This is a genomic window from Nonomuraea sp. CX421, from assembly GCF_059358955.1.
On sequence record NZ_JCADBK010000005.1, the window covers coordinates 53,875 to 277,380 of the forward strand.

At 71.3% G+C, this 223,506-nt stretch carries 224 protein-coding genes, 2 tRNA genes and 2 pseudogenes (2 of these 228 cut by a window edge); 130 read left to right on the forward strand and 98 right to left on the reverse strand.

Features of this window, described 5'->3' with window-relative positions:
* From AC5L3X_RS11565 to rraA, 3 genes are all read left to right on the forward strand, one after another.
* A protein-coding gene (locus AC5L3X_RS11565; protein WP_494856896.1) for a DUF5994 family protein crosses the window boundary here: on the forward strand, positions 1–36 show its 3' portion. The gene continues 504 nt to the left of window position 1, outside the view; 36 of the gene's 540 nt are visible here — the last part of the coding sequence; its start codon lies beyond the left edge, outside the window; the stop codon is at positions 34–36.
* A gap of 158 nt (positions 37–194) precedes the next feature.
* Positions 195–518 carry an STAS domain-containing protein gene (locus tag AC5L3X_RS11570; protein WP_494856897.1) on the forward strand — a complete coding sequence of 108 codons (324 nt, stop codon included), beginning with the start codon at positions 195–197 and terminating at the stop codon, positions 516–518.
* 188 nt (positions 519–706) lie between these two features.
* Positions 707–1,177, forward strand: a complete 471-nt coding sequence (gene rraA, locus AC5L3X_RS11575; RefSeq protein WP_494856898.1) for a ribonuclease E activity regulator RraA — start codon at positions 707–709, stop codon at positions 1,175–1,177.
* A 29-nt stretch (positions 1,178–1,206) separates the two neighbouring features.
* Here rraA and AC5L3X_RS11580 read toward each other — a convergent pair whose 3' ends face one another.
* The 9 genes from AC5L3X_RS11580 to AC5L3X_RS11620 all read right to left on the reverse strand — a co-directional run bounded on the left by AC5L3X_RS11580 (position 1,207) and on the right by AC5L3X_RS11620 (position 5,241).
* Positions 1,207–1,677: a VOC family protein gene (locus AC5L3X_RS11580; protein ID WP_494856899.1), complete on the reverse strand. Its 471-nt coding sequence runs from the start codon at positions 1,675–1,677 to the stop codon at positions 1,207–1,209.
* Between the two features lie 112 nt (positions 1,678–1,789).
* A tRNA-Sec gene (locus AC5L3X_RS11585) sits at positions 1,790–1,883 on the reverse strand.
* 90 nt (positions 1,884–1,973) lie between these two features.
* Positions 1,974–2,306, reverse strand: a complete 333-nt coding sequence (locus tag AC5L3X_RS11590) for a hypothetical protein (protein ID WP_494856900.1) — start codon at positions 2,304–2,306, stop codon at positions 1,974–1,976.
* Complete coding sequence (locus tag AC5L3X_RS11595) at positions 2,303–2,830, reverse strand: hypothetical protein (RefSeq protein WP_494856901.1); 528 nt, start codon at positions 2,828–2,830, stop codon at positions 2,303–2,305. Before AC5L3X_RS11595 ends, AC5L3X_RS11590 begins: the two co-directional genes overlap by 4 nt.
* Entirely contained in the window at positions 2,830–3,345 is a 516-nt protein-coding gene (locus AC5L3X_RS11600) for a DUF5666 domain-containing protein (RefSeq protein WP_494856902.1), read from the reverse strand. The genes AC5L3X_RS11595 and AC5L3X_RS11600 overlap by 1 nt, the downstream gene beginning before the upstream one ends.
* A gap of 104 nt (positions 3,346–3,449) precedes the next feature.
* Positions 3,450–3,992 carry a hypothetical protein gene (locus tag AC5L3X_RS11605; protein ID WP_494856903.1) on the reverse strand — a complete coding sequence of 181 codons (543 nt, stop codon included), beginning with the start codon at positions 3,990–3,992 and terminating at the stop codon, positions 3,450–3,452.
* A gap of 18 nt (positions 3,993–4,010) precedes the next feature.
* On the reverse strand, positions 4,011–4,169 hold the full coding sequence (locus AC5L3X_RS11610; RefSeq protein ID WP_189123842.1) for a hypothetical protein: 159 nt from the start codon (positions 4,167–4,169) through the stop codon (positions 4,011–4,013).
* Positions 4,170–4,190: 21 nt separating this feature from the next.
* The gene (locus AC5L3X_RS11615) at positions 4,191–4,715 is read right to left on the reverse strand and encodes a hypothetical protein (protein WP_494856904.1); all 525 of its coding nucleotides are present in this window, start codon (positions 4,713–4,715) and stop codon (positions 4,191–4,193) included.
* Positions 4,716–4,719: 4 nt separating this feature from the next.
* Positions 4,720–5,241 (reverse strand): MauE/DoxX family redox-associated membrane protein, encoded by a 522-nt coding sequence (locus AC5L3X_RS11620; protein ID WP_494856905.1) that lies wholly within the window; start codon positions 5,239–5,241, stop codon positions 4,720–4,722.
* A gap of 164 nt (positions 5,242–5,405) precedes the next feature.
* On the opposite strand from AC5L3X_RS11620, the gene AC5L3X_RS11625 reads away from it, so the two are divergent.
* Positions 5,406–5,813 (forward strand): hypothetical protein, encoded by a 408-nt coding sequence (locus AC5L3X_RS11625; protein WP_494856906.1) that lies wholly within the window; start codon positions 5,406–5,408, stop codon positions 5,811–5,813.
* A gap of 110 nt (positions 5,814–5,923) precedes the next feature.
* On the opposite strand, the gene AC5L3X_RS11630 is transcribed toward AC5L3X_RS11625, so the two are convergent.
* Positions 5,924–6,607, reverse strand: a complete 684-nt coding sequence (locus tag AC5L3X_RS11630) for an enoyl-CoA hydratase-related protein (RefSeq protein ID WP_494856907.1) — start codon at positions 6,605–6,607, stop codon at positions 5,924–5,926.
* Positions 6,607–7,749 (reverse strand): acyl-CoA dehydrogenase family protein, encoded by a 1,143-nt coding sequence (locus AC5L3X_RS11635; RefSeq protein ID WP_494856908.1) that lies wholly within the window; start codon positions 7,747–7,749, stop codon positions 6,607–6,609. The genes AC5L3X_RS11630 and AC5L3X_RS11635 overlap by 1 nt, the downstream gene beginning before the upstream one ends.
* 501 nt (positions 7,750–8,250) lie before the next feature.
* Here AC5L3X_RS11635 and AC5L3X_RS11640 point away from each other — a divergent pair.
* The 7 genes from AC5L3X_RS11640 (at position 8,251) to AC5L3X_RS11670 (ending at position 15,688) form a co-directional block, all read left to right on the forward strand.
* Complete coding sequence (locus AC5L3X_RS11640) at positions 8,251–9,408, forward strand: ABC transporter substrate-binding protein (protein WP_494857228.1); 1,158 nt, start codon at positions 8,251–8,253, stop codon at positions 9,406–9,408.
* Positions 9,409–9,482: 74 nt separating this feature from the next.
* Entirely contained in the window at positions 9,483–10,352 is an 870-nt protein-coding gene (locus tag AC5L3X_RS11645) for a branched-chain amino acid ABC transporter permease (protein ID WP_494856909.1), read from the forward strand.
* Positions 10,345–11,349, forward strand: coding sequence for a branched-chain amino acid ABC transporter permease (locus AC5L3X_RS11650; RefSeq protein WP_189123835.1), 1,005 nt, complete (start codon positions 10,345–10,347; stop codon positions 11,347–11,349). The genes AC5L3X_RS11645 and AC5L3X_RS11650 overlap by 8 nt, the downstream gene beginning before the upstream one ends.
* Complete coding sequence (locus AC5L3X_RS11655; protein WP_494856910.1) at positions 11,346–12,131, forward strand: ABC transporter ATP-binding protein; 786 nt, start codon at positions 11,346–11,348, stop codon at positions 12,129–12,131. Before AC5L3X_RS11650 ends, AC5L3X_RS11655 begins: the two co-directional genes overlap by 4 nt.
* On the forward strand, positions 12,128–12,859 hold the full coding sequence (locus tag AC5L3X_RS11660) for an ABC transporter ATP-binding protein (RefSeq protein WP_494856911.1): 732 nt from the start codon (positions 12,128–12,130) through the stop codon (positions 12,857–12,859). The genes AC5L3X_RS11655 and AC5L3X_RS11660 overlap by 4 nt, the downstream gene beginning before the upstream one ends.
* Entirely contained in the window at positions 12,859–14,505 is a 1,647-nt protein-coding gene (locus AC5L3X_RS11665; protein ID WP_494856912.1) for an amidase, read from the forward strand. The genes AC5L3X_RS11660 and AC5L3X_RS11665 overlap by 1 nt, the downstream gene beginning before the upstream one ends.
* A complete protein-coding gene (locus tag AC5L3X_RS11670; RefSeq protein WP_494856913.1) occupies positions 14,495–15,688 on the forward strand; it encodes an acyl-CoA dehydrogenase family protein in 1,194 nt (397 codons plus the stop codon). Before AC5L3X_RS11665 ends, AC5L3X_RS11670 begins: the two co-directional genes overlap by 11 nt.
* 71 nt (positions 15,689–15,759) lie before the next feature.
* Here AC5L3X_RS11670 and AC5L3X_RS11675 read toward each other — a convergent pair whose 3' ends face one another.
* Positions 15,760–16,671 (reverse strand): hypothetical protein, encoded by a 912-nt coding sequence (locus tag AC5L3X_RS11675; RefSeq protein WP_494856914.1) that lies wholly within the window; start codon positions 16,669–16,671, stop codon positions 15,760–15,762.
* 628 nt (positions 16,672–17,299) lie between these two features.
* Here AC5L3X_RS11675 and AC5L3X_RS11680 point away from each other — a divergent pair.
* Together AC5L3X_RS11680 and AC5L3X_RS11685 are read left to right on the forward strand one after the other, a co-directional pair.
* Positions 17,300–18,097 (forward strand): FadR/GntR family transcriptional regulator, encoded by a 798-nt coding sequence (locus AC5L3X_RS11680; protein ID WP_189123829.1) that lies wholly within the window; start codon positions 17,300–17,302, stop codon positions 18,095–18,097.
* A 43-nt stretch (positions 18,098–18,140) separates the two neighbouring features.
* Positions 18,141–18,926, forward strand: coding sequence for a FadR/GntR family transcriptional regulator (locus AC5L3X_RS11685; protein WP_494856915.1), 786 nt, complete (start codon positions 18,141–18,143; stop codon positions 18,924–18,926).
* Here AC5L3X_RS11685 and AC5L3X_RS11690 read toward each other — a convergent pair.
* The gene (locus AC5L3X_RS11690) at positions 18,884–19,672 is read right to left on the reverse strand and encodes an enoyl-CoA hydratase/isomerase family protein (protein ID WP_494856916.1); all 789 of its coding nucleotides are present in this window, start codon (positions 19,670–19,672) and stop codon (positions 18,884–18,886) included. The two genes, AC5L3X_RS11685 and AC5L3X_RS11690, sit on opposite strands and share 43 nt — an antisense overlap.
* Before the next feature lie 186 nt (positions 19,673–19,858).
* Here AC5L3X_RS11690 and AC5L3X_RS11695 point away from each other — a divergent pair, with 186 nt between their 5' ends.
* From AC5L3X_RS11695 to AC5L3X_RS11770, 16 genes are all read left to right on the forward strand, one after another.
* The gene (locus tag AC5L3X_RS11695; protein WP_494856917.1) at positions 19,859–22,270 is read left to right on the forward strand and encodes a thiamine pyrophosphate-binding protein; all 2,412 of its coding nucleotides are present in this window, start codon (positions 19,859–19,861) and stop codon (positions 22,268–22,270) included.
* Positions 22,271–22,405: 135 nt separating this feature from the next.
* Positions 22,406–22,954 (forward strand): MaoC family dehydratase, encoded by a 549-nt coding sequence (locus AC5L3X_RS11700; protein WP_494856918.1) that lies wholly within the window; start codon positions 22,406–22,408, stop codon positions 22,952–22,954.
* Entirely contained in the window at positions 22,951–23,985 is a 1,035-nt protein-coding gene (locus tag AC5L3X_RS11705; protein ID WP_494856919.1) for an LLM class flavin-dependent oxidoreductase, read from the forward strand. Before AC5L3X_RS11700 ends, AC5L3X_RS11705 begins: the two co-directional genes overlap by 4 nt.
* Positions 23,982–25,223 (forward strand): CaiB/BaiF CoA transferase family protein, encoded by a 1,242-nt coding sequence (locus AC5L3X_RS11710; RefSeq protein WP_189123825.1) that lies wholly within the window; start codon positions 23,982–23,984, stop codon positions 25,221–25,223. Before AC5L3X_RS11705 ends, AC5L3X_RS11710 begins: the two co-directional genes overlap by 4 nt.
* Positions 25,220–26,602: an MmgE/PrpD family protein gene (locus AC5L3X_RS11715; RefSeq protein ID WP_494856920.1), complete on the forward strand. Its 1,383-nt coding sequence runs from the start codon at positions 25,220–25,222 to the stop codon at positions 26,600–26,602. The genes AC5L3X_RS11710 and AC5L3X_RS11715 overlap by 4 nt, the downstream gene beginning before the upstream one ends.
* Positions 26,599–27,813, forward strand: a complete 1,215-nt coding sequence (locus AC5L3X_RS11720; RefSeq protein WP_494856922.1) for a Rid family hydrolase — start codon at positions 26,599–26,601, stop codon at positions 27,811–27,813. The genes AC5L3X_RS11715 and AC5L3X_RS11720 overlap by 4 nt, the downstream gene beginning before the upstream one ends.
* The gene (locus AC5L3X_RS11725) at positions 27,810–28,325 is read left to right on the forward strand and encodes an FAS1-like dehydratase domain-containing protein (RefSeq protein ID WP_189123822.1); all 516 of its coding nucleotides are present in this window, start codon (positions 27,810–27,812) and stop codon (positions 28,323–28,325) included. The genes AC5L3X_RS11720 and AC5L3X_RS11725 overlap by 4 nt, the downstream gene beginning before the upstream one ends.
* Entirely contained in the window at positions 28,322–28,816 is a 495-nt protein-coding gene (locus AC5L3X_RS11730; protein WP_494856923.1) for a MaoC/PaaZ C-terminal domain-containing protein, read from the forward strand. The genes AC5L3X_RS11725 and AC5L3X_RS11730 overlap by 4 nt, the downstream gene beginning before the upstream one ends.
* Positions 28,813–29,961 carry an acetyl-CoA acetyltransferase gene (locus AC5L3X_RS11735; protein ID WP_494856924.1) on the forward strand — a complete coding sequence of 383 codons (1,149 nt, stop codon included), beginning with the start codon at positions 28,813–28,815 and terminating at the stop codon, positions 29,959–29,961. Before AC5L3X_RS11730 ends, AC5L3X_RS11735 begins: the two co-directional genes overlap by 4 nt.
* On the forward strand, positions 29,958–30,404 hold the full coding sequence (locus tag AC5L3X_RS11740; protein ID WP_225262574.1) for a Zn-ribbon domain-containing OB-fold protein: 447 nt from the start codon (positions 29,958–29,960) through the stop codon (positions 30,402–30,404). The genes AC5L3X_RS11735 and AC5L3X_RS11740 overlap by 4 nt, the downstream gene beginning before the upstream one ends.
* A complete protein-coding gene (locus AC5L3X_RS11745) occupies positions 30,405–31,565 on the forward strand; it encodes an acyl-CoA dehydrogenase family protein (protein ID WP_494856926.1) in 1,161 nt (386 codons plus the stop codon).
* Positions 31,562–32,437 (forward strand): HpcH/HpaI aldolase/citrate lyase family protein, encoded by an 876-nt coding sequence (locus AC5L3X_RS11750; protein ID WP_494856927.1) that lies wholly within the window; start codon positions 31,562–31,564, stop codon positions 32,435–32,437. Before AC5L3X_RS11745 ends, AC5L3X_RS11750 begins: the two co-directional genes overlap by 4 nt.
* Before the next feature lie 147 nt (positions 32,438–32,584).
* Positions 32,585–34,093, forward strand: a complete 1,509-nt coding sequence (locus tag AC5L3X_RS11755; RefSeq protein WP_494856929.1) for a class I adenylate-forming enzyme family protein — start codon at positions 32,585–32,587, stop codon at positions 34,091–34,093.
* 27 nt (positions 34,094–34,120) lie between these two features.
* On the forward strand, positions 34,121–34,651 hold the full coding sequence (locus AC5L3X_RS11760) for a MaoC/PaaZ C-terminal domain-containing protein (RefSeq protein ID WP_494856930.1): 531 nt from the start codon (positions 34,121–34,123) through the stop codon (positions 34,649–34,651).
* Positions 34,648–35,454, forward strand: a complete 807-nt coding sequence (locus AC5L3X_RS11765) for an enoyl-CoA hydratase/isomerase family protein (RefSeq protein ID WP_494856931.1) — start codon at positions 34,648–34,650, stop codon at positions 35,452–35,454. Before AC5L3X_RS11760 ends, AC5L3X_RS11765 begins: the two co-directional genes overlap by 4 nt.
* Before the next feature lie 12 nt (positions 35,455–35,466).
* Complete coding sequence (locus AC5L3X_RS11770; RefSeq protein ID WP_494856932.1) at positions 35,467–36,369, forward strand: TIGR03564 family F420-dependent LLM class oxidoreductase; 903 nt, start codon at positions 35,467–35,469, stop codon at positions 36,367–36,369.
* Positions 36,370–36,479: 110 nt separating this feature from the next.
* Here AC5L3X_RS11770 and AC5L3X_RS11775 read toward each other — a convergent pair whose 3' ends face one another.
* Both AC5L3X_RS11775 and AC5L3X_RS11780 read right to left on the reverse strand, forming a co-directional pair.
* Positions 36,480–37,103 (reverse strand): cysteine hydrolase family protein, encoded by a 624-nt coding sequence (locus tag AC5L3X_RS11775; protein WP_189123813.1) that lies wholly within the window; start codon positions 37,101–37,103, stop codon positions 36,480–36,482.
* A 17-nt stretch (positions 37,104–37,120) separates the two neighbouring features.
* Complete coding sequence (locus tag AC5L3X_RS11780; RefSeq protein WP_494856933.1) at positions 37,121–38,287, reverse strand: acyl-CoA dehydrogenase family protein; 1,167 nt, start codon at positions 38,285–38,287, stop codon at positions 37,121–37,123.
* A gap of 178 nt (positions 38,288–38,465) precedes the next feature.
* Between AC5L3X_RS11780 and AC5L3X_RS11785 the strand changes: the two genes are divergently transcribed.
* The 4 genes from AC5L3X_RS11785 to AC5L3X_RS11800 are packed head-to-tail and all read left to right on the forward strand — an operon-like array spanning position 38,466 to position 41,309.
* Positions 38,466–39,305: a cupin domain-containing protein gene (locus AC5L3X_RS11785; protein WP_494856935.1), complete on the forward strand. Its 840-nt coding sequence runs from the start codon at positions 38,466–38,468 to the stop codon at positions 39,303–39,305.
* Positions 39,302–40,123, forward strand: a complete 822-nt coding sequence (locus tag AC5L3X_RS11790) for an alpha/beta fold hydrolase (protein WP_494856936.1) — start codon at positions 39,302–39,304, stop codon at positions 40,121–40,123. Before AC5L3X_RS11785 ends, AC5L3X_RS11790 begins: the two co-directional genes overlap by 4 nt.
* Positions 40,120–40,905, forward strand: a complete 786-nt coding sequence (locus AC5L3X_RS11795) for an enoyl-CoA hydratase/isomerase family protein (RefSeq protein WP_494856937.1) — start codon at positions 40,120–40,122, stop codon at positions 40,903–40,905. Before AC5L3X_RS11790 ends, AC5L3X_RS11795 begins: the two co-directional genes overlap by 4 nt.
* Entirely contained in the window at positions 40,905–41,309 is a 405-nt protein-coding gene (locus tag AC5L3X_RS11800) for a hypothetical protein (RefSeq protein ID WP_494856938.1), read from the forward strand. Before AC5L3X_RS11795 ends, AC5L3X_RS11800 begins: the two co-directional genes overlap by 1 nt.
* Before the next feature lie 24 nt (positions 41,310–41,333).
* Here the strand turns inward: AC5L3X_RS11800 and AC5L3X_RS11805 are convergent, their stop codons facing one another.
* Positions 41,334–41,855, reverse strand: a complete 522-nt coding sequence (locus AC5L3X_RS11805; protein WP_494856940.1) for a MarR family winged helix-turn-helix transcriptional regulator — start codon at positions 41,853–41,855, stop codon at positions 41,334–41,336.
* A 71-nt stretch (positions 41,856–41,926) separates the two neighbouring features.
* On the opposite strand from AC5L3X_RS11805, the gene AC5L3X_RS11810 reads away from it, so the two are divergent.
* The 4 genes from AC5L3X_RS11810 to AC5L3X_RS11825 all read left to right on the forward strand — a co-directional run bounded on the left by AC5L3X_RS11810 (position 41,927) and on the right by AC5L3X_RS11825 (position 44,687).
* Positions 41,927–43,168 (forward strand): FAD-dependent oxidoreductase, encoded by a 1,242-nt coding sequence (locus AC5L3X_RS11810; RefSeq protein WP_494856942.1) that lies wholly within the window; start codon positions 41,927–41,929, stop codon positions 43,166–43,168.
* A complete protein-coding gene (locus AC5L3X_RS11815) occupies positions 43,165–43,767 on the forward strand; it encodes an NAD(P)-dependent oxidoreductase (protein WP_494856943.1) in 603 nt (200 codons plus the stop codon). The genes AC5L3X_RS11810 and AC5L3X_RS11815 overlap by 4 nt, the downstream gene beginning before the upstream one ends.
* A gap of 222 nt (positions 43,768–43,989) precedes the next feature.
* Positions 43,990–44,121 (forward strand): hypothetical protein, encoded by a 132-nt coding sequence (locus tag AC5L3X_RS11820; protein ID WP_494856945.1) that lies wholly within the window; start codon positions 43,990–43,992, stop codon positions 44,119–44,121.
* Between the two features lie 239 nt (positions 44,122–44,360).
* Complete coding sequence (locus AC5L3X_RS11825; RefSeq protein ID WP_494856947.1) at positions 44,361–44,687, forward strand: four-helix bundle copper-binding protein; 327 nt, start codon at positions 44,361–44,363, stop codon at positions 44,685–44,687.
* A 64-nt stretch (positions 44,688–44,751) separates the two neighbouring features.
* Here the strand turns inward: AC5L3X_RS11825 and AC5L3X_RS11830 are convergent, their stop codons facing one another.
* The 3 genes and pseudogenes from AC5L3X_RS11830 to tnpA (AC5L3X_RS11840) all read right to left on the reverse strand — a co-directional run bounded on the left by AC5L3X_RS11830 (position 44,752) and on the right by tnpA (AC5L3X_RS11840) (position 45,851).
* Positions 44,752–45,129 carry a hypothetical protein gene (locus tag AC5L3X_RS11830; RefSeq protein WP_494856948.1) on the reverse strand — a complete coding sequence of 126 codons (378 nt, stop codon included), beginning with the start codon at positions 45,127–45,129 and terminating at the stop codon, positions 44,752–44,754.
* Positions 45,072–45,254: a hypothetical protein gene (locus AC5L3X_RS11835; protein WP_494856950.1), complete on the reverse strand. Its 183-nt coding sequence runs from the start codon at positions 45,252–45,254 to the stop codon at positions 45,072–45,074. The genes AC5L3X_RS11830 and AC5L3X_RS11835 overlap by 58 nt, the downstream gene beginning before the upstream one ends.
* A gap of 166 nt (positions 45,255–45,420) precedes the next feature.
* Positions 45,421–45,851, reverse strand: a pseudogene (gene tnpA / locus AC5L3X_RS11840) (IS200/IS605 family transposase).
* A gap of 22 nt (positions 45,852–45,873) precedes the next feature.
* On the opposite strand from tnpA (AC5L3X_RS11840), the gene AC5L3X_RS11845 reads away from it, so the two are divergent.
* The gene (locus AC5L3X_RS11845; RefSeq protein ID WP_494856952.1) at positions 45,874–47,019 is read left to right on the forward strand and encodes an RNA-guided endonuclease InsQ/TnpB family protein; all 1,146 of its coding nucleotides are present in this window, start codon (positions 45,874–45,876) and stop codon (positions 47,017–47,019) included.
* Positions 47,020–47,072: 53 nt separating this feature from the next.
* Here AC5L3X_RS11845 and AC5L3X_RS11850 read toward each other — a convergent pair whose 3' ends face one another.
* Positions 47,073–49,583 (reverse strand): PEP/pyruvate-binding domain-containing protein, encoded by a 2,511-nt coding sequence (locus tag AC5L3X_RS11850; protein ID WP_494856954.1) that lies wholly within the window; start codon positions 49,581–49,583, stop codon positions 47,073–47,075.
* A gap of 12 nt (positions 49,584–49,595) precedes the next feature.
* Positions 49,596–50,309 (reverse strand): TetR/AcrR family transcriptional regulator, encoded by a 714-nt coding sequence (locus AC5L3X_RS11855; RefSeq protein WP_494856956.1) that lies wholly within the window; start codon positions 50,307–50,309, stop codon positions 49,596–49,598.
* 151 nt (positions 50,310–50,460) lie between these two features.
* Between AC5L3X_RS11855 and AC5L3X_RS11860 the strand changes: the two genes are divergently transcribed.
* Entirely contained in the window at positions 50,461–51,006 is a 546-nt protein-coding gene (locus AC5L3X_RS11860; protein ID WP_189123799.1) for a hypothetical protein, read from the forward strand.
* A gap of 31 nt (positions 51,007–51,037) precedes the next feature.
* Here the strand turns inward: AC5L3X_RS11860 and AC5L3X_RS11865 are convergent, their stop codons facing one another.
* A complete protein-coding gene (locus AC5L3X_RS11865; protein WP_494856959.1) occupies positions 51,038–51,778 on the reverse strand; it encodes an MBL fold metallo-hydrolase in 741 nt (246 codons plus the stop codon).
* 91 nt (positions 51,779–51,869) lie between these two features.
* On the opposite strand from AC5L3X_RS11865, the gene AC5L3X_RS11870 reads away from it, so the two are divergent.
* The gene (locus AC5L3X_RS11870; RefSeq protein WP_494856961.1) at positions 51,870–52,247 is read left to right on the forward strand and encodes a hypothetical protein; all 378 of its coding nucleotides are present in this window, start codon (positions 51,870–51,872) and stop codon (positions 52,245–52,247) included.
* 79 nt (positions 52,248–52,326) lie between these two features.
* Positions 52,327–52,998 (forward strand): DUF6766 family protein, encoded by a 672-nt coding sequence (locus tag AC5L3X_RS11875; RefSeq protein WP_494856963.1) that lies wholly within the window; start codon positions 52,327–52,329, stop codon positions 52,996–52,998.
* Here AC5L3X_RS11875 and AC5L3X_RS11880 read toward each other — a convergent pair.
* Positions 52,923–53,768, reverse strand: a complete 846-nt coding sequence (locus tag AC5L3X_RS11880) for a 1-aminocyclopropane-1-carboxylate deaminase/D-cysteine desulfhydrase (protein ID WP_494856964.1) — start codon at positions 53,766–53,768, stop codon at positions 52,923–52,925. The genes AC5L3X_RS11875 and AC5L3X_RS11880 overlap by 76 nt on opposite strands.
* A 111-nt stretch (positions 53,769–53,879) precedes the next feature.
* Between AC5L3X_RS11880 and galK the strand changes: the two genes are divergently transcribed.
* Entirely contained in the window at positions 53,880–54,866 is a 987-nt protein-coding gene (gene galK, locus AC5L3X_RS11885) for a galactokinase (protein WP_494856966.1), read from the forward strand.
* A gap of 55 nt (positions 54,867–54,921) precedes the next feature.
* On the opposite strand, the gene AC5L3X_RS11890 is transcribed toward galK, so the two are convergent.
* From AC5L3X_RS11890 to AC5L3X_RS11900, 3 genes are all read right to left on the reverse strand, one after another.
* Positions 54,922–55,695, reverse strand: coding sequence for an enoyl-CoA hydratase-related protein (locus AC5L3X_RS11890; protein ID WP_494856968.1), 774 nt, complete (start codon positions 55,693–55,695; stop codon positions 54,922–54,924).
* 46 nt (positions 55,696–55,741) lie between these two features.
* Positions 55,742–56,872 (reverse strand): nitric oxide synthase oxygenase, encoded by a 1,131-nt coding sequence (locus tag AC5L3X_RS11895; protein ID WP_225262567.1) that lies wholly within the window; start codon positions 56,870–56,872, stop codon positions 55,742–55,744.
* Positions 56,873–57,192: 320 nt separating this feature from the next.
* Complete coding sequence (locus AC5L3X_RS11900; protein WP_494856970.1) at positions 57,193–57,480, reverse strand: hypothetical protein; 288 nt, start codon at positions 57,478–57,480, stop codon at positions 57,193–57,195.
* On the opposite strand from AC5L3X_RS11900, the gene AC5L3X_RS11905 reads away from it, so the two are divergent.
* The 4 genes from AC5L3X_RS11905 to AC5L3X_RS11920 all read left to right on the forward strand — a co-directional run bounded on the left by AC5L3X_RS11905 (position 57,479) and on the right by AC5L3X_RS11920 (position 60,282).
* The gene (locus tag AC5L3X_RS11905) at positions 57,479–57,844 is read left to right on the forward strand and encodes a thioesterase family protein (protein WP_494856972.1); all 366 of its coding nucleotides are present in this window, start codon (positions 57,479–57,481) and stop codon (positions 57,842–57,844) included. The genes AC5L3X_RS11900 and AC5L3X_RS11905 overlap by 2 nt on opposite strands.
* 64 nt (positions 57,845–57,908) lie before the next feature.
* Complete coding sequence (locus AC5L3X_RS11910) at positions 57,909–59,069, forward strand: thiolase family protein (protein ID WP_494856974.1); 1,161 nt, start codon at positions 57,909–57,911, stop codon at positions 59,067–59,069.
* 47 nt (positions 59,070–59,116) lie between these two features.
* Positions 59,117–59,563 carry a winged helix-turn-helix transcriptional regulator gene (locus tag AC5L3X_RS11915; RefSeq protein WP_189123790.1) on the forward strand — a complete coding sequence of 149 codons (447 nt, stop codon included), beginning with the start codon at positions 59,117–59,119 and terminating at the stop codon, positions 59,561–59,563.
* Between the two features lie 185 nt (positions 59,564–59,748).
* Positions 59,749–60,282, forward strand: a complete 534-nt coding sequence (locus tag AC5L3X_RS11920; RefSeq protein ID WP_494856975.1) for a hypothetical protein — start codon at positions 59,749–59,751, stop codon at positions 60,280–60,282.
* A gap of 195 nt (positions 60,283–60,477) precedes the next feature.
* Here AC5L3X_RS11920 and AC5L3X_RS11925 read toward each other — a convergent pair.
* Positions 60,478–60,549, reverse strand: a tRNA-Asn gene (locus tag AC5L3X_RS11925).
* Positions 60,550–60,674: 125 nt separating this feature from the next.
* Between AC5L3X_RS11925 and AC5L3X_RS11930 the strand changes: the two genes are divergently transcribed.
* A complete protein-coding gene (locus tag AC5L3X_RS11930; protein WP_189123788.1) occupies positions 60,675–61,001 on the forward strand; it encodes a YtxH domain-containing protein in 327 nt (108 codons plus the stop codon).
* A 28-nt stretch (positions 61,002–61,029) separates the two neighbouring features.
* On the opposite strand, the gene AC5L3X_RS11935 is transcribed toward AC5L3X_RS11930, so the two are convergent.
* The 3 genes from AC5L3X_RS11935 to AC5L3X_RS11945 are packed head-to-tail and all read right to left on the reverse strand — an operon-like array spanning position 61,030 to position 62,962.
* The gene (locus AC5L3X_RS11935; RefSeq protein WP_494856976.1) at positions 61,030–61,500 is read right to left on the reverse strand and encodes a hypothetical protein; all 471 of its coding nucleotides are present in this window, start codon (positions 61,498–61,500) and stop codon (positions 61,030–61,032) included.
* Positions 61,497–62,771 (reverse strand): amylo-alpha-1,6-glucosidase, encoded by a 1,275-nt coding sequence (locus tag AC5L3X_RS11940; protein WP_189123786.1) that lies wholly within the window; start codon positions 62,769–62,771, stop codon positions 61,497–61,499. Before AC5L3X_RS11940 ends, AC5L3X_RS11935 begins: the two co-directional genes overlap by 4 nt.
* A gap of 32 nt (positions 62,772–62,803) precedes the next feature.
* Positions 62,804–62,962 (reverse strand): hypothetical protein, encoded by a 159-nt coding sequence (locus tag AC5L3X_RS11945; protein ID WP_494856977.1) that lies wholly within the window; start codon positions 62,960–62,962, stop codon positions 62,804–62,806.
* 177 nt (positions 62,963–63,139) lie between these two features.
* On the opposite strand from AC5L3X_RS11945, the gene AC5L3X_RS11950 reads away from it, so the two are divergent.
* The 7 genes from AC5L3X_RS11950 to AC5L3X_RS11980 are packed head-to-tail and all read left to right on the forward strand — an operon-like array spanning position 63,140 to position 71,424.
* Entirely contained in the window at positions 63,140–64,309 is a 1,170-nt protein-coding gene (locus AC5L3X_RS11950; protein ID WP_494856978.1) for a hypothetical protein, read from the forward strand.
* Positions 64,306–66,447 carry a tetratricopeptide repeat protein gene (locus tag AC5L3X_RS11955; RefSeq protein WP_494856979.1) on the forward strand — a complete coding sequence of 714 codons (2,142 nt, stop codon included), beginning with the start codon at positions 64,306–64,308 and terminating at the stop codon, positions 66,445–66,447. The genes AC5L3X_RS11950 and AC5L3X_RS11955 overlap by 4 nt, the downstream gene beginning before the upstream one ends.
* A complete protein-coding gene (locus AC5L3X_RS11960) occupies positions 66,438–67,334 on the forward strand; it encodes a PP2C family protein-serine/threonine phosphatase (RefSeq protein WP_494856981.1) in 897 nt (298 codons plus the stop codon). The genes AC5L3X_RS11955 and AC5L3X_RS11960 overlap by 10 nt, the downstream gene beginning before the upstream one ends.
* Positions 67,327–68,619, forward strand: a complete 1,293-nt coding sequence (locus AC5L3X_RS11965) for a vWA domain-containing protein (RefSeq protein WP_189123781.1) — start codon at positions 67,327–67,329, stop codon at positions 68,617–68,619. The genes AC5L3X_RS11960 and AC5L3X_RS11965 overlap by 8 nt, the downstream gene beginning before the upstream one ends.
* Entirely contained in the window at positions 68,619–69,260 is a 642-nt protein-coding gene (locus AC5L3X_RS11970) for an FHA domain-containing protein (protein ID WP_494856983.1), read from the forward strand. Before AC5L3X_RS11965 ends, AC5L3X_RS11970 begins: the two co-directional genes overlap by 1 nt.
* A complete protein-coding gene (locus tag AC5L3X_RS11975; RefSeq protein WP_494856985.1) occupies positions 69,257–70,618 on the forward strand; it encodes a GlnX family signal transduction membrane protein in 1,362 nt (453 codons plus the stop codon). The genes AC5L3X_RS11970 and AC5L3X_RS11975 overlap by 4 nt, the downstream gene beginning before the upstream one ends.
* A complete protein-coding gene (locus AC5L3X_RS11980; protein WP_494856986.1) occupies positions 70,615–71,424 on the forward strand; it encodes a glutamate ABC transporter substrate-binding protein in 810 nt (269 codons plus the stop codon). Before AC5L3X_RS11975 ends, AC5L3X_RS11980 begins: the two co-directional genes overlap by 4 nt.
* A gap of 81 nt (positions 71,425–71,505) precedes the next feature.
* On the opposite strand, the gene rpoD is transcribed toward AC5L3X_RS11980, so the two are convergent.
* Complete coding sequence (gene rpoD / locus AC5L3X_RS11985; protein WP_229697569.1) at positions 71,506–72,609, reverse strand: RNA polymerase sigma factor RpoD; 1,104 nt, start codon at positions 72,607–72,609, stop codon at positions 71,506–71,508.
* A 582-nt stretch (positions 72,610–73,191) separates the two neighbouring features.
* Positions 73,192–75,033 carry a DNA primase gene (dnaG, locus tag AC5L3X_RS11990; RefSeq protein WP_494856988.1) on the reverse strand — a complete coding sequence of 614 codons (1,842 nt, stop codon included), beginning with the start codon at positions 75,031–75,033 and terminating at the stop codon, positions 73,192–73,194.
* A 178-nt stretch (positions 75,034–75,211) separates the two neighbouring features.
* Here dnaG and AC5L3X_RS11995 point away from each other — a divergent pair, with 178 nt between their 5' ends.
* On the forward strand, positions 75,212–76,069 hold the full coding sequence (locus AC5L3X_RS11995; protein ID WP_494857229.1) for a M23 family metallopeptidase: 858 nt from the start codon (positions 75,212–75,214) through the stop codon (positions 76,067–76,069).
* Positions 76,070–76,093: 24 nt separating this feature from the next.
* Here the strand turns inward: AC5L3X_RS11995 and AC5L3X_RS12000 are convergent, their stop codons facing one another.
* Both AC5L3X_RS12000 and ppdK read right to left on the reverse strand, forming a co-directional pair.
* Positions 76,094–77,314 carry a deoxyguanosinetriphosphate triphosphohydrolase gene (locus tag AC5L3X_RS12000; RefSeq protein ID WP_494857230.1) on the reverse strand — a complete coding sequence of 407 codons (1,221 nt, stop codon included), beginning with the start codon at positions 77,312–77,314 and terminating at the stop codon, positions 76,094–76,096.
* Between the two features lie 170 nt (positions 77,315–77,484).
* On the reverse strand, positions 77,485–80,157 hold the full coding sequence (gene ppdK / locus AC5L3X_RS12005; RefSeq protein WP_494856990.1) for a pyruvate, phosphate dikinase: 2,673 nt from the start codon (positions 80,155–80,157) through the stop codon (positions 77,485–77,487).
* A 224-nt stretch (positions 80,158–80,381) separates the two neighbouring features.
* Here ppdK and AC5L3X_RS12010 point away from each other — a divergent pair, with 224 nt between their 5' ends.
* From AC5L3X_RS12010 to AC5L3X_RS12035, 6 genes are all read left to right on the forward strand, one after another.
* Positions 80,382–81,716 (forward strand): cytochrome b, encoded by a 1,335-nt coding sequence (locus tag AC5L3X_RS12010; RefSeq protein ID WP_494856991.1) that lies wholly within the window; start codon positions 80,382–80,384, stop codon positions 81,714–81,716.
* Positions 81,717–81,774: 58 nt separating this feature from the next.
* The gene (locus AC5L3X_RS12015; RefSeq protein WP_494856992.1) at positions 81,775–82,269 is read left to right on the forward strand and encodes a hypothetical protein; all 495 of its coding nucleotides are present in this window, start codon (positions 81,775–81,777) and stop codon (positions 82,267–82,269) included.
* Positions 82,270–82,429: 160 nt separating this feature from the next.
* Positions 82,430–84,733: a xanthine dehydrogenase family protein molybdopterin-binding subunit gene (locus tag AC5L3X_RS12020; RefSeq protein WP_494857231.1), complete on the forward strand. Its 2,304-nt coding sequence runs from the start codon at positions 82,430–82,432 to the stop codon at positions 84,731–84,733.
* On the forward strand, positions 84,723–85,190 hold the full coding sequence (locus tag AC5L3X_RS12025) for a (2Fe-2S)-binding protein (RefSeq protein ID WP_494856993.1): 468 nt from the start codon (positions 84,723–84,725) through the stop codon (positions 85,188–85,190). Before AC5L3X_RS12020 ends, AC5L3X_RS12025 begins: the two co-directional genes overlap by 11 nt.
* On the forward strand, positions 85,187–86,005 hold the full coding sequence (locus AC5L3X_RS12030; RefSeq protein WP_494856994.1) for an FAD binding domain-containing protein: 819 nt from the start codon (positions 85,187–85,189) through the stop codon (positions 86,003–86,005). Before AC5L3X_RS12025 ends, AC5L3X_RS12030 begins: the two co-directional genes overlap by 4 nt.
* A gap of 91 nt (positions 86,006–86,096) precedes the next feature.
* On the forward strand, positions 86,097–86,366 hold the full coding sequence (locus AC5L3X_RS12035) for a hypothetical protein (RefSeq protein ID WP_494856995.1): 270 nt from the start codon (positions 86,097–86,099) through the stop codon (positions 86,364–86,366).
* Positions 86,367–86,490: 124 nt separating this feature from the next.
* On the opposite strand, the gene AC5L3X_RS12040 is transcribed toward AC5L3X_RS12035, so the two are convergent.
* Positions 86,491–87,876 (reverse strand): glycine--tRNA ligase, encoded by a 1,386-nt coding sequence (locus AC5L3X_RS12040; RefSeq protein ID WP_494856996.1) that lies wholly within the window; start codon positions 87,874–87,876, stop codon positions 86,491–86,493.
* Between the two features lie 104 nt (positions 87,877–87,980).
* Positions 87,981–88,268, reverse strand: coding sequence for an antibiotic biosynthesis monooxygenase family protein (locus AC5L3X_RS12045; protein WP_189123767.1), 288 nt, complete (start codon positions 88,266–88,268; stop codon positions 87,981–87,983).
* A 63-nt stretch (positions 88,269–88,331) separates the two neighbouring features.
* On the opposite strand from AC5L3X_RS12045, the gene AC5L3X_RS12050 reads away from it, so the two are divergent.
* The 5 genes from AC5L3X_RS12050 to AC5L3X_RS12070 all read left to right on the forward strand — a co-directional run bounded on the left by AC5L3X_RS12050 (position 88,332) and on the right by AC5L3X_RS12070 (position 91,822).
* The gene (locus AC5L3X_RS12050) at positions 88,332–88,751 is read left to right on the forward strand and encodes a DUF6703 family protein (RefSeq protein WP_494856997.1); all 420 of its coding nucleotides are present in this window, start codon (positions 88,332–88,334) and stop codon (positions 88,749–88,751) included.
* Positions 88,752–88,811: 60 nt separating this feature from the next.
* Positions 88,812–89,711 carry a metal ABC transporter substrate-binding protein gene (locus AC5L3X_RS12055; protein WP_494856998.1) on the forward strand — a complete coding sequence of 300 codons (900 nt, stop codon included), beginning with the start codon at positions 88,812–88,814 and terminating at the stop codon, positions 89,709–89,711.
* Positions 89,711–90,502, forward strand: a complete 792-nt coding sequence (locus tag AC5L3X_RS12060; RefSeq protein ID WP_189123765.1) for a metal ABC transporter ATP-binding protein — start codon at positions 89,711–89,713, stop codon at positions 90,500–90,502. Before AC5L3X_RS12055 ends, AC5L3X_RS12060 begins: the two co-directional genes overlap by 1 nt.
* Positions 90,499–91,368: a metal ABC transporter permease gene (locus AC5L3X_RS12065; protein ID WP_189123764.1), complete on the forward strand. Its 870-nt coding sequence runs from the start codon at positions 90,499–90,501 to the stop codon at positions 91,366–91,368. The genes AC5L3X_RS12060 and AC5L3X_RS12065 overlap by 4 nt, the downstream gene beginning before the upstream one ends.
* Before the next feature lie 64 nt (positions 91,369–91,432).
* Positions 91,433–91,822 carry a Fur family transcriptional regulator gene (locus tag AC5L3X_RS12070; protein WP_189123763.1) on the forward strand — a complete coding sequence of 130 codons (390 nt, stop codon included), beginning with the start codon at positions 91,433–91,435 and terminating at the stop codon, positions 91,820–91,822.
* On the opposite strand, the gene AC5L3X_RS12075 is transcribed toward AC5L3X_RS12070, so the two are convergent.
* Positions 91,762–92,658 carry a DMT family transporter gene (locus AC5L3X_RS12075; RefSeq protein WP_494857000.1) on the reverse strand — a complete coding sequence of 299 codons (897 nt, stop codon included), beginning with the start codon at positions 92,656–92,658 and terminating at the stop codon, positions 91,762–91,764. The two genes, AC5L3X_RS12070 and AC5L3X_RS12075, sit on opposite strands and share 61 nt — an antisense overlap.
* A gap of 91 nt (positions 92,659–92,749) precedes the next feature.
* Between AC5L3X_RS12075 and AC5L3X_RS12080 the strand changes: the two genes are divergently transcribed.
* Positions 92,750–93,298: a CGNR zinc finger domain-containing protein gene (locus AC5L3X_RS12080; protein ID WP_189123761.1), complete on the forward strand. Its 549-nt coding sequence runs from the start codon at positions 92,750–92,752 to the stop codon at positions 93,296–93,298.
* A gap of 29 nt (positions 93,299–93,327) precedes the next feature.
* On the opposite strand, the gene AC5L3X_RS12085 is transcribed toward AC5L3X_RS12080, so the two are convergent.
* The 3 genes from AC5L3X_RS12085 to recO all read right to left on the reverse strand — a co-directional run bounded on the left by AC5L3X_RS12085 (position 93,328) and on the right by recO (position 95,479).
* On the reverse strand, positions 93,328–93,864 hold the full coding sequence (locus tag AC5L3X_RS12085; RefSeq protein ID WP_494857001.1) for a YceI family protein: 537 nt from the start codon (positions 93,862–93,864) through the stop codon (positions 93,328–93,330).
* 110 nt (positions 93,865–93,974) lie between these two features.
* On the reverse strand, positions 93,975–94,748 hold the full coding sequence (locus AC5L3X_RS12090) for an isoprenyl transferase (RefSeq protein WP_189123759.1): 774 nt from the start codon (positions 94,746–94,748) through the stop codon (positions 93,975–93,977).
* Positions 94,745–95,479, reverse strand: a complete 735-nt coding sequence (gene recO, locus AC5L3X_RS12095) for a DNA repair protein RecO (protein ID WP_189123758.1) — start codon at positions 95,477–95,479, stop codon at positions 94,745–94,747. Before recO ends, AC5L3X_RS12090 begins: the two co-directional genes overlap by 4 nt.
* Before the next feature lie 142 nt (positions 95,480–95,621).
* Here recO and AC5L3X_RS12100 point away from each other — a divergent pair, with 142 nt between their 5' ends.
* From AC5L3X_RS12100 to AC5L3X_RS12115, 4 genes are all read left to right on the forward strand, one after another.
* Positions 95,622–97,130 carry a CDP-alcohol phosphatidyltransferase family protein gene (locus tag AC5L3X_RS12100; protein ID WP_494857002.1) on the forward strand — a complete coding sequence of 503 codons (1,509 nt, stop codon included), beginning with the start codon at positions 95,622–95,624 and terminating at the stop codon, positions 97,128–97,130.
* Positions 97,127–97,843, forward strand: coding sequence for a DUF5941 domain-containing protein (locus tag AC5L3X_RS12105; RefSeq protein WP_189123756.1), 717 nt, complete (start codon positions 97,127–97,129; stop codon positions 97,841–97,843). The genes AC5L3X_RS12100 and AC5L3X_RS12105 overlap by 4 nt, the downstream gene beginning before the upstream one ends.
* A gap of 553 nt (positions 97,844–98,396) precedes the next feature.
* Positions 98,397–99,803 carry a glycoside hydrolase family 16 protein gene (locus tag AC5L3X_RS12110; RefSeq protein ID WP_494857004.1) on the forward strand — a complete coding sequence of 469 codons (1,407 nt, stop codon included), beginning with the start codon at positions 98,397–98,399 and terminating at the stop codon, positions 99,801–99,803.
* Between the two features lie 308 nt (positions 99,804–100,111).
* The gene (locus tag AC5L3X_RS12115; protein ID WP_494857006.1) at positions 100,112–101,059 is read left to right on the forward strand and encodes an isopenicillin N synthase family dioxygenase; all 948 of its coding nucleotides are present in this window, start codon (positions 100,112–100,114) and stop codon (positions 101,057–101,059) included.
* 260 nt (positions 101,060–101,319) lie between these two features.
* Here the strand turns inward: AC5L3X_RS12115 and tnpA (AC5L3X_RS12120) are convergent, their stop codons facing one another.
* Positions 101,320–101,736, reverse strand: a complete 417-nt coding sequence (gene tnpA, locus AC5L3X_RS12120; protein ID WP_494857007.1) for an IS200/IS605 family transposase — start codon at positions 101,734–101,736, stop codon at positions 101,320–101,322.
* Positions 101,737–101,758: 22 nt separating this feature from the next.
* On the opposite strand from tnpA (AC5L3X_RS12120), the gene AC5L3X_RS12125 reads away from it, so the two are divergent.
* Positions 101,759–102,910, forward strand: a complete 1,152-nt coding sequence (locus AC5L3X_RS12125) for an RNA-guided endonuclease InsQ/TnpB family protein (protein ID WP_494857008.1) — start codon at positions 101,759–101,761, stop codon at positions 102,908–102,910.
* A 46-nt stretch (positions 102,911–102,956) separates the two neighbouring features.
* Positions 102,957–103,343, forward strand: coding sequence for a hypothetical protein (locus AC5L3X_RS12130; RefSeq protein WP_494857010.1), 387 nt, complete (start codon positions 102,957–102,959; stop codon positions 103,341–103,343).
* A 16-nt stretch (positions 103,344–103,359) separates the two neighbouring features.
* Here the strand turns inward: AC5L3X_RS12130 and AC5L3X_RS12135 are convergent, their stop codons facing one another.
* Positions 103,360–105,714, reverse strand: a complete 2,355-nt coding sequence (locus AC5L3X_RS12135) for a GH1 family beta-glucosidase (protein ID WP_494857012.1) — start codon at positions 105,712–105,714, stop codon at positions 103,360–103,362.
* 98 nt (positions 105,715–105,812) lie between these two features.
* Here AC5L3X_RS12135 and AC5L3X_RS12140 point away from each other — a divergent pair, with 98 nt between their 5' ends.
* The 3 genes from AC5L3X_RS12140 (at position 105,813) to rocD (ending at position 108,421) form a co-directional block, all read left to right on the forward strand.
* A complete protein-coding gene (locus AC5L3X_RS12140) occupies positions 105,813–106,298 on the forward strand; it encodes an Lrp/AsnC family transcriptional regulator (RefSeq protein ID WP_494857013.1) in 486 nt (161 codons plus the stop codon).
* 112 nt (positions 106,299–106,410) lie between these two features.
* Complete coding sequence (gene ddaH / locus AC5L3X_RS12145) at positions 106,411–107,208, forward strand: dimethylargininase (protein ID WP_494857015.1); 798 nt, start codon at positions 106,411–106,413, stop codon at positions 107,206–107,208.
* 1 nt (position 107,209) lies between these two features.
* Positions 107,210–108,421 carry an ornithine--oxo-acid transaminase gene (rocD, locus tag AC5L3X_RS12150; protein ID WP_494857016.1) on the forward strand — a complete coding sequence of 404 codons (1,212 nt, stop codon included), beginning with the start codon at positions 107,210–107,212 and terminating at the stop codon, positions 108,419–108,421.
* 94 nt (positions 108,422–108,515) lie between these two features.
* Here rocD and AC5L3X_RS12155 read toward each other — a convergent pair whose 3' ends face one another.
* Positions 108,516–110,063 carry an alkaline phosphatase D family protein gene (locus AC5L3X_RS12155; RefSeq protein WP_189123747.1) on the reverse strand — a complete coding sequence of 516 codons (1,548 nt, stop codon included), beginning with the start codon at positions 110,061–110,063 and terminating at the stop codon, positions 108,516–108,518.
* A 242-nt stretch (positions 110,064–110,305) separates the two neighbouring features.
* Here AC5L3X_RS12155 and AC5L3X_RS12160 point away from each other — a divergent pair, with 242 nt between their 5' ends.
* Positions 110,306–111,583 (forward strand): Glu/Leu/Phe/Val family dehydrogenase, encoded by a 1,278-nt coding sequence (locus AC5L3X_RS12160; RefSeq protein WP_494857017.1) that lies wholly within the window; start codon positions 110,306–110,308, stop codon positions 111,581–111,583.
* A 210-nt stretch (positions 111,584–111,793) separates the two neighbouring features.
* On the opposite strand, the gene AC5L3X_RS12165 is transcribed toward AC5L3X_RS12160, so the two are convergent.
* Positions 111,794–112,492, reverse strand: coding sequence for a TetR/AcrR family transcriptional regulator (locus tag AC5L3X_RS12165; protein WP_494857019.1), 699 nt, complete (start codon positions 112,490–112,492; stop codon positions 111,794–111,796).
* 83 nt (positions 112,493–112,575) lie between these two features.
* On the opposite strand from AC5L3X_RS12165, the gene AC5L3X_RS12170 reads away from it, so the two are divergent.
* Together AC5L3X_RS12170 and AC5L3X_RS12175 are read left to right on the forward strand one after the other, a co-directional pair.
* The gene (locus AC5L3X_RS12170) at positions 112,576–113,001 is read left to right on the forward strand and encodes a hypothetical protein (protein ID WP_494857021.1); all 426 of its coding nucleotides are present in this window, start codon (positions 112,576–112,578) and stop codon (positions 112,999–113,001) included.
* Between the two features lie 259 nt (positions 113,002–113,260).
* On the forward strand, positions 113,261–114,085 hold the full coding sequence (locus AC5L3X_RS12175) for a trypsin-like serine peptidase (RefSeq protein ID WP_494857023.1): 825 nt from the start codon (positions 113,261–113,263) through the stop codon (positions 114,083–114,085).
* On the opposite strand, the gene AC5L3X_RS12180 is transcribed toward AC5L3X_RS12175, so the two are convergent.
* The 3 genes from AC5L3X_RS12180 to AC5L3X_RS12190 are packed head-to-tail and all read right to left on the reverse strand — an operon-like array spanning position 114,030 to position 116,220.
* Positions 114,030–114,956 (reverse strand): Gfo/Idh/MocA family protein, encoded by a 927-nt coding sequence (locus AC5L3X_RS12180; RefSeq protein WP_494857024.1) that lies wholly within the window; start codon positions 114,954–114,956, stop codon positions 114,030–114,032. The two genes, AC5L3X_RS12175 and AC5L3X_RS12180, sit on opposite strands and share 56 nt — an antisense overlap.
* Positions 114,953–115,864: an NAD-dependent epimerase/dehydratase family protein gene (locus AC5L3X_RS12185; RefSeq protein WP_494857026.1), complete on the reverse strand. Its 912-nt coding sequence runs from the start codon at positions 115,862–115,864 to the stop codon at positions 114,953–114,955. Before AC5L3X_RS12185 ends, AC5L3X_RS12180 begins: the two co-directional genes overlap by 4 nt.
* A 2-nt stretch (positions 115,865–115,866) precedes the next feature.
* Positions 115,867–116,220, reverse strand: coding sequence for a YrdB family protein (locus AC5L3X_RS12190; protein ID WP_189123742.1), 354 nt, complete (start codon positions 116,218–116,220; stop codon positions 115,867–115,869).
* A 114-nt stretch (positions 116,221–116,334) separates the two neighbouring features.
* On the opposite strand from AC5L3X_RS12190, the gene AC5L3X_RS12195 reads away from it, so the two are divergent.
* On the forward strand, positions 116,335–117,033 hold the full coding sequence (locus AC5L3X_RS12195) for a TetR/AcrR family transcriptional regulator (protein ID WP_494857028.1): 699 nt from the start codon (positions 116,335–116,337) through the stop codon (positions 117,031–117,033).
* A 112-nt stretch (positions 117,034–117,145) separates the two neighbouring features.
* Here the strand turns inward: AC5L3X_RS12195 and AC5L3X_RS12200 are convergent, their stop codons facing one another.
* From AC5L3X_RS12200 to AC5L3X_RS12215, 4 genes are all read right to left on the reverse strand, one after another.
* Positions 117,146–117,745 carry a TetR/AcrR family transcriptional regulator gene (locus tag AC5L3X_RS12200; protein WP_494857030.1) on the reverse strand — a complete coding sequence of 200 codons (600 nt, stop codon included), beginning with the start codon at positions 117,743–117,745 and terminating at the stop codon, positions 117,146–117,148.
* A 1-nt stretch (position 117,746) separates the two neighbouring features.
* Complete coding sequence (locus AC5L3X_RS12205) at positions 117,747–120,122, reverse strand: PEP/pyruvate-binding domain-containing protein (RefSeq protein ID WP_494857032.1); 2,376 nt, start codon at positions 120,120–120,122, stop codon at positions 117,747–117,749.
* Complete coding sequence (locus AC5L3X_RS12210; RefSeq protein ID WP_494857033.1) at positions 120,119–121,498, reverse strand: MFS transporter; 1,380 nt, start codon at positions 121,496–121,498, stop codon at positions 120,119–120,121. Before AC5L3X_RS12210 ends, AC5L3X_RS12205 begins: the two co-directional genes overlap by 4 nt.
* Positions 121,499–121,923: 425 nt before the next feature.
* Positions 121,924–122,307 (reverse strand): ATP-binding protein, encoded by a 384-nt coding sequence (locus AC5L3X_RS12215; RefSeq protein WP_494857232.1) that lies wholly within the window; start codon positions 122,305–122,307, stop codon positions 121,924–121,926.
* A 177-nt stretch (positions 122,308–122,484) separates the two neighbouring features.
* Here AC5L3X_RS12215 and AC5L3X_RS12220 point away from each other — a divergent pair, with 177 nt between their 5' ends.
* The 5 genes from AC5L3X_RS12220 (at position 122,485) to AC5L3X_RS12240 (ending at position 127,257) form a co-directional block, all read left to right on the forward strand.
* Positions 122,485–123,312, forward strand: a complete 828-nt coding sequence (locus AC5L3X_RS12220) for a helix-turn-helix domain-containing protein (protein WP_494857034.1) — start codon at positions 122,485–122,487, stop codon at positions 123,310–123,312.
* Positions 123,300–123,512 carry a DUF397 domain-containing protein gene (locus AC5L3X_RS12225; protein ID WP_494857036.1) on the forward strand — a complete coding sequence of 71 codons (213 nt, stop codon included), beginning with the start codon at positions 123,300–123,302 and terminating at the stop codon, positions 123,510–123,512. The genes AC5L3X_RS12220 and AC5L3X_RS12225 overlap by 13 nt, the downstream gene beginning before the upstream one ends.
* Positions 123,513–124,223: 711 nt before the next feature.
* Positions 124,224–124,466 (forward strand): hypothetical protein, encoded by a 243-nt coding sequence (locus AC5L3X_RS12230; protein ID WP_494857037.1) that lies wholly within the window; start codon positions 124,224–124,226, stop codon positions 124,464–124,466.
* Positions 124,463–126,670: a hypothetical protein gene (locus AC5L3X_RS12235; protein ID WP_494857038.1), complete on the forward strand. Its 2,208-nt coding sequence runs from the start codon at positions 124,463–124,465 to the stop codon at positions 126,668–126,670. The genes AC5L3X_RS12230 and AC5L3X_RS12235 overlap by 4 nt, the downstream gene beginning before the upstream one ends.
* A 284-nt stretch (positions 126,671–126,954) precedes the next feature.
* Positions 126,955–127,257, forward strand: a complete 303-nt coding sequence (locus AC5L3X_RS12240; RefSeq protein ID WP_494857040.1) for a hypothetical protein — start codon at positions 126,955–126,957, stop codon at positions 127,255–127,257.
* A gap of 143 nt (positions 127,258–127,400) precedes the next feature.
* On the opposite strand, the gene leuA is transcribed toward AC5L3X_RS12240, so the two are convergent.
* Both leuA and ddaH (AC5L3X_RS12250) read right to left on the reverse strand, forming a co-directional pair.
* A complete protein-coding gene (gene leuA, locus AC5L3X_RS12245; RefSeq protein ID WP_494857042.1) occupies positions 127,401–129,107 on the reverse strand; it encodes a 2-isopropylmalate synthase in 1,707 nt (568 codons plus the stop codon).
* A gap of 293 nt (positions 129,108–129,400) precedes the next feature.
* Positions 129,401–130,144 carry a dimethylargininase gene (gene ddaH / locus AC5L3X_RS12250; RefSeq protein WP_494857044.1) on the reverse strand — a complete coding sequence of 248 codons (744 nt, stop codon included), beginning with the start codon at positions 130,142–130,144 and terminating at the stop codon, positions 129,401–129,403.
* A gap of 38 nt (positions 130,145–130,182) precedes the next feature.
* Between ddaH (AC5L3X_RS12250) and AC5L3X_RS12255 the strand changes: the two genes are divergently transcribed.
* The 10 genes from AC5L3X_RS12255 to AC5L3X_RS12300 all read left to right on the forward strand — a co-directional run bounded on the left by AC5L3X_RS12255 (position 130,183) and on the right by AC5L3X_RS12300 (position 137,573).
* Positions 130,183–130,428, forward strand: a complete 246-nt coding sequence (locus tag AC5L3X_RS12255) for a DUF2630 family protein (RefSeq protein WP_494857045.1) — start codon at positions 130,183–130,185, stop codon at positions 130,426–130,428.
* 41 nt (positions 130,429–130,469) lie between these two features.
* Positions 130,470–131,426, forward strand: a complete 957-nt coding sequence (locus AC5L3X_RS12260) for a GNAT family N-acetyltransferase (protein WP_494857047.1) — start codon at positions 130,470–130,472, stop codon at positions 131,424–131,426.
* 25 nt (positions 131,427–131,451) lie between these two features.
* A complete protein-coding gene (locus AC5L3X_RS12265; RefSeq protein ID WP_494857048.1) occupies positions 131,452–132,180 on the forward strand; it encodes a Mut7-C RNAse domain-containing protein in 729 nt (242 codons plus the stop codon).
* Positions 132,181–132,251: 71 nt separating this feature from the next.
* Positions 132,252–132,554, forward strand: a complete 303-nt coding sequence (locus AC5L3X_RS12270; RefSeq protein ID WP_494857050.1) for an urease subunit gamma — start codon at positions 132,252–132,254, stop codon at positions 132,552–132,554.
* Positions 132,551–132,862 (forward strand): urease subunit beta, encoded by a 312-nt coding sequence (locus AC5L3X_RS12275; protein ID WP_358463059.1) that lies wholly within the window; start codon positions 132,551–132,553, stop codon positions 132,860–132,862. Before AC5L3X_RS12270 ends, AC5L3X_RS12275 begins: the two co-directional genes overlap by 4 nt.
* Complete coding sequence (locus AC5L3X_RS12280) at positions 132,855–134,564, forward strand: urease subunit alpha (RefSeq protein ID WP_494857051.1); 1,710 nt, start codon at positions 132,855–132,857, stop codon at positions 134,562–134,564. The genes AC5L3X_RS12275 and AC5L3X_RS12280 overlap by 8 nt, the downstream gene beginning before the upstream one ends.
* Positions 134,564–135,238: an urease accessory protein UreF gene (locus tag AC5L3X_RS12285; RefSeq protein ID WP_494857053.1), complete on the forward strand. Its 675-nt coding sequence runs from the start codon at positions 134,564–134,566 to the stop codon at positions 135,236–135,238. The genes AC5L3X_RS12280 and AC5L3X_RS12285 overlap by 1 nt, the downstream gene beginning before the upstream one ends.
* Positions 135,239–135,589: 351 nt before the next feature.
* A complete protein-coding gene (gene ureG, locus AC5L3X_RS12290; RefSeq protein WP_494857055.1) occupies positions 135,590–136,261 on the forward strand; it encodes an urease accessory protein UreG in 672 nt (223 codons plus the stop codon).
* A 2-nt stretch (positions 136,262–136,263) separates the two neighbouring features.
* Entirely contained in the window at positions 136,264–137,025 is a 762-nt protein-coding gene (locus AC5L3X_RS12295; RefSeq protein ID WP_494857056.1) for an urease accessory protein UreD, read from the forward strand.
* Between the two features lie 56 nt (positions 137,026–137,081).
* The gene (locus AC5L3X_RS12300; protein ID WP_189123722.1) at positions 137,082–137,573 is read left to right on the forward strand and encodes a hypothetical protein; all 492 of its coding nucleotides are present in this window, start codon (positions 137,082–137,084) and stop codon (positions 137,571–137,573) included.
* Here the strand turns inward: AC5L3X_RS12300 and era are convergent.
* The 8 genes from era to AC5L3X_RS12340 form a co-directional block, all read right to left on the reverse strand.
* Complete coding sequence (gene era, locus AC5L3X_RS12305; protein ID WP_494857058.1) at positions 137,564–138,472, reverse strand: GTPase Era; 909 nt, start codon at positions 138,470–138,472, stop codon at positions 137,564–137,566. The genes AC5L3X_RS12300 and era overlap by 10 nt on opposite strands.
* Positions 138,473–138,489: 17 nt before the next feature.
* Positions 138,490–138,966, reverse strand: a complete 477-nt coding sequence (locus AC5L3X_RS12310) for an NUDIX domain-containing protein (RefSeq protein ID WP_494857059.1) — start codon at positions 138,964–138,966, stop codon at positions 138,490–138,492.
* 1 nt (position 138,967) lies between these two features.
* The gene (locus AC5L3X_RS12315) at positions 138,968–139,288 is read right to left on the reverse strand and encodes a cytidine deaminase-like protein (protein ID WP_494857061.1); all 321 of its coding nucleotides are present in this window, start codon (positions 139,286–139,288) and stop codon (positions 138,968–138,970) included.
* 10 nt (positions 139,289–139,298) lie between these two features.
* Positions 139,299–139,955 carry a hypothetical protein gene (locus tag AC5L3X_RS12320; RefSeq protein ID WP_494857062.1) on the reverse strand — a complete coding sequence of 219 codons (657 nt, stop codon included), beginning with the start codon at positions 139,953–139,955 and terminating at the stop codon, positions 139,299–139,301.
* A gap of 363 nt (positions 139,956–140,318) precedes the next feature.
* Positions 140,319–141,614 (reverse strand): hemolysin family protein, encoded by a 1,296-nt coding sequence (locus AC5L3X_RS12325; protein WP_494857064.1) that lies wholly within the window; start codon positions 141,612–141,614, stop codon positions 140,319–140,321.
* Entirely contained in the window at positions 141,611–142,087 is a 477-nt protein-coding gene (gene ybeY / locus AC5L3X_RS12330) for an rRNA maturation RNase YbeY (protein ID WP_494857066.1), read from the reverse strand. The genes AC5L3X_RS12325 and ybeY overlap by 4 nt, the downstream gene beginning before the upstream one ends.
* Positions 142,084–143,121, reverse strand: a complete 1,038-nt coding sequence (locus AC5L3X_RS12335; RefSeq protein WP_494857068.1) for a PhoH family protein — start codon at positions 143,119–143,121, stop codon at positions 142,084–142,086. The genes ybeY and AC5L3X_RS12335 overlap by 4 nt, the downstream gene beginning before the upstream one ends.
* A gap of 91 nt (positions 143,122–143,212) precedes the next feature.
* Entirely contained in the window at positions 143,213–143,557 is a 345-nt protein-coding gene (locus tag AC5L3X_RS12340; protein ID WP_189123715.1) for a histidine triad nucleotide-binding protein, read from the reverse strand.
* 281 nt (positions 143,558–143,838) lie between these two features.
* Here AC5L3X_RS12340 and AC5L3X_RS12345 point away from each other — a divergent pair, with 281 nt between their 5' ends.
* A complete protein-coding gene (locus AC5L3X_RS12345) occupies positions 143,839–144,351 on the forward strand; it encodes a SigE family RNA polymerase sigma factor (protein WP_189123964.1) in 513 nt (170 codons plus the stop codon).
* Positions 144,348–144,986 carry a hypothetical protein gene (locus AC5L3X_RS12350; protein WP_494857070.1) on the forward strand — a complete coding sequence of 213 codons (639 nt, stop codon included), beginning with the start codon at positions 144,348–144,350 and terminating at the stop codon, positions 144,984–144,986. Before AC5L3X_RS12345 ends, AC5L3X_RS12350 begins: the two co-directional genes overlap by 4 nt.
* A 9-nt stretch (positions 144,987–144,995) precedes the next feature.
* Here AC5L3X_RS12350 and AC5L3X_RS12355 read toward each other — a convergent pair whose 3' ends face one another.
* From AC5L3X_RS12355 to hrcA, 3 genes are all read right to left on the reverse strand, one after another.
* Positions 144,996–145,730 carry a 16S rRNA (uracil(1498)-N(3))-methyltransferase gene (locus AC5L3X_RS12355; protein WP_494857072.1) on the reverse strand — a complete coding sequence of 245 codons (735 nt, stop codon included), beginning with the start codon at positions 145,728–145,730 and terminating at the stop codon, positions 144,996–144,998.
* 180 nt (positions 145,731–145,910) lie between these two features.
* On the reverse strand, positions 145,911–147,050 hold the full coding sequence (dnaJ, locus tag AC5L3X_RS12360; RefSeq protein ID WP_189123712.1) for a molecular chaperone DnaJ: 1,140 nt from the start codon (positions 147,048–147,050) through the stop codon (positions 145,911–145,913).
* An 11-nt stretch (positions 147,051–147,061) separates the two neighbouring features.
* Positions 147,062–148,075, reverse strand: coding sequence for a heat-inducible transcriptional repressor HrcA (gene hrcA / locus AC5L3X_RS12365; protein WP_189123711.1), 1,014 nt, complete (start codon positions 148,073–148,075; stop codon positions 147,062–147,064).
* A 154-nt stretch (positions 148,076–148,229) separates the two neighbouring features.
* On the opposite strand from hrcA, the gene AC5L3X_RS12370 reads away from it, so the two are divergent.
* From AC5L3X_RS12370 to AC5L3X_RS12380, 3 genes are read left to right on the forward strand one after another with little or no spacing between them, the layout of a single operon-like run.
* Positions 148,230–149,198 carry a YccF domain-containing protein gene (locus AC5L3X_RS12370; protein ID WP_494857074.1) on the forward strand — a complete coding sequence of 323 codons (969 nt, stop codon included), beginning with the start codon at positions 148,230–148,232 and terminating at the stop codon, positions 149,196–149,198.
* 17 nt (positions 149,199–149,215) lie between these two features.
* Complete coding sequence (locus AC5L3X_RS12375) at positions 149,216–150,028, forward strand: DUF3097 domain-containing protein (protein WP_494857076.1); 813 nt, start codon at positions 149,216–149,218, stop codon at positions 150,026–150,028.
* The gene (locus tag AC5L3X_RS12380; protein ID WP_494857078.1) at positions 150,025–150,768 is read left to right on the forward strand and encodes a DUF4870 domain-containing protein; all 744 of its coding nucleotides are present in this window, start codon (positions 150,025–150,027) and stop codon (positions 150,766–150,768) included. The genes AC5L3X_RS12375 and AC5L3X_RS12380 overlap by 4 nt, the downstream gene beginning before the upstream one ends.
* On the opposite strand, the gene hemW is transcribed toward AC5L3X_RS12380, so the two are convergent.
* On the reverse strand, positions 150,761–151,981 hold the full coding sequence (hemW, locus tag AC5L3X_RS12385; protein WP_494857080.1) for a radical SAM family heme chaperone HemW: 1,221 nt from the start codon (positions 151,979–151,981) through the stop codon (positions 150,761–150,763). The genes AC5L3X_RS12380 and hemW overlap by 8 nt on opposite strands.
* Before the next feature lie 103 nt (positions 151,982–152,084).
* Here hemW and AC5L3X_RS12390 point away from each other — a divergent pair, with 103 nt between their 5' ends.
* Positions 152,085–153,326, forward strand: a complete 1,242-nt coding sequence (locus AC5L3X_RS12390; protein ID WP_494857081.1) for a glycoside hydrolase family 18 protein — start codon at positions 152,085–152,087, stop codon at positions 153,324–153,326.
* Positions 153,327–153,406: 80 nt separating this feature from the next.
* Here AC5L3X_RS12390 and AC5L3X_RS12395 read toward each other — a convergent pair whose 3' ends face one another.
* The 3 genes from AC5L3X_RS12395 to lepA all read right to left on the reverse strand — a co-directional run bounded on the left by AC5L3X_RS12395 (position 153,407) and on the right by lepA (position 156,560).
* Complete coding sequence (locus AC5L3X_RS12395) at positions 153,407–154,042, reverse strand: MOSC domain-containing protein (protein WP_494857083.1); 636 nt, start codon at positions 154,040–154,042, stop codon at positions 153,407–153,409.
* A gap of 126 nt (positions 154,043–154,168) precedes the next feature.
* Positions 154,169–154,495 (reverse strand): hypothetical protein, encoded by a 327-nt coding sequence (locus AC5L3X_RS12400; protein ID WP_494857084.1) that lies wholly within the window; start codon positions 154,493–154,495, stop codon positions 154,169–154,171.
* A 235-nt stretch (positions 154,496–154,730) separates the two neighbouring features.
* Positions 154,731–156,560 carry a translation elongation factor 4 gene (gene lepA, locus AC5L3X_RS12405; RefSeq protein WP_225262541.1) on the reverse strand — a complete coding sequence of 610 codons (1,830 nt, stop codon included), beginning with the start codon at positions 156,558–156,560 and terminating at the stop codon, positions 154,731–154,733.
* Positions 156,561–156,615: 55 nt separating this feature from the next.
* On the opposite strand from lepA, the gene AC5L3X_RS12410 reads away from it, so the two are divergent.
* The 6 genes from AC5L3X_RS12410 to AC5L3X_RS12435 all read left to right on the forward strand — a co-directional run bounded on the left by AC5L3X_RS12410 (position 156,616) and on the right by AC5L3X_RS12435 (position 165,539).
* Positions 156,616–157,608, forward strand: coding sequence for a glycoside hydrolase family 18 protein (locus AC5L3X_RS12410; RefSeq protein ID WP_494857086.1), 993 nt, complete (start codon positions 156,616–156,618; stop codon positions 157,606–157,608).
* Between the two features lie 130 nt (positions 157,609–157,738).
* Positions 157,739–158,008, forward strand: coding sequence for a 30S ribosomal protein S20 (gene rpsT / locus AC5L3X_RS12415; protein WP_189123702.1), 270 nt, complete (start codon positions 157,739–157,741; stop codon positions 158,006–158,008).
* A 212-nt stretch (positions 158,009–158,220) separates the two neighbouring features.
* Positions 158,221–161,316: an ABC transporter permease gene (locus AC5L3X_RS12420; RefSeq protein WP_494857087.1), complete on the forward strand. Its 3,096-nt coding sequence runs from the start codon at positions 158,221–158,223 to the stop codon at positions 161,314–161,316.
* On the forward strand, positions 161,313–163,931 hold the full coding sequence (locus AC5L3X_RS12425) for an FtsX-like permease family protein (RefSeq protein WP_494857088.1): 2,619 nt from the start codon (positions 161,313–161,315) through the stop codon (positions 163,929–163,931). The genes AC5L3X_RS12420 and AC5L3X_RS12425 overlap by 4 nt, the downstream gene beginning before the upstream one ends.
* Entirely contained in the window at positions 163,928–164,851 is a 924-nt protein-coding gene (locus tag AC5L3X_RS12430; protein WP_189123699.1) for an ABC transporter ATP-binding protein, read from the forward strand. The genes AC5L3X_RS12425 and AC5L3X_RS12430 overlap by 4 nt, the downstream gene beginning before the upstream one ends.
* Positions 164,841–165,539, forward strand: coding sequence for an ABC transporter ATP-binding protein (locus AC5L3X_RS12435; protein WP_494857089.1), 699 nt, complete (start codon positions 164,841–164,843; stop codon positions 165,537–165,539). Before AC5L3X_RS12430 ends, AC5L3X_RS12435 begins: the two co-directional genes overlap by 11 nt.
* A gap of 105 nt (positions 165,540–165,644) precedes the next feature.
* Here AC5L3X_RS12435 and holA read toward each other — a convergent pair whose 3' ends face one another.
* From holA to AC5L3X_RS12470, 7 genes are all read right to left on the reverse strand, one after another.
* Positions 165,645–166,628, reverse strand: a complete 984-nt coding sequence (gene holA, locus AC5L3X_RS12440) for a DNA polymerase III subunit delta (protein ID WP_494857090.1) — start codon at positions 166,626–166,628, stop codon at positions 165,645–165,647.
* Positions 166,629–166,661: 33 nt separating this feature from the next.
* A complete protein-coding gene (locus AC5L3X_RS12445; RefSeq protein ID WP_494857091.1) occupies positions 166,662–169,298 on the reverse strand; it encodes a ComEC/Rec2 family competence protein in 2,637 nt (878 codons plus the stop codon).
* 613 nt (positions 169,299–169,911) lie between these two features.
* The gene (locus AC5L3X_RS12450) at positions 169,912–170,745 is read right to left on the reverse strand and encodes a ComEA family DNA-binding protein (RefSeq protein WP_494857092.1); all 834 of its coding nucleotides are present in this window, start codon (positions 170,743–170,745) and stop codon (positions 169,912–169,914) included.
* 266 nt (positions 170,746–171,011) lie between these two features.
* Positions 171,012–171,821, reverse strand: a complete 810-nt coding sequence (locus tag AC5L3X_RS12455; RefSeq protein WP_494857093.1) for a DegV family protein — start codon at positions 171,819–171,821, stop codon at positions 171,012–171,014.
* A 13-nt stretch (positions 171,822–171,834) separates the two neighbouring features.
* On the reverse strand, positions 171,835–173,043 hold the full coding sequence (hutI, locus tag AC5L3X_RS12460) for an imidazolonepropionase (RefSeq protein WP_189123695.1): 1,209 nt from the start codon (positions 173,041–173,043) through the stop codon (positions 171,835–171,837).
* Between the two features lie 425 nt (positions 173,044–173,468).
* Positions 173,469–174,881, reverse strand: a complete 1,413-nt coding sequence (gene hflX / locus AC5L3X_RS12465) for a GTPase HflX (RefSeq protein ID WP_494857233.1) — start codon at positions 174,879–174,881, stop codon at positions 173,469–173,471.
* A gap of 82 nt (positions 174,882–174,963) precedes the next feature.
* Complete coding sequence (locus AC5L3X_RS12470) at positions 174,964–175,659, reverse strand: DUF4097 family beta strand repeat-containing protein (RefSeq protein ID WP_494857095.1); 696 nt, start codon at positions 175,657–175,659, stop codon at positions 174,964–174,966.
* A gap of 157 nt (positions 175,660–175,816) precedes the next feature.
* On the opposite strand from AC5L3X_RS12470, the gene aceB reads away from it, so the two are divergent.
* The 8 genes from aceB (at position 175,817) to AC5L3X_RS12510 (ending at position 185,194) form a co-directional block, all read left to right on the forward strand.
* Entirely contained in the window at positions 175,817–177,394 is a 1,578-nt protein-coding gene (gene aceB / locus AC5L3X_RS12475; protein WP_494857097.1) for a malate synthase A, read from the forward strand.
* Positions 177,395–177,507: 113 nt separating this feature from the next.
* Positions 177,508–178,980, forward strand: a complete 1,473-nt coding sequence (locus tag AC5L3X_RS12480; RefSeq protein WP_494857098.1) for an FAD-linked oxidase C-terminal domain-containing protein — start codon at positions 177,508–177,510, stop codon at positions 178,978–178,980.
* Positions 178,980–180,284 carry an FAD-binding oxidoreductase gene (locus AC5L3X_RS12485; RefSeq protein ID WP_494857099.1) on the forward strand — a complete coding sequence of 435 codons (1,305 nt, stop codon included), beginning with the start codon at positions 178,980–178,982 and terminating at the stop codon, positions 180,282–180,284. The genes AC5L3X_RS12480 and AC5L3X_RS12485 overlap by 1 nt, the downstream gene beginning before the upstream one ends.
* 1 nt (position 180,285) lies before the next feature.
* Positions 180,286–181,488 (forward strand): (Fe-S)-binding protein, encoded by a 1,203-nt coding sequence (locus tag AC5L3X_RS12490; protein ID WP_494857101.1) that lies wholly within the window; start codon positions 180,286–180,288, stop codon positions 181,486–181,488.
* A gap of 13 nt (positions 181,489–181,501) precedes the next feature.
* Positions 181,502–182,254 carry an IclR family transcriptional regulator gene (locus tag AC5L3X_RS12495; protein ID WP_189123690.1) on the forward strand — a complete coding sequence of 251 codons (753 nt, stop codon included), beginning with the start codon at positions 181,502–181,504 and terminating at the stop codon, positions 182,252–182,254.
* 11 nt (positions 182,255–182,265) lie between these two features.
* Entirely contained in the window at positions 182,266–183,000 is a 735-nt protein-coding gene (locus AC5L3X_RS12500) for an IclR family transcriptional regulator (RefSeq protein WP_189123689.1), read from the forward strand.
* 4 nt (positions 183,001–183,004) lie between these two features.
* Entirely contained in the window at positions 183,005–183,217 is a 213-nt protein-coding gene (locus AC5L3X_RS12505; RefSeq protein ID WP_189123688.1) for a DUF2277 domain-containing protein, read from the forward strand.
* 63 nt (positions 183,218–183,280) lie between these two features.
* Positions 183,281–185,194 (forward strand): hypothetical protein, encoded by a 1,914-nt coding sequence (locus AC5L3X_RS12510; protein WP_494857103.1) that lies wholly within the window; start codon positions 183,281–183,283, stop codon positions 185,192–185,194.
* On the opposite strand, the gene AC5L3X_RS12515 is transcribed toward AC5L3X_RS12510, so the two are convergent.
* Positions 185,178–185,693, reverse strand: a complete 516-nt coding sequence (locus AC5L3X_RS12515; RefSeq protein ID WP_494857104.1) for a hypothetical protein — start codon at positions 185,691–185,693, stop codon at positions 185,178–185,180. The genes AC5L3X_RS12510 and AC5L3X_RS12515 overlap by 17 nt on opposite strands.
* 93 nt (positions 185,694–185,786) lie before the next feature.
* Between AC5L3X_RS12515 and AC5L3X_RS12520 the strand changes: the two genes are divergently transcribed.
* From AC5L3X_RS12520 to AC5L3X_RS12530, 3 genes are read left to right on the forward strand one after another with little or no spacing between them, the layout of a single operon-like run.
* A complete protein-coding gene (locus AC5L3X_RS12520) occupies positions 185,787–186,467 on the forward strand; it encodes a response regulator transcription factor (RefSeq protein WP_494857105.1) in 681 nt (226 codons plus the stop codon).
* Positions 186,464–187,702 (forward strand): sensor histidine kinase, encoded by a 1,239-nt coding sequence (locus AC5L3X_RS12525; protein ID WP_494857106.1) that lies wholly within the window; start codon positions 186,464–186,466, stop codon positions 187,700–187,702. The genes AC5L3X_RS12520 and AC5L3X_RS12525 overlap by 4 nt, the downstream gene beginning before the upstream one ends.
* A gap of 35 nt (positions 187,703–187,737) precedes the next feature.
* Positions 187,738–188,076 carry a PepSY domain-containing protein gene (locus AC5L3X_RS12530; RefSeq protein ID WP_494857107.1) on the forward strand — a complete coding sequence of 113 codons (339 nt, stop codon included), beginning with the start codon at positions 187,738–187,740 and terminating at the stop codon, positions 188,074–188,076.
* A gap of 126 nt (positions 188,077–188,202) precedes the next feature.
* Here AC5L3X_RS12530 and AC5L3X_RS12535 read toward each other — a convergent pair whose 3' ends face one another.
* The 6 genes from AC5L3X_RS12535 to AC5L3X_RS12560 form a co-directional block, all read right to left on the reverse strand.
* Positions 188,203–188,889, reverse strand: coding sequence for an HNH endonuclease family protein (locus AC5L3X_RS12535; RefSeq protein ID WP_494857108.1), 687 nt, complete (start codon positions 188,887–188,889; stop codon positions 188,203–188,205).
* 45 nt (positions 188,890–188,934) lie between these two features.
* On the reverse strand, positions 188,935–192,132 hold the full coding sequence (locus tag AC5L3X_RS12540) for a 2Fe-2S iron-sulfur cluster-binding protein (protein WP_494857109.1): 3,198 nt from the start codon (positions 192,130–192,132) through the stop codon (positions 188,935–188,937).
* Positions 192,129–192,377, reverse strand: coding sequence for a sarcosine oxidase subunit delta (locus tag AC5L3X_RS12545; RefSeq protein WP_189123682.1), 249 nt, complete (start codon positions 192,375–192,377; stop codon positions 192,129–192,131). The genes AC5L3X_RS12540 and AC5L3X_RS12545 overlap by 4 nt, the downstream gene beginning before the upstream one ends.
* Before the next feature lie 13 nt (positions 192,378–192,390).
* A complete protein-coding gene (locus AC5L3X_RS12550; RefSeq protein ID WP_494857110.1) occupies positions 192,391–193,593 on the reverse strand; it encodes a sarcosine oxidase subunit beta family protein in 1,203 nt (400 codons plus the stop codon).
* Positions 193,590–196,028: a GcvT family protein gene (locus AC5L3X_RS12555; RefSeq protein WP_494857111.1), complete on the reverse strand. Its 2,439-nt coding sequence runs from the start codon at positions 196,026–196,028 to the stop codon at positions 193,590–193,592. Before AC5L3X_RS12555 ends, AC5L3X_RS12550 begins: the two co-directional genes overlap by 4 nt.
* A 111-nt stretch (positions 196,029–196,139) precedes the next feature.
* The gene (locus tag AC5L3X_RS12560; protein WP_494857113.1) at positions 196,140–196,973 is read right to left on the reverse strand and encodes an SDR family oxidoreductase; all 834 of its coding nucleotides are present in this window, start codon (positions 196,971–196,973) and stop codon (positions 196,140–196,142) included.
* A gap of 111 nt (positions 196,974–197,084) precedes the next feature.
* Here AC5L3X_RS12560 and AC5L3X_RS12565 point away from each other — a divergent pair, with 111 nt between their 5' ends.
* Positions 197,085–197,690 carry a TetR/AcrR family transcriptional regulator gene (locus tag AC5L3X_RS12565; protein WP_494857115.1) on the forward strand — a complete coding sequence of 202 codons (606 nt, stop codon included), beginning with the start codon at positions 197,085–197,087 and terminating at the stop codon, positions 197,688–197,690.
* A gap of 42 nt (positions 197,691–197,732) precedes the next feature.
* On the opposite strand, the gene AC5L3X_RS12570 is transcribed toward AC5L3X_RS12565, so the two are convergent.
* Genes AC5L3X_RS12570 through miaA form a run of 6 tightly spaced genes read right to left on the reverse strand, consistent with a single transcriptional unit; the run spans position 197,733 to position 203,743 of the window.
* A complete protein-coding gene (locus tag AC5L3X_RS12570; RefSeq protein ID WP_189123675.1) occupies positions 197,733–198,095 on the reverse strand; it encodes a phosphomannose isomerase type II C-terminal cupin domain in 363 nt (120 codons plus the stop codon).
* A 59-nt stretch (positions 198,096–198,154) separates the two neighbouring features.
* A complete protein-coding gene (locus AC5L3X_RS12575) occupies positions 198,155–198,913 on the reverse strand; it encodes an SDR family NAD(P)-dependent oxidoreductase (protein WP_189123674.1) in 759 nt (252 codons plus the stop codon).
* Between the two features lies 1 nt (position 198,914).
* Complete coding sequence (locus tag AC5L3X_RS12580; protein ID WP_494857117.1) at positions 198,915–201,191, reverse strand: tetratricopeptide repeat protein; 2,277 nt, start codon at positions 201,189–201,191, stop codon at positions 198,915–198,917.
* Positions 201,192–201,210: 19 nt separating this feature from the next.
* A complete protein-coding gene (locus AC5L3X_RS12585) occupies positions 201,211–201,966 on the reverse strand; it encodes an SCO6745 family protein (RefSeq protein ID WP_494857118.1) in 756 nt (251 codons plus the stop codon).
* Positions 201,967–202,015: 49 nt separating this feature from the next.
* Positions 202,016–202,828 carry a diaminopimelate epimerase gene (gene dapF, locus AC5L3X_RS12590; RefSeq protein ID WP_494857119.1) on the reverse strand — a complete coding sequence of 271 codons (813 nt, stop codon included), beginning with the start codon at positions 202,826–202,828 and terminating at the stop codon, positions 202,016–202,018.
* 9 nt (positions 202,829–202,837) lie between these two features.
* Positions 202,838–203,743: a tRNA (adenosine(37)-N6)-dimethylallyltransferase MiaA gene (miaA, locus tag AC5L3X_RS12595; protein ID WP_494857121.1), complete on the reverse strand. Its 906-nt coding sequence runs from the start codon at positions 203,741–203,743 to the stop codon at positions 202,838–202,840.
* Between the two features lie 83 nt (positions 203,744–203,826).
* Between miaA and AC5L3X_RS12600 the strand changes: the two genes are divergently transcribed.
* Positions 203,827–204,018, forward strand: coding sequence for a hypothetical protein (locus AC5L3X_RS12600; RefSeq protein WP_494857122.1), 192 nt, complete (start codon positions 203,827–203,829; stop codon positions 204,016–204,018).
* Between the two features lie 4 nt (positions 204,019–204,022).
* Here AC5L3X_RS12600 and AC5L3X_RS12605 read toward each other — a convergent pair whose 3' ends face one another.
* Positions 204,023–204,535 carry a methylated-DNA--[protein]-cysteine S-methyltransferase gene (locus tag AC5L3X_RS12605; protein ID WP_494857123.1) on the reverse strand — a complete coding sequence of 171 codons (513 nt, stop codon included), beginning with the start codon at positions 204,533–204,535 and terminating at the stop codon, positions 204,023–204,025.
* A gap of 92 nt (positions 204,536–204,627) precedes the next feature.
* On the opposite strand from AC5L3X_RS12605, the gene AC5L3X_RS12610 reads away from it, so the two are divergent.
* Positions 204,628–205,542 (forward strand): ribonuclease Z, encoded by a 915-nt coding sequence (locus AC5L3X_RS12610; RefSeq protein ID WP_189123668.1) that lies wholly within the window; start codon positions 204,628–204,630, stop codon positions 205,540–205,542.
* 2 nt (positions 205,543–205,544) lie between these two features.
* On the opposite strand, the gene AC5L3X_RS12615 is transcribed toward AC5L3X_RS12610, so the two are convergent.
* From AC5L3X_RS12615 to AC5L3X_RS12630, 4 genes are all read right to left on the reverse strand, one after another.
* Positions 205,545–206,072: an NUDIX domain-containing protein gene (locus AC5L3X_RS12615; RefSeq protein ID WP_494857125.1), complete on the reverse strand. Its 528-nt coding sequence runs from the start codon at positions 206,070–206,072 to the stop codon at positions 205,545–205,547.
* Positions 206,073–206,151: 79 nt separating this feature from the next.
* Positions 206,152–206,823: a class III extradiol dioxygenase subunit B-like domain-containing protein gene (locus tag AC5L3X_RS12620; protein ID WP_494857127.1), complete on the reverse strand. Its 672-nt coding sequence runs from the start codon at positions 206,821–206,823 to the stop codon at positions 206,152–206,154.
* A gap of 15 nt (positions 206,824–206,838) precedes the next feature.
* Positions 206,839–207,582 carry an isocitrate lyase/PEP mutase family protein gene (locus AC5L3X_RS12625; RefSeq protein WP_494857128.1) on the reverse strand — a complete coding sequence of 248 codons (744 nt, stop codon included), beginning with the start codon at positions 207,580–207,582 and terminating at the stop codon, positions 206,839–206,841.
* Between the two features lie 167 nt (positions 207,583–207,749).
* A complete protein-coding gene (locus AC5L3X_RS12630) occupies positions 207,750–208,280 on the reverse strand; it encodes a hypothetical protein (protein WP_494857129.1) in 531 nt (176 codons plus the stop codon).
* 509 nt (positions 208,281–208,789) lie between these two features.
* On the opposite strand from AC5L3X_RS12630, the gene AC5L3X_RS12635 reads away from it, so the two are divergent.
* Positions 208,790–209,140: a hypothetical protein gene (locus AC5L3X_RS12635; RefSeq protein ID WP_494857131.1), complete on the forward strand. Its 351-nt coding sequence runs from the start codon at positions 208,790–208,792 to the stop codon at positions 209,138–209,140.
* Positions 209,141–209,287: 147 nt separating this feature from the next.
* Here the strand turns inward: AC5L3X_RS12635 and miaB are convergent, their stop codons facing one another.
* Complete coding sequence (miaB, locus tag AC5L3X_RS12640; RefSeq protein ID WP_494857133.1) at positions 209,288–210,778, reverse strand: tRNA (N6-isopentenyl adenosine(37)-C2)-methylthiotransferase MiaB; 1,491 nt, start codon at positions 210,776–210,778, stop codon at positions 209,288–209,290.
* 135 nt (positions 210,779–210,913) lie between these two features.
* Between miaB and AC5L3X_RS12645 the strand changes: the two genes are divergently transcribed.
* The 4 genes from AC5L3X_RS12645 to AC5L3X_RS12660 are packed head-to-tail and all read left to right on the forward strand — an operon-like array spanning position 210,914 to position 214,165.
* Positions 210,914–211,669: an amino acid ABC transporter ATP-binding protein gene (locus AC5L3X_RS12645; protein WP_308015947.1), complete on the forward strand. Its 756-nt coding sequence runs from the start codon at positions 210,914–210,916 to the stop codon at positions 211,667–211,669.
* Positions 211,670–211,687: 18 nt separating this feature from the next.
* Positions 211,688–212,548: a glutamate ABC transporter substrate-binding protein gene (locus tag AC5L3X_RS12650; protein ID WP_494857135.1), complete on the forward strand. Its 861-nt coding sequence runs from the start codon at positions 211,688–211,690 to the stop codon at positions 212,546–212,548.
* 58 nt (positions 212,549–212,606) lie between these two features.
* Positions 212,607–213,275: an amino acid ABC transporter permease gene (locus tag AC5L3X_RS12655; protein ID WP_494857136.1), complete on the forward strand. Its 669-nt coding sequence runs from the start codon at positions 212,607–212,609 to the stop codon at positions 213,273–213,275.
* Positions 213,272–214,165, forward strand: coding sequence for an amino acid ABC transporter permease (locus tag AC5L3X_RS12660; RefSeq protein WP_494857137.1), 894 nt, complete (start codon positions 213,272–213,274; stop codon positions 214,163–214,165). The genes AC5L3X_RS12655 and AC5L3X_RS12660 overlap by 4 nt, the downstream gene beginning before the upstream one ends.
* A 177-nt stretch (positions 214,166–214,342) precedes the next feature.
* Here the strand turns inward: AC5L3X_RS12660 and rny are convergent, their stop codons facing one another.
* Together rny and AC5L3X_RS12670 are read right to left on the reverse strand one after the other, a co-directional pair.
* Positions 214,343–215,971, reverse strand: a complete 1,629-nt coding sequence (gene rny / locus AC5L3X_RS12665; protein WP_494857138.1) for a ribonuclease Y — start codon at positions 215,969–215,971, stop codon at positions 214,343–214,345.
* Positions 215,972–216,425: 454 nt separating this feature from the next.
* On the reverse strand, positions 216,426–217,193 hold the full coding sequence (locus tag AC5L3X_RS12670; protein ID WP_494857234.1) for an Lhr family helicase: 768 nt from the start codon (positions 217,191–217,193) through the stop codon (positions 216,426–216,428).
* On the opposite strand from AC5L3X_RS12670, the gene AC5L3X_RS12675 reads away from it, so the two are divergent.
* Positions 217,117–217,572 (forward strand): hypothetical protein, encoded by a 456-nt coding sequence (locus AC5L3X_RS12675; RefSeq protein WP_494857235.1) that lies wholly within the window; start codon positions 217,117–217,119, stop codon positions 217,570–217,572. The genes AC5L3X_RS12670 and AC5L3X_RS12675 overlap by 77 nt on opposite strands.
* Here the strand turns inward: AC5L3X_RS12675 and AC5L3X_RS12680 are convergent.
* A pseudogene (locus AC5L3X_RS12680) lies at positions 217,530–221,147 on the reverse strand (DEAD/DEAH box helicase); the annotation flags it as partial. The gene AC5L3X_RS12675 and the pseudogene AC5L3X_RS12680 overlap by 43 nt on opposite strands.
* Positions 221,148–221,194: 47 nt before the next feature.
* Here AC5L3X_RS12680 and AC5L3X_RS12685 point away from each other — a divergent pair.
* Together AC5L3X_RS12685 and AC5L3X_RS12690 are read left to right on the forward strand one after the other, a co-directional pair.
* Positions 221,195–221,725, forward strand: coding sequence for a VOC family protein (locus AC5L3X_RS12685; protein WP_225262521.1), 531 nt, complete (start codon positions 221,195–221,197; stop codon positions 221,723–221,725).
* Between the two features lie 247 nt (positions 221,726–221,972).
* On the forward strand, positions 221,973–222,167 hold the full coding sequence (locus AC5L3X_RS12690; RefSeq protein ID WP_189123657.1) for a DUF3046 domain-containing protein: 195 nt from the start codon (positions 221,973–221,975) through the stop codon (positions 222,165–222,167).
* Here the strand turns inward: AC5L3X_RS12690 and AC5L3X_RS12695 are convergent.
* Positions 222,150–222,449 carry a hypothetical protein gene (locus AC5L3X_RS12695; RefSeq protein ID WP_225262519.1) on the reverse strand — a complete coding sequence of 100 codons (300 nt, stop codon included), beginning with the start codon at positions 222,447–222,449 and terminating at the stop codon, positions 222,150–222,152. The two genes, AC5L3X_RS12690 and AC5L3X_RS12695, sit on opposite strands and share 18 nt — an antisense overlap.
* Positions 222,450–222,709: 260 nt before the next feature.
* On the opposite strand from AC5L3X_RS12695, the gene recA reads away from it, so the two are divergent.
* On the forward strand, positions 222,710–223,506 hold the 5' portion of the coding sequence (recA, locus tag AC5L3X_RS12700) for a recombinase RecA (RefSeq protein WP_189123656.1). Its footprint extends 298 nt past the window's final position; only the first 797 of its 1,095 coding nucleotides appear in the window; it begins with the start codon at positions 222,710–222,712; the stop codon falls past the right edge of the window.

The following is a 223,506-nucleotide window of genomic DNA, read 5'->3' on the forward strand; positions in this document are numbered from 1 at the left end:
GGCCGTACGGCCCCTCTTCGGACCCCGACCACCTGACCACCCGCCGCCCGGCAGGGGCCCATCCGCCACCGACGCCCGGCCTGCATGGCCGGGTCCGGGCACCCGGCCACCTCTTCTTCTCTCACGCCGCTTCGCGGCGGATTCGCCTTCCTCTCCAGGGCTGAAGCCCGGGGGTCTCCAGCAAAGGAAATCCGATGGCCATGCTCGAAACCGTACCCGCCGGCAGAGCCGGCCTCTCGGCCCCGACCATCGTCCACCTGTCCGGCGAGATCGACATCCTCACCAGCAAGGCGCTTCGCATCCAGTTGCTGGACGCGCTCCGCTCCTGCACGAACACGCTGATCATCGACCTGTCCCAGGTGTCCTTCTGTGACGCCTCCGGCCTGACCATCCTGATCGGCATCCAGAACCGCGCCAGAGCCATGGGCATCGTCCTCGCCCTGACCGAGCCCCGCCCGTACATGTCCAGGCTGCTGCACATCACCGGCCTGAACCGCAGCTTCGCGATGGCGACCTGACCCGATGGCGACCTGACGCGGTCGTCGCCCCGGGTCACCCTCACCTACACCGGCGCGAACGGCCTGCGGCCCACGCCGCACGACCAACGTCAGCCGGCAGCGCTCCCTCCATGCCCGAGCCGCCCGCCTCACCCCCGACACCGGCCCCTAAGGTGGAGATCTCCCGCTCCGCCGAGGGAAGGCGCACCATGCACATCGTCACGGCCGACCTGTACGACGAGCGCGGCGACGAGCTCGGCTCCTGCGAGCTGCAACTACGCCAGTACGGCGGGCGGCGCGCCTTCCACGGCACGATCACGACCGTGCGCTGCCACGAGGACAACGCCCTGCTCAAGGCCGTGCTGTCCGAGCCCGGCCGGGGCCGGGTGCTGGTCGTGGACGGCGGCGGCTCCCTGCGCCGCGCGCTGGTCGGCGACGTCATCGCGGGCCTCGCCGTGACCGGCGGCTGGGCCGGGGTGGTCGTCAACGGCGCGGTCCGCGACGTCGCCGCCCTGCGGGAGCTGGACCTCGGCCTCAAGGCCCTCGGCTCCAACCCCCGCAAAGGCGGCAAGGAGGGCACCGGGGAGCGCGACGTCCCGGTTACCTTCGGCGGCGTCACCTTCGTGCCCGGCGCCGAGCTCTACAGCGACGACGACGGCATCCTGGTGACCCGCGTGTGAACCGTGATCAGGCCCTGGTCAGGCTCCGGTTATCCGGTGGCGTCGACGAGGCCCTGGATGTCGATCTTCCGCATGCCGAGCATCGCGTGCATGGCACGCTGGGCCTTGGCCGGATCGGGGTTGCCCAGCGCCTCCTGGAGCTGGCGCGGGATGATCTGCCAGGACAGCCCGTACCTGTCCTTCAGCCAGCCGCACTGCCCCTCCTCACCGCCGCCCTCGGTCAGCCTGTCCCACAGCTCATCGACCTCCTCCTGCGAGGAGCAGTCGACGTAGAGGGAGACGGCCTCGGTGAAGGTGTGCTGCGGGCCGCCGTTGAGCGCGATGAACCGCTGCCCCTCCAGCTCGAACGTGACGATCATGGCCGAGCCCTCGGGGCCGGGGCCGCCCTGGCCGTAGCGCTGGACCTCGACGATCCGTGAGTTCTTGAAGACCGAGGTGTAGAGCTCGGCGGCCTCCTCGGCCTGGGCGTCGAACCAGAGGTATGTGGTGATCTTCTGCATGTCGATCCTCCGTGTTGGTGAAACAGGGGCGTGCGCCCCGTCCTTCATCAACGCGTCGAACACCCGCCGGCCGGATCGACACCGTGTGCGGGATTTCTCTGTGGATTGCGAAGCGGAGGCGGACGGGAATCGAACCCGCCGCGCCGAGGTGCTCGGCGCCACCGATTTTGAAGACCGGGGGGGCCACCAGGCACCCGGACGCCTCCACCGACCAGCCTAGCGATCAAGCCTCCACCGCCGCGAATCCGCCATCCGTCAGGCGCGGCGGCCCCGTTCCCGCCGCGCCCGCCGGTCCGTCAGGTGCAGGGCCGCAGATTGACGCGGCAGATGCACAGTGCTCCGCTTCGCCAGTAGTCGCAGCAGTCGAAGCGGTACAGCGTGCTGCCGATGTAGGCGCAGCTCGTCCAGCACTGTTTGCCACCGCAGGTGGTGGCACTGCTGCAGCCGCTGCTGCAGCACGTCGTGGAGCTGCAGCAGGCGCAGGTCGGCGCGCCGGAGCAACCGTTCGGAGCCGCTTCCGCCCGGCCCGGGAACCACGCCTTGGTGGCCACGCCCACCAGGGTCGCCCCGGCGACGGCGAGGAACTTGCTCCTCGACAGCCGGGTCTTCCGTACGTGCTCGACGATCATGCTGGCGTCTCCTTCGCTACGACCGTTCTCTGTTCCCACAACACCTCGAGGGCGGCGGCGCTGTTGGCGTCGCCGCCCTGGGCCACGGCCACCATGAATCCGTCGCGCTGCAGGATGGCGCTCGGCCAGATGGCCATGGGCAGTTCCTGGTCCACGGCCGCGGCCTCTTCTCCACTGATGACCGTGATGTCCGGCGGAAGCAGGGCGACGAGCTCCGCGCCGGAGTCACCGACCACGCATGACACCACCTGGCGGTCCGAGAGCTTGCCAAGCTCGGCGGCCAGGCCCAGGCAGGTTCCACAGGTGCTCGACATGAAGACGATCAGGGTGTCCAGCCCCGGGTCGGGGATCAGTCCGACGAGCCGATCGGGCAGTTTCCTGCCGATGATCAGCTGGCTGGACGGATCGACCCCCCGCCCGGTGAGGCGCAGCCTGAGCTCCGCGATGCCCCGCAGGCAGGCCAGGAAGGCCACCGTGAGGACGACGCACGCCACCACCACGGCGACGGCGAGGACGCGATCCATCAAGCCCGCCCGGTCCGCCGCATGAAGTGGACGGTCAGGGCGCCGTCGACCCGGTTGTCGAAGCACTCCAGGGTGACCATGTCCCCGACCTTGAGGGGCTCGGCCAGCGGCTTGGCGGACGGCTCGCCCGCCATCCCCTCGTAGTGCACCGTTCGCGGGTCGAGCCGGCACGCCTGCCCCTCGACCGTGATCCGGTCGGCCGCGACAGCGGTGACGCGCCCGGTGACGTTGCGGTGCAGGGCCACCGCGACCTTCGTCCCGGGGCTGGTCTCGTCGAGCACGACGAGGTCACCGGGCCGGAGCGTCCAGCCGTACGGAAGCTCCTCGGCCTGGGCGGCGACGGGCTCCGCGGCCATGAGGCTCGCGGACCTCCCGTAGCCGCGGACGGTGACGTCCCGCCCGGAGCCGGTGACCAGGACGCCGAGCGGGGCGTCCGCCGGGGGCAGCGGCGAGTCGTCGGCCTTGTCGCGGAAGATCCCGCTGAACAGGGCGCGTCTGCTCGTTCCTTCCTCCATTACTGCTTCCTCTCTGCTGGTTGCGGGTGGCGGCACGACTTCGGTGGGTCACATTCGGTAGGTCACATTCGGTGGGTCACATTCGGTGGGTCACATTCGGTGGGTCAGAGCAGCGGGACGAGAGCGGTGAGGAGCGCGCCCAGGGCCAGGCCGACGATCAGGTCGGCGACCACGCGGGCGCGGACGATTCCGCCGTCGATCCAGATGTCGGCCGCGGCGAGCAACGCCGAGCCGCCGACCCGGCTCACCGCGAAGGCGGCGTACCCGGCCGCCCCGAGGACCGGGTCGGCCACGGCGAAGGCGGTCAGCGGGACGAGGTAGAACAGCCAGAACCCGATCCGCGTGGTGAACCCGAGCCCGAGCGCGAACCCGTTGAACGCCGCCGTACGCCAGTCCTCGTACGAGAGCCAGTCGGTGTCGGTCTCGCGGTCCAGTTGCCACGGCACCGGGCGGGTGACGGCTCCCGCGGCGACGGCCGACGCGCCGGTCAGGGCGAGCAGTGCCCGCATCCCAGGCTCCAGGGCCGCGCCGAGGAGGCTGAGGAGGGCCCCGGTGAGCGCCGCCGCGCCGATCGCGCACAGCACGAGCACGGCGCCGGCCACCACCGGGGAACCGAAGCACCCGGACACGCGGGCGCGCGTGATCATGATGATCACGTTCGGGCCTCAAGGGAGGGTCTGCTGAGCGAGGCCCACGATCAGCGCGGCCGTGACGAGCAGCGCCCACGGCCGCACTCCGGCCTGGTGCCCGGCGAGCACCCCGAGTCCCGCCAGCGGCATCGCCAGCGCCATCCTGAACAGCGGTTTGGAGGCCAGGCCGCCCATCTGCGTCTCCTCAAAGGGTGATCAGGGGGTCGTCGTGGAAGCCGCCGTGCCGTAACCGGCCCGCCGCAGCTGTTCCAGGTCCTCCGCGTAGCGCAGGACCCCTTTGCTCACCACCAGGCCGTCCGACACCGCGACGCCGAACGGTCCAGAGTGGACCTTGTACCGCTGCCGGACGGCGGCGGCCTCCTCCCCCACCAGCGCCCGCGCGTCGGCGGGTAGCAGGGCCCTGACGCCGGCCGCCGAGCCCGGCATGGCGCCGTCGCTGACCACGCACGCGTAACGGCCGGGGTCCGCCGAGCGCGCCACCTCGGTCGCCAGTTCGTGGCAGGGCGCGCAGTCACCGAAGAAGAACAGGACCACGTCATCGGCGCGCAGTCCGGGGAACCGGGGAGCGAGCGCGCCGATGGCGAGGCCGTCCGCGGGCGCGGCACCGCTCACGGCCACGCGATCCTGGAGGATCGACAGCTCGCGCCGTACGACGAGAAGTCCGAAGGACAGGAGGAGTAACCAGACGAGCCCCGCGAGCGTCACCCCGGTGTATCCCATGCCGTCATCCCCGTCCGTCGAGGCGGGCGCTGAACGGCTTGACGACAGCCATCGCGGAAATCAGTAAATATCCGCACGTCAATAGCGTTCCGGCGAGAATTCCGGAAATACGCTGATCCAGCGTAGGAACTCCGGGCGCGAACGCGACGTACGACGCGACACCCATCAGGACGAGGTTTCTGACCACGGTGGCCGGCGAGGTCCGCTCACCGGTGCCGAAGCAGGCGCACTCCACGCTTCGTCCCGCGGCGAGCGACCGCAGGACCACGGCCGTGAACGCGACCAGCAGCAGAAGGGCCGCGACCGCCGCCGGGAGCAGCATGGGACTCACTGCGACGGCCACGCCCACCGCGACTTCGACGGCCCCGAGGAGCCGCCCCAGACCGGGGCGCACCCGACCGGCGACACCGAAGCGGACGAGCGCCAAAGCGAGATCGAAGGGACGCCTGATCTTGGGAATGCCGCTGGCGATGAACAAGGCCGCGAGAAGTCCGCAGCCGAGACCGACTAAATCGGCGGGGTTCATGGACGTGATCGTAATTCGACGAGATACTTTGATCAATGCCTAGATCAAAGGTTATTCCGCTACTAGCGGCAATTACCCTGACATGCTGCCAATCAGCCTGTTCGGCGAGCCCGCCGCCCGCGAAACAGGCGGCCGGACCGCCGTCGGCCGAGCAGGCGCCGAGTGTGATCGGCTGGACGAGCCCCGTCTCCCCACCGGCCACCCCGGCAGACGGCGTGCCGTGCGTCGACGCGAGCCAGGCGGGTGAGAGGGGCGCCTCGGCTGGCGGTGTCCGCGCCGGCCCCTTCGGCGAGGCGCTGCGGCGGCAGCGCGGCGGGGTCGCCAAGTTCTGGGTCGCCCAGGCCCGCCACCGGGGGGCGGCGGACGCGCTGATCAAGGTCGATCACGTCGACTCGGGCACGGTCGCCTACTACGTCCGGGACGCCGCGGCCACCGCCACCACGCTCGGCGACGACGGCCGGCCCACCGAGGACAAGATCTACCCGGGCTCGGTCCTGCTTCCCGCCGACGGGCGGATCCGCATCACGATCACGATCGGCCCCGCCTCCGGCTGCTTCGCGCTCACTCTCTGAGAGCCCTCCCAAGAGCCCCCGAGCACCCTCCTGAGAGCTCCGAGCACCCTCCCGAGAGCCCGCCCCTGAGAGTCCACCCGCCGCGAGGAGCGTGGAGCGGCGCGTGCCGCTCAGCGGGCCAGGAAGTCGCGGACCTCCGCCTCGTACGCCCGAGCCGCGCGTTCGCGCTCGCCGCCGCCCCAGCTCCGGCGGGCCAGCGCGACCATCCCGGACGGCTTGCCGAGCAGCCCGGCGGCCAGAGCGGCGGCGACCTCGGCGAGGTCGGCGGACGGCACGACGACCGCCGCGCCGAGCCGGTCGAGCATCGGGGCCTCGACGCGCTCGGACGTGAGCAGCGCCCGCCTGGCCATCGGGGGCGGCAGCAGGCGGCTCAGCACGGCGTAGCCGACCGTGACCCCGACGTCGAGCTCGGGCACCCGCAGCCAGGCGTCGTCGGCGAAGACCGCGAGGTCGGCCGCGGCGGCGAGCAGCGCTCCGGCTCCGATCGCGGGCCCCTGGACGGCCACGACGACGGGGGCCGGGCAGCGCAGGACGGCGGCCAGCGCTCCGGCCCCCTCGGTGAGGCTCTCACCGAGCCGGCCGGCGGCGGTGGCCCGCTCGTGTTCGCGGAGGTCCTGGCCGGCGCTGAAGGCGCGACCGGCCGCGTCGATCAGCAGGCACTCCTCCGGCCGCGTCTCGGCCGCGACCTCGGCCAGCCGCCGGTAGGTCGCGGAGTCGAGCGCGTTGACCGGCGGCCGGTCGAGGGTCGCCCTGACCAGGGCGCCCTCGCGCCGGACCCGCAACGGCTCGCCCATCAGTAGGACCGGGGCAGGGCCAGTCGCTTGTGCGCGATGTGGTTGAGCAACATCTCGGTGCTCACCGGCGCGATGCGGAACAACCGCACCAGGCCGGACAGGGTGGCCAGGCCGTACTCGCGGGACATGCCGTTGCCGCCGAGGGTCTGCATGGCGCTGTCGAGCGCCATGGAGGCCGCCTCGGACGCCGACAGCTTGGCCATGGCGGCCTGGATGCCGCCGGGCTCGCCCCGGTCGAACGCCTGGGCGGCCGCCGCGGTCAGCAGCCGGGCGCCGGCCAGCGCGGTCTCGGCCCTGGCCAGCGGGTGGGAGATGGCCTGGTGCGCGCCGATCGGCACGTTCCAGACCGTGCGCTTGCGGGCGTAGTCGGCCGCGATGTCGATCGCGTACCTGGCGATGCCGTTCAGCAGGGCGGCGCTCACGATGCGCTCGGGGTTGAGGCCGGCGTACAGGACGGCCAGACCGGCGTCGGGGCCGACCACCGCGTCGGCGGCCACCCGGACGTCGTCGAAGAAGACGGAGTACTGGCGTTCCGGGGAGACGATCTCAACCTCGATGGGGCTGGTCGTGATGCCCGGTGCGTCCGTGGGCACCAGGAAGGCCCTCAGCGCGTCGTCCTCGGCGCGCGCGACGACGAGGAGGGCGTCGGCGTTGTCGACGTGGGACACGTAGTACTTCTGGCCGGACAGCACCCACTCCTCGCCCTCGCGGCGGGCCTTGGTCCGGATGTTGTGGCTGTTGGACCCGGCGTCGGGCTCGGTGATCGCGAAGCCGAGCACCTTGGAGCCGTCGGCCAGCCCCGGCAGCCACTCGGCCCGCTGCTCGTCGGAGCCGAACCTGCCGATGACGGTCGCGCACACGGCCGGGGAGAGGGCGAGCAGCATGATGGGTGAGCCGGCCTCGGCCACCGCCTCGGCCACGACGGCGAGCGCCTCGATGCCGGCTCCGCCTCCCCCGTGCTCCTCGGGGATGCCCACGCCGAGCGCGCCGATCCGGCCCAGGGCGTGCCAGAGCTCCCGGGCGTTGTCTCCCGCGTCGCTGGAGCGCACGTAGTAGTCGTGGCCGTAGTCGCGGCAGCTCCGCAGGACACTCTCCCGCAGGTCGGCGAGCACCTCGCTGTGGGCGTCGGGGGTGCGAAGCACGGTGGGTCCCTCCTGGTGGATGGTGGGCGGCGAGGGGAGTCGTCTTCCTCGCGAGCGACGGCCTGTGATCGGGGTACGCGCGCACGGCAACTCACCCGTAAAAGCCTGACGTATTGCATGCTACTCGACCCGCCGCCTCCGGTCGAGAGCCCTCCTCCGCGCCCCGGCCCCTTCGTCCTGGGGGACGCGACCGTCATCGCAACAGAAATTTAACCAACCGTCACATATCACCGGGACCGATCCCAAACAGGGATTTCTCTACCCGGCCGAAAGCAGGGAGGCCCTGCCCCACAGGCCCAGCGGAGATCCCCCGGCTCGCGGGCACCCGGCCGGACGGGATCTTCCAGAGCAGGACCGACCGAAGAACGTCACATTCAAGGCCTTGTTTTCCGCGAAACCTATGCTGCAAGATCTGACGTATTCACATCCGGGTTTCGCGGGGGCGCGAGGTCGACGAGTCGACGACCCGGCGTTCATGGAGGAGACAGCATGAGAGCACCTATGCGTGGCCGCTCGGCCCTCGCGGTACTCGCCGCCGCAGCCCTGACGGCCACCGCTTGCGGCACGTCTGATTCGAATAAGTCTGACGCATCCAGCGATGGTGCCGGCAGCACCTACACCATCGGAGTGCTCAACTCGACCACCGGTGAGCTCGGCGCGGTCGGCCAGCAGGAGGCCAAGGGCATGGACCTGGCCGTGGAGGAGATCAACGCGGCCGGTGGCGTCAACGGTCACCAGCTCAAGCTCGAAACCGTCGACGACCAGGGCTCGGTCAACTTGGCCACGGCCGGCTTCAAGAAGCTCGCCACCTCCACCAAGGTGCCCATCGTGATCGGCCCCGGCATCTCCGCCACCGCCAAGGCGGTGGCCCCCCTCGCCGACCAGTACGACGTCACGCAGATCCTGCTCGTCGCCCAGCCCGAAGTCGCCAACGGCACCAAGAACGTCTTCGAGGTCCCGCTGCCCGGCAAGGCCAACGCCGAGGCCGTGGTCAAGTACGCCGCGTCCAAGGGCGTCAAGAACGCCTCCATCATCTGGGCCAACAACCCCTACGGCCAGGCGGGCAACAGCGACATGACCGCCGCCGCGAAGAGCGCCGGCATCTCGATCGTCAACTCCGAGGGCTTCGACCCGGCCAAGTTCGACTTCACCGCCCAGGCCGGCAAGGTCGCGAGCGCCAACCCCGAGGCCGTCTTCCTGTGGGGCGCCGGCGGCGCCGCCGACGCCCTGGTGCTCAAGGCCGTCCGCGCCTCCGGCTACAAGGGCAAGGTCATCGGCGACCTGACCTACTCCACCTCCACCATCCCGGAGGCCGCCGGTGAGGCCGCCGACAGCGTCGTATCCCTGACCGCGGTGAACTACGGCGCGCCCGAGGGCGAGACGAAGAAGCTGATCGACGCCTACAAGGCCAAGTACAACAACGAGACGCCCACGGTGCTGGCCGTGTACGCGTACGTCGCGGTCAAGCTGGCCGCCGCCGGCATCGAGAAGGCGGGCACGTTCGAGGGCCCGGCGATCTCCGCGGCGATCCAGTCGCTCAACTACGAGAGCGTCGTCGGCAAGATGGAGTACACCGACACCTACCGCGGCGGCCCCTCCGCTGACGCGTTCAAGCCCGTCAGCTTCAAGAACGGGGAGTTCGCGCCTCCTGCCGAATGATCCGGTCCAGCAGAGACGCCAGGTGACCGGGCCGCACACGGCCCGGTCACCCTCCGCTTCGCAGGAAGGTGCCCGTGCACATCCTTGACCTTCTCGTGTCCGGCCTGACGCTGGGCTCGATCTACGCGCTCGTCGCCCTGGGCTTCCACCTCGTCTTCAAGATGACGGGGATCATCGACTTCGCCCAGGGTGACAAGGTCGTGATCGGCGGCCTGCTCGGCCTGACCCTCGTCCAGCAGGGACTGTCCACCGTGATGGTGGTCCTTCTGCTCGTCGTCGTGGCCGGGCTCCTGCTCGGCATCGCCTACGACGCGATCGTCATCCTGCCGACCCAGCGCAACGGCGCCCTGGCCGCCATGGCCGCCACGGTCGGCATGACCCTCGTCCTCGCCCACGGCCACCACCTCGTCTGGGGGCCGGACCCGAAGCCGTTCCCGCCGGTCTTCGCGGGCGGCATCGAGCTCGGCCCGCTGCGCGTGAGCTACCAGAGCATGGTGATCTGGGCCGTGGTCGTCGCCGTCGGCGTCGGGCTGGCCCTGCTGATGGGCCGCTCCCGTACCGGCCGCGGCATGGTCGCCGCCGCGACCGACCCGCTCGCGGCCACGGCCGTGGGCGTCAACGTCTCCCGCATGCGCGCGCTGTCGTTCGCCCTCGCGTTCGGGCTGGCGGCGCTGGCGGGCGTGCTGGTCGCGCCGATCACCCTCGCGGGCGGCTCCATCGGCACGGCCCTCACGATCAAGGGCTTCACCGGCGCCGTGCTCGGCGGGCTCAACAGCACCAAGGGGGTGGTGCTCGGCGCGCTCCTGCTCGGCGTGGTCGAGAGCCAGCTCGCCGCCGTGCTGCCCAACGGCAACGTGGACCCGGTGGTGTTCGTCGCCCTGGTCATCATTCTGCTATTGATGCCGAACGGCCTGTTCGGCCTGAGGAGGCAGCGCCTTGCCTGACAAAGCACTCGCCGTCAGGGCGGGGCGGCATCTCGCGCCGACCCTGATCGCCGCGGTGATCCTCATCGGGTACGTGTTCACCGATCCCGGCCCCAGCGGGCTGGCCCTGGGCGTGAACATCACGGTCGCCGCGATCGCCTCGGTCGGGCTGACCCTCGCCATCGGCGGCGCGGGACAGTTCTCGCTGGGCCAGGCCGGCTTCATGGCGATCGGCGGGTACGGCACGGCCTACCTGATGCTCGCCCACGAGGTGCAGTTCCTCTGGGCGCTGCTCGCGGCCGTCCTGCTGGCGCTGGTCGTCGGCGCGCTGGTGGGCTACATCGCGCTGCGCCTGCACGGCAACTACCTCGCGATGGCCACCCTCGCGGTCAGCAGCGGCATCTACGCGCTGCTGGTGCTGCCCGGCGAGCTGGGCGGCGCCAACGGCTACGCGCCCATCCCGTTCCCGGAGATCTTCGGCCACAAGTTCATCGACCCCGTCGACCAGTACCTGCTCGTCGCGGTGACGCTGATCCTCGTGCTGCTCGTCTCCAACTGGCTGCTGGCCTCGCGCGGCGGCAAGGAGCTCGCCGCGATCCGCGACGACGAGGTGGCCGCCCGCGCCGTCGGCGTCAACATCACCGCCCGCAAGGTGCAGATCTTCGCGCTCTCGGCGGTCATCGGCGCCCTGGCCGGCGGCGTCAACGGCCCGCTCCAGACGGCCATCGACCCGTCGCTCTACTCGCCGGCCGTGTCCATCCAGATGTTCGTCATGGTGATCCTCGGCGGACTGGGCAACATCTACGGCGCCGTGCTCGGCGCCGCGCTCGTCACCTGGCTGATCGCGGCCGTCCCCGGCAACGGCTCCTGGGCGCTGACCATCCTCGGCATGGTGGTCATCGCCTTCATGGCGCTCCTGCCCGACGGCCTGTCCGGGCTGCCCAAGCTGGCCAGGTCGCTGCTCGGCAGACTGCGCGGGCGCACTACGGAGGGCTCGATCACCGGAGGCTCGAAGTGAGGACACCAGGCACGGCCGAGGCGCGCGGCGTCACCCAGCGCTTCGGCGGGCTGACCGCCGTCTCCGACGTGAGCTTCTCCGTCGGCGCCGGCGAGATCCACGGCATCATCGGCCCCAACGGCGCGGGCAAGACGACCCTGCTGAACATCCTCAGCGGGCTGCAGCGCCCCACCCAGGGCTCGGTCGTCATCGGCGGCGACGACGTCACCCGCTGGCCAAGCCACAAGCTGGTGGCCAAGGCGCGGCTCGTCCGGACCTTCCAGACCGTACGCCTCTTCTCCAGCATGTCGGTGCACGAGAACCTGATGATCGCCGCCCGCATCGTCGCCGGGCCGGCCGAGGCCAGGACCCGCGTGGACGAGGCCCTCGACCGGCTGGATCTGACCGCGCTGGCCGCCGAGCCCGCCACCGCGCTGTCCTACGGCCTGCAGCGGCGGGTCGAGCTGGCCCGCGTGATGGTGGCCGACCCGGCGGTGGTGCTGCTCGACGAGCCGGCCGCCGGCCTGAACCCGCAGGAGCGCCGCGAACTCGCCGACACCCTCCACGCGATGCGGGACTCCGGGGTCACCGTGGTGCTGGTCGAGCACCACATGGACCTCGTCCACGCGGTCTGCCAGCACTGCACGGTGCTCGACTTCGGCAAGGTGATCAGCCGCGGCACGCCCGACGAGGTCACCCGCGACCCGGTCGTCCTGGAGGCCTACCTCGGGGGCAAGCACCACCGGGCCAGCGAGGTCGACGCCGTCATCCCGGAGGACCTGGAAGGAACGTCGAAGCCATGACCGCCACGGCACAGGACAACGCCCTGCTCGAACTGCGGGGCATCGTCTACAAGTACGGCGCGATCAGCGCGCTGCGCGACGTCGACCTGAGCGTGCGCAAGGGCGAGGCGGTCTGCGTCATCGGTCCCAACGGCGCCGGGAAGACGACGCTGGCCCGGGTCGCGGGCGGCCTGTACCGCCCGGCCAAGGGCGAGGTGCTGATCGGCGGCGAGCCGCTGCCCCGGAGCCCCCACGACGTGGTGGTCCGGGGCATCGGCAGCGTGCTGGAAGGCCGCCACCTGTTCGTCGAGCAGACGGTCACGACCAACCTGGAGCTGGGCTGCTACCGCAGCGGCCTGGACAAGGCGACCGTCGAGCAGCGGCTGGAGAAGATCATGACGCTCTTCCCGGTGCTCAGGGAGCGGGCGCACCAGCGCACCTCGACCATGTCCGGCGGCGAGCAGCAGATGGTCGCGATCGGCCGGGCGCTGATGGCCGAGCCGCAGATCCTCATCCTGGACGAGCCGTCCATGGGGCTGGCGCCGAAGATCACCGGGGAGGTGTTCGACGCGCTGGCGTCCCTGCGTCAGGGCGGCCTGTCCATCCTGCTGATCGAGCAGAACGCCCCCCTGGCGTTCGAACTGGCCGACCGCGGCTACCTCATGCGGCAGGGCGCGGTCGTGGTCGAGGGCAGCATCGACGAGCTGACCCATGACGACGTCGTCCGCTCGGCCTACCTGGGGGCGTGATGGGCTCCGGCACGGGGGCGCCGCTCTCCGGCGACCTGCTGCGCGACCTCGACGAACGGCTCTGCCGGCTGGACCTGGGCGAGCGGAGCCTGCCGGGCGCCCTCCACCAGGGCGACCCGCCGTACGAGATCTCCTCGGGCGAGGCGGGCCGGCCGGGCGGCCGGACGGCCCCGTACGGGACCGCGCCGGTTCCCGCGGACCCGCCACACGGCCGTACGGTCGCGTATCAGCGAGCGGGCGGTGAGGACGCGTCCGTGCTGGGCATGGGCGCGGCCCTGCGCGACGGGCGGCTCACGCCCCTCGACCTGCTCGATCGGACGCTGGAGCGGATCGCCCGCTCGGACGGCGAGATCCGGGCCTGGGCGCGCGTCGACCCCGTCGGCGCGCGTGCCGCCGCCCAACGCTTGACGGCGGAGCACTCGACGGCGGATCACGCCGCTGCGGAGCGCGGCCGGACGGAGCCGGCTGCCGCCACCTGGCCGGAGAACGGCTGGGGCGGGCGGCCGCTGGAGGGCATTCCGGTCGGCGTGAAGGACCTCATCGACGTGGCCGGCGTCCCGACGGGCGGCGGCTCCCGGCACCTCACGGGCCCCGGCCGCGAGCGGCTCCCCGCCGCCGACGCGGGCTGCGTCACGCGACTGCGGGCGGCCGGCGCGGTGATCGTCGGCAAGACCACCACGCACGAGTACGCCTTCGGCGGCACCACCCCGCCGACCCGCAACCCGCACGACCCGGCCCGCATCCCGGGCGGCTCCTCCGGCGGCTCGGCCGCGGCCGTGGCGGCCGGGCACGTTCGGGTGGCGTTCGGCAGCGACACGGCCGGCTCGGTGCGGATCCCGTCCTCCTACTGCGGGACGGTCGGCCTGGTCCCGTCACCGGGCCGGCTGCCCGGCGACGGCGTCCTGCCGCTGTCCTGGTCGCTGGATCGGGTGGGACTGATCACCGCCTCGGTGGAGGACCTCGCCCTCTCGGCGTACGCCCTCGGAATCAGCCCGCTGGTCGACCTCGGCGGGCCCGCCACGTTCGAGGGGGTGCGGATCGGCGTGCCGGTCGGCGCCCTGGACGAGCCCATCGACGCCGACGTGGCCGAGGCCGTCGAGAGCGCCTTCGCCACGGTCCGCGCGCTCGGCGGCGAGATCGTCGAGGTGGAGATCCCGCACGGCTGGGCGGCCATGGCCGCCGGGATGACGATCATCCTGGCGGAGTGCTTCGACTACCACCGCGATCGGCGCCGCGACGGGGCCGAGCTGTTCGGCGCGGACGTGCGCGCCATGCTCGACCTCGGCGAGCGGGTCCCCGCCGGAGCGTACGTGCGGGCGCAGCGGCTGCGGCACGTGCTGCGCGCGGAGGCGCTGGCCGCGCTGTCCGGCGTCGATGTGCTCGCCATGCCGACCATGCCGTGCGTCGCGCCCCTGGCCGAGGACGCGAATGAGGGCATGCTGCCGGTGGGCGGGACACGGGTGAGCCTCGCCGAGGCCCACCTGCGTTACAACGTGCTGGCCAACCTGGCCGCGCTCCCCTGCGCGACCCAGCCGGTCGGCGTGGACTCCGCCGGGCTGCCGATCGGCCTGCAGTGGGTGGCCGCGCCGGGCGACGACGAAAGGCTGATCACCTCCATGACCTCCTTCGCCCGCCATGGCCGCTGACGCCAACCGGGTCGCCAACCGGGTCATCGATTCGCTCCGGCTCGACGACACCTTCCTCGACGAGGAGCACCGCGCCCTGCGCGAGGTCCTGCGCAGATTCGTGAACGAGCGGATCGTCCCCCGCGCCGCCGACTGGGAGGCGGCGCGGCGGGTGCCCGGTGAGGTGTTCCGGGAGCTCGGCGAGCTGGGCCTGCTCGGCCTGTCGTTCCCCGAGGAACTCGGCGGGGGCGGCGCGGGCACGCGCGGCGCGGTCGTGTTCAACGAGGAGCTCGGACGCTCGACGTACGGGGGCGTGGCGACCTCGATCACGGTGCACACCGACTTCTCCGCGCTGCATCTGGCGCGGGCCGGCGACGACGAGCAGCGCCGGAGGTTCCTGCCGGACGTGTTGTCCGGGCGGCGGATCTGCGCGCTCGCGGTGACCGAGCCGGACGTGAGCTCCGACCTCACCCGCCTCGCGACGCGCGCCCGCAGGGACGGCGACCACTACGTGCTGGACGGCCGCAAGACGTTCATCTCCAACGCCAACCTCGCCGGCCTGTTCTTCGTCGTCGCCCGCACCGGTGAGCCCGGCTCGGGACGGCATGGGCTGTCGCTGTTCGTCGTGGAGCGGGGCACGCCCGGCCTGTCCAACGGGCGGACGTTCACCAAGGGCGGCTGGCACAGCGCCGACACCGGCGAGCTGGTGTTCGACGGGTGCCGGATTCCGGCGCGCAACCGCCTCGGCGAGGAGGGCGCGGGGTTCCGGTGGATGATGCGCGGCCTCGACCATGAGCGGATCGGCCTGTCGGCCCAGGCGGTCGGCCTGGGCGAGGCGGCGCTGGCCGCGACGGTCGGCTGGCTGCGCGAGCGTCCGGCGTACGGCAGGACGCTGTGGGACCTGCAGGCGCTCCGGCACGAGCTCGCGCGTTTCACCGCGCGGCTGTCTGCCGCCAAGACCATGCTGTACCACGCGGCGGCCAGGGCGGACGCCGGCGAGGACCCGCGCACGCACGCGGCGATGCTGAAGGCGTCGATCCCGGAGCTGGTCAACGAGCTGGTCTACAAGTGCGTGCAGTTCAGCGGCGGCGCGGGCTTCGTGACCGGCTCGGAGGTGGAGCGGATCGCGCGTGACGCCCGGTTCCTCGCCATCGGCGGCGGCTCGACGGAGGTCATGCTCGACGAGATCGCGCGGGTGATGTGACCAGGCGGCCGGGGGCGGCCGGGTCGGCACCGCCAGACGAATCAGCGCCGTCTCGGTCAGCGGCGCCTCGGTCAGCGCTGATGGAAGCAGAAGTGCGCCCCGTAGCGGGAGCGCAGGCCGAGGCGGGGACCGTCGGCGGTCTCGACGATTCCGGTGGACGCGCCGTGGGAACCGTCGGCCAGCCGCTCGGCCAGCGCGGCGAGATCGTCCATGGCGCATTCGGCGACCACTCTGGGCGCTCCCGTCATCGGGCGCGGCGGGTGACCCGGCAGGTGCTGGATGAACTCCAGCCGGGCGTTGCGCGACTTCGGGCCGCGTGTCAGCACGGCGTCGAAGCCCTCGCCAGGGCCGAGGGTGAGCAGCCGCTCCAGCGCCTCGCCCTCGAACCGGCCCGAGAAGTAGTTCCGGCCGCCGAGGACGTCCTCGGCGAACGTACGCGCGGCGGGCAGGTCATCGGTGGCGAACACCACGGCGTTGACCTCGCTCACGTCGACCTCCGGCCGCTCCCCGAGGACACAGCGGGTACGACCCTCGCGGTAGCCGACGAACGCGTGCAGCAGCCCCGAGGAGGTCTGGTCGAGCATCCGCTCCCGCACCGGGTGGGCGGTGCCGGGCAGCAGGTAGTCGACCGGGTCGCTGACGAACCGCCAGCCCCGCTCCTCGATCACGGCCTCGGTCTCGCCGGGGTGGCGCAGGTAGAAGTCCAGCGCGTACGGGCCGGGACGGTCGGGGATCCCCGCCGCGTCGGGCCTGGGCAGGCCGGGCACCGCGACGAGCCTGATCCAGCCACCGTGGCTGCCGGGCTTGCCGAGCAGCAGCGAGGTCGCGGGCGGCGACGGCAGGTCCCAGATCCGCGCCCACGCCTCGGGCTCGCGCACCGGCCCGGCCTCGACGACCTCGAAGCCCATCGCGTCGACGTACAGCCGCCGTAGCGGGCCGGTGTCGGCCACGGGCAGGACCACGACGTCGATGCCGTCGAACATCAGGCGGACTCCCTCGATCACCTGGCCCACGCGGACGTCGCTCGGCCGCAGATAAGTCTGATGTATGTCGTCGGACTCTGTCAATCGCGCCTCGGCCGTTCATGTACCGGTCGCCGCCTTCCCCGCCCTTCGTTCACCGACCTTCGCACTCCCCCTCTCCTCCAGGACCTCAGCATGTCGATCCGTCCTTCATCCGACGTTTACCGGGCCATTGCCGGACAGAACGGTCGCGCCGGCCACGGCGCTCCGCCGGCCGGCCCGCTTCGCGTCCGCGAACCGCCCGCACGGCTCCGGTGCGCCCGCCACGCCAGGAGGCGCGCCGGCGCCGCCGAGTCGGGTGGCGCCATTCCGGGGAGGTCTGAGGTTTGCTTTCCGGCTTCGCCGCCAGGTGTTTACGGCGCGCTTGACGGCGATCACGGCCCATCGTTCGCGACGGCTGTGGAACAATGACCCACGGCCCTGGAGCTGCTGGGCAAGGCCGCGTACTCTTGATGTCAGACCTATGTGAAGGATCGTCTGACAAGGGAACGTACGGCCACAGCGGGCCGTGGGCCGCCAAACGGCGGGGCAATGCGGGGAATGCGAGAGTTCCGGCTCTGAAGAGTTCATGCACGGCTTCTCTGCATTAATGACCATTCACGAAGGCGAGACCATGGGGCAGGGCAACACGTCCAGTGCGAAGGAGAGCGGCGCCGAGCGCGCGGCCTCTCCGCCGACGCCGAACACACTGCCGGTGAGCCGGTTGCGCCCGGCGTACCAACAGGTCGCCGACCAGCTCCGGGAGCTGATCCTCAACGGCTCGCTGGCCTCCGGTGACCGGCTGCCGCCCGAGGGCGACCTGGGCAGCAACTTCGGGGTGAGCCGGAGCACGGTCCGCGAGGCGCTGCGCGTGCTCGCCTCGCAGGGGCTGGTCAAGACGGTCCGGGGCACCACCGGCGGCACCTTCGTCTCACGGATCGAGCCCGCCCAGATCAGCGACTACCTGGAGACCAGCATCGGCCTGATGTCCGGCTCGGCCGCGCTGCGGCTGGCCGACATCCTCGAAGGCCGCGAGCTGCTGGAGGTCCCTGCCACCGCCCTGGCCGCGCGCCGGCGTGAGCAGCGGCACCTCGACGCGCTGCGCGACGCCGTCGAGCGCGAGAAGCACAGCCGTGGCCGCAGCGTGAAGTTCCGCGAGCACCGGCACTTCCACGGCATCATCATCGAGGCGAGCGGCAACGGCCTGCTCGCGATGATGACCGAGCCGGTGTTCCGGGTGCTCCAGACGCGTTTCCTCAATACCGACGCCCCGCCCGAGTTCTGGGCGAGGGTCGACCAGGAGCACGAGGCCATCATCGACCGCATCGAGGCCGGCGACGCCGAGGGCGCCAGCGCCGCCATGCAGGCCCACCTGAGCCGCATCCGCGACGCCTACCAAGAGGGCTGAGGCCCGGAGGGCCGGTCCCGACGAGTTGGGGAGCGTACGATACGTGAAGACGACATCGCGGGCCCGGTCCGGGGGCAACGGCTCACGAGCGGCCCTCCCCCCGGTCGACCGCATCCGTCCCGCCTACCAGCAGATGGCCGACCAGCTGCGTGACCTGGTGATCAGCGGCGGGCTCGCCCCCGGTGACCGGCTGCCCGCCGAGGGCGAGCTGGCCGGCATGTTCGGGGCCAGCCGGAGCACGGTGCGGCAGGCCCTCGGGCTGCTCGCCACGCGCGGCCTGATTACCGTGGGGCCCGGCGGCAGTTTCGTCAGCCGGATGGAGTCGTCGCAGGTGAGCGACTACCTGGAGACGAGCCTCGGACTCGTGTCGGGCTCCGAGGGCATCTCGATGGCCGACATGATGGAGGCCCGCGAGATCCTGGAGGTCCCCGCCGCCCGGCTGGCGGCCGCCCGCCACGACGAGCTCCATCTCACCCTGCTGCGCGCCACGCTGGAGCGTGAGGCGCACACCCATGGGCGCGAGGCCAAGTTCAGGGAGCACCGCAGCTTCCACAAGCTCATCGTGGCCGCGGCGGGCAACGACCTCCTCACCGTGATGACCGAGCCGGTGTTCAAGGTGCTCGAGACCAGGTTCGTGCGCCCCGACATCCCCGCGAGGTTCTGGCCCGAGATCGACGGCGAGCACGCCGGGATCCTGGGCCACATCGAGCGGGGCGAGGCCGACCTGGCGGCCGACGCCATGCGCCGGCACCTCGCCGCGCTGCGCGGCGTCTACCACGACACGGGTCAGCTCCAGGCCGGCGCGCGGTTCTCCCGCCAGGCCCGGTAGCCCTCCTGGGCGTCGGAGTCCGCCGGGGTGACGTAGGCCAGAAACTGCTCGATCTCGGGCCCCAGCGCCTCCTCGGCGCTCAGCCCCTCGGCCGTGGCGAGCTGCCGCTTGAGCGCGGCCAGGCAGGCGCGGGACTTGCCGGCGAACTGGGCCGCGAGCTCGTCCGCCGCCGTGGCGAGTTGCTCGTCGGGCACCATCTGCAGCGCCAGGCCGAGCTCCACCGCCTCGGCGGCGGGGATCCACCGCCCGGTGAGGAAGATCTCCCTGGCCCGCTGCCTGCCGACGATCCGGGGCAGCCTGGAGGTCGAGCCGCCGGCCGGGATCACGCCGAACGTGGTGTGGGCGTCGGCGATCCGCGCGGAGGCGGCGACCAGCACGAGGTCGCAGGCCAGGATCAGCTCGAAGCCGCCCGCCCTGGCCAGGCCGTTGACGGCGGCGATCACCGGCACCGGCAGCCGTTCCAGGCGCAGGGTGAGCGCGGCGACCCGTCTGATGACCCGTTCCCACACGGCTCCGTCGTCGAAGGCCCGGTCGAGCAGCGCCCGGTCGAGCCCGACGGTGAACGCCTTGCCGGTGCCGCCGATGATGAGAGCGCGCGCCTCGGGGTCGGCCTCGACGGCGTCGAGCGCCGCGTCGAGATCGTCGAGCACCTGCTCGGTCAGGCTGTTGAGCGCCTCGGGCCGGGTGAACGTGATGCGCCCGACCCGGCCGGTCACCTCCAGCGTCATGGTCTCGTACGCTCCCACGCCCGCACCCCTTCCGGCACCTGTGCTGAATATCTCTGACGTATCCTCGCCCGAGTATCGCCGCTGGACGGAACACGACGCAATATCACCAACCCAACACTGATAAAGCGTGACAATCAGCCTCGGTTCAGATAAAAATCTGACATATCCGAGTCCAGTCCGGACCATGATCGGCGAGGTGGTGCCTTGAACGAGCTCAGCGTCCCCCCGCGGCCGCCGGACCCGGCCGTGCTCGACGAGATCCAGCGGCGCGTGCTGTGGCTGGCCACGCGCATCGTGGACGCCGCCAACCGCGAGCGCGACACCGGCGACGGCGTCAAGGTCGGCGGCCACCAGGCGTCGAGCGCGTCGCTCGTCACCGCGATGACCGCGCTCTGGTTCGCCCACCTCGGCGCCGAGGACCGGGTCGCCGTCAAGCCGCACGCCTCCCCCGTCTTCCACGCCGTCCAGTACCTGCTGGGCAACCTGGATCGCTCGTACCTGACCCGGCTGCGGGCCCGCGGCGGCCTGCAGTCCTACCCCAGCCGGACCAAGGACCCCGACGGGGTCGACTTCTCCACCGGCTCGGTCGGCCTCGGCGCCGCCGCGCCGTTGTTCGCCGCGGTCACCCGCAGGTACGTCGACGCCCACTTCGGCGAACGGCCCGCGTCCCGGTTCGTGGCCCTGATCGGCGACGCCGAGCTGGACGAGGGCAACATCTGGGAGGCCGTGGCCGACCCGTCCACGGCCGGGCTGGGCAACGTCATGTGGCTGGTCGACTTCAACCGCCAGTCCCTGGACCGCGTGGTGCCCGGCATCCGCATCGACCAGTGGCGCGGCCAGTTCGAGGCGGCCGGCTGGCACGTCGTGGAGGTCAAGTACGGCCACCGGCTGCGCGAGGTCTGCGCCCGCCCCGGCGGCGGCCACCTGCGGGCCTGGATCGACGCGATGCCGAACGAGCAGTACCAGTCGCTGTTCGGCCTCCACGGCCCCGGCCTGCGCGAGCGGTTCCTGGACGGGGCGCCCGCCGAGGTCGCCGCGTTCGCCGCCGGCTTCACCGACGAGGAGCTGGCTCCGCTGGTCACCGACCTGGGCGGGCACGACCTCGCGGCCATGCTGGAGGCGTTCGCCGAGTGCGACGCCGTGCGCGACCGGCCGAGCGTGGTCTTCGCCTACACGGTCAAGGGATGGGGCCTGCCGATGGCCGGCGGCGCCCGCAACCACTCGGCCCTGCTGTCCGGCGAGCAGATCGACGACCTGCGGACGCGGACCGGCCTGGACGTCGCCACCGAGTGGGACCGGCTCGACCCGGACTCCCCCGCCGGAGCCTGGGCCGCCCGGCGCGGCGCGGAGCTGGCCCGGGCGCCACGCCGGCCGGCCGAGCCGGTCAAGGTGCCCGCGGCGACCGGCGTACGGGTGACCAAGCCGGTCTCCACGCAGGAGGTGTTCGGCCGGGTGCTGACGGACCTCGCCCGCGACGAGGCGGTGCTGCCGCGCCTGGTCACGACGGCTCCGGACGTCGCCACGTCGACCAACCTGGCCGGCTTCATCAACAAGACCGGCGTGTTCTCCCCGGCCAGCCGCCGGTCGTGGACCGAGGACCGGCTGGTGCGCTGGTCGGAGAACCCGGCCGGCCAGCACATCGAGCTGGGCATCTCGGAGATGAACCTGTTCCTGCTGCTCGGCCAGCTCGGGCTGTCGTGGGACCTGTCCGGCCAGCCGCTGCTGCCGGTGGGCACCGTGTACGACCCGTTCGTGCTGCGCGGTCTCGACGCGTTCGTCCACGGCGTCTACTCGGGGGCGCGGTTCGTCGTGGCGGGCACCCCGTCGGGCGTGACCCTGGCCCCCGAGGGCGGCGCGCACCAGTCGACGATCACCGCCTCGGTCGGGATGGAGCTGCCCGGCGTGACGTTCGTCGAGCCGGCCTACGCCACCGCCCTCGACTGGCTGCTCTGCGACGCGCTGGGCCGGATCGCCGCCGACCCCGGCGGGAGCGGCACCGGCGGGAGCGGCACCGGCGACGGAGACCGGGAGGGCGCCTACTACTTCCGGCTGAGCACCCGGCCCGTGGACCAGGCCCCCTTCGAGGCCGCCCGGTCGCGGCTGGGCGACGAGACGCTCCGGCGGCAGGCGCTGGCGGGGGCGTACCAGCTGAGGGACGCCCACCACGATCATCCCGAGCTGCGCGACGGCGGCGCGCCCGTCGTGCATCTGGCGGCCTCGGGCGCGGTGCTGCCCGAGGTGCTGGAGGCGGCGGCGGAGCTCGCCGACGAGGGGATCGCCGCGCATGTGGTCGACGTCACCTCGGCCGGCCGGCTCTACCGGTCGTGGCAGCGCTCGCTGCGCGAGGGCGTGCGGACCGCCACGACGCGGCGCGCTCCCGGCGCGCTGCGCGCGGCCTTCCCGGCGCGGGCTCCCGTGGTGACGGTGCACGACGCGGCCTCGCACGCGATGTCCTGGCTGGGCACGGCTCTCGGGGTGCCGGGCGTCCCGCTCGGCGTCGACGAGTTCGGCCAGTCCGGGACGGTGCGGGACCTGTACGAGCTGCACGACCTGCTGCCCGGCAGTATCGTCAACGCCGCCCTGGCAGCTCTCGACCTAGATTCCTCTGATGTATAAGCTACAGAGGCGTCAAGCGCTTCCAGGCTGGACGAGGTGAAGTGCCGATTCCAGCATGAGTCAACCCCCGCCGATCCTTGGACAGGGTTGCCTGGCATGCTCTACACTTTATATGTCTGACTTTAACCTTTCAGGGTGCGAAGCGAAGGGAAGCCGATGACGGCCAAGGATGGGTGGAAAGGGCGATTCTTCGAGGACTTCGAGGTGGGTGACATCTACCGGCATCCTCTCGGCCGCACCGTCACGGAGACCGACAACACCTGGTTCACGCTGCTCACGATGAACACGAACCAGATGCACTTCAACAGCGAGTACGCCGCGCGCTCCGAGTTCGGCAAGCCGCTGGTCGTCTCCACGCTGACCGTGGCCATCGCGGTGGGCCAGAGTGTCACCGACACCACCCAGAACGCGTTCGCCAACCTGGGCTGGGACGACATCAAGATGACGCACCCGGTCTTCGCCGGCGACACCCTCTACAGCGAGTCGCTGGTCCTGGAGAAGCGCGAGTCCAAGAGCCGCCCGCACGCCGGCATCGTCTCCATCCGCACCCGGACCCTCAACCAGGACGGCGACGAGGTGTGCTCCTTCAAGCGCACCTTCTACGTCTACAAGCGGGGCGCCGAGCAGCTGGAGAACATCTTCCCCACGGCGAAGAAGCCCTTCACGGCCGAGGACGACGCGTGAGGATCACCTTCGCCCCGTGGGGTGAGACCCTGGCGGAGCTCATGGACGTGGCCCGCCGAGCCGAGGCCGCCGGCGCCGAGGTCATCTGGGTCCCCGAGCTGCACCGCAGCGCCACCGTGGCGGCGGCCGCGCTGGCCACCGTCACCAGCCGGGCCCGGATCGGCACCGCCATCGCGCTCGCGTTCACCCGCAGCCCCATGATCACCGCGCTGGAGGCGCTGGACGTCGACGAGCTGTCCGGCGGGCGCTTCGTCCTCGGCCTCGGCACCGGCGTGCAGCGGCTGAACGAGGACTGGCACAACGTCCGCTTCGGCAAGCCGGTCGGCCACATGCGCGAGGCGGTGCGCAACATCCGCCACTTCTGGGAGAAATGCGCCACCGGCGAGCAGATCGACCTGCCCGGCGAGTACGAGCCGATGCGCATCCGCGGCTATGAGCGGCCCTTCGGCGTCCAGCGCACGGACATCCCGATCTACCTGGCCGCGATGGGGCCGGCGATGACCCGGCTGTCCGGCGCCATCGGCGACGGCTGGATCAGCCACGAGCTCTGCTCGCCGCGCTACCTGAGCGAGCGGATCCTGCCCGAGCTGGAGACCGGGATCGCCGGGGTGCCGGGCAAGAAGCGGGAGGACGTCGACGTCGTCGTCTCCGCCTGCTGCTCCGTCTCCAAGGACCGGAGCACGGCCGTGCGCCGCGTGACGGGCCTGGTCGGGTTCTACGCGAGCGTCCGCACCTACGCCGACTTCTTCGCCTTCCACGGCCTGGCCGACCAGCAGCAGGCCGTCATCGACGCGTTCCGCCAGGGCAAGGGCGCCGAATACCTCGCCGACTCCGTGTCCGTCGAGATGGTCGACGCGCTCACCATGGCGGGCGACCGCGACCAGGTGGCCGAGCGCATCGCCGCGTACGAGGGCAAGGCCGACTCGGTCAAGCTGAGCCCGCCCACCCACGGGCTCACCACCGCCGAGACGCGCGCGGCACAGGACGAGCTCCTGTCCCTCATGGCAGACCTCACAGGGAGCGGTTCATGAAACCACTGGAAGACGTCCGGATCATCGCCGTCGAGCAGTACGGCGCCGGACCGTTCGGCAGCGTCCACCTCGCGGACCTGGGCGCCGAGGTCATCAAGATCGAGGACCCGCGGGTGGGCGGCGACGTCGGCCGCTACGTCCCGCCGTACGGTGAGGAGGAGGACTCCCTCTTCTTCGAGACCTTCAACCGCAACAAGCGCAGCCTGTCGCTCGACCTGTCGACGCCGGCCGGCCGCAAGGTCTTCGAGGACCTGGTGAAGGTCTCCGACGTGGTCTACTCCAACCTGCGCGGCGACGTGCCCAAGAAGATCGGCATCACCTACGACGATCTCAAGCACCTCAACCCGGCCATCGTCTGCTGCTCGCTCACCGGGTTCGGGATGACCGGCCCGAGGAGCAAGGAGCCGGGCTACGACTACATCCTGCAGGGCCTGGCCGGCTGGATGGACCTGACCGGCGAGCCCGACGGGCCGCCCGCCAAGTCGGGGCTGTCGCTGGTCGACTACTCGGGCGGGTTCGTCGCCGCCATCGCGCTGCTGGCCGGGCTGCACGCGGCCCGCCGCGACGGCGTCGGCATGGACTGCGACGTCAGCCTGTACGACACGGCCATCGGGCTGCTGACCTACCCGGCGACCTGGCACCTGAACGCTGGGTTCACCCCGGTCCGCACCCGGCACTCGGCGCACCCCTCGCTGGTGCCCTTCCAGGCGTTCGAGGCGAGCGACGGCTGGCTGGTGGTCGGCTGCGCGAAGGAGAAGTTCTGGGCGCGGCTCGCCAAGGTCGTGGGCCATCCCGAGTGGGCCGAGCCCGGCTCCCGGTTCGGCTCGTTCGCCGACCGGCAGCGCAACAGCGCCGAGCTGCTCCCGCTGCTGGAGGAGATCTTCACGCGGCGCACCGTGGCCGAGTGGCTGGAGGTGCTCTACGCGGCCGCGATCCCCTGCGGCCCGATCAACGACGTGGCCCAGGCCATGGAGGAGGAGCACACCAAGGCGCGCGGCCTGCGGGTGACGACCGAGCACCCGCGCTTCGGCACGGTCGAGCAGATCGCCTCCCCCGTGCGGGTCGGCGACCAGCCGCCGTCCTACCGCCGGGCGCCGCTCCGCAACGAGGACTTCGAGCTGGTGGTGCGCGACATCGCCGGCTATGACGAGGCGACGGTCCGCGAGCTGGCCGCGCAGGGCGCGTTCGGCGACCCCGGCACGGTGCCCGGCGTCGAGGCGGAGGCGTCCGCGCGATGATCGCACGGGAGCTGGCGGTGTGGGGGCTCGGCGTCACCGAGATCCCCGAGCCGGTGCGCCGGGCGGCCGTCCGGCACCTGCTCGACGGGTTCGGCACCGCGCTCGGCGCCTACCGCACCGGGGCCGCGACGCCCGCGATCGAGGTGGCGCGCGGACTCGGCGGACCGCCCGAGGCGGCGATCCTGGGCACCGGCGAGCTGCTCTCGGCGCCCGCCGCCGCGCTGGCCAACGGCACGCTCGTGCACGCCCTCGACTTCGACGACACGCACGCGGGCGGGCTCGTGCACGCCACCGCCGTCGTGCTCCCGGCCGCGTTCGCCGTGGGCCAGCAGGTCGGCGCGACGGGCCGCGAGGTGCTGACCGCGGCCGTGGTCGGCTACGAGACCGTCTGCCGGGTGGCCGCCGCCGCTCCGCACGGCTTCCACGCCCGCGGACTGCACGCCACCATGGTCGCGGGCGTCTTCTCCTCGGCCCTGGTCACCGCGCGGCTGCTCGGCCTCGACGCCGAACGGGCGGTCGCCGCGCTGGGCATCGCGGGCAGCCAGGCGGGCGGCCTGCTGGCCTTCCTCGGCACCGGGGCGTCGACCAAGCAGCTGCATCCGGGGTTCGCCTCGCAGGCGGGCATCATCGCGGCCCGCCTGGCCGCGGCCGGCGCGACCGGGCCCGAGACGGTCTTCGACGGCCCGCACGGCGTCTTCGACACGCTCTCGGCCGCACCGGCCGACCTGCCGTCGATCGTCGCCGGCCTCGGCGAGAGCTGGGAGACCACCCGGATCGGGATCAAGCCGTACGCCGCCTGCCAGCTCTCGCACGCGACCGTGGGCGCGACGCTGGAGGCGATGGCGCGCGAGCCGTTCGGCCCCGGCGACGTCGCCGGGATCCGTGCCCAGGTCCACCCCGACTCGGCCTCGGTGGTCTGCGACACCTCCCGTGACCTCACCCGCCCGGCCAGCCCGTACGCCGCCAAGTTCTCGCTCCCGTGGACCGTGGCGGCGCTGGTGACCGACGGCGGGCTGAGTCTCGGCACGTTCGAGACCGGCTCCATCGCCCGGTCCGAGGTGAGCGAGCTGGCCGCCCGGGTCCGCTGGGACGTGACCGACTTCCCCGGCGTCGTCGCCGCCGACGCCCCGGGCCGCGTCACCGTCACGCTCAAGGACGGTCGCGAGGTGACCGGGGCCGTCCGGCGCAGCGAGGGCGGCGGCGACAACCCGCTCAGCCGCGCCTCCCTGATCGCCAAGTTCGAGGGCAACGCGGGCGGCCCGGCGACCGACCTGGTCGAGGCGATCGAGTCGCTCGAGTCGCTCGGCGAGCAGCCGGACGCCGCCGCGGTCATGCGGGCCGCGGCCGGCTTCATTCACAGCAGGCAGGAGTTCAGATGACGTTGCGAGCGATCAAACCCGCCGAGTTCCCCTGGTTCCCGTACGAGGGGTTCACCTTCTGCCTTGGCCTGACTGAGGACGGCGTGGCCTGGTCCTCCGGTCACACGGCCGCCGCGCACGACGCGGCCGTCGGCAAGATGACCGTCTCGGGCACCATGGAGCAACAGGCGCGCATCGCCTACCGCAAGGTGCTGACCATCATCGAGGCCGCCGGGCTCGGCCCGGACGACGTCGTGCACGTGACGGAGAACGTCACGGTCGCCGGGCTGGCCGACTACGCGGCGGCCGCGGCCGTGCGCGAGGAGGTCTTCGGCGCGCACCGGCCGACGGTCACGACGGTGGTCGTCGAACGCCTGGTGCGCTCGGCCGCCCTGCTGGAGGTCGAGCTGCACGCGGTGCCCGGCGGCGGCGCGGAGCTGCTGGCGGCCAGTGAGCCGCGCCAGGCCGGCACGTGGGTGTCGTCGCCGGTGCGCGAGGGCCACGACGGCACGGTGCACCTGCCGACCATGGTGCCGATCGACGCCTCGGGCGACGTGGTGAGCCCCGGCGACTTCGCCGGACAGTACGCCTACTGCCTGGACCGGGCCGACGCGCTGCTGCGCGACGCCGGGCTGTCGCTCGACAACGCGGTCACCACGTACGACTACTCGACCCCGGCGACGCGCGAGGTCTACCGCAAGAGCCACCGGGTGCGCAAGGAGCGGCTCGGCGGCGCGGGCGTCTACCCGGGCGCCGGCGGCATCCTGATGAGCCGCCTGCACCACCCGGAGGCGCTGGTCGCGATCGACGTGACGGCGTCGCGGCATCCGCTGGAGCTGGTGAACCCTGGCTGGTCCCGCTACGACACCCTCACCTACGCGCCCGGTGTCCGGGCCGGCCGGACCCTGTTCATGTCGGGGTTCGCGGCGCTCGACATGGAGACCCAGCAGGCGCTGCACCCGGGCGACCTGCGGGCCCAGGCCGAGGAGACCTACGGCGCGATCCTGCACCTGCTCACCCACGCCGGGCTCGGCCCGGCCGACCTGCTGTCGACGATCGAGTTCTGCGTCGAGTCGGCGCTGCCCGACTACCGCGTGGTCGCTCCGGTGCGCGAGCGGCTGCTGTCGCCGCCGTGGCCGGCCTCGACCGGGGCCATCTGCAAGGGGCTGCTGCGGCCGGAGTTCCTGCTCGAGGTGTTCCCGACCGCGCTCTACCCGGAGGAGGCGTCATGACGCTGCTCACCGATGACATCCGGGCGCTCGTCGGCCGCAGGAAGGTCTACACCGCGCCCGAGGAGTTCGGCGCCGCGTCGGGCCGCTACTTCGGCCTCGCGATCGGCGACCACAACCCGCTCTACTCCGACCCGGAGTACGCCCGGGCGCAGGGCCTGTCCGGCGTGACCGCGCCGCCGACCCTGATCTGCGAGACCAACCAGTACGCCAACCTGCCGTTGACGCCCGACGGCGACGCGGGTCACAACTGGGGCATCGAGATCGCGGGCACCCGCAAGGTGCGCGGCGGCAACTCCTACACCTTCCACCGCCGCATCCGTCCCGAGGACGTCATCACGGCGACCTGGGAGATCGCGGACGCGACCGAGAAGACCACCCGGTCCGGCTCGGAGATGCTGATCATCACCTCGCGGGCCACGTACACCGACCAGCACGGCGAGGTGCTCGCGGAGAACGAGGAGACCATCATTTTCGTTTCGCTGGAACCAGGGGCATCGGGAGCCGGGGCATGACGTACGAAGCCGGACAGGAGCTCCCCCCGCTCGAACGCCGGATCGGGCTGGCCGACATGATCGCCTATGCCGGGGCCACCTGGGACTGGTACCGCCTGCACTACGACCCCGAGTTCGTCGCGAAGCAGAAGCTCCCGGCGCCGGTCGTCGACGGGCAGGTGTTCGGCGCGCTGCTGGTCGAGCAGATCCAGGACTGGCTGGGCCCGCGGTGCTTCGTGCACAAGCTGGACTTCTCCTTCAAGGCGCTGGTCTTCGCCGAGGAGACCGTCCGCTGCGAGGGCACGGTGACCGAGGTGGGCGACGGCTACCTGGTGCTGGAGCAGCGGGTGGTCGTGGTCGGCGCCGACGGCGGCGTGGACCGGGTCGCCGCCGGGCCCGCGCACGCCACGGTGCTGCTCGGCACGCCGGACGGGCCGGGCGCGACGTCGGGCACGCACTCCGGCACGCGCTCCGGCGCGGGCTCGGCTTCAGGTGAGGCAGGGGCGCGATGAGCACGGGTGTCGCCATCGCGGGCGCCGCCGAGTGCGACCTCGGTGTCACCGGCAAGTCGATCCTCGGGCTGCAGGCGCAGGCGGTCGGCCGGGCGCTCGCCGACGCGGGGCTGAGCCTGCGCGACGTCGACGGCCTCGCCACGACCGGCGTCTCCCGGTTCTCGGCGACCCAGCTGGCCGACTACTTCGGGCTGCGGCCTCGCTGGACCGACTCGACGTTCGCGGGCGGCTCGGCGTTCGAGATGTTCGTGGCCCGCGCCACCCAGGCGATCCAGGCCGGCCAGGCCGAGACGGTCGTCATCAGCTTCGCCTCCAACCAGCGCTCGGCCCGTTCGCGCTCGCTCGGCGGCGTGGTCGAGGAGCACACGCCGGAGGCGCAGTTCGAGACCCCGTACGGCCCGCTCTACCCGCTCTCCTACTACGCGATGGCCGCGCAGCGCTACCTGCACGACTTCGGCGGCACGCACGAGGAGCTGGCCGAGATCGCGGTCGCGGCGCGCGAGTGGGCGCTGCTGAATCCGGCCGCCTTCCGCTACGGCACGCGCCCGCTGACCGCGGCCGAAGTGGTCGGCGCCAAGCCGATCTCCAGCCCGCTGACCGCGCTGGACTGCTGCCTGGTCACCGACGGCGGCGGCGCGATCGTGCTGACCACCCTGGAACGGGCCCGCGACCTGCGGAAGAAGCCGGTCGAGATCCTCGGCTACGGCGAGCGGACCACCAACACCTCCATGACCGCCGTGCCCGACCTGACCGTGACCGGCGCCGTCGGCTCCGGCGCGGACGCGTTCGCGCGGGCGGGGGTGACCCCGGCCGACATCGACGTGGTCCAGGTGTACGACTCGTTCACGATCACGGTGGCGCTGACGCTGGAGGCGCTGGGCTTCTGCGGCCGGGGTGAGGCGCTCGGCTGGATCGCGGGCGGCCGGATCCGTCCCGGCGGCGACTTCCCGCTCAACACCTCGGGCGGCGGCCTGTCCTACTGCCACCCGGGCCAGCTCGGCATCCTGCTGCTGATCGAGGCGGTGGCGCAACTACGCGGCGAGGCGGGAGCCCGCCAGGTTCCGGGCGCGCGGCTCGCGCTCGCCCACGGCACGGGAGGCATCCTGTCCACGCACGCCACGGTGGTGCTGGGGGTGGAGGCGTGAACCCGCCCGAGGTCCCGGCGCCCGACGAGATCACCGCGCCCTGGTGGGAGGCCACCCGGGAGCACCGGCTGCTCGTGCAGACCTGCGTCCGCTGCGCCGGAGCGCAGCATCCGCCGCGGGCGCTGTGCGTCCACTGCGGGCACGACGCCCTGGGCTGGTCCGGCTCGTCCGGGCTGGGCGTCGTCGACTCCTTCACGGTCGTGCACCGCGCGCCCCGGCCGGAGCTGGAGGTCCCGTACGTCATCGCCCGCGTCCGTCTGGCGGAGGGCGTCATCCTCCTCACCCGGCTCGAAGGCCGCGACCCCGGCGCGTGGGCCATCGACGACCCGGTCCGGGCCACCTGGGTGGACCTCGACGACGGGCGCGCCCTGCCGGTGTTCGTCCCCGCCGGCCCTTCACCCACGACGGAGCCCGAGCCGGCTCCGGAGCAGAGAGGCAGCTAAGTGGATTTCCAGTTCAACGAGGACCAGCGTGAGTTCCGCGCGCTGCTGCGCGAGTTCGTCGACCGCGAGATCATCCCGGTGGCCCGCGACTGGGAGCACTCCGGCCGCTACCCGACCGAGATCGTCGACGGCATGCGGGAGATGGGCCTGTTCGGGATCACCATCCCGGAGGAGTACGGCGGTCTCGACCTCGACCCGGTCTCGTTCGCGCTGGTCTTCGAGGAGATCGCGCGCGGCTGGATGGGCATCGCCGGCATCCTGGGCAGTCACTCGCTGGCCTGCCGGATGATCGCGATGCGCGGCACCGAGGAGCAGAAGCGTAAGTACCTGCCCGACCTCGCCGCCGGCACGCGCCGCACCGGCATCGGCCTGACCGAGCCCGACGCGGGCACCGACCTGCAGGGCATCCGTACGACGGCGCGGCTCGACGGCGACCACTACGTGGTCAGCGGCACGAAGACGTGGATCACCAACGCCCGCTACGCCGACCCGCTGCCGGTCCTGGTCAAGACCGACCCGACCACCACCCCGGCGCACAAGGGCATGAGCATCCTGCTGGTGGAGCCGTCCCTGGACGGCTACGAGGTCACCAAGGACCTGCCGAAGCTCGGCTACAAGGGCACCGAGTCGTGCGAGATCGTCCTCGACAACGTCCGCGTGCCCAAGGAGAACCTGCTCGGCGGGGTCGAGGGCAAGGGCCTGCAGCACGCGCTCTCGGCGCTGGAGTGGGGCCGGGTGAACATCGCCGCCCGCTCGGTCGGCATCGCCCAGCGCGCCCACGACGAGGCGTTCGCCTACGCCAAGCAGCGCAAGGCGTTCAAGCAGCCCATCTCCGACTTCCAGGCGATCCAGCTCAAGCTGGGCAACCTGTCGACGCAGATCCAGGCCGCGCGGCTGATGGCGTACTGGGCGGCCGACGCGGTCCGCGCGGGCCGGGCCGACGGCGCGACGGGCATGGCGAAGATCTTCTGCTCGGAGGTCGCGCTGGAGGCGTCGATCGACGCGATGAAGATCCACGGCGGCTACGGCTACTCCACCGAGTACGAGGTCGAGCGGCTCTACCGCGACGCGATCCTGATGAGCATCGGCGAGGGCACCAACGACATCCTGCGCACCGTGGTGGCGAAGTCGGTGCTCAGCGGCGAGACGGTGGTGCGGTGAGCCTCGCCGGAACGCTGCCGCGCAGCTACCTGTTCGTCCCCGGCGACGCCCCGGACAAGCTCGCCAAGGCCCTGGGGCGCGGCGCCGACGCGCTGATCGTCGACCTGGAGGACGCCGTACCACCGGAGGGCAAGGAGGCGGCCCGGCGCGCCGTCGTCGCCTGGCTGCGCTCGGGCCTGGACACGGGCGGCGCCCAGCTCTGGGTCCGGGTCAACAGCGGCCACCTGCGGGTGCCGGACGTACGCGAGCTGGCCGGCATCCCCGCGCTGACCGGGCTGGTGCTGGCCAAGGCGGAGGACGCGGCCGACGTGGCGACCGTCGCCGAGCTGCTCGCCGCCTCGGGCGACGACGACACCCTGCTGATGCCGCTGCTGGAGACCGCGGGGTCGATCCTGGACGCCCGGGAGATCGCCCGCGCTCCCCGGGTGCACCGGCTGCAGATCGGCGAGGTGGACCTCACGGCCGACGCCGGGCTGCTGCCCGGACCGGACGAGGCGGAGCTGGCCTGGCCGCGGAGCATGGTCGTGCTGGCCAGCGCGGCGGCCGGGATCGACCCGCCGGTCGGGCCGGTCTCGCGGCTCACCAGCGATCCGGAGGCTCTGACGCTGTCCACCGAGCGGGTGCGCAGGCAGGGCTTCGTCGGGCGGGCGTGCATCCATCCCGCACAGCTGCCGATCGTGCACCGGGTCTTCACGCCGTCCGCCGCGGAGATCGCCGAGGCGCAGGAGGTGCTGGCCGCGTTCGACCGGGCCTCGGCCGCCGGCTCGGGCGTGGTCCTCGACTCCCAGGGCCGCATGCTGGACGCCGCGGTGATCCGGCTGGCCCGCCGGACGCTCGGCACCGCGTCCGGCGAGTCCATCTCGACGAAATAGATCTGACATATCCGGACCATAGGCTTTCACCGCCCAGCACTAGCCTTTTGAGGCTAGCTAAGCCGAAAGATCAGACGATAACCTGGCGGCGGCGGGTCAGGGCTCGTGGCCCAAGAGGAACAGGAGTGGCAGGCAGCAATGGCGGACATGAACATTGCCAGCGGGATCCGCGAGTTCGCGATCAGCACACCGGGTGCCACAGCGGTGGTCGACGGTGACAGGCGGCTGACCTTCGCCGAGCTCGACGATCGCAGCAACCGGGTCGCCACCCTGCTGGTGGACGCCGGCCTCGAGCCGGGCGACCGCGTCGCCGTGCTGTGCGGCAACCGGATGGAGTACGTCGAGATCGCCGCGGCCGCCGGTAAGGCGGGCGTCGCCATGGTGCCGCTCAACCCGCGCGGCACCGCGCAGGAGCACGCCTCCCTGATCTCCCGGTCCGGCGCGCGGGGCCTGATCGCCGACGACGCGTTCGAGGCCAACGTGCCCGAGATGGCGGAGATCCTGCCGCTCGCCCTGTCCCTCGGCAAGCAGGACTGGGGGCGGCCGTACGAGCAGGCCCTGGCGGGCGCTCGCGCGGTCGACCCGAAGGTCCGGGTCAGCGAGACCTCTCCGTTCTGCGTGCAGTACACCTCCGGCACGACCGGCCTGCCCAAGGGCGCGCTGCTCACCCACCGCTCCCGGGTCCTCACCATGCTGGGCTGCGCCGTCGACTTCGGCCTCGGGCCGGGCAAGCGCACCGCGGCGGTCGCCCCGATGGCGCTCGGCGCCGGGTTCGCCTTCGCCTACGCGGGCCCGTTCATGGGCGGCCAGACGTCCATGCTGCGCCGCTGGGATCCCGAGCAGCTCCTGTCCATGATCGAGCGCGACCGGCTGCAGACCATCTTCCTGGTGCCGACCCACGCGATGACGCTGCGCCAGGTGATGGAGGGGTCGTCCCGGAAGTACGATCTGTCCAGCCTGGAGACCCTTTACTTCAACGCCGCCGCCCTGCCGGTGCCGCTGAAGGAGTGGGTCGTCGAGACGTTCCCGCATGTCGGGGTGCACGAGCTCTACGGTTCGACCGAGGCCGGCATCGTGTCCAACCTGCGGCCCGCCGACGCGCTGCGCAAGGCCGGCACGGTGGGTCACCCCTGGTTCATGACCGAGGTCAAGCTGCTCGACGAGGACGGCCGGGAGGTGCCGGACGGCGAGCCGGGCGAGCTGTTCGGCCGCTCGCCGTACAACATGATCGGCTACCTCGACGACCCCGAGGCCACCGCCGAGGCGATCCGCCCCGACGGCTTCCTCACCTCGGGTGACGTGGCCGTGCGCGACGAGGAGGGGTTCATCCGCCTGGTCGACCGCAAGAAGGACATGATCATCTCCGGGGCGGCCAACATCTACCCCCGCGAGGTCGAGAACGTGCTCCAGACCTGCGAGGAGGTCGCCGAGGCGGCCGTGGTGGGGCTGCCCGACGAGACCTGGGGCGAGCGCGTGGCGGCGTTCGTCGTGCCCCGGGAGGGCCACGACGTCGACTTCGACGCCCTTGACGCGACCGTGCGCGAGCACCTGGCCGCCTACAAGGCGCCGAAGGAGTGGCGGACCGTCGACGAGCTGCCCAGGAACGCCAACGGCAAGATTCTCAAGCGGGTTCTGCGCGACACGTACAAGAGCTGACACCCACCCCCAAGCCGGGAGGAACCCATGACCGCCGACCTGACCGGCTCGCTGCGACCGGTGCTCCCCGTCGCTTTCGCGAAGGGCGCCCGGTTGCGCACTCCGGGACGGACCCTGACCGACGGCGACTTCTCCGCGATCATCAACGCGACCTGGGAGAACGGCCCGCTCCATACCGACGACCAGTACATGACCGCCACCTCGTTCGGCCGCCGGATCCTCGGCGGCCCGTGCCTGGTCGCGATCACCGCCGGGCTCACCTCGAACACGATGTACGCGAGCTGGGCCGCCGCCGGAGTCGACTGCCACGCGGCGCTCGGCATCGACGAGGTCCGCTACCTGGCTCCCGTCCACGTGGGCGACACGATCACCGTGGAGATCGAGGTGACCCGGTTCGAGCCGACGACCGGCGGCTCCGCCCTGTTCGGCGAGGTCCAGGACGTGCTGCGCAACCAGGACGGCACCGCGGTGCTCCGGATGCGCCGCGGCTACCTGCTCAAGCCCATCGAGGAGCCCATCGAGGAGCCGGTCGAGAAGCCGGCGGAGGAGCCCGCGTGAGCGTGCCCGTCGAGGAGTCGCCCTTCGCCACGCTCCGGGTCAGCCGCGAGGACCGGGTCCTGCTCGTGGTGATGGACCGGCCCGAGGTGCTCAACGCCTACGACGGGCGGATGGTGGCCGAGCTGCGCGCGGTCTGGCGGGCCTTCCGCGACGACGACCGCCTGCGGGTCGCCGTGCTGACGGGCGCCGGCGACCGCGGCTTCTCCACCGGCCTCGACGTCGACGACACCCTCGCGACCGGCGTGGCCAGCCCCTCGCTCGACGAGGACGGCCGGGTCGCGATCACCCACCGCGACCTCAGGGTGAACAAGCCCGTCGTCGTCGCCGTCAACGGCTTCTGCTGCGCCGGCGGCTGGCACTTCGTCAACGACGCCGACATCGTGCTCTGCTCCGACAACGCCACCTTCTTCGACACGCACGTCGACGTCGGGCTGGCCAACCCGGTGGAGGCGGTCGGGCTGCTCAGCCGCCTGCCGCTGACCGAGGTGCTGCGCATGGTGGTGAGCGGGCGCTCCTACCGACTGGGCGCCGAGCGGGCCCGCGAGCTGGGCCTGGTCACCGAGGTGCTGCCACGGGCGGAGCTGACCGCCCGCGCCATGGAGATCGCCCAGACCGTGGCCCGCCACCCCTCCGGCCTGCTGGCGAGCAGCCTGGAGACCATCTGGACGGCGGTCGACGACCAGCGGGCCCGGGCCGAGGCGCTCGGACTGGCCCTGCTCGCCCGCGCCTCCACCGACGCCGCGCGGCGTGAGTCGCTGGTCGCCTTCCGCGAGCCAGGTCCCGGCTCGTCGTCCCCGTCCTGAGAGAGGCACGCCTTGGACATCGGAATCTTCGGCCACGTCGAGAGCATCGACCAGATCACCGCCGACCTGCGCTCGGCCGCCGCCGACGGCATCGCGAGCTTCTGGCTCACCCAGGCGTTCGGCACCGACACGCTCAACGTGATCGGCGCGGTCGCCCGCGACCTGCCCGGCCTGCGCGTCGGCACGGCGGTGGTGCCGGTCTACCCCCGCCACCCGATGGCGCTCGCCCAGCAGGCGCTGACTACCAACCTGCTCGTCGGCGGGCGGCTGACCCTGGGCATCGGCCCGTCGCACCCCAACGTGGTGGAGCCGTGCTGGGGCCTGTCGTACGAGCGTCCCGCCCGCTACATGCGCGAGTACCTGCAGGCGCTGACCGGCGCGCTGACCCAGAAGGTGCGGTTCAGGGGCGAGGTGCTGACGGCCCGCGGCGACCTGGACATCCCCGGCGCCCCGATCCCCCGGGTGCTGGTGGCCGCGCTAGGCCCCAAGATGCTGGAGATCACCGGCACGCTGGCCGACGGCACCGTGACCTGGATGGTCGGCCCGCGTACCCTCAAGGAGCTGACCATCCCGACGATCAGGGAGGCCGCCGCGGCCGCCGGCCGTCCCGATCCTGAGATCGTGGTGCCGCTGCCGGTCTGCGTCACCCGCGACCCGGCCGCCGCCCGCGCGCTCGCGGAGGAGAACCTCCGCTGGTACGGCGGGCTGCCGTCCTACCGGGCCATGCTCGACCGGGAAGGCCACGAGACGCCGGGTCAGATGGCCGTCATCGGCGACGCCGACGGCGTGGCCGCCGAGATCGAGAGCCTGGCCGGGCTCGGGGTGACCACGTTCGCCGCGAACATCTTCGGCGACGAGGACGAGCAGGCGGCGACGCGCGAGCTGATCGCCCGCCTGGCCGCCGCCCGCCGGTAGCCCGCGCACCCGGAACGGGCCGTCCTGGAGGGGGCGGCCCGTTCACGTCCGCCGGCAGCCCGCGCACGCGGAACCGGCCCTCTTGAGGTGCGGCCCGTTCGTCGAGCCACTCAGCCCTCGGCGGGCTCCGGGGCGGCCCAGGCGCGCAGCACCTCGTCCACCGAGTTCACCCAGCCGAAGGTGAAGCCGATGGTGGTGAGCGCGTGCTCGTGCCGGGCCGGGTCGAACTCGGCGGTCGCGTCGCGGATCACGTGCGCGAGGTAGTCGCGCTGGCCGGCGTCCCTGGCCGTGGTCTCGACACAGATGTTCGTGGTCACGCCGGCGATGACCAGCGACCGGATGCCGAGCGAGGTGAGGATCGGCTCCAGGCGGGTGCCGTAGAACGAGCTCGGCCGCGCCTTGTCGATGACGATGTCGCCGGGGGCGGGTGCCAGCTCGTCGATGATCTCCGCGTCCCAGGAGCCGGCGGCCAGCGAGTTGACCTCCTTCATCGCGGGCACGAGGACCGTGGGGAGCAGGCCGGCGTCGGTGTAGTCGGGGTGGTAGACGTAGCGGGTGTAGATGACCGGCACGCCTGCCTCGTGGGCGGCCTCGATCAGCGTCTTGCAGCCCGCCACCGCCGGGCGGAGTTCCTGGTACGGCATGCCGATCGCGGCCATCGAGCCCTTGGCCTCGATGAAGCCGTTCTGCATGTCGACGACCAGCAGTGCCGTGTTCTCGCGGGTGATGTCCACCGGGTCTCCTGTCAGGGTCAGTAACTTCTCGGCAGGCCCATGGACTCACCGAGGATGTTGCGGATCATGTCGTTGCTCACCGGGCTGAACAGCTGCAGCCGCGCGTCCCGGAAGTACATCTGCATCGCCGACTCCTCGGCCAGGCCGGACGCCGCCATCGCCCGCATGCCGCGGTCGACGATCCGCGCGGTCGACTCGGCGGCGACGAGCTTGGCCATGGCCGACATCTCCAGCGACGGCTCGCCGGCCTCGATGGACCGGACCGCCGCGTCGACCAGCGCCCGCGAGGCCGTGAGGTCGGCGATGGAGTCGGCGGCGGCGTGCTGCAGCGCCTGGAAGGCGCCGATCGGCCGCCCGAACGCCTCCCGCTCCTTGAGGTGCGACACGTGCAGGTCGAGCGCCGCCCGTCCGATGCCCAGGCTCAGCCCGGCGGCGAGCACCCGCTCCACGTCCAGCGTCTTGCCGAGGATCGACATCGCCCGCCCGCGTGCGCCGACGAGGTTGTCCAGCGGGGCCACCGCGTCGTCCAGGAAGATCTCGCAGGTCCCGGCGGCGCGCATGCCGGCCAGGTGGACCCGGCGGACGGTGACCCCTTCCTGGTCGAGGGGGACCGCGATCAGGCTGAGGCCCCGGGACCTCCGGCCTTCCTCGGCCGGGTCCGTACGGCACAGCACGAAGGCGACCTCGGCCTCGTGGGCGAGCGAGATCCACAGTTTCTGTCCCTTGACGACCCACCGGTCGTCGTCCACCCGGGCCGAGGTGCGCAGGCCCAGCAGGTCGGTGCCGACGTCGGGCTCGCTCAGCCCGAACGCGCAGACCTTCGCACCGGAGGCGATCTCGGGCATCCAGCCGGCCACCGGCGAGCCGGCCCCGTCGCCCAGCATCCGCATCGCCATGCCGCAGACCACGTAGTCGACGGCCAGGCTGGGCAGCACGCGGGCGATCTCCTCCACCACGGCCACGGCGTCGCCGACGGTGCCGCCCGAGCCGCCCGAGGTCTCGTCACCGCCGAGGCCGAGCAGCCCCGCCTCGCCCAGCGCCGCCCAGGCCGCCGAGGCGAACGCCCCCTCACGATCCACCGCGAGCGCTCGGTCGGCGGGCAGGTGCCTGCCGAGGAGGGATTCCACCAGCTCGCGCAGGTCCGCCCGTTCGGGCGACTCCTGGAATGGCCTCGTGTTGAGCACGTCCCCTCCTTGTCAGCAAAAATCTGATGTATGTGCTAGAGAATGTCAAGGGCTGCCGTCTCCTGGCTAGACCACTGATGAGATGGTTTCAGCTGGAACCTTCTACCCATTGACAGGCCCGCGCCAGCCGACGATATCGTTACGTCTGACATATACGGGTCCAGAGAGGGGCGCGCAGATGGCGGGCGAGGTGACGATCGTCGACGGCTCGACCCTTCCCTGGGTGAACGGCCGCGCGGTCTACGACTCGATGGAGCCGGCCTTCCGGGACAACCTCGGAGACCCGGACCGGGTCCTGGACCTGTTCTCCCGCTACTGGATGCGGTCGCTCTGGCTCGATCCGGCGACCTCCCGCCGCATCGACCACGTCCGGACCGAGCCGGGCTACCGCGACCTGTGCGAGGCGTACCACGACAGCGTGGAGGAGGCCCTGTTCCTCGGCGGCGACGCCACGCTCAGCGCCGAGGGCGACTTCCAGGCCGGCGACTACTTCTGGCGTCCGCCGGGCTGGGTGCACGCCGCCGTCTCCGGCCAGGGCTTCGAGTGCGTCCTGATGATGGAGGGCGAGGCGCCCGCCGAGGCCAGCGGCCGGGTCTCCCGGGTGATCCGCCCCGACGAGGAGGCGGGTCACAACCCCCTCGCCGACGACGGCGACCCGATCGGGCCGCGCGGCTACGTCCGCCGGATGGAGAGCCGCTTCATGGTGTGGCGCGACCACGACGACTCGGTGACCCGGCTCACCACCGCGGACGGCCCGGCCCTGAAGTCCAAGACGCTGAGCCACAACGCCGTCTCCGGCAGCGCCTCCGTGCTCGTCCAGGTGCCGCCCGCGTGGACCGGCACGGTCGCCGCCACCGGCCGCGAGCGGTTCCTCATCCTCACGGAGGGCTCCCTGACCGCCGGTGACGCGACCCTGGAGCCGTGCTCCCTCGTGCACATCCCGCCCGGCGCGCCGGGCCCCTCGATCGGCAGCGTCGGCGGCGCCACTCTCCTCGTCAAGGTGGGATCACCGCGATGAGGACGATCGGCGGCTACGCCGAGACCGAGTGGGGCCAGGTCCACTACCGGCGCAACGGCGAGTCCGGCCCGTGGATCGGCCTGTTCCACGAGTCCCCGCTCTCGTCCCGCGTCTACGAGGCCGTGCTGCCGCTGCTCGGACGGCACGCGCGCGCCGTCGCCTTCGACACGCCCGGCTACGGCGCGTCCGATCCGCCGCCCAGCCGTCACACCGAGATCCCCGACTACGCCCGCGTGCTGGCCCAGGCCGCCGCGCGCATCGGGATGGAACGCCCCGTGCTCGGCGGCGTGCACACGGGCGCGTCCCTGGCGATCGAGACGGCGGCCGCGCTGCCCGGCGGGGTCTCCGGCCTGGTGCTGAGCGGCGTCGCGCTGCTCGACGACGCCGAACGCGCCGCCTACCTGTCCCGGTGGACCCCCGAGGTGCCCTTCGACGACCACGGCGCCCAGTTCGGCTGGGGCGTCGAGCGCTACCGCCGCATCTGGGGCGCGGACGTGCCTCCGGAGCTGCTGCACCTGGCCGTGGTCGAGCTGATGCGCACCCACGACCGCTACGACTGGGCCTACCAGGCGGCCTTCCGGCACGACCCGGCCGCCTCGCTCGCGGCCGAGCCGGCGCCGGTGCTGCTGCTCGACGCGGAGTTCGACCTGCTCGCCGACAAGGACCCGCGCGCGCTGGAGCTGGCCCGCGACGCCCGCCTCGTCACCCTGGCCGGCCTGCCCGGCCAGCCCCATCTGCGCGTCCCCGACAGGTACGCCGCCGAGATCCTGGCGTTCGCCCGCGAGATCACGCCCGAGGCAAGGGAGCCGCTTTCATGACCACCGTCGAGACGCACGTGACCGGCACGGTCTTGAAAATCACCCTCAACGGCCCGGACCGGCTGAACAGCCTCTCCCCCGACGTCATCGACGGCCTGAACACCGCCCTCGACGCCGCCGAGCGGGACACCTCGCTCAGGTCCATCGTGATCACCGGGGTCGGCAAGGCCTTCTGCGTCGGCATGGACATCGGCTTCCTCGGCGAGTGCTTCGGGGATCCGGCCGGCGTGTTCGTGCCGTTCATCCGCAGGTTTCACGCGTTCCTCGACCGGCTGGAGGCGTTCCCCCTGCCCTCGGTCGCGGCCGTCAACGGCCTGGCCCGCGCGGGCGGCTTCGAGCTGCTGCTGGCCTGCGACTTCGTGGTGGCCGCCGACGAGGCGCGGGTCGGCGACACGCACAGCGACTTCGGCATCATCCCCGGGGCAGGCGCCTCCCAGCGCGCCCCGCGCAAGCTGGGCGACCAGCGGGCCCGCGCGCTGTTGCTCACCGGCCGCTGGCTGACCGGCCCGGAGATGGTCGGCTGGGGGCTCGCCCTGGCCAGCGCCCCGTCGGCCGGGCTGGACGACGAGGTCGCCCGCCTCACGGACTCGCTGGCCGGCCGTTCCCGTACGGTCACCGCGACCATCAAGCAGCTCCTGAACGCGGCCCCCGACCTGCCGCTGACCGAGGGCCTGCGCCTGGAGCGCGAGCTGTTCACCCGTTTCCACGAGGAGGTCGCCGACGCCGACGAGGGCTACCGGGCCTACGTGGAGAAGCGCGAGCCGGTCTGGGGCGACGCCTGATGAGCGAGACGTTCAGCACGCCGTCCGTCGAGGTGACCCAGCCCCTGATCGACGGGCTCGTCGGCCTCGGCGGCTACACCCATCCGCTGTTCAACCTGGCCGCCGGCGAGCTGTCGCAGGGCGTCCGCGCCCCGATGCCCGGCCAGGGGGTGCTGCTGCTGGCGGGCGGGCTGGTCGAGCAGTCGGGCCTGCTGGACGACGCGATCGCGCTGGTCGAGCTGCGCGAGGTGCGCTTCCTGAAGATGCTCAGAGCGGGCACCACGCTGCGCGTCGACCTCACGCCCGGCACGTCCAGCCGGACCAGCAGCGGGAAGATCCTCCGGCACTACCGGTGGTCGGCGGTCGACGGCCACGGCGACCAGGTCCTGGAAGCCACCGCCGTCATGCTCCTGCGCGCCCCCTGACCACCGGCGCGCCCCACTCCTCGATCAGCGGCGAGGCCGGCCGGGCTGGTCGTGACCGCCCGACTGGCGGCGGCGCAGCTCGGCGGCCTCTGACTCCATGATGTCGGCCAGGCCGGTCACGAAGGTCACGATGGCCCCGAGCTGATCCTCGCTGAAGGAGGAGGTCAGATCGGCCACGCGGTGCGTGAGGCCGGTGAAACTCTCGGCCAGTTCGCGGTCGCGCCCGGGGTCCGCGATCGGGTGAACCAGGGTGCGGCGCCCATCCGAGGGGTCGGGCCTGCGGGCGACCAGGCCCGCTCGTTCCAGCCGGCCGAGAAGCTGCGCCATGGCGGCCGAGGACATGCCGGTCTGCTGGGCGAGCCGGGTCGGGTTGGCCGGGCCGGTGCGCAGCAGCAGCTCCAGGCAGCGCCAGTCGGTCACGTTGATGCCCAGCTGCTCGGCGACGGCCGTATGGAACAGGACCACGCCGGTGCCCAGACGGCCGCCCAGCTCGCGTCCGAGGCGCGCCAGTGCCTGCTCGGTGCTCACCTGCGCCCTCTCCGTCACGGGGTTGACTTTACTCCACGATATAGCTAATTCTTTTTAGCTAAAAGAGTTAGTTATCGAGGAGGCTCAGCATGTCCTTACGTGTCCTCGTCGCCGGTGGCGGCATCGGCGGGCTCTGCCTGGCGCAGGGCCTGCGTCAGGCGGGCGTCGACGTCGCCGTCTTCGAACGCGCGCCTTCCCCGTCCGCCTTCCGGGAGGGCTACCGCCTGCACATCAGCCCGGAAGGCAGCCGCGCCCTGCACACCTGCCTGGGCGCCGACCTCTTCGCGACCGTCCAGGCGACCTCGGGCCGTCCGCCCAGGGCCATGAGCTTCCTGACCGAGCGTCTGGCCGAGCTGCTCTCCGTCGAAGTCCTCCCCGACCAGGCCGAACCCGACCCGATAGCCGCGCACCGCTCGGTCAACCGCTACACGCTCAGGCAGATCCTGCTCTCCGGCCTCGACGACGCCACGCACTTCGACAAGGAGTGCACGGGCTACGAACGGCACGACGACGACAAGGTCATCCTTCGGTTCGCCGACGGCACCACCGCTGACGGGACCGTGGTGATCGGCGCCGAAGGCGGCCACTCGGCCGTGCGCGCACAGCTCCTGCCGCACGCCGGACGTCAGGAGACAGGCATGGTCTCCATCGGCGGTCGCCTGCCGCTCACCGGCGAGACGGCCTCCCTGCTCCCGCCGCACCTCGCGCGCGGTCCCGCGTCCATCCTCGCCCCGCACGGCCTCAGCCTGTTCATCGCCACCCATCAGGCCGTCGTGTCCGACCGGCACCGCCACCTCGCGCCGGCCGACGCGGGTGATCAGATCGTCTGGGGGTTCACCGGTCCGCGCGACTCCTTGCCCATCACCCACCACTCGCGGCCGGATCCGCGCCGGCTGGTGCTGGACCACCTGCACGGATGGGACCGGCGGCTGCGCTCGCTCGTGGAGCAGTCGGACCCGGCCACCGTCAACGCCACCCTCCTGCGCACGGCCGTTCCGATCGAGCCCTGGTCACCCAGCAACGTGACCGTGCTCGGAGACGCCATCCACAGCATGCCGCCCTCCCTGGGAATGGGCGCCAACATCGCGCTTCGCGATGCCGAGGTCCTCACCCAGAAGCTGGCGGCCGTACACGATGGGCGCCTTCCGCTGGTGCGGGCCATCGGCGAGTACGAACGGGAGATGCGCGGGTACGGCTTCGCCGCCGTCAGTGCCTCCAACCGGGCCCTCCGCCAGTCGGCGATGACCAACCCGTTCGCCTTCGCCGCGACCAAGGCGGCGATGCGGCTGCTGAACGCCCTCCCCCCGGTCAAGAAGCGGATCTTCCGATGAGGATCGTCGTCTTCGGGAGCACCGGCCGGACCGGCCGCCTCGTGGTGAGCCGAGCGGCTCGCCTGGAACACCAGGTCGTCGCCTTCACCCGTGGCACACCGCCGCCCGACGGCGCGTCACGGGTGGTGATCGGTGATCCGCACGACCCGCGAGCCGTGCGGGAGGCCGTGGCCGGAGCCGATGCGGTGATCTCCACGTTGCCAGGCGGCGACCGCCGCGCGCCGCACTTCGTCGCGGACGCGACCCGGACGATCGTCACCGCCATGTCCGAGCTCGGCGTCCGGCGCGTGGTGGTCACCAGCGCGTATCCCATCGTCGCCGACCGTCCCCGGCCGGCGGTGGGGTTGCTGCGCCTGCTGCTGGCCACGCCCTACGCCGACGTGGCCGCGATGGAGCGGATCGTCTCGTCCAGCGATCTGGACTGGACGATTCTCCGGCTCAACCGCCTCATCGACGGCCCTGCCACAGGCGAACTCAAGGTCAGTCACGACCTGTTCACCCGTCCGCGTGCCCTCCTCCGGACGGATGTCGCCGCCCTTCTCCTCCAGACCGTCCAGAACCCCGACCTGATTCGCATGGCGGTCAACATCAGCGGTTGAGCCAGGGCCTGTCCAGTTCGGGCAGCTCGAACACGACGAACCACCGCAGGATCGAAAATCTCCCTGATCCCGGTGTCGGGGGCGACGGCGGTCATCGCCGCCGCCGTAGCCACCGTCGCCTTCAACGGCGGCGGCATGCTCGCGGTCCGGCTCAGGCCCTGCTCGACCGCCTCGGCCCAGCGCTAGCACCGTCCGGCCTTCAGCGACGGTGTGCACAGGCTGGTGAGCGTCCCCTCGGGCATGGCTCTGTCCATCGGCAAAGAGTTCGCCGGTAAACGCCCGCCGACGGCGTTCATCCTCTACGGCCCTTACACCGGCTCAGCCGACCAGCGCGTCACACTCCTGGACGGCTGAGCCGCGAGGCGGGCCGGGCTGCTCGATCGGACCCCACGCCGCGTCCTGAACGCGCACCGAGTCCGGATGATCCAAGGTCCTGTCATCGTGGATCAAAGGTTCCGACCCTTCCAACCCCTTCTGTCTGATTTGGGGTATTCCACGACGTGGAAACCCTTCGGTCGCCTCCCCTCTACGGGCGCGGCCGGACGTCGACACAGGAGGAAATAATGCGAAGTGAGGGGCAGATGAGTCCCGAGATGCAGCGATGCATCGACGCCTGCATGGAGAGCCACCGGGCCTGCGAGCAGACCATGAGCTACTGCCTGCAGCAGGGTGGCAAGCACGTCGACATGGCGATGATGGGCGCGCTCATGGACTGTTCGGACATCACCCGCATCTGTGCGGACATGATGATGCGCCAGTCGCCGATGGCGATGGAGATGGCTCGGATGTGCGCCCAGGTGGCCACCAGGTGCGCCGAGGCGTGCATGACCATGAGCAGCGACGCGACCATGAAGCGCTGCGCCGAGAAGTGCAAGGCCTGCGCCGAGGCGTGCAGGGCCATGGCGGCCATGCCCGCCTGAGAGCCCGTCCCGTGACAGCCCTGCCCGCGCCGTTCCCGCTCAGGCGAACGGCGCGGGCGTCGGCCTACCGAAGGTCCGCGAAAGACCTACGGGAGAAGGGAACGCGGATGCCCTTGAACGACTCGCTCCGCACGACGTGGATGCCGTCGGCGGTCGCGGCCAGAGCGCGCTCGTGGATGCCGCCGAGCCCACCGGGAGCGAGAACCTGCTCCACCCGGCGCGGCACCCGGCCGGGTCCGGCGGCCGGCGCCCTGGGACGGAAGGTGATGGGTCTGCCGTTCTCCGGGTGCGTGCGCGGTGTCAGCGCCTTCCCGCCGCCGACCTGGCCCGAGCCCTGTCGGCTGAACGGGTTCCCCTTCTGGTAGTCGGCGAAGCAACGTACGACTACCCGCCCGGCGCTCGCCCCTCGGCCGGTGCCGGCACGTCGAGGAGGTCCTTCCACGGCGGGGGCACCTCCTGGAGCGCGCGGAGTTCGTCGTCGGTGGCACCGCGGTCGAGGGCGTGCTTGGCACGTCTGAAGACGGCGCACCGGGCCTCGAGCTCGCGCAGGTCACACGGTTCGATCATGGCGGCCATGGTGCGCCACGGCCGCGGACGGTGACGGCCGACTTGGCGGAGACTTTTCAGTGTGATCTGGTGTGGAACCCCGGGCGTTTACGCCCGGGAGGAAGCGCCAGCGCGGGAGGGCCTCCAGGCCTAAGCGGTGCTCTGACGGTCGGTCTCTGTGGGTAGCTCAGCCTGGCCGCTTCTGGTTCTCGATGTACTCCTTGATGATCGACAGGGGTGCCCCGCCGCAGGACGCGGCGAAATACGAGGGGAGCAGAAATGGCCACCCCACAGATACCGGCGGATGTGGACCGGAAAGTCCTTGCGCAGCAGCCGCGCCGAGACGCCTTTGAGAGAGAGTTGACCAGAGTCGAGAGCGCCACCTTGGGCGGATAGTGCACAAGCAGGTGGACATGGTCGTGCTCGCCGTTGAACTTCACCAGCGTGGCACCGAAGCTGTCGCACACCTCGATCATGATGTCTTCGCAGCGGTGCAGGATCTCGTCGGTGAACACCTTGCGCCGGTACTTGGGCGTGAAGACCCGCATGCGCATGCAGGCTGTAGACCACGCTACGACCCCCCCGGATATCGGGGTTGAGTTCGCAACGCGGTGACATGGACCTGACGATAGTGTGTTCGATGGTGAAACTGGTGGTGCAGGTGAAGCTCCTGCCGACGTCGCAGCAGGCGGCGGCGCTGGAAGCCACCCTGGACGCGGCCAACCGAGCGGCGAATCTGGTCGCGGCACTGGCGTTCCAGCAACACTGTTTCCGCAACTTCGATCTGCGCAAGCACACCTACGATCAGATCAAGGCCGAGTTCGGGCTGGCCGCCCAGGCTGCCCAGCATGTGATCAAGAAGGTGTGCGACGCCTATCGCACCCTGCACGCCAACCTGGCCGCCGGGAACCTGGGCAAGCCCGGATCGCCGCGCCGGGTCAGAATCGAAGCCCGGCCGATCTCCTTCCGGTCGCTGGCGGCCCAGCCGTATGACGACCGGTGCCTGTCCTGGCAGCATGATGCGCGGACGGTGTCGATCTGGACGACCGCCGGGCGGCTGAAAGGGGTGGCCTTCACCGGCTCGGCGCGGCAACTGACGCTGCTGGCCGCCCATCGACGCGGTGAGTCGGATCTGATCTGCCGGGACGGGATGTGGTTCCTGTATGCCACGGTCGAGGTGGCCGGCCGGCCGCCATCGGAACCGGACGGCTTCGTCGGGGTGGATCTGGGTATCGCCAACATCGCCACCACCTCCGATGAGGTCCGTCATTGCGGCAAGGGCTTGAACGCGGTCCGCCACCGTCATCGCCGACTCCGCCGCCGCCTGCAGGCCAAGCAGACCAAGTCCGCCAAGCGGCTGCTGAAACGGCGGCGTCGTAGCGAGGCGCGGTTCGCCGCGAATGTCAACCACATCATCGCCAAAGGCATCGTGACCGAGGCAGAACGCACCGGGCGCGGGATCGCTCTGGAGGATCTCCAGGGCATCCGCGAACGGGTACGGCTTCGCAGGCCCCAGCGGGTCACGCTGCACTCCTGGAGTTTCCACCAGCTCGGAGCTTTCATCGCCTACAAGGCGGTCCAAGCAGGAGTGGCGGTGATTCTCGTGGATGCGGCCTACACCTCACAGCAGTGCTCGCACTGTGGGCATGTGGACAAGCGCAACCGGCCTGACCAGGCCACCTTCATGTGTACGTCGTGCGGTTTCGCTGAGCACGCCGACGTCAACGCAGCCCGGAACATCGCCTCACGCGGTGAGACGGGCTGGGCAGTGAGTCACGCTGCCTGACGCGGACCGGACCGTCGAAGCCATCGACGGCGAGGAGCTGCAAGCTCGGTCGTTTACGGCCGAGAAGCTGACCTGAGCAACTCCACCGTGCCCCGTTCACCGTCCACCCGGACCCAGTCGCCGTCGCGCAGGCGCATGGTGGCGTTGCCGGTGCCGACCACGGCGGGGATGCCCAGCTCCCTGGCCACGATCGAGGCGTGCGACAGGGGCGCGCCCAGGTCGGTCACCACGGCCGCCGCCCGGGGGAACATCGGCGTCCAGCCGACGTTCGTCAGCGTCGTCACCAGGATCTCGCCGGGCCGCAGCCGGTCGCCGTCCTCCGGGCCGGACAGCACCCGGGCCACGCCCTCGACGACGCCGGGGGCGCCGGGGAAGCCGGTCACGGTGTCGCTGACGGGCACGTCGCCGCCCCGCGCGTCGTAGAGGTCCGCGCGTCTGCCGGCGTCGGCGGCCCAGCGGACCGGGTCGAAGTGGCCGACGATCAGCGCCGGGTACGGCGGCAGCGAGGCGTACCTGAGGTAGGTCGCGCGCCGCACCGGGATCCGGGCGAGCGGCTCGGCGGAGCCGCGCAGGACGGCGAGGATCTCGTCCAGATAGAGGTGGAACAGGTCGTCGCCGTGGCCGGTCAGCTCCCCGGCGCGCACCGTGAACGCCCGGAGCGCCCAGAACGCGCGGATGACCTCCGAGCGGGTCGTCTCGCGGTCGCGGACGACCGCGTTCCAGCGCGCCACCCGGGCGCGCATCCTGGCCTCCTGGCGCGGGTAACGGCGCGCGAACCGCGCCCAGGCGGCGTCGCGGGCCTCCTGCTGGCGGGCGAGCAGCGCCGCGGTGTCGTCGCGCAGGTCGCGCAGGCCGGCGAGCGCGCGATCGATCCAGGCGGGGTCCTCTCCCGGGCGCGGGATCGACACCTCGAACTCGTGCGGCCCCCGGTGCCCGTAGACGCGGGCGAACGTGTCGCGGTCGATCTCGCCTCTGGCCAGCCGGCTCAGGCCCATGACGGGGCCGAGGCTGGCGAGCTCGCCGCCGGTGTTGACGCCGGTGAGCATCGCCTCGGCGTCGACGTCGCCCATCATCGCGCGCAGCCGGTCGCGGGTGAAGACGAGCGTCGTGCCGCCCTGCCGACCGGCCGCCTCCAGCATCCGGGAGGCGGTGACGAGGTACGGCTCGACGTCGCTCCCCCACAGGCCGGCCAGCTCGGCCGGATCCGTGGTGGCCGCGATGCGGTCGCGGACGGCCTGGCCGCGCCGCTCGGCGGTGGCCAGGAAGGCGGGCATCTCCCTCAGGTTGGCGCGGACCCGCCCGCGGATCCGGACGGCCATGGGCAGCACCCGCTTGATGATCTCCCAGCGCGAGACCTTCAGCAGCGGCACGTCCAGGCCGGGCGGCACCCTGCCGAAGATCTGCTCGATCGCGCCGAGCCTGCGCCGCATGCCCAGCGCCGCGGCGACCGAGTGGATCACGCTGAGGTTCATGTAGAAGCGGCCGCCGATGTTGCCGACCAGGTCGAAGCCGGGCAGCGCCGAGGCGGACATCGCCTCCTGGATGAACAGCCGGACGAACGACCAGGTGACGGGCGTCATCACGTCGGGGATGGCCTCGCCGAGATTGCCGCCGGTCCACAGGTAGTCGCCCTTGAGGCTGTCGTTCCACTCCTCGACCTGTTCGGTGAGGCCGGTGACGGGCCGGGCCTGGAGGATGTGGAACTCGCCGTCGCGCCTGGCCCACTCCACGTCCATCGGCGTGCCGTACAGCTCCTGGACGCGCGAGCCGATCGCGGCGAGCCGGACGGCCTCCGTCTCGTCCAGGACGGGCGCCTCTCGAAGATCCGCGGGCACCGGCCGCTCGGTGGTGCCGTCAGGCGTGCGTACGGTCATGACGGTCTTGTCGCCGGCGTGCGCCTCGGTGACGGCGCCGGCGGCCACCACGATCGTGTCAGGGGTGACGTGGCCGCCGACGACGGCCTCGCCCAGCCCCCACGAGGCGTTGATCACGGTCCGGTCGCGGGCGCCGGTGACCGGGTCGGCGGTGAACATGACGCCGGCCGCGTCGGCGTCGACGAGCTCCTGCACCACCACGGCCAGCGCGACGTCGTCGTGGGCCACGCCGTTCTGCTCGCGGTAGGCGATGGCGCGGGCGTTCCACAGCGAGGCCCAGCAGCGCCGGACCGCGTCGGGCAGCGCCTCGCCCCTGATGTTGAGAAAGCTGTCCTGCTGCCCGGCGAACGACATGCCGGGCAGGTCCTCGGCCGTGGCCGACGAGCGCACGGCCACGGGGACGTCGTCGCCCAGCCCGGCGTGAGCCTCGCGGATCCGGGCGGCGAGCGTGGCGGGCACGTCGTGCGCGGCGAACAGGTCCGCGATCCGGCCGGCGTCGCCCCGGGCCGCCGCCTCGACGATCCGGTGGTGAAAGTCCGCCACGTACGCGCGGTAGGCGGCGGTCGTGATCAGGAACCCGCCGGGGACGGGCAGTCCGGCCCCGGCCAGCCTGGCCAGGGAGGCGCCCTTGCCGCCCGCTGTGGCGAGATCGGCGGCGGGGTCGTCCAGAGGAAGGACTAAGGCGTCCACGTGACACGCTCCTTACGAGCCCAGGGAGGTCGCGAGCTTGTTTCGCGCGATCTCCACCACGGTGTCGAGATAGCGGGCGGTGGCCCGCGCGATGGCGTGCGAGGCGGCGCCGGACGGCGTCACGCCCGTGCCGATGGCGAGGTCGGCGGTTTCGGCGATCAGCTCCATGAGCCGGTCGTCCGGCATCCGCATGCTCTCCGGCAGGTTGTTGCGGGTGAACAGGAACCCGTAGAGGACGGCGGCGAGCACCGTGAGCTGCTCGCGCGGCGTGCGGTCGGCGCGGGCGGCGTCCTGCTCGCGCAGCTCGCCGAGATACTCCTCGAAGGCCGCGGCCAGCTCCGGCGTGGTCTCACTGTGCCGCTTCTGCCGGTTCAGCTTGCCGAGCACCTCCGAGTCGCCCAGCAGGATCGCCTTCATCAGCGGCCTGCGCACCAGCTCCACGGTGAGCTCCCGGACCAGGTCGCGCAGCGTGGCGGGGGCCTGCTCGCGCACCCCTTCGAGCATGCGCAGCCGCTCGCGGCGCAGCAGCGCGGCGAAGAGCGCGTCACGAGTCCGCCAGTGCAGGTAGATGGTGCCCTTGGCGACCCCTGCCTGCCTGGCCACGTCGTCGATCGTCGTCTTGTCGTAGCCCCAGCGCTCGATCAGCTCGGCCGCCGCGTCGAGGATCCGGTGCGCGCGTTCCAGCTGGCGCGCCGGATCCTGCGGCGGCCGTCCCGCCTTCACCATTCCACCTCACCTTAAATATTTGACTAAATCAGATTATCCGGTCATTTAATGCAAGACAAGGCCGGATGCCGGTCAAGCCGTGGCTTGCGGCGAACGCGCTCTTTTGGTGTGCGCGCGCCGGGAGCCGGTGGAGGGCCGTAGCGTAGTGCCCATGGGTAGAGCGTTCTGGATCGATCAGGAGTTCGACAGAGATCGTGGCGGGCGCTATGCCGTGCACGTACGCAAGAACCTCGAAGAGTTCGAGTGGGGCGACATCGCGCCGGTCAGGTTCGCCTGCGCGGCCTGGCGGCTGGCCACCCCGCCGTCGCTCAACCCCGGCTACGTGCGCTGGGACCGGCGCGTCCTTGAGGCGACGTGCCACCGCAACACCTGGGACGGCACCCTGAACGCGCGGGTCAGGCTGGTCTCGCCCCTTCCCGAGGAGCTCACCCGCTCGCGCGCCTGGTGGCGCGACCGCGGCTGGCTGGGCTGGCAGGAGACGTTCGGCCAGTACGTCGAGCCGACGCAGCAGGACCTGGCCAGGATCCCGTTCCTGCGGGCCACCCTGCTGGTCGAGGTGCCGGTGCCGCTCGACGACCTGCCGCCGGAGCCGGAGGGGCCGCACGACAAGGTCGAGGAGTCGGCCGAGCGAGCCCTGGTGGTGCTGGTACGCGAGCTCAACGCGCTCGTCACGCCGATCCTCGACCAACTCGACTAATGGGATGACCACGAACGTTCACCGGGTCTGATCAACCGAGCGGGACAGTGAGTCCTTCCTCGGCCGCCAGCACCTCACCGCCGAACTCCTTCCGGGCGGCGTCCACGGAGGCGGCCCGGTCGTTGCCCGGCCAGAAGTGGGTGAGCATCAACCGGCGTGCGCAGGAGCGGCGGGCCCAGTGACCGGCCTCCGTGGAGGTGAGCAGATTGCGGGTGGGGCGGTCGGCCTCGCCGTCGCGGTCGGTGGCCTCGACGATGAACAGGTCGGCGTCGCGCCCGAGTTCGGCGAGCGCGGGAGTCGGACCGGTGTCGCCGGTGTAGGCCAGGACGACCCCGTCGGCCTCCAGGCGGATGCCGGCGTTGAGCACGTAGTGCGGCAGCGACAACCCGGTGAGGGCGAACGGCCCCACCTGGTGACCGCCCGGCAGCGGATGCGCGTCGAAGACCGCGTGGAGGTCGACGTCGGGCTCCAACCCGCTGATCCGGTCGAGCACGCCCGGCGGGCAGTACAACGGCAGCCGCGGGCCACCGGGGTCGCCGTAGAAACGCATCCGGAACAACCCGTGCAGGTCGATGCAGTGATCGGGGTGCTCGTGGGTGACGACGACAGCGTCCACCGCGCCATCCGGCCAGTGCGCGAGCAGCCGCGGCAGCGTGGCGTAGCCCAGGTCGAGCAGCAGCCGGTAACCGTCCCAGTCGACCGCGAACCCACTGCAGGCACGGCCCGGCTCGGGAAACGCACCACAACTGCCGAGGACGGTCACTTGCCGCATCCGTACAGGATGCCAGTTCCCCAACGGCACGCCTGCCGACTCTTGCCGTCCGCGCCAGAGTGCCGCGTTTCTGGACGGGTAGATGCGGCGCATGAGATCCGCCCTCGCGGCACTCGCCCTGCTGCTCGCCGCGGGCTGTGCCGTGGACACGGCCGCTCCCGCCCGCGTGGCGGCGCGGTTCCACACCGCGGTGGCCGCGCACCAGGACGAGGCCGCGTGCGCGATGCTGACCCGGCAGGCCGCGAGGAAGCTGCCCGACCCCGGCGAGACGTGCGCCACGGCCCTCGCGGACCTGCGGCTGGGGCCCGGCGGCCGGGTCACCTCGGTCGAGGTGTGGGGCGACGACGCCGTGGTGAGGCTGGCCGGGGACACGGTGTTCCTGCACCGGTTCGCCGATGGCTGGCGGGTGCGCGCGGCCGGGTGCGAGCCGGAGCGCGACCTGCCCTACGACTGCGCCCTGGAGGACTGATGCGCGTCGTGTTCGTGCTGACCCTGGTCATCATCGTGGCGGGCCTGGTGTGGTTCTTCGCGTTGGGGGTGGCTCATCTGTGAGATGGATCCGGGAGAACGCGCTCTCGCTGACGTTCATGACGCTGTTCGTGCTCGCCCTGGCGGGGCAGGCGGTCGCGGGCATGCTGGAGTTCAACGACCAGCAGCTGGTCAACGGCCTGCAGCCGGTCTCGCTCCTCGCGTACGTGACGTCGTCGGCGTTCGCCGTGGACGTGTCGGAGAACTGGCAGTCCGAATACCTGCAGTTCCTGCTGTTCATCATGCTCACGGTCTGGCTGGTCCAGAAGGGGTCGCCGGAGTCGAAACAGCCCGGCGAGGAGGGCCCCGGTTCGGACGAGGAGCAGCTGGTCGGCCCGTACGCGAAACCCCGCTCCCCGGCGTGGGCCAAGTCGACCGGGCTGAGGCTCCACCTGTACGGCAACTCGCTGGGGCTGACCATGGGAACCGTCTTCGTGCTGTCGTGGCTGGCGCAGTCGGTGTCGGGACTGGCGGCCGGCAACGCCGAACGGCTGACCGACCTGCGCGACCCGATCTCCTGGGGCGCGTACATCACCTCGCCGGAGTTCTGGAACCGGTCCCTGCAGAACTGGCAGTCGGAGCTGCTGGCCGTGCTGTCGATGGTGGCGCTCTCCATCTACCTGCGCCAGCGCGGGTCACCCGAGTCGAAGCCGGTCGGGGCGCCGCACAGCGAGACGGGGACCGAGGGCTGACCGGTGACGACGGCGACGACGCGGGTGCCGTCGGCGAAGGCACCCTGCCGTACGCGATCGACCAGGCCGTAGAGCATCTTCGCGACGTACACCCCTTCCACCTGATATTTGGCGATAAATCCGTCCAAGGCGGGTGTTGACCGGGCGTACCCGCCGAAGTGGTAGTCGAGGTCCACCGACCAGTTGTCCCAGACCCGCCCATACGCCTCACGCTGCAGCCGGGCCACCTCGTCCACGAGGAAGCCCGCCCCCTTCAGCACCGCGAACCCGATCGCCCGCTTGCCGGGCGGCAGCCCCGCCGCGATGCCGGCCAGCGTGCCCCCGGTGCCCACGGGACAGCAGACCACGTCGTAGTCGTCCGCGATCTCCCCCGGCAGCTCGGCGCAGCCGCGCACGGCCGCCGCGTTGCTGCCGCCCTCCGGCAGGACGAACACCTCCCCCCACTGCTCCCGCAGCCGGGCCAGCACCTCAGGCGTGTCCTTCAGCCGGTAGGCGGCCCGGTCGAGATAGGTGAGCGTCATCCCGCAGGCGGCGGCGTAGGCGAGCGACGGGTTGAGCGGCAGCCGCTCCTCGCCGCGGATCACCCCGATCGTCTCGAAGCCGTGCCGCCGACCGGCCGCGGCCACCGCCCGGATGTGGTTGGAGTAGGCGCCGCCGAAGGTGAGCACGCGCGCGTGGCCCAGGTTGTACCTGAGCTTGCGTGTCTTGTTGTCGTCGTGCTTGAGCAGCACCCGGACGGAGGTGGTCGCGGGATCCAGCAGTTCCTCCACTCGCGCTAGTCTACGGAAGGTCGATTGTTGAGGAGTGTTCGGTTATGCGCGTTGTTGAAGCTTTCCGTACGGCCTTCGGCGCGGATCCGGCGACGGTCTGGCACGTTCGCGGTGCCCTGGGGCGTCACGGCCGCCATCAGCCCGCGCGCCGACCGGACGATCCGCCTGCTGTCGCTCCAGTCCTCCCCCGACCCGATCACGATCACCGAGCACGGCGACGCCCAGGGCTGGACCCGCTACGTCGTGGGCGTGCTCGCGATGCTGGGCGACCGGGTGCCGGGCGCCGACATCGCGATCGACGGCGACGTCCCACAGGGCGCCGGGCTCAGCTCCAGCGCCGCGCTGGAGGTGTCTGTCGCCGCCGCCCTCAACGACCTGCACGACCTCGGCCTGACGCCCATGGAGCTCGCCCTGCTCGGACAGCGCGCCGAGAACGACTTCGTCGGCATGCCGTGCGGCATCATGGACCAGGCCGCCTCGGCGCTGTGCGAGGAGGGCCACGCGCTGTTCCTCGACTGCCGCTCGCTCGGCCACCGCAGGGTCCCGCTCGACCTGGCCGCCCACGGCCTGCGCCTGCTCGTCATCGACACCCGGGTGCACCACGAGCACGCGGGCGGCGAGTACGCCAAGCGCCGGGCCGAGTGCGAGTCGGCGGCCCGCAAGCTCGGCGTGGCCGCGCTGCGCGACGTCACCGACCTGGCCGGGGCCCTCGACCGGCTGCAGGGCGCCGAACGCAGGCGCGTCATGCACGTCGTCACGGAGAACCACCGGGTCGAGGCACTCGTCGGCCTGCTGCGCGCCGGCGCCGTGACCGAGATCGGCGCCCTGCTCAACGCCTCGCACCTGTCGCTGCGCGACCAGTACGAGGTGTCGTCGCCCGAGCTGGACCTCGCGGTCGAGGCGTCACTGCGCGGCGGGGCGCGCGGCGCCCGCATGACGGGCGGTGGCTTCGGCGGGTCCGCCGTCGCGCTCGTCGCCGAGGACCGCCTCGACTCCGTCCGGCGGTCCGTCGAGGACGCCTACGCCGAGCGCGGCTGGCAGGCCCCTCGGTTCCTCCCCGCCGTGCCCTCCGCCGGCGCCTCACCCGTCGCCTTCTGACCCGCCGCCGACCGGACCGCTCCTCCCCGCGGCGCCGCGCCGGAGGAGTGTCCGTCTAGAGGGGCGGGAAGTCGGGCAGACGGCGTTCGAGGAAGCTGCCCACGCCCTCGGCGAAGTCGGGCCGGCCGAAGGAGGTGACCATCTCCTCCACGGCGGTCTTGGCCGACGCGTCGAGGGTGACGTTCCAGTCGTTCCAGACCTGGCGCTTGATGATCGCCATGGACACGGGCGAGCTGTGCACCGCGAGCTCCCGCGCGTAGTCCTGGGCCTCGGCCAGCAGCGACTCTCCCGGCACCGCGCGGTTGACCAGTCCGAGCTCGAACGCCTCGGCGCCAGTGAACGTGCGGCCGGACAGCAGGATGTCCATCGCCCGCTGCTGCCCCATGATCCGCGGCAGGATCCAGGACAGGCCGTACTCGGCGACCAGGCCACGGCGCGAGAAGGCGGTCGTCCACTTGGCCTCGGCGGCGGTGAACACCAGGTCGCAGACGAGGGCGTGCACCATGCCGAGCCCGGCGCAGGCGCCGTTGACCGCGGCGACGATCGGTTTGCGGATCGTGGTCGGGTACGTGTTGGGACGGGGGTCGGGTTCCTCGTCGTACGCGCCGGTCTGGATGTCGTTGAGCATCTGGAAGTCCGCCCCCGAGCAGAAGCCCTTGCCGGCGCCGGTCACCACGACGGCCCGCACCTCGGGGTCCTTCTCGGCCTCTTCCAGCAGGTCGAAGTAGCGCCGCCCCATCGCGTCCGTCCAGGCGTTGAGCCGGTCGGGGCGGTTGAAGGTCAGGGTGAGCACGCCGCGGTCGACCGAGGAGAGAACGAGTTCAGCCATGGAGTAACAGAACCATGTTCTATCCCTCGGACGCAAGGCGGGCTCCTCAGCGGTGGTGGACGTAGGCGGGTGTGAGCGCGCGGTTGTCGTAGTAGCGGTGGAAGACCGGTGTGACCCCGCCCGAGATGGGCGGGACGATCCACGACCAGTCGGCCGGGCACACGCGCCCCGCCTTCTCCTCCCTGGCCAGGTGCGTGAGGAAGCGGGCCGACTCCGTGTGGTGGTCGGTCATCGTCACCCCGGCCCGCTCGAACGAGTGCAGCACCGCCACGTTCAGCTCCACCAGCGCGTGGTCGCGCCACAGCGACCGCTCGGTCGAGGTGTCGAGGCCGAGCCGCTCGGCCACCGCCGGAAGCTGGTCGTAGCGGGTGACGTCCGCCAGGTTGCGGGCGCCGATCTCCGCGCCCATGTACCAGCCGTTGAACGGCGCGCACGGGTAACAGAGGCCGCCGATCTCCAGGCACAGGTTGGAGATCGCGGGCACGGCGTGCCAGCGCAGCCCGAGCTCCTCGAACCACCGGTACTCCGGATGGACGATGGGCACCTCCAGCACGGCGTCGCCGGGCAGGTTGCAGAGCAGTCGCCCGCCCTCGGCGGTCTGGACGACCAGCGGCAGCACGTCGAACCGGCCACCCGCGCCGCGCCAGCCGTGCGCCCGCACCCGCTTGGTGAAGTCCACGTAGCGCGGGTCGCCGGTGATCGCGCCGTCGGCGTCGCGGTATCCGGCGTAGCGGATGAGCTGCTCGTTCAGCACCCGCGGCCCCGGCGCCCCGGGCGCGTCGGGAGGGAACACGGTGATCGTGGGCCGGATCCTCCCCTCACCCGTCGCCTCGCGCAGGTGGGCCACGCACTCGATCGCCACCCCTTCGGCGCTGCGGACCTGCCTGCGGTCGCGCACCTTCAGCGACCGCCAGTAGAGCCGCCCGATGCAGCGGTTGCTGTTGCGCCAGGCCACCCGCGCGCCGAACTGCAACTCCTCGTAGGTGTGCGTGTAGGTGCCGTGGCGGGCGATCTCGCCCGCGACCTCCCGCACCCGTGGCCGCGGGTCGCCCGCGGCGGGATTCTCCTCGTGGAAGAGCCTGACGAAACGCTCCGCCTCACGGAGGTCGATCGCCCGGTCGACGGTGGGCACGGCGATGGCATCGAGGGAACGCAGGGACCTGATCCAGGTACGCACGCAGTAACCAGCACTTTTCCGGTAGACGGAGCACCCCGCCGATTCCGGGTCGGCGACGCCCTCCTGCCGGCGGCGCCCTTTCCACACCGCCCACATGGATGCCCGCGGCTGCCGCGCCCTTCGCGGGCACGGCTTCCCCATCCTTCCTCGTGATCCCGGGTTTGTCCCGGCAAATGGAAAATCGCGTGACCTTAGAGATACAAAGCGTGACATCACCGCTCGACGTCAGGGCGCGCCGCACTGGCGGTGACGCCCCCTACGCAGTCAGTTGTTGTTTCCAACTGGCTGCGATATCGTCCATGAACCAGTTAGTTGGAAAATCAAACTCGGAGGCTGCTCTTGCGTCCCCCAGGCACTCCGGCCGCCCTCTGGGTCCTGAACACCTGCGCCGTGGCGCTCGCGCCCCTGCCCGTCCCCGCCGGCCGGACCGGCTCCAGGCACGCGCATCCGGTCCGGAGCGGCTCGTGACTCCTCCCGGTGCGCTGCTGCGAGCGGCCCCCTTGGACGATCTGATCGAGACCGGCGCGCATCTGCGGGGTTTCGGCGGCGTCCACGGTGGGCTGACCCTTCACGATCCCGCCCGAGTTCGTGGCGATCTCCACGTCCATGGAGATCCGTCCCGTCGGCCCGAACCGGCCGTACGCGGGCGGCGCCGAGCCCGAGCTGACCGCGTGGATCAGGCTGCTGGAGGACGACGAGCCGCCGGACGTCCACCGGCTGGCACTCCTGATGGACGGCCTGGCGCCCTCCTATGCGGCCGTCCTGTCGGAGCTCGCCTTCCTCCCCACCGTGGAGTTCGCCGTCAGGCCCGCCATCGGACTCCTGCGGACCGCCTCACCGTGGGTCCTGCTGCGGGCCCGTACGCATCGAGCGAGCGCCGACGGCTGGGTCGACGAGGGCATCGATGCCTGGGGACCGGACGGCGACCATCTCGGCAGCGCCAGGCAACTGCGCCTGGTACGGCCCATGTGAAGGAGTGAGCCTTGTTCTCTCCAGCCCGGCACAGCGAGTTCGACGACGAAAGGAAGGCGGGATCATGCGCGACGCGGTGATCGTAGAAGCGGTTCGCACTCCGGTGGGCAAGGGCAAGCCGGGAGGGGTGCTGCACGACGATCATCCCGTCGACCTCCTCGCCCGCACACTCCAGACGCTGGTCGAACGGGCGGGCATCGACCCGGCGCTGGTGGACGACGTCATCGGCGGCGTCGTGACGCAGGCCGGCGAGCAGGCCGTCAACATCACCCGTACGGCCGTCCTGGCCGCCGGGTTCCCCGAGAGCGTGCCCGGCATGACCGTCGACCGGCAGTGCGGCTCGTCCCAGCAGGCGTTGCACATCGCCGCGCAGGGCGTGCGGAGCGGGGCGTACGACATCGCGATCGCCTGCGGTGTCGAGTCGATGTCGCGGGTCCCGATGGGCTCGGCCATCCTGCCGGGCAGCGACCCGTTCGGCCCGATGACGGCCCGGCGCTACCCGGACGGCCTGGTCGGGCAGGGCGTCAGCGCCGAACTGATCGCCGCCCGCTGGGGCCTGTCCCGGGCCGAACTGGACGCCTACGCGTGCGAGTCGCATCGGCGCGCCGCCGAGGCGTGGAAGAACGGCGAGTTCGACCGGGAGGTCACCTGGGCCGGCGTCGACGAGACCATCCGCCCGGGCAGTTCGCCGGAGATCCTCGCCGGTCTCAAGTCCGCCTACCACGACCCGGCGATCGCCGGCCGTTTCCCGGAGATCGGCTGGAAGATCACCGCGGGCAACGCCTCCCCGATCAACGACGGCGCCGCCGCGGTGCTGGTCATGGGCGCCGACACCGCCGAACGGCTCGGGCTGCGGCCGCGCGCCCGTTTCCACTCCTTCGCCGTCGTGGGCGACGACCCGCTCCTCATGCTGACCGCGATCATCCCGGCCACCGAGAAGGTCCTGGCCCGCGCCGGCCTGACGCTTTCGGACATCGACCTGTTCGAGGTGAACGAGGCGTTCGCCTCCGTGGTGCTGGCCTGGGCCCGGGAGACCGGCGCCGACCCGTCCCGGGTCAACGTGCGCGGCGGAGCGATCGCCATCGGTCACCCGCTGGGCGCCAGCGGCGCCCGCATCATGACCACCCTGCTCCACGCCCTGGAGGACCGCGACGGCAGGTACGGCCTGCAGACCATGTGCGAGGCCGGCGGCATGGCCAACGCCACTGTCATCGAGAGGCTCTGATCACGACCCGGTCAGGCCCGGGATCCACCCCGGCTAAGCTGCGCAGCATGCCGAAGGACGCACGACCGCGCGAGTGCTCCATCGCCGACGCCCTGGACCTGGTCGGCGAGCGGTGGAGCCTGCTCGCCATTCGCGAGCTCAGCTACGGCGTCCGGCGTTTCGACCAGATCGTCCGCAACACCGGCGCGCCCCGCGACATCCTCACCACCCGGCTCCGCAAGCTGGAGGACGGTGGGATCATCCAGCGCGAACGCTACAACGATCATCCCGTCCGGCACGAGTATCACCTCACGCCCGCCGGCGTGGAGCTGTGCGACGTCCTGATCGCACTGATGAAGTGGGGCGATCGTCACCTGCACCCCGACGATCCTCCCGTCCGGTGGCACCACTCCTGTGGTCAGCCCCTTGATCCGCTGCTGGTCTGCCGCCACTGCGGCGGCGAGGCCCGGGTGGGAGCCCACACCCCCACCGGCCGAGGCGCCCTGACCTCCTGACGCCCGCGCCGGCGATCTCACCGGCTCCCGGAACGACTGTCCCCGTCCTGGATCTAGCCCGTTTACCTGGCGTGGCTCCCGACTTGGCCCCCTTCGATCCCTCAGCCGATCACGGCCTTGGCACAGGGCTAACTCGCGAGGACTTCAAACGATCTTGTCGGTGGTGGCGTTTACGCTCCCCGTTCATGAGCAGCGACGAGACTCGCACCGTACGTCTGACGGTCGAAGTCGCCGACTGCGGCATCGCCGGTCTGCAGGACAGGGAACTCGACGGGTATGCCGACACACCAGCCCAGTCCGTTGGGTTCATCGAGGTCGAGAAGGGTTGGGTCACCCTCCGCGTCACCCATCAGCGGGGGCCTGCCGACTTCACTGTGACGATCGCTGACCGGGACCCCGGGGCAGATCTCGCCACCTATGAGGACATCGTGGAAATTAGCTACGTGTCCAGGTCGGGCGAAGTGGAGATGAGCGGGTTCGCCCATGACGACGTTGTGATGTGTCCCCTTCCTCCTCTCCATGCTGGGCCTGGGACCTACCGCATGCGGTATCACGTCAAGGACATGGACTGGGAAGGCGCGAGGGAGGACGGCGTCGACAACCACTACCTTCAGATATGGCCCGCCCCCCTTGAGGACCCCGTTGTCGTCAAGGCCACGAGTGACGCTTCTCAGTACTTTTCAGATCCAGAGAAGTTCAAGCGCGACCGAGGATTGTGAGCATGCGCCGGCCCATCCACACATCCGGCCTGCCCGTCCGCCGTCGTCCCGCCCGCCGGGTAGCGGGCCAGCCGCAGGGCTGCCCGGCCGCGCGCCTGGCGTCAGGGCCGTGATGCTGGCTCCCGGAACGACTCAGGCCCTCCCACCTGCTGCCGGTGAGAGGGCCTGAGCTACCAACCTCTTAGTTGATCACAGCTCCCGCGATAGGACTCGAACCTATAACCTGCCGGTTAACAGCCGGCTGCTCTGCCGTTGAGCTACGCGGGATCGAACATCTGCGCTGCCTGCAGGGGGTTAGGGCCCCTCCGGTCGGCGCACGACTACATTAGCGCACTCGGGGAGTGCGTGTCGCATCCTGATCGGGGTAGAGCCGGAGACAGCGGAGGTGCAAAATGCGCTATCGAATGACATTCGTTGTCGGGCTGGCTGTCGGTTACGTGCTGGGCAGCAAGGCCGGCCGCGAGCGCTATGAACAGATCAAACAAGCGGCCCAGCGTGTCGCGGACAACCCGAGGGTCCAGGGGGCCGCGGGAGTGGTCGGCGCGCAGGTGTCGAAGGCGGCCGACGTGGCCAGACACAGGGTGGGTGACACACTGCAGCATCGGATCCCGTTCCTGGGCGACAAGGAGCAGCAGGACGACGGCACGGGCTGGCCCAAGGACCGACCCGAGCCGCACAAGGCCGAACAGCAGGCCGGCAAGACCGGCATCCCCTACTGACGGCCGGGCGCGGCATGGGCGTGTGCCATCACACGCCCATGCTGCGCCGCACTCCTTCCAGGGCCTGCTCCGCCTGAGCGCGAAGTCCGGGGTCGTCGGGGTCGAGATCGTCGTCGAAGACGAGAGTCCAGCCGAGCACCTCGCCGCCGGGCCTGCGCCGGGCGACCAGCCGCACCCCGCCCCGGGGCAGCAGGACCCGCTTGTTCACCACGATCGTGGAGTTGACCCGCTCGCGGAGGGTCTCGGGCAGCAGCCGCGGCTCGCCGACCCGCTCACGGTGCGACCGACCGTCCGCGGTCACCACGCGCAGCCCCTCGTCGTCCCAGCTCGCCCGGTCGATCGTCTCGTACGGCACGCGGGTCCCGTCGGACAGGAACAGCGCCCGATCGGTCGCCACCACGTAGCCGCCGTCGGCGCCGGCGAAGGTCAGCACCCGCTCCCCCGGCTCGGTGGCCAGGCTCTTGCGGACGTCGGACGGCAGGCGGCGCAGGAAGCTCATGCCCCAACGGTATCCGCGAGCAGGTCCAGGGTGAGCGCCGCGCTCCAGGAGAAGTCACGGCACCCCCGGCCGCTGCCGTCGAACGGGTCGAAGCACTCGCGGAAGCCCGCCTGCCGGACGAGCCGCAGGGTGCCGTTGGTGAGCTGCTCACGCAGCGGCGCGAGGTCGTGCACGGCGGCCGCCCGGCGCAGCAGCCAGTTGGTGTTCACCCAGGAGGGGCCGCGCCAGTAGCGGGTGCGGTCGAACTGGGTGGCGCGGATCTCGCAGCTGGGCACCGGGTAGCCGGTCGCGCCCATGAACCGGGCCGACTCGAGGATCTCGACGATCGCGCTGACGTGTTCGCCCGGCAGCCCCGGGTCGAGCAGAGGGCCGAACCCGCCGACGGTGCGGACCCGGATGAGCCGGTCGGCCCGCAGGTCGCGGGCGTAGAAGCAGCCGTCCCAGAGGCGGTCGAGGAGGGCCCGCCTGATGCGCTCGGCCCGCTCGGCGTGCGGCGCCGGGTCGGCCTGGGCGAGCGGCGCCAGCTCGGCCATGGCCTGGCAGGAGGCGAGCCAGATCCCGTTGAACATCGGGTCCTCGATGGCGAACGGGTGCTCGTCCCGCAGGTACTCGGCCCGGTAACCGGCGTTGCGGTAGCGCAGGGCCAGCCAGACGTAGCGGTCGTGGTCGCTGTCCGGGTGCCGCTCGTCCAGATCGACGTTGCGGTAGCCGTACCTGATCTCGGGCAGGGCGGCGAGCGCGGAATCCCAGACAGGGCTGTCGTCCATGCCCGACTCCCAGGGATGCACGATCGCGGCCAGGCCGGCACCGCCCAGGTCGCGGGCGGCGGCGAGGTAGCCGTCCTGCGCGGCCAGCGCGGGGTAGGCCCGCCGGACGAAGTCGGCGTCGCCGGTGTGCCGGTAGATCCACCACAGGGCCAGCCCGTGCAGCGGCGGGGCGGTGAGTCCCGAGGTCAGCAGCCGCGGCGCGGCGTCGTGGTCGTGCGAGCGCCAGACGGACGGCCCCGGGAAGTACGCCTCGGGGGTGTGGAAGACGATGTGCGGGACCATCCCGGTGGCCCACTGCCCCCGCAGCAGGCTGAGCAGCTCGGCACGGGAGCGGTCGGGGCGGTACCGAGCCAGCCCCATGGCGATGAAGGCGGAGTCCCAGCTCCACTGGTGCGGGTAGAGCCCTGGCGCGGGCACCGTGGCGGCGCCCGTCCAGTTCGCCTCGAGCACGGACAGGGCCTCGCGCCCGAGCGCGGCGTCGTCGACCGCGGGCCGCGCCTCCATCAACCCACTATGCGCCGGTATGCGGGCGGAAGCTACGTTCTGGCGAACCACTTCGTGAGGAGCACGACGCCGAGCGCGGCGGCGCCGAGGATGAGCACCCACTTGAGCAGGCTGAAGACGAAGCCCATGAGAGGGCCGAGGAGGAAGAGCGCGGCGACGATGACCGCGGCGACCATGATGATGCGTCCCATGTCCGTGACAATAAGAGATCATTTAAGTCATTTGCAGGCGACACAGGGTTGAATCAGGGACAAGTCAGGGTTCGCCGAGTACTACGCAGGAACCAACCCGACACGGCGGCCGTTGTCCGGGTTGAGCGGGTATCGGGGGCCCGGTTCACGGGGAGCGTGATGAGTCTGGGACCACCCATGAGCAGGGAGGGCGCCGAACACGCGTTGCGCGCCCGGGCCGACGAGCGTGACCGCATCTCGGGAGACCTGCTCGACCTGGAGTCGCACACCACGTACCAACTGCTCAAGGGCTCGTCCCTGCGCGGGGCGACCCAGCGGCGGTGGGCCTCGGCGCAGGCCGCGCTGGCCGCACTCTGGGTGCTCCACAACGCCTACCGGGGCGTGCTCCGGGACGCCGAGCGGATCAGGGCCACGCGCAGCCGGATGGGCGCCGAGCAACTGGCCGAGCTGACGGCGCTGCTCGCCGGGCCGTCCGTGGTGCTGAAGGCCGCCGCCAAGCCCGTCGAGCAGCGCTCCCTGTTACCCGCGACGGACGAGCGGCTCACCCTCGACCAGGCCGTGCTCCGGATGGACGCGGCCTTCCAGGAGGCCACGGACGCGCTGGCGGAGATCGACGCCGCCTGGTCGGCCGCCCTCCCGGGCCTCGACGCCGCGGCCACCGACCTGCGGACGGTGACCGGCCTGAGAGATCGGCTCGGCGAGCCGCTCGACCTGGACCTGACGGCGAACGAGCTGAGCCGGATGCGCGCCGCCGCCCTGGAGGACCCGCTCGGCTCGCCCCCGGCGGAGCACGAGCTGAACCGGATCACCACCCTGCTCGCCCGCTGCCGTGCCGACCTGGAACAGGCCCTGCGGGCCAGGGAGGAGTACGGCAGGCGGCGTGAGGACCTGGCGGCCGCGCTCGACCGGGTACGGGCCGCGGAGAGCGATGCCCGGCTGGCCCACGGCGCGGTGGTCGTCAAGATCGCCCTGCCTCCGCAGGCCGCCCCCAGGAGCGCGATGTCCGAGCTGACCGGCGAGCTCGACGCCCTGGACGTCTCGACCGAGGGCTGGCTGCGGCGGGCCGCCCGGCTGACCGCCCTGGAGCGGGCCGCGCGAGAGGCGGCCGACCAGGCGCGCACCACGGCGAAGGCGTTGTACGGGCTGGTCGCCCGGCGAGACGAACTACGCGGGCGGCTCGGCGCCTGCCAGGCGATGGCGGTGCGCAAGGGCCGGGCCGAGGACCCGCAGGCCGCCCGGCTGTACGAGCGGGCGCGGTCACTCCTGTGGACCGCCCCCTGCGACCTGACGAAGGCGGCCGAGGCCGTCGACCTCTACCAGAGTTCGATCAACGGAGGCGGACGATGACCAGTTGCCGGCAGCCCGGCTGCACCGGCACCATCGAGGACGGCTACTGCGACCTGTGCGGTCACGCGGAGAGCGCCGCGGCGCCGCCGCCCGTGGCGGCCTCCTCGTCGTCCCCCGCGGGCGACTCTCCGCACACCCGGCCGGTGAGCCGGCCCACGACGACCCCCGTCAGCAGCGGACGGTCCCGGGCGGGCGTGCTGGCCGAGCTCGCCGACCTGCCCTCGGTGCCCTACCGCGACCCGGCGAGCGCCATCATGGCCGATCCGCAGGTGGCCGAGGAGAAGCGGTTCTGCGCCAACCCGGCCTGCGGAAAGCCGGTCGGACGGTCCCGGCAGGGGCGGCCCGGGTTACCCGACGGGTTCTGCCCGCACTGCCGCACGCAGTTCTCCTTCACCCCCAAGCTGGGCAAGGACGAGCTGGTCGCCGGCCAGTACCGGGTGCTGGGCTGCCTGGCCCACGGCGGCCTCGGCTGGATCTACCTGGCCGCCGACGAGAACCTGGACGGCCGCTGGGTGGTGCTCAAAGGCCTGCTCAACACCGCCGACGCCGAGGCCCTGGCCGCCGCCGAGGCCGAGCGCAGGTTCCTCACCACCGTCGACCACCCGAACATCGTCAAGATCTTCAACTTCCAGCGCTCGGCCGGGCTCGGCTACATCGTCATGGAGTACGTCGGCGGCCAGTCACTGCACGAGCTGCGCCGCCAGGGCCCGCTGCCGCTGCGCGAGGCCCTCATGTACGGGCGCGAGGTCCTGCGCGCGTTCGGCTACCTGCACGAGCAGGGCCTGGTCTACTGCGACCTCAAGCCGGCCAACGTGATCCGGGTGGGCAAGCGGCTCAAGCTCATCGACCTGGGCGCGGTGCAGCGGCTCGGCTCGCCGCCCGGCACGTCGTGGGCCACGGTCGGCTACCACGCGCCCGAGCTGGACACCCACCCCTCGTCGGTGCCCTCCGACCTCTACACCGTGGCCAGGACGCTCGCGGTGCTGGCCATCCCGTCGTTCAGCCCGGCCAAGGGCGGCGTGACCGCCCCGCTGCCGGACGACTGCGGCAACGAGTCCTTCGCGCGGCTGCTCCGGCGGGCGACCGCGGCCGACCCGAACGCCAGGTTCCAGAGCGCGGAGGAGATGGAGGCCCAGCTCGTCGGCGTGCTGCGCGAGGTCAGCGCGATCGCCGACGGCGTGCCCTACCCCGCGCACTCCCCGCTGTTCGGGCCCGAGCGGGTCGCGGCGGGGGCGGCGCTGTCCGCCGACCAACGGACGATCTTCGACCCGCTCGACCCGCGCGAGGCGGCCGAGGCGCTGCCGGTGCCGCTCGCGGACCCGGCGGATCCGGCGGCCGGTGCGCTGGCCGGTCTGGTCGGCCACGAGCCGGAGGAGCTCGTCGCCCAGGTGGCGGCGATGGCCAGGACGCCGGAGACCCTGCTGACCAGGGCCAGGCTGCTCGCCGAACAGGGCTCCGACCAGGCCGTCCAGGCCCTGGACGAGGCCGAGCGGACGCTGCCCGGCGACTGGCGCGTCACCTGGTATCGCGGCGTGCTGGCCCTGGCCCAGGGCCAGGCCGCGCGGGCGGTCCCGCTGTTCGACGCGTGCGTCTCCCTGCTGCCCGGCGAGCTCGCGGCCAAGCTGGCACTGGCCTTCGCCCTGGAGTGCTCCGGCCAGAACCCGGTCCGCTGGTACGAGACGGTGTGGCGGACCGACCACGGCCACGTCAGCGCCGCCTTCGGGCTGGCCCGGGCCGGGCGGGTGGCGGTGCTCGACGAGGTGCCCGTGACTTCGAGCCACCGGATCGCCGCCCAGCTCGCCCTCGTGGCGTCCGTCGCCAGGCAGCCCCAGCCGGACATGGTCCGGCCCGAGCAGCTGACCGCCGCGGCCGACCGGCTGGAGCGCCTGCCCGACCTGGCTCCGCGCCGCCGCGAGTCGATGACCGCCGAGCTGCTCCAGACCGCGCTGGCCTGGCTCGACACCGCTGGCTCCCCGCCCGCCGGGCTGAAGGTGGCCGGCGCCGCCTTCACCGAGCCCGGCGTGCGCAGACGGCTGGAGGGCATCTTGCGCAAGCTGGCCGTCGCCGCCGACTCCCGCCACGAGCGGCACGCCCTGATCGACCAGGCCAACGCCGTACGCCCCAGGACGTGGCTGTGAACTGCCCGGTCTGCGAGGCTCCGGTGCTGGCCGGAGACTCCTTCTGCGAGGCGTGCGGCCAGCGGCTCGACGCCCCGGCCTGCGCCGGCTGCGGCGCGCCCGCCGTGGACGCCGACGGCTACTGCGAGCGGTGCGGCCTGCGCCAGCCCACCGGCCGCGACCACGCCGAGATCGAGCTCGCCGGCGGCGCGGCCGGGGTGACCGACAAGGGCCTGCGCCGGGCCCGCAACGAGGACGCGATGGCGCTGCTGTCCACCGGCACGGCGACCGTCGCGGTGGTCTGCGACGGCGTGGGCAGCTCGCCGCGCGCCGACGAGGCCTCGGCCGTGGCGGTGGAGACGGCGGCCGCCGCCTTGGCCCGCGGCGCCTCCGCCGTGGAGGCGTTCGAGCTGGCCGGACACGCGGTGACCAAGCTGGCGAGCTCCGTGGAGCACGCCCCCGCCTGCACGTACGTCTCGGCGGTGGTCACCGGCGGCGAGATCACGATCAGCTGGGCCGGCGACACCCGCGCCTACTGGCTGCCCGCGGGCGAACCCCTGACCACCGACGACACCCGCCCGGTGGGCGCGCCACCGGCTGCGATCGGCACGGAGCCGACCGGCGAGCCGCTGACCGAGGACGACGCCGCGCCGACCGGCGAGATCACCGCCTGGCTCGGCGCCGACGCGGGCGACGTCGAGCCGCGCGTGCGGACCCTGACCCCGGCGGGACCGGGGCTGCTGCTGGTCTGCAGCGACGGCCTCTGGCGCTACCTCGCCGGATACGCCTTCCCCCGGTCCGGCACGCCGCTCGAAATGGCCCGCGCGATGCTGCGCCACGCGCTCGACTCCGGCGGCCAAGACAACGTGACCATCGTCCTGATCCCCCTAGGAGGACCGCATGGGTGACCAGCCCACCTTCAGCCTGCACATCGACCAGAACAAGTTCCTGTCCACCGACGGGCGCGAGGTCCACGCCATCCTCACCATCGGCTCCACCGGAGCGGTCACCACGACGTCCGCCACCCCCGCCGAGGCCGCCGAAGTGATCATCGTGGACACGTCGGGCTCGATGAGCGGCGGGAAGATCCGCGAGGCGCGGCAGGCCGCGGCGACGGCCGTGCAGAGTCTGCGTGACGGCGTGTTCTTCGCCGTGGTGTCCGGGACCGACACGGCCAGGGTGATCTACCCGCATGGCCGGCAGCTGGTCCGCGCCTCGCGCGCCACCCGTACCGAGGCGCAGAACGCCATCGGCCGGCTGAGCGCCAACGGCGGCACGTCCATCGGGCAGTGGCTGCTGCTGGCCGCCGACCTGCTGGCCGCCCATCCCAACGCGATCAGGCACGCCATCCTGATGACCGACGGGCAGAACAACGAACGCGCCGACGTGTTCGCCGCCGCGCTGGCCCGCTGTGAGGGCGCGTTCGTCTGCGACAGCCTCGGCGTGGGCGCCGACTGGGCGCCCGGCGAGCTGCGGAAGGTCGCCGAGGCACTGCTCGGCACCTTCGACTTCGTCAGGAACCAGGGCGACCTGGCCGACTTCTTCCGCAAGATCACCCAGACGTCGATGAGCAAGACGCTGGCCGAGCTGGTGATGCGGGTGTGGGTGCCGCAGACCGCGACGCTCAAGTTCGTCAAGCAGGTCTCCCCCACGCTGCTCGACCTGACCGGCAAGCGCACCGACGTGAACCCGCTGACCGGCGACTACCCCACCGGCTCCTGGGGCGCGGAGGAACGCGAGTACCACCTGTGCGTCGAGGTGCCGCCCGGCCAGGTCGGCAGCGAGATCCGGGCCGGTTGGGTGAAGCTGCTGCGGCCCGACACGCAGGAGGTCCTCGCCAGCGGCAACGTCCTCGCGCAGTGGACCGACGACCTCGCCGCCTCGACCCAGATCAACCGGAAGGTCGCCCACTACACCGGCCAGGCCGAGCTGCACGAGCTGATCCAGGACGGCCTGAGCGCGCGTGCCGCCGGCCAGGTCGAGGTCGCGACCGCCCGCCTGGCCAAGGCCAGGCAACTGGCCACGGAGTCGGGCCGCTCGGACACCGCGCGGCTGCTGGACAAGGTCGTCGAGGTCGACCCGCACAGCGGCACCGCCCGGCTGCGGCGCGGCGTGGACAAGGCGGACGAGATCGAGCTCGACACCGGCTCCGTCCGTACCAGCCGGCTGCGCAAGGACGGGGAGGGCAGCTGATGGCGATCTGCCCCCAGGGCCACGCGTCCGGCGCCGACGACTACTGCGACACCTGCGGCAGCCAGATGGCCGGCGCCCCGGCCCCCGCCGCATCGCCCACCTCGCCCGCCTCGGCTCCGGCGGAGGCGGCCGCCGAGAGCTGCCCGATCTGCCGGACGCCGCGCGCCGGGCAGTTCTGCGAGGTGTGCGGCCACGACTACAGCGGCGGCACGCCCGTCCAGGTGCCGTCCACCGGCGCCCGCTGGGAGGCGGTCACCTCGGCCGACCGGGCCTACTACAACGAGATCATCGCCCAGGGCGGGCCTGACGCGAGCGCCGTGGCGTTCCCGCCGTACTGTCCCGAGCGCTCCTTCGCCCTGGCCGGCGAGCAGGTGCGCATCGGGCGGCGCAGCCGGGCTCGCGACGCCCGGCCGGAGATCGACCTGACCGGCCCGCCGGAGGACCCGGGCGTCTCCCACCTGCACGCGGTGCTGCTCGCCCAGCACGACGGCTCGTGGACGCTGGTGGACCCCGGCTCCTCCAACGGCACCCGGGTCAACGGCAAGCCGGTCGCGGTCAACGTGCCCGTCCCCGTGGCCGCCGGCGACCGGATCCATGTCGGCGCGTGGACCGTCATCACCATCCGGGAGGGCACGCCGTGACCGTGGTCCAGACCCGGCCCCCGGCCGCGCCGGCCCGCCGCCGCAGCGTGCCCGCCCGGATCCGGGTCATCACCGGCGTGACGGTCGCCTCGCTCGCCCTGCTCTTCGCCGCGCTGGCCGTCGGCAGCGCGAGCGCCGGTGACGGGCTGCGGGTCATCGGACGCGACGCGGGCCCCCAGGTCGTCGCCACCGCGGGCCTGTATCTCGGGCTCAGCGACATGGACGCCCAGGTCGCCGACGCCCTGCTGATGGGCAGAGAGTACGGCCAGCAGCGCCGGGCCGCCCTGGCCAGGTACGAGCAGCGGCGCTCCGAGGCCAACCAGGCGCTCATGAAGGCGTTCGAGCTGTCCGGCGACGACCCGGCCGAGCGGCGGACCGTGCAGTCGGTGCTCGACGGGCTCGGCCGCTACGAGCGGCTGGCCGGGCAGGCGCTGCTGCTCGACACCCGCGCCGGTCACGCCGCCGGGCCGCCCCCGGACGAGGTCGTCGAGATCTACCGGCAGGCCACCGACCTGATGCGGCGGGTCCTGCTGCCCCAGGCGTACAACCTGACGCTCGAGAACGGCACGATCGTCCGCGAGACCTACGACGACAAGAACCTGACGGTGCCCGCCGTGCGGGCCGCGGTGGTCGTGGCGGGGCTGCTGGCGCTCGGCTGCCTGATCTGGCTGCAGGTCTTCCTGACCCGGCGGTTCCGCCGGGTGTTCGGGCCCGCGCTGCTGGCCGCCACCGTGGTGACCGCCGTCGCGCTCGTCTCCGGGATGAACGTGCTCGGGCAGAGCACCGGCGACCTCCGAGCGGCCAAGTCCGAGGGGTTCGACTCGATCCTGACGGTGGCCAGGGCGCGGGCCATCAGCAACAGCATGCAGGGCGACCAGAGCCGCTTCCTGCTGGACAAGGTGCGGGCCGACACCTACGAGCACACCTATCTGGACAAGGCGCAGACCGTGTTCTACCTGCCGGCCGGCAACCTCGACGCCTACCACGCCGCGGTCCGGGGCGGGAGCGGGGGCTACCTCGGCCTGATGGGCGCCCAGCTCGGCGGACCGGACGGCCAGCGGGCGCTGGAGGCGTTCACCGCCTTCCAGGCCGCCGACACGAGATTCCGCGCGCTCGCGATGAGCGGCCGGAACAGCGAGGCGGTCGCCGCCCGGCTGGGTCCGGTGCGCGAGGCGTTCGACGCCTACGACAAGACGCTGCTGGCCATCGCCGAGCGGCACCAGAAGGTGTTCGAGCGGGCCGTCGGCACCGGCCAGAGCGCCCTCGACAACCTGTGGCGGCTGCTCCCGTTCGCGATCGGCGGCATCGGCCTGCTGGTCCTCGCGGGAGTCTGGCCCCGGCTGAAGGAGTACCGATGAAGCGGCTGCCGTTGGTGGTGCTGGCTGTGGCCGCGCTGCTCGCCGGGTCCTGTGGCACCGGCGGGCAGGAGTCGGCCCTGGACAAGGACACCGTCGTCATCGGGGTGCGCCCGGACCTGCCCTCGGTCGGCCTGCGCAAGGCCAACGGGACGTTCGAGGGCTTCGACGTGGACGTGGCCCGCTACATCGCCCGCAAGCTCGGCAAGAAGGCGGAGTTCGTGCCGGTGCTGGCGGCCGACCGTGAGCGGGTGCTCACCTCCGGCAGGGCCGACCTGGTCGTGGCCACCTACACGATCAGCATGGACCGCAAGCAGAAGGTGCTGTTCGCCGGGCCGTATCACATCTCCTATCAGGACATCCTGGTGCGCAAGGACGAGACCGGCATCCGCAACGTGCGCGACCTCAAGGGGCGGCGCATCTGCGAGGTCCAGGGAGCCAACGCCGCCCAGCGGGTGGTCGAGGAGCGCAAGGTGGCGGCCCAGGTGGTGCCGGTGCCCGACTACGCCGCCTGCCTGGCCGCGCTCAAGGCGGACCGAGTCGACGCCATCACCACCAACGACGTCATCCTGGCCGGCCTGGCCACCCAGGACGGGACCGGGCTGCGGCTGGTCAACGCGCAGTTCAACGAGCAGCGGTCGGGCGTCGGCATGCGCAGGGGCGACGTCGAGGGCTGCGAGGCGGTCAACCGGGCGATCACCGCGATGTACCAGGACGGCACCGCCTCCCGGCTGTTCCGCGACTGGTTCGGCGCCTCCGGCCTGGACCTGTCCATCGTCGCCGTGCCCCAGTTCGAGGGCTGCTCGTAGGGAGCAGGCCGCCGCTCGGCGGGCTGGTGAAACGCATGGGCGTGCGGCGGGCCCGGGCCCGCCGCACGCCGGCGTGGAAGCTCAGTCCAGGTAGTCGCGCAGCATCTGCGCCCGCGTCGGGTGGCGGAGCTTGGCCAGCGTCTTCGACTCGATCTGCCTGATGCGCTCCCTGGTGACGCCGAACTCCCTGCCCACCTCCTCCAGCGTGCGGGGATGCCCGTCGGCCAGGCCGAAGCGGAGCTGGATGATGCGCTGCTCGCGATCCGACAGCGTGGCCAGGATGTCGTCGAGCTGGTCCTGGAGCATGATAAAGGCCGCCGCCTCCATGGGCACGACCGCGTCCGCGTCCTCGATGAAGTCGCCGAGGTCGGAGTCCTCCTCACCGATCGGCGACTGCAGAGACACGGGCTCCTGGGCGATGCGCTGGATCTCCACCACGCGATCGACCGGCAGGTCCATCTCCTTGGCGATCTCCTCGGGCACGGGCTCGCGACCGAGGTCCTGGTGCAGCTGGCGCTGGACTCTGACCAGCTTGTTGATCGTCTCCACCATGTGCACCGGGATCCGGATGGTGCGCGCCTGGTCGGCTATCGCCCGGGTGATCGCCTGCCGGATCCACCAGGTGGCGTAGGTGGAGAACTTGTAGCCCTTGGTGTAGTCGAACTTCTCGACCGCGCGGATGAGACCGAGGTTGCCCTCCTGGATGAGGTCCAGGAACAGCATGCCGCGGCCCACGTAGCGTTTGGCGATCGACACCACGAGCCGGAGGTTGGCCTCAATGAGGCGCTGCTTGGCCCGGGTCCCCTGCCAGACGAGCTCCCTGAACTCCGGGAAGGCCAGCCGCGCGATCCCGTTGGACAGCTTGTCCTCGGCGAACAGACCGGCCTCGATCGACTTGGCGAGCTCCACCTCCTCTTCGGCGGTCAGCAGCGGCACCCGCCCGATCTCCCGGAGGTAGATCCGGACCAGATCGCTGGTCGGCGCCCGCTTGCCTACATCTTCCTCATCGGCGCGGGTGGTCTCCTCGTCGCCCTGGGGCTCGAGGACCTCCACACCGTTCTCGGCGAGCATCCGCACGACGCGTTCCAGCGCGTCGGACGGCAGCTCGGATCGGTCAAGCGCGGCCGCGACGTCATCGACGGTGACGCTTCCGCGCTCCCTTCCCTTCGCGACGAGGTCCGCCACCTGATCTACGGAGGGCGGTCCACTTGGCAGCACCGATGCACCCACGGGAGACAGTCTGCAGGATTGGTTCCATAAAATGGCAGACCCATTTTTGTCACCGAAGGTAAGGCGGTGGCCATTACCGAATCGAGATCTATTAGAGGTTTAGCCGAAGTTTGATCAGGAAAGTAAAGTCAATTACGCGATATGGTTTGCACGCGCCCGGCCACGAGCACGGCCGGACGCACTTCGCGGCCTGCCCGAATAGGCGTCTACCAGGGCTTCTGCCCCGCCTCTCGCGGCTCCCGGGGCAGACCCGGCGAGGGCATTGAAAATAATTTTCCGGCACAACCACCCAGATATGCCACTTTGGCCTCGCAGCGTCGGTCGCGCCACACGGGGCCCTTCAGCGGTCTTCTGTACGGCCCGCGTTTCCCCCTATGGTTGATCCTTACGCGCGGCACGGCGAAGAGCCTCGCCTGAACCGTCGGGCGGGTTGATATGGCCGCCCGTATCCCCGTCACGGACTCCGCTGCATCTCTGGATCGGTCCACGGAGTCCCGGCAACGAGCGGAGCGCCACAGCCGCGCCGGACGGAGGAGGTCAGCTGCCGGCGGCCCGGTCTCGCAGCACCCGGCGCTGCTGCTCCAGGGCGACCAGCTCACCGAAGAGCCGGTTGTACTCCTGCTGCTCGTCCACCGGGTTGAGCCGCTGGATGCGCGACTTGACCTGCGCGATCGCCCGGTCGATCGCGATGGCCTCGATCGCCGCCAGCATGGCCGCGCCGTAGCGCTCCTCAGTGTGGGCGTCGGCCTGGATCGCCTCCACGGCGAACCGCGTCACCAGCACTCGCGCCGTCTCGTCGAGCGCGTGCTCCAGCAGCCGGTCGACCCACTCCCTGCCGCCGTGGCCGGCCGCGGCCGTGCCGCCCGCCGCGGCGATCACCTGGTGCAGCGTCACGTGGTCGGGGGCGGTGAACGCCTGCGGGTCGAGCGCGTCGAACCTCGGCCCGAGCAGAGCCGGGCGTTGCACGGCCAGCTTGAGCAGCTCGGCCTCCACCCGCACGCCGGGATCGAGCGGCGCCGCCCGCCGCACCGGCTCGGGACGCCCGCGCTGGGCGCCGCCCACCTCGGCGATGCGCTGCATGACGAACCGCTCGTCCATGAACCCGAGCCACCGGTCGAGGTCGATGGCGTAGCGCTTGCGCAGGCCGACGTCCTTGATGGCGGCCACGATGGGCGCCGCCGCGTCGAGCGCCGCGATCTTGCCCTCGTTGCTGCGGAGGTCGTAGCGGGCGACGGTGTTGCGCAGGGCGAACTGGAACAGCGGCTCGCGGCTGGCGATGAGGTCGCGCACCGCCGCGTCGCCCTGCTTGACCCGCAGGTCGCAGGGATCGAGCCCGTCGGCCTGCACCGCCACGTAGGTCTGGGTGACGAACTTCTGCTCATCGGCGAACGCGCGCAGGGCGGCCTTCTGGCCGGCCGCGTCGCCGTCGAACGTGAAGATCACTTCGCCGCGGAACTCCGCCTGGTCGAGCAGGAAGCGCCGCAGGATCTTGATGTGCTCCTCGCCGAAGGAGGTGCCGCAGGTGGCCACGGCGGTCGGGACCCCGGCGAGGTGGCAGGCCATCACGTCGGTGTAGCCCTCAACGATCACCGCCTGGGCGCGCTTGGAGATCTCACGTTTGGCCAGGTCGATGCCGTAGAGCACCTGGCTCTTCTTGTAGAGCGGCGACTCGGGGGTGTTGAGGTATTTGGGCCCGTCGTCGGAGTCGAGCAGCTTGCGCGCCCCGAAGCCGATCACGTCGCCGGTGGCGTCGCGGATCGGCCAGATCAGCCGCCCGCGGAAGCGGTCGATCGGCCCCCGCCGGCCCTCCTTGACCAGCCCGCCCTTGATCAGCTCGTCGGCGGTGAACCCGCGCCCCATGAGGTGGCGGGCCAGCGCCTCCCACTCGGCGGGCGCGAAGCCGACCCCGAACGTCTCGGCGTCGGCCCGCTCGAACCCGCGCTCGGACAGGAAGCGCCGTCCCACGGCGGCGTCGGGGCCGAGCAACTTGGCGGCGTAGAACTCGGCGGCGGCCTTGTGCGCCTCGACCAGCCGGGCGCGCTCGCCGTGATCGCGCCGGGGGACGTAACCGCCCTGTTCGTACTGGAGCTGGATGCCGGCCCGCTGGGCGAGCCGCTCGACGGCCTCGCCGAACCCGAGGTGCTCGATCTTCTCGACGAACGTGATCACGTCGCCGCCCTCGGAGCAGCCGAAGCAGAAGTACATCCCCCGCTCGGGCGTGACGTTGAAGGACGGGCTCTTCTCGTCGTGGAACGGGCACAGCCCCTTGAGGTTGCCACCGCCGGCGTTGCGCAACTGGATGTGCTCGCCGATGACCTCGGCGATGGGCGATCGCTCGCGTACGAGCGCGATGTCGACGTCACGGATACGGCCAGCCACGCCGGTGAGTCTATTGCGGCCGGCCGACATTCCCAGCCTCCGGCCCGTCCGGCAGACAGCCCGACAGAGAGTCGGATATCACCTCAAGGACCGTAAAGCGGAAAACGTGTCCTCCCCGTTGCCCTCGTCGGCTACAAAGGTAAAGCTCGCGATGTATACGGTGACACGGGTGGAGATCATGCTTTCGGGGCAGATAGGACGATTGGCGGCCGTCGCGGGCGCCGTGTTGATGACCGGCGCCTGCGCCCAGGCTCCCGGGGTGGCCGGGATGAGCGCCCAGTCGCCCGAGTTGGCCCCGCCCACGCAGGCCACCCAGGCCGCCACCCCCGTGGTGACCGCGACGATCCCCAAGGTGGCCCCCTCGCGGCAGGCGCCCGTGGAGCCGCCCAAGGGCGACGCCCCGGTCAAGGTGCCGCCGCCCAAGCTGTCCAAGCACACCTACACCTTCCCCGTCCAGGGGTGCCGGGTCAGCTACCAGCGCAAACTGCTCACGTTGCCCAAGACGACGATCTGGGCCGCCCGGGGGTGCGCCTTCGTGGCGCCCGTCAGCGGCGTGGTGGACGAGGTCAACACCAGGAACCGGTGGCTCCCCACGACCGACGTGGGCGCCCACCGCGAGGGCCGGTTCGTCACGATCATCGGCGACGACGGCGTCCGCTATCTCGGCGGCCACCTCGACACGGTCGCCGACGGCGTCCGGCCCGGCGTGCGGGTCGGCACGGGGCAACTGCTCGGCCGGGTCGGCTCGTCCGGCAACGCCCGCGACACCGCCACCAACCTGTACTTCGCGATCTCCTGGAAGACCGGCTCCTCCTCCTGGTGGGTCCGCCGGGGCATGGTCAACCCGTGGAACTACCTCGACTCCTGGCTGTCGGGCAACCGGACGCTCTCCCCCAGGGAGGAGACGATGGCGCTGCGCGGCAGGCTGGGCGAGACGCCGCGCTGCACGGTCCAGTGCACGTCGAAGAAGGTGGTCAAGCCGACCAAGGAGCCCGAGGAGGAGACCCCCGACCCGATCACGGTCGATCCGACGTGAGCTCCTCCGGGCGGCGGCGGCCGGTCACCCGGAAAGCCGCCGGTGCCAGGTGACGGCCGACGTGTCGGTGAGGGAGGCGATCTGGTCGATGACCACGCGGACCCGGGCGGCGTCGTCGGGCGCGGCGAGGTAGTCGGGGCGGAACGCCGGCTCCAGGGTGCGCGGCGCGCCGAGGGTGATCAGCGAGGCCAGCTCGGTGATGAGCTCGCGCTGCCGCGCCTGGTTGGCGTGGTGGTCGTCGGTGGTCATGACGTAGTGGGCGGTGATGCCCTTCAGCAGGGCGCACTCCAGCTGCGTGGTGCGCGGCACCACCAGGTCGGCCCGGTGCCGCGCGACGTCCGCGTCCTTGGTGGCGGTCTCGGCGGACCGGCAGAAGCGGCCGATGAGGCCGCTGGTGAGAGCCTTGAGCCCGGCCAGGTCGGCGAGGGTGGCGTCGAAGCGGCGCGGCCAGAGCGGTGAGGCGATCAGTCTGGTGAAGACCTCCTCCAGCTCGCCCAGGGCGGCGCCGGGGGCGTACCAGGAGGCGGTGAGCTCGCACACCTGCCTGCGCTCGATCGGCGACATCAGCGCGTCGGGGGTGACGTGGCCGGAGTGCAGCGCGTCCTCGAGGTCGTGCACGGAGTAGGCCACGTCGTCGGCCCAGTCCATGATCTGGGCCTCGAAGCTCACCCTGCCGGGCGGCGCGCCCTCCCTGATCCACTCGAAGACCGGGAGGTCGTCGTCATAGACGCCGAACTTCGGCGACTTCTCGCAGGTCCAGGGGTATTTGATGGAGGCGTCGAGCGCGGCCCGGGTCAGGTTGAGGCCGGCGCTCCTGCCGCCCTCGGTCAGCACCTTGGCCTCCAGCCGGGTGAGCAAGCGAAGGCTCTGCGCGTTGCCCTCGAACCCGCCGCAGGTGCCGGCCAGCTCGTTGAGCGCGACCTCGCCGTTGTGCCCGAACGGCGGATGGCCAAGGTCGTGGGCCAGGCAGGCGGTCTCCACCAGGTCGGGGTCGACGCCCAGCGTGGCGCCCATCTCCCGGCCGACCTGGCCGCATTCGAGGGAGTGGGTCAGCCGGGTGCGCGGGATGTGCTGGCCGCCGCCGAGCGTCTCGACCGGGCCGACCACCTGTGTCTTGGCCGCCAGCCTGCGCAGCGCGGCACTGTGCACGATGCGGGCGCGATCGCGTTCGAACGCGCTGCGCTCGGGGTTGCCGGGTGCTTCGGGAACCCATCGTGCCTGGTCGTGCTCGTCGTAGCGGCCCATTAGTGCAGCGATTTTATCCACCTTTCGGTCTCCGCCAAGTCAGGTTCGCGAGAACCCCTCTTCCCGGGGAGTCCTCCTCCATGACGGCGGTGTTCCATCTGGTGGTCGGCCGGCCGCACGGGCGCGTGCCGTACCCGCCGGCGGGTACGGCACACGGCCGGGTGAACCCGTCAGCGGCTGTCGGAGTCGTTCTCGCTGAGCGCCGCCCGGCCGGCCTCCAGGCGGGCGACCGGGATGCGGAACGGCGAGCAGGAGACGTAGTCGAGCCCGACGTCGTGGCAGAAGCGCACCGAGCCGGGGTCGCCGCCGTGCTCGCCGCAGATGCCGAGCTTGAGGTCGGGACGGGCGGCGCGGCCCTCGTCGGTGGCGAGCCTGACGAGGCGGCCGACGCCCTCCTGGTCGAGGGTCTCGAACGGGGAGACGCCGAAGATGCCGAGCTCCAGGTAGCGGGAGAAGAACGCGGCCTCGACGTCGTCGCGGGAGAAGGCCCACACCATCTGGGTCAGGTCGTTGGTGCCGAAGGAGAAGAACTCGGCCGCCTCGGCCACCTGGCCGGCGGTCAGCGCCGCCCTCGGGGTTTCGATCATGGTGCCGATCAGGGCGTCGACGCCGGTCTCGGCCAGGATCGCGGCGGCCTCCTCGCGGACGGCCTCCAGCTCCTGTACGGCGGCGATGAGCGGGATCATGATCTCGGGCCGGGCTCCGGGCACCTCCTTGGCGGCCTGGGCGATGGCCCGTACCTGCATGGCGAACAGCCCGGGGATGACCAGCCCGAGGCGTACCCCACGCAGGCCGAGCATGGGGTTCTGCTCGTGCAGTCTCTTGACGGCGGTCAGCAGCTCGCGGTCCTTGGCGGAGACCTCGCCGTGGCCGGCGTCGGCCAGCGCGACCTTGACGGACAGGTCAATGAGGTCGGGCAGGAACTCGTGGAGGGGCGGGTCGATGAGGCGCACCGTCACCGGCAGGTCCCCCATCGCCTGAAATATCCCGATGAAGTCGGCCTTCTGCAGCGGTTCGAGCGCGTCCAGCGCCGCCTGCCGCTCCTGCTCACCCGAGGCCAGCACCAGGTCCTCGACCAGTTGGCGGCGCTCGCCCAGGAACATGTGCTCGGTGCGGCACAGCCCGATGCCCTGCGCGCCGAAGCGGCGGGCCCTGGCCGAGTCCTCGGGCGTGTCGGCGTTGGCCCGCACGCCCAGCCGCCGGGTGGCGTCGGCGTGCCGCATGATCCGGTCGACGGCCCGCACCAGCTCGCCCTCACGATCGCGGCCGTCCTCCTGGAGCACGCCGCCGCGCTCGAAGTACTCCACGACGGCGGAGTCCACGACGGGCACCTCGCCGAGGAAGATCTCTCCGGTGCTGCCGTCGATGGAGATGACGTCGCCCTCGGTGACCACCACGCCGCCCGGCGCGGTGAACCTCCGCTCGGAGGTGGACACGTCGAGCTCCTCGGCGCCGCAGACGCAGGTCTTGCCCATGCCGCGGGCGACCACGGCGGCGTGCGAGGTCTTGCCGCCGCGGCTGGTGAGGACGCCGCGAGCGGCGATCATGCCGGAGAGGTCGTCGGGGTTGGTCTCGCGGCGCACCAGGATGACCTCCTCGCCCTGGGCGGCCAGCTCGACGGCGCGCTCGGAGGAGAAGACCGCCTTGCCGACCGCCGCGCCGGGCGAGGCGTTCATGCCCTTGGCGATCTTCTTCTTCTCGGCGCCGGTGTCGAAGCGCGGGAACATCAGCTGGGCCAGCTGGTCGCCCGTGACCCGGGTGACGGCCTCGTCAAGGCTGATGAGCCCCTGGTCGACGAGCTGGGTGGCGATCCGGAACGCCGCCGCGGCGGTGCGCTTGCCGACCCGGGTCTGCAGCATCCACAGCTTGCCGCGCTCGATGGTGAACTCGATGTCGCACAGGTCCCGGTAGTGGTTCTCGAGCTTCTCCATGATCGCCAGCAGCTCGTCGTAGCTGCTCTTGTCGAGGCGCTCCAGGTCCTGCAGCGGGATCGTGTTGCGGATGCCCGCGACCACGTCCTCGCCCTGCGCGTTCTGCAGGTAGTCGCCGTAGATGCCCTGGTGGCCGGAGCCGGGGTCGCGGGTGAAGGCGACGCCGGTGCCCGAGTCGTTGCCGCAGTTGCCGAAGACCATGGCGACGATGTTGACGGCGGTGCCGAGGTCGGCGGGGATGCGCTCCTGGCGGCGGTAGAGGATGGCGCGCGGGGCGTTCCAGGAGTCGAAGACCGCCATGACGGCCTGGCGCATCTGCTCACGGGGGTCAGCGGGGAAGTCGTGGCCGGTCTGCTCGCGGACGATGCCCTTGAAGGTCTCGACCAGCGCCTGCAGCTCGGCGGCCGCCAGGTCGGTGTCCTGGCGGTCGCCCTTGAGGGTGTCGAGCGCGTGCTCGAAGTGGTCGCCGTCGATGCCGAGCACGGTCTTGCCGAACATCTGGATGAGCCTGCGGTAGGAGTCCCAGGCGAAGCGGTCGTTGCCTCCGGCCTGCTTGACCAGGCCGTGCACGGACTCGTCGTTGAGCCCGATGTTGAGCACGGTCTCCATCATGCCGGGCATCGAGAACTTCGCGCCCGAGCGAACACTGACGAGCAGCGGGTCGTCGGCCTGGCCGAGCGTGCGCCCCATCTGCCGCTCCAGGGCGGCGAGATGCTCCTCGACCTCCTGCTCGAAGCCGTCGGGGACCGTGCCCTGCGTGAGGTAGTGCCGGCAGGCCTCGGTGGTGATCGTGAACCCGGGCGGGACGGGCAGCCCAAGGTTGGTCATCTCGGCGAGGTTGGCTCCCTTGCCGCCGAGCAGATCCTTGAGATGCCTGTTGCCCTCGGTGAAATCGTAAACGAACTTGGCCACCACAGCTCCAATCAACGCCTCTGATCGGACTCTACCGGTGACTTTGATGACGAAACTGCACTCAGCGGTTAAGTCATCGTTTCCGCAGGTAAACGGCCATAGACCGGTCTAATCCAATTGATATTCACATGCCTGGCGAAGTGGTTTATACCAATTGGTTTACACCAATTCTTGAGAAACCCTAAGGACCGGTGCACAATCGGGGCACCCCCACAGGAGGCGCCGTGGCCACTCCGACGAAGCCCAAGCGCCGTGTCCGCCTGGCGACCGGCTCCACCCAGGCGGCGCGGGGTGGCGCGCTCTATCTGGACGACCGCCTCGGCCTGGGCCGTTGGCTCCGGCCCAACCTGCGCAAGCTCTTCCCGAGCCACTGGTCGTTCCTGCTGGGCGAACTGGCGCTCTACTCGTTCGTCCTGATCGTGCTGACCGGCACCTTCCTGACGTTCTTCTACCAGCCCGACCCCGACCTGGCGTTCGCCTCGGTGCGGGAGATCAGCCTGGACGTGCGCGGCGGCCTGCTGGTGCGGCAGTTACACCACTGGGGGGCGACGGTGTTCGTGCTGTCGATCGTGGCCCACCTGTTCCGCGTCTTCTTCACCGGCGCCTTCCGCAAGCCGCGCGAGCTGACCTGGACGCTGGGCGTGCTGCTGTTCGGGCTGGTGCTGTTCGAGTCGTTCCTGGGCGTCTCACTCACCGCCGACCAACTGGCGTTCACCGGGCTGCGCGAGGCGCAGGGGCTGCTGCTGTCCATCCCGCTGGCCGGCACCTACCTGTCGCGGTTCCTCTTCGACGGCACGTTCCCCGGCGAGGTCGTGCCGCGGCTGTTCGTCACGCACGTGCTGCTGGTCCCCGGGATCCTGCTGGCCGTGGTGCCGCTGCACGGGCTGATCCTGACCTGGCGGCAGAAGCACACCGAGCGCCGCCTCGCCGGCTCCGACGAGTCGAAGGTGACGGGCGGCCCCTTCTTCCCCTACTTCGCGGTCAAGAACGGCGCCACCGCCCTGTTCACCATGGCGGCGATCGCGCTGCTCGCCACGTTCGTCCGGGTCAACCCGGTCTGGGAGCACGGCGCCTACCAGCCGGGCAGGCCGCCGCCCTCGGCCCAGCCGTTCTGGTACTTCGGCGTGCTCGACGGCGGCCTGCGGCTGACCCCTCCGTGGGAGATCACGGTGGGCGGGTACGTGCTGCAGGCAGGGCTCTGGATCCCGGTGCTCGTGCTGGCGGCGTTCTTCCTGGTGCTGCTCTGCTATCCGTTCATCGACCGCCGGCTGACCGGTGACCGCCGCTCCCACCACCTGCTGGACCGCCCCTCCCAGGCGCCGGTCCGCACCGCCGCGGGCGTCGCGGTCATCACCTTCTTCACGGTGGTCTGGGCGGCGACGTGGGTCTCGGAGATCCCGCCCGATCCGGCCGCGCCGTCGCCGTTGCTCGCCGCCCCGCACGACACCTACCTGGCCATCGTGTACGGCCTGCGCGCCGCGGTGTTCCTGCTGCCCCCGATCGCCTACGCCGTCACCCTGGCGCACTGCCGCCGCCGGGCCGCGCGCCGCCCGGTGTGACCCTTTGCCACCTTTTCCGCGACCGGACGGTGATCGGGAACTGCGATTCTCGGTCTTCATGCCCCTGCGCGCACGCCATCGCCTGACCGTTCTCACGGTCTGTCTTCTCTGGACGGCTCCGGCATGCTCCACCGGCACCTCGACCACCCGGGCCCCGGCCGTGCACGACACCCCGAGCAGCGCGGCCGAGAATCCGGGGCCGGGCCCCACCCCGGAGACGTCGCGTCACCACGCGACCTACCTGCGTCCCGGTGACTGCCTGCTCGACCTGCCCCAAGACCTCATCGCGACGCTCGTGCCGTGCGGGCACCCGCACGCGGCCGAGTACGCCTCGATCTTCGTGCTGCCCGACGGCCCCTGGCCTGGCGAGGAGGAGGCGAGGCGGCAGGCCCTGGCCTGGTGCGCCCCGAGACTGCGGATCAAGGCGTCGATGCGCGAGACGGTCGAGGCCGGCGTGCTCCTGCCTCTGGAGCACGAGTGGCCGGGTGCGCGGACGGCGTACTGCCTGGCGGTTCCCCGCGAGGGCGAGCTGGTCGGCCGGGTGCTGGAGTAGGAACACGGTCCTTACCGCGCCGGTCCGGCGGTTGTCAATTCCCGGGTCCACCCGCGAGATGGCCCGGAGGTCTTGCCGGGGAGGCCCAGCACGGACAAGATAAGTGGCCATACTCCTAACGACGCCTGCTTTTTGGCAGCCACGGAGGTGGCCCGTGACGATGATCGGCTCGGCTGTACCGCGCAAGGAGGACGCCGCGCTGCTGACCGGACGCGGCACGTTCGTGGACGACATCCATCGTCCCGGACTGCTCCACATGGTCTACGTGCACAGCGGTGAGGCCCACGCGCTCATCACCCAGATCGACACCGAAGCCGCCCGGGCCCTGCCGGGCGTGGTCGGCGTGTGGACCGCGAAGGACTTCGCCGAACTCCCGGCCAGGCCGTCCGTACCCGGCCTGGAACGCGGCTACCTGGCCGGCGACAAGGTTCACTACGTGGGCGAGCCGGTGGCCGTGGTGGTCGCGACCGACCGCTACCTCGCCACGGACGCGGCGCGGGCCGTGCGGGTGGAGTACGAGCCGCTGCCGGTGATGGCGACGGTGGCCGACGCCCTCGCGCCGGACGCCGTCCCGATCTTCGCGCCGCTGGAGAGCAACCTCGCCCTGGAGCAGCAGGTGACGCCGCACGACGTGGCGGACGAGCTGGACGCCTCGCCGCACCGCCTGCGCGCCCGCCTGGTCAACCAGCGCTGCGCCGGCGCGCCCCTCGAACCGTACGGGGTGCTGGCCGACTGGACCGGGGCCGGTCCCACCATCTGGGCCACGGTGCAGGCACCGCACCGGGTGCGGGCGGAGATCGCCGAGCGGTTCGGGCTCGCCAGGCACCTCGTCCGGGTCATCGCGCCCGACGTCGGCGGCGCCTTCGGGGTGAAGTCGTCGTTCATGCCGGAGTTGTTCCTCGCACCCGAGCTGTCGCGCAGGCTCGGCCGGCCGGTCAAGTTCGTCGAGACGCGCGGCGAGCACATGGTGCACACCTACCACGGCCGTGACCAGATCCAGGAGGTCGAGGTCGGGTTCGACGACGAGGGCACGATCCTCGCCCTGGACGTGACGCTCACCGTCAACACGGGCGGCGTGCCCGACCCGGTGGGCATCGCGCTCGCCACGCTCACCTCGTACATGCTCGGCGGCTGCTACCGGATCCCGAAGATCGCGGCACGGTTCAGAAGCGTCGTTACAAACACAACGCCTACTGCCTCCTATCGGGGTGCGGGACGGCCCGAGGCGAGCTTCCTGATCGAGCGGGTCGTCGACCTCGTCGCCCGCCGGCTCGGCAAGGACCCGGCCGACGTCAGGCGGGTGAACCTCGTCCAGCCAGGCGAGATGCCCTACCAGACGCCCTTCGAGGGCATCGTGTACGACGAGGCCGACTACCCGGCCGCCCTGGACCTGCTGCTCGACCGGCTGGACTACGCCGGTCTGCGCGAGGAGCAGGAGCGGCGGCGCGCCGACCCCGGCGCCAAGCTGCTCGGCGTCGGGCTGTCCACGTTCGTGGAGATGGGCGGGTTCGGGCCCACGCCGCTGTTCGAGCAGTTCGGCTACATCGGTGGCTGGGAGTCGGCGAACGTCCGGCTGCAGCCGGACGGCTCGGCGATCATCCTGGTCGGCACCGCCCCGCACGGGCAGGGGCACCAGACCGCCCTGGCCCAGATCGCGGCCGACGAGCTGGGCGTGCCCTTCGAGGCCATCAGCGTGCTCTACGGCGACACCGCGGTCGTGCAGGAGGGCATCGGCACGATGGGCAGCCGCGGCATGCCGGTCGCGGGCAACGCCGTACGGCAGGCCGCGGCGGACGTGGCGGCCAAGGCCAGGCTGATCGCGGCGCACATGCTGGAGGCCGAGGGCGACGACCTCGTGCGGGTCGAGGCGGGCTTCCAGGTCAAGGGCGTCCCCACGGCGGAGGTGAGCCTGGCCGCCGTGGCCGAGCGCTCCTTCAAGCCGCACCTGCTCCCCGCCGGCACCGGGCTCGGCCTGGAGTGCACCTCGTACTACGAGCCGTCCAACCTGAGCTACCCGAGCGGCGCGCACGGCTGCGTGGTGGAGATCGACCGCGAGACCGGGCACGTGCACGTCCTGCGCTACGTGTGCGTCGACGACTGCGGGACCGTCATCAACCCGATGACGGCGCGCGGGCAGATCCACGGCGGGGTGGCGCAGGGCATCGCCCAGGCCCTGTACGAGAAGGTCTCCTTCGACGCCGACGGCCGGCCGCTCAACGCCTCGCTGGAGGACTACATGCTGCCGGGCATGCTCGACCTGCCCGGTTACGAGACCCACCACATCGAGACCAAGTCCAGCTTCAACCCGCTCGGCGCCAAGGGGCTCGGCGAGGCGGGTGCCACGGCCGCGCCACAGGCCGTGGTGAACGCCATCGTGGACGCGCTCGCCCACCTCGGCGTGCGCGACGTGGAAATGCCCTGCACGCCGGAACGAGTCTGGAAGGCCATGCACCATGCGAGTTGAGATCAGCGTCAATGGGCAGCCGCACAGCCGGGAAATCGAGCCCCGGCTGCTGCTCGTCCACTTCCTGCGCGACACGCTCTCGCTGACCGGCACGCACGTCGGCTGCGACACCTCCAGCTGCGGCGCCTGCACGGTCATGCTCGACGGCGTGGCGGTGAAGTCCTGCACTGTCCTGGCCGCGCAGGCCGACGGCTGCTCGGTCACCACGGTCGAGGGGCTGGGCGGGCCGGACGGGCTGTCCCCCGTGCAGGAGGGCTTCCGGCAGTGTCACGGCCTGCAGTGCGGCTTCTGCACGCCGGGCATGGTCATGGCCGCCACCGCGCTGCTCACCGAGCGGCCCGACCCGTCGGAGCAGGAGATCCGCGACGGGCTGAAGGGCAACATGTGCCGGTGCACCGGCTACCAGATGATCGTCGAATCGGTCCAGTGGGCGGCCGCGAACGGAGGAGCACGATGATCCCGGCGGGCTTCTCCTACGTGCGCGCGGGCTCCGTCCAGGAGGCCCTCGCCGAGCTCTCCCGGCACGGCGGCGCCGCGAGGCTGCTGGCGGGCGGCCACTCCCTGCTGCCCGCGATGAAGCTGCGGCGGGCCGAGCCGGGCGTCCTGGTCGACATCGGCCGCCTGCGCGAGCTCTCGTACGTCAGACTGGACGGCGATCAGGTGGCGGTCGGCGCGCTGACCAGTCACCGGACCCTGGAGCGGGATCCGGTGGTCGCCGAGCAGGTGCCGTTGCTGGCCGCCGCCGCGCGCCGGATCGGCGATCCCCAGGTCCGCAACCGGGGCACGATCGGCGGTTCGCTGGCCCACGCCGACCCGGCCGCCGACCTGGCCGCGGCCGTGCTCGCCCTGGACGGCGTGCTGGTGGCCCACGGCCCGTCGGGGGTCCGGGAGATCCCGGCCGGCGAGTTCTTCACCGGCCCGCGGCAGAGCGCGCTGGCGGCGGACGAGCTGCTCACCGAGATCCGGCTGCCGGCCGCGGCGGGCCTGGCCCACGCCTTCGAGAAGTTCAGCCGCCGGGCCCTGGACTGGGCGGTGGTCGGGGTCGCCGTCCAGTCGCGACCCGGCGGGCGCACGGCCGTCGCGCTGATCGGCATGGGCCCGACGCCGCTGCGGGCGGTGGCGGTGGAGGAGGCGCTGGCGGCGGGAATGCCCGCCGCCGAGGCCAGGTCGCTCGCCGCGCGAGGCTGCGAACCGCCCGACAACGCGGTGGCGAGCTCGTCCTACCGCGCGCACCTCGCCGAGGTCCTGGTCGGCCGCGCCCTGGCCCTCTGACGCCGAGGCCGGCGGCGTCATGGCGGCGCCGGCCTCCGACGGTTCGACCCGCGCTCTCAGGGGAGGGAGTAAGGGTGGCATAGGGGGAGAAATGCGCAGGCAACCAGAGCATGCGCCGGCCAGCGCCGACCGTGCCGACCAGGAAAAGACCATCCAGGAACAGGCCGTTCAGGAACAGACCGTTCAGGAACAGACCGCCCAGGAACAGGCCGTTCGAGACAAGGCCGTCCGGGAACAGGACCCGCGGAAGGAACAGGCCGAAGAGGAGACCTGGCGCCGGCCGTGGGGGTCCACGCCAGGACTGGAGAGCGACGACGAGTTCAGGCGACTCGAGGAGCTCAATCCCGACGACTTCGAGTAAGGCCCGGCTCGGTCAGACAGGGCGAGACCGGCGTCCGGCCGGCTGCCCGGAACGGCATGCGGCAGGCCCTGGCGATGTCCCTCAGCGGGTCATCTGACTCAGGGCCTGATCGCAGAGACGGCTCTCAGTCGTTGAGGTGCTGGCGGAGGTAGGAGTCGACCTGGTCGAGGGCGATGCGCTCCTGGGCCATCGAGTCGCGCTCGCGGATGGTCACGGCCTGGTCGTCGAGCGTGTCGAAGTCGACCGTGATGCAGAACGGCGTGCCGATCTCATCCTGGCGGCGGTAGCGGCGGCCGATGGCGCCGGCGTCGTCGAACTCGACGTTCCACCGCCTGCGCAGCTGGGCCGCCAGGTCGCGCGCCTTGGGCGACAGGTCGGCGTTGCGCGACAGCGGCAGCACCGCGACCTTGACCGGGGCCAGCCGGTGGTCGAGCCGCATGACCGTGCGCTTCTCCATGACACCCTTGGCGTTGGGCGCCTCATCCTCGGTGTAGGCGTCGAGCATGAACGTCAGCGTCGCCCGGTCGACCCCGGCCGCTGGCTCGATGACGAACGGGACGTAGCGCTCGCCGGTGTCCTGCTCGAAGAAGCTGAGGTCGACGCCCGACGCCTTGGAGTGGGCGGTCAGGTCGAAGTCGGTGCGGTTGGCGATGCCTTCGAGCTCGCCCCACTCACCGCCGGTGAAGTTGAAGCGGTATTCGACGTCGACCGTGCGCTTGGAGTAGTGGGACAGCTTCTCCTTTGGGTGCTCGTAGAGCCGGAGGTTGTCCTTGTTGATGCCCAGGTCGGAGTACCAGCGGAAGCGCTCGTCGATCCAGTACTGGTGCCACTCCTCGTCGGTGCCGGGCTTGACGAAGAACTCCATCTCCATCTGCTCGAACTCGCGGGTGCGGAAGATGAAGTTGCCCGGCGTGATCTCGTTGCGGAACGACTTGCCGATCTGGCCGATGCCGAACGGGATCTTCTTGCGCGCCGACTGCTGCACGTTGAGGTAGTTGATGAAGATGCCCTGCGCGGTCTCGGGCCGCAGGTAGGCCAGGCCCGACTCGTCCTCGACGGCGCCCAGGTAGGTCTTGAGCAGGCCGCTGAACTGCCGGGGCTCGGTGAAGGCGCCCTTGTTGCCGCAGTTGGGGCAGGTGACGTCGGCCAGGCCCCGCTCGGGAGCCCGGCCGTTCTTCTCTTCGTACGCCTCGACCAGGTGGTCGGCGCGGAAGCGCTTGTGGCAGGACTGGCACTCGGTCAGCGGGTCGGTGAACGTCTCGACGTGACCGCTGGCCTGCCAGACCTCGCGGGCCAGGATGACGCACGAGTCGAGGCCCACGACGTCGTCGCGCATCTGGACCATGCTCTGCCACCACTGGCGCTTGACGTTGTTCTTGAGCTCGACTCCCAGGGGGCCGTAGTCCCACGATGCCCGCAGACCGCCATAGATCTCGCTCGACGGGTAGACGAGCCCGCGCCGCTTGGCGAGGCTGACGATGGTGTCCATGACGTCTGTACGGCGTGCCATGTCGTTGGATCTCTTTCCGGCTGGAGGTCGGCGAGGGGATGTGAGCTCCCAGCTTAGGGGACATCGGCGAGCCCTCGCGCGCGACCGCTGCCGCCCGGCCGCGGCTACGTCCCGTCTTGGGGGTAGACGTCCTCGAACGCGCTGGGTTCGTTGACCATGAGGATCATCAGCGGGTACATCGCCATCCGCGCGGCCGACAGCGCCCGGCGGTAGAACCCGGCGCCCTCCCATTCGCTGACCAGCGCCCACAGGTTGGGCTCGTCGACCGAGCGGGCCAGCCTGCCGCGCAGGTAGCCGGGCTGGGCCGCCAGCGTGTCGAGGATCGCGTGGCCCTGCTTGACGAAGTCCTGGGACTGCGACTCCGGAACGATGTAACGGATGACGGCGAGCACGTCACCAGGATGTCAGAGGATCACCCTGCCCTGGGCGTTTCCGGCGGCGCTAGGCTCGGGCCCGTGGCCACCAACGACGACCGCCGCCGACGTTCCCGCACTCAGCAGGGCCCCGGCGGCCCGCGGGCCCCGCGGCAGAAGCGCCCGCTGCCCGCGGGCGAGCAGTTCTTCACGCCGGGCGCCACCGGCCTGCGCAAGAGCGTCGAGACGCGCAGCGCGGCCCCGCTGGCCTACCTGTTCACGCAGGTGCCCCGGTGGCTGGTCCCGGCCGTGCTGGTGGTGCTGCTGCTGACGGGGTTCGCCGTGGCGGCCTGGCCGGGCGCGCTCGCGGTGCTGCCGGTGCTGGCGTTCGTGGCCTGGCTGGCCTATCTGTCATGGCCGTCACTGGGCATCGGCGGGCGGCTGCTGCGGGTGGTGATGCTGGTGTTCCTGGTGGTGCTGGCGGCCGACCGGTTCGGGGCGTTTCAGTCGCTCCCCCGATAGATTTTGACAATCATTTTCATTTTCCCTCATACTGGGGGCGTGATGTCGCGAACGCCCCGAATGCTTGCTGTAAGTCTCCTGACCGGCGCCCTCCTGCTGAGCGCCGGTGCGTGCGGGGCGGGCGGAGGCGAGACCCCCGCCGGCGGCGGCAAACCCGAGGTCGTCGCGTCCATCTATCCGCTGCAGTGGCTGAGCGAGCAGGTGGCCGGGCCCGACGCGAAGGTGATCGGGCTGACCGCTCCCGGCGTCGAGCCGCACGATCTGGAGCTGGGCGCGCACCAGGTGGCCGAGCTCGAGGACGCCACGCTGACCGTCTACGTCAAGGGCGTGCAGCCCGCCGTGGACGAGGCGGTCGCCGAGGACCGCGCCTTCGACGCCGCCACCGCCGTCAAGACGATCCCCGCGGGCGGGCACGCCGAGGAGGGCGAGGAGGGCCACGAGCACGAGGTCTCCTACGACCCGCACCTCTGGCTCGACCCCTCGCGCCTGGCCACCGTCGCCACCGCGCTCGGCGACCGGCTGGCCGCCGCCGACCCCGCCCACGCGCAGGGCTACCGCGAGCGCGCCGCCCGCACGGCGGCCGAGCTGCGGGCGCTCGACCAGGAGCTGGCCAAGGGCCTGGAAGACTGCGCGAGCAGGACCATGGTGACCGCCCACGAGGCGTTCGGCTACCTGGCCGACCGCTACCGTCTCAAGCAGATCGGCATCACGCTCGACCCTGAGACCGAGCCCTCCCCCGCCCGCGTCGACGAGGTCGCCCGCCTGGCCAGGGCCGAGAAGGTCAACACGATCTTCACCGAGTCACTGGTCAGCCCCAAGGTCGCCGAGGTGCTGGCCAAGGAGGTCGGCGCCAGGACCGGGGTGCTCGACCCGCTGGAGACCCGGCCCGAGGGCGGCGACTACCTGTCGGCCATGCGGGCCAACCTGACCGCCCTCCGCTCCGCCCTGGGATGCGCGTGATGAACGAGACCGTCTTCGCGATGACCGGCGGCCGGATCACCATCGACCGGCGGCCCATCCTGCGGGGCGTCGACCTGACCATTCGCCCCGGTGAGGTCGTCGCCGTGCTGGGCGCCAACGGCTCCGGCAAGTCCACGCTGGTCCGCGCGCTGCTCGGCCTGATCCCGCTGTCCGGCGGCCAGACCCTCCTGTACGACCGCCCGCCCGCCCGCTTCCGCGACTGGTGGCGCGTCGGCTATGTGCCCCAGCGGCTGCAGGTCGGCGGCGGGGTGCCCGCCACGGTCCGCGAGGTGGTGGGCTCGGGCCGCATCGCCCGGCAGAGCCTGCTGCGCCCCACCAGCCCGGCCGACCGCGCGGCCACGGCCGCGGCCATGGAGGCGGTCGGGCTCGCCGACCGCGCGGGCGATCCGGTGCAGGAGCTGTCCGGCGGCCAGCAACAGCGGGTGCTGATCGCCCGCGCACTGGCCGGCGAGCCCGACGTCTACGTCATGGACGAGCCCACCGCCGGCGTCGACGCCGCGACGCAGCAACTGCTCGCCGACACGCTGGCCCGGCTGACGCTCGACGGCCGGACCATCGTGCTGGTCGCCCACGAGCTCGGCCCGCTGGAGCCGCTCATCACCCGCGGCATCGTGATCCGCGACGGCCGCATCGCCTACGACGGCAGCCCGCCCCAGCCCGAAGGCGAGTGCGCCAGGCCGGGCCACCAGCACGTGCACCCGCACGCGCCGGAGACCATCGGCCGGGGAGCGCCCGCGGGGCCGCTGAACGGCTGGCAGGGGGAAGCATGATCTCGCTTCTGCAGAAGGAGTTCTTCCAGCTGGCGCTGATCGCGGCCCTGCTGGTGGGGCTCTGCGCGCCGGCCGTGGGCACGTTCATCGTGCAGCGGCGGCTCTCGCTCCTCGGCGACGGCATCGGGCACGTGGCCCTGACCGGCGTCGCGCTCGGCTTCCTGACCGGCACCGCGCCCGTCTTCACCGCCGTGCTGGTCGCCGTGGGCGGAGCCGTGGCCATCGAGATCGTCCGGGCCCGGGGCCGCACCAGTGGCGACGTCGCGCTCGCGCTGATGTTCTACGGTGGCATCGCGGGCGGCGTCATGCTCATGGGCATCGCGCCCGGCGGCAGCAACGCCAAGCTCAACTCCTACCTGTTCGGCGCCATCGCCAGCGTCACCTCGCAGGACATCTGGATCATCGGCGCGCTGGCCGTCGCGGTGATCGCGGTCGTGCTGATCTTCGGCAGGGAGCTGTTCGTGCTCTGCCAGGACGAGGAGATGGCCCGGGCCAGCGGCCTGCCGGTGCGCCTGCTCAGCCTGGTGATCGCCGTCACCGCCGCGCTCACCGTGGTCATCGCCATGCGCGTCGTCGGCCTGCTGCTCGTCAGCGCGCTGATGGTGATCCCGGTGGCCACCAGTCAGCAGCTCACCAAGGGTTTCCGCACCACGATGGCGCTGGCCATGCTGTTCGGCGTGGTCGCCGCGGTGGGCGGGCTGCTCGGCTCCACCCTGTCGCCCAGGGTGCCGCCCGGCGCCGCGATCGTGCTCCTCGCCCTGACGGGCTTCGTCCTGGCCCTGGGTGTGGGTAGATTCGTACGCCGAGGCCGGGCCCAGGAGTCACCGGTGGGCGAGCAGCCGATCAGCGCGAGGGAGGTCACGTGACCGTACGAACTGAGGGCGTCGACGGACGGAGCGCCGTGGTCACGGGGCCGGCGGAGGGGGCGTCATGAGCGCCAGACGCGACGCCGTGCACGACACCCTCCGCCGCAGCGAGGGCTTCCGCAGCGCCCAGGACGTCTACGCCGAGATGCGCCAGCACGGCGCCAAGATCGGGCTGACCACCGTCTACCGCGCCCTCCAGGCCCTGGCCGACGGCGGCCACGTCGACGTGCTGCGCACCGACGACGGCGAGTCGGTCTACCGCGCGTGCGCCAGCGGCGACCATCACCACCACCTGGTCTGCCGCCGCTGCGGCCACACCGTCGAGGTGGCCGGGCCCGCCGTCGAGCGCTGGGCCGAGACGGTCGGCGGCGAGCACGGCTTCACCGACATCACTCACACGGTCGAGGTCTTCGGCACCTGCTCGTCCTGCTCGCCCACGGTCCGGGCCGGCTGAGCGCGTCGCGAGCCGTAGAGCACGCCGAGCACGATCACCACGCAGCCGGCGAGCTGCAGGGGCGAGGGGCGCTCACCGAGCACCACCGCCGACAGCGCCACCGTGGTCATGGGCTGCACGAGCAGGAGCAGCGCGGTGAGGGCGGCGGGCTGCCTGGGCAGCGTGTACGTGATCAGCATCCAGCCCAGCACCTGCGGCCCGAGCGCGAGCAGCAGCAGCCAGCCATGCGCGGGCCAGTCGGGCGCGAAGTCGGCGCCGCCGAAGAGCGGGCTCAGCGCCGCGATGGCGAGCGTGGCCACCACGGTGGCATGCGCCAGCGGCCCGGCGGTGCGCTGCGAGCCCGCCTTCATGAGCAGCAGGAAGGCGGCGTACGACACCGAGGTGGCGATGCCGGCGAGCACCCCCAGCATCGGGTCGGAGCCGTAGGCGGCGTTGTCGAAGACTCCGGAGATCAGCACGACTCCGCCGAACACCACCGGCGTGGCGATCATCAACGGGTTCGACGGCCGCTCGCGGAAGAAGGCCCAGGCGGCGAACGCGACGATGAACACCTGCAGGTTGCCGAGGACCGTGGCCAGACCGGCGCCCACGTAGTCGATCGCGTGGTGCCAGAAGAGCAGGTCGAGGGCGAACAGCAGGCCCGCCAGCCAGGCCAGGGTGCGGCTGCGGGCGGGCAGCGGGCCCAGCCTGCGGCGTTCGAGCAGGGCCAGCACGATCATGGGCGGGACGGCGTACGCGCACCGGAAGAACGCGGAGGTGGCGGGCTCCACGTCCGCCAGCCGCACCAGGGGCGCGGACGTGGAGATGATCAACGCTCCGACGACCGCGATCAGCACAATACGCCGATATGCACTCACGGAACCCCCCGACGGCCGTGGCTAGAGATACGCTGCGACCACGCTAGAACCGGTCCTGACAGGAGTCAACATGCTGTTTGGCCATGACATGGCGCACGCGCTGGCCACCGTCGTCGAGCTGGTCAACACCTCACCCTCGACCGGCGGCGGCGACGAGCTAGCCGGCCTGGCCGACCTGCAGTCCTTCACCCGGTCACGCGAGGTCAGCGGCGTGGACACGCTCACCACCCGCGACCTCGGGCAAGTGCGGCTGGTGCGCGAGTCCTTCCACCGTGTCTTCACCGCCCCCGACCAGCCGACCGCCGTGCGCCTGCTCAACGCGATGCTGTCGGAGACCCGGATCACCCCCCGGCTGACCGAGCACGACGGTCACCCCCTGCACATGCACTACTTCGCCGCCGACGCGACCCTGGCCGAGCACCTCGCGGCCGACTGCGGCGTGGCCCTGGCCCACCTGATCGTCGACGGCGAGTGGGAGCGGCTGCGCACCTGCTCGGCCCCCGACTGCGAGCGGGTCTTCGTCGACGAGTCGCGCAACCGCTCCCGCGTCTACTGCGACAGCCGCACCTGCGGCAACCGCATGCACGTGGCCGCCTACCGCGCCCGCCGCCGCGCCTGACCCTCCGTCCGGGCGCGCGGCTGGCCGGGTCACATCGCGGTCGCGGTGACCGCGAAGACGAGGTGGAAATAACGGCCGGTCATGCCCTTCTCCCGGGTCAGGCCGAAGGCGTAGCGGTCGACGGTGGCCTCGGCCCGGGCCCGCAGCGTGCTGCCCTCGGCGACGAGGTAGGTCAAACTGAGCACCGTGGGCCGGGTCACGCCGCGCACGGTCAGCTCGCCGGGGACGCGGGTCCCGTCGGCCGCGCGTTCGACGGCGCGGGCCCGGAAGATGATCTCGGGATGGGCGGCGACGTCGAGGTAGACCGCCGACCTGACCTTGCCGTCGCGCACCGGCAGGCCGGTGTCGACGCTGCCCGCCCTGATCACCACGTCCACCGTCGACTCGGTGAAGGGCTCGGCGACGCGCACCTCGCCGCGGTCCAGCGCGAACGAGCCGCGCACCGGCAGGAGGCCGAAGAGGTGACGCGTGCCGAAGGTGATCTCCGTGGCCTCCGGATCCAGGCGGTAGACGCCAGGCCCCGGCTCGGTGGACGGATGCGCGTGAGATGCCTCTGTGCCCTTCATGTCCGTCACGCTAGGCGATCGGGACCGCGTCGGGGAATCGTGCTGAGTGTCCCTCGGGGGTGTACCTGAGTACACCCCCGAGCGTCCACGACGTACGTGGCCCAGGGCCGTCAGACCTGGTTGGGGACGGCTCCGCCGTATCTCCGGTCACGCTTGGCGTAGATCTCGCACGCCTCCCAGAGGTCTCTGCGGTCGAAATCGGGCCAGAGCCGGTTGAGGAAGACCATCTCGGCGTAGGCCGACTGCCACAGCAGGAAGTTGGAGAAGCGCTGCTCACCGGACGAGCGGACGAACAGGTCGACCTCGGGGATGTCGGGCTCGTCGAGGTAGCGCGAGAAGACCTTCTCGTTCACCTTCGACGGCTTGACCCGGCCCGCCGCGATGTCCTCGGCCAGCTTGACCGCGGCGTCGACGATCTCGGCCTGGCCGCCGTAGTTGACGCAGAACTGCAACGTCAGCCTGCGGTTGCCCTCGGTCATCTCCTCGGCGGTCCGCAGCTCGTCGATCACGCTCTTCCACAGCCGGCCCGGCTTGCCCGCCCAGCGCACCCGCACGCCCATCGCGTGCAACTCGTCGCGGCGGCGGCGGATCACGTCGCGGTTGAAGCCCATCAGGAAGCGCACCTCGTCGGGCGACCGCTTCCAGTTCTCGGTGGAGAAGGCGTAGGCGCTCAGATAGGGGACGCCCAGCTCGATGGCGCCCTCGATGACGTCGAACAGCGACGCCTCGCCCGCCTTGTGCCCCTCGGTGCGGGGCAGCCCGCGCGCCTTGGCCCAGCGACCGTTGCCGTCCATGACGATCGCCACGTGCCGGGGCACCAGGTCACGCGGGATCGGCGGCGGCGTCGCGCCCGAGGGATGCGGGGACGGTGGTCGGACGTTCACGCTGGCTCCCTTTCGACGTGTCGCAGAGAGCGTATTCCGTGTTCGAGGTGCCATTGCAGATAAGCGGCGACCAGACCGCTGCACTCGCCGCGGTGACGTGACTCCGAGGCGTCGGCCGCCGCCCAGTCGCCGCGCAGCAGCGCCGTCATGAGCCTGACCGTCTCGAACGCCGGCACGACCGAGCCAGGCGGCTTGCACGCGCCGCACACCACGCCGCCGGCCACGATGGCGAACGCCCTGATCGCCGGGGCCTGGCACTTGGCGCACGCCTCCAGCGCGGGCGCGTAGCCGGCCACGGCCAGCGAGCGCAGGAAGTAGGCGTCGAGCACCAGCCGGGCCTCGTGCGTCCCGTCGGCCAGCGTGCGCAGCCCGCCCACCAGCAGCAGGAACTGCCGCAGCGCCGGCTCCTTCTCGCCGTGCGTCAGCCGGTCGGCGGTCTCCAGCATCGCGGTGCCCGCGGTGTAGCGGGGGTAGTCGGCCGCCAGCGTCTCGCCGTACGGTCTGATCGTCTCGGCCTGCGTGACGACGTCGAGCGTGCGTCCGGCGTGGAGCTGCAGGTCGACGTGCGTGAACGGCTCCAGCCTGGCGCCGAAGCGCGAGGTGGTGCGGCGCACGCCCTTGGCGACGGCGCGCACCTTGCCGGTGCGCCTGGCCAGGACGGTGACGATGCGGTCGGCCTCGCCGAGCTTCTGTGTCCGCAGGACCACGCCTTCGTCACGGTAGAGACTCACCTGTCCATCTTAGGGGCGCGCGCTCTTTTCGTTACGGGCACGCGTCGGGTGACGCGGCTCTGCGCAACTCTCATTAGACTTTGTCGCCTGTCCCCCGCAATACCCGTTGTTCATCCCCCCGCCACCGCCTCGAAAGGGAGTCATGACCCGCGTGGTCCTGCTGGGCTCTTCGCCCGGCCCCGACACCGCTCCGACCGGACTGAGGCTCGCCGTTCTCCCAGGCAGTCCCACCGTCTCCGAGCGGCTGCGCAGCCAGATCCTCTCCCTGGATCCGCGGCCCGCCACGATCGACACGGGCGACGTGGCCGCCGCCCTGCGCGCCCTGGCCGAGGTCGCCGAGTCGGCGACGGAGAGCCTGCTCATCCTCCCCACCGACTCCGTGATCCACGACGAGCTGATCTACCAGATCACCAAGACCAAACGCGGCGCGCTGGCGCTCATCGCCAAGGAGCCGCGTCCCGAGACGGTCGAGGAGGCTCAGCCCGACATCGTCCCGATCGACGAGGCCGAGCCCGAGATCAGCGATCGCCGGCTCGAAGGGCTGCCGATCCGTTCGCGCGCCGGTAAGTCGCGCATCATCTCCGTCGGCACCGCCCACCACGCGGTGACCAGGCCCAACGCCGTGCTGCTCGGCCCCCTCCACCTGAGCCCGCGCCACGCGCCCACGCTGGCCGCCACCTGCCGCGAGCTGGCCGGCATGGCCGACGTGTTCGGCGCCGACGACGACCTGGTGCAGCTGATCGTCTTCGGCCTGGTCCGCAACGGCGTCTCGGTGGGCATCCGCGGCCGCCGCGACCTCTTCTACCGCAGGGTCACCACCCAGCAGGAGGCCGACGAGGCCGGCGCCGCGATGGCCGGCATGGACGAGGACCGGGCCCGGCTCGACAACGCGGTCAAGGGCGCCGACGGCTTCTTCACCACCTACTTCGTCTCCACCTACTCCCGGTTCATCGCCCGCTGGGCGGCCCGGCGCGGCCTGACGCCCAACCAGGTGACGCTCATCTCGATCGCGCTGGGCGTGCTGGCCGCGGCCTGCTTCGCGACCGGTGACCGGCCGTGGATGGTGGCGGGCGGAGTGCTGATCTACTTCGCGTTCGTCTTCGACTGCGTGGACGGGCAGGTCGCCCGCTACGCCCGCAAGTTCGGCGTGCTCGGCGCGTGGCTCGACGCGACGTTCGACCGCTTCAAGGAGTACGTCGTCTTCGCCGGTCTGGCCATCGGCTGGGTCGTCTCGGGCAACGGCGACGACATCTGGATCCTCGCCCTGGCGGCGATCGGCCTGCAGTCGGTGCGTCACCTGCTCGACTTCTCCTTCGGCATCGCCAACCGCCGCAAGCCGCCCGGTCAGCTGCCCACGCTGCCGCTGACCGCGCCCTCCGACAAGGAGCTGCGCCGGGCGCTGCAGAGCCGTAAGGTCGAACGGGCTCAGGGCATCCGCGGCCTGCTCAAGATGTGGAGCAAGGCCGGCCGGTTCCGCGCCGTCCACTGGGCCCGCAAGATGATCGTGTTCCCCATCGGCGAGCGGTTCGCGGCCATCGCGATCACCGCCGCCCTCTTCGACGCCCGCATCACCTTCCTCACCTTGGTGATCTGGGGCAGCGTCGCCGCCATCTACACCCTCACCGGACGCCTCATGAGGTCGCTCGCATGATCACCCAGCCGCAGGCCGCCGCCACCACGCCGGACCCCGACGAGGAGCGCCGGCGCATCCAGACCGCCCGCCTGCTCGCCTACCGCGACGACGGGCCCCTCGTCAACGCCGTCGCCGGAAAGGTCGGCAAGGGGCTGCCGCCGGTGCCCGCCACGCTCGCCGCCCTGGTCGCGGTCATCGCGATCGCCGCCTCGGGGGTGCTCCGGCCCGGGCCGACGCTCCTGCTGCCGGTGCTGGTCGTCGTGCTGCTCGTGCTGCCGACGGCGCCACGCGACCACCTGGGCAGGCTCGACTGGCTCACTCCGCCGTTGCTGCGCGGCACCGAGTTCCTCACCATCATCGTGGTGGGGCTCGCCGCCGACGCGCCGAAGTGGCTGCTGTTCGTGCTGGTGTACGTGGTGGGCTACCACACCTACGACACCGTCTACCGCACGCGGCAGAGCATCTGGCCGCCCGTCTGGGTGTTCTACGCGGGGCTCGGCTGGGAGCTGCGGCTGCTGATCATCGGCGTGGGCGCGGCGCTCGGCTGGCTCACGGTGGTGCTGGCGATGCTCACGGCCTACCTGTTCGTGCTGTTCGCGGTGGAGAGCGTGACCAGTTGGGTGCGCCTCGACAAGGCCTCCGCCCAGGCGGGCGCCGACGCCGAGCAGGACCTGGAGGCGTCCCCCGAGGACGTCCTCGAACAGGCCACCGGCGAGGCCGAAAAGGCCTGACCGGCGGAGAGCTGCCCTTTTTCTCTTCTCGCGCGGCACGGAAGAGCAGCTCTTTCTGGTAGGGCACCGCGCTGAAAAGCCGTTCCATCTTTTACGGCACGCACGGGAGGGCCCACCCGCCGACCTCGGCCGGGGGCCTCCAGGGATACGGCCGCTGACCCGCACGGGGCCGGCCGCCGCGACGACGCACCGTGAGTTCGGCATCGCGTCCACCGGCGGACCGGCCCCGCGCCATTTCGACCGGCCCGCGAAACCGGCCGATTTCACCACACCGACACCACCGGCCCCAGCGATCCGGCATCCGGAACCTGACCGGGTCAAGCGGATGACCGCCACGCGCCATGGGAGCTCCGCCGGGGCGCAGAAGGTGGCCGGCCGCGCGGCCCGCGCGGCTCGGGCCGCGATCATGAGAGCGCTCTCCGGCATTGATAGCGCCCGCTTCACCGCTCTGTCAAGCCGACAGTGCAGTTTGTTGACACCCAGGTTAGCTCTGTGTTTAGGTCTGCCTGAGAGAGCGCTCTCTCAGTCCGCCTCCCTCCCCCCAGGAGCAGCGATGACAGCTGGCAATCCCACCCGGCGCAGACGACTGGCGGCCGTGGCCGCGGCGCTGGTCACCCTCACCGGCCTGTTCACGCATGTCGCCGTAAGTGCCTCCGCGGCCGTGCCCACCACCCCCTCGGGCTGGTCACTGGTCTGGTCCGACGACTTCAACGGCGCGTCGGGATCCGCGCCCTCGTCGGCGAACTGGATCGTCGACACCGGCCACTCCTACCCGGGCGGCCCCGCCAACTGGGGCACCGGTGAGATCCAGAACTACACGGCCAACTCCGCCAACCTCAGCCTCGACGGCTCGGGCAACCTCCGGATCACGCCGCAGCGCAGCAGCTCCGGCGAGTGGACGTCGGCGCGCATCGAGACCAGGCGGGGCGACTTCAAGCCCGCCGACGGGCGCATCCTGCGCATCGAGGGCCGCGTGCAGATGCCGAACGTGACCGGCGACGCCGCCCTCGGCTACTGGCCGGCGTTCTGGGCCCTCGGCTCGCCCTACCGGGGCAACTACTGGAACTGGCCGGCCATCGGCGAGTTCGACATCATGGAGAACGTCAACGGCCTCAACTCCGTCTGGGCCGTGCTCCACTGCGGCGTCAACCCCGGCGGGCCGTGCAACGAGACCAACGGCCTCGGCGCCAGCCGGGCCTGCCCCGGCTCGACCTGCCAGTCCGCCTTCCACACCTACCGCTTCGAGTGGGACCGCAGCGTCAGCCCCAACCAGCTCCGGTGGTACGTGGACGGGCAGCAGTTCCACAGCGTCAACCAGTCGCAGTTCGACGCGACCACGTGGAACAACATGACCGGCCACGCCGGCTACTTCCTGCTGCTGAACGTGGCCATGGGCGGGGCGTTCCCCAACGGGGTGGCCGGGTTCGGCACCCCGACCGCGGCCACCGTGCCCGGACGGTCGATGCTGGTCGACTACGTGGCGGTGTGGCAGAGCGGCACCGGCTCCACCCCGACCCCGACGATCACGCCGACCGTGCCCGGCGGCGTGGACGCCCGCTCGACCATCCAGGCCGAGCGCTACCAGGCCCAGTCGGGGACGATGGTGGAGACCACGACCGACTCCGGCGGCGGCCAGAACGTCGGCGGCATCTCGGGCGGCGACTGGCTCCGCTACGACGGGGTCGACTTCGGCACCGTGGCGGCCCGGCAGTTCAAGGCCCGGGTGGCCTCGGGGGCGGCCGCCGGTGTGAGCGGCCTCGTCCAGGTCCGGCTCGACAGCCCCACGGCCACGCCGATCGGCGACTTCGCTGTGGGCAACACAGGCGGCTGGCAGAACTGGCGGACCATCCCGGCGAACATCTCAGGCGTGACCGGGACGCACACCGTCTACCTGACGTTCAGCAGCGGCCAACCGGCCGACTTCGTCAACGTCAACTGGTTCACCTTCTCCACGTCATGACCCCCACGTCATGACCACCATGTGGTGACCGGTTGACCGCTCAGACGGCTGGCCGGGCGTCGTAACGGCGTCCGGCCACGTGCCGGTCAGCGGCCGTATCCCTGGAGGCGCCCAGCCACGAACGGCGGCTGGGCTCTCCTTGGGCTGTGCCGTAACAGAAGGCCCTTGCAGAAGGGTTTTGGCAGAAGTCCGTGACGGAGAGTGAAGCGCACAGGGTCCCCAACGCGGTCCTGGCTTTCGATGCCGAACGCCTCGCCATCGCCGATCGCCTCTCATGCGGAACAACGGGCATGCGGAACAATGGGGCCGTGAGCGAATTGCCGGTGATCGATATAACGCCTCTTCGCACGGGTGGTGACACCCGCGCCGTGGCGGACCGGATCGGGGCGGCCTGCCGCGACAACGGGTTCTTCTACGTCTCGGGTCACGGCGTGCCGGCCGACCTGGTCGCCGGGCTGGACGCGGCGAGCAGGAGGTTCTTCGCGCTTCCGGACGAGCTGAAGAACGAGATCTCGATGGACCGCGGCGGCCGGGCCTGGCGCGGCTTCTTCCCCGTCGGCGGCGAGCTCACCTCCGGCCGTCCCGACCTCAAGGAGGGCGTCTACTTCGGCGCCGAGGAGCCGCCGGGCGACCTGCCGCTGCACGGCCCCAACCTGTTCCCCGAGCAGGTGCCGGAGCTGCGGGAGGCGGTGCTCGCCTACCTCACGGCGATGACCGGCGTCGCCCAGACGGTGATGTCGGGCATCGCCCTCAGCCTGGAGCTGGAGGCCGGCTACTTCCGTGAGGGCTACACGGCCGATCCGACCATCCTGTTCCGGATCTTCCACTATCCGCCCGCGCCGCCGGACACCGACTCGTGGGGCGTGGGTGAGCACACCGACTACGGCCTGCTCACGCTGCTCCTCCAGGACGACAACGGCGGCCTCCAGGTGCACACCTCGCGCGGCTGGATCGACGCCCCGCCGGTGCCCGGCACGTTCGTCTGCAACATCGGCGACATGCTCGACAAGCTCACCGGCGGCCTCTACCGGTCGACCCCGCACCGGGTGCGCAACCTCAGCGGCAACGAGCGGCTGAGCTTCCCGTTCTTCTTCGACCCCGGCTGGCACAGCGAGGTGCCGCCGCTGCCCTACTCTCCGGGAGGCCGTGCCCGCTGGGACGGCCAGGACCTGCGCGCGTTCACCGGCACCTACGGCGACTACCTGCTCGCCAAGGTCTCCAAGGTCTTCCCCCACCTCGCCGGCAACCTCGGCTGACCGCTTCCCCAGCGAACTCCCTGCAGAGTTCATCGATCAGACCGAGCTCGCGAAGCTCGAACGCGACCTCGCTCATCTCTTCGGGGAAGGATGGCTCTTGTGACCCAGCAGATCAGCGTCATCATCGACGTCACCAACCAAGACGGCTACCTGGGTCGTCCGCAGTGCTCCGGCCTTCAGGCCGGGGGTGAAGCGGACTCTCCCGCGTAGCGGGGCAGGGAAAGCCGGATCGCCCCCGGGCGATCCGACGTCTACCCGGCTCAGACCGGGCGGTTCTGTTGCTCGATGTACTGCCGCAGGACACTGATCGCAGCGCCGCCCACGCTTCCTGCGAAGTAGGAGCCCGACCACAGCTTGTTCGCCCGATAGTAGTGGCGGGCCAGTTCGGGGAACTCGGTGCGCAGCCGCCTGGAGGACACCCCTTTCAGCGAGTTGACCAGGCGAGACAGTGCGACCTTCGGCGGGAAGTTCACCAGCAGGTGGACGTGGTTACTCTCGCCGTTGAACTCGGCCAGCTCGCACTCGAAGTCCGCGCACACCTCCCGCATGATCTGCTCCATGCGCTCCAGGTGCGTCCCGGTGAACACCCGATGCCGGAACTTGGTCACGAAAACCAAGTGGGCATGAAGGACAAAAACACAGTGTCTACCTGTTCTTATGTCTCCATACTCAGCCATAAACCAATGGTATGATCATGGCGTGCAGCTCCGGTACACCTTCCGCCTCTGCCCGACGCCGGGTCAGCAGATGATGCTGGCCAAGGCGTTCGGGTGTGCGCGGACGGTGTTCAACGACGGGCTGCGCTTACGGCAGGAGGCCCGAGAGCGGGGGTTGCCGTACGTCTCGGACGGGGACCTGTCCAAACTGGTGATCACGCAGGCGAAGCAGACGCCGGAACGCGCCTGGCTGGGCGAGGTCTCCGCCGTGGTGCTCCAGCAGGCGCTCGCGGACCTGAACATGGCCTACCGCAACTTCTTCGCCTCGATCACCGGCAGGCGCAAAGGCCCGAAAGTCGCACCGCCCCGGTACCGCTCTCGCAAGGACAACCGGCAGGCGGTCCGGTTCACCAAGAACGCCCGCTTCACGGTCACGGCGGGCGGGAAGCTGCGCCTGCCGAAGATCGGTGACGTGCCGGTGCGATGGTCTCGTGATCTCCCCGCCGAGCCGTCGAGCGTGACGGTCATCAAGGACGCGGCGGGGCGGTACTTCGCCTCGTTCGTGGTCGAGACCGGCGCAGATCCGTTGCCGCAGACGCCGGACGAGGTCGGTATCGACCTGGGGCTCACCCACTTCGCGGTGCTCTCAGACGGCCGGAAGATCGACAACCCGAGGTTTCTGCGCCGCGCCGAACGACGGTTGAAGAAGGCTCAGCAGGCCCTGTCCCGCAAGGCCAAGGGGTCGGCGAACCGGAAGAAGGCCGCGGCCCGGGTCGCCCGTGCTCACGCCAGGGTGGCCGACGCGCGCCGGGACTTCGCGCACAAGTTCTCCACGCAGATCATCCGCGACAACCAAGCGGTGTACGTGGAGGACCTGTGCGTGAAGGGCCTGGCCCGCACCCGGCTGGCCAAGAGCGTTCACGATGCGGGCTGGTCGCAGTTCGTTACCATGCTGGAGTACAAAGCCCGACGGTACGGCCGGGGCTTCGCCAAGGCCGGCCGGTTCTTCCCATCGAGCAGGTCGTGCTCGGCGTGCGGCGCCGTGGCGGGCACGATGCCGCTGAACATCCGGTCGTGGACCTGCCCGTGCGGAGCGGTCCACGACCGGGACGTCAACGCCGCGATCAACATCCTCGCCGCCGGACGGGCGGAGAGGCTAAACGCCTGCGGAGGGACCGTAAGACCCGCCGCCTAGCGGAGGGCAGGACCCAGCGAAACAGGAAGCCACAGAGGTGCCGCACGTGCGGCACGGGCTGAATCTCCGACCTTCAGGCCGGAGAGCGCGTCAATGGAACGGCATTCCGCGCGACACCCCCGGTAGTGGCGCGGGCCGGACGCTGGCCGAGCTCGAGGAGGAGCTGAGCGCGATCATGCCGCTCATGCTCGGCTGCGAACCGGACGAGGTCGAGTTGGTATACGACTACACGGGCCTGCCGCAGGAGGTGCGGCAGGACCTGGAACGGTTCCGGACGCTGCGCGAACAGCGTGACCAGATCGAAGAGAGCCTCCGAAAGATCGGCAGTCGGGTAGCGACCCGGCTCAAAAAGGAAAAAGTCACCGACGAAGACACGGGACGGCTGCTCGGCGGACTGTCACGGCAACGGGTCGGGCAGCTCAGGGCCGGTTGAGCCCTGGCTGCGAGGGTCAGGTGGTTTCGCGCACCACGAGGTGGGTGGGCAGGACGACCGAGCCGGTGTGGCGGCCGTCGAGCCGCGACAGCAGGAGCCGGGCCAGGGCCAGGGCCTGCTCGCTGACCGGCACCCGGACCGTGGTGAGCGCCGGGGTGGTCGCGGAGGCGGCGTCGATGTCACCGAAGCCAACGATCGCCAGGTCGTCGGGCACCCGCCGCCCGGCCTGCCGGGCGGCGCGCAGGGCGCCGATGGCCAGCTGGTCGGAGGTGGCGAGCACGGCGTCCAGCCCCGGCACGTCGCCCATCAGCCGGCGGGCCGCCGCCGCGCCGGACTCGCGGTCGAGCCCGGCCGGCGCGGTGATCGGATGCAGCCCGGCCTGGTGCAGCGCGTCGCGGTGGCCGGTGAGCCGGTCCTGGACGGCGACGAGGTCGGTCGGCCCGCAGATGATGCCGAGCTGACGGCGGCCCTGGTCGAGCAGGTGGGCGGTGGCGGCTCGGGCGCCGCCTGCGTTGTCGACGTCGACGTACGGGACGAGGGAGGCGATGGCGGGCCTGCCCAGCAGGACGACGGGCACCTCGGTGCGTGCCAGCCGTTCGGCGAGCGGCCCGGCGCCCTCAGGGAGCACGAGGACGACGCCGTCCACCTGGTGGGTCTCGACGTGCCGCACGATGCGGCGTTGGCTCTCGACGGTGTCGGCCAGCATGAGCACGATCTGCTTGCCGGCCCCCTCCAGGAGGCTGGTGACGTACTGGACGACGGCGGAGACCAGCGCCTCGCCGCCGGGCTGAGGGGGCGACAGGATCAGCGCGACCGCGTTGGCGCGCCGCGTGACGAGGCTCCTGGCGGCCGCGTTCGGCACGTAGCCGAGCTCCTGGACGGCCCGCAACACGGCGGCGCGGACCTCGGGGCTGACCGACGCCTCGCCGTTGACCACCCGTGAGACGGTCGCCCGGGAGACCTGGGCGCGGGCGGCGACGGTCTCCAGGGTCGGCCGTTTCGGCCGGTCGACGCCGAGCCCGTTGCGCTTGATGACGTCGCGGTACCACAGCGCGCTGTCCTTCAGCCGTCGTCGCTGGGTCGCGAAGTCGACGTGCACCAGCCCGAACTTGCGCTGGTAGCCGTCGGCCCATTCAACGCAGTCGAGCAGCGACCAGACGAGGTAGCCGCGGACCCGGGCCCCCTCGTCGAGCGAGGCGCGGAGAACCCGTAGGTGCTCTTCGAGGTAGCTCGTCCGGTCGACGTCGTGGATGCCGTCACCAGTGACGACGTCGACGAAGTCGGCGCCGTTCTCGGTGATCATCAGCTCGGTGTCCGGGTATTCGCGGGTCAGGCGGCGCAGGACCAGTGACAGGCCGCCCGGCATGATGGGCCAGCCCATAGCGGTCACCGCCGTCGGCACGCTGCAGAACAGGACCCCCTCGCTGCCGGGGAAGGCGGGGTCGGCGGCGGCGCTCGGCTGCGCCCGCACCACGACGGGCGTGTAGTAGTTGACGCCGAGTAAGTCGATGGGCCGGCCGATGACGTCGAGGTCGCCGTCGTGGACGTGACCGAGCCCCGCCTCCCGTTCGATCACGGGGAGCAGGTCGCCGGGGTGGCGGCCGCGCAGGATCGGCTCCACGAACTGCCGGTTGAGCAGCGTGTCGATCCTGGCCACGGCCTCGGCATCCTCCTCGGACGGCTCCAGGGCGAAGTCACCGAGCTGGGCCGGGGTCAGGACGGGCGACAGGTTGAGCACGACGCCGACCCGAGAGGCGCCCGACGAGCGCAGCGCCTCGGCTCCGAGCCCGTGCGCCAGCAGCATGTGGTGGGCGGCGACGAAGGCGTCGGCCGCCGAGCGCCGTCCGGGGGCGTGGACGCCGGAGGCGTGACCGATGAAGGCGGCGACCCACGGCTCGTTCAGGGTGAACCAGGTGTCGACCCGGTCGCCGAGTCGCTCGTGCGTGACCCGCGCGTAGTCGGCGAACCGGTGGGCCGTGTCGCGGGAGGTCCAGCCGCCGCGGTCTTCGAGGGCCTGCGGCAGGTCCCAGTGGTAGAGGGTGGCGTAGGGGGTGATGCCGGCGCCCAGCAGCTCGTCGACCAGCCTGTCGTAGAAGTCGAGGCCGAGGTCGTTGCGGCGGCCGGTGCCCTCGGGCAGCACGCGAGACCAGCTCACCGAGAACCGGTAGGCCGTCATGCCGAGGTCGCGCATCAGGCGGACGTCCTCGGGGTAGCGCCGGTAGTGGTCGCAGGCGGGGTCGCCGTCGCGCCCGCCGGGGAAGGCGTCCCAGATGGACGGCCCCTTGCCGTCCTCGCCGGAGGCGCCCTCGATCTGGTAGGCCGACGTCGACACTCCCCAGACGAACCCCTCCGGGAACCGCGCTGTGCTCATGTCGATGATGATCTCATTTGCCGAAACCCTCCGGCGACCTGGCGGGGCCACAGTCTGCCGCATCGCGCGGTGGTGCGGTTAGGCGATATACAGGCCCCGTGGAACTGGATCGGCTGGATCGTGACATCATCGCGGCGCTCGTCGAGGACGCCCGCGCGACCTACGCGGAGATCGGGCACGACGTCGGTCTGAGCGCGTCGGCCGTCAAGCGCAGGGTCGACCGGCTGCGCGAGACGGGGGCGATCACCGGGTTCAGCGCCAGGGTGGCGCCGCGGGCGCTCGGCTGGAACACCGAGGCGTACGTCGAGCTGTTCTGTCAGGGCAAGACCAAGCCGTCCGACATCGCGCTGGCGATGGCGCGCTATCCCGAGGTGGTCGCCGCGGCCACGATCACCGGCGAGGCCGACGCGCTGCTGCACATCCGCGCCACCGACGTGCGCCATGTGGAGCGGGTGATCGAACGCATCGCGGCGGAGACCTTCGTGGTGCGCACCAAGAGCTCGATCGTGCTGTCCAGGTTGGTGGATCTGCCGACCGGAGCCGTCGCGCCCGACCCACGCAACGGATCACCGGTGGGCGGCTGAGAGTCGCAACGGAAATTAACCTACACGCAATATTGCCCGCTTGGCCTGCGTAAACATCTCTTCCTAGGCTGGCCCCGTCATCTCTCTGCCTTAGACCATGACGGAGACCTGCATGCCCAAACACTTCCTGATGTGCCGTCCGGAGCACTTCACGGTCGAGTACGCGATCAATCCGTGGATGCGTCCCGAGGCGGGAGCCGATCGCGACCTCGCGATCCGGCAGTGGGAAGGACTCAAAGCGGCGTACGAGAACCTCGGGCACAAGGTCAGCCTCATCGATCCGGTGGAAGGGCTGCCGGACATGGTGTTCGCCGCCAACGGCGCGCTGGTCGTGGGCGGGCGCGCCTACGGCGCCAGGTTCGCCTACCCGCAGCGCGGACCCGAGGGCCCGGCCTATCTGCGCTGGTTCACCGACCGGGGCTATCCGGTCCGGGAGCCGGAGCACGTGAACGAGGGTGAGGGCGACTTCCTCGCGCTGGACGACGTCGTGCTGGCCGGCACCGGCTTCCGCACCCACCTCGCCGCGCATCAGGAGGCACAGGAGTTCCTCGGCCGCCCGGTGGTGTCGTTGTCGCTGGTAGACCCGCGGTTCTACCACCTGGATACGGCACTATTCTCACTAGACGGGCGTAATGTCGCGTACTTCCCTGACGCCTTCTCCCAAGGCAGTCAGGAGGTCCTGCGGCGGCTGTTCCCGGACGCGGTGCTCTCCGGCGCGGCCGACGCCGAGGTGCTCGGGCTCAACGCGGTCAGCGACGGCACGAACGTGGTGATCAATTCCGAGGCCGTCGACCTCCGGCGGGAGCTGGAGCGGCGCGGCTACGGGGTGATCCCGGTCGACCTGTCGGAGCTGCGCAAGGCAGGTGGCGGCCCCAAGTGCTGCACACTGGAGATCAGGGGGGAATTCTGAGATGACTACCAGCGCGGAGCTGATCGAGCTCAGTGAGCGCCGCAGCGCGCACAACTACCACCCGCTGCCCATCGTGATCCACGAGGCGCGGGGCGCCTGGGTCACCGACGTCGAGGGCAAGCGTTACCTCGATTTCCTGTCCGGCTACTCGTCGCTCAACTTCGGCCACGGCAACCCCAAGATCCTGGAGGCGGCGCAGCGGCAGTTGCAGCAGCTCACGCTGACCAGCCGGGCGTTCTACCACGACCAGTTCGCCGCGTTCTGCTCCGGGCTGGGCGACCTGACCGGCAAGGACATGATCCTGCCGATGAACACCGGCGCCGAGGCCGTGGAGACCGCGATCAAGGTGGCCCGCAAGTGGGGCTACGAGGTCAAGGGCGTCGAGCGCGACCAGGCCAACATCATCGTGATGGAGGACAACTTCCACGGTCGCACCACCACGATCGTCAGCTTCTCCACCGATCCCGACGCCCACGACGGATTCGGCCCCTACACCCCGGGCTTCAGCGTGGTGAAGTATGGCTCGATCGAGGCCGTGCGTGAGGCGGTCGACTCCAACACGGTGGCGGTGCTGGTCGAGCCCATCCAGGGCGAGGCGGGGGTGCTGGTGCCGCCGGACGGCTACCTGACGCAGCTGCGCGAGCTGTGCACCGCCGAGAACATCCTGATGATCGCCGACGAGATCCAGTCGGGACTCGGCCGCACCGGCAAGACGTTCGCCTGCGACCACGAGGGCGTCGTGCCGGACATCTACGTCCTGGGCAAGGCGCTCGGCGGCGGCGTCGTGCCGGTCTCCGCGATCGCCGCCGACAGCGACGTGCTCGGCGTGATCAAGCCGGGGCAGCACGGGTCCACCTTCGGGGGCAACCCACTGGCCTGCGCCGTCGCCAACGCCGTGATCGAGATCCTCAACACCGGCGAGTACCAGGACCGGGCCGCCCGGCTCGGCGAGGTGCTGCACGCCCGGCTGGCCGAGCTGGTCGGCGACGGCGTGATCACCGTGCGCGGGCGCGGCCTGTGGGCGGGCGTCGACATCGACCCGTCGCTGGCCACCGGGCGCGAGGTGTCGAAGGCGCTGATGTCCCGTGGTGTGCTGGCCAAGGACACGCACGGCTCCACGATCCGGCTCGCGCCGCCGATCACGATCTCCGAGGAGGACCTCCTCTGGGCGGTCGACCAGCTCGCCGAGACGATCGCCTCCTTCCGCCGGTGACCCGCTCTCCGGCCTGAGGGCCGGAGCCCGCGTTCCGGTGACCGCCGGTGACGCGGCCCGCGGCCGGACCTGACAGGTCCGGCCGCGGTGGCGGTCAGCGGAGCCGTACGGAGTCGATCTGCTTGAGGGTGTTGCCGGACGACTCGAACCAGGTCGCCTCGTCGGGGAAGGTGAGCGTGGCCAGGGCGTTCTGGAACCACGGCCCCTCGGTCACCCGCCAGCGGAACGGCGGCCGCCGGATGCCGGCCAGCCGGGCGAGCAGGCCGCCGACGACCGTGGCGACGCCGAACTGCGTGATCACGTTGGCCCAGCGGAGCACCGGGCTGAGCGGGTTGCGGATCGGCGAGCAGACGATCTGCCAGACGGGCGCGGTGCGGGCCTTGGCCACGTAGGAGTAGTGGACGTCGCCCGACAGGATGAGCACCGGCTTGCCGATGCGGGCGAGCAGCCTGGCCAGGTCGTCGAAGGAGCGGCGGAAGGCGGCCCAGTGCTCCAGGTCGACGAACTGCCTGAACCTCTCCGACAGCCGCTGGACGACCTTGCCCCAGGCTCCGTCGCACAGGGCCTCGTTCCAGTTCTGCACCGAGTGGACGCCCTCGGGCAGCAGGAAGGGGATCGAGGAGCCGATCACGATCCGGTCGGCGGGCTTGGCCACCTCGTCGAGCAGCCACTCCCACTCTCCCGGGTCGAGCATCCGCCGGTCTCCCGGGGTCAGCTGCCTGGCGCACCGGGTGTCGATCATGATCAGCCGGGTGTGGCCGAGGTCGCGGGAGTAGCTCCAGCGGTTGCTGCTCGGCTCGGTGTCGGCCTTGTCGGCGAAGGCGTCGAGCGCGTCGCCCCCATCGCCGTCCATCAGCGCGCGCAGCAGCGGGTCGTCGGCTCGCTCGGCCGGTGACAGGTTGCCGAGGTGCTGGTAGACCCAGTAGGCCCCGAGTCCGGAGATCACCCTGCGGCGCCACCAGGACACCTCGGCCATCTGCTCGCGCCAGGTCTGCGAGGTGTTCCAGTCGTCACGCAGGTCGTGGTCGTCGAAGATCATCGCACTCGGCACCGTGGAGAGCAGCCACCGGATCTCCGGCTCGCTCCAGGCCTGGCGGTAGAGCTCGCAGTATTCCTCGTAGTCGGCGATCTCGTTCTGGGGCTCGGTGTCGCGGCGCTCATGGATGAAGTCGAGCATCTCGGGTGACGGGCTGTCGGCGTAGACCTGGTCGCCGAGCAGCACCAGGAGGTCGGGCCACTCCTCCTCGCCGGCCGTCATCAACCGGCCGCCGAAGGCGCGCAGCACGTCCTCGCCGTGGGTCAGGACGTGCGCGGTGTCATGGGGGACGCTGGTGCGGCACGAGCCGAACGCCAGCCGGCGCGGCCCCTCGGCCGGCAGCAGCCGGATGCGGCTCGGCGGCCGCCCTTCGAGCGGCCACACCCGCTCGCCGTCCAGCTCCACCGCGTAGGAGTCGATGTCTCCGGACAACTCGGTCAGGTCGACCAGCGCGTAGTGGTGGCCGTGCACGGCGAACGTGGGCGATTGCCACGACCGGTCCCCGGCCAGCACGGCGACCGTACACGGATCGCTGGTCTCCACCCAGATCGTGGCGCTGGACGCGTCGACGTAGCGCAGCATCGGGCCGATCACGAGCGCGGCCATGCATATCCCTCAATTCGACAGTTCGGCACACTCTGGATCATCAGCGTGCCAGAGTGGCACGTATCCAGCACATCGATCATCGGCTTGGATTGATCGGAAACAGATCAGTCTCGATGTGTTCGCCGACCTGGCCGTGCACGACTGACCCCCGCTTGAGATGATCACAACAAGTACGCCCAAAAGGATTAAAGCAACGGCGCTTTACCCGTACTTGGGCATCCAAAACAGGAGGATGCGTTCCCATGACCCTCGTGGTGCCGTCAAAGACGCCGGCTCCGATCACTCCCGGCCGCCAGGCCCTCGACTCCGCTCTCCACCAACTCGGCCAGGCCGGCGACCATCTCGGGCTCGACGACGGGCTCCGTCTCATGCTCGCCACGCCGCGCCGCTCACTGACCGTCTCGGTCCCCGTCCGCCGCGAGAACGGCCGGCTGGACGTCGTGCAGGGCTTCCGGGTCCAGCACAACGTCTCGCGCGGCCCCGCCAAGGGCGGCATCCGCTTCCACCCCAGCGCCGACCTCGACGAGGTCACCGCGCTCGCGATGTGGATGACCTGGAAATGCGCGCTCGTCGGCATCCCCTACGGCGGCGCCAAGGGCGGCGTGGCCGTCGCCCCCGAGACGCTGACCACCCGCGAGCTCGAACGGCTGACCCGCCGCTACGTCAACGAGATCCTGCCGCTGATCGGCCCGGAGAAGGACATCCCGGCCCCCGACGTCGGCACCGATGAGCAGACCATGGCCTGGATCATGGACACCTTCAGCGTCAACGCCGGCTACTCGGTGCCCGGCGTCGTCACCGGCAAGCCGACGGCGCTCGGCGGCTCGCTCGGCCGGGCCGGCGCGACCTCGCGTGGCGTGCAGATCGTGGCCCTGGCCGCCCTCGGCCGCTCGCCCGAGGGTGTGACCGTCGCCGTGCAGGGGTTCGGCAAGGTGGGCGCGCTGGCCGCCCAGTACCTGTCCGACGCCGGCTGCACCGTGGTCGCCGTCTCCGACGTGTCAGGCGCGGTCCACGCGAGCAGCGGCCTCGACATCGCCGACCTGCGCGCCTGGGTCGCCGAGACGGGCGGCGTGCGCGGCTACCGCCACGCCGACGCGCTCGACCGCGACGAGCTGTTCGAGCTGGACGTCGACCTGCTGGTGCCCGCCGCCCTCGAAGGCGTGATCACCGCCGGCAACGCGCCCCGGATCCGGGCCCGCCTCATCGTGGAGGGCGCCAACGGGCCCACCACTCCCGAGGCCGACGAGATCCTCGCCGAGCACGGCACGACGGTGGTGCCCGACATCCTGGCCAACGCGGGCGGGGTGATCGTGTCCTACCTGGAGTGGGTGCAGAACATGCAGGCTTACTCCTGGAGCGCGGCCGAGGTCGAGATGCGGCTCCGCGACCTGATGGAGAGCGCCTACGGCGAGGTGAAGTCGCTGTCGGCCGACCGCGGCCTCACACTCCGGCAGGCGGCGCACGTGATCGGCGTGGGCCGGGTCGCCGAGGCCCACCAGATGCGCGGCCTCTACCCCTGACGGCCTGCCGCACTCCGCCTGCTCGTGAGGACACCGTTGGCGAAGTAGATCGAAAAGCAGCGGCCCCGTGATCATGTATGTGATCACGGGGCCGCCATTGTCGTACTCGCTCTCGGATGGAGTCGTGGGTATCGCTGCGTTCGACAGGTTCAGATCAGATCTCGGTGGCCACCCTGGCAGTAGCCCGCGGCGAAAGCCTCGTTCTGCTCGTCAGCTCGGGAATGACGTACCTGCGATCTGAGGCGTGAGGACGGTCAGTGCTCGCGGCGTGGCTCCGAGGATGCGCTCGAGGGCCTCAAGGTGAGCTTCGACGAGCACGGCGCGCTGGTCCGCCGGAGAGGTGCGGTCCGCAGGTTCGGTGAAGGCGTCGATGAGAGCGTCGCCGAGTTGCAGCCCCATGCCGACGATGATGAGGGCCGCCTCGTCGGGGTGGGTGACGTCGAACACTGCCTCCGCACATCCTTGCCGGATGATCGCGGCCAGCAGCGGACCCTGGATCCGCTGCGATGCTTGGCTGATGCGCTGTTTGAGCACCGCGTTGTCCTCGTGCCGCCACATGTGCCCGATCGCCGCGAGTTCGCTGCTGCGCTCCGCCTTCCAGTCGAGGGCGGAGAGCAGGTAGGTGCGCAGCTTGGCCATCGCGTCGAGCGCCGGGTCCGACACAACGTGCTGGGCGGCGGTGCTGAAGTCGGTCGCGAACATCTCCACGATGCCGTCAAGGAGGGCTCGTTTGGAGTCGAAGTAGTGGTAAAAGGCGCCTTTGGAGATGCTGAGCGTCGTCAGCACATCGGAGATGGTCATCTCCTGGTAGCCCTTCTCCCAGATCAGCTCAAGAGCGGTGGCGAGAATCTGAGCACGTCGCGCCGCGTACTCCTCCGGTTTGACTTGACGAGCCATGCGCTGCTCCACCTCGCGAACGTCCGTTGACAGGCCACGATCGTCAGCATACCGTTTTCATAAACCGACCAGCGGTTTATGAATGGAGACTCTTCATGTCAGCCATGGACCTTGATGCCCATCTGCGGACCCGGGCGTTCGCTCGGGTGATCGGCCCCTACATCGCCATCTTCACCACGATTCTCGCGATCCGCTTACCGACGGCCACGGGGCTTATCGACGGCCTGTTCGCAAATCCGGCGATCGCGTGGATCCTGGGAGCGGTCATGATCGGAGGAGGGTTGGTGATCATTGGCGGACACCGGAACTGGCGCGGCCCCGCCGCGATCGCCATCTCCGTGTTCGGCTGGTTCGTGCTGCTGCGCGGCGTCGGGCTGGTCGCCACCACCTCAGCGGTGCAAGACCTCGCCGAGACCGCCACGCTCGACCCCACCTCGCTGACTCTCGCGCGCGTCTTCTTCGGCCTGCTAGCCCTGATCGGCATCTGGCTCACGTACGTCGGCTGGTGGGCGCGACCTTGATCGCGACCGTGCCGTCCATACCGCGCAAACGGAAGGGAAGGAGCATGATCGCGTTTCTGGCCAACCGCCAGGCGGCGTCATTGATCAAGCACCTACCCGCTCGGCCACACCGGCCGGCACGGCGAGATCACTCGTTCACCGGATGCCGCACCAAGCAGCCGGCCCGGCTCGTCACCGGTCACCCGCCCGGTCCACAGGTTGGTAAAGCCAAGGTGTCGCAGGTCAGGATGCTGATCATGACGCCTCTAGAGTGTCGTCCGTGCTCAGGTTGGTGCTGTCCCTCGCCCTACTCGACCCCACCGGCGCCTCGGAGCTGTCCCTACGGTCCGTGCCGGAGCAACGGGTCCTGACACCCGGCGGCGACCGGCTGGGCTACGCGCCGGTCGCCGCTCCCCACACCTCGGACCACCGCCTGTCGGGGGTGCTGCTGTCGCGCGATCCGGTCACCGGCGGCACCGTCCTGTGCGGCGGCTCGGTGATCAGGTCGAAGAGCCGCAGCCTGGTGCTGACCGCCGCGCACTGCCTGTACGACAAGGGCCGGACGCTGAAGCGGGTGACGTTCCTTCCCGGTTACGAGGAGGGCCGCCCGCCGTTCGGCGCCTGGCGCGCGGTGCGGACGTGGGTGCCGGATCGCTGGCGGAGCGAGCCGTACTCTCCGGAGCTGCTCCCGTACGACGTCGGACTGGTCGGGGTGGCCAGGGGCAGGCGCCCACTGGAGGACGTGACCGGGCGCGGGCTGCGGACGCTGCGCACCCGCAGGGGCACCTCGCTCGGCGGCCTGGAACTGCTCGGCTACCCGGCCGGCCGGCACTACCCAGGCACCGAGCTCTATCACTGCGTCGGCGACGCGGTCGAGGCCATCTCGCGCGAGCCCGGGCTGCTCGTCACGCGCAACTGCCACGCTCCGGCGGGCGCCAGCGGCGGGCCCGCGTTGTACGGCGACCTGGTGGCCGGCGTCGTCTCGTCCTCCAGCCCGCTGCATGACCAGAGCGGCTTCACCGTGCTGGCCCGGCTCGGCGGCGGGACGTTCAACCAGATGCTGACCCGCTCGGACCGGTGGATGCGGCGGCATCGGCCTGCCTGACGATGTCCTCGCAGATCGCGTGGGTGAGCAGGGCGTCGTCGGCGGTGATCGTGCGGCCGTCGCGGACGGCGTCGAGGAAGGCCAGGCAGATCTGCTCGATGCCGCGCTGCCTGCCGACCGGGGTCCAGTCGGGCCGCCTGGTGAGGGTCTCGCCACCCGCGTGGTCGATCACGTCGCCGAGGTTGACCACCCGGCGCTTGACCCCGTCGCCCATGACCTCGCAGGTCTCCTCGGCGGCGCCGCTCACCCGGTTCATCAGGCCGAGGGCGGTGAACCCGTCGCCGGACAGCTCCAGCACGATGTGTTCGAGCAGCCCGTCGCGTACGCGGGTGCGGAACCTGGTGCCGGTGATCTCGCCGGGGGCGAGGAAGCGCAGCGTGTCGACCACGTGGATGAAGTCGTCGAACACCGCCCGCCTGGGCACGTCGGGGTGGTCGGCCCGGTGCTTGGTCATCAGCACGAGGTGACGGGGCAGCTCGGCGAGCCCGGTGTAGCCGGGAGCGTAGCGCCGGTTGAAGCCGGTCATCAGCGACCTGCCCGTGGCCCGGGCCAGCCGGGCGAGATGCTCGCAGTCGGCCAGGTTGTCGGCGATCGGCTTGTCGACGTACACATGCACCCCGGCCTCCAGCAGGGGCTCCACCACCTCGCGGTGCGCGACCGTGGCGGCGTGCACGAAGGCGGCGTCGACGCCGGCTTTGATCACCTCGTCCACGGACGAGAACCGGGCCGCGACGCGGTAGGCGTCGCCGAGCCGGTCGAGCGTGTGCCTGTCGCGGGTGCACAGGTGCAGGTCGAGGCCGGGTTGGGCGGCGAGCACGGGAAGGTAGGCCTTCTCCGCGATGTCGCCCAGGCCGATCATGGCGATCTTCACGCCTCGAGCGTAGCCTTCAGCGCCTCGTCCAGCGGGGTCGGCGCGAGGCCGAACGTACGCTGGAACGCCGACGAGTCGAGCACGTACGGCGCGACGAACTGGTAGCGGGTGTGCCGCAGCTCGCCGATCATGGGCGAGAACAGGCCCGCGGCCCGCACCGCCGGCCACGGCAGCCGCATCAGGCGGGGCGCGGGCCGGCCCAGCAGGGCGGCCATCCGCTCCCCCATCTCCCGGAAGGTACGCGGCTCGCCGGTGGGCACGTGCCACGGCCGCCCCCAGGCCCGCTCGTCGGCGCCGGCCACGATCAGCGCGTCGGCCACGTCGGGCAGGTAGGTCCAGCTGTGCGGCATGTCGGCGGGCCAGACCAGCTGGATCGTCCTCCCCTCGCGGAGCGGCACGAGGAACCGGTCTCCGAGGTAGGACTGGTCGGTGGCGCCGGGGCCGAAGTAGTCGGAGCCCCGCACCTCGGTCACCCTGATCCTGCCCGCCTCGTGCGCGGCCAGCGCGTCGGCCCACATCCTGGCCCTGACCTGGAACTTGGGGTTGGTGGACGCGAGCGGCAGGTCCTCGGTCATGGGGCCGGTGACCGGACCGTAGGGATAGAGGTTGCCGAGGATGACGAGGACCGCGCCGGTGGCCTCGGCCGCGCCCAGGAAGGAGGCGGCCATCGGCGGCCAGTCGGTGAGCCAGCGGTGGTACTGGGGGTTGACGCAGTTGTAGAGGACGTCGGCGCCTCTGCTGACCTCGATCAGCCTGGCCTGGTCGGCGACGTCGGCCGCCACCCTGGTCGCCCCGGCGGGGCCGCTGCCCGAGCGGGTCACCACGGTGACCTCATGTCCCCGGGCGAGGAGCTTGCCGGCCAGATGGGCGCCCACCTGACCGGAACCTACGACGACGTGCTTACCCATGATCAGACCTGCTTCCAGACGAGACGGAGGACCGCGTTGACGACGAAGAGGGCGGCGAGGACGGCGGCCGGGGTGGTCAGACCGGCGGCATGGAGGGCGAGCGCTCCGCCGCCGAACCAGATGATCTCGAGCGCGGCGCGGGCGGGACCGGTCAGCGGGAAGACGGCGTTGGCGCCGCCTCCCGCGCCGAACAGCGCCCACACGGCCACGAACAGGGCGGGCCCGCCGAGACCGGCGAGCAGCTTGACGCCCCAGCTCTCGCTCAGCGTGAAGCCCCAGTAGCCGGCGGCGGCGAGGACACCGAGCTCCAGCAGGAACATCAGGGCCAGGTTGGCCCCCTTGGCGAGGGTGGGCATCGCATTCTCCTCGTGACTGCCGTTCTCTTACGAGAGCAATGCTCTCCCACATGAGCGACAGTCGTCAAGAGCGGTGCTCTCGTTTTTTGCCGCCGCTCTGGTAGCGTGCGGGGCATGACAGCCAGCCGTACCGCCAGAGAACGAGTCAGGGCCGAGCTGACCAGGGAGATCGCCGACATCGCCCGCCGTCAGCTGGCCACCGAAGGCGCCGGGGGCCTGTCCCTGCGGGCCGTCGCGCGGGAGATGGGCATGGTCTCATCGGCCATCTACCGATATTTCCCGAGCCGCGATGACCTGCTGACCACATTGATCATCGACGGCTACAACGCGCTCGGCGAGGCGGTCGAACAGGCCGACGCCGCCTGCTCCCCGGACGACTACCTGGGCCGATGGCTGGTCGCCTGCCACGCCGTCCGCGACTGGGCGGTGGCGCACCCGCACGAGTACGCGCTGCTGTACGGCTCGCCGGTGCCCGGCTATCACGCGCCGCAGGACACGGTCTCCGCCAGAGTCCGCGACGTCGCGGTGTACGGGCGCATCCTGTCGGAGGCGTACCACGCGGGCGCGCTCACCCCGCCGCCCCCCGCGCCCGCCCCGCCACCGGCCGCGGTCGCCGAGACGGCGGTCATCGGCGAGCTCATGCCCGGCGTGCCCGGCGACGTGCTGCTGCGCTGCGTCACCGCGTGGACCGGCCTGTACGGGTGGATCAACTTCGAGGTGTTCGGCCAGTTCGAGAACACGATCGAGGACAGGCGGGCGGTCTTCGACCACTCGGCGCGCCTGCTGGCCGGGATGATGGGCCTCGCTCAGTAGCTCCACCGGCCGATGGGCCGGTCACAGCTCCGCCGCCGACGGGCCGGCCACGACATCGGCCCATGGCCAGGACGGGCCGCCACGCCGCTCCGGCCGCCTGGCGCTGAGCCGTTCACCGCGAGCCGAACAACGGCACGATCACCTCGTCGACGATCCGAACGACCAGCTCGTCGGGGATGGACGGGCCGGCGAAGAGGAAGTGCTGCCTGAGCAGCGCCTGCCCGGCGTCCAGGCGGAGCGGGGTGACGGCGGCCGGATCGATCTCACCCCGCTCGATCGCCCGGCGCGTGATCTCCTCCATCATCCGCCTGCCCGCCCGCTGGGAGTTCTCCCGGAACCTGGCGGCGCGCGACTCGTCGCCCAGCGCCTCGCCGAGCAGCCCGCGCAGCGCCTCGCCCGCCGGTCCGGTCAGCAACTCCGCCGTACGTCTCAGCCCGGCCAGCGCGTCACCGCGCAGCGTGCCGGTGTCGGGCACCGAGAGCGGGGCGGGCAGCAGGTGGTAGACCGCGTCCATCACCAGCTCGATGCGGGTGGGCCAGCGCCGGTAGAGCGACGCCTTGCTGGCCTTGGCCCGTTCGGCGACCCGTTCCATGGTCAGCCCGGCGTAGCCGACGTCGGCGAGCTCGTCGAGCGTCGCCCGGAAGATGGCGGCGCTGAGCTCCTCGCCGCGACGGCGGGGCAGCTTGCGGTGGTCGGTCACCATGTCACGCATCCTACGAAGCCGCGGAGACCAGGCCGGTGCCGCCGTCGACGGTCACCAACTGCCCGTCGGCCAGCACCGAGGTCCCCTCACCGGTGCCCATGACGGCCGGGATGCCGTACTCGCGGGCCACGATCGCCGCGTGCGAGGCGCTGCCGCCCGTGTCCACCACCACGGCCGCGGCCCGCTGGAACAACGGCGTCCACGACGGGTTGGTGTAGGGGCAGACGAGCACGTCGCCTTCGGCCAGGCGGCCGAACTCGGACGGATCCGCGATGACCTTCACCGGTCCGGTGGCCGTGCCGCCGCCCGCAGGCGTCCCGGCGACGAGCGCGTCACCCGCCGGCCGCGCGGGGAAGATCGCGGCCGGGTCGATGAGCCGCACGCCCGCGAACTCCTCCCGCTTGGCCGCCCTCCGCAGCACGGCCGCGCGCAACCGCTCACGGTCGGGCTCGGCCGGCGTCCTGACGTCGTCGATCCCTTCGAGCTCCTCCAGCCGCAGATGGAAGACGTCCTCCGGCTCCTGGAGCAGCCCCGCGTCGCGCAGCCTGCGGCCGATCTCCACCAGGGAGCGGCGCAGCACGGGCAGCGGCTCGGTGAAGAAGAAGTGACTGTCCTCGCGGAAGGCGACGCCGGCGCGCGCCGCCTGGACCCGGCGCGTCATCCTGGCCCGGCGGGCCGCCGTACGCAGCCGGGGGTGGGCGAGCAGCCGTTCGAGCGCGTCGCCACCGGCGGCGGGAGCAGGCGGCTTGGCCGCGAGCACCCTGACCAGGCCGAGCACCGTCTCCGGCGCGTCGGCCCAGGTCGGCGGGGTGACGAGGAGCGGGCTCGCCGTCTCGCGGTGGCCGTACTCGGCGAGGAAGTCCCGCAGCTTGGCGGCGAAGGGCGCGGGGGTCGGGTCGGAGTCGAGGGCGCCCGTCAGCCGGGCCTCCTCGGCCAGCTCCTCCAGCGCCTGGTTGGCGTCGGAGGTGCGGGTGCGAGCGCCCGCGATCAGATCGCCGAACTCCTTGCCGCGCCCGAGCAGCTTGAGCGACACGAGCAGGCGCAGCAGCGCGAGGCCGCTGCCCGGCAGGTAGTCGATGCGCAGGTCGGCCACCGGCTGCACCAGGTCGAGCGCCTGCCTGGGCACCCGGACCAGCTCCGGCCACGGCAGCGCGGCCAGGTCGCGGGACTCCAGCTTCTCGGTCGCGCCGACGAAGGCGCGAAAGCGCGGGTCCTCGGTCCACCGGGCAGGGTCGTGGCGCCTGGCCAGCCGGAGGATCCGCACCGGCGTGGCCAGCATCCGGATCGACGGACGGGGGCGCGGCGGCACCAACGCGTAGACCACGCCCTCCTCCTCCACCAGGAAGTCCTCGAAGGCGCCCCTGATGCCGAAGTGGCCGGTCACTCTGGCCATCAGCCCGGCAGGGCCGTACGGAACCCAGGTGGACATGTCGATCGGGTAGGGCCGCACCGGCATGTACTCCAGCAGGATCGCGCCGAGCTTGCGCCGCACCGGGTTGAGCCGTCCCAGCGGCGGCGGCGGGAGCGCCGTCATGGGACGCGCCTGCAGCAGCCTGACCTCGCCGCCGGCATAGGCCCACTCGATGTCCTGCGGCCTGCCGAAGTGTCCGGCGACCTCGCCGGCCAGGCGGGCCAGCTCGCGCAGCGCCTCGCCGGGCAGCCGCTCGCCGGACGCGCCGGACGCGCCGGCACCACTTTCACGGACGACCCCGCCGCCCGCCGCGCCGCGGATGACAACCTCGCGCCGGCCCGGCGTGTACGCGGTGACCTCCCCCGCGGCGTCGAGCACGTAGTGGTCGGGGGTGACGAGACCGGAGACGACCGCCTCCCCCAGCCCGCTGCTCGCGTCGACCACGATCCGCGCGCGGTCGCCCGTGACCGGATCGGCGGTGAACAGCACGCCGGCCGTCTCCGCCTCGACCATGCTCTGCACGACCACCGCGATGCGCACCTCGCCCGGGTCGATGCCGAGCCGGTGCCGGTAGGCCACGGCCCTGTCCCCCCACAGCGACCCCCAGCACCGGCGTACGGCGTCGGCCAGGGCCTCCTCCCCCACGACGTTGAGGTAGGTGTCCTGCTGGCCGGCGAACGCGGCGCCGGGCAGGTCCTCGGCGGTGGCGCTGGAGCGGACGGCGACCGGGCCGCGACCGAGCGCCGCGTAGCCGGCGGCGATGGCCTCGCGCAGTTCGGCGGGCAGCTCCACCCGCTCGAAGTGGGCGCGCGTGTCGTGGCCGCCGGCGACCAGGTCGTAGGCGGCGGTCGTGATCACGAAGCCGTCGGGGACGGGGAAGCCCTTGCGGACCAGCTCTCCCAGGTTGGCTCCCTTCCCGCCGGCCAGGGCCAGGTCGTCACGGCCGAACGCCCGCAGGGGCGCGACGAGTGTCATGCTCTCTCCTCGACGTAAGCGGTGGTGCGCAGGGGACGCGCCGGCAGGACCAGCGCGAGGACGAAGGCCACGGCGAGCAGCGGCGCCATGCCGCCGAGGACGGGCGGCACGGCCTCGGCGAACGCGGCCCGCACGCTCTCGGGCAGGCCGGCCGGCCCGGCCACGGGAATGTCGCCCGCGATCCGCCAGGTGATCAGCGCTCCGGCGAGCGCGACCCCGGCCGAGGCGCCGATCTGGCGCATGAACGTCACCGACGACGTGGCGGCGCCGAGGTCGGCGTAGTCGACGGCGTTCTGCGCGGCCAGCACCATGACCTGCATGACGAGCCCGATGCCGAGCCCGACCAGCAGCATCACGCCCGCGATCGCCGCGGCGCCGCCGGCGAAGGGCAGCAGCGCCAGGCCGAGCGCGGCCACGGCGGTGCCCGCCACCGGATAGGGCTTGTAGCGGCCGGTCCGGGTGATGAGCCGGCCGGAGACGATGGTGGTGATCAGCACGCCGGCCATCAACGCCGTGACCAGCAGCCCGGCCTGGGTGGCGGTGGAGCGCAGCGCGATCTGCAGGTAGGCCGGCAGGTACGTGACGGTGCCGAACAGCGCGAACCCGACGAGCATGCTGATCGTCACGGGCACGGCGAAGGCCCGGTCGCGGAAGAGCCGCAGCGGCAGGATCGGGTCGGCCGCGTACCTCGCGCTCACCAGCCACGCGACGGCGCCGGCGAGCGCCACGACCAGGAAAACGGGCTCTCGGGTCTGACCGAGCAGCACGACGCCGACCACGGCGACGGCCAGGGTGAGCGCGCCGGCGACGTCGATCGGCGCGCGACTCACCGGCCTGGGCAGCCGCAGCGTGACCGTCAGCAGCACCAGCGCGATCAGCCCGAGCGGCGGGTAGACGGCGAAGATCCACCGCCAGTCGAACCGGTCGACGATGAACCCGCCGAGCAGTGGTCCGCCGACGGCCGCGACGACGTAGGCGGCGCCGATGAGGCCCAGGTAGCGGCCGCGCTCGCGGGGGCTGACGAGCTCGCCGATGATCGCCTGTGCGCCGATCATCAGCCCGCCGCCGCCGACGCCCTGCAGCGCGCGGAACGCGACGAACTGCGGCATCGATCCGGCCAGCGCGCAGAGCACGGCGCCGGTGACGAAGATGACGATCGCCGCCTGCATCATCGGCTTGCGCCCGTAGCGGTCGCCGAGCTTGCCGTAAACGGGCATCACCACGGTGGCGGCGACCAGGTAGGCGGTGATCACGGCGGGCATCTGGTCCAGCCCGCCGAGCGCGGTCGCCACCGCCGGGAGGGCGGGCGCCATGATCGTCTGGTCGAGCGCGCCGAGCAGCATCGCGAGCAGCAGTCCGGGGAGGACGAACTTCATGACCGCTCCTTAGAGAACGAGTCGTTCTCTAAGGAGCATAGAACTCCGCCCTAAGAAACGCAACGTTCACTATTCCCATGAGATAGACCTGGAGTAGCCATCGCACCCACATCCCGCCTAAGGGACAGCCCTGGCCACCCCGTCATGCTCAGGCGGCCTGGAGGGCTGCGGCGCGGATGACCCCCCGATCCATTGAGCCGCCACGGCCTGCGTCCGACCCCATGGAGACGGCCCCCGAGAGGCGGGCGGCCCGCTCTTTCGGGGGCCGCGTCCGGCCCGGGCCACGGAGGGAAGGCCCCGGGCCGAACGCTTTCCGTGACACCTCCCCAAGAGGAGACGACTCTCCACGGAAGGGACGACGCCATCCGCCCCCGGCCGGCCGGGGACACGCTCGTCGAACGGAGAGCGACCTGGAAGCGGACAACTCAAGAAACGATTTGGATGGCGCACCAGACAGTACGGCCCAGCCCACGGCCGTGTTCTCGGGTCCCCCAGTCCTGGGAGATCTCACGGACGATCAGCAGGCCCCGACCGTCCTCCGCCTGCGGCTCCTGCCGGACGTGCGGCCCGGAGAACGCCGAACCGGGATCGCGCACCTCCACATACACCATCTCCTCCGTCACGGTGACGGTGAGGCCGATGAGGTCGTACGGCCTGGCGTCGGAGTGCCGGAGCGCGTTCGTCACGAGCTCGGACGCCGCCAGCACGGCATCGTCGACCACAGGATGATCCTCCCCGAGCCATCTGCGCACCTCGGCACGAGCATGTGAGACAGACTCGCGAATGCCCGCCAGATGGATCGAGCCCATGACCCTCGGCTCCGCGCTCACTGCTTTCACGGCTTCACCCACTCGAAGAAGTCAGCCCTCATCGGCCCTCCCACCATCCCAAGCCACGGCTACACTTGGTAGTCGCTTGACTTCGATACGCCATCAACCGTTTCGGTGAAAGCTTCGTTGAAACGGCGGCGACCCCCGGGAGGTCAAATGCCCAAGGAGAGCGAGCTGTGCCCCGCCGACTCGCCGACCGCGCTCTTCGGCTTCGAGCTACGGCGGCACCGTAAGGCCCGGGGCTGGTCCCAGATCCGCCTGTCGAAGGCGGTCTCCTACTCCGTCGGCACGATCAGCATGATCGAGACAGCCAGACGGTCGCCCACGGAGGAGTTCGCCCGCCACTGCGACGAGGCACTGGAGGCCGAGGGAGCGCTGATGCGGCTCTGGCCGATGGTCAGCCACGCTTCGGCTCCACCCTGGTTTCGGCCCTGGCTCGAGGTGGAGGCCACGGCGGAGGCGATCCGTTCCTGGGAGCCCCTGGTCGTGCCCGGCCTGCTCCAAACCGAGAACTACGCGCGCGCCGTGCTGGGCGGCGATGTCGGCGTGACTTCCGAACAGATCGAGGAGCATGTGATCGCCCGAATGGAACGGCAGAGCATTCTCCGGCGCCCCAAGCCGCCACTGCTGTGGGTCGTGATCGATGAGGCAGTCCTGCATCGCCCAATCGGCAGCCCCGAGATAATGTCGGCGCAGCTCACCCACCTCCTCGAAGCGGGCCGAACTCCCCGGACCACCATCCAGATCCTGCCTTTCACGGCCTACTCCACGACCGGTCTGGCCGGCGGATTCGCCATTGCTCAAGCTCACGGAGTTTTCGACAGGGCGTATGTCGAATCCGCTGGAGTCATGAGCCGAGTAACAGAGCGACCAGAGGACGTCAGCGCCCTAACATACAGATATGAGGGGATTCGTTCCGAAGCACTGCCCCAGCGTGAATCCCTAGAAGTGATCAAGGAGACGCTGCAGCGATGGACGAGCTGACTCGAGAACTCGACACAGCCATTTGGCGCAAATCCAGCCACTCGGGACCCGATGGCGGCAACTGCGTTGAGGTCGCCGAACTGTCCGGAGGGCGCCGAGGCGTCCGCGACAGCAAGGATCTCACCGGCCCAGCACTGATCTTCACTCCGGACGAGTGGAACGCCTTCATCGCCGGCGTGATGAACGGCGAGTTCGACTGATCAACACGCCTGAGCAGGGGCTTTCCACTCTCACGGAGAGTCATCCGTGAGACGCCACAAGCGTGCGGATCCGCCGTAAGACATGAGAACAACCTGCGGTACGCGGCGTTCAGCAACGCCATCCGCAGCAGTTCCGCAACGCTTTCCTGTCGATCACTCATCGCTCCGACCGGGCACAGGCGACCAGCGGCCCGAAACGAGCGAGCACGATCTTCCCCTTTCCTGATGGCCTTGGCTTGTTAGGCGCCGTCGCTCGCGACGGATGCCCGCTTGACCTCCGCCACCACGACGAGTCGACCGGGACGATGTTCGAACGCGCAAAACGGCACAGTCGGCGCGTCCGTTCTACTCCGGCGGCCATGATCTTTCTGTCGGCTATGGCGCACTGGCCGCCCCTCCGGCCCCGTTCCCAGCCGGGCCGTTTCAGTTGATGTTCAACGCATCCAGCCGGTTTCAATTTTAGCGGGAGAAGATCCATAGATCACCGCCCATTCCCCCTCGACGGGACCACACCACCTCCCTTTGTCGAGCGGAACCGAAGTCATGCTCATAGTCAGACAAACAGACCAATGCACACATACTCGGAATGCGCTCCATACTTTCACTGAGTTTCAGCTTGTTTGTTGACGTGATGTTGCATACCGTGTGAGCCCGTGGGGGACGCCGCCTCCTGATCTGGTTCTTGTGCAGCGAGCCATGCGAGGAATCATCGTGGCTAACGTCGATCGCGAGGCGATGCGGGCCGTGGCAGAGCGGATCCAGCGGCTGTCGGACGAGCACTGGTGGGCGCTCGATCCGTCCTGCCGCCTGATGGAGAACGACGCGTGGGTGGGACCGACGGGTGCCCGGTTCGACGCCCAGGTCCACGCCGACCAGCGGGAGCTGCGCGACATGCTCACTCAGGCCGTACACAGCGCGAACCAGGAGCTGGCATCGCATCCGGACAGGTCATGACAGAGTTCAGCGGGGTCAAACTGCCGGAGTTCGACACGATGGCGGGCAAGCATGCCCAGGCCGCCGGGCTGCTGGAAGAGCTAGCGCAGACCCTGTACGGCGAGTTGCGGACCGCCGGGCTCGACACCGCTCCGGCCACGCGCCTGCGCGAGCTGGCCGAACGGGTCACCACGCAGGCCGAGGACCTGCGGCGACGCCAGCGACTGGTGCACGAACTGCAGCGGCAGAAGGTCACCTTCGGGAGGAGCACACCCGCCGGAAGCTTCCTGGAGATGCCTGACCGGCTGGAGATCGCGAAGGGACTCCTGGAAGGAACACTCGCGGGTCGTGCCGCGCTGAAGGCCGCCGACGGGGATGCCAAGGCGCTGGCGGAGTTGCGGAAATACGCGTCACGCACCGGGGACACCGAGTTCGTCAAGGCGTTCCTGGGAACCCTGGGCGCACGAGGCGTGACGCGGTCGCCCGGCTCCTTCGCCGTACAGTTGCGCGATGCCATGAATCGTGAGGACGCAGGCCGCGCGGACCGGCTCTCCGTCTCCGGTCAGAAGGCCCTCAGCATGCTGGCCACCGCCCTGGCCAAAGGAACCAACCCGAAGGATCCGGCGTACATGGGCGCCGACTTCCTCAAGGACCTGGCGAAGGAAGGCCGGGCCGAGTACAGAACCGGCGACACGACGTACTCGGGCTACCAGGCGCAGGCCCTCATCTGGCGTGCCCATCATGGGAAGACACCGTTCTCGAAGGAGTTCATGGAGGTCGTCGGGCGTGACGTGATCGTCTACGAGCACGAGCAGCGGAAGGACCAGTGGGCGGCGAGCAAGGATCCGCTGGGCCGCGCCTTCGCGAGCGCCCAGATCCCCACTATCGACCTGGCCGGCGCACTGGGCCTCGGCACCCTGCTGAGACCGGGGACGCAAGCCGGTGTTCCAGGCGCGAAGGGCGGATCATCGGTGGTGGACGACCTGTTCCACGCGGCGAAGTCCAGCCGCGAGGCCTCCCACACCCTGCTTGACCACACCCCGGCCGGGTGGAAGACATCCGTGCTGGACTATCTGCTCACGACCCGGTGGGGCGCTTCTCTCTACCTGAAGGACCATGCGCCGTTCAACGACATGCTGGTGACCGCTACTACCGGCCAGGACGCCACCTCCCAGAGACTGGCCGCGGAACTGACCAAAATCGTCGCTGACGAGGTGCGAGGCGCCTTCGGCAAAGCCGAAGACGGCAACCTGGAGATCAGGAACCGAGAAGCATTTGACCGTCTCGCACCCCTGAGTTACCCCGTGGCCCGCGCGATCTCCGCCAACATCGACCAACTCTCCCGGCTCCTCCTGAACCACGCCACCTTCGGCAAGGTCGCGGCCCAGGACATGTCCTACGCACTCGTGCTGGCCACCTCCCACGACGCCGGCTTCGAAGCACTGGTGAGAGCGCAGACCGAACACATGCGAGCGGCACTCGACACCGTGGCACCAGTGGGCTTGACCGCATCCAACGCCGAGCGGCTCGGTTTCACGAAGGCCGACGTCAAGAAGTTCGACTTCGATGAGGACGGCCGGGTCGACAAGGCCGACATCAAACAGTTCCTGATAGACCGGACCGTGGCAGAGGCACGTCCCTTCAGCCACATCGTGGAAATCCGCCGCCAGGTGTTGATTGCCCAGGGGCTGAACGACAAGAAGGTGGACGAGTCGTTGAAAACCATGGTGCGCGATGCGATCGGCCTGCTCCCCGTGCCGGGGGCCAAACAGGTCGGCGAGCTGGCCGCCGGAGCCTTCGGCAACCTGGTCAGCACGCATTACGAGAAAATGGCCGGAGCCGCGTACGACGAGGTCGCCAAACAGGTCGCCCGGCAGATGTCCGAACACGGGCAGGGGCTGGACGAGACACACCGGACGCTGGCGAATAACCGGCTCGCGGTGGAGAGGCTGGCGGAGCAGATGCTCGCCACAGCCATGCTGAACAAGGGCCTGTTGAACGATTTCAGCCTGGGCGAGTTGGTATTCACATCTGGATCCCCGCCGATTCTCAAGCCCTTCGCCGAGATGACACCGCAGGAATATAGCTCGTTCCTCGCCTGGGCTCGCGAAACTGGAGGAAGTGACGACCTGCTAGATCGCTTCATGAGCACCTTCCGCAGGACCAGTGAGGTAGACGACTATCTCGCCCTCCAGATCCCAGCCTCTACCGGGGGTAGCACATGAGACGGCCTCGTCTGCCTGCTTTTCTGACTACTTTCGTGTTGCTTACCGCAGCGTGTACCCCAGAGAGCGACATCGCTCCAACATCTGCGCCGGTCCACCAGCCAGTCGTGGAATCCGCGCCATACGTCTGCGAACTTATTCCCGAGCAAGCGTTTCGCTTGGTCAGTGGAGCGACCGGACCCCTCGCCGAGAAAACAGACGGCAGTCAATGGGACGGCGACTGCTGGGCACCGGACACAACTCCTCGGCCTCTAGAGGTGCGGTGGCTGCAGGAGGGGGACGACATGCCCCGTGAGCAATTGGACTTCGTCCTTCATGACAGACGTCAGGTTTACAGCCGGCACGGCGGAGTCACGCTCCCTGCCGACCTTGGTGACGGCCTAGCTGCATATCTTCCGAATACACCATTCGCTGACCAGCCGTACCGAGTTGTCGCGAAGTTCCCCTGCGACGGCAAAGAGCAACTGCTCACTCTCTACCTGGCCCGAGTCACCAAGGGAAGGGACGGGATCAAGGATCTGATCGAGCTCATGCGCATCGCCCAGAAACGCTACGGCGAGCTGTACGACTGCACGCCCGGCAAGTAACAAGCCCAGCTCAAACGACTCGACCGCCTCGCCCCGTGATCATGGGAAGGCGGTCAAGTGGTCGGGTGTGTGGCCTTGTGGGCGCACCCCAGGTGCCGGCCCCGCAGATCATGCAGGGCCCGGCGGTGGAGCGAGCAGTGCGGTCAGCGAGATACGCGGTTGATCGCGGAGATGATGGCCTTGAGCGAGGCCGTGGTGGTGTTGGCGTCGATGCCGACCCCCCAGAGCACCTGGCCGTTGATGTCGCACTCCAAGTAGGAGGCGGCCTTGGCGTCGCTGCCCGCGCTCATCGCGTGCTCCACGTAGTCGAGCACCCGTACCTGGAAGCCGACCCTGGAGATGGCGTCGATGAACGCTGAGATCGGGCCGTTGCCGATGCCCTCCACCTCGCGGATCTCACCGTTGAGGCGTACGTCGGCGCTGATGCGGTCCTTGTCGTCGACCGTGGACTCGTGACGGTGGGCCATCAGGCTCAGCCGACCCCAGCGGTTGGTCGGGTTGGGCAGGTATTCGTCCTGGAAGATGGCGAACATCGTGGCCGGGCTGATCTCGCCGCCCTCGGTGTCGGTGTGGGCCTGCACCACCTTCGAGAACTCGATCTGCAGCCGGCGCGGCAGGTCGAGCTGATGGTCGGACTTCATGATGTAGGCGACCCCGCCCTTGCCCGACTGGCTGTTGACCCGGATGACCGCTTCGTAGGTGCGGCCGATGTCCTTCGGGTCGATCGGCAGGTAGGGGACGGCCCAGGTGAAGTCGTCGACCGGCACGCCCGCCTCGTGGGCGTCTCGCTCCAGGTGCTCGAATCCCTTCTTGATGGCGTCCTGGTGGGAGCCGGAGAAGGCGGTGTAGACCAGCTCGCCGCCCCACGGGTGGCGCGGGTGCACGGGCAGTTGGGTGCAGTATTCGGTGATGCGGCGGATCTCGTCGATGTCACTGAAGTCGATCTCGGGGTCGACGCCCTGGGAGAACAGGTTCATGCCGAGCGTGACCAGGCAGACGTTGCCGGTGCGCTCGCCGTTGCCGAACAGGCAGCCCTCGATGCGGTCGGCCCCGGCCATGTAGCCCAGCTCGGCGGCGGCCACGGCGCTGCCGCGGTCGTTGTGCGGGTGCAGCGACAGGATGATCGAGTCGCGGCGCCTGAGGTTGCGGTGCATCCATTCGATCTGGTCGGCGTAGATGTTGGGCGTGGCCATCTCGACCGTGGCGGGCAGGTTGACGATGACCTTGCGCTCGGGCGTGGGCTGCCACACGTCGTTGACCGCGTCGCACACCTCGACGGCGTACTCCAGCTCGGTGCCGGTGAACGACTCGGGAGAATACTGGAACCGTACGTCCACGTCGCTCGCGTCGGCGAGCTTCTTGACCAGCTTGGCGCCCTCGACCGCGATGGCGGTGATGCCCTCCTTGTCCAGGCCGAACACGACGCGGCGCTGCAGGGTCGAGGTGGAGTTGTAGAGGTGGACGATCGCCTGCCGGGCGCCCTGGATCGACTCGAAGGTGCGCTCGATCAGCTCGGGCCGGGCCTGGGTCAGCACCTGGATGACCACGTCGTCGGGGATGCGGTCCTCTTCGATGATCTGCCGGACGAAGTCGAAGTCGGTCTGCGAGGCGGCCGGGAAGCCCACCTCGATCTCCTTGTAGCCCATACGCACCAGCAGCTCGAACATCTGCAGCTTGCGGTGTGAGTCCATCGGGTCGATCAGTGCCTGGTTGCCGTCACGGAGGTCGACCGCGCACCAGCGGGGCGCCTTGGTGATCACCTGGTCGGGCCAGGTGCGGTCGGTCAGGCGGATCGGCTCGAACGGCTGATAGCGCTGATAAGGCATGGAACTGGGCTGCTGAGCGGTCATCTCTGGGGCTCCTCGTCGGTCGATGAAGAACGGCCGACGCGCATGACGGGCTCCGCGGCGAGGGAGCCGGCCTCAGTGGCCCCCGCCGCGGCAGCTAAGAAGCAGCACACGCAGCATGCTCTGCACGTTACCAGACGTGTCGCGGTGGACGATCCGGCTCCGTCGCATCCGACGGCCAGATCGACCCGCCTCAGGCCCCGCCGGATCAGGCCCGGCCACATCCGACCCGGCCACATCCGACCCGACCGGATCAGGCCCGACCGGATCCGACCCGACCGGATCAGGCCCGGCGTCTAGGGAATGAGAACCGACAGGCAGGTGACGCACCCTTCCAGCTTCTCGAACTCCGAGATGTCCACGGTGATCACCTTGAGCCCTCGCTTCTCCAGCGCGGCGGCCGTGCGCGGGGCGGAGGCGGCCATCAGGACCCGGTCTCCCCCGAGCGGCACCACGTGCGCCCCGGCCTCCTCGACGGGCTGCAGGAGTCCGCTCAGGTTCACGTGCGCGGCGAGGCCGATGAGCGTGCCGTCGGGCAGCGCGGTGACGGCCGACTTCAGGTGCAGCACTCCGTCCAGGTCGACGGGCACGACCCGGCGTTCCGGGAGCAGGGCGGCCAGCTGGGAGATGGCCTCGTCGTTGGTCCGCGCCGACCTCCCGACGTAGACGGTGGGCCCCACCTGGAGCACGTCACCGCCGTCGAGGGTGCCCGAGCCGGTGATCCGCACCGCCTTCAGCCCCAGCCCGCGCACCACCGACGCCACCGACGCCACCTCGGGCCGCCGCTCCTCGGCACCGGGTCTGGTCAGTACGGCCAGCCGCCCGGAAATCACCACCGTGTCCTCGACGAAGGGGGCGTCGGGCAGGTCGTCGGCCGGTTCGGCGTACACCGGCCGCCAGCCCGCGTCGGCGAGGGCGGCCACGTACGCGTCGTGCTGCCGCGTGGCCAGGCCGGGATCGACGGGCTCGCGCTGGACGTAGCTGAGGAGGCCGTCCGCGAGGCGGGGGCCGGGCTTTCTTACCAGCGCGATACCAGACATAGGGCGTGTTCTATCACGAAGTCAGTAGAGTCTCGGACATGCGGGACAACGAGATTCTCGGCAGGATCAGCGCCCTGGTCGACGAGGAGCACGAACTGCGCGGCCGGCTGTCCGCGGGCGAGGTCACCTCCGACGAGGAGAACGCCCGGGTGAAGGAGCTCGAAGTGGCGCTCGACCAGTGCTGGGACCTGCTGCGGCAGCGCAGGGCCCGCCGCCACGCGGGCGAGGACCCCGACAACGCGGCGCCCCGGCCGGTCAGCGAGGTCGAGGACTACCGGCAGTAAACCGGTGGCCGGGTCCGGGGCCCATGCGCTTGCCTGGATCCATGACGACCATCGACGGCGCGACCCTCGGCCGACTGCACGCCGCCTATGTCCAGGCCGTCGCCGACCAGCCCGGTCCGGTGCTGTCATCGCGCCGCTTCCAGGTGATGTTCACCCGGGAGCAGCGGGGCTCGCAGATCGAGTCCCACGTCGAGCGCGACGGCGACGAGGTCGTGGGCGGCTACCGGCTCGTCCTGCCCACGCTCGACAACACGCATCTGGGCTGGGTGGATCCGCTGTTCGTGCGCCCCGACCGGCGCGGCAGGGGGCTCGGCGGCAGGCTGCTCGGCTCGGCTCGCGACCGGCTGCGCGCCGAGGGCAGGCGGCTGCTCCTGGCCGAGACGCCCACTGTGGGCACAGGCGCGCGCTTCGCGGAGGCGCACGGATTCACGGTGTCGCTCACGGAGGCCCGCCGCACCCTCGAACTGCGCGAGGTCGACTGGCGCCGGTTTCGCGACATGCTGCCCCGGCCGGCGGGCTACGAACTGGAGCTGTGGAAGGGCCCCGCCGGGCCCGACCGGCTCGCCGACCTGGCCGTGCTGACCGCCGGCATGAACGACGCCCCGCTCGGCGCCGAGATGGAGGACGCGGTCTACGACATCGAGCGCATCCGGGCGCGCGAGGAGCTGATCGTGCCGGGCGGCTCCGACTGCCACACCGCGATCGCCAGGCGCGTCTCCGACGGCGCGCCCGCGGGATTCACCCGCCTGTACGTCAACGCCGACCGCGCCGACGGCTGGGCCCATCAGGCCGACACCGTCGTGCTCGGCCCGCACCGCGGCCACCGCCTCGGCCTGCTGCTCAAGCTGGCCAACCTGCTCCGCCTGCGCGAGCTGGAGCCGCAGGTCGAGCGGATCATCACGTGGAACGCCACGTCCAACGCGCACATGCTGGCCATCAACGAGGCGATGGGCTTCACGCTCCTGGACGAATGGCACATCTGGCAGCTCCCGATCTGAGGAGGCACCCATCCGATCGCGCAGAATGGACATCGTGACCGAACGGGAGGCGCACCTTCGCATCGCCCCGGAGCTGCTCATGTTCCTGCCCGTGAGCCGCCGGCAGGAGTGGCACCGGGTGACGCTCGACCGCACCTCGACCCTGGGCCATCACGTGGAGTCGATCGGGGTCCCGCTCACGGAGGTCGGCCCGATGACCATCGGCGACCGTGGCGTCACCCCGTCCTACGTGCCGGTCGCGGGCGACATCGTGGACGTGCCCGCGGTGCCACGGCCGCAGCAGTTGCCCGAGGAGCCCCGCTTCCTGCTCGACGTGCACCTCGGCACGCTGGCGCGGCGGCTGCGGCTGCTCGGCCTCGACACGGCCTACCACAACGACATGGACGATCCGGCCCTCGTCGCGCAGGCCAACGAGGAGCGCCGGGTGCTGCTCACCCAGGACCGCGGCCTGCTGCGCCGCCGCGCCCTCTGGCTCGGGGCGTACGTACGCGGTTCCAGCCCGCGCGACCAGCTGCGCGACCTGCTAGAACGCTTCTCTCCCCCGCTGCGCCCCTGGACCAGGTGCACGGCCTGCAACGGCCTGCTGATCCCGGCCGCCAAACACGAGGTGGAGCCGCTGCTGGAGGCGGGCACCCGGCGCACCTTCGACGCCTACGGGCAGTGCCGCGCCTGCGGCCAGGTCTACTGGCACGGCGCTCACAGCGGCCACCTGGAGGAGATCGTGGAGTCGGCCAGAGCATGGACCGCGGGCTGATCCACGCACCGGAAACCAACACGACATCCCCCGGCAACGCCCGCGAAACGGCCGGTTTCTAGGGTCCGGCCATGCGGCTTACCCCACACGAGCAGGAGCGCCTGCTCATTCACGTCGCCGCCGGGGTCGCACGCGAGCGTCAGGCCAGGGGCCTGCGGCTCAACCACCCCGAGGCCACCGCGATCATCGCGTCGTTCCTGATGGAGGGGGCCCGGGACGGCCGGACCGTGGCCGAGCTGATGGAGTCCGGGCGGTCCGTGCTGGCCCGGGCCGACGTCATGGACGGCGTGCCCAAGATGCTCGACACCGTGCAGATCGAGGCCACCTTCCCCGACGGCACCAAGCTGGTCACCGTCCACAGGCCCATCCCGTGATCCCCGGCGAGTACCTCCATCCCGAGGGTGCCATCCCGCTCAATCCGGGACGCGAGCGGGTGACGGTCCGGGTCGTCAACACGGCCGACCGGCCCGTGCAGGTCGGTTCCCACTACCACTTCGCCGCCGCCAACCCGGGCCTGGAGTTCGACCGCGGCGCCGCCTGGGGAATGCGGCTCGACGTTCCGGCGGGCACCGCGATCAGGTTCGAGCCGGGCGTGGAGCGCGACGTGACGCTGGTGCCCATCGCCGGACGCCGCGTGGTGCCCGGCCTGCGACCGGAATGGGCGGGTCCGCTCGATGGCTGACATCTCCCGCGCCCGCTACGCGGCGCTGTACGGGCCCACCACGGGCGATCGGATCAGGCTGGCCGACACCGACCTGTTCGTCGAGGTGACCGAGGACCTGGCGATGGGCCCGGCCGGCGCTGGTGACGAGGCGGTGTTCGGCGGCGGCAAGGTGATCCGCGAGTCCATGGGCCAGGCCCGCGCCACCCGGGCCGAGGGCGCGGCCGACCTGGTCATCACCGGCGTGGTGATCCTCGACCACTGGGGCGTGGTCAAGGCCGACGTCGGCGTCGCCGGGGGCCGGATCAGCGCGATCGGCAAGGCCGGCAACCCCGACACCATGGACGGCGTCGACATCGTGATCGGGCCGTCCACCGAGATCCTCAGTGGCAACGGCAAGATCCTCACCGCCGGCGCGGTCGACTCCCACGTGCACCTCATCTGCCCCCAGCTGCTCGACGAGGCGATCGGCGCGGGCGTCACCACGATCGTCGGCGGCGGCACCGGGCCCGTCGAGGGCACCAAGGCGACCACGGTCACCGGCACCTGGTATCTGGCCAGGATGCTGGAGTCGCTCGACTCCTATCCGCTCAACTTCGCACTGCTCGGCAAGGGCAACACGGTCAGCTCCGAGGGCCTGATGGAGCAGCTCAGGGCGGGCGCGTCCGGCTTCAAGCTGCACGAGGACTGGGGCACCACGCCCGCCGCGATCGACGCCTGCCTGACGGTGGCCGACGCGACCGGAGTGCAGGTGACGATCCACACCGACACGCTGAACGAGGCCGGGTTCGTGGAGTCGACGCTGGCCGCCATCGGCGACCGCGCGATCCACGCCTACCACACCGAGGGCGCCGGGGGCGGGCACGCTCCGGACATCATCCGGGTGGCGTCCTACGCCAACGTGCTGCCCTCCTCCACCAATCCCACCAGGCCGCACACCGTCAACACCCTCGACGAGCATCTCGACATGCTGATGGTCTGCCACCACCTCAACCCGTCGATCCCCGAGGACCTGGCGTTCGCCGAGTCGCGCATCAGGCCCTCTACGATGGCGGCCGAGGACGTGCTCCACGACCTGGGCGCCATCTCCATGATCGGCTCTGATTCGCAGGCGATGGGCCGCATCGGCGAGACCGTCATCCGCACCTGGCAGACGGCCCATGTGATGAAGGGCCGCCGCGGCGTGCTCGGCGGTGGTCCGGCCGACAACCTGCGGGCCCGCCGCTACGTCGCCAAGTACACGATCTGCCCGGCCATCGCGCACGGTCTCGACAGCGAGGTCGGCTCGGTGGAGCAAGGCAAGCTGGCCGACCTGGTGCTGTGGGACCCGGCGTTCTTCGGGGTCAAGCCGGCGCTGGTGCTCAAGGGGGGCGTGGTGGCGTGGGCCCAGGTGGGCGACGCCAACGCCTCCATTCCGACCCCTCAGCCGGTGCTCTCACGCCCCATGTTCGGCGCCGTCCCCGTGACGGCGGCGGCCACGTCGCTGCACTTCGTCTCCCCTCTCGCGCTCAACGAGGGGCTCGCCGACCGCCTGGCGGTGCGCCGCCGCCTGGTTCCGGTGGCCGACGTGCGCGGGCGCGGCAAGGAGGCAATGCCGCTCAACGACGCGCTCCCCCGGATCGAGGTGGAGCCGGACACCTTCCGGGTGCTCATCGACGGCGACCTCGTCGAGCCGGCGCCGGCCGCAGCGCTGCCCATGACGCAGCGCTACTTCCTGTTCTGATGAACCCGGCGCTGCTCCTCCTCACCGACTCCCGGCTCCCGGCCGGGGGCCACGCCCACTCCGGTGGCGCCGAGCAGGCCGTCGCCTCCGGCGCCGTCCATGACCTCCCGTCTCTCTCGGCCTTCCTCAGGGGCCGCCTGCACACCTCGGGCCGCGTCGCCGCCGCCTTCGCCGCCGCCGCCTCCCGTACAGCCTCCACACCGCTGGAGACGTCGCCCTGGACCGGCCTTGACGCCGAGGCCGACGCCCGGACCGCGTCGCCGGCCCAGCGCGCCGCGTCCAGGACCCAGGGCCGGCTGCTGCTCCGGGTGGCACGCCGCGTCTGGCCCTCGCCCGCGCTCGACTCGCTGGCTCGGGCCGTACCCGATCCGCATCATCCCGTCGCGCTGGGAGCGGCGGCGCACGCGGCGGGAGCCTCTGCCGGGGACGCCGCCCTGGCGGCGGCCTACCACGCCGTCACGGGCCCGGCCACGGCGGCGGCGCGCCTGCTCGGCCTCGACCCGGTCGAGGTCCACCGACTGCTCGCCGACATGGTCCCCGACCTGGACGACCTGGCCTCCCTTGTTTCCGGCCCCGAGACCGCGTGGGCGGAACTGCCCGCCCACTCCGCGCCAGCTCTCGACCTGCTGGCCGAGCGGCACGCGCGGGCCGCGGTCAGGCTGTTCGTCTCCTAGGAAAGGACTCCGCCTTGACATCCTCCCGGCTCCTGAAGAACCGGGATTCCAACCGTCGCCGGTTGGTCTTCCTGCTTCCCTGCCCGTCGCCCGCCCGAGAGGACTCTCGTTGAGGTCTTACACCGGCTCCACAGGCGTTTCGCCTCTCCGCAAGCCCTGCGGCGAGGGTGTTTCTGATCGTTCGTCCGGTGACTTGGTCGTCGCCACCGTCGAACACACTACCGAACCGCGTGGTGTCGTGCGGCGTTCTGACGGCGATCCGCCTGGCGGCGGATCTCCTGCCCCTGCCCTGCTCCACAGGGGTCCGATTCCCCCCCTGCCCGGAAGGCGGGGTTTCCTCGGAGGTTCCCGATGAGCGCCCACCACGATGACCACCACCAGGCCCCCGACGGGCACGGCCGGGCCCTGCGGCTGGGCGTGGGCGGGCCGGTGGGCAGCGGCAAGACGGCGCTGGTGGCGGCGCTGTGCCGGGTGCTCGGCCCGTCGACGCGCCTCGGCGTGGTGACCAACGACATCTACACCACCGAGGACGCCGACTTCCTGCGCGCGGCCGGGGTGCTCGACGGCGAACGCATCCTGGCCGTCGAGACCGGCTGCTGCCCTCACACGGCGATCCGCGACGACATCGCCGCCAATCTCGACGCCGTGGAGACCCTCGAACACCGTTTCGGCCCGCTCGACCTGGTGATCGTGGAGAGCGGCGGCGACAACCTGACGGCGACGTTCAGCCGCGGCCTGGCCGACCGGCAGATCTTCGTCCTCGACGTGTCCGGCGGCGACAAGGTGCCGCGCAAGGGTGGTCCCGGTGTCACCACGGCCGACCTGCTGGTCGTCAACAAGACCGACCTCGCGCCGATGGTCGGCGCCGACCTCGGGGTGATGGCCCGCGACGCGGCCGCGGTGCGCGGCGACCGGCCGGTGCTCTTCACCTCGATCAGGCGGGAGCCCGAGGTGGCCGAGGTGGCCGCCTGGGTGTCCGTCCAGCTGCGCGCCTGGTCCGAGCGTCCCGTCTCCGCGGGCTGACCGTGACCGCCGACGCCCTCCCGCCCGCCGCCCGCCGCGCTATGCGGGCCCGCGCCTTCGTCGCGACCTCGCTGTCCGGGGGGCGAACGGTCGTCAGCGGGCTGGGCTCGGCGCCGCCGCTGACGTTCCGCCAGACCGGCGCGCGGACCGTGCACCTCGTCTCGACCGCGGCGGGCCCGCTCGGCGGCGACCGGCTCCGGCTCGACCTCGACGTCGCCCCGGGCACCAGCCTGGAGGTCGGTTCGGTGGCGAGCACGCTGGTGCTTCCCGGCGAGGGCGAGTCACACCTGCTGATCACCGCGCGGGTCGGCGCCGGGGCCTCGCTCCGGTTCGCGCCCGAGCCGACGGTCCTCGCCGCCGGATGTTCGCACCGCCTGACCGTACGGCTGGCCCTGGCGGCGGACGCGCGCGTGCTCTGGCGGGAGGAGATCGTGTTCGGCCGGTACGGCGAGCGTCCGGGCCGCTGTCACGCCCGCTTCGACGCCACCAGCGACAGCCGTCCCCTGCTCAGGCAGGAGCACGTCGTCGGCGACCCGGCCCTCGACACCTCACCGGCGATCTACGGCACCGCCCGCTGCGTCGGCACCACCCTCGTCACCCCCGGACCGGCCTGCCGGGAGGCAGTCGTCGGTGACGGGGTCGCTGTGCTCCCGCTGGCCGGCCCCGGCGTCCTGGTGTCCGCGCTCGCCCCGGACGCCGTCGCCCTGCGCGACCGCCTGGAGTGGGGCGAGGCGCTGGCGTCCGCCCCGTCCGGCGCCGGGTGACCCGCCGAAGGCTCGCCGGCCTGGCCCGGAGCGTCCGGTCGTCCTATGGTGACCGTGTGGCCGACTACCTTTCGCCGGGTCCCGCGCGACGCCGGCCGCGGCGGGCTCACGCGTTCGCCGTCACCATCGCCGCGGCGCTGCTCGTGTTCTGCGCGATCCTGCCGTGGGCGGGCGTCGAGGCCAGCAGCGACCTCATCGGCGGCGCCGTTTCCCGTGACGTGCGCGGCACCGACGACGGCTTCGGCGTCTACACGCTGATCGCCGGGATGGCGGCGCTGGCCTTCGGCCTGGCCGGGCTGATCACCCGCCCCTGGATCGCGGCGCTGGCCGCGCTGCCGGGCGCGTTGGCCACGCTGATGCTGGTGCTGTACGTGACCGATCCGGCGGGGGCGGCCGACCGGGTGTCGGTCGATCTGGGCAGGGTGCTGTCGGTCGAGCCGGTGATCCGTTACGGCTGGTTCGCCGCGCTGGCCAGCGCCCTGGCGCTGATCGTCTTCGCGCTGCTCACGCTGACGCCGGCGCTGGCGAGCCGCGCCGATCAGTCGTAGAAGCCCAGCCGGCGCAGCTGCTTGGGGTCGCGCTGCCAGTCCTTGGCCACGCTGATGCGCAGGTCGAGATAGACGCGGGTGCCGAGCAGCGCCTCGATCTGCTTGCGGGCCCGGGTGCCCACGTCGCGCAGCCGCTCACCCTTGTGCCCGATCACGATCGCCTTCTGCGACGGGCGCTCCACGAACAGGTGCGCGTAGATGTCGAGCAGGTCGTCACGCCCCTCGCGCGGCATCATCTCGTCGACCACGACGGCGATCGAGTGGGGCAGCTCGTCGCGCACGCCCTCCAGTGCCGCCTCCCTGATCAGCTCTCCCACCAGCACCTGCTCGGGCTCGTCGGTGAGCTGCCCGCCCTCGTACAGCGGCGGGGACTCGGGCAAATGCTTCACGAGCACGTCGGCCAGCACGTCGAGCTGGTCATCGTGCTGCGCCGACACGGGGACGATCGCGGCGAACTCGGCGAGCTGTGACACCGCCAGCAGTTGCGCGGCGATCTGCTCCTTGCCGGCGAGGTCGGTCTTGGTGACCACGGCGACCACCGGAGTGCGCTTCACCGCCGACAGCTTGTCGGCGATGAACCGGTCGCCCTTGCCGATCGGCTCGTTGGCGGGCAGGCAGAAGCCGATCACGTCGACCTCGGTCAACGTCGACAGCACCAGACTGTCGAGGCGCTCGCCGAGCAGCGTGCGCGGGCGGTGCAGGCCCGGGGTGTCGACGACGACGATCTGGGCATCGGGCCGGTGCACGATGCCCCTGATGACCCGGCGGGTGGTCTGCGGCTTGGACGAGGTGATCGCCACCTTCGTGCCGACCAGGGCGTTCATCAGCGTGGACTTGCCGACGTTCGGCCTCCCCACGAAGCAGGCGAATCCGGCGCGATGGCTGTCTGGCGAAGTCACCCCGCAATTCTGGCCCATCATCGGCCCTGGTCTCGCCACCAGGCGAACGCGTCGGGCAGCACGTGCGGCGACCACGGGGTCATCGTGAGCCCGGTCAGCTCCTGCTCGGTGACCCAGCGGGCGTCGGTGATCTCGTCGCCGTCGGGAACGGGGACGCCGGACGCGACCACGCAGCCGTACACCGCGACCATGTAGCCGCACTGGTGGCCGTTGGGGTACACGGTGCGGAACTCCCGCCCGCCGTAGACGCCGATGAGACCGCGTACGGCGATGTCGATGCCGAGCTCCTCGCGCAGCTCCCTGGCCACGGCGTCCTCGGGCCGCTCGTCCGGGTCGAGGCAGCCGCCCGGCGCGGCCCAGAGGCCGACGTCGCCGTGCCGCGCGACCAGCAGCCGCCCCGACTCGTCGAACACGCAGCCGCACACCGACGGCAGCATCAGCAGATCGGACCCGACCTTGGCGCGCACTCTGGCGAGATGAGGGGAGATCGGCATGTCAGCTCCGCGGGGTGCCGTCGGGGCCGGCCACGAGCAGAGCCTTGACGCCCAGCTCGCGGGCCACCGCCTCGTCGGCGGCGCTCGGCCCGTCGGCCGCCGTGACCAGCGCGGCGGCCTCGAGCGACCGCGCGCCGCTGGAGACCGCCATGGCGACCGCCACCTGCACCGCGGAGAGCTGGAGCGCCTGCAGTGCGACGTCGGTGGCTGAGTAGGTGCGCCCGGTCTCGTCGCGCACGGCGGCGCCCTCAGCGGAGCCACCACGCGCCCTGGAGGCGCGGGCCAGGGTGATGAGCTTGCTGTCTTCAGGATCGAGAGTCACAGGCACTAGGTTAGGCGCTGGCCATGCCCATCACGGCGGTGAGGAGCTGCCGCGTGCGCTCCCGGTCCACCCCGGCCATGCCCGTGTGCACGAGCGAGACCAGGGTGTCACCCGAGCGGGCGAGCACCACGTCCAGCGCGTACGGGTAGCCGTTGAGCTTTCCGCGCAGCTCGGCGCCGATCGCCTCGTCTCCCACGTCCTGCAGCGGCAGCTCGCGCAGCCGGAGGCGGGTGCCGCCGCGCGAGCGCACCTTCCGGCACTCCGACAGGGCCGTGGCCAGGTCGTCGATGTGCCCTTCGGCCTCGGAGCCGGCGTAGCGGGCGAGCCCGACGCCGACCTGCTCGCCCAGCTCGTCACCCTGGTAGCTGACCGCCGCCTGCGCGGTCAGCGCCCGTTCGGGGGCCCGGCCGCCAACAGGTGCGAGCAGGACCCGGCAGTTGCGGTTGGCGGCGGTGAACGGCGCCCGCCACGCGTCCTGGGGCCTCGGCGCGAAGCCGTCCGGCAGCCGGGCGGGCGTGCCCAGCGCCCCCCGGAGTGCCGCCAGTGCCCGTGGGTCGGCGTGGCCCTCGGTGGCCTCGCTGCCGCACCCCACCAGGCATCCGATCAGGAGCCCGCTGACCAGGCCGCATGCGACGACCAGGCCGGTGATCCGCAGTCCGCGCTTCATGATTCCCCCCGCAGCCGATCTACCCCGGGGGCCGAGCGCGGCAATCCACCAGACCTGTCAATAAAGGTCCAAACGCTAAAAGGGTGCCCTCGCCTGGCTTATCAGACGAGAACACCCCTAAAAGCAACATCTCGATCGGCTAGCTGACCGAGATGCCGTCACCCCCCAAGAGAGTGTCCCTCCCACCGCGAACCCCACCCGGTGCTCGGGACGCTTCCCTTCGTGACACCCACCGCACTGTGGTGTCGAGCTACAGACTGGGGCAGACCGCTTGCAGAAGACTTGTAGAACACTTGCCACAATCGCCCGCAACACTGACACCTGCCGCATCCGTACAGCGTCGGCTGCCGACGAACGCGACGGTCAGTCCTGCGCGGCGGTCGCCGGCATGACGTCCGTCTCGGGCGGCGCGACGCGGCGGACCACCACGGTGCTGATCCGGTTGCGACGGCCGGCCAGGCTCTCGGCGGTGAGCCGCAGACCGGCCACGTCGGCCTGCGACCCGGCGATCGGCACCCGGCCGAGCGCGTGGGCCAGCAGCCCGCCCACGGTCTCCACGTCGTCGACCTCGATCTCGGTGTCGAACAGCTCGGCCAGCTCGTCGACCGGCATCCGGGCCGTCACACGGAGCGCGCCGTCGGGCATCGGCTCGACCCGGGGCGCCTCCTGGTCGTACTCGTCGGTGATCTCACCGACGATCTCCTCCAGGACGTCCTCGATCGTGACCAGCCCGGCCGTGCCGCCGTACTCGTCGATGACGATCGCCAGGTGGATCTGCCGGGCCTGCATCTCGCGCAGCAGCTGGTCGATCGGCTTGCTCTCCGGCACGTACGTCGCCGGGCGCATGATCGACTCGACCTTCTCCTTGCTGCTGTCCTGGCCCGCCTCGTGCACCCTGCGGGCGATGTCCTTGAGATAGGCGATGCCGATGACGTCGTCTTCGTTCTCGCCCACCACCGGGACGCGGGAGAACCCGCTGCGCAACGCCAGCGACAGCGCCTGGTTGAGCGTCTTGCCCCGCTCGATGAAGACCATGTCGGTGCGGGGCACCATGACCTCGCGGACCAGCGTGTCGCCCAGCTCGAAGACCGAGTGGATCATCTCGCGCTCGTCCGGCTCGATCATCCGGCGCTCCTCGGCCAGGTCGACCAGGTCGCGCAGCTCGGCCTCGGAGGTGAACGGGCCGTCGCGGAAGCCCCTGCCGGGGGTCAGCGCGTTGCCGAGCAGGATGAGCAGCTTGGGCAGCGGGCCGAAGATGCGGGTCAGACCGTAGACCACGGGGGCGCCGGCCAGGGCGATCGGCCCGGCGTGCTGACGGCCCAGGGTGCGGGGCATGACGCCGACGATCACGTAACTGACCACGATCATGATGGCCGCCGCGGCGAAGTAGGCCCAGCCCTGGTCGCTCATCAGGTCGATGAACAACAGAGTGGCGATCACCGTGGCGACCAGCTCACAGCTCAGCCTGAGCAGCAGCAGCAGGTTGAGGTAGCGCGGCGGATCGTTGACGATGGCCTGCAGCCGCTCGGCGCCGCGCCTGCCGTCACGTACGAACGCTTCGGCCCGCACCCGGGAAATGCGCGTCAGTGCCGTCTCCACGCTGGCGATCAGCCCGCCGATCACCACGAGGACGACGGCCAGAGGCAACCAGACGTTCACCGCGAGCTGCGCACCTCCTGCCACGACTCGAGGAGCCGGGCCTGCAGACCGAACATCTCCTTGTGCTCCTCAGGCTCGGCGTGGTCGTATCCGAGCAGGTGGAGGATGCCGTGCGTGCACAGCAGCTCCAGCTCGTCACGGGTGTCGTGACCCGCCTCGGCCGCCTGCCGGGCGGCCACCTGCGGGCACAGCACCACGTCACCGAGGAGCGCCGGGTCGGTGGGCCCCTCGGCGTCGCCGCGCGCCCCGCCGCCGGGACGCAGCTCGTCCATCGGGAAGGCCAGCACGTCGGTGGGACCCGGCTCGCCCATCCACTTCTCGTGGAGCTCGGCCATGGCCGCCTCGTCGACGATCATGATGGACATCTCGGCGAGCGGGTTGATGCCCATCTCGCCGAGCATGTAGCCGGCCAGCTCGACGATGCCCTCCTCGTCGACCTCGGCGCCCGACTCGTTGTTGATCTCGATGCTCATCGCCGTCTGCCCCGCTGCTGGATGGGTTTGGCGGCACTCGGCTCCTGCAGCGCGTCGTAGCGGCCGTAGGCGTCGACGATCTCGCTCACCAGCTTGTGACGCACCACGTCGGCGCTGGACAGGCGGGCGAAGTGGATGTCGGGGATGCCGTCGAGGATCTGCTGGACGACCCGCAGGCCGCTGGTCGTGCCCGCGGGCAGGTCGACCTGCGTGACGTCACCGGTCACCACGATCTTGGAGTTAAAGCCGAGCCTGGTCAGGAACATCTTCATCTGCTCGGCCGAGGAGTTCTGCGCCTCGTCGAGGATGATGAAGGCATCGTTGAGGGTGCGGCCCCGCATGTAGGCCAGCGGCGCGACCTCGATCGTGCCGGCGGCCATCAGCTTGGGGATCGAGTCGGGGTCGACCATGTCGTGCAGCGCGTCGTACAGCGGCCGCAGGTAGGGGTCGATCTTCTCGTAGAGGGTGCCGGGCAGGAAGCCCAGCCGCTCTCCGGCCTCGACCGCCGGACGGGTCAGGATGATCCGGTTGACCCGCTTCTCCTGCAGCGCGCGCACGGCCTTGGCCATCGCGAGATAGGTCTTGCCGGTGCCGGCGGGGCCGATGCCGAAGACGACCGTGTGCTTGTCGATCGCGTCGACGTAGCGTTTCTGGTTGACCGTCTTGGGCCTGATCGTGCGGCCCCGCGAGGAGAGGATGTCGAGGGAAAGCACCTCGGCGGGCCGGTCGGAGGTCATCCGCAGCATGGCGATGCTCCGCTCGACCGCGTCGGGGGTCAGCTCGCCCCCACTGCGCAGCACCTCGACCAGCTCCTCGAACAGCCGCACCACGGTGCCGCTCTCGTCGGGGCTGCCGGTGACGGTGATCTCATTGCCACGCACGTGGATGTCGGCCCTGAAAGCGCCCTCGATGACGCGCAGCAGCTCGTCACGAGAGCCCAGGAGGCTGACCATCGGATAATCGTCTGGAATCAGCACCTTGGCCTGAGTGCGCGAAGGAGGTGCAGTCCGTCGGGATTCGTGTAGTTCGGACATGGGCAGGCCCGTGGCCTGATGCCTCCCGGTCTGTTCGGATGTACTTCTCCACACATCGTAGCCGGGACCAGGCCTGGCGTTCGCGCCAATATCAACCGGGCGGCCACGACAGGCCGCGCCCGCCGAGCATGTGCGCGTGCACGTGGAAGACCGTCTGCCCCGCGCCCGGCCCGGTGTTGAACACGATGCGGTAGCCGCCCTCGGCCACGCCCTCCTGGACGGCCACGGCGTGCGCGGCCTTGATCACATCGTCGGCGAGCCCGTCGTCGGCCTGGGCCAGCGCCGCCGCGTCGGCGTGATGCTCCTTCGGTATGACCAGCACGTGGGTGGGCGCCTGCGGGTTGATGTCACGGAACGCCACAGCCCTGTCGGTCTCGAGTACGATCTCGGCTGGGATCTCCTTGGCCGCGATCTTGCAGAAGAGGCAGTCGGTCACAGGAGCACCTTACCGACCGGACCCGTCGCCACCTTGGCGGGTCCGATTCGCCGCGCCTCGTTGCGAATCGGTAATCCCGCGTGCCGTGCGCCGGAAGATCCTCGCGGTTAGGGTGGGTGTGCCACACTTCAGCAAAGTAGGACGATTCAGGGTCGGGCGAGGCCACCTGGCGAGGACACGACTGGGTAATGCCCCCAAAGGAACCGGAAGAGCGTAAACCCACTGGGAAGGCCGCGCGTCCCACTGATGTGACCACCGAAACCCTTCTGGCCGACAGGTCGATGGGGGCGGTGCCGGTCGGGTGGGATGCCGACATGGCCGTGACCGCGCTCTACAGCGCGCACTTTCGGTCGTTAGTGCGTCTCGCTGTGTTGCTGGTGCGCGACATGGCAACCGCCGAGGAAGTCGTGCAGGACGCGTTCGTCGCCATTCATGGCGCCTGGCGCAGGCTGCGCGATCCCGACAAAGCACTCGCCTACCTACGACAATCCGTCGTCAACCGGTCCCGTTCCGTGCTGCGTCACCGCGCGGTCGTCGAGAAGTACGCTCCCAAGGGTCTGCCCGACGCCCCGAGCGCCGAGAACGGCGCGATCGGCGAGCTCGAACGCTCAGCGGTCATCGAGGCCCTCCGATCCCTGCCGACACGTCAGAGAGAAGCACTCGTCCTCCGTTACTACGGTGATCTGTCCGAGGCTGAGATCGCCCACGCCATGGGCATCAGCAAGGGCGCGGTCAAGAGCCACACCGCGCGTGGCATGGCCGCCTTGCGAGCTGTCCTGGAGAAGATGTCATGACCCAGCCCCCCGACGAGTACGGCGACGTACTACGCCGTGTGCTGCGCGCGGAGGCGGACACGGTCGTGCCCTCGCCGGAAGGTCTGGAGATCATCCGTGCCCGCATCGAGCGGCGCGGGATGCGCAACCTGTTCTGGTGGCGGGCGGGCGCGGCCGCGGCCAGCGCGGTGCTGGTGGCCGGAACGATCGTGATGGTCGTCCCCGAGCTGCGCCAGCAGGTCCTGCAGGAGACCGTCCAGGAGATCAGGAACACCTCCACTCCCCCCGCCAACTCCTCCACCAACCGGGCCGTGTCGCCCGAGCCGACGGAGCGGACCGAACCACCTAACGTCGTGATCGTCCCCCCGACCAGCCGGCCGCCTCAGCAGCCGTCCGAGACCGCGAAGTCGACCAGCAAGCCGAAGCCGACCCCGACGCCGACCCGCACGCCATGTCCCACGGTCCCGGAGACGCCGGCCGAGCCGCATGACGACTGCCCGACCGCCACGCCTACGCCCACGCCCACCCCGACGCTCACCGAGCCTGACTCGCCCGTCAGCGCCTGCCCCGACACCGAGTGCCCGCCGGCCGACCCGATACCCACCCCCGGCGACATCGCCAGCCCGCTCGGCGGCTCGCCGCCCGCGACGCCCTGAGGGCCGCGCTCACCAGCGGCCGCTGCGGGTCAGCAGCACGGCCGCCGCCGCCACCCCGGCGGTCGAGGTCCGCAACACCGTGGATCCGAGCAGCACCGGCACCGCCTTCGCCGCCGTGAACCTGGCCAGCTCGTCCTCCGAGACCCCGCCCTCGGGCCCCACCACCACGACGACGTCGCCATCGGCGGGCAACTCCCTGCTGGACAACGGCTCGGCCGCCTCCTCGTGCAGCACCAACCCCAGGGCCGCCTCGGCCAGCAGGGCCTCGACCCGCGCCGTGGACGCCGGCTCGGTCACCTCCGGCAGGTGGAACCTGCGCGCCTGCTTGCCCGCCTCACGGGCCGTGGAGCGCCACCGGCCGAGCGCCTTGGCCACCTTGTCGCCCTTCCACTGGGTGATGCTGCGCGAGGCCGCCCAGGGGACGATCACGTCGACGCCCACCTCGGTCATCATCTCGACCGCCAGCTCACCCCTGTCGCCCTTCGGCAGGCCCTGCACCACGACGAGTCGGGGCCTCGGGGCCGCCACCTGCCGGCGAGCGGTCACCTCAAGCCTCAGCGCGTCCTTCAGCACCTCGCTCACGACGCACTCGGCGACCGCACCCGCACCGTCGGTCAGATCGACCCGCTCCCCGGCCCGCATCCGGCGCACGACGGCCGCGTGCCGCCCCTCGGGGCCGTCGAGCACCACCTCGGGTCCCTTGAGCTCCGCGAGATCGGCGGCCAGGAAAACCGGCACGGTCACCGGCGATCACCTCGAATCCTCACGATGGGCGGTCAATCGAGCACCCGGCGAATCGGCGCGCGTCGTCACTTCACGCGGGGTCGGCGATGTGGCCGATCGCCCCGCTCGCCACCCGGCGCCCGCCCAGCTCCGCGGGTGGTGACCCGCGGAGACGATCCTTCCGGCCGCGGCGCGGCGACCTCACCTCCCGTTGAACGCGTCACGCAGACGGGAAAAAAAACCTTGCTGCCCAGGGGCGAACTTGCCGGGAGGGCGCTCTTCGCCACGCAGCTTGGCCAGCTCGCGCAGCAGCTCCTCCTGCGCCGGGTCGAGACGCAACGGGGTCTCGACGTTGACGTGGATCAGCAGGTCACCGCGGCCGCTCTCGTTGAGCCGTTGCACACCCCGGCCGTACATGGTGATGACCTGGCCCGACTGGGTGCCCGGCCGCACGTCGACCTCCTCGGAGCCGTCGAGCGTCTCCACGGCGAGGATGGTGCCGAGCGCGGCGGCGGTCATCGGGATCTGGACGGTGCAGTGGAGGTCGTCACCACGCCGTTCGAAGATCTCGTGCGGTCGCTCGACGATCTCCAGGAAGAGGTCTCCGGGTGGGCCGCCACCGGGACCGACCTCGCCCTCGCCTGCGAGCTGGATGTGGGTGCCGTCCTCGACGCCCGCGGGGATGCGGACCTTGATGGTGCGGCGGGTGCGCACGCGGCCGTCGCCCGAGCACTCCTGGCACGGGTGCCGGATGATCGACCCGAAGCCGCCGCACTGCGGACACGGCCGGGAGGTCATGACCTGCCCGAGGAACGAGCGGGTGACCTGGGAGATCTCGCCGCGGCCGTTGCACATGTCGCAGGCGTCGGGGTGGGTGCCGGGCGCGGCGCCGGCGCCCTGGCACACCTCGCACAGCACGGCCGTGTCGACGACCAGCTCACGGGTGGTGCCGAACGCGGTCTCGCGCAGGTCGAGCTCGACGCGGATCGTGGCGTTGCGGCCCCTGCGCGCCCGCGACCGGGGCCCGCGCGCGCCGCCGGCGGTGCCGAAGAAGGCGTCCATGATGTCGCTGAACGGGAAGCCCGCACCGAAACCGCCCGCTCCGGCGCCCGCGCCCGCACCCCCGAAGGGGTCGCCGCCCAGGTCGTACATCTGGCGCTTGTTCGGGTCGGACAGCACCTCGTAGGCCTGCGTGATCTCCTTGAACCGCTCCTGGGTCTCAGGGTCGGGATTCACGTCAGGGTGCAGCTCGCGGGCAAGTCTCCGGTAGGCCTTCTTGATCTCGTCCTGACCGGCGTCACGTCGCACCCCGAGGGTGGCGTAGTAGTCGCTGTTTGCCACTTATCGACCTCTTATGATGCAGCCAGGATCTGGCTGACGTAGCGTGCCACCGCGCGTACGGCGCCCATCGTCACGGGATAGTCCATCCTTGTGGGCCCCAGCACGCCGAGCCGGGCCAGTTGCTTGTCGCCAGAACCGTATCCGGTCGCGACGATGGACGTGCCGTGGAGATAGGGGTTTTCGGAGCCGATGCGCACGGTGAGCGCGGACGGGATGTCTGGGGAAGTCTCGCCGAGCAACCGCATGAGCACGACCTGCTCCTCCAGCGCCTCGAGCACGTCGCGCAGGCCGGTGGTGAAGTCGGCGCCCGCCAGGTTGGCCGCGCCGGCGAACACGATCTTCTCGTCGTGGCGCTCCACGAGCGTCTCGAGCAGCACCGAGAGGATCGTCGCCACCACGGGCCGGTCCTCGACCGGCAGCCGCTCGGGCAGGTCGGCCACCTGCTCGGGCACACTGCTCAGGCCGCAGCCGTCGAGACAGGAGTTGAGCACCGCGCGCAGGTGGGCGATGCGGGTGTCCTCCACCACCTCGGGCAGCTCTATCACGCGCTGCTCGACGCGGCCGGTGTTGGTGATGAGCACGAGCATGACGCGCCGCTCGCTCAGCGGCACCAGCTCGACGTGCCTGACCGTCGAGCGGGTCAGCGTCGGATACTGCACCACCGCGACCTGTCTGGTCAGCTGCGCGAGCAGCCGCACCGTGCGGGTCACCACGTCGTCGAGGTCGACGGCGCCCGCGAGGAAGGTCTCGATCGCCCTGCGCTCCGCCCCGGAGAGCGGCTTGACCTGCGAGAGCCGGTCGACGAACAGACGGTAGCCCTTGTCCGTCGGCACCCGGCCCGCGCTGGTGTGCGGCTGGGTGATGTAGCCGTCCTCCTCCAGCGCGGCCATGTCGTTGCGGACCGTCGCCGGAGAGACCTTCAGATTGTGGCGCTCGGCGAGCGCCTTGGAGCCCACCGGTTCGTTGGTGGACACGTAGTCTTCGACAATGGCGCGGAGCACCGCCAGTTTCCGATCATCGAGCACGTGCTCACCTCCTGCCTCTTGCCCAACGGAAACGACAGGTCTAGCACTCTGTGTTCCCGAGTGCCAAGTGTACGGCTCTCTCCCACAAGGTGCGATAACACATCTCCATCCCGCCGCTGGCGTACGTCCGCCCAAAGGCCTCAGACTGGCCGACATGACCGACGAATCCCAGCCTCCGTCCTCCGGCCCCCCGCCAGGGCCGGGCCCTCAACCCGGGCAGGGGCCGCCGTACGACCAGCCGGTCCACGGGCAGCAGCCGGGTTATGGGCAGCCCCAGTACGGCCAGCCTCCGCAGGGGCAGCCGCAGTACGGCCAGCACCCGCAGGGCCGACCACCGTACGGACAGCCCCAGTACGGTCAGCCCCAGTACGGCGACCAGGCGCCGCAGTACGGTCAGCCCTCCTACGGTGACCAGCCCCAGTACGGCCCGCCCCCGTACGGTCAGCCTTCCGGCGAGCAGCCGCAGTACGGTCAGCCGCAGTATGGCGGCCCGCCACCACCACAGGGCGAGCAGCCCTACCTGCCGGGCCCCTTCAGCGGCTCGCCGCAGTTCGCCGGGCCGGTGGATCCCAAGAAGGTCAGGCCGAAGCTGTGGTGGATCGCGGCCGGCTGGGGCGTCGCGCTGGTCTGCGTGCTGGCCGGGGCGGTGCTGTTCGTCACCGGCATTTTCAGCACCGTCAGCCACCTGGCGCCCACCACGACGTTCGCGGCCGGCGAAAGCGTGACGGTGCCGATCAACCCCGCCGACAAGCCGGTGATCTACCTGGCCAGCACCGCGCGGGTGCACTACACCTGCCAGATCTCCGGCGGACCGGCTCCGGCCAGGCTCGCCAACACGCCGGCCAACCAGACGGTCACGGTCGGCTCCACCCGCTGGGAGCTCATCCTGGTGATCAACGCGCCCGCGCAGGGCGACTACCAGCTCACCTGCGCGACGCAGGAGCAGGCCGACGCGCGCTTCGGCGTGGGCCGTGACGCCTCCTCGGCCGTGGGCGGTCTCGTGGGCGGCGTGGCGGCGCTGCTGCTCATCCCCGGGCTCGGTCTGCTCGTCGGAGTCGTCGTGACGATCGTGGTGCTGGTACGGCGAAGCGGCAGCCGCAAGCGACTCGCGATGGCGGGGTGATTTGCTACGGTCCCCGTGTGTACGACGGCGATGTTCTCCGGGAAAACTGGCGGCGCCCGGGCAAGGGCAAGATCCCACAGGTGCCCGCGGAGCCCGATCTGGTCGTCGAGGACGCCGAGAGCGGCTTCTGCGGCGCCGTGGTGTCCTGCGACAAGGAGGCCGTCACGCTCGAAGACCGCTTCGGCAGGCGGCGGCTGTTCCCGCTTGCGCCCGCGGCGTTCCTCCTGGACGGCAAGGCGGTGACGCTGACCCGCCCGGCCGCGGCGGCCGCGGCCCGCGAGCCGAGGCGCAGCGCGTCCGGCTCGATCACCGTCGAGGGGCTGCGGGCGAGGGTGGCCAGGCAGAGCCGCATCTACGTCGAGGGCGTGCACGACGCCGCCCTGGTGGAGAAGATCTGGGGCCACGACCTTCGCGTGGAAGGGGTGGTGGTCGAGTACCTCGAAGGCGTGGACGATCTTCCCGCGATCGTTGAGGAGTTCGGGCCGGAGCCGGGACGCCGGCTGGGTGTGCTGGTCGACCACCTGGTGCCGGGGTCCAAGGAGAGCCGGATCGCCGCCCAGGTGACCTCCCCGGACGTGCTGGTCGTCGGGCACCCGTTCGTCGACATCTGGCAGGCGGTCAAGCCTTCCGTGCTGCGCATCCCGGCCTGGCCGGACGTGCCGCGAGGAGTACCGTGGAAGGAGGGCGTGATCGCCGCCCTGGGCTGGCGCGTGGAGCCGGCCGACGCGTGGCGGCGGATCCTCGGCGCCGTCTCGACCTACGCCGACCTGGAGCCCGAGTTGCTCGGCCGGGTCGAGGAACTGATCGACTTCGTTACGGAGGCATCGTGAGCCAGGACCCGCCCCAACAGCAGCCGGACGACGACGCCACCCGGCGCATCTCACAGTCGGACATCCCGCCGCAGGGCTCGGGCCCGCAAGGGCCCTACCAGCCGCAACCTGGCTCCGCACCGGGCTACCAGCCGCAGCCCGGTTCCGCACCGGGCTACCAGCCGCAACCTGGCTCCGCGCCGGGCTACCAGCCCCAGCCCGGTTTCGAGCGGCCCGGTCATCAGCCTCCCGCCGACCAGTGGCAGGGTTACCAGCAGCAGCCCGGCTCCAGCCCGCAGCAGGGTTACGGTTACGGCCAGCCGCCCACCCCGCCCCCGGGTTACCAGCAGCCGGGATACGGCTACCAGCAGCACCCCGGCCAGGGCTACGGCGCCCCGCGGCAGCGGCCGCCGCATGTGCCCGGAAGGTACGGCCCGCGCCCCGGCTCCGACGACACCACCATGGCGATGCTCGCCCACCTGCTCGGCCTGCTGGTGTCCTGGGTCGGCCCGCTGATCATCTACCTGATGAAGAAGGACGAGTCGCCCTATGTCCGCGACCAGGCGGCCGAGGCGCTCAACTTCCAGATCACGATGTTCATCGGCTACATGGTGGCCGGGCTGCTGACGATCGTCCTGATCGGGCTCCTGCTGCTGCCGGTCGTCTGGATCGTGTCGCTGATCTTCCACATCCAGGCCGCGATAGCCGCCAACAAGGGCGAGAACTACCGCTATCCGATCGCCATCCGCCTGGTCAGCTGACCAGGTCGCGCACCAGCGCGTCGGCCAGCAACCGGCCCTTGAGGGTGAGCACCAGCCGCCCCGCCTTGAACGGCTCGGGCTCCAGCAGCCCGCCGCCGAGCGCGGTCGCGACGGTCGTGCGGGCGCCCGGGGCCACGTCGGCGAGCGGGTAGCCGGACACGAGCCGGAGCTCCAGCATTAGGCGTTCGGTCTCGCGGTCGTCGGCGGTGAGCACCTCGCGGGCGTGCGCGGGTGAGGCGCCTTCGGCCAGCCGCCGGGCGTAGGCGGCGGGGTGCTTGACGTTCCACCAGCGGGTGCCACCGACGTGGCTGTGCGCGCCGGGGCCGGCCGCCCACCAGTCGCCGCCGGTCCAGTAGAGCAGGTTGTGCAGGCACCTCGCCTCGTCGGAGGTCGCCCAGTTGGACACCTCGTACCAGCGGAAGCCGGCCTTCTCCAGCAGCTCGTCGGCGAGCTGGTAGCGGTCGGCGGCCACGTCGTCGTCGGGCATCGGCAGCTCGCCGCGCCGGATCCTGGCGGCCAGCCTGGTGCCCTGCTCGACGATGAGCGAGTAGGCGGAGACGTGGTCGGGCCCGGCCTCGATCGCGGCGTCCAGTGAGGCGCGCCAGTCGTCGTCGGTCTCTCCCGGCGTGCTGTAGATCAGGTCGAGGTTGACGTGTTCGAACCCGGCCCGCCTGGCCTCGTGGACGGCCTGCGCGGCCCGGCCGGGGGTATGGCGCCGGTCGAGGACCTTGAGCACGTGCTCCCGGGCGCTCTGCATGCCGAAGCTGACCCGGGTGAAGCCGACCCCGCGCAGCTCCGTCAGGTAGGCGGGGTCGACCGACTCCGGGTTGGCCTCGGTGGTCACCTCCGCGCCCGGCGAGACGCCGAACTCCGCGTCGATCGCGGCCAGGATCCTGCCCAGGTCGGCCGCGGGCAGCAGGGTGGGGGTGCCGCCCCCGAAGAACACGGTCCGCACCGGCAGGTCGGCGTCTCCGAGCACCCGCCGCGCGAGGCGGATCTCCGCGATCGCCGTGTCGGCGTAGTCGCGGTGCGCGGCACCGGGGCCGAGCTCGTCGGCGGTGTAGGTGTTGAAGTCGCAGTAGCCGCAGCGCGTCACACAGAACGGCACGTGCACGTAGAAGCCGAACGGGCGTGAGCCGAGGCCGCGCAGCGCGCTCTCGGGCAGCTCGCCGGTGGAGGGCGCGGGATCTCCGTCGGGGAGGGTGGATGGCACCCCTCCAGTCTGCCCGTTGCCATTGACTGCCCGATCCCACCGGCCTACTATCCGGTCTACTTATAGGAAAGTTTCCTATAAGTAGGTCTCCGGGAGCCGCCTCGTGAAGAAGCTTCTGCTCGTACTCTCGCTCTTACTCGGCCTCTCGGCGGTCGCCGTGCCCGCCGAGGCGCACACCGGGTTCAAACGGGTCGCCTACTTCATCCAATGGGGTGTGTACGGCCGCGACTTCCACGTCAGAGACGTGGACACCAGCGGCGCCGCGGCCAAGCTCACCCACCTCAACTACGCCTTCGGCTTCGTCAACGCCGAAGGCGACTGCTATTCGGCCGACCCGTGGGCCGACTGGCAGCGCCCGGTGCCCGCCGAGCAGAGCGTGGACGGGGTGGCCGACGAAGCCGGCCAGGCGCTCAACGGCAACCTCAACCAGTTGCGCAAGCTGAAGGCCAGGCATCCGCACCTGAAGGCACTGATCTCGCTCGGCGGGTGGACCGGGTCCGCGCACTTCTCCGACGCCGTGCTGACCGCCGAGTCTCGGGCCAGACTGGCCCGGTCGTGCGTCGACCTGTGGATGCGCGGCAACCTGCCCGGCCTGGAGGCCGGGGCCGCCGCAGGCGTGTTCGACGGCATCGACCTGGACTGGGAGTGGCCCGGCTCGTCCGGCGCCGAGGGCAACACCGTCCGGCCCGAGGACAGGCGTAACTTCACGCTGTTCGTCGAGGAGCTGCGCGCCCAGTTGCGCGCCTTCTCCGCCTCCTCGCTGCTGACCGCCTTCCTGCCCGCCGCCACGGCCAAGATCGACGCGGGGTTCGAGGTGGCGCGGGTGTTCAGGCAGCTCGACTTCGCCACCGTTCAGGGGTACGACCTGCGCGGCAGCTGGGAGACCCGGACCGGGCACAACGCCAACCTGCTCACCGACCGGCGAGACCCCAACCCGGTGCGCTACAGCGTCGACCAGACCGTACGCGACTACCTGTCACGTGGTGCGCCCGGACGCAAACTGGTGGTCGGAGTGCCTGCCTACGGCCAGGGCTGGACCGGGGTGACCGGCGGCGACGGCCTCTATCAGCCCGCCACCGGCCCGGCGCCAGGCAAGTGGGCCGCGGGCACCGAGGACTACAAGGACCTGGTGGCCAAACCCGGCAAGCGGCACCGCGACCTGCGCACCGGCACGCTCTGGTCGTACGACGGCAACGAGCTGTGGTCGTACGACGATCCGGCGGTGCTCGTGCAGAAGGCCGCCTACATCCGGCTCAAGGGCCTGGGCGGGTCGATGATGTGGTCGCTCGACCAGGACGACGACCGCGCCTCGCTCACCACCGCCCTGTATTCGGTGCTCAGGTGATCCCTGCTGGGTGATCCCGCGCGGGTGCCTCTGCTGAGTGACCCATCGCGGCGCGCCCTCCGGGGCGCGCCGCACGGGCGTCAGGGCGCGCCGGCACCCAGGACGCGGGCCGCGGCCTTGTCCCAGGAGGCCGCGTGGCCCGGGAGGGCGACGATGCGCCGCATCAGCTCCCTGTCTCCGTGGTAGGCCCGGAACGACTCCGCGACGGTCACGCTCTCGGCGGGCCGCGCCACGATCTCCACCTCGTCACCCACGCCGAGCTCGCCCAGCTCCACCACCCTGAGGTAGGCCCCGGGACGCCCGGCCTGGGTGAACCGTTTGATCCACCCGGGCTCGTCCATCCAGTTGCGGAAGACGACGCACGGCACCCGGGGGCCGGTCACCTCCAGCAGAGTGGTGCCGACCCGCCACCGCTCGCCGAGCAGCGCGCCGTTGACGTCCAGGCCCGACGTCGTGAGGTTTTCGCCGAACCTGCCATCGGGCAGCTCACGCCCGAGCTGCCCCTCCCACCAGTCGTAGTCTTCCCTGGCGTAGGAGTAGACCGCATGGCTGGGCGCGCCATGGCCCTCCTTGTCGGCCCGCTCGTCACCGGTCAGCCCGTTGTCGTGCACCGCCACCCGATGGCTCACCGGCGTTTTGCCGATGGCCGTCCATCCAGCCTTGCCTGCCCACTCCGCCTTGACTGATCGCCCGATATTTACCGAGATAACGCGCATACTTCAGACGCTAACCGAGGCTCCGCCTGGACGGCGATCCGTTCATGGCCTCTTTCTCGTGTCCCCGATCCCGGGCGCGCGCTGAGCGTCAGCCCTCGCGGGCCGGGAGGTGGCGGGGCCCCGCCGTCAACCCCGCCCCCACGGGCCGGAGGTGGCGGCACCGGAGCCGGCGAGCTGGAGCCGGGACCCGGTCTCGAATCCCGCCAGCTGTAAGAGCGTCTCCAGCGCGGCCTGGCGTACCTCCTCGACCGACTCACCCCGCGCGCCGAAGCAGTCGGCGGCCACGTCGAGCACCGCCAGGACCACGGCCGCGTCGGGATAGGGCACGTCGACCAGAACGGTGCCGTCCTCCGCGACCTCGGCGGGAGTCAGGTGCAGCCTCAGCAACCGGCGCAACTCCTCGGCCATCGCGACCCCCAGCACAGCGGCGCGCTCGAACCGCTCAGTGGCCATCACGTCAAGCATCACTGTGGACCCTCCACTCGTTAACTCCAGTCGCAAGAGTGTTCGAGACAGAAGGTAGACGACCCCACCGACAGAATCCCCGGCGCGGAAGGAGATCTCGCGCGCGCGATGGCCGTAGCAGGCCGACCACGTTCGCCGGGCCTCGCTCCGTTCGCGGGCCCGGCAACGTTCGCCCGCGTGGCCCCGTTCGCGGGCTCGCCGCGCCGCGAGGACAGGCGCGCGGCTACTTCTTGGGCTTGTCGCCGCCGGAGTCGGTGGACAGCGCGGCGACGAAGGCCTCCTGGGGCACCTCGACCCGACCGACCATCTTCATCCGCTTCTTGCCCTCCTTCTGCTTCTCCAGCAGCTTGCGCTTGCGGGAGATGTCGCCGCCGTAGCACTTGGCCAGGACGTCCTTGCGGATGGCGCGGATGTTCTCGCGGGCGATGACCCGGGCGCCGATGGCCGCCTGGATCGGCACCTCGAACTGCTGCCGGGGGATCAGCTCGCGCAGCTTCTTGGCCATGTCGACGCCGTAGGTGTAGGCCTTGTCCTTGTGCACGATGGCGCTGAAGGCGTCGACCGCCTCGCCCTGCAGCAGGATGTCGACCTTGACGAGGTCGGACTCCTCCTCGCCCGCGGGCTCGTAGTCGAGGGAGGCGTAGCCGCGGGTGCGTGACTTGAGCTGGTCGAAGAAGTCGAAGATGATCTCGCCGAGGGGCAGCGTGTAGCGGATCTCGACGCGGTCCTCCGACAGGTAGTCCATGCCGAGCAGCTGGCCGCGGCGCCCCTGGCAGATCTCCATGATCGCGCCGATGAACTCCGCCGGGGCCAGGATCGTGGACTTGGTGACCGGCTCGAAGACCTGCGCGATCTTGCCGCCGGTGGGGAACTCCGAGGGGTTGGTCACGGTCAGCTCGGAGCCGTCCTCCATCACCACGCGGTAGACGACGTTGGGCGCGGTGGAGATCAGCGACAGGCCGAACTCCCGCTCCAGCCGCTCGCGGATGATCTCCATGTGCAGCAGGCCCAGAAAGCCGACCCGGAAGCCGAACCCGAGCGCGGCCGAGGTCTCCGGCTCGTAGATGAGCGAGGCGTCGTTGAGCTGGAGCTTGTCGAGCGCCTCGCGCAGCTCGGGGTACTCGTCGCCGTCGATCGGATAGAGGCCCGAGAAGACCATGGGGCGGGGATGGTCGTAGCCCGCCAGCATCTCCTCGGCGGGCTTGACGACCGTGGTCACGGTGTCGCCGACCCGCGACTGGCGCACGTCCTTGACGCCACTGATCAGATAGCCGACCTCACCGACGCCCAGCCCGAGGTCCGACGGCTTGGGCTCGGGCGAGATGACGCCGATCTCCAGCGTCTCGTGCGCGGCCTTGGTGGACATCATGAGGATGCGCTCGCGCTTGCCCAGGTGACCGTCGATCACCCGCAGGTAGGTCACGACGCCTCGGTAGGTGTCGTAGACCGAGTCGAAGATCAGTGCCCGGGCGGGGGCGTCGGCGTTGCCGACCGGGGCGGGCACCGTCTGCACGACGTGGTCGAGCAGCTCGCGCACGCCCACGCCGGTCTTGCCGGACACGCGCAGCACGTCGGAGGGATCGCAGCCGATCAGGCCGGCCAGCTCGTCGGCGAACTTCTCGGGCTGCGCGGCCGGCAGGTCGATCTTGTTGAGCACCGGGATGATGTGCAGGTCGGCGTTCATGGCGAGGTAGAGGTTGGCCAGCGTCTGCGCCTCGATGCCCTGAGCGGCGTCGACCAGCAGCACCGCCCCCTCGCAGGCCTGCAGCGACCGCGAGACCTCGTAGGTGAAGTCGACGTGGCCGGGCGTGTCGATCATGTTGAGCACGTGGCCGTCCCATGGCAGCCGGACCGCCTGGGACTTGATCGTGATGCCGCGTTCGCGCTCGATGTCCATCCGGTCGAGGTACTGGGCGCGCATGGAACGGTCGTCGACCACACCGGTGATCTGCAGCATCCGGTCGGCAAGGGTCGACTTGCCGTGGTCGATGTGCGCGATGATGCAGAAGTTGCGGATCAACGCGGGGTCGGTCTGGCCAGGCTGAGTGCGCACCGAAGCTCGTTTCGACAGGGTTGAGGTCAAGCGTCTTTCATGGTGACATGCTCGGATGATTGCCCGAACCGTCATTCGCCGCGGCCTGCGCCTGATCGCGCTTGCCATGGTCGTCGTGGTCGCGCTGCTCGGCCTCTTGGCCGGCGCGTACCGCGTCCAGTTTACCGGTGACCCGGCGGCATGGGCGAAGAGCACCGGCGACGACGCCCTCTGGATGGGCCACATGTGGGTCGACGGCCGGCGCACGGAGCAGGATGTCAAGGACCTCGCGGCCCGGCTCGGCCGTACGGGGATCAAGGACCTGTACGTGCACTCCGGGCCGTTCGGCTACGACGGCCGCCTCGATCCCGCCCGCTACCCCAACGCCCGAAATTTCGTCCTATGGGTGAAGAAGTATCTCCCTGGTGTCCGCGTCTCCGCCTGGCTCGGCCAGAAGGTCAACGGCGGCCGCCTCGACCTCGACGACCCCCGTTCCAGGGCGAACGTGCTGGACGGCGTCGCCGCGGTCATGAAGACCGGCTTCGACGGCGTCCACTACAACTTCGAGCCCATCGGCGACGACGACACCGAGTTCCTTGACCTGCTGGAGCAGACCAGGCGGCACACCGGCCTGCTGTCCACCTCGACCCCGCAGATCGAGCCCTATCCCCTGACCCGCACCGCGTTCAGGATCGCCAGAGGCCACGACAAGTACTGGTCGCAGGCGTACTTCAAACAGGTCGCCGACCGGGTCGACCAGGTGGCGATCATGACCTACGACTCGGCCATGCCCCTGGAGTCCCTGTACGGCGGCCACGTCGTACGGCAGGCCGAGCTGGCCCTCGACCTGACCCCCAAGGACAAGCACGTGTTCGTGGGCGCTCCCGCCTACCATGACCACGGCGTGGCGTGGAGCGACGCGGTCGAGAGCGTGGCCACGGCCGCGCGGGGCGCCAAGCTGGCCCTGTCGGCGCACGGCGCGCGCGAAAGGTTCGGGCTGGCCCTCTATGTCGACTTCGCCGCCACGGAGGAGGACTGGAGGGAGTACGCTACCGAGTGGCTGACCTGAGTCCAGCGCCCCGGGCCGTTGATTTGAGCGACGACCTGGATTATTGGTACTCTGGTCAACTGCGTGTGGCGCGCCCTCTCTCGAGCCCGCGCGCCCCATCCATCACCAAGACTTTCACCGAGGCTTCTTCGTGGCGAACATCAAGTCCCAGATCAAGCGCAACAAGCAGAACGAGAAGGCCCGCCTGCGCAACAAGGCGGTCAAGTCCTCCCTGAAGACGGCTGTCCGCAAGTTCCGCGAGGCCGCCGAGCAGGGTGACGTCGAGCAGGCCGTCGCGCTCCAGCGCGTCGCCGCCCGTCAGCTGGACAAGGCCGTCAGCAAGGGCGTCATCCACAAGAACCAGGCTGCCAATCGCAAGTCCGCGATCGCCAAGCAGGCCGCCTCCCTGGCCGCCAAGTAATCCTGGTCTCTTCGAGCGCCGCACTCCCTCAGGGGTGCGGCGTTTCCGTGTCTCCTTAGCTCAGCGACATGGGCGTACTGCCCAGGTTGTGTCACAGTTTCGATATCACACGCGCGTCGCCGCGGCGCATCGGCTGTGTCACCGATGGAAAGATCCCTTGCCCTCCGTCCGGCCCTTGCCCAGAGTTCATCTAAACGGGCGAGAGGGGGCACATGCGAGGGTTGTTGGTGGTCAAGCGCGCGTTCAGCCAGCCCATGCTGCTGCTGGCCGCGTTCGGCTCGATTCTGCTGGCCACCACGACGCTCGTCGCGCTGACCATGTACGCCTCCTCCATCGCCGAGGCGGGCGTGCGCCGGACCATGGAGACCGCCTCGCTCGGCCAGGTCGCCGCGACCGTCGGCGCGCCGGTGACGGCGGCCACGTTCCCCCGGCTGGACCAGGCCGTACGCGCCCGGTTCGGCGAGGCGTACGCCGGAGCGCCCGCGGACCTCACCACCAGCTTCCGCTCCGACTCCTACGTGCTGCCCGGCCAGGAGCGCCGCCAGCGGCCAGAGCTGCTCAGGTTCGGTGGCTACGACGGGCTCGACCGGCACGCCAGGCTCGTCTCCGGCGCCTGGCCCGGCGCCGCCGCCGGGAAGGGCGACACGGTCGAGGCGGCCATCTCCCTGTCGGCCGCCTCCGCGACCGGCTTCAAGGCCGGCCAGGAGTTCACCACCGAGAGCCGCCTCGACGGCGACCCGGTCAAGGTCCGCGTCACCGGCGTCTTCCAGCTGAACGACCCCTTCGGCGACCGCTGGAGCGGCGAGGAACTGCTCAGCCGGGGCCTCGAAACAGGCGAGTACACCACCTACGGCCCGCTCATGGTGCCCCGCGAGACGTTCCTCGGCCGCTTCGCCACCAACGTCAACGCGACCTGGACGGCGGTCCCCGACCTGCGCGCGCTGACGCCGGAGCAACTGCGCCCGCTCGCCGCCCGGGTGGCCGAGCTGCGGTCGGCGCTGCACGCGAACGGCTGCGGCTCCTGCACCGCCGCCAGCCGGCTGCCCGAGCTCCTCACCCAGCTCGGCACCGCCTCCCTGGTCGCGCGCTCGACCATGTTGATCCCGGTGCTGCAACTGCTCCTGCTGTCCGCGTACGCGCTCATGCTGACCGCCCGGCTGCTGGCCGACCACCGCCGGATGGAGATCGCGCTGCTGCGTTCGCGGGGCGCGGGCACGCCGCGGCTGGCGTCCCTGGCCGGCGGTGAGGCGCTGCTGGTGGCGATCCCGTGCGCGATCATCGCGCCGTTCCTCGGGCCGCCGCTGCTGGCGCTGGTCAACTCGCTGCCGTGGATCAGCGCCTCGGGGGTGCGGCTGGCGCCGCCGATCGACCTGGGCACGTTCCTCGTCTCGTTCGGCGTCGCCCTGGCGGCGGCCGTGCTGCTCGTGCTGCCGGCGCTGGCGGGCGCGCGCCGTACCTATGTGGAGGAGCAGTCGGCGCGCGGGCGCGGCGGCGGGCGCGGGCTGATCGAGCGGGCGGGCGCGGACCTGGCGCTGCTGGTGGTGGCCGGGCTGGCCATCTGGCAGCTGCGCCACTACGGCGCCCCCGTCACCACCACGGCCGGCGGCGACCTCGGCATCGACCCGCTGATCATCTCCGGGCCGGCGCTGGCGCTGCTCACCGGCGGCATGCTGGGACTGCGCCTGGTCCCGCGCGTGTCGAAGCTCGCCGAACGGCTGACCGAGGTGCGGACCACGTTCGCCCCCGCGCTCGGCGCCCGGCAGGTGAGCAGGCGCCCGCTCAGGTACGCCGGCCCGGCGCTGCTGCTGACCATGGCGATCGCGATCGGCATCGTGTCCATGGCCACGGCGTCCACCTGGCGCACCTCGCAGCAGGACCAGGCCCGCCATCAGGCCGGGGCCGACCTGCGGATCTCGGGGCCGCCGAACGGGCCCGAGCTGGGCACGTTCGGCCGGGGGACGGCGTTCGCCGCGCTGCCGGGCGTCACGGCGCTCTCGCCCGCCTTCCGCGGCCAGGTCGAGTTCGGCGGCGAGGACGCCGTCCTGCTCGGGCTCGACGCGGCCAAGCTGGAGGACGTGTTCCAGCTCCGTCCCGACCTGTCGGCGCGGCCGGTCGCCGACCTGTCCCGCGCGCTTCGTGAGGGCGTCCCGCGCGCCGCGGCCCTGGAGCTCCGGGGCCGCCCGGCCACGCTGACCGTACGGGCGCGGACGGACATGGACGCGCCGCTCCGGCTGGTCGTCTCCGACGCCCTCGACGTGTGGCGCGAGCTGCCGCTGGGCGTGCTGCGCACCGGCGACAACCGGATCGAGGTGGACCTCACGACGCTGGCCGGGCGGAGCGGGAAGATCAGTTACCCGCTGTCGATCCGCGGCCTGGTCACGGGCCGGCCCCAGAGCGGCGCCCCGACGGTCACGCTGACCGGGCTGAGCGCCGACGGTGGGCCGATCCCCTTACCCGCCACCCTGGGCGTCGTCGGATCGCAGCCGGTCGCGCTCGCCCTGGGCGCGTCTTCGACGGCCTGGGCGCTGCCCGTGGTGCTCACGGCCGACCTCGCCGCCACGCTCGACCTGGCCACCGGCGAGGTCGGACGCGTCAGCCTGGATCGCAACACCGTCGACATCAGGGTGGCCGGCATCGTGGACCGGATGCCGGCGACGGCACCCGACCAGCAGGCGGTGCTCGTCGACTGGGGCGACCTGCAGGCCATCGGGCTCGCGGCCGGGCAGCTCGCCCGGCCCGCGACCGAGTGGTGGCTCGCCGCCGAGGGCGGCGACGCCGGGCCCGCGCACGCGGCGCTTAAGCGCAATCCCGGGTGGGACGTCACCGTCGTCGAGCAGCGCGCGCTCGCCGCCCAACTCCAGGACGACCCGCTGGCCACCGGCCTGCAGGGGGCGCTGATCCTCGGCTTCGTCGCGGCGCTGGTGTTCGCGGCCCTCGGGTTCCTGGTCAACGCCGTGGTCGCGGCCAGGGAGCGGATGTCGGAGTTCACCATCCTGCGGGCGCTCGGCGTGAGCTTCCGGCAGGTGTTCGGACTGCTGGCGATCGAGCAGACGTTCGTCATCGGACTGTCGCTGATCGCCGGGACCGTACTCGCGGTCGTGGTCGGGGTCCTCGTGGTGCCGCACATCGTGCTCACGGGGCAGGCGGCTGCCGTCACGCCCGGCGTGGTCCTCGACATTCCGTGGCTCGCGACCGGCGGCCTGCTGGCAGGGGTGGCCATGCTGCTGTTCGCCATCGTCGCCGGGCTGGCGCGGCACCTGCGAGGTCAGGGGCTCGGCCGCGTGCTCCGCATCGGGGAGGACCAGTGAGGATCCTGCCGCTCGCCCGGGCGCACCTCGGCACGATGGCGGTGCTCGCCGTGCTCACGTTGAGCGCCTGCCTGCTCGTCGCCGGGCTGCCCCGGCTCGTGCAGGGCTCGTTCGATGACGCGCTGCGCGAGTCGCTGCGCGGCGCGGGGGCCTCACAGGTCGATCTCACCGTACGGGTCGCGACGAACTCCCGCGAGGACGACCTGATCGAGCGCGCCCAGTTCGACTCCAGGGACGCGGAGTACCGGGCGCTCCTGCCCGGGCCGCTGCGTCCGCTCGTGGTCCCGGCCGGCGCCTCCACCGGCCACGCCAGCGCCAAGACGTACGACACGCCGGTCCGCGGGTCCGGCGGCATGCGGTTCGTCAACCTGGCCTGGCTGTCCGACGCCGACCGGCGGGTCCGCTGGATCGACGGCCGAGCTCCCGGCGCGCCCTCCGCCATGGCGTACGAGCAGGCGACCATCCCGGTGTTCGAGGTGGGCGTCGTCGACGAGGCCCGCGCCAAGATGGGCCTCCGGCTCGGCGACGTGGCGATCATCGGGGAGAGTCACCCCGCGGCGGTCAGGATCGTCGGTGTGTTCGCGGCCACCGACCCCGCCGACCGCTACTGGAGCCACCACGGCGACGTTCTGCGCGTCACCGAGACACAGCCGCCCGGCAAGCTCGACCCGGAGAGGCGCACGACCGCGCTGATCTCCGACAGCGGCCTGGCCAAGCTGAGCGGCGCCGACCGCAACCTGCGCTACGGCTGGGTCCTGCCGGTCGACCCGGAGGCGTTCTCGTCACTCGGGACGTCCGAGATCGCCACCGCGATCACCGTCTTCGACCGCGGGGTCGCGCTGCGGTCGGTGAGCGTGTCCACTCGGACCTGGCTGGAGACCCACCTGCCCGAGCTGCTGACCGCTTTCAGCGCCGCGATGGCCACCGCGCGGACCGTGATGTTCCTGGTGCTCGGCGGCCTGCTGGCGGTGGCCCTCGGCGTGATCGTGCTGTCCGTGCACCTGCTGACCGACCGGATGGACCACTCGCTGGCGCTGGCGCGGGCACGCGGCGGGTCGCTGCGGCAGGTCGCCGGGGCGGGCACGGCGCTGACGACCTGCGTGGTGGCGCCCGCCGCGCTGGCCGGCTACGCCCTGTCCTTCCTGATCCCCGGGCCGGTGACGTGGATCGTGCACGCCGGGCCCGCGCTGGTGGTCGTCACCGCCGCCGGGTTCGCCGCCGCGCGACTGGCGCTCACGCATCGCGCGCCGCTGCACGAACGCCGTGACGACGTGGTCACCACCCGCACCTCGGCCCGGCGGATCACGTTGGAGGCGCTGGTCGTGGTGCTCGCACTGGCCGGCGCCTATCTGCTGCGCAGCCGCGGCCTGACCGCCGAGGGCGCCGGGGACGACCCGTTCCTGCTGTTCGTGCCGATCGCCCTGACGGTGGCCGCCGCGCTGATCACGATCCGCTGCTACCCGTATCCACTGCGCCTGCTCGTACGCCTGGCCGCCCGCCGCCGACCGGCCGTTCCGTTCCTGGGGCTGACCAGGGCGGCCCGGGCGCGGTCCGGCAGCGTGCTGCCGGTGCTCATCCTGCTGCCCGCACTCGGTGTCTCGGTGTTCGCCTCGGTGATCTCCGGCGGCATCGCCGACACCCAGCGGCTGGCCTCCTGGCAGAACGCGGGGGCGCCCATCAGGCTCACTTCGGCCGTCGAGCTGCCGCCCGACGCCGTCGAACGGGTCCGCCGGGTGCCGGGCGTGGAGCTCGTCGTGCCCGCGCAGACGGCCCAGGTTCAGCTCGGCTACGGCGGCGAGCGGGCCGACGCCATCGCGGTCGACCTGGACGGGTGGCGGCGGGTACTGGCAGGCGCGCCGATCAGTGTGCCGGCCATGCCGGGCGTGCCGTCCGGTGTCCCCGCGCTGGTCTCGCCCGAGCTGCGCGGGCGAGGTACCATCGACGTCGGCTGGCTCAGGCGGGCCAAGGTCACCGAGCGCGGCGTGGTCTCCTCGGTGCCCGGGTTCTTCTCCGGCAAGCCGTTCCTGGTGCTGCCCTTCGAGGTGAACGAACGCCCGTCGGTCAACGCGCTGCTCATCAAGGGCGACGCGGATCCGGCGGCCGTCCTCAAGGCGTCGGGATCGCCGCGCGCCACCGTCACCACGCAGGCCGGGGAGCTGGCCTCGATCGAGGGCGGGCCGCTGACCACCACCGTCCGGAGCGTGCTGCTCGTCACCACGATCGCGCTGGCCGCGTACGCGCTCGTCGCGGTCATCGTCACGCTGGTGATCGGCGCGGCCGAGCGGGCCAGGGCGCTGTCGTTCCTGCGCACCCTCGGGCTGTCCGACCGGCAGGCGCGACGGCTGACCGTGCTGGAGGTGCTCCCGATGATCCTCATCACCGCGGTCGTCGGCCTGGCGCTCGGCCTCGGCCTGCCCGCGGCGCTCGGGCCGGGCGTGGACCTGTCCTCCTACGCGGGCGGGGTGGCCGTCGGCGAATTCGAACTCGACCTGGTCACGCCCGCGTTCCTGGCCGCCGGGCTCGCCTTCGCGGCCGTGCTCGGCGCCTACGTCCACACCGCCATCAGCCGCCGCCGCGCCCTCGGCGCCACGCTTCGAGTGGGTGAGCTCACGTGAATCCGACCCTGTCCGAGCTGGAAGCCCAGGCGAGCGTCGAACGGGCCGCCTTCGGCGGCGACGCGCACATCGTCTGCGACAACCTGGTGCGCATCTACAAGACCGAGGGCGTCGAGGTGGTCGCCCTGCAGGGGCTCGACCTGCTCATCCAGCGCGGCGAGCTGGTCGCCATCGTGGGCGCGTCGGGCTCGGGCAAGTCGACGCTGCTCAACGTGCTGTCCGGCCTCGACGTGCCCACCGCCGGCGTGGCCAGGGTCGCGGGCATGGACCTGCTCGCGATGACCGCCAAGGACCGGCTGCGCTACCGGCGCGAGGTGGTCGGGTTCATCTGGCAGCAGACCGCGCGCAACCTGCTCCCCTACCTGACCGCGCGGGAGAACGTCGAGCTGCCGATGAAGCTGGCCGGCAAGGCCCGCCGAGGCCGCGCGCTGGAGTTGCTGGACCTGCTCGGCGTGGGCCACAGCGCCGGGCACGGACCGGCCGAGCTGTCCGGTGGCGAACAGCAGCGGGTGGCCATCGCGGTCGCCCTGGCCAACTCCCCCCAGCTCATCCTGGCCGACGAGCCGACCGGTGAGCTCGACAGCGAGACCTCGGCCCAGGTGTTCGACGCGCTGCGCAAGGCCAACCGGGAGCTGGGCGTCACCGTGGTCATCGTGACCCACGACCCGCTCGTGTCGGAGCAGGTCGACCGTACGATCGGCATCCGCGACGGGCGCACCAGCAGCGAGACGCTGCGCCGGGAGGACGCCGAGGGCCGGCTCGTGGCGGAGGAGTACGCGGTGCTCGACCGGGTGGGCCGGCTACAGCTCCCCCGCGACTTCATGAACGCCCTTGAGATGGAACGCCGGGTACGCCTCGAACTCGAGTCCGACCATATCGGCGTATGGCCGGCCCGAGAGGAGCCCTCCCATGAGCAGTGAGCCGTTGGTCCTGGTGGAGGGCCTGCGCAAGGTCTACCGGAGCGGGCCCAAGGAGGTCGTCGCGCTACGCGAGGTGTCGTTAGAGGCGTTCCCCGGCGAGCTGATCGCCATCCGGGGCCGGTCGGGCTCCGGCAAGACCACGCTGCTGAACCAGATCGGCGGACTCGACCGGCCCGACGCCGGCCGGGTCGTCGTGGAGGGGCGGGAGGTCACCTCCATGTCCGACGGCGACCTGCTGGAGCTGCGCCGCGACGTGGTGGGGTTCGTGTTCCAGTCGTTCGGGCTGATCCCCGTGCTGTCGGCTGCCGAGAACGTCGGGGTGCCCATGCGGCTCCGCCGTACGCCGGTGGCGGAGCGGGAGAAGCGGATCCGCATGCTGCTCGCCCTCGTCGGGCTGGAGCAGCACGCCAACCAACGCCCGTACGAGCTGTCCGGCGGCCAGCGGCAACGCGTCGCGATCGCCCGCTCGCTGGCCAACCGGCCGAAGCTGCTGGTCGCCGACGAGCCGACCGGGCAGCTCGACTCCCAGACGGGCCGCCAGATCATGCAGTTGCTGCGCGCCCTCGTGCGCAGCGAGGGCGTCACCGCGCTGGTCGCCACGCACGACCCCGGCCTCATCACGCTCGCGGACCGGGTGCTGGAGATCCGCGACGGCGTGCTTCGAGAGGCCGCGCTGCAGGAGTCCTGACAGTCGGCGCCGATGGGTCAGCTCACGCGATCGCACCGCATGGCGGACGCGTCACCCGAGTGGCCGGTCAGCGGCCCGTGCGGGACGCGTCAGCCGAGAGGCGGGTCAGCGGCCCGTGCGGTTGGCCACGATGACCTGGACGGTGTGCTCCAGCGCGTAGGCGGGGTCGGCGCCGCCGCCCTTGACCTGCTCGTCAGCCTCGGCCACGGCCTGGATGGCCCGGGACAGGCCCTCGGGGCCCCAGCCGTTGAGCTGGCGCTTGACCCGGTCGATCTTCCACGGCGGCATGCCCAGATGGCTGGCGAGCTGCCCGCCGCGCAGATTGCGGGGCGCTCCACCGACCTTGGCGACGGACCTCAGCCCGCCGGCCAGCGCGCTCACCAGCAGCACCGGCGCCACACCGGTGCCGAGCGCCCATCTCAGCTGCTCAAGGGCCTCACCGAGCCGCCCCTCGATCGCCGAGTCGGCCACGTTGAACCCGGTGACCTCCGCCCGCCCCTTGTGGTAGCGGCCCACGGCCGCGAGGTCGATCGTCTTCTCCTCGGTGTCGAACGCCAACTGGCTGCAGGCCGCCGCCAACTCCCGGAGATCGTTGCCCACGGCGTCGAGGAGCGCCTGAGCGGCGTCGGCGGAGATGCCCCGCCCCGCCCGCTTGATCTCACCCTTGACGAAGTCGAGCCGCTCCCCCGCCTTGGTCACCTTGTTGACGGTGACGACCTCGGCTCTGGCCTTCTTGAGCCCGTCGACCAGCGCCTTGCCCTTGACTCCGCCGGGATGCGCCAGGACGAGAACGGCGTCCTCGGAGGGATCCGCGGCGTAGGCCACGACCTCGGCTATGACGTCCTTCACCAGATCCTGCGCGGACCGGATCACCACCACGGTCCGGTCCCCGAACAGGGACGGCGAGGTCAGCTGGGTCACCTCGCCCGGCGTCACCTTGGACCCGACGAGATCGTGCACCTCGGCGCCCGCCTCACCGGCTCGCGCCGCCGCCACGACCGCGGCGACCGCCCGCTCGGCCAGCAGCTCCTCGTCGCCGACGACCAGGGTCACGAGTGCTGGATCGGTACGCGCCATGTCGAGCAGCATGCCACGCCCCGCCGCCAATCTGGTACTCGACCGTCACCGTCCTCGGGCCACGACGGCGAGGGCACCGTCCTGCTCGACCACCGCGAGGTCGCCGGACCTGTCAGTGCGGTAGACGCGGGCGCCGAGGCGGTTGAGGAGGGCGATCGTGGGCTGGGCCGGGTGGCCGTAGTCGTTGCCGGCGCCCACGCTGATCAGTGCCGCACGGGCGCCCACCGCGGCGAAGAAGGCCGGATCCTGCCGGGGGGACCCGTGATGCGGGACCTTGAGGATGTCGGCGACGGGCAGGGGACCATGGAGCAGCCGGTCTTGGGCCTCGATCTCGATATCGCCACTGAGCAGGGCCGAACCGGCTCGCCAGCGTACGTGAACGACGACGCTGGAGTTGTTGATCTCGCTCCCCTCGCCCTGTCCCCTGTTGGCGTGCCCCTGCGCCGGGCCGAGGACGGTCAGCTCCGAGGGGCCCAGGCGCCACCGGGTGCCTGCCGCCGCCGTCCACTCGGGGATGCGACGCCTGGCCAGATCGTCCGACAGCCGGGACGGACGGGACCGGTCGGACCCGAGGGACTCATAGGAGTGGAACCCATGAGACTCATGACCCTTCTGAGGCCAATGTGAGTGTGAGTTTCCGGGGGCCGGATCGCCGGAGCCGGGGCGGTAAGGGCTCACGACCACCGCGCCGACGCGCCGGCCTCTGAGGACACCTGGCAGACCGTCGACGTGATCGGCATGGGGATGGGTGAGGATCACCAGAGGCACCTCGTCTATCCCCAGCGTGCGCAGGCAGCGATCCATGGCCACGGGGTCGGGACCGGTGTCGACCACCACGCCTCGCCCGGGCCCTGCCGCGATCACCAGGCCGTCGCCCTGCCCCACATCGCACATCACCATCAACCACGACTTGGGCGGCCAGGGCGCGGCGATGGGGCGAATGACGTACACCGCGACCAGGGCTCCCCCGGCCACCGCCAGGGCCACCGCTCGCCAGGCGTGGCGTCTCCAGAGGACGACCACAGCGGTGACCGTGATCGCGAGCAGACCCAGCCCTTGAACGCCACCCGGCCACGGCAGGGTCGCCATGGGGATGTTCACCGCCCCCCGTGCGACCGTGATGATCCAGCCCACCGCGTAACCGGCGGGGACGACCAGCAGCCGGGCGGCCTCGGGCCAGAAGGGGGCCATCAGCGCGGCGGTGAAGCCCAGCAGGGTCGCGGGCGCCACGGCCGGGCCGGCCAGCAGATTGGCCGGCACCGCGACCGGCGACAGCTGACCGGCCATCAACACCAGCACAGGCGTCACCGCCACCTGCGCCGCCGCGGGCACCGCCACGGCTTCAGCCACCCACCTCGGCATCCGCGTCCGTCGCTCCGCCACCCGCAGGTGCACTCGGCCCTCCGCCGCCCGCGCGGGCATCCGGCCCTCCGCCACCGAGGCGGGTGTCCAGCGCCCGGCCAACCGCACGAATATCCGGCGCCAGGCCAACCGCGTAGGTACCTGTCGTCCGGCCCGCCGCACACGCGCTCCACGCTCGTGACCCAGCCGTGCCCGCAGCCGATCCCAGCCGGCCGGTCGCGCCCGCTCTTCGCGACGCCTTGCCGATCGCCTCAAGTCCGCCGCGTCGGGCTCAGGCGTGGTTTCGCCGTTGTCGGACGGTATCGGCCGTGCCAGATAGGCGATGCTCCGTGGACTCGTCCGTGGCGGGAGGCCGTCGTCGGGATGTGGACCGGCCGGTGGAGTCGGTTGAGGTGATGGCTTCGACAGGCGGTCTCGCCAGCGAGGGGCGAGGAGCAGGATTCCGGCGGTTGCGAGGACGGACAAGGCGAAGCCGTACGAACGGGCGAGCTCGGGGGCGAAGAGGATCAGCAGGAGAACCGCCGCCGAAAGTGCCGCCACGCCGTCCTTGGCGCGGCCGGTGGCGAGGGCGACGGCGGCGACGAGGCCCATGAGGAGTGCGCGCAGGACGCTGGGAGACGGCCGGGCCACCACCGCGAACGCGATCATGGCGATGGCGGCGAAGACGGCTCTCAGAACGAGGGGAAGGCCCGCCAGGCGCGAGAGGGCCAGTGCCGCACCTGCCACGATCGACAGATTGGTGCCGCTCACCGCGTTGAGGTGACTCAGACCCGCTTCCTTGAGGTCAGCGCTGACCTGAGGATCCATCCGGGAGACGTCACCGACGACCAGCCCTGGGAGGAGACCACGCTGGTCGGCGGGGAGCGCGTCCGCGGCGGTGCGCAGGCCGGCCCTGAGCGTGCCTGCCACGGCCTGCAGCCGGCTGGGCCGGGTGAGGACCCTGGGTGGGCCCCGGACCAGCAGAACGGCGCTCACCAGGTCGCCAGGGGTCGCCTGGGCGAGCCTCGCGGTGACCTCCAGACGCTGGCTCGGGAGCAGGGAACGCCACTCGGCACCGTTGGCGAAGACGGTGACGGGCGTCCGCGTCACCACGCGCTGCCGGGCGGTGCGATAGACCTCGAGCTCGGCGGGAACCACCACCCTTTCCCGGTGGAAACGCCCGCGACTGATCACCCTCGGGTCGTCCGTCAACGTGACCTCTGCGGTGACCGTCGCCCCTTTCGCCGCCAACTCGGCCACCGGCCCGGTGCTGACGGCGTATACCCGGAGACCCACCGCCGCCGAGGTGGCCGCCAGGCACGCCAGCACCGCGATGGTCACGTTGCGCCAGGGCCACGGGGCCGAGGAGGTGAACCAGCGCTGCCCGCGAGCGCCGACGATCCTCCGGCCAAGTGAGGCGGCCAGCCAGGATTTCAGCTGGGCGCAGGTCGGGCGGACATGGCGAAGCGGGTGGGAGGCTGGAGCCACCCCACGCGCGCGCCGGAACCATGCCGTGCCCCGGAATGCTGGGGCTTGCCTGCCTGTACGCAAGAGGCATGCCGTGGCCAGGGCTCCAAGCGAGGTCACAGCGAAGACGATCAGGCTGGCCGTCGCGGACCACCCGAGCAGGACCAGCGCACCGGCCCACACCGTGAGCGCGGGCAGGACCAGAACCCAGGAATGCTCGCTGAGAAGACCACTACTACCAGGCGGAGGCGGTGCGTCCTCACTGAAAGGAGCGTTACCGGGCAGGTGCGGCGAGCGCCCGCTCAGAGAGCCGTCACCGAGCAGGTGCGGCGAGTGGCTGCTCAGAGAGCCGTCACCGAGCAGGTGCGGCGAGTGGCTGCTCAGAGCGGCGTCGCCGCAGGCGCTCGCGGCGTCGCCCGGGGAGCTCGCGGGAGGGTCTCCTGGCCGGCTTTCGCCGCATGGGGTGGCAGGTAGATCGCGGGACATGTCAGACGCGGACCTTGCCTTTGAGCTCGTCATAGGTACGCGGCCCGATGCCGCTCACCTCCCGTAGCTGGTCGACGCTGGTGAATCCGCCGTGGGCGGTGCGGAACTCGGCGATGCGGGCGGCCAGGACCTCGCCGACGCCCGGCAACTGCTCCAGTTGGTCCGGTGTGGCCGCGTTGAGGTCGAGCACGGCGGTGGCCGGGTCTGCCTGCGCCGCACCGGGGGCCGTGGGGCCCGCCGGGGCGCCGACGACGATCTGCTCGCCGTCGATCAGGCGTCTGGCCAGGTTGACCGAGCCCGTGGCGGCCGTCTGCCGTGCACCCCCGGCCGCGGTCACCGCGTCGGTCACCCGGGCGCCTAGGGGGAGGGTGTAGACGCCTGGTTTGCGCACCTTGCCGGTGACGTGGACGGTCAGCTGTGCCGTAGGGGTGGAGGCGGCGGGCGTGGCCATGGGCAGTGGCTGCATGGGCGATGGGGCGGTCAGGGGCTCCGGGGCGGGTTGGGATCGCCAGAGGAAGACGCCCGCGACCACCGCCGCGAACACGCCCAGCACGAGCAGGACGCGGAGCCCTGGACGGCCGGGGTCGAGCGCCGGAGCCTGGGTCGCGATGGCGGTGCGGAAGGCCGCGAATGACGGCGGGACGGAGATGGGCGGCACGGCCGGAGGGCGGGGAGCCGAACCGGGGGTGGCGATGCCGGAGGTGGCGATCGGAGTCTGGGAACGTGAATCCAGTGACGGCACAGCGGCGCGCTCGGACCGGCGCTCGGGCGTGGTGATCGACCGGAGACGCGACTCGGCTATGGTCTGCTCGGCCGTCGGGTCGTGGGTGCGCACGCGGACGAACGTAGAAGCCCGGGGTCCTGGAGCGTTGGGGCGAACGACGTTCTGGGGACAACCCGGCAGGGGGTCACGGTCCTGTGGACAAGCCAGAACCAACGGCCCGGACAGCCCAGCCGGCGGAAGGCGGGCGCCAAAGACCGGCGCCACGCGCTGACGCTGTGTCTCCCACCAGGGCCCGGACGGTCGTCACCGAGGCGGCGGGGACGGAAAACGGACGCCATGGACCGCGCGACGCCGGGTGATCCCCGGCCAGGAAGGCGTCAGCCGGGCAGGGTGACCGTCAGACCCAGCATGCCGGGCCCGACATGGACCCCGATGACGGCGCCGACCTCGACCACGCGTAGTTCCACGAGCCCCGGCAGCCGTTTGGGCAGCCGTTCGGCCAGCGACTCGGCGCGCTCCCGCGCCTCCAGGTGCTGCACGGCCACCTCGACCGGTTGCGGCCCGGCGGCCTGCACCGCCAGATCCTCCAGGCGCGAAATGGCTCTGGCGGAGGTGCGTACCTTCTCCAGTAACGACACCCGCCCGTCCACGACGTGCAGCAGCGGCTTGATGGCGAGGGCGGAGCCCACCAGCGAGGCGGCCGCGCCGATCCGCCCGCCGCGTCGCAACCGGTCGAGCGAGTCGGCGTAGAAGAACGACCGCGTCCGCGACACGCAACGCAGGGCGGCGCCCGCCACCTCCTCCAGAGTGCCGCCGAGGGAGGCGGTCCGGGCGGCTGCCAGCACGGGGTAGCCGAGCCCCATGGCGATGGACCGGCTGTCGATCACCTCGACCGGCACGGGCGCCTCCTGGGCGGCCAGCCCTGCCGCCTCCACGGTGCCCGAGAGGTCGCCGGAGAGGTGGATCGAGACCATGGCCGCCGCACCATCGGCGGCGAGGGCGGAGTAGCAGGCGGCGAAGCGCGCGGGCGCGGGGCGTGAGGTGGTCGCGCCGGTCAGGTCGCCGGTGAAGGAACCCTCGTCGTACGAGACGCCGGCCGAGATCACTTGCACGGGCACAACCGAGATATCGGAGACAGACGGCAGGTAAGCGGTGGAATCAGTGACTACGGCGACCGATTGCGGCATACACCGAGATTAACTACTGGACCGGGGTCCCACCCCGCCAGACGCGGCGCGGCTTGAGGCCGAAGGACCAGGCGAAGGCACCCTCGTGGTCGGCGTCCCACTGGACGATGTCGGCCAGCCGGCCGGGAGCGAGAACGCCGCGGTCGGGCGCGCCCAGGACGGTGGCGCCGCCCAGGGTGGCGGCCCGCAGCGCGTCGTTGACGCTCATCCCGAACGCCGACACGGCCATCGCGATGACCAGCGACATCGACGTGATGCCGCAGTAGCCGGGGTTGTGGTCGCTGCCGAGCGCGATCTGGACACCGTGCTTGATCATCTGCCGGACCGGCGGCACCTTGCCGCGCTGGAGCGCCGTCGCGGGGCAGACGACCGCGGGGACGCCGTAGCGGGACATGATCGCGATGTCCTCGTCGGACATGTGGTGCAGCCCGTCGGCGGAGGCGCAGCCGAGCTCGGCGGCCAGCTGCACGGCGCCGCGCCGGCTGAAGAGACCGGCGTGGATGCGCGGCAGCAGGCCGACGTTGCGGCCCGAGGCGAGGACCCAGCGGGACTCCTCGGTGGTGAAGTGGCCCTCGTCGCAGTAGACGTCGACGCTGTCGGCGCCCGCCGCCGCGGCGTCGGCGCACCAGGCGCCCACGGCCTCGACGTATTCGCGCTGGCGGCCGAAGTATTCGGGAGGCACCACGTGCGCCGCGAGGAAGGTGACGTGCACCCGCGGCATCATCGGCTCCTTCTCCAGCTCGCGCAGGAGGCGCACGTCGGCCAGCTCGCCGTCGCGGGTCAGGTGGTAGCCGGTCTTGGCCTCGACGGTCGTGGTGCCGTTGAGCAGCCAGCCGCGCAGCCGCTCGCGCACGCCGTTGCACAGGGTCCACGGGTCGGTGCCGCGCGTCACGGTGACGGTGGAGCCCACGCCGCCACCGGCGGCGGTGATCGCCGAGGAGGTGGAGCCACCGGTGCGGATGGCCAGCTCGGCGTAGCGGTTGCCGGCGTAGACGGGATGCGTGTGGGCGTCGATGAGACCGGGCGTGACCAGGGCGCCGCCCAGGTTTTCGACGTGGTCGACGTCGACGATGTCGTCGACGACTCCGGGCACGCTCTGCGGCAGGTCGGGCGCTCGCCCGACCCACGCGATGCGGTCGTTGTGCACGAGGATGGCCGCGTTGCTGAGGACCTCGTTGCCGGTCCAGAGGCGGCCGATGTTGGTCAGGAGCCGAACAGTCACCGCACCACCGCCCCGCACGAGCACAACGCCCAGCGCACGGCTGGCGCCGCGCCCGCTGAGCCGGCTCCGGGTACGGACGACATGGGGGGTCTCCTGCTCTCATCCGCGTAAGGCTGTGCGGTGACCGTATCGCCGGACTCATGATCCGGCGATTTCAGTTCAGTTACGTTATTTCACAGGCTGGCTCGCTGTACAGGGTTATTCGGAAGATAGCCCAATCATCCCAGGCACCACCATGCCCCGGCTTCCCCCTCTGGCCCCCGCAGGCAACATGATTCACACCAGCCATCATCCGGAACCCGCGTCATTAGCGTCGAAAGGCTTGGCTTATCCTAGCAATCCCGCGATGCGAGGACCACTGTCGCTTTTGGGCAACTCTGCGCTATTTATCGGCGAGAGCTGCCCCAGCCGCCCCTCTGAGAGCCCTACGAGACGCGTTCGACCGGCTTGCCGACACGCACCAGCTCCTGGAACAGGCCGGGCAGCACCCGGGCGTGCAGGACGGTACCGTCGCCGCCGTGGTCGACCGAGAGCACCTCGCCCTCCTTGTGGGCCCGCGAGATGAGGTCGCCCCTGTCGTAGGGAACGAGCAGCAGCACCTCGTGGTCGAGCCTGGGCAGCTCACGCTCGATGAGCTCCATCAGCTCGGAAATGCCGGCGCCGGTGCGGGCGGAGACCACGATGCTGTCGCGCTCGCGCCTCGCGATGCGGTCGAGCACGTCCTGGTCGGCCGCGTCGGCCTTGTTGATCACCACGATCTCGGGCACGTCGGAGGCGCCCTCGATGTCGGCGAAGACCTCGCGTACGGCGGCCAGCTGCCCCTCGGGGTCGGGGTGTGAGCCGTCGACCACGTGCAGGATCAGGTCAGCGTCGGCAACCTCCTCCAGCGTGGACCGGAACGCCTCGACCAGCTGGTGGGGCAGGTGCCGGACGAAGCCGACGGTGTCGGCGATCGTGAACACCCTGCCTTCGGGCGTGCGCGCCCTGCGGACCGTCGGGTCGAGGGTCGCGAACAGGGAGTCCTCCACCAGCACACCGGCACCGGTGATGCGGTTGAGCAGCGAGGACTTGCCCGCGTTGGTGTAGCCGGCGATGGCGACCGCCGGGACCTCGCGCTGGCTGCGCCGCTGGCGCATGGTCTCGCGAGAGGTCGACATGCCGCCGATCTGGCGGCGTAGCTTGGCCATCCGCTCGCGGATGCGGCGCCGGTCGAGCTCGATCTTCGTCTCACCGGGACCACGCCCGCCGATGCCGACGCCGCCCGCGGCGCGACCGCCGACCTGCCGGGACAGGTTGCCACCCCAGCCGCGCAGACGCGGAAGGAGATACTGCAACTGGGCCAGCTCGACCTGGGCCTTGCCCTCGCGGCTCTTGGCGTGCTGGGCGAAGATGTCGAGGATCAGCGCGGTGCGGTCGATCACCTTGACCTTGACCGTCTCCTCCAGCTGGCGGAGCTGGCCGGGGGTCAGCTCACCGTCGCAGATCACGGTGTCGGCGCCGGTCGACTCGACCACGTCGCGTAGCTCGAGCGCCTTGCCGGAGCCGATGTAGGTGGCCGGGTCGGGCTTCTGGCGGCGCTGGACGAGGCCTTCGAGCACCTCGGATCCGGCGGTCTCGGCCAGGAGTTTCAGCTCGAGGAGCGAGTTTTCGGCGTCGACGGCGGTGCCCGAGGTCCACACGCCGACCAGCACGACCCGCTCAAGGCGTAGCTGCCGGTATTCGACCTCGGAGACATCTTGCAGCTCGGTGGAGAGGCCGGCCACGCGGCGCAGCGCCTGGCGCTCCTCTAGGTCCATGTCGCCGGTCTCGAACTCGTCGAGCTCGGAGTATTCGTGCATTCGTGTCATCTCTATGAGGGAACGTCTGGACACCGCAGTGTCTTCCCCGATCGTGGCATGACATCCCCGCGTAAGCACCTAGTTATCCGGGCAGCAGGCTGATGTCGCCCGAACCACCCTTGAGGGAGATCTTGTGCGGGGACGCGTCGTCATCCTTGACCGACACCGCGACGTCACCCGAGCCCGTCTCGGTGGACACCGCGTAGGAGCCGTCGGGGACGTGCAGCACGACGTCGCCCGAACCGGTCTTGACCTCGACGCTGTCGGGCGGGGACGCGTACTTCAGGTCGAGGTTGCCCGAGCCGGTCTCGACGACGAGCGTCTTGCCGGCCAGGCCGGTGCCGGACACCTCGCCGGAGCCGGAGGAGGTCTCCAGCGGGCCGGTCAGCGACCTGAGCGTGATGTCGCCGGAACCGGTGTCGACCATGACGCGCAGGCCCTTGGGAATCTCGATCTTGTAGTTGACGGCGCATCTGCCCAAGTTGACCGCACCCTTGCAGGTGTAGGTCATGAACAGGGTGTCGCCGTCGACCCGGTGCTCGGCCTCGGGCCTGGTGTCGCTCCACTGGAGGGTCTCGGTGACCCGGACGGCGGTGCCGTCGTGCTCGGTGATCACGGCATCACCGGAGGCCGTCCTGAGATCCAGCTTGGCCACCTTGTCGGCGACCTCGTAGTTGACGACGTCCTGGTTGGCGGGGCCCGCGAGGCTCTGCAGCCCGCAGCCCGTCAGCAGGACCGCCGAGGCGAGCAGCCCGCCCGCGATCACGATTGTCTTCATGCCTTGGATCTTCTCCCGGGCATGGTTCCCGCGCATCGGGGATGCCCCCGACATCTCCCTCGGGCGACCCCCCGGACTTTGACCGGGTGACGCCGGGTAAAGTAGCTTCCACTTCCATAATCCAGAACTTGTTTTCCACATAACGGAAAGAGGAGACATGGAGATCACCGGTCCGATTCTCGAACGGTTCGACGAGATCCTCACGCCTCAGGCGCTCGAGTTCGTGGGCACCCTGCAGCGGGAGTTCGGCGCCACGCGGCTGGAGCTGCTGGAGGCCCGGCAGGCGCGGCAGGCCGAGCTGTCGGCGGGCGGCACGCTCGACTTCCTGCCCGAGACGAAGGAGATCAGGGAGGGCGAGTGGAGCGTGGCCACGCCGGCCCCCGGCCTTGAGGACCGCCGCGTCGAGATCACCGGCCCGGTGGACCGGAAGATGACGATCAACGCCCTCAACTCGGGCGCCAAGGTCTGGCTCGCCGACTTCGAGGACGCCAACTCCCCGCTCTGGGCCAACTGCGTGAGCGGCCATCTCAACCTGCGCGACGCGCTCGACCGGACGATCGACTTCGAGTCGGGCGGCAAGTCCTACGCGCTCAGGCCGGACGACGAGCTGGCCACCATCGTGGTCCGGCCGCGCGGCTGGCACCTCGACGAGAAGCACGCCCAGGTCGACTCGCGGCCCGTCTCGGCCTCGCTGTTCGACTTCGGCCTCTACTTCTTCCACTGCGCGCAGCGGCAGCTCGCCAAGGGCAAGGGCCCCTACTTCTACCTGCCCAAGATCGAGTCGCACCAGGAGGCGCGGCTCTGGAACGACGTGTTCGTCCGCGCCCAGGAGCTCCTCGGCATCCCGAAGGGGACGATCAGGGCGACCGTCCTCATCGAGACGTACCCGGCCGCGTTCGAGATGGAGGAGATCCTGTACGAGCTGCGCGAGCACTCGGCGGGGCTCAACGCGGGCCGGTGGGACTACCTGTTCAGCGTGATCAAGAAGTTCCGCACCCGGGGCCGTGAGTTCCTGCTGCCCGAGCGCAACGCCGTCACGATGACCGCGCCCTTCATGCGGGCCTATACCGAGCTCCTGGTGCGCTCGTGCCACAAGCGCGGCGCGCACGCGATCGGCGGCATGGCGGCGTTCATCCCGTCGCGGCGCGATCCCGAGGTCAACGCGGTGGCGCTGGAGAAGGTCCGGGCCGACAAGACCCGCGAGTCGGGCGACGGGTTCGACGGCTCGTGGGTGGCGCACCCCGACCTGGTGCCGATCTGCCGCGAGGTGTTCGACGGCGTGCTCGGCGACCGGCCCAACCAGCTCGACAGGAAGCGCGAGGACGTCAGCGTCTCGGCGGCCGATCTCCTGGCCGTGTCGGAGACGCCCGGCGACATCACCGAGGCCGGCCTGCGCAACAACGTGGACGTGGCGCTGCGCTATCTGGCCGCCTGGATGGGCGGGCTGGGCGCGGTGGCCATCCACAACCTGATGGAGGACGCGGCCACGGCCGAGATCTCCCGCTCGCAGATCTGGCAGTGGATCCACAACGACATCACGCTCGCCGACACCGGCGCGACCGTGACGAAGGCGCTGGTCGAGCAGATCATCGAGGACGAGCTGTCCAAGATCGCCACTGAGCCCGGTTACGACGAGGAGCTCTACGCCCAGGCGACGGCGCTGTTCAAGGAGGTCGCGCTGGACGACGACTTCGCGGAGTTCCTGACCCTGCCCGCGTACGCTCGAATGCCGTAGAAACCCCTATGTAAAGAAATTTCCGCTTATGTCCGGTGCATCGGCACCGGACATAAGCGGACGGGTATAACCAAAGATGAACTGAGACCGGAAACGGGCGACCTGGAGACCCCTTGCATGCTGGAGACGCCCCGCCTGCGACCGCCGCGCTCGACCCGCTGACGGCGGCGCTGCGCTCGTCGCTGCCCGCCGACTCGGTGATCACCGATCCGGTACGCCTGCGCACCTACGAGTGCGACGGCCTCACCTACCACCGGGCCACCCCGGGCGTCGTCGTGCTGCCGGAGACCGCCGAGCAGGTGGCCCGGGTGGTGCGGCTGTGCAACGAGTTCGCGGTGCCGTTCGTGGCCCGGGGCTCCGGCACCGGGCTGTCCGGCGGCGCGCTGCCCCGCGAGGACGGCGTGCTCATCGTCACCTCCAAAATGCGCCGCGTCCTGGAGATCGACCTGCCCAACCACCGGGCCGTGGTCGAGCCGGGCGTCACCAACCTGGCCATCACCGAGGCGGTGCGCGAGCAGGGCTACTACTACGCCCCCGACCCGTCCAGCCAGCAGATCTGCTCGATCGGCGGCAACGTGGCGGAGAACTCCGGCGGCGCCCACTGCCTGAAGTACGGCTTCACCGTCAACCACGTCGAGGCCTGTGAGATCGTCACCCCCGACGGCGACCTGGTCACGCTCGACCGGATGGACCCGGGCTACGACCTGCTGGGCGCGTTCGTCGGCTCCGAGGGCACGCTCGGCATCGCCACCAGGATCACGGTACGGCTCAGCCGCGCCCCCGAGAGCGTGACCACGGTGCTGGCGGCGTTCGAGAGCATCGAGCAGGGCGGCACCGCGGTGTCGGCGATCATCGCGGCGGGCATCGTGCCGGCCGCGATCGAGATGATGGACGCGCTGTCCATCGAGGCCGCGGAGGCGGCGGTGGCCTGCTCCTATCCCGAGGGCGCGGGCGCGGTGCTGATCGTGGAGCTCGACGGGCCCGCCGCCGAGGTGGCCCGGCAGTTCGACCGGCTGAAGGAGATCTGCTCGGGGGCGTTCGAGCTGCGGGTGGCGGCCGATCCGGCCGAGCGGGCCGCGATCTGGAAGGGCCGCAAGTCGGCGTTCGCCGCCGTGGGGCGGATCAGCCCGGCCTACATCGTGCAGGACGGCGTGGTGCCGCGCACCGCGCTGCCGGAGGTGCTGGCCGCCATCGACCGGCTGTCGGCCGAGCACCGCATCCGGGTGGCGAACGTGTTCCACGCCGGCGACGGCAACCTGCACCCGCTGGTGCTGTTCGACGACGGCGAGCCCGGGGCGGGCGAGCGGGCCGAGGTGGTCTCCGGCGCCATCCTCGACCTGTGCGTCGAGCACGGCGGATCGATCACCGGCGAGCACGGCGTGGGCGTCGACAAGGCCCGCTACATGCCGAGGATGTTCTCCGAGGCCGACCTCGACACCATGCAGCTGGTCCGGTGCGCCTTCGACCCGCGCGGCCTGTCCAATCCCGGCAAGGTGTTCCCCACGCCGCGCCTGTGCGGTGAGGTGCCGGGCGTGCGCAAGGGCGCGCACCCGCTGGTCGAGTCGGGCAAGGCGGAGCAGTTCTGATGTCACGGCTGAAATCACGCGAGTCGCTGGACAGGACCGGGGTCACGATCAGGGACGCCGACGAGGGCGACGCCGTGGCCGGGGTCGTGCCACGCTGGGTGACGCTGCCCGAGACGGTCGAGGAGGTCTCGGCGGTGCTGCGCGTCTGCGCCGAGCAGGACCTCGCGCTGGCGCCCGTCGGCGGCGGCACCAAGCTGCACTGGGGCCGCCCGCCCGAGCGCTGCGACGTGCTGCTCGACCTGTGCTGCCTGAACGAGATCCTCGAACACGCCTCGGGTGACCTGGTGGTGCGCGCCCAGGCCGGGGTCACCATGGACGCGCTGACCGCCGCGCTCGCCGCCGAGGGCCAGGAGCTGGCGCTGGACGCCGCACCGGGCGCGACGGTGGGCGGCACGCTCGCCACCGCCACGGCCGGGCCGCGTTCCTTCCGCTACGGCACGCCGCGCGACCTGCTGATCGGCATCACGGTCGTGCTGGCCGACGGGACCATCGCCCGCTCCGGCGGCAAGGTGGTCAAGAACGTCGCGGGCTACGACCTGGGCAAGCTCTTCACCGGCTCCTACGGCACGCTGGGCGTGATCGCCGAGGCCACGTTCCGCCTGCATCCGCTGCCGGCCGACCGGCGCTGGCTGGTGACGCGGGTGGCCCGCGAGCGGGTCCGGGAGCTCGCGGCGGCGCTGGCGGCCTCGCAGGCCGAGCCGAGCGCCGTGGAGATCGACCGGCCCGACCCCGGCGGCCCGGTCGCGGTGGCGGCGCTGATCGAGGGGTCGGCGGCCGACCTCCGGGCGCGCGCGCTGCGGGAGGTCGCGGGCGGCGGCGAGATCACGCCGGGCCCGCCGCCCTGGTGGGGGCTGCTTCCCGACGGCGAGCCGCCGACCGGATACGGCCCGGCGGGCGACACGCGAAGTGAGACACGAGTTGAGACGCCGGAGGGCGGCCGGTCGGCGGGCGAGACACCGGATGCCGCCCGCCCGGCGGGTGAGGTGCTGGTCGAGGTACGGTTCCCGCCGAACGCTCTGAACGGGGTGCTCGACGCCGCCCGCGACGCGGGGTTCCGGCTGCGCGGCTCGCCGGTGTCCGGCCGCCTGCACCTGGCGCCCGTGGACGAGGTCACCGAGGAGGCGCTGGCGGCCGCGGTTGCCGGGCTGCGGGAGCGGGTGGCCGTGGTGACCGTGCCGGCCTCGCCGTACGAGAGCGTGGAGCGGTGGGGGCCCGTCGGCGCGCTGCCGCTGATGCGGCGGGTCAAGGAACGGTTCGACCCGGGACGCAGGATGTCTCCCGGCCGCTTCGTGGGAGGGATCTGAAATGGATCCGGAGCTGATCGACGACTGCGTGCACTGCGGCTTCTGCCTGCCGACCTGCCCCACGTATGTGCTGTGGGGAGAGGAGATGGACTCGCCGCGCGGCCGGATCCATCTGATGAAGCAGCACGTCGAGGGCACCCCGGTGACGCCCGAGATGGCCGGGCACTTCGACGCCTGCCTGGGCTGCATGGCCTGCGTCACCGCCTGCCCGTCGGGCGTGAAGTACGACCGGCTGATCGAGCAGACCAGGGCCGAGGTGGAGCGCGCGCACGAGCGCGAGCCCCGGGAGCGGGCGGTGCGCGGGCTGGTCTTCGGCCTGTTCCCCTACCCGCGCAGGCTGCGGCTGCTGCGGCCCGGCATGTGGCTGGCCGAGCGGCTGGCGCCCTTCCTGGAGCGGGCGCATCCGAGCCTGGGCGCGATGGCCGGGCTGGCGCCCCGGGTCGAACGGCGGCAGCGGATGCCGCGGCTGGTCAGGGCCAGAGGCGAGCGCCGGGCCGTGGTCGGCATGCTGACGGGATGCGTGCAGGGTGAGTTCTTCCCACAGGTCAACGCGGCCACCGCGCGGGTGCTCGCGCTGGAGGGCTGCGACGTGCTGATCCCCGCCGGTCAGGGCTGCTGCGGGGCGCTCAGCGTGCACGCCGGACGGGCCGATCAGGCCAGGCGGCTGGCCCGCCGGACGGTGCGGACGTTCCGGAAGGCCGGGGTCGACACGGTCGTGGTCAACGCGGCCGGCTGCGGGTCGTCGATGAAGGAGTACGCCGAGCTGCTCGGCGCCGAGCCGGGTTTCCGGGTGATGGACCTGTCGGAGTTCCTCGTCGAGCTGGGCCCGGTCGCCGAGCGGCATCCGCTGCCGTTCACCGTGGCCTACCACGACGCCTGCCACCTGGCCCACGCGCAGGGCATCCGGGCCCAGCCGCGCGAGCTGCTGCGCGGCGTCCCGGGGCTGGAGCTGCGCGAGGTGCCCGAGGCGGCCATCTGCTGCGGCTCGGCGGGCACGTACAACATCTTCCAGCCCGAGGCGGCCCGCGACCTGGGCGACCGCAAGGCCAAGGCCGTCGGTTCGACCGGCGCCGAGCTGCTGGTGTCGGCCAACCCGGGCTGCACCATGCAGATCGCCGCCGCCATGCGGCGAGGCGGCGCCACGATCAGGGTGGCGCACACGGCCGAGGTGCTGGACGCCTCGCTGCGCGGGGTCTCCCTGTGAGCCCGGTGACCGCATGAGCGTGCAGTCGGTCGAGCGGGCGCTCGACGTGCTGGAGGCGCTGGCCGAACACGGCGGCGAGGCGGGGCTGTCGGAGATCGCCGCCAGGACGGGCCTGCCGTACGGGACGATTCACCGGCTGTTGCAGACGCTGCTCACCCGGGGTTACGTGCGCCAGGACTCAGGCCGCCGCTACGCGCTGGGCGGTGGCCTGGTGCGGCTGGGCGGCATCGCCGAGGGCATGGTCGGCGAGTGGGCGCAGCCGTACCTGACCAGGATGGTGGAGCTGTCGGGCGAGACGGCGAACCTGGCGGTGCTGGAGGGCGACTTCATCGTGTACGTGGCGCAGGCGCAGTCGCCGCGCAGGCTGCGGATGTTCGCCGAGGTGGGCCGCAGGGTGCTGCCGCACAGCACGGCCGTGGGCAAGGTGCTGCTCGCCGACCGGAGCGCCGAGGAGGCCGTCACGCTGCTGGAACGGACCGGGATGCCGCGCCGCACGCCCAACACGATCACCGAGGTGCACGCCATGCTGGCCGAGCTGGACCTGGTCAGGGACCGTGGCTACGCGATGGACCTGGGCGAGGAGGAGCTGGGCGTGCACTGCCTGGCCGTGCCGGTGCGCGGCGGTGGGCGGGTGGTGGCCGCGATGTCGGTGTCGGGACCGGCCGAGCGCATCGACGCGCTGGACCGCGACGAGCTGGCCGAGCGCCTGCGGGGCATCGCGCACGACTTCGGCGCCGAGCTCAGCCCGGCGCCCGCCGCGGATTAGTGTGTTGCGTTATGAGCACCTCCGTTCAGTCAGTCGACCGGGCGATCACGATCCTGGAGATTCTGGCCCGGGAGGGTTCGACGCGGGTGACCGATCTCGCGGTCGAGCTCGACGTGCACAAGTCCACGGCGTCCCGGCTGCTCGCGGCGCTGGAGCAGGGCGGGCTGGTGGAGCAGAACGGCTCGCGCGGGCGCTACCGGCTCGGGTTCGGCGTGGTGCGCCTGGCGGGCGCGGCCACGGCCCAGCTCGACCTGTCGCGGGCGAGCAGGCCCGTCTGCCTGCGGCTGGCCGAGGCCGTCGGCGAGACGGTCAACATCGCGGTGCCGCAAGACGGCGACACGGTCAACATCACCCAGGTACGCGGCCCCTCGGCGATCAGCGGCCACAACTGGGTCGGGCAGCGCACCCCCTCCCACGCGACGTCGAGCGGCAAGGTGCTGCTGGCGTTCGGGACCCTGCCGCTGCCGCCCCGGCTTGAGCGCTACACCGCCGCGACCATCACCGACGCCGACCGGCTGGAGCTCGACCTGATCAGGCGGCGCGGCTGGGCGAGCACGGTCGAGGAGCTGGAGGCCGGGCTGAACGCGGTCGCCGCGCCGATCGTGGGCGGCGACGGCTCGGTGGTGGCCGCCGTGAGCGCCTCCGGGCCGTCCTACCGGCTCACTCCGGACCGGCTGCCGGAGGTGGGCGAGCTGCTGGCCGAGGGCGCGCGGGAGATCGGGCGGCAGCTCGGCCATTACCGTTAGAGGCATGTGCAGAAGCATCAAGACCCTCCGCCCGCCCTACACCGAGGACGTCACCGAAGACGACGTCCGGGCGGCCGCCCTGCAGTACGTCCGTAAGATCTCCGGGTTCCGCGCGCCCGCCTCACACAACGCGGAGGCGTTCGACCGGGCGGTGGAGACGATCACCAGGGCTTCCGAGGAGTTGCTCGGGGCGCTGCATGTTCGTGGAGGCCGTTGACAGGGCCGACCGCCGGGATAAGTCTCCCCGATGTACCCCCACATCGATTCCAGGGAGCATCCCATGATCAGCGGGCTGTATCAGGGTCAGGACGGCGACGCGCGCCTGGAGCTCCGGATCGATGTGGACGGCCTGCGCCCGACCGGCCGGGTCAGCGGCGACGTGTTCTCCGTGGCGGGCTCGACCACCGCGTACGTCGGCTCGTTCGTGGTCAACTCCGTCGCCGTACGGGCCGAGGGTGACGAGGCGCGGATCGAGGGACGGGGCGTCTTCACCTTCGACGCGCCGGTCAGGGACGTCAGCGTGACGATCAGCCACGGCGCCGGCCGGGCCGTGGTCGCCGGGCGGTCCTACCCGGTGTCCTACGACTCGCCGTACTTCCGCAGCGTGCTGCTGGAACAGGACTCGGTGACGGGCACCGAGCCGTTCACCGCCTACAACACCGGGGCGCTGCCCTGCCCGCCGGGCACCGCGGCCCGCGATCTCGGCGTCGTCGAGGCGTTCGCGGAGGCCGGGGTCCGGCTGACCGTGGCCCGGCCGGGCGTGATCCCGGTCGACGGATCGGGCGCCGACCTGGCGTGGGACGACGCCGAGCTGCACCACGCGATGACGCAGCAGTTCAGCGGGTTCGGCGACGCCGTGGCCTGGCGGGTGTGGCTGCTGGTGGCGAGCAGGCACGTGGGCGGCTACCGGGGCATCATGTTCGACTACAACGACGCCCACCAGCGGCAGGGGTCCGCGGTGTTCTACGACGCCATCAAGGGGGACTCGCCGCAGGCGCAGCGGGCGCAACTGCGCACGTACGTGCACGAGCTGGGGCACGCGTTCAACCTGCTGCACTCGTGGCAGAAGAACCTCGCCACGCCGCCCCAGCCGCTCGGCCCGGGCGGCGGCTTCGGCGACCTGTCGTGGATGAACTACGTGCAGAACTACCGGCCCGGGGGCGAGATCGGCTACTGGTCGGCGTTCCCCTTCCAGTTCACCGATCCCGAGCTGGTGCACCTGCGCCACGGGTTCTACCGGGACGTGGCGATGGGCGCCAACGCGTTCGGCACCGGCGCGGCTGAGATCACGCCCTTCGAGCAGCCCGTCGAGGACCGTTCCGGGCTGCGGCTGGAGGTGCGGGCCAAGGAGGCGTTCGGCTTCGGAGAGCCGGTGGTGGTGGAGCTCAAGCTGTCAGGCACGGGCGAGGCGCGCACCACGCACAGCCACCTGCATCCCGACACCGAGTTCACCCAGATCTGCGTCACCCGTCCCGACGGCCGGACCCTGCTCTACCGGCCGATGATGCGGCACTGCGTCGACTCGTCGAACGAGGTGCGGCTCGACGAGGGCAACCCGGCCATGTACCGGAGCGCCTACATCGGGCACGGCCGCGACGGCCACTACTTCCAGCAGCCCGGCGAGTACCACGTCCGCGGGCAGTACATCGCCGCCGACGGCTCGCGCATCGTCTCGCCCTCCTGCCTGGTCAGAGTGCGCTACCCGGTCACCGGCGACGATCACCGGGTGGCGGAGCTGATGCTGGGCGAAGAGCAGGGCAAGCTGTTCTCGCTGCTCGGCTCCGACTCGCCGTCGCTGCGCGCCGGCAACGAGGCGCTGGACGAGCTGATCGACAGGTACGGCGGGCATCCCCTGGCCGTCTACGCCCGCCTGGTCAAGGGCCTGAACGCCGAGCGGGAGTTCAAGGCGCTCACCGCCGGCAAGCGGCTGCGGATCCGGCCGCCGGACCCCAAGCAGGGCATCGAGCAGCTGACCGCGGTGGCCCGTGAGGCGAGCATCGACAACATCACCCTGAACCTGGTGATGCGCCGCCTGGCCAGAGCCGAGGCCAGACAGGGCGACCTGGGCCGGGCCGGCACGGTGCTGGACGAGATGGTGTCCAGGTTCGCGGCCAAGGGCATCAACCCCATCGTGATGGTGCAGATCCGGCGGCAGGCCGAGCTGACGAAGGCGGCGCTCAGCGCGGAAGCATGACCGGCCGGCCGCCCGAGCAGCCGATGGTCACCTCGACGTCCTCCCCCTCGTCGGGCTCGAACTCCACCGTGGCCTCGTGGCGGGGGCCCGGCTCGACGCCGTCGACGGAGTAGCCCTGGGCCGGGCTCCACGACCGGAGCGTCACCTGGCCGCCCTGGCAGGCGGCGACGACCGTGCCGCCGCGCGTCCGGATCAGCTCCTCGCGGGGCGCGGGGGGCGAGCTCGCCCCGGGCGGCGTGACCGTCGGGGTCGCGGACGGCGGGATGGACGGCGCGGTCGACGGTGTGGCCGACGGTGTGGCCGACGGTGTGGCCGGTGGCGTGGTGGAGGGCGCGGCCGGGCGCGGGGTCACGGAGGAGAGCGCGGCGCGGATCTCCCCCTGGCTCAGCACGCGGCCGGACGAGCCGGTGAGGGCACTGCCGAGCAGGCCGAGCACCGCCACGGCCGCACCGGTGGCCGCCACCGCCGTGACCACCCAGGCCAGCACGAGTCGCTTCACTGCGCCAGTTTCCGCCATCTGCGGCTAATGCCTGGTTAAGACAACGCTAAGAGCGCTCCTCGCATGGTGTTTCACCGTCTACGGTTTCCCCATATGGCTGACATCCTGCTCATCGAGGACGACGTGGCGATCCGCAGCGCGCTGAGCCGCGGCCTGCGGGACCTCGGCCATGCCGTCTCCTCGGCCCCCACGGCTTTCGAGGGGCTGCGGCTGGCCGTCGACGACCGGCCCGATCTGGTCGTGCTCGACCTGGGGCTGCCCGACCTCGACGGCGTGGACCTGCTGCGCATGCTGCGCGCGGTGAGCCGGGTGCCGGTGATCGTCGCGACGGCCCGCGAAGGCGACTCCGAGATGGTGCCGGTGCTCGACGCGGGGGCCGACGACTATGTCATCAAGCCGTACAGCGCGGCGCAGCTGGACGCGCGGATCAGGGCCGTGCTGCGGCGCGCGGGAGCGGAGCCCGCGGCCGAGCCGCTGCTCGTGGGCGGGCTGCGCGTCGACCCGCGGGCCAGGGCGGCCACGCTCGACGGACAGGAGCTGGATCTGACACCGCGTGAGTTCGACGTGCTGCACTACCTGGCCGCCCGGCCCGGCGAGGTGGTGAGCAAGCGGCAGTTGCTCACGGAGGTGTGGCAGCTCCCCTACGGCGGCGCGGACAAGACGGTCGACGTGCACCTGTCGTGGCTGCGCAGGAAGCTGGGCGAGACCGCCGCGGACCCCCGCTACCTGCACACCGTGCGCGGGGTCGGGGTCAAGTTGACCGAGCCGTCATGAGGCGCTGGCTGGCGCTGCTGGTGGCGGCCACCACGTCGCTGGTGCTGATCGCGCTGCTGGTGCCGATGGCGCTGCTGATCCGGTCCGTGGCGGAGAACGGCGCGATGAACCGCGCCACCGCCGCCGCCGAGTCGGTGAGCGTCGCCGTCGGCACGCCCGACCTGGCGCTGGCGGTCGAGCAGGTGCCGCGGCCGGTGACGGTGTTCCTGCCGGACGGGCGGACCCTGGGCGCCGCCGCTCCCCGCTCCGACGCGGTGCGCCTGGCCGCGACCGGCCGCAGCGTCACCGCCGACGCGCCCGGCGGCCGCGAGGTACTGTCGTCCGCCCAGACCCCCGAGGGCACGGCGGTGATCAGGGTCTTCGTGAGCGACGCCGAGCTGACGCGGGGCGTCGGCGAGGCATGGGCGGCGTTGCTGGTCCTGGGGCTGGCGCTGGTCCTGCTCGGCATCGTGCTGGCCGACCGGCTGGCGCTGGCCGTGACGAGGCCGGTCGACGGGCTGGCCCGTGTCTCGCACCGGCTGGCGAGCGGCGACCTGGCCGCGCGGGCCGAGCCGGGCGGGCCGCCTGAGGTCCGCTCGGTTGCCCTGGCCCTCAACCACCTGGCCATCCGCATCGACGACCTGCTGGCGGCCGAGCGGGAGTCGGTGGCCGACCTGTCTCACCGGCTGCGCACTCCGCTGACGGCCCTGCGGCTGGACGTGGAGGCGCTGCGCGAGCCGGAGGAGGCGGCCAGGCTGGCGGCTCGGGTCGACGCGCTGGAGCGGGCCGTGAGCGCCGTCATCACCGACGCCCGGCGTCGTTCGGCCGGGCGGGAGAGCTGCGACGCGACGGCGGTGGTGCGGGAGCGGGTGCGCTTCTGGTCGGTGCTGGCCGAGGACCAGGGGCGCGAGGTGGAGGTGTCCCTGCCGGTCGCTGAGCTGCCCGTGGCGGTGGGCGCGGCCGACCTCGCGGCCTGCGTGGACGCGCTGCTGGGCAACGTCTTCGCGCACACCCCCGAGGGCGTGCCGTTCGCCGTGCGGCTGGCTCCGCACGGCTCCGGCGCCGCGCTGACGGTGAGCGACCGGGGGCCGGGGTTCGATCCCGCCCTGGCCAGGCGGGGTGACAGCGCGGGCGGCTCGACCGGTCTCGGGCTCGACATCGCCCGCCGCGCGGCCGAGTCCACGGGCGGGTCGCTGTCGGTCTCTCACGCCGCCGGGGGCGGGGCGGTCGTGGAGGTGGTGTTAACCGGTCCTTAGCGCGCTCTTACCGGCGATCACGATGAAGTGGGGCCATGCGCATCACAAACAGAGTCATCGCAGTCGGCACCGGAATCGTCTTCCTCATCGCGGGCGGCAGCACGGCGGTCGCCGTCGCCGCCACGTCCGCCACCGCCCCGCCCGTGGCCCCCAAGGTCACCGCGGAGCAGGCCATCAAGATCGCCCACGGGCAGGTGCCGGGCGGGTGGATCGACGACGTGTCCCTCGACCGGGACGCGAAGGCGGCGACGTGGGAGGTCGACCTGATCAAGGGCGACGTGGAGCACGAGTTCGACCTCGACGCGACGAGCGGGAAGGTGCTCAAGCACGAGACGGCGAAGGCGACCGCCTCCGACGACTCCGACGACGACTGACCAGCGTGAGACGTCGAAGGCCGAGCGGCGGGGACTCCGTCCGGCTCGGCGCCCTGACGTCCCGCCGTTCCGCCGTCCCTGGACCGTCCCGGATCGCGCCGGTTCTCCGGCGCGATCCGCGCTGTGTCAGCAGGCGTCCAGGATGTCCTTCATCGCGGTCTTCTCGGCGGCGGTGACCCAGACGTCGTACTTCGCCTTCACATCGACCTGACGGGCGATGTACGCGCACCGGTACGCCTTGCGCGGGGGCAGCCAGGTCGCGGCGTCGGCGTCGCTCTTCTGGCCGTTCAGCGGGCCGTCGACCGCGAGCAGGTTGAGCGGGTCGTTGGCGAACTCCTTGCGCTTGGTGGCCGTCCACTGCTGGGCGCCCTTCTGCCAGGCGTCCGAGAGCGGGATCAGGTGGTCGATCTGGACCGCCGTACTGGTGTCCTGGCCACGCTTGAAGGAGATGGTCTTGCCGCTGTAGGGGTCCTTCAGGGTGCCGGTGAGCACGATGCAGTCATGGGTGCCGGGCTTGAAGGTCTCGTCGGTCAGGTCGCGCTTGAGGATGTCGTTGCGGGTGTCGCAGCCGTTGCGGTCGACGTCCGCCCAGGCGGGGCCGAACTTCTCCCGTTCGAACCCGGTGCGCGGGGCACGGCCTTTGACGGCCAGCTTGTCCAGCTTCCTGAGGGCGTCGGTGATGTCGCCCTTGGAGTGGGAGCCTTTCGAGTCGGCGGCGGAGCCGGTGTCGGCATCGATCCGCGCTTCCAGTTCTCCGCATCCGGTGAGCAACGCCGCAGCAGCTAATCCGGCCAATCCAACACGAAACCGCACACTGTCTCCCAGACTTATAGTTTTCGTAAAGTCTAGGTAGAGCTATTACCCCAAAATCACCAAATTTCCCGCTATGGCATCGAGAAGCCATTCGGCCAGGTACGCGGTGAACGACGCGCGCACGTAGACGCGGTAGCCGGAGGCCGTCCGCTCCAGGATGACCGGGGCCTGGCCGAGCAGCGTCTGGACGGGTCCGGTGAACACCGAGGGGTGCAGGTCGACCGGGCAGCCGGTGATCAGCACGTCCAGCGCGCCCGGCCCGTCGAGCTCCAGCACCGTCCGCTGGGCGGACACGTCCACCCAGCCCGGCCGCCCCTCAGGCTCGCCCGTCACCAGCCACCAGGCGGGTCCCAGCCGTAGCCCGGTGCCCGGATCCGCGCCACGCACCTCCCACATCGGGATGAACGGCGCCTCCCGCACCCGTACGCGGTCGCCGCCGGCCGCCGCGAAGCGCTCCGCGAACCCGGCCGCCGGGCTCTCCGCCCGGCACGCCTCCGCTGAGGGACCGGCCGGGGAAGGGCTCGCGTCTCCTCCGCCACGGGCCACGGACGGGTCGCCGTCACGGCGGGTGTTCTCCGGGTCGTAGAGGACGGGCTCCACCACCGTCACCGGAACGGCCGCCTGGCCGGAGACGGCCGTGAGCCGGTCGCCGGTCGTGACGTCGCGGACCAGGGCCAGGCCGAACGTCCGGCCGAGCGCCGCACTGGCATAGCCGGAGGTGACGTGGCCGAGCATCACCCGGTCGCCGGGCCCGGCCACCAGCTGCGCGCCCTCCTCGATGGGCGCCGCCGGGTCGTCGGCGAGCAGCCCGACGAGCCGCTTGCGACCGTCGCGCGAGGTGTCCGGCCGCGCGTGTGAGCGCCTGCCCACGTAGTCGGGCTTACGCTTCGACACCAGCCAGGACAGCCCCAGGTCCTGCGGGGTGACGGTCCCGTCGGTCTCCTGGCCGACGATGGCGAACCCCTTCTCGGCCCGCAGCACGTGCATGGTCTCGGTCCCGTACGGCACCGCCCCCAGGCCCAGAACGGCCTCCCAGAGGCTCCGGCCGTACCAGGAGGGCACGTTGACCTCGTACGCGAGCTCGCCCGAGAAGCTGATCCTGAACACCCGCCCCTCCACCCCGAGCACCTCGGCGGCCGTGTGCCTCATGAAGGCCAGCCCGGCGGCGTCCGGCGCGATCACGGAGAGCACCTCGCGGGCTCGGGGCCCCACCACCGCGACCGTCGCCCAGTGGTCGGTCACGGAGGTGAAGGAGACGTCGAGCGCGGGCCACTCGGTCTGGTGCCACTCCTCCAGCCAGTCGAGCACGGCCGCCGCGTTGCCCGTCGTGGTGGTCATCAGGTAGTGGTCGTCGCCGAGCCGGCTGGTGGTGCCGTCGTCGAAGACCATCCCGTCGGCGCCGCACATCACCCCGTAGCGGCAGGCTCCGACGGGGAGCGTGGAGTACAGGTTGGTGTAGATCCGGTCGAGGAACCCGCCCGCGTCGCCGCCTCTGATGTCGATCTTGCCGAGCGTGGAGGCGTCCATCGCGGCGACCCCGGTGCGGGCCGCGTGGCACTCCCGCCGTACGGCCTCATTCAGCCCCTCGCCGTCGCGGGGGAAGTACCACGGGCGCTTCCACTGGCCGACGTCCTCGAAGACCGCTCCCCTGGCCAGATGCGAGCCGTGCAGGGCGGTCGTCCTCACCGGGTCGGACAGCGGCCCCCGGTCGCGCCCGGCCAGGGTCGCGAACGACACCGGCGTGTACGGCGGCCGGTACGTGGTGCCGCCCACCTGGCCAGGCCCGACCCCGAGCAGCGCGGACATCACCCCCGTCACCACGGCCCCGGAGGTCTTGCCCTGGTCGGCTCCGGTGCCCGCGGTGGTGTAGCGCTTGACGTGCTCGGGGGAACGCATCCCGGTGCCCGTGGCCCTGGCCAGATCGGACACGGTGACGTCGCGGTGCAGATCCACGAACGAGGGCTCACCGGCCGCGCCGGGACCGGTCGTCCAGAGCGCCGCCGGGGCCCGCGGCACCGGCTCGTCGCCGTCCGGCACCCTCGGGAGGTGAGCGGGGCCGAATCCCGCCTGCTCGGCGGCCTGCGCCCCGGCGGCGAAGCCGTCCCCGATCGCCTCGGCCGTGTCGTACAGCCCCCGGCAGGCCCCCGCCGACCGTTCGGCCTGCGCCGACACGTCGGGCACGAACGCCTGAAGCCTCTCGTCGAAGCAGAGCGTGCCCTGCGACTGGCTGAACAGGTGCACAGCGGGGTTCCAGCCGCCCGCCACGGCCAGCAGGTCGGCCTCGACCCGCCGCGACCCGATCCGGACGCCGTCGAGCAGCCCGCCGGCGTCGGCGGTGGTGCCGGTGACGACCTCGCCGCCGGGCGTGCGCGAGTCCACGATCTCCGCGACCTCCACTCCGGCGGCGGCCAAATCGCGGGCCGCCTCGTAGCCGGAGTCGGCGCAGGCGAAGACGACGACCCGGCGGCCGGGGCGCACGCCGTACCGGTTGGCGTAGGCGCGGGCGGCGGAGGCGAGCATGACGCCCGGCCGGTCGTTGCCGGGGAACGCGAGCGACCGCTCGTGCGCGCCGGTCGCCAGCACCACCTGGCGCGCCCGGAAGTGCCACAGCCGCTCACCGCCGGGCCGCCGTTCGACGGCCACCAGGTAGTTGTGGTCGTGGTAGCCGATCGCGGTCGTCCGCGTCATGACCCTGACCTCGGGCAGCGCGGCCAGCCGCGCCGCCACCAGCGCCGCCCAGTCCAGGCCCCGGGCGCCGTCGAGCCGCACACGACTGTTCAGCAGGTCGCCGCCGAGTCGCGGCTGGTCGTCCACCAGGATGACCCGCGCGCCCGTCAGCCCCGCCGCCAGCGCCGCGGCCAGCCCGGCGGGCCCGCCGCCGACGACGAGCACGTCGCAGTGCAGGTAGCCCTTGTCGCAGCGCCGGTCGTCGGTCGTGTCGAGGTCCACCCGGCCCTTGCCGCGCAGGCTCCACGCCTCCAGCCCGTCGCGCAGTTCGACCGTGGTGGCCGCCACCATCGGGTCGGCTCCCACCCGGACCAGCGCGTTGGGCTCCTCGGCGCCGGCGGAGAAGACGCCGCGCGGCCGTCCCAGCTCCACGCTGCGGCCCACCACGCGCACCCCGCAGGCGAGCAGCGCCGAGGCGAGGGTGTCGCCGGGGTGCCCCTGGAGCGCGCGGCCGTCGAAGCGGAACGACAGCGTGACCGAGCGGTCGACCAGACCGCCCGAAGGGAGACGGGTCATCGTGGCTTCCGGATCTCGTGGGTGACGGTGTGCCGCTCGACGGTCAGCCAGACGCGGCAGCCGTGCGCGTGGAACCAGCGCTCGTGGAACCAGCCCTTGGGGTTGTCGCGCCGGAACACGTACCCGGCCCATTCGTCGTCGGTCAGCTCCGCGGGCCGCTCGGGGTAGGCGATCCCGGCCTGGCCGCCGTACCGGAACTCGTTCTCGTCGCGCGGCCCGCAGTGCGGGCAGTCGATCAGCAGCATCGGCGCTCCCCTCTCAGTGCGCTACGGCGGCCGCGCCGTGCTCGTCGATGAGCGCGCCCGTGGTGAACCGTTCGAGCGCGAACGGCACGGCGAGCGGATGCGGCTCGTCGTGCGCGATCGTGTGCGCGTAGACCCAGCCGGAGCCGGGGGTGGCCTTGAACCCGCCGGTGCCCCAGCCCGCGTTGACGTACAGACCTTCGACGGGAGTGCGGCCGATGATCGGCGAGGCGTCGGGCGAGACGTCCACGACGCCGGCCCAGGTCCGCAGCACCCGCACCCGGCTGAAGATCGGGAACAGCTCCAGCGCCGCCGCCATCTGCGCCTCGATCACGTGGAACGCGCCGCGCTGGCCGTAGGAGTTGTACGCGTCGATGCCCGCCCCCATGACCAGCTCGCCCTTGTGCGCCTGGCTCACGTAGACGTGCACGGCGTTGGACATGACCACGCAGTCGAGCACCGGCTCCAGCAGCTCCGACACCAGCGCCTGCAACGGGTGCGACTGCAGCGGCAGCGGGATCCCGGCCCGCTCGGCCAGCACCGAGGTGTGCCCGGCGGAGGCCAGCGCGACCTTCCCGGCCGCGATCCGGCCCCGCGAGGTGCGCACGGCCCGTACCCGGCCGCCTTCCATGTCGAAGCCGGTCACCTCGCAGCCCTGGATCAGGTCGATGCCGTAGGCGTCGGCCTTGCGGGCCAGCGCCCAGGCCACGTGGTCGTGCTTGGCGATGCCGCCGCGCCGCTGCAGGGTCGCGCCCAGCACCGGATGGCGAGCGGAGGACGACACGTTGACGATCGGGCAGAACTTCCTGACCTCGTCGGCGTCGAGCCACTCGGCGTCGACCCCGTTCAGCCGGTTGGCGTTGACCCGGCGCCTGCCCTCGCGCACGTCGCCGAGACTGTGGGCCAGGTTGAGCACGCCGCGCTGGCTGAACATCAGGTCGTAGTCGAGCTCCTCGCTCAACCCTTCCCACAGCTTGAGCGAGTGCTCGTAGATCGCCGCGCTCTCGTCCCACAGGTAGTTGGAACGGATGATCGTGGTGTTGCGGGCCATGTTGCCGCCGGCCAGCCAGCCCTTCTCCAGCACCGCCACGTTCGTCAGGCCGTGGTTTCGGGCCAGGTAGTAGGCGGTGGCCAGACCGTGTCCGCCGCCGCCCACGATGACCACGTCGTAGGAGGGCCTGGGGTCGGGGTCGCGCCAGAGGAAGTCGGGATGGGTCAACGTCTGATCTTCTCCATCTTGGGGTCGAACAGCGGTTCGGTGGCGACCTCGGCGGGGACTCGCCGCCCGAAGTATGAAATATCGACATGCGTGCCGGGGGTGGTCAGCTCGATCGGCAGCCAGGCGTACGCGATGGGCCGCTCGATCGTGTGCCCGTAGGCGGCGCTCGTGACGTATCCGACCGTACGGCCCGCGTGCCGTACCGGCTCCTTGCCCATGACCACCTCGGCGCTGAGCAGCGGCACGAGCTTGCGGGTGATGTCGGCGGACAGGGCGTCGCGGCCCAGGAAGTCCTTGTCCTCGCGGACGGCGAACGCCAGCCCCGCCTCGTACGGGTTGTGCTCGGGGGTCATGTCGACGCCCCACAGCCGGTAGCCCTTCTCCAGGCGCAGGCTGTTGAACGCGGCCCTGCCCCCGGCGATCGGCAGGCCGGTGGCCCAGAGCGTGTCCCAGAGCTTGAGGCCCAGGTCGGCCGAGGTGTAGAGCTCCCAGCCCAGCTCCCCCACGTAGGACACGCGCATCGCGATGACCGGCACGTGCCCGACGTACCCCTCCTTGCAGGTGAAGTAGCGGAAGCCCTCGTGGGACAGGTCCATGTCCGTGAGCGGCTGGACCAGCTCCCTGGCCAGCGGGCCCCACACGCCGACGCAGCAGGTGCCCGGCGTGATGTCGCGGACCCGTACGTCGCGGGGCGCGTGCCGGGTCAGCCAGTCGAGGTCGAGGTTGCCGTTGGCGCCCACCTGGAAGCGGTCCTCCGCCAGCCGGGCCACCGTCAGGTCGGAGCGGACCCCGCCACGGGAGTCGAGCAGCAGCGCGTAGGTGACCGAGCCGGGCTTCTTGTCCACGTTGTTGGTGGTCAGGTGCTGCAGGAACGAGACCGCCCCGGGCCCGCGCACCTCGATACGCTTCAGCGGCGTCATGTCGTAGAGGGCGACCTTCTCCCTGGTCAGGTAGGACTCGGCGGCGGCCACCGGCGACCAGTACCTCCTGGCCCACTCCCCCCGCCGGGCCAGGCCGAGCAGCCGCTCGGCGTCCGCCTCCCCGCCACTGCCCCGCCGCCGGATCAGCTCCTCCAGCGCCGGGGCGTTCGCCTCGAACCAGTGCGGTCGCTCCCACCCGGCGGCCTCCAGGAAGGCCGCGCCCAGCTCGGTCTGGCGCTGGTAGAACGGGCTGGTCCGCATCGGCCGCGGCGACTCCATCGGCTGCAGCGGATGGATCACGTCGTAGACCTCGACGAAGTTCCGCCTGCCGCGCTCCTCGACGAAGGCCGGAGCCAGCTGGACCTTCTCGAACCTGCTGAGCTCGCATTCGTGCAGGTCGAAGCTCGAACACCCGTCAACCAGCAGCTCGGCCACGGCCTTGGCGACGCCCGCGGAGTGCGTCACCCAGACCGCCTCGGCCAGCCAGAACCCGTCCAGCTCCGGCGCCTCCCCGATGAGTGGGAAGCCGTCGGGGGTGAAGGAGAAGATCCCGTTGATGCCGTCGGTCCAGGTGGACTCGCCGAGCGCGGGCAGCAGCTCGACAGCGTCACGCCAGGCCGGCTCGAAGTCCTCCTCGGTGAACGCCTGCACCGAGGGCATCACGGTGCCCTTCGGCCCGATCTCGTGCTGCCCGACCGGCATCGGCCGGTGCGCGTAGGACCCGATCCCGACGCGGTCGCCGTGGCCGCGGAAGTACAGGTCGCGATCCTGGTGCCGCAGGATGGGCCCCTCGGGTACGGCCAGCGGCCCGGACTTGGCGTACTGGTGGGCCAGCGGCAGCAGCGGCACGGTGAGCCCGGCCATCCTTCCGACGGACGGCCCCCAGAAACCGGCGGCGCACACGACCACGTCGGCCGGGATGACCCGGTACTTCGCGTCCCCGGTCTCGACCGCGACCCCGGTGACCCGGCCGCCCCGCTGCTCGACGCCGACCACGGTGTGCCTCGCCAGCAGCCGCGCTCCGCGTTCCGCGGCCCGGCCGGCCTGCGCCTCCGCGCACCTGAGGGCCGCGGCCAGCCCGTCGCTCGGCACGTGGAAGCCGCCCAGGACCAGGCTCCGGTCGAGCATCGGCCAGAGCTCCAGGCACCGGTCGGTGTCGACCAGCTCGCCCGCCACCCCCCAGGACTCGGCCCACCCCGCCTTGCGGTGCAGGTCGGTCCAGCGGTCGGCGGTGGTAGCCACCTCGAGCCCGCCGACCTGGTCGAAACAGGGACGCCCGGCGAGATCGAGCCCGGTGTACTTGCGCACGGTGTAGGAGGCGAACTCGGTCATCGTCTTCGACGGGTTCGTCTGGAAGACCAGGCCGGGGGCGTGCGAGCTGGACCCGCCGGTGGCGAAGAGCGGCCCCTGGTCGACGACGGTGACGTCGGTCCACCCCCGCCCGGTGAGCTCGTCGGCCAGGGCACAGCCCACGATGCCGGCTCCTATGATCACCAAACGAGGCCGGCTCGCCATGCGCCCTCCGGTTGTTCCCTATTACGCAACAAACACCGGACTACGCAACGAACATAGAGCCCAGAACACCGCCGGACAAGGGTGTCGACCTTGGCCGTCCGGCGGGCCTCCTCACGAGCCAGGCTGGGGGACGGCGTGCTCGGCCGCCCGGCTGACCGCCTCCCATGCCTCCCAGGTGGCCATCCGCCGCCGGGACAGGTCGAACGCGAGGTCGTACACCACGCTCCCGAGCAGCAGCCGCAGCGGCGGGTCGGCGCTGTCCACCAGCTTGAGCACGGCCTCGGCGGCCAGGCGCGGCTCGCTGTCGACCGATCCCCCCGCCCATTGCTTCTCCATCTCGGCCCGGAGCCCGTCGTAGGCCGGGAGCGGCGTGGTGGAGCGCATGCGGGTATAGAGGTCGGTCCAGTAGCCACCCGGCTGAACGATCGTGACCTTCACCCCGAAAGGCGCGGCCTCCATCGCCAGCGCCTCACTCATCCCCTCCAGGGCGAACTTGCTCGCGCTGTACATCCCCGTCATCGGGTGGCCGCCGAGGCCGCCGATACTGGAGACCTGGACGAGGTGACCCGAGCCCTGGTCCCGCAACCGCGGCATCACGGCCTGGCTCACCCACAACGCGCCGAAGAAGTTGGTCTCCATCTGCGCCCGGGCCTCGGCCTCGCCGAACTCCTCGATCATGCCCATGTGCAGGGTGCCGGCGTTGTTGACCACGATGTCCAGCCGCCCGAACCGCTCGACGGCGACCTGTACGGCGGCGAACACCGCGTCGCGATCGGTCACGTCCACGGGCAGCGCGAGCAACCGGTCCCCGGCCAGTCCGGCGAGCGGCTCCACGTCACGGGCGAGCCCGACCACCCGGTCACCCACACCGAGCGCCGCCTCGGTGAACGCCCTGCCCAGCCCGCGGCTGGCACCGGTGACGAACCACACGCGTCCATCGGTCATGGCCTGCACCTCCTTCTTTAGACGAGACGGTTCGTCTCGCGTCCTGAACTATGCCTCCCCATCATGGAGCTGTCAAGCCGAACCGTCTCGTCTCGTGATACTTTGCCCCCCATGACCGACCGCCGACGAACACCTCCCGACGCCACCCGACGCAGCGAGGCGTCCAGACGGGCCATCCTCATGGCCGCGTTCGAGCTGGTGGGAGAGGTGGGCTACGCCCGGCTCAGCATCGAGGGCATCGCCGCTCGCGCCGGAGTGGGCAAGCAGACGATCTACCGCTGGTGGCCGTCCAAGGGCGCGGTCCTGTTCGACGCCTTCCTGTCGCTGTCCGAGGGGCAGGAGGGCGACGCGGCGCTCCCCGACACCGGCGACCTGGAGGCCGACCTCAAGGAGGTGCTCCGCGCCACGGTCGCCGAGCTGACGGACCCCCGGTTCGACGAGCCGATGCGCGCGCTCAACACCGAGATCGCGACCGACCCGGCGCTCGCCGCGCGCTACGCCGAGCAGTTGGAGGAGCCCATGAAAGCGCTCAAGAAGGCCCGGCTGCGCAAGGCCCAGGAGGCCGGCCAGCTACCCGCCGACCTCGACCTGGACGTGGCCGTCGACCTGCTGTGGGGCGCGGTCCACCGGCGCTGGCTCTATCGCAGCGGCCCGCTGACGCCGGACTACGCGGACGCGGTGGTGGAGACCGCCCTGACCGGCCTTTATGCCCGCTGATCCGGTCTTCCGCCGATCTGCCGCCGATCCGATCGCTGAACGTCAGGAACGGCCGTAGGCGTCCTCAAGACGCTCGATGTCGTCCTCGTCGAAGTGCCCGAAGGCGATCTCCAGGATACGGGTGGCCGGACCGGAGGAGCTGAGCCGGTGGGTCTGCCCGCGACGGATGAGAATGCGCTCGCCCACCTCGGGCTCCAGCCGCTGCCCGTCGACCTCGAAGACGCAGCCCGCGTCGAGGGCGACCCAGAGCTCGTCGCGGTGCTCGTGGCGCTGCAGGCTGAGCGTCTGGCCGGGCGCGACATCAATGATCTTCACGGTCGACGTCTCGTTGAGCGTGAACCGTTCGAAGCCGCCCCACGGACGCTCGTCCCGGATCACCGCGGCCAGCCTGTCGATCTCCTGCATCGTCCCTCCCGCTTCGCAAGCCGACGAACCCGAAACGTCCGGGCCAAGAGGGCAAGCTATCAGGTGATCAAAATCCCGCCGTCCACGGGAAGCGTCACACCGGTGATGTACGACGAGGCGTCACTCGCCAGAAAGACGGCTGCCGCCACGAGCTCGGCGGGGTCGCCGGCCCGGCCCATCGGCACCCGCCGCTCCAGCAGCTCCTCCAGGTAGCCCGGTTTGTACTGGGATGTCATCTCGGACTCGAAGAAACCGGGCTCCAGGCAGTTGACCCGGATCCCGCGCCGTCCCGTCCACTGCTGGGCCAGGTCGCGGGTCAGCCCGATCACCGCGGCCTTCGACGCGCTGTAGGCAGCCTGGGGCAGCCCCGCCGTCGTCTCACCGAGGATGCTGCCGATGTTGACGATCGACGATCCGGGCCGCATCACCCGCGCGCACGCCTGGGCCATCCAGTAGGTGCCGAGCAGGTTGATGTCGATCACCTGCCGGAACTCCTCCGGTGTCTCCCGCAGGGCGGGCACCGCGGTGCCCACGCCGGCGTTGTTGATCAGCACGTCGACCGCGCCCAGCTCGGCGACCGCCGCCGCCACGAGCGCGTCGCAGTCTTCGACCCGCGTCACGTCGGTGCGCACGGCCAGGCACCGGCGACCGGCTTCCTCCACCAGCCGCCGCGTGTCCGCGAGCCGGTCGAGGCGCCGGGCGCCGATCACCACGTCGGCGCCGGCCTCGGCCAGCCCCCGGGCGAAGGCCACGCCCAGCCCGGAGGACGCCCCGGTGATGACGGCCACCTTGCCCTCAAGGCTGAAGCTGCGCAGCATTTTAGAGTCCGTACTCCTTCACGATGCGCTCGTGGCGCTCGACCTCGACATCGACCTCGCGGGCCAGGTCGAGCCAGGCCAGCGGGTGCGACCAGCGCTCGGTCGCGTCGTCGAGCAGGGCGTCGACCTCGACCGCCGACACGTTGGGCGGCACCGCGACCCAGCCGAACACGCCCGGCAGCGGATCGCCGCCGGTCGGGTGGGTGACCGTGTAGTTTTCGTCGCTGTAGACCCACATCGGCCAGCCGCGCTCGGCCATGACCTCGGTGAACTCCGCCCAGTCGGCCTCGCTCGGCGCGGCGCCGTCGAAGAAGTAGCTGGTGTAGCCGCCGGGCCGCAGGATGCGCACCGCGGCGAAGGGCGGCACGAAGTTCTGCTGCTCCTCGGGGTCCTCGGGGAGCGGCTCCAGCAGCTGCGGGTCGAACACGACCAGGTCGCCGGCGTTGTAGTCCATGCCGCGCGGCTGCGGCAGCGCCAGCCTGGCGGTGGCGGGGCCGGTGCGGATGGACAGCACCTGGCGCTGGCCGCCGTCGGGCGCGGGCAGGATGACCCTGATGAGGCCCATCTCCTCCTCGATCGGGCCCTCGGCCGACTTGACCGGCATGCCGATCTTGGCCGCGCCCTTGCGCACGGTGTCCCAGTCTTCGGCCGAGGTGGCCATGACGATCATGCGCCAGACGTCCTCCTCGGTCAGCTCGTCGAGGACCTCGCGCAGCACGTCGGCGCCCCTGGCGTTCTGGTCGAGCTGCTGGGCGGCGGAGGCGACCAGGCGGCGGGCCTCGATGCCGGCCCCGGCGGCGACGGCGTGCTCGGCGGCGTCCAGTGCCTCGGCCCAGCGCTCGCGGGCGCTGTGCAGCCGGGCCAGCGCCAGGTGCTGCTGGTCGTGCGCGAGCATCGCGGCCATCTGCTCCAGCCGCTCGTCCTGCCTCGCCTCGGTGAGCAGCGTGGTCAGGTAGCCGATGTCCTCGGGGTCGGCGGTGGCGATGTCGCCGGAGTCGACCAGCAGCTTCCAGTAGATGTCGGCGCCCGTGGCCGGGTAGCCCAGGAAGCCGAGCGTGGTGGTGTGCCGGCGGGTCGTCTCGAGATCCTGGCCGGAGAGCGGGGCGAGCCAGCCGACCCAGCGCTCGGGGTCGGCGTTGTAGCCGTCGGCGGCGTCGAAGTAGGCGACCCGCTCGTCGAGCGGACCGGGCGCCTCCGGCTCGGCGGTCGCGTCAGCGGCGGCGCGCAGCGCGGCGATGCGCTCGGCCAGGCCCGCGCTCTCGCGCAGCTCGGCGGTGCCCGACTCGGCCAGATCGGCCAGCAGCCGGGCCTGCCAGGCGCCCTGCCTGGCCAGCGCCAGGTGGCCGGCGATCAGCGAGAGCTCGACCCGGGCGCGGTAGCCGCCCATCATGCCGAAGTAGTCGATCCACTGGCGCAGCACCCGGCCGAGCTGCCAGGTGTTGGTGATCTGGGTGGAGCCGGCCAGCTTGCCGACCGCCTCGGACCACTCGACCCAGGAGCGCGGGTGCTCGCCGACCACGTCGAGGTCGGGCAGCGCGTCGACGGCCTCGGCGATGCGGCCGAGCGTGGCCAGGATCAACGCGCGGCGCACGCCGTCGCGGCGGGGCTTGGCCACCGGGTCGTCGGCCTGGAAGTCGGTCGCCGCCTGCAGCGCGGCGAGCGCGTCCTCGGCGCGGCCGGCGGCGAGCAGCGCGCGGGCGCTCTCGGCGCCGAGCTCCCAGCTGGCCTGGCGGTCGGCGGCGCGCAGCCGCTCTACGGCGGCCTCGGCGTAGCCGACGGCCTCGGTGGCCCTGCCCGCGTCGACGAGCGCGGCCACGTACTGCGTGACCAGACCGGTGTAGGCGGGGTCGGCCGGCTGGAGTCCCTCGATGACCGCGCCGAGCGTCTCCATCCGCTCGGTGGCGTAGCCGGGGCCGTCAGCGTTGGCCCACGCCATCGCGAGCGCCTCGACGGCCGCCGGAGCGGACGGGCAGTCGCGCACCCCTTCGCGCTGGGCGAAGGCCAGCAACTGCTCCGCGTCGCCGATCGCGACCGCGCCCTGAGCACGGTCGCCGACCCGGCCGAGCAGATGCCAGTAGCGGGCGTAGAACTCCAGCCAGGGCAGCTCCAGCGCCTCCGCCTGCTGGGCGATGGCCGGGGCCATCACGTCGAGCTGCGGGAAACGGCCCTCGTAGGCCTGTGCGGGCAGGTCTCCCAGCGCCATGGCGAGCCCCACGTTGCCCGCTTCGGAAAGCTGCTGCTGGGTTTCGCCGACCCAGGCCCAGATGTCCACGTCCATGGCAGGTCAGTCTGCCAGGTCAATGCGCGTGCCCCAAACGCAGAAGCTCGATGAGCTCGTCCGATTCGGTGTCGTTGAGAACCGAAAATACCGATGCCATCAGGTCATCTGTGGCCTCCTCCACCGCCGCCCGGCGAGCGACCGTGTCCGGCCCCGGCGTCGGATAGGGCTCGGGCCACTGGAAGAACCTCGCGAGGTCGACGCCTGTCACCTGCCCGAACGGCGTGGCGTCGTGCCCGGTGGCGAGCGCGGCCTCCAGCGGGCCGAGCCCCGCCCCGATCACCAGGTTGGCGTGCAGGCCGCCGCGCAACTCCCGCACGACGTGCATCAGCTGCGTGGCGCGGGCGGGCGGATCTTCGGGCAGCGGCACCGCCCGCCAACCGGCGGCCAGCGGCGCCCCGATCATCGAAGCCCGCCGGACGACCGGTTCGAGTAGCTCGGCGAGCCTGGCGCAGCCGTCGAAGTGGCCGAGCCTGCGTCGTCCCCAGGCGTGGCAGACCTCGGTGTAGAGCTCGACCGCCTTGTCCACGGGGAGCTTGCGGCCGCCGTTCCAGCTCTCCTCGACATGGCCGGGAGGGAAGAACACCGCGACCGCGGCGACCACGCCGGCGTCGCACTCGCCTAGCACTCCGCACCGGCCGCGGAAGTAGAACTCGCGCGCGCCGAGGCCGTACTCCTCGCAGACCGCCTTGGCCTCCCTGGAGATCATGAAGCCGCCGCCGTACTGGCCTATGGGCGCCTTCACACTCTTCGCCGTGGTGCGCGGGTCCGCCATGTCCACCCCTTCGGTTCAAAAAGTGGACTCAGCATCCCTCAGGAGAACATCATTCTGCAAGCGTCAGGTTTCCGGCCGCGACGAGCACCGCGGGGCCGGACAGATAGCTGGTCTCGGCCTCCAGCGTGACCGTGAGCGTGCCGCCGGGCACCTCCACCGCCCAGGTGCCGGTGGTCTCGCCGCTCAGCCCCGCCGCGGCGACGGCCGTGGCGACCGCGCCGGTGCCGCACGAGCGCGTCTCGCCGACGCCCCGCTCGAAGACCCGCATGACCACGCGCGCCTCGCCCACGGGGTTGAACAGCTCGATGTTGACGCCGCTCGGGAAGACGCCCGGGTCGAACGCGGGCTGGTGGCCGAGGTCGAGCTGGACGACCGGGTCGCCGATGGGACAGGCCAGGTGGGGGTTGCCCAGGTCGACGTGCACGCCTTCGTACTCGTGACCGCCGACGCCCGCGACGCTCCGGCCGCGTACGACGGGCTTGCCCATCTCGACCGAGACGTCGCCGTCGGCGCCGAGCCGTACCCTCCGGACGCCGCCCCTGGTGGCCAGGGCGAACTCGCCCGGCTCGGCCAGGCCGGCCTCGACGAGGTAGCGGGCGAAGACCCGCGCGCCGTTGCCGCACATCTCGGCCATGCTGCCGTCGGCGTTGCGGTAGTCCATGAACCACTCGGCCTGGCCGGCCTGGTCGGAGACCTCGGGGCTGAGCTTGGTCCGCATCACGCGCAGCACGCCGTCGGCGCCGAGGCCGGCCCTCCTGTCGCAGATCGCGGCGACGAGCGCGGGATGCAGGTCCAGCTCGCCGTCGGGGTCGGGAAGGATGACGAAGTCGTTCTCGGTGCCGTGGCCCTTGAGGAAGCGCATATCCGAATTTTATGCCGAGTCTGGCCGGGCGATCTGCGCCAGGGATCGTTCGAGCAGGTCGGGAGCGTCATAAGGCAGCCAGCGCACCCGGGGGTCACGCCGGAACCACGACTCCTGGCGCCGGGCGAAGCGCCGGGTGGCCCTGATCGTCTCCTCCAGGGCCTCCTCCTCGGTCCACTCCCCTTCCAGGAACCTCAGCACCTGCGCGTAGCCGAGGGCGCGGCCGGCCGTACGGCCCTCCGCGAGGCCCCGCCCGAGCAGCCCCCGCACCTCCTCGACCAGCCCCGCCGCCCACATGCGCCGGACACGGACCGCGATCCGCTCGTCGAGCTCGGGCCTCGGCACCAGCAGCCCGATCTGCACGCTGGGGCAGACCGCCTGGTAGGACGGCATGGTGGCCGAGAACGGCCGGCCGGAGTGTTCGATCACCTCCAGCGCGCGGACGATGCGGCGGCCGTTGCTCGGCAGGATCGCGGCGGCCGCGGCCGGGTCCTGTCGCGTGAGCCGTTCGTGCATCGGCGCGGGACCGGTCTCGGCCAGCTCGGCCTCCAGCCTGGCTCTGATCTCCGGATCGGTGCCCGGGAAGCGCAGGTCGTCGATCGCGGCCCGGACGTACAGGCCGCTGCCGCCGACGAGCACGGGCACCGGCAGCGACTCGATGAGCGGCCGGACCAGCTTCTGGTATTCGGCCACGCTGGCCGTGACCGTGACGTCCCAGACGTCCAGGAGATGGTGCGGGACGCCTCGCTGTTCGGCGAGGGAGAGTTTGGCGGTGCCGATGTCCATTCCTTGGTAAAGCTGCATGGAGTCGGCGTTGACGCACTCACCTCCCAGCCGGAGCGCGATGTCCACGGCGAGGTCGGACTTTCCGGCCGCGGTGGGACCCACGACGGCGATGACTGGCTGCTGGCGCACACCGGTAAGTGTGTCAAGAGTCGGGGTAGGGGGTGACAGACGGCGCCCTGGCGCCGGCCAGGGCCGACTGATCGGGGGGTCAGATGTCGATTCTGGACAAGGTCAAGGAGATGCTCGGCGGCCTGCAGGAGAAGGCGCAGCACATCCCCAAGCAGAGCAGGCAGGAGAAGCCGGGCGACATGCCCGGCGAGCCTCGCGCACACGGTGAGGAGACCGCCGGCGGCGGCCAGACAGGGCCGGCCGCCCAGGACAAGACCGGCGACGAGGAGGTCTGACCGGTCAGAGGTCGAGGAGCGTTGGCTGCAGGTAGCCCTCGTGGGTGAGCAGCCAGCGCTTCGTCTCGACGCCCTCGCCGCCGCTGAAACCGCCGAGGCCGGTGCCCGCCACGACCCGGTGACACGGCACCACGATCGGGATCGGGTTGGCGCCCATGATCGAGCCGATGCCGCGGGCCGGCACCCGGGACCCGCTGAGGCCGGCCAGCTCGCCGTAGGTCACGGCCGTGCCGTACGGGACGCGGTGCAGCGCCGTGAGCACCTGCCGCCGCGACCCCGACGTCAGCCGCCAGTCGACGGGCGTCTCGAACACCCGCAGCTCACCGGCGAAGTAGGCGTCGAGCTCGGCGACCGCCGAGGCGGCACGGGCAGGGTCGTGCACCTCGGGCAGCCCGAGACGTTCGCTCAGGCGCGCCCGCGACCCCCATCCCGACGCGACCAGGCCGTCCTCGGTGACGGCCAGCACGAACCGCCCCACCGGTGTCGCCAGCTCGGCGAACACGACCGTGGCCATCATGTCCTCAGGTGAACTCGTCGTACGTGGCATTCCGGTCGTATCGTACGCCCGCCATCTGACGACATCCGTCCCGAACGTCTAGCATCGCGCTCGTGTCATCTCGCGAACTCGTGGTGCTCGGCACGGCCGGCGCGGTCCCGACCCGGCACCGCAACCACAACGGCTACCTACTGCGCTGGGACGGCCAGGGGTTCCTGTTCGATCCCGGCGAGGGCACCCAGCGCCAGATGGCACACGCCGGGGTCAGCGCCACCGACGTGCACTGGCTGTGCGTGACCCACTTCCACGGCGACCACTGTCTCGGCGTGCCCGGCGTCGTCCAGCGCATCGCCCGCGACAAGGTGCGCCACCCCGTCCAGGCCGTCTTCCCGGCCTCCGGCGAGAGCTACTGGCGCAACCTGCGCCACGCCGCCGCCTTCGCCGACACCGACGTCATCACCGAGCACCCCGTGACCGGCGACCATGCCGCCATCGGCCCCCTCACCGCCCGCCGTCTGTCACATCCCGTCGAGTCCTACGGCTACCGCCTCCAGGAGCCCGCCGGCCGCCGCATACTGCCCGACCGGCTCGCCGCCCTCGGCATCCGCGGCCCGGAGGTGGGCGAGTTGCAGCGCGGCGGCTCCGTCCGGGGCGTCACCCTCGCCCAGTGCAGCGTCCCCCGGCCCGGTCAGAGCGCCGCCTTCATCATGGACACCCGCCTCTGCGACGCCGTCTTCGAGCTCGCCGCCGGCACCGACCTTCTCATCATCGAGTCGACCTTCCTGTCCGGTGAGGCCGCCTTCGCCAAGGAGTACGGCCACCTCACCGCTCACCAGGCCGGCCTGGTCGCCGCCGAGGCCCGTACCCGTCACCTGGTCCTCACCCACTTCTCCGAACGCTACGGCTTCGCCGACGAACCCGCCTTCCTCGACGAGGTCCGCCAGAGCTACGACGGCCCGGTCACCCTCGCCCGCGATCTGATGACCGTCCCCGTCCCCAAACGCCGGCGCCACCTCACCGTCCCGTAGCGCTACCGCCCCTCGGTCAGCACGTGGAGCAGGGCGGCGATGCTGGTGCCGCTGACCAGGTCGCGCCGGTCGATCAGCCGGCGGACGTCCGCGAGCGGCACCCACTCGACCCGTTCGGCCTCCCACGGGTCGCTGGGCGGCCCGAGGTGGGTGGCGCCGTCGGCACGGAAGATGTGGTGGGCCGCGTCGGAGATGCCGTTGGACGGCTGCGCGTACAGGAGCGGGCGCAACGGGCCCGGCCGCCAGCCCGTCTCCTCCTCCACCTCCCGAGCGGCGGCGGCGCGCGGCTCCTCTCCCTCCTCCACCTTGCCGATGGGGATCTCCCACCCCCACGAGTCGGTGATGAAGCGGTGCCGCCAGAGCAGCAGCACGCGGTGCCGGTCGTCGACGACCACGGCCCCGGCCGCCGGCGCGGTCCGGATCAGCCGGTGGTCGAGCCGCCCGCCGTCGGGCAGCTCGACATCCGCCACCCGGACGTCCAGCCAACGGTCGGTATAGAGGGACTTTTCGGAGTGGACCTGCCAGCGCATGCCGAACTCTCCCATCTCGGCCCCCGACCTCGCCACCACGCTACAAGGGCGACGCCCCGGCGGCCGTCACGAACGTGGGTCAGCGCCAGAGGCCGACGAAGTAGCCGACGCCGTAGGGGGCGAGGTCGGCCAGCAGCTGCCCCTTGACGTCACCCGGGCCGGCCGCCCCCGCCAGCACCTGGAGCGCGGCCCGCCCGGCCACCCACAGCCGGTCGGCCTTCGCGGGATCGAGGTGGGCGAGCGCGGACACGTCGGCGTCGGCGATGGCGCGGGCGATCACCTCGTTGTACGGCTGCGCCGCCGGATCGTGGTGGCCCGGCGCCTGCTCGGTCAGGCGGGCGGAGCCGTCGGCCATGACCAGCAGCGCGACCCGGCCGTCCCTGACGAGATCCGCGCCCAGTGCCAGGCAGTCGCCGGGGGCGGCGTCGAAGGCCACCGCCTGGAAGGCGGCCACGTCGTGGTCCTCCAGCAGCCAGCGGCCGATGGTGAGCGACAGCGGCAGCACCGGGTCGCCGTGGCCCACGGTGACGTCGGCGCCCCAGGGCCGCAGCGTGCCTGCGGCTCCGCCGTCGTAGCGGCTGGTGGTGTCGGCGCCGCCCACCACGACGAGCAGGTCGGGGTCGGCGGCGAGGAGCCCGGTGATCGCGGCGTGGCAGGCCGAACGCAGCTCGTCCAGCTCGGGCGCGGCGGCGCCGGCCAGCTCGGGCACGATCAACGGCGGGTGCGGGCAGACGGCCGCGGCGGCAAGCACAACGCCAGGGTATGCCTACGCGTAGGGGTCGCGGCCCTCGGCGACCGCCTGGAACAGAGCGCGGGCGTGGGCGTGCGCGGCCGCGTGCAGGCCGTGGCCGAAGCTGACCCTCGCCACCCTCAGCTCGGCCAGCCGGGCGAGTGAGGGTGTCCCGGGCCGGAACAGCACGTTGACCGGGCCCTCGACCTCGGCGACCAGCCTTTCGATCTCCTTCTCGTCAGCGAGGCCGATCGGGTAGACGCAGTCGGCGCCCGCCTCCAAGTAGCGCCGCGCCCGCGCGACGGCGACCTCACGGGCGCGCTCGCCCCGAAGGTACGTGTCCACCCTGGCGTTGATCACCAGGCCCGGCCCGGCGGCGGCGCGTACGGCGGCCAGGAACGCGGCCTGTTCCTCGACGTCGACCAGAGCACCGGTGGCCTGGTCGGTGTCCTCCAGGTTGCAGCCCACGGCTCCCGTGGCGATCAGCCGCTCGGCCAGCTCGGCGGGCGGCAGCCGGTAACCACGCTCCACGTCGGCGGTGACGGGCGCGGCGACGGCACGGGCGATGCGGGCGATCGCGGCCATCATCTCCGCGACCGGCGTCGCCTCGCCGTCGTCGTAGCCGAGCACCTCGGCGACCGCGGCGCTCCCGGTGGCGACCACCGGGAAACCCGCCTCCACGACGGCGCGGGCGGAGGCCGCGTCCCAGACGTTCGGCAGGATCAGCGGCCTTCCCGGCACATGGAGTTCGCGCAGCGCAGCGGCTCTGTCAGTGGTCATACCGGGACCCTACGCACGAAGTGGCCTTCGCCGTAGATCCAGTACGGGCTGAAAGTAGTGAGCCACTTGACCAGGCGTCCGGCCCATACGGAGGGCGGCCCCGCGTCGGCGGACCGGCCGCCGCATGGCCTTCTTACCTGGTCTCAGCGAACCGGCCGCCGCGGCCGTCAGCAGCCGCTCTTGGCGCACTCGCCGCTGACCAGGCCCGCCGGACCGTCGGCCGGGTTGTCGGCCGGATCATCCTCGACCGGGGCACTGGGCGGTGACGTGGGCTTCTTGCCGGTGCCGACGTTGGTCGAGCGCTTGGCGTCGGTGCCCGCCGAGCCCCGGTCAACCGGCTCGTCGGCCGGCTCGTCGACCGGGCCCGCGTCGGGGCGGGTGCCCGTGTCGGCACCTGTGTCAGTGTCGGCGTCGGAGGCGGTGCCGTCCTGCGGGACGTCGGTGGTGGCATCACCGGTGGCGCCGTCGTCCGTCTCCTGGACCTCCTCCGGGGCATCCCCGGTGGACGGGGGCTGAACGGACTGGCCGACCTGGGCGGGGGTGTTGCCGGCCAGCGCGTAGCCGACACCGCCGGCGGCGAGGACGGCCACGAGTGCCGAGGCGGCGAGGACGAGGGGCTTGCGTTTGCGGGGGGAGCCGGGCGCGTCGCCCGGCCCGGTGAGGATCTCCTGGCGATCCGGCTCGGTCGGATCCTGCATGGGTGACAACTCCCTGCGGTCGTATCGGGAAAGCTCTCCGGCTTCCGCGGGTGTTGGACCACACTAGCCGCAGCAGTGGAATGCTCGCGCACCCATCACAAAGGAATCACGACTTGTCCTCCCTTAGATCCATTCGCCCAGGTAGCCGGGGGCGCCTGGCACCCGTGGCGGGCGTGGCCGGAGTACTCGCCATCGCCGGTCTCGGCATATTCCTCGCGTTCACCGGCACCTCCAGGCCGGCCTCGAAAAAGGCGCCGATAAACGATCAGGAAGCCGTGCTTTCCGGCGCGTCGAGCATTCCCTCACCGACACCGCAGGCGCGATATCCGGCCCCGTCGCCCACCGTCCCGGGTCCCGGCGAGCACACAGGAGCGGCCGGGCAGGCGAATCGTCCCGCCGAGGTCCGCACGGTCTCGTCCGGCGGTCACCCGGCTCCGGTCACCCGCTGGCTCGAGGTCCTCCCCCCGCCCGGGGCCACCGCCGCCGGGGCCCTGCCGGCGGAGGCCGCTATGGACGCGACCGTCCCGCCGGCTCGCGACGGCGAGGCGACATCGGCGACCTCGGAGCGGGGTCCTGCCGGGTCGCCCGCACCCGGTCCCACGCAACCCCGCGCCGCCGCCACCCAGCCGGCCCCCAAGGTCACCACGGTCACCACGGTCACCACGGTCACCACGCTGCCGGCGCTTCCCAGCGTGACTCCGCCCGTGCGTCCGGCCGCCACCCAGCCGCCCGGCACGGCCAGGCGCACACCGCCACCGGAGCCGCCCGCGCCACGGATACGGGGCGCGGACCCGTGCGCCACCTTCGACGACTTCCGCCGGCCGTACTGCGATCAGTTGCTCGACGGCCTCCACCGCTGACCCCTGCGGCTCAACGCGCACGTCACGAACTCCATGAGCCGCGAACTCCCAAGCGCCACGTACAACTCAGGAGGCGGCGAACCTCTCAAGCGCCGCGCACGCGCACGGGCTCAGTGGGCGGCGCAGCCGCCCGACGCCGGCACGGGCTCAGTGGGCGGCGCAGCCGCCCGACGCCGGCACGGGCTCGGGACGGCCGATGGACGGCATCCCCAGGAGCACGCCGGAGCCCTTGGCCGGAGCGCCCTGGCGGATCTCCCAGGCGTCGCCGGCCCTGGTGCGGCGCACCTCCCGGACGGCGCCGTCGGCCACCAGGTGGTGCGGCGCCGCGTAGGTGACCTCGACCGTCACCATGTCACCGGGCCGCGGCGTCACGTCGCCGACGGCGAAGTGCACGAGCCGGTTGTCGGGCGCCCGGCCCGAGAGCCGCCGGGTGGCGTCGTCCTTGCGCCCCTCGCCCTCGGCGACGAGCACCTCCAGGGTGCGCCCCACCTGCTTCTTGTTCTCCTCCCAGGAGATCTCCTCCTGGAGGGCGACCAGGCGTTCGTAGCGCTCCTGGACGACCTGCTTGGGGATCTGGTCGTCCATCGTGGCCGCGGGGGTGCCGGGACGGATGGAGTACTGGAAGGTGAAGGCGTTGGCGAAGCGGCTCTGCCGTACGACGTCGAGGGTGGCCTGGAAGTCGTCCTCGGTCTCGCCGGGGAAGCCGACGATGATGTCGGTGGAGATGGCCGCGTCGGGCATGGCCGCGCGGACCCGCTCGATGAGGCCGAGGTAGCGCTCGGCCCGGTAGGAGCGGCGCATGGCCTTGAGCACGCGGTCGGAGCCCGACTGCAGCGGCATGTGGAGCTGGTGCATGACGTTGGGCGTCTCGGCCATGGCGGCGATCACGTCGTCGGTGAACGCGGCCGGATGCGGTGAGGTGAAACGGACCCGCTCCAGCCCCTCGACCGAGCCGCAGGCGCGCAGCAGCTTGCCGAACGCCAGCCGGTCGCCGAACTCGACGCCGTAGGTGTTGACGTTCTGGCCGAGCAGGGTGACCTCCAGCACCCCCTGGTCGACCAGGGTGCGGACCTCGGCGAGAACGTCGCCGGGCCGCCGGTCCTTCTCCTTGCCGCGCAGCGACGGCACGATGCAGAAGGTGCAGGTGTTGTTGCAGCCGACCGAGATGGCCACCCAGGCGGCGTAGGGCGACTCGCGCTTGGTGGGCAGCGTCGAGGGGAAGACCTCGAGCGACTCCTTCAGCTCGACCTGCGCCTCGCCCTCGACGCGGGCCCGCTCCAGCAGCACCGGCAGCGAGCCGATGTTGTGGGTGCCGAAGACCACGTCGACCCAGGGCGCCTTGCGGACGATCTCTCCCTGGTCCTTCTGCGCCAGGCAGCCTCCCACCGCGATCTGCATGCGGGGGTTGCTCATCTTCGCGGGCCGGAGATGGCCGAGGTTGCCGTAGAGGCGGTTGTCGGCGTTCTCGCGCACCGCGCAGGTGTTGAAGACGACCACGTCGGCGCTCTCGCCGTCGGCCGCGCGGACGTAACCGGCGTCCTCCAGCAGTCCTGACAGGCGCTCGGAATCGTGGACGTTCATCTGGCACCCGTATGTGCGCACTTCGTAGGTGCGGGCGCTCTCCTGGGTCACAGTCATGGCATGTCCAAGGGTAGTCGCTGTCCGTCCTGCGCCAGCCGCTACGATACAAAACAGCAGCTCGGTGGCATGATGTGATCGGATCGGTACCGCTCGGTTAGTGACCAGCGTCCTAAGGCCCCCTAGGTTTTGACCATGACGGAGAACGGGGACGTCACTCCACTGGTCCAGTTGGAGAACGTCAACAAGCACTTCGGGGCCCTCCACGTTCTGAAGGACATCAACCTGACGGTCTCCCGTGGCGAGGTCCTTGTCGTCATCGGTCCTTCGGGCGGTGGCAAGTCCACACTGTGCCGGGCGATCAACCGGTTGGAGACCATCGACGGCGGCACGATCACCTTCGACGGCGAGGTCCTGCCGGAGGAGGGCAAGGCGCTGGCCAGGCTGCGTTCCGACGTCGGCATGGTGTTCCAGTCGTTCAACCTCTTCGCGCACAAGACCATCCGCGAGAACGTCACGCTGGGGCCGCTCAAGGTGCGCCGAGTCGCCAAGAGGTCGGCCGACGAGCGGGCCATGGAGCTGCTCGAACGAGTCGGCATCGCGGCGCAGGCCGACAAATACCCTGCCCAGCTCTCCGGCGGCCAGCAGCAGCGGGTCGCGATCGCCAGAGCGCTGGCCATGGATCCCAAGATGATCCTGTTCGACGAGCCGACCTCCGCGCTGGACCCCGAGATGGTGCAGGAGGTGCTCGACGTCATGGTCGGGCTGGCCCGTGACGGGATGACCATGATGGTCGTCACCCACGAGATGGGGTTCGCCCGCCGGGCGGCCAACCGGGTGGTCTTCATGGCCGAGGGACAGATCGTGGAGGAGAACACCCCCGACGAGTTTTTCACCAACGCGCAGACCGACCGAGCGCGTGACTTCCTCTCGAAGATCCTCACGCACTGACTATTGAGGTAGGTACACATGCACATGCGTCGAATGGGAGCCGCGCTCTCCATCGCGGCCCTGGTCGCCGGCCTGGCCGCCTGCGGCGGCGGTGACGAGAGTTACTCCACCGTGGTCGACAAGGTCCAAGGGGCCGGCAAAATCGTGGTCGGCACCAAGTGGGACCAGCCGAGCCTCGGCCTGAAGAAGGGCGCCGAGCCTGAGGGCTTCGACGTCGACGTGGCCAAGGCCCTGGTCAAGGAGCTGGCCGGCGGCAAGGACGTGGAGATCGAGTGGAAGGAGTCGGCCTCGTCCAACCGCGAGCCGTTCCTGGCCAACGGCACGGTCGACATGGTCGTCGCCACCTACTCCATCACCGAGGAGCGCAAGGGCAAGGTCACCTTCGGCGGGCCGTACGTCATCGCCCACCAGGACGTGATGACCCGCAAGGACGACACGTCGATCAACACCCCGCAGGACCTCAAGGGGAAGAAGATCTGCAAGGCGGCCGGCTCCAACTCCTACAAGCGGATCACCGACCCGCCGCCGGACGGTGAGCTCGACCTCGACGCCACCACGGTCGACGCCGCCAACTACTCCGAGTGTGTGCAGAAGCTGGGCGGCAGCAACCTCGACGCCGTCACCACCGACGACCTGATCCTGGCGGGCTTCGCCAAGCAGGCCGGAGGCAACTTCAAGGTCCTGGGCCAGGGCTTCACCGACGAGAAGTACGGCATCGGCCTGAAGAAGGGCGACACCAAGACCTGTGAGGCCGTCAACACCGCGGTGAAGAAGCTGTGGGACGACGGCACCATGAAGCAGCTGCTGGACAAGTGGTTCGGCGGCATCGAAGGACTGAAGGTGTCGGAGGCCGCTCCGCCGGCTGAGGGATGCGCCTAGTCACACCAGAGGCGGCGGTCGGTGACCCGGCCGCCGCCCTTCTATGCGGTGGAGCACGATGGACGAACTGATCAAGTACGCCCCCGCCCTCGCGGAGGGGTTCCTGGAGAACGTCAAGCTCTCCCTCGTGGCCGGGGTCGTCTCAATCCTCCTCGGCACGATCCTGGTGTCGATGCGCGTCTCACCGACGCCGGTGCTGCGCGCGGCGGGCACCATCTACGTCAACGTGGTGCGCAACACCCCGCTGACCCTGGTCCTGGCCTTCTCCGCGCTCGGCCTGAGCGACCAGCTCGGCCTCGTCTTCTCCGACGTGCCGAGGACCAACTCGTTCTGGATCGTCGCGCTGGGCCTGGCGGTCTACACCTCGGCCTTCGTGTGCGAGGCGTTGCGCGCAGGCATCAACACGGTGCCGCTGGGGCAGGCCGAGGCGGCCCGGGCGATCGGGCTGACCTTCTTCCAGTCACTGACGCTGATCATCCTGCCGCAGGCGTTCCGCGCGGTCGTCGCGCCGCTCGGCAGCGTGATGATCGCGATGATCAAGAACACCACGGTCGCCACCGCCGGCGGCTACCTCGCCGACGCCGCGGCCGTGATGAAGGAGACGTTCGACACCACCGGGGCCTCGATCCCGATCTTCATCGGACTCGTCGTGGCCTTCATGGTCCTCACCCTGCCGATCGGCTACTACACCGGCTGGCTGGCCCGACGCCTGGCGGTGGTCCGATGAGCACCTCTGTCCTGTTCGACACTCCCGGGCCGCGCACCAGGGTGCGCAACCATCTCCTCACGGTGATCAGCATCGTGGCGGTCGGCGCCGCCCTCTACGGCGTCTACCGAGGCTTCGACGCCAAGGGCCAGTTCGAGGCCAAGATCTGGCAGCCGTTCCTGGAGGCCGAGACGTGGGAGTTCTACATCATCCCCGGCCTCATCGGCACGCTGAAGGCCGCCGCGGTGGCCGCGGTGCTCGCCCTGGCCTTCGGCGCGATCTTCGGCCTGGCCAGGATGTCCGACCACGCCTGGATCCGGGTCCCTGCGGGCCTGGTGGTGGAGGTCTTCCGGGCCATCCCCTTGCTACTGCTGATCTTCTTCATCTTCTACCTCGCCCCGACCCTGTTCGGCGGCGGCGACTACGCCTTCGCCGCGGTGGTGCTCGGCCTGACGCTCTACAACGGGTCAGTTCTGGCCGAGGTGGTCAGGGCGGGCGTCAACGCCGTCGCCAAGGGCCAGTCCGAGGCGGCCTACGCGGTGGGCATGCGCAAGAACCAGGTGATGCGACTGGTGCTGCTGCCGCAGGCGGTCACGGCGATGATGCCGGCGATCATCAGTCAGCTCGTGGTCCTGCTCAAGGACACCGCGCTCGGCTACATCATCGCCTACGTCGACCTGCTCAACACCGGCTTCAAGATCCTGCCTGCCGTCTTCTTCGGCTCGCTGATCCCGGCGGCCATCGTCATCGGCATCATCTACGTGACGCTCAACCTGGCCCTGAGCTATCTGGCGACCCGGCTGGAGCGGCGCAGCCGCCGCAGCCGCAAGTCCGCGGCAACACCGATCGCACCGCCGGGGGCGGTCGGGCTGGACCGTACGGCCTCCGGAGGCGTATCCGGGCTCGACTGACGTCTCGGAGTGGTCACCCGAGTAGGGTGACCACTCCGCGCGCCCGCCGATCTTCCGGCGGGATTCAGCGGCCATGCCCATCTGGCCGTCCCCCATCTCCACCACCGGCGTCGCCCGCTCCTGGCTCCGCCTGGGCCGGCGGTCTTCTGCCAGCGGCTTTTCAGCCGGCCCGGGGCGTCAACGGGCGAATTCGGTGGCGCGCGACTCGCGCACCACCGTGATGCGGATCTGGCCCGGGTAGGTCAGCTCCTCCTCGACCTGCTTGGCCACGTCGCGGGCGATGACCTGGGCCTGGATGTCGTCGATGGCGTCGGGCTTGACCATCACCCGGATCTCCCGGCCGGCCTGCATGGCGAAGACCTTCTCGACGCCCTCGTAGGACTGCGCGATCTCCTCCAGGCGTTCCAGCCGCTTGACGTACGCCTCCAGCGACTCGCGGCGAGCGCCCGGGCGGCTGCCGGAGATCGCGTCGGCCGCCTGGGTGAGCACCGCCTCGACGGTGCGGACCTCGACCTCGTTGTGGTGGGCCTCGATGGCGTGCACCACGTCCTCCTGCTCGCCGTAGCGGCGGGCGATCTCGGCGCCGATCAGCGCGTGGCTGCCCTCGACCTCGTGGGTGAGCGCCTTGCCGATGTCGTGCAGGAGGGCGCAGCGCTTCAGCAGCGTCTGGTCCATCTTGAGTTCGGCGGCCATGATGCCGGCGATGTGCGCGGACTCGATGAGGTGCTTGAGGACGTTCTGGCCGTAGGAGGTGCGATATCTGAGCTGGCCGAGCAGCAGGGTCAGCTCGGGGTGCATGTCGGTGATGCCGAGCTCGACCAGGGCGTCCTCGCCCGCCCGGGCGCACAGGTCCTGGACCTCGGCCCGGCTGCGTTCGTGGGCCTCCTCGATGCGCTGCGGGTGGATCCGGCCGTCGAGCACCAGCTTTTCCAGGGTGAGCCTGGCGGTCTCCCGGCGTACGGGGTCGAAGCAGGACAGCAGCACGGCCTCGGGAGTGTCGTCGATGATCAGATTGACGCCCGTGGTCGACTCGAACGCCCTGATGTTGCGGCCTTCCCGGCCGATGATGCGGCCCTTCATCTCGTCGCCCGGCAGGTGCAGCACGCTGACGACCGACTCGGCCGTCTGCTCCGCCGCCACCCGCTGCACGGCCAGGGTCACGATCTTGGTGGCGCGCTTCTCGCCCTCCTTGCGCGCCTCACCCTCGATCTCCCTGATGATCAGCGCGGCCTCGCGCTTGGCCTGGTTGGCGATCTCCCTGACCAGCTCGGCCTTGGCCTGCTCGCCCGTGAGCCCGGCCACCCGCTCCAGGATGACCCGCCGCTCCTCCTCGACCTTGAGCAGCTCGGAACGCCGGTCGGCCAGCTCGATCTCGGTCTCAGCCAGCTTGCGGTCACGTTCGGACTGCCGCCGGGCCTCCTCGTCCAGCCGCTGCTCGCGCTCGGCCAGCCGGGTCTCCCTGCGTTCGAGGTCGGACCTGAGCTCCTTGAGCTCGTTCTTGAGGATCCGGCTCTCCTGCTCGACCTCGCGCCGCATCTGCGCCGCGCTCTCGGCCGCGGCCTCCGACCTGCGCAGGATCTCCTCGGCGTCGGACTCGGCCTTGTCACGGATCTCCCCGGCCTCCGCACGCGCCTGTTCGAGCTCTTCGTGTACGGCCTGCAACTGCTCAGGACTGGGCTCGCCAAGCCGCGACAGGCCACCTGAGACGCCGCCCGAGGTGCGCCGGACCACGACGAGTAGCGCGGTGATCATTCCGAACGTGAGCAGGAGCACCGCCACCGAAAGCACCACGACAAGCGGCCCCATGTGCGCCCCGCCCTCCTCGCGTCCCCATCACCCATAACGCGGCCTCAAAACGGGAGGGGTCACGTACGCGGCGCGGAAAGCCCGATCGGCGGCATCACCACGACGGATATCAAGCCAAGACTGACCGGGCGTCGACTCCGATAGCCGACACCTCGCCTGTCTCGAACAACCAAGCTCGCTCGTCCGTTGTTCACCGGTATGGCAATCCGCACTGCGCGGAGTAACTCCTCACTGCCGTCGAGGTTATGCGTCGAACAGGTCACGAGCAAGCAAACGAGTTATCAAGCGTGTCTAACGGGCTGGCATCTCTCCATTTGGCAGCCATCTCCGTAAAAGCCCCGCACATCCGGGCTCCGCTCGGGCAGGTCGGCCAGCTTGAAGATCGTCGCCCGTCGCGACCACGGCGGGCACGGCGGTGAGTGCGGACGGTCGGTCAAGGGCGTCTCACCGTTCGCTAAGCGCGCAGCCGGAGCCCCCGCGGCGTCGGATGGAACCCGGCCTCCTCCAGGGCCGCGGCCAAGGGCGAGTCGACGATCGAGGCGCCGTCGGCCCGCTCGACGGTCAGCTTGCCCAGCGCGCCGTCGCGCACGGCCAGCGCCAGCGCGTCGACCGCGGGCCGCAGTCGTTCGTCGTCGGCGTACGACAGCAGCGTCTTGCCGCCCCGCTCCACGTAGAGCACCAGGAACCCGTCGACGAGCACCACCAGCGCCCCGGCCTTGCGACCCGGCCGGTGCCCCGCGTCGCCGGAACGGGCGGGCCACGGCAGGGCCGCGCCGTAGGGGTTGGCCGGGTCGGCGGCGGCGAGCACCACTGCCCTGCGCGCCGGGTCCCTGGATGCGCCTGACGCCCTGGATCCTCCGGGACCGAACGCGTCGACCGAACCCTCGCCGGCAGGCCCGACCGAGCCGGGCGCGATGCCCGGCGCCATCGCCCGCATCCGGTCGACCGCCCCCGGCAGCGCGAACTGGGCGCCACCGAGCCCCTCGACGAAGTAGCCGCGGCGGCACCGCCCGCTCTCCTCGTAGGCCCGCAGCACCTGGTAGACGGGCGTGAACCCGCCCGGCAGCCGTTCGGACGTCACCGCCCCCCGCGTCACCACGCCGTGCCGTTCGAGCAGCACCTCCGCCTGCGCCTGGGCCCGTTGGGTGGCGTCGGCCGCCGGGGACGGCAGCAGCCACCACCGCCCGCCCACGGTCGGCGGGCCGGTCCTGCTGGGCAGCACCGCCCGGCGGCGCCGCGTCGTGGCCGGACGGTGCGCGGGGCGGCCGGACCCGAGCGTGGCGCGCAGCGGCGCGAGCGTGTCTCCCGACACCTGCCCCGACCACACCAGGTCCCACAGAGCCGTGGCCAGTGCCGGGTCGTCGAGCGAGCCGAGCTGGTCGGACAGCGCCCGGAAGAACAGCGCCCCTCCCCCACCGAGCACGTCGAGCACCTGGGTGTGCAGCGGGGTCATGGTGATCTCGGCCGGCTCGGGCAGCAGCAGGGGCGCTGTGTCGGCGAAGAAGAGCGACACCCACCCGTCGCCGCCGGGCAGCGAGCCCTGGCCCACCCACATCACCTCCCCAGACGAGGTCAGCTCGTCGAGCAGCGCCGGATGGTAGCCGGGCACCCGCGAGGGCAGCACCAGCGTCTCCAGCGCCGACGCGGGCACCGCCGCCCCCTGGAGCTGCTCGACCGAGCGCACCAGCGCGTCCATCGCCCGCGCCGACCCGGCGGCGCCGGGCACCGGACGTGGCGCGCCGGACGAGCCGGTGATGCCGTGCCAGGCGGGAGCGAACAGCGCGAGCGTCTCGGGCGCGACCGGCTCGACCTCCTTGCGCAGCCTGGCCAGGGACCTGCGCCGCAGCATCCGCAGCACACCGGCGTCGCACCACTCCTCGCCCCGGCCACCCGGCCTGAACTCACCGTTGACCACCCGTCCTGAGGCGGCCAGCCGGTGCAGGGCGTCGCCCACCACGGCCACGCCGAGGCCGAACCTGACCGCCGCGGTGTCCGCGTGGAACGGCCCGCGGCTGCGGGCGTGGCGGGCGACGAGGTCGGCCAGCGGATCGGCCACCGGCTCCAGGAACACGTGCGGGACGCCGACCGGCAGCGGCACGCCCAGCGCGTCACGCAACCGCGCCGCGTCCTCGATCGCCGCCCACTGCTCCTCACCCGCGATCCGGACGCTGATCGCCCGGCGGGCGCGTACGAGCTCCTGGAGCCAGGCCGGATCACCCCCGCGCACGCTGACGTCGGGCGCGAGCAGCGGCCCGTGCGAGCGCAGCAGGTCGGCGAGGTCCTCGACGTCACGCAGCGGCCGGTCGAGCCTGGCCAGCTCACGCTCGGCCTCGGCGATGACGTCGGGATCGAGCAGCTCGCGCAGGTCGGCCTGGCCCAGCAGCTCGGCCAGCAGGGCGGTGTCGAGGGCCAGCGCCTGGGCCCGCCGCTCGGCCAGCGGCGCGTCACCTTCGTACATGAACGCGCCGATGTAGCGGAACAGCAACGACGCGGCGAACGGCGACGCCTGCGACGTCTCCACCTCCACCAGCCGCACCCGGCGCGCGGCGATGTCACGCATCAGCCGCACCAGCCCCGGCACGTCGAACACGTCCTGCAGGCACTCGCGCATCGTCTCCAGCACGATCGGGAACGAGGCGTAACGCGAGGCCACCCCCAGCAGGTGGGCCGCCCGCTGGCGCTGCTGCCACAGCGGGCTGCGCCTGCCCGGCGTGCGGCGCGGCAGCAGCAGGGCCCGCCCGGCGCACTCCCTGAACCGGGAGGCGAACATCGCCGACCCGCCCAGCTCCTCGGTGACGATCTGCTCGATCTCCTCGGCGTCGAACGCGGCCACGTCGGACGGCGGCTCGGCCAGGGTGTCGGGGATGCGCAGCACGATGCCGTCGTCGGAGTGGACGGCCTGGACGTCGACGCCGTAACGCTCGCGCAGCCGCCGGTTGATCGCCAGCGCCCACGGAGCGTGGACCCGCGCGCCGTAGGGCGAGTGGATGACCACCCGCCAGTCGCCCAGCTCGTCGTGGAACCGCTCGATCAGCAGGGTGCGGTCGTCGGGCACGTAGCCGGTGGCCTCGCGCTGCTCCGCCAGGTAGGAGAGCAGGTTGGCCGAGGCGAACTCGTCGAACCCGGCCGCCGTCAGCCGCTCGGTGGAGCCGTGCTCGGCCTGCTCGCGCAGGAACGAGCCGATCGCCCTGCCCAGCTCGGCTGGGCGGCCCTGGGCGTCGCCGTGCCAGAACGGCAGCTTGCCCGGCTGACCCGGCGCCGGGGAGACCAGCACCCGGTCGGCCGTGATGTCCTCGATCCGCCAGGACGTCGCGCCCAGCACGAACACGTCGCCGACCCGCGACTCGTAGACCATCTCCTCGTCGAGCTCGCCCACCCTGGAGGACTTCTCGCCCACCAGGAAGACACCGAACAGGCCGCGGTCGGGGATCGTGCCGCCATTGGTGACGGCCAGCCGCTGGGCGCCGGGCCGTCCTTGCAGGGTGCCGGTCACCCGGTCCCAGACGACGCGAGGGCGCAGCTCGGCGAACTCCTCGCTCGGGTAGCGCCCGGCCAGCATGTCGAGTGTGGCCTCGAGCGCGGTGCGCGGCAGCGTGGCGTAGGGGGCGGCCCGCTTGACCAGGGCCTCCAGCTCGTCGACCGTCCACTCGTCGAGCGCGGTCATCGCGACGATCTGCTGGGCCAGCACGTCGAGCGGGTTGCGGGGGTAGCGCAGCTCCTCGATCTGGCCGGTGCGCATGCGCTCGGCGACGACGGCCGTCTGAACCAGGTCGCCACGGTACTTGGGGAAGATCACGCCCTTGGACACGGCGCCCACCTGGTGTCCGGCCCGGCCGATGCGCTGCAGGCCGCTGGCCACGCTCGGGGGCGACTCGACGCAGGCCACCAGATCGACCGCGCCCATGTCGATGCCCAGCTCCAGGCTGGAGGTCGCGACCACGGCGGGCAGCCGCCCCGACTTGAGCGCTTCCTCGATCTGCGCCCGCTCCTCCTTGGACACCGACCCGTGGTGAGCGCGCACGACCTCGGTGACGACGCCTTTGCTCGCCCCCGCCTGCGCCATCAACTCGGCGGGCATCCGTTGCGGCGGGCCCTCGGCCGCGGGCCGCGAGGCGTCGGCGGGTGTCTGTCGCGCGGACTCGGCGGCTGTCCGCGGCGGGCCGGCCGTGGGGTGCGGCGGGTCGGGTGTCGGGCCCGGCGGCTCGGGCCTCTCCCAGATCGAGAGATCGACCGCCTCCGGGCCCTGCCGACGGTCGAAGGCGAGCTCGTTGAGGCGGGTGCACAGCCGCTCGGCCAGCCGTCTGGAGTTGGCGAACACGATGGTCGAACTGTGCGCCTCGATCAGGTCGAACAGGCGTTCCTCCACGTGCGGCCAGATCGACCGGCCGGCGGGATCGGGGACGAGCTCCTCGCCCTCGCCCGGCCGGGGCCCCGCCTCCACCTCCGTCATGTCCTCGACCGGCACCACGACCTCGACCTCGATGCGCTTGTCCGACGGCGGCTGCACGACCGTCGCCGGCCGCGCGCCTCCCAGGAACGCCGCGACCTCGCTCACCGGACGCACGGTCGCCGACAGCCCGATCCGCTGGGCGGGCCGTTCGAGCAGCGCGTCGAGCCGCTCCAGGCTGAGCGCCAGGTGGGCGCCCCGCTTGGTGGCGGCCACCGCGTGCACCTCGTCGACGATCACGGTGCGCACACCGCGCAACGCGTCGCGCGCCTGGCTCGTCAGCAGCAGGAACAGCGACTCCGGTGTGGTGATGAGGATGTCGGACGGCCGGGCCGCGAACCGCCGGCGATCCTCCGCCGGGGTGTCGCCGGACCGGATCGCCACCGAGATCTCCGGCACGGGCAGCCCGAGCCGCCTGGCCGTCTGCTTGAGCCCGGCCAGCGGAGCCCGCAGGTTGCGCTCGACGTCGACGGCCAGCGCCTTGAGCGGTGAGACGTAGAGCACCCGGGTGCCCGCGCGCTCACCCGGCTCGGCGGGCTCGGCCGCCAGCCGGTCGAGCGACCACAGGAAGGCCGCCAGCGTCTTGCCGGACCCGGTCGGCGCGACCACCAGCGTGTTGTCGCCGCGCGCGATCGACTCCCACGCGCCCTCCTGGGCGGTGGTGGGCGCGGCGAAGGAACTGGCGAACCATCGCCTGGTCACCTGGCTGAACTGGTCGAGCGAGCTCACCTGCCCATAGTGCCTCGCCTCACCGACAGAAAACGCATTGTCCCCGCGTGGAGCGGTTGAGCCGGGGCATCGGCGGACATACAGCGACCGTGGGCATCGACTACGCAGCCATTGGGGCTCGCCGCGAGGACCTCAGGGAGCGCCACGTCTTACCGCGCCGGTCTCTGAGCAGCGGGCGCGGCCTGCACCACTTCGCCCTGATCTCATCAGACATGGAGCGGACGATCCTGTTCTACCAGGAGCTTCTGGAGTTTCCGCTCACGGAGATCTTCGAGAACCGTGACTTCAAGGGTTCCAGCCACTTCTTCTTCGACATCGGCAACGGAAACCTGCTCGCCTTCTTCGACTTCCCGGGGCTCGACCTCGGCCCCTACCAGGAGGTGCTCGGCGGGCTGCACCACCTCGCGATCTCCGTCGACCCCGCCACCTGGGAGCGCCTGCGCGGCAAGCTGGAGATGGCCGGCGTGCCGCACCAGATCGAGAGCGGTGCCTCCATCTACTTCAAGGACCCCGACGGCACCCGGCTGGAGCTGCTCGCCGACCATCTCGGGGAGATGTACGGCTCGCGCGTGATGTGACTGTCGTGACTAGCGCCGCGACGCCCGGCGCGTCCGCGGCCTGCCGTTACGGGGCGTCTGCCTGATGCCCGCGTGTCGCTCGGATCTCTCGGCCTTCTCACTCTGTACGGCCAGCCGCCGCACCAGACGTAACGCACGGCGCCTGAGGCGGTTGGCCTTCACCTTGGCGGACTTGGACGGGGAGGACTTGGGGGTCTTTGCCATGCGCCTGTCCTACCCACGCACCCGGCGGTTCCATACTTGGTTGATGCGCCTGACCGAGTTCTGGAGACGGATGCGGGCCCATTTCGGCGAGACCTACGCCGACTCGTGGGCCCGTGACTACGTGCTGGCCCCGCTGGAAGGCCGCACGGTGACGCAGGCACTGGCCGACGGCGAGAGCGCCAAGACGGTCTGGCGGGCGGTCTGCCAGGTGGAGGACGTCTCACCCAGGCTTCGGTGAGGCCAGCGTCTCCCCGAGCGTGCGGGCCGTGCGCGTGAGATCGTCGACACCGCTCTTCCCGCCCGGCGACCACAGGAAGACCCAGCCGGCTCGTGAGGGTGTCGCGAATATGATCGTCTGACGGCCGCTGCCCGGGTGCCACACCCACAGCATCGGATCGTCTCCGCCCAGCATGCGGCTCACCAGGCCCTGCGCGGGCAGCAGCTCGGCGAGAGCTTCCAGATGGGTGCGTCGTTCCTCGGTGTACGTGTTGGCCACGTCGCCGCCTCCAACCCTCTGCACCAGTCTTCCCAGCTCATGACGCATCACAACACGCTCGTCCGCTCGCGGATGAACGGATGGGCCGTCACGCGCGAGGCGTTCGCGCGCCGGCCCGTACGATCGCGCGGGCCGGGCAGCGTGTTGCCGATGTGATCGAACAGTCGTTCGGCTACGATTGACTCCGCCGGGCCATGGCTTCCCCGGCGATCGCAGGAAAATGTCGGTGGCAGGCCATAGCTTTCACTCGACTGATCGGACCACGACCCTCCAGGGGAGTTCCCATGGCTATCAACGACCGCGAGAAGGCCCTCGAGACCGCCCTCGCCCAGATCGAGCGGCAGTTCGGCAAGGGCTCAGTCATGCGCCTCGGCGACGATGCCCGAGCTCCCATCGAGGTGATCCCCACCGGGGCGATCTCCCTTGACGTCGCACTGGGCATCGGCGGCCTGCCGCGTGGCCGGATCGTCGAGATCTACGGTCCCGAGTCCTCCGGCAAGACCACGGTCGCCCTGCACGCGGTGGCCAACGCCCAGCGGGCCGGCGGCATCGCCGCGTTCATCGACGCCGAGCACGCCCTCGACCCCGAATACGCCAAGAAGCTCGGCGTCGACACCGACGCGCTGCTCGTCTCCCAGCCCGACACGGGCGAGCAGGCGCTCGAGATCGCCGACATGCTGATCAGGTCCGGCGCCGTCGACGTCATCGTCATCGACTCGGTGGCCGCCCTGGTGCCCAAGGCTGAGATCGAGGGCGAGATGGGCGACAGCCACGTCGGCCTCCAGGCGCGCCTGATGTCCCAGGCCCTGCGCAAGGTCGCCGGCGCCCTCAGCAGCACCAGCACCACCGCGATCTTCATCAACCAGCTGCGCGAGAAGATCGGCGTGATGTTCGGCTCGCCCGAGACCACGACCGGCGGCAAGGCGCTCAAGTTCTACGCCTCCGTACGCCTCGACATCCGTCGCATCGAGACCCTCAAGGACGGCACCGAGGCGGTCGGCAACCGCACCAGGGTCAAGGTCGTCAAGAACAAGATGGCCCCGCCCTTCCGGGTCGCCGACTTCGACATCCTCTACGGCGT

Bases quoted from the DNA above. Each gene is read 5' to 3' on its own strand.
- AC5L3X_RS11620 (WP_494856905.1), bottom strand. From the start codon at position 5,241: ATGAACCCCGCCGATTTAGTCGGTCTCGGCTGCGGACTTCTCGCGGCC.
- AC5L3X_RS12400 (WP_494857084.1), bottom strand. From the start codon at position 154,495: ATGGCCACTGAGCGGTTCGAGCGCGCCGCTGTGCTGGGGGTCGCGATG.
- AC5L3X_RS11660 (WP_494856911.1), top strand. From the start codon at position 12,128: ATGACCGCCACGGCACAGGACAACGCCCTGCTCGAACTGCGGGGCATC.
- AC5L3X_RS11665 (WP_494856912.1), top strand. From the start codon at position 12,859: ATGGGCTCCGGCACGGGGGCGCCGCTCTCCGGCGACCTGCTGCGCGAC.
- AC5L3X_RS12220 (WP_494857034.1), top strand. From the start codon at position 122,485: ATGCCCAAGGAGAGCGAGCTGTGCCCCGCCGACTCGCCGACCGCGCTC.
- dapF (WP_494857119.1), bottom strand. From the start codon at position 202,828: ATGCGCTTCCTCAAGGGCCACGGCACCGAGAACGACTTCGTCATCCTT.
- AC5L3X_RS12215 (WP_494857232.1), bottom strand. From the start codon at position 122,307: ATGGGCTCGATCCATCTGGCGGGCATTCGCGAGTCTGTCTCACATGCT.
- AC5L3X_RS12580 (WP_494857117.1), bottom strand. From the start codon at position 201,191: ATGGACGTGGACATCTGGGCCTGGGTCGGCGAAACCCAGCAGCAGCTT.
- AC5L3X_RS12000 (WP_494857230.1), bottom strand. From the start codon at position 77,314: ATGGGCCGCTACGACGAGCACGACCAGGCACGATGGGTTCCCGAAGCA.
- AC5L3X_RS11900 (WP_494856970.1), bottom strand. From the start codon at position 57,480: ATGGACGTGGAGATCGCCACGAACTCGGGCGGGATCGTGAAGGGTCAG.
- AC5L3X_RS12110 (WP_494857004.1), top strand. From the start codon at position 98,397: ATGACAGCTGGCAATCCCACCCGGCGCAGACGACTGGCGGCCGTGGCC.
- AC5L3X_RS11855 (WP_494856956.1), bottom strand. From the start codon at position 50,309: ATGGTGAAGGCGGGACGGCCGCCGCAGGATCCGGCGCGCCAGCTGGAA.
- AC5L3X_RS11795 (WP_494856937.1), top strand. From the start codon at position 40,120: ATGACCACCGTCGAGACGCACGTGACCGGCACGGTCTTGAAAATCACC.
- AC5L3X_RS11910 (WP_494856974.1), top strand. From the start codon at position 57,909: ATGCGCGACGCGGTGATCGTAGAAGCGGTTCGCACTCCGGTGGGCAAG.
- AC5L3X_RS11860 (WP_189123799.1), top strand. From the start codon at position 50,461: ATGGGTAGAGCGTTCTGGATCGATCAGGAGTTCGACAGAGATCGTGGC.
- AC5L3X_RS12155 (WP_189123747.1), bottom strand. From the start codon at position 110,063: ATGGCCGCGCTCGTGATCGGCCCGATGCTGCGCTACGTCGACGCGTCC.
- AC5L3X_RS12100 (WP_494857002.1), top strand. From the start codon at position 95,622: ATGACCCGCGTGGTCCTGCTGGGCTCTTCGCCCGGCCCCGACACCGCT.
- AC5L3X_RS12335 (WP_494857068.1), bottom strand. From the start codon at position 143,121: ATGTCCGAACTACACGAATCCCGACGGACTGCACCTCCTTCGCGCACT.
- AC5L3X_RS11760 (WP_494856930.1), top strand. From the start codon at position 34,121: ATGACCGCCGACCTGACCGGCTCGCTGCGACCGGTGCTCCCCGTCGCT.
- AC5L3X_RS12065 (WP_189123764.1), top strand. From the start codon at position 90,499: ATGATCTCGCTTCTGCAGAAGGAGTTCTTCCAGCTGGCGCTGATCGCG.
- AC5L3X_RS12490 (WP_494857101.1), top strand. From the start codon at position 180,286: ATGGATCCGGAGCTGATCGACGACTGCGTGCACTGCGGCTTCTGCCTG.
- AC5L3X_RS12545 (WP_189123682.1), bottom strand. From the start codon at position 192,377: ATGCTGCTGATCGACTGCCCGCACTGCGGGCCGCGCGACGAGAACGAG.
- AC5L3X_RS12310 (WP_494857059.1), bottom strand. From the start codon at position 138,966: ATGCCGATCTCCCCTCATCTCGCCAGAGTGCGCGCCAAGGTCGGGTCC.
- AC5L3X_RS11945 (WP_494856977.1), bottom strand. From the start codon at position 62,962: ATGGGACGCATCATCATGGTCGCCGCGGTCATCGTCGCCGCGCTCTTC.
- AC5L3X_RS11680 (WP_189123829.1), top strand. From the start codon at position 17,300: ATGACCATTCACGAAGGCGAGACCATGGGGCAGGGCAACACGTCCAGT.
- AC5L3X_RS11710 (WP_189123825.1), top strand. From the start codon at position 23,982: ATGAAACCACTGGAAGACGTCCGGATCATCGCCGTCGAGCAGTACGGC.
- AC5L3X_RS11980 (WP_494856986.1), top strand. From the start codon at position 70,615: ATGAAGCGGCTGCCGTTGGTGGTGCTGGCTGTGGCCGCGCTGCTCGCC.
- AC5L3X_RS11970 (WP_494856983.1), top strand. From the start codon at position 68,619: ATGGCGATCTGCCCCCAGGGCCACGCGTCCGGCGCCGACGACTACTGC.
- AC5L3X_RS11735 (WP_494856924.1), top strand. From the start codon at position 28,813: ATGAGCACGGGTGTCGCCATCGCGGGCGCCGCCGAGTGCGACCTCGGT.
- AC5L3X_RS11905 (WP_494856972.1), top strand. From the start codon at position 57,479: ATGGAGATCCGTCCCGTCGGCCCGAACCGGCCGTACGCGGGCGGCGCC.
- AC5L3X_RS12485 (WP_494857099.1), top strand. From the start codon at position 178,980: ATGTCACGGCTGAAATCACGCGAGTCGCTGGACAGGACCGGGGTCACG.
- AC5L3X_RS12080 (WP_189123761.1), top strand. From the start codon at position 92,750: ATGCTGTTTGGCCATGACATGGCGCACGCGCTGGCCACCGTCGTCGAG.
- AC5L3X_RS11930 (WP_189123788.1), top strand. From the start codon at position 60,675: ATGCGCTATCGAATGACATTCGTTGTCGGGCTGGCTGTCGGTTACGTG.
- AC5L3X_RS11995 (WP_494857229.1), top strand. From the start codon at position 75,212: ATGCTTTCGGGGCAGATAGGACGATTGGCGGCCGTCGCGGGCGCCGTG.
- AC5L3X_RS11790 (WP_494856936.1), top strand. From the start codon at position 39,302: ATGAGGACGATCGGCGGCTACGCCGAGACCGAGTGGGGCCAGGTCCAC.
- AC5L3X_RS12265 (WP_494857048.1), top strand. From the start codon at position 131,452: ATGGACATCGTGACCGAACGGGAGGCGCACCTTCGCATCGCCCCGGAG.
- AC5L3X_RS12345 (WP_189123964.1), top strand. From the start codon at position 143,839: ATGGGGGCGGTGCCGGTCGGGTGGGATGCCGACATGGCCGTGACCGCG.
- AC5L3X_RS12060 (WP_189123765.1), top strand. From the start codon at position 89,711: ATGAACGAGACCGTCTTCGCGATGACCGGCGGCCGGATCACCATCGAC.
- AC5L3X_RS11965 (WP_189123781.1), top strand. From the start codon at position 67,327: ATGGGTGACCAGCCCACCTTCAGCCTGCACATCGACCAGAACAAGTTC.
- AC5L3X_RS12630 (WP_494857129.1), bottom strand. From the start codon at position 208,280: ATGCAGGATCCGACCGAGCCGGATCGCCAGGAGATCCTCACCGGGCCG.
- ddaH (WP_494857015.1), top strand. From the start codon at position 106,411: ATGCCCAAACACTTCCTGATGTGCCGTCCGGAGCACTTCACGGTCGAG.
- AC5L3X_RS11825 (WP_494856947.1), top strand. From the start codon at position 44,361: ATGCAGCGATGCATCGACGCCTGCATGGAGAGCCACCGGGCCTGCGAG.
- miaB (WP_494857133.1), bottom strand. From the start codon at position 210,778: ATGACTGTGACCCAGGAGAGCGCCCGCACCTACGAAGTGCGCACATAC.
- AC5L3X_RS11720 (WP_494856922.1), top strand. From the start codon at position 26,599: ATGACGTTGCGAGCGATCAAACCCGCCGAGTTCCCCTGGTTCCCGTAC.
- AC5L3X_RS12370 (WP_494857074.1), top strand. From the start codon at position 148,230: ATGACCGACGAATCCCAGCCTCCGTCCTCCGGCCCCCCGCCAGGGCCG.
- AC5L3X_RS11715 (WP_494856920.1), top strand. From the start codon at position 25,220: ATGATCGCACGGGAGCTGGCGGTGTGGGGGCTCGGCGTCACCGAGATC.
- AC5L3X_RS12395 (WP_494857083.1), bottom strand. From the start codon at position 154,042: ATGCGCGTTATCTCGGTAAATATCGGGCGATCAGTCAAGGCGGAGTGG.
- AC5L3X_RS12040 (WP_494856996.1), bottom strand. From the start codon at position 87,876: ATGGCACGCCGTACAGACGTCATGGACACCATCGTCAGCCTCGCCAAG.
- AC5L3X_RS12055 (WP_494856998.1), top strand. From the start codon at position 88,812: ATGCTTGCTGTAAGTCTCCTGACCGGCGCCCTCCTGCTGAGCGCCGGT.
- AC5L3X_RS12600 (WP_494857122.1), top strand. From the start codon at position 203,827: ATGTCGATTCTGGACAAGGTCAAGGAGATGCTCGGCGGCCTGCAGGAG.
- AC5L3X_RS12210 (WP_494857033.1), bottom strand. From the start codon at position 121,498: ATGAAGTTCGTCCTCCCCGGACTGCTGCTCGCGATGCTGCTCGGCGCG.
- AC5L3X_RS12260 (WP_494857047.1), top strand. From the start codon at position 130,470: ATGACGACCATCGACGGCGCGACCCTCGGCCGACTGCACGCCGCCTAT.
- AC5L3X_RS11915 (WP_189123790.1), top strand. From the start codon at position 59,117: ATGCCGAAGGACGCACGACCGCGCGAGTGCTCCATCGCCGACGCCCTG.
- AC5L3X_RS11755 (WP_494856929.1), top strand. From the start codon at position 32,585: ATGAACATTGCCAGCGGGATCCGCGAGTTCGCGATCAGCACACCGGGT.
- AC5L3X_RS12655 (WP_494857136.1), top strand. From the start codon at position 212,607: ATGGACGAACTGATCAAGTACGCCCCCGCCCTCGCGGAGGGGTTCCTG.
- holA (WP_494857090.1), bottom strand. From the start codon at position 166,628: ATGCTGCTCGACATGGCGCGTACCGATCCAGCACTCGTGACCCTGGTC.
- AC5L3X_RS12500 (WP_189123689.1), top strand. From the start codon at position 182,266: ATGAGCACCTCCGTTCAGTCAGTCGACCGGGCGATCACGATCCTGGAG.
- AC5L3X_RS11940 (WP_189123786.1), bottom strand. From the start codon at position 62,771: ATGGAGGCGCGGCCCGCGGTCGACGACGCCGCGCTCGGGCGCGAGGCC.
- AC5L3X_RS12585 (WP_494857118.1), bottom strand. From the start codon at position 201,966: ATGGCGGACCCGCGCACCACGGCGAAGAGTGTGAAGGCGCCCATAGGC.
- AC5L3X_RS12470 (WP_494857095.1), bottom strand. From the start codon at position 175,659: ATGAAGACAATCGTGATCGCGGGCGGGCTGCTCGCCTCGGCGGTCCTG.
- AC5L3X_RS11845 (WP_494856952.1), top strand. From the start codon at position 45,874: ATGGTGAAACTGGTGGTGCAGGTGAAGCTCCTGCCGACGTCGCAGCAG.
- AC5L3X_RS12625 (WP_494857128.1), bottom strand. From the start codon at position 207,582: ATGACCACTGACAGAGCCGCTGCGCTGCGCGAACTCCATGTGCCGGGA.
- AC5L3X_RS12015 (WP_494856992.1), top strand. From the start codon at position 81,775: ATGCCCCTGCGCGCACGCCATCGCCTGACCGTTCTCACGGTCTGTCTT.
- AC5L3X_RS11865 (WP_494856959.1), bottom strand. From the start codon at position 51,778: ATGCGGCAAGTGACCGTCCTCGGCAGTTGTGGTGCGTTTCCCGAGCCG.
- AC5L3X_RS12650 (WP_494857135.1), top strand. From the start codon at position 211,688: ATGCACATGCGTCGAATGGGAGCCGCGCTCTCCATCGCGGCCCTGGTC.
- hflX (WP_494857233.1), bottom strand. From the start codon at position 174,881: ATGCACGAATACTCCGAGCTCGACGAGTTCGAGACCGGCGACATGGAC.
- AC5L3X_RS11950 (WP_494856978.1), top strand. From the start codon at position 63,140: ATGAGCAGGGAGGGCGCCGAACACGCGTTGCGCGCCCGGGCCGACGAG.
- AC5L3X_RS12030 (WP_494856994.1), top strand. From the start codon at position 85,187: ATGATCCCGGCGGGCTTCTCCTACGTGCGCGCGGGCTCCGTCCAGGAG.
- AC5L3X_RS11890 (WP_494856968.1), bottom strand. From the start codon at position 55,695: ATGGCTGAACTCGTTCTCTCCTCGGTCGACCGCGGCGTGCTCACCCTG.
- AC5L3X_RS11610 (WP_189123842.1), bottom strand. From the start codon at position 4,169: ATGGGCGGCCTGGCCTCCAAACCGCTGTTCAGGATGGCGCTGGCGATG.
- AC5L3X_RS12280 (WP_494857051.1), top strand. From the start codon at position 132,855: ATGGCTGACATCTCCCGCGCCCGCTACGCGGCGCTGTACGGGCCCACC.
- tnpA (WP_494857007.1), bottom strand. From the start codon at position 101,736: ATGGCTGAGTATGGAGACATAAGAACAGGTAGACACTGTGTTTTTGTC.
- AC5L3X_RS12225 (WP_494857036.1), top strand. From the start codon at position 123,300: ATGGACGAGCTGACTCGAGAACTCGACACAGCCATTTGGCGCAAATCC.
- AC5L3X_RS12565 (WP_494857115.1), top strand. From the start codon at position 197,085: ATGACCGACCGCCGACGAACACCTCCCGACGCCACCCGACGCAGCGAG.
- AC5L3X_RS12070 (WP_189123763.1), top strand. From the start codon at position 91,433: ATGAGCGCCAGACGCGACGCCGTGCACGACACCCTCCGCCGCAGCGAG.
- AC5L3X_RS12235 (WP_494857038.1), top strand. From the start codon at position 124,463: ATGACAGAGTTCAGCGGGGTCAAACTGCCGGAGTTCGACACGATGGCG.
- AC5L3X_RS11670 (WP_494856913.1), top strand. From the start codon at position 14,495: ATGGCCGCTGACGCCAACCGGGTCGCCAACCGGGTCATCGATTCGCTC.
- AC5L3X_RS11640 (WP_494857228.1), top strand. From the start codon at position 8,251: ATGCGTGGCCGCTCGGCCCTCGCGGTACTCGCCGCCGCAGCCCTGACG.
- AC5L3X_RS12635 (WP_494857131.1), top strand. From the start codon at position 208,790: ATGGACGCGACCGTCCCGCCGGCTCGCGACGGCGAGGCGACATCGGCG.
- ybeY (WP_494857066.1), bottom strand. From the start codon at position 142,087: ATGAGCATCGAGATCAACAACGAGTCGGGCGCCGAGGTCGACGAGGAG.
- AC5L3X_RS12285 (WP_494857053.1), top strand. From the start codon at position 134,564: ATGAACCCGGCGCTGCTCCTCCTCACCGACTCCCGGCTCCCGGCCGGG.
- AC5L3X_RS11920 (WP_494856975.1), top strand. From the start codon at position 59,749: ATGAGCAGCGACGAGACTCGCACCGTACGTCTGACGGTCGAAGTCGCC.
- AC5L3X_RS12525 (WP_494857106.1), top strand. From the start codon at position 186,464: ATGAGGCGCTGGCTGGCGCTGCTGGTGGCGGCCACCACGTCGCTGGTG.
- AC5L3X_RS12505 (WP_189123688.1), top strand. From the start codon at position 183,005: ATGTGCAGAAGCATCAAGACCCTCCGCCCGCCCTACACCGAGGACGTC.
- AC5L3X_RS12135 (WP_494857012.1), bottom strand. From the start codon at position 105,714: ATGAGCACAGCGCGGTTCCCGGAGGGGTTCGTCTGGGGAGTGTCGACG.
- AC5L3X_RS12540 (WP_494857109.1), bottom strand. From the start codon at position 192,132: ATGACCCGTCTCCCTTCGGGCGGTCTGGTCGACCGCTCGGTCACGCTG.
- AC5L3X_RS12660 (WP_494857137.1), top strand. From the start codon at position 213,272: ATGAGCACCTCTGTCCTGTTCGACACTCCCGGGCCGCGCACCAGGGTG.
- AC5L3X_RS12190 (WP_189123742.1), bottom strand. From the start codon at position 116,220: ATGCCCACCCTCGCCAAGGGGGCCAACCTGGCCCTGATGTTCCTGCTG.
- AC5L3X_RS12645 (WP_308015947.1), top strand. From the start codon at position 210,914: ATGACGGAGAACGGGGACGTCACTCCACTGGTCCAGTTGGAGAACGTC.
- AC5L3X_RS11870 (WP_494856961.1), top strand. From the start codon at position 51,870: ATGAGATCCGCCCTCGCGGCACTCGCCCTGCTGCTCGCCGCGGGCTGT.
- AC5L3X_RS12495 (WP_189123690.1), top strand. From the start codon at position 181,502: ATGAGCGTGCAGTCGGTCGAGCGGGCGCTCGACGTGCTGGAGGCGCTG.
- AC5L3X_RS12520 (WP_494857105.1), top strand. From the start codon at position 185,787: ATGGCTGACATCCTGCTCATCGAGGACGACGTGGCGATCCGCAGCGCG.
- AC5L3X_RS11615 (WP_494856904.1), bottom strand. From the start codon at position 4,715: ATGGGATACACCGGGGTGACGCTCGCGGGGCTCGTCTGGTTACTCCTC.
- AC5L3X_RS11935 (WP_494856976.1), bottom strand. From the start codon at position 61,500: ATGAGCTTCCTGCGCCGCCTGCCGTCCGACGTCCGCAAGAGCCTGGCC.
- AC5L3X_RS12350 (WP_494857070.1), top strand. From the start codon at position 144,348: ATGACCCAGCCCCCCGACGAGTACGGCGACGTACTACGCCGTGTGCTG.
- aceB (WP_494857097.1), top strand. From the start codon at position 175,817: ATGGAGATCACCGGTCCGATTCTCGAACGGTTCGACGAGATCCTCACG.
- AC5L3X_RS12435 (WP_494857089.1), top strand. From the start codon at position 164,841: ATGAGCAGTGAGCCGTTGGTCCTGGTGGAGGGCCTGCGCAAGGTCTAC.
- AC5L3X_RS12085 (WP_494857001.1), bottom strand. From the start codon at position 93,864: ATGAAGGGCACAGAGGCATCTCACGCGCATCCGTCCACCGAGCCGGGG.
- AC5L3X_RS12195 (WP_494857028.1), top strand. From the start codon at position 116,335: ATGACAGCCAGCCGTACCGCCAGAGAACGAGTCAGGGCCGAGCTGACC.
- AC5L3X_RS11810 (WP_494856942.1), top strand. From the start codon at position 41,927: ATGTCCTTACGTGTCCTCGTCGCCGGTGGCGGCATCGGCGGGCTCTGC.
- AC5L3X_RS11725 (WP_189123822.1), top strand. From the start codon at position 27,810: ATGACGCTGCTCACCGATGACATCCGGGCGCTCGTCGGCCGCAGGAAG.
- AC5L3X_RS12255 (WP_494857045.1), top strand. From the start codon at position 130,183: ATGCGGGACAACGAGATTCTCGGCAGGATCAGCGCCCTGGTCGACGAG.
- AC5L3X_RS11580 (WP_494856899.1), bottom strand. From the start codon at position 1,677: ATGCAGAAGATCACCACATACCTCTGGTTCGACGCCCAGGCCGAGGAG.
- AC5L3X_RS11800 (WP_494856938.1), top strand. From the start codon at position 40,905: ATGAGCGAGACGTTCAGCACGCCGTCCGTCGAGGTGACCCAGCCCCTG.
- ureG (WP_494857055.1), top strand. From the start codon at position 135,590: ATGAGCGCCCACCACGATGACCACCACCAGGCCCCCGACGGGCACGGC.
- AC5L3X_RS12200 (WP_494857030.1), bottom strand. From the start codon at position 117,745: ATGCGTGACATGGTGACCGACCACCGCAAGCTGCCCCGCCGTCGCGGC.
- AC5L3X_RS12510 (WP_494857103.1), top strand. From the start codon at position 183,281: ATGATCAGCGGGCTGTATCAGGGTCAGGACGGCGACGCGCGCCTGGAG.
- AC5L3X_RS12420 (WP_494857087.1), top strand. From the start codon at position 158,221: ATGCGAGGGTTGTTGGTGGTCAAGCGCGCGTTCAGCCAGCCCATGCTG.
- AC5L3X_RS12105 (WP_189123756.1), top strand. From the start codon at position 97,127: ATGATCACCCAGCCGCAGGCCGCCGCCACCACGCCGGACCCCGACGAG.
- rraA (WP_494856898.1), top strand. From the start codon at position 707: ATGCACATCGTCACGGCCGACCTGTACGACGAGCGCGGCGACGAGCTC.
- AC5L3X_RS12570 (WP_189123675.1), bottom strand. From the start codon at position 198,095: ATGCAGGAGATCGACAGGCTGGCCGCGGTGATCCGGGACGAGCGTCCG.
- AC5L3X_RS12615 (WP_494857125.1), bottom strand. From the start codon at position 206,072: ATGCGCTGGCAGGTCCACTCCGAAAAGTCCCTCTATACCGACCGTTGG.
- AC5L3X_RS12555 (WP_494857111.1), bottom strand. From the start codon at position 196,028: ATGGCGAGCCGGCCTCGTTTGGTGATCATAGGAGCCGGCATCGTGGGC.
- AC5L3X_RS12185 (WP_494857026.1), bottom strand. From the start codon at position 115,864: ATGGGTAAGCACGTCGTCGTAGGTTCCGGTCAGGTGGGCGCCCATCTG.
- rny (WP_494857138.1), bottom strand. From the start codon at position 215,971: ATGGGGCCGCTTGTCGTGGTGCTTTCGGTGGCGGTGCTCCTGCTCACG.
- AC5L3X_RS12690 (WP_189123657.1), top strand. From the start codon at position 221,973: ATGCGCCTGACCGAGTTCTGGAGACGGATGCGGGCCCATTTCGGCGAG.
- AC5L3X_RS11835 (WP_494856950.1), bottom strand. From the start codon at position 45,254: ATGATCGAACCGTGTGACCTGCGCGAGCTCGAGGCCCGGTGCGCCGTC.
- AC5L3X_RS11730 (WP_494856923.1), top strand. From the start codon at position 28,322: ATGACGTACGAAGCCGGACAGGAGCTCCCCCCGCTCGAACGCCGGATC.
- AC5L3X_RS11605 (WP_494856903.1), bottom strand. From the start codon at position 3,992: ATGATCACGCGCGCCCGCGTGTCCGGGTGCTTCGGTTCCCCGGTGGTG.
- AC5L3X_RS11600 (WP_494856902.1), bottom strand. From the start codon at position 3,345: ATGGAGGAAGGAACGAGCAGACGCGCCCTGTTCAGCGGGATCTTCCGC.
- AC5L3X_RS11955 (WP_494856979.1), top strand. From the start codon at position 64,306: ATGACCAGTTGCCGGCAGCCCGGCTGCACCGGCACCATCGAGGACGGC.
- AC5L3X_RS12160 (WP_494857017.1), top strand. From the start codon at position 110,306: ATGACCCTCGTGGTGCCGTCAAAGACGCCGGCTCCGATCACTCCCGGC.
- leuA (WP_494857042.1), bottom strand. From the start codon at position 129,107: ATGACCGCTCAGCAGCCCAGTTCCATGCCTTATCAGCGCTATCAGCCG.
- AC5L3X_RS11570 (WP_494856897.1), top strand. From the start codon at position 195: ATGGCCATGCTCGAAACCGTACCCGCCGGCAGAGCCGGCCTCTCGGCC.
- AC5L3X_RS11785 (WP_494856935.1), top strand. From the start codon at position 38,466: ATGGCGGGCGAGGTGACGATCGTCGACGGCTCGACCCTTCCCTGGGTG.
- AC5L3X_RS11630 (WP_494856907.1), bottom strand. From the start codon at position 6,607: ATGGGCGAGCCGTTGCGGGTCCGGCGCGAGGGCGCCCTGGTCAGGGCG.
- AC5L3X_RS12575 (WP_189123674.1), bottom strand. From the start codon at position 198,913: ATGCTGCGCAGCTTCAGCCTTGAGGGCAAGGTGGCCGTCATCACCGGG.
- AC5L3X_RS12320 (WP_494857062.1), bottom strand. From the start codon at position 139,955: ATGAAGCGCGGACTGCGGATCACCGGCCTGGTCGTCGCATGCGGCCTG.
- AC5L3X_RS12270 (WP_494857050.1), top strand. From the start codon at position 132,252: ATGCGGCTTACCCCACACGAGCAGGAGCGCCTGCTCATTCACGTCGCC.
- AC5L3X_RS12530 (WP_494857107.1), top strand. From the start codon at position 187,738: ATGCGCATCACAAACAGAGTCATCGCAGTCGGCACCGGAATCGTCTTC.
- AC5L3X_RS11590 (WP_494856900.1), bottom strand. From the start codon at position 2,306: ATGATCGTCGAGCACGTACGGAAGACCCGGCTGTCGAGGAGCAAGTTC.
- AC5L3X_RS12410 (WP_494857086.1), top strand. From the start codon at position 156,616: ATGATTGCCCGAACCGTCATTCGCCGCGGCCTGCGCCTGATCGCGCTT.
- AC5L3X_RS11675 (WP_494856914.1), bottom strand. From the start codon at position 16,671: ATGTTCGACGGCATCGACGTCGTGGTCCTGCCCGTGGCCGACACCGGC.
- AC5L3X_RS12035 (WP_494856995.1), top strand. From the start codon at position 86,097: ATGCGCAGGCAACCAGAGCATGCGCCGGCCAGCGCCGACCGTGCCGAC.
- AC5L3X_RS12455 (WP_494857093.1), bottom strand. From the start codon at position 171,821: ATGCCGCAATCGGTCGCCGTAGTCACTGATTCCACCGCTTACCTGCCG.
- AC5L3X_RS12605 (WP_494857123.1), bottom strand. From the start codon at position 204,535: ATGATGGCCACGGTCGTGTTCGCCGAGCTGGCGACACCGGTGGGGCGG.
- AC5L3X_RS12020 (WP_494857231.1), top strand. From the start codon at position 82,430: ATGATCGGCTCGGCTGTACCGCGCAAGGAGGACGCCGCGCTGCTGACC.
- rocD (WP_494857016.1), top strand. From the start codon at position 107,210: ATGACTACCAGCGCGGAGCTGATCGAGCTCAGTGAGCGCCGCAGCGCG.
- ddaH (WP_494857044.1), bottom strand. From the start codon at position 130,144: ATGTCTGGTATCGCGCTGGTAAGAAAGCCCGGCCCCCGCCTCGCGGAC.
- AC5L3X_RS12205 (WP_494857032.1), bottom strand. From the start codon at position 120,122: ATGACACTCGTCGCGCCCCTGCGGGCGTTCGGCCGTGACGACCTGGCC.
- AC5L3X_RS11595 (WP_494856901.1), bottom strand. From the start codon at position 2,830: ATGGATCGCGTCCTCGCCGTCGCCGTGGTGGTGGCGTGCGTCGTCCTC.
- AC5L3X_RS12025 (WP_494856993.1), top strand. From the start codon at position 84,723: ATGCGAGTTGAGATCAGCGTCAATGGGCAGCCGCACAGCCGGGAAATC.
- AC5L3X_RS11815 (WP_494856943.1), top strand. From the start codon at position 43,165: ATGAGGATCGTCGTCTTCGGGAGCACCGGCCGGACCGGCCGCCTCGTG.
- AC5L3X_RS12240 (WP_494857040.1), top strand. From the start codon at position 126,955: ATGCCCCGTGAGCAATTGGACTTCGTCCTTCATGACAGACGTCAGGTT.
- AC5L3X_RS12170 (WP_494857021.1), top strand. From the start codon at position 112,576: ATGTCAGCCATGGACCTTGATGCCCATCTGCGGACCCGGGCGTTCGCT.
- AC5L3X_RS12560 (WP_494857113.1), bottom strand. From the start codon at position 196,973: ATGACCGATGGACGCGTGTGGTTCGTCACCGGTGCCAGCCGCGGGCTG.